At 46.7% G+C, this 230,686-nt stretch carries 169 protein-coding genes (2 of these 169 only partly in view); 76 read left to right on the forward strand and 93 right to left on the reverse strand.

Annotation, left to right across the window (positions count from 1 at the left end; translation table 11 throughout):
• On the reverse strand, positions 1–2,655 hold the 5' portion of the coding sequence (locus GC130_RS01725) for a DNA polymerase III subunit alpha (protein WP_255471483.1). The gene continues 381 nt to the left of window position 1, outside the view; only the first 2,655 of its 3,036 coding nucleotides appear in the window; the start codon lies at positions 2,653–2,655; its stop codon lies off the left edge, out of view.
• A gap of 178 nt (positions 2,656–2,833) precedes the next feature.
• Between GC130_RS01725 and GC130_RS28505 the strand changes: the two genes are divergently transcribed.
• Complete coding sequence (locus tag GC130_RS28505) at positions 2,834–4,714, forward strand: DEAD/DEAH box helicase (protein ID WP_193217730.1); 1,881 nt, start codon at positions 2,834–2,836, stop codon at positions 4,712–4,714.
• Positions 4,715–4,754: 40 nt separating this feature from the next.
• Here the strand turns inward: GC130_RS28505 and GC130_RS01735 are convergent, their stop codons facing one another.
• On the reverse strand, positions 4,755–7,874 hold the full coding sequence (locus GC130_RS01735; protein WP_151996528.1) for a glycosyl hydrolase: 3,120 nt from the start codon (positions 7,872–7,874) through the stop codon (positions 4,755–4,757).
• A 156-nt stretch (positions 7,875–8,030) separates the two neighbouring features.
• Positions 8,031–11,189 carry a T9SS type A sorting domain-containing protein gene (locus GC130_RS01740; protein ID WP_151996529.1) on the reverse strand — a complete coding sequence of 1,053 codons (3,159 nt, stop codon included), beginning with the start codon at positions 11,187–11,189 and terminating at the stop codon, positions 8,031–8,033.
• A 224-nt stretch (positions 11,190–11,413) separates the two neighbouring features.
• Here GC130_RS01740 and GC130_RS01745 point away from each other — a divergent pair, with 224 nt between their 5' ends.
• The 5 genes from GC130_RS01745 to GC130_RS01765 all read left to right on the forward strand — a co-directional run bounded on the left by GC130_RS01745 (position 11,414) and on the right by GC130_RS01765 (position 19,022).
• Positions 11,414–13,546, forward strand: coding sequence for an alpha-amylase family protein (locus GC130_RS01745; RefSeq protein ID WP_151996530.1), 2,133 nt, complete (start codon positions 11,414–11,416; stop codon positions 13,544–13,546).
• Between the two features lie 101 nt (positions 13,547–13,647).
• Positions 13,648–14,139 (forward strand): hypothetical protein, encoded by a 492-nt coding sequence (locus tag GC130_RS01750; RefSeq protein ID WP_151996531.1) that lies wholly within the window; start codon positions 13,648–13,650, stop codon positions 14,137–14,139.
• Positions 14,140–14,252: 113 nt separating this feature from the next.
• On the forward strand, positions 14,253–16,307 hold the full coding sequence (locus tag GC130_RS01755) for a hypothetical protein (protein WP_151996532.1): 2,055 nt from the start codon (positions 14,253–14,255) through the stop codon (positions 16,305–16,307).
• Positions 16,308–16,480: 173 nt separating this feature from the next.
• Positions 16,481–16,867, forward strand: coding sequence for a hypothetical protein (locus GC130_RS01760; protein WP_151996533.1), 387 nt, complete (start codon positions 16,481–16,483; stop codon positions 16,865–16,867).
• 241 nt (positions 16,868–17,108) lie between these two features.
• Positions 17,109–19,022, forward strand: a complete 1,914-nt coding sequence (locus tag GC130_RS01765) for a potassium transporter TrkA (RefSeq protein WP_151996534.1) — start codon at positions 17,109–17,111, stop codon at positions 19,020–19,022.
• Positions 19,023–19,051: 29 nt separating this feature from the next.
• Here the strand turns inward: GC130_RS01765 and GC130_RS01770 are convergent, their stop codons facing one another.
• Positions 19,052–20,332 carry a hypothetical protein gene (locus GC130_RS01770; RefSeq protein WP_151996535.1) on the reverse strand — a complete coding sequence of 427 codons (1,281 nt, stop codon included), beginning with the start codon at positions 20,330–20,332 and terminating at the stop codon, positions 19,052–19,054.
• A gap of 134 nt (positions 20,333–20,466) precedes the next feature.
• On the opposite strand from GC130_RS01770, the gene GC130_RS01775 reads away from it, so the two are divergent.
• The 3 genes from GC130_RS01775 to GC130_RS01785 all read left to right on the forward strand — a co-directional run bounded on the left by GC130_RS01775 (position 20,467) and on the right by GC130_RS01785 (position 23,574).
• Positions 20,467–22,215, forward strand: a complete 1,749-nt coding sequence (locus GC130_RS01775) for a PQQ-binding-like beta-propeller repeat protein (protein ID WP_151996536.1) — start codon at positions 20,467–20,469, stop codon at positions 22,213–22,215.
• Between the two features lie 78 nt (positions 22,216–22,293).
• Positions 22,294–22,851, forward strand: coding sequence for a Crp/Fnr family transcriptional regulator (locus tag GC130_RS01780; protein WP_151996537.1), 558 nt, complete (start codon positions 22,294–22,296; stop codon positions 22,849–22,851).
• A 75-nt stretch (positions 22,852–22,926) separates the two neighbouring features.
• Positions 22,927–23,574: a hypothetical protein gene (locus GC130_RS01785; protein ID WP_151996538.1), complete on the forward strand. Its 648-nt coding sequence runs from the start codon at positions 22,927–22,929 to the stop codon at positions 23,572–23,574.
• On the opposite strand, the gene GC130_RS01790 is transcribed toward GC130_RS01785, so the two are convergent.
• Positions 23,558–24,091, reverse strand: coding sequence for a trans-aconitate 2-methyltransferase (locus tag GC130_RS01790; RefSeq protein ID WP_193217731.1), 534 nt, complete (start codon positions 24,089–24,091; stop codon positions 23,558–23,560). The genes GC130_RS01785 and GC130_RS01790 overlap by 17 nt on opposite strands.
• Positions 24,092–24,153: 62 nt before the next feature.
• Here GC130_RS01790 and GC130_RS01795 point away from each other — a divergent pair, with 62 nt between their 5' ends.
• Both GC130_RS01795 and ttcA read left to right on the forward strand, forming a co-directional pair.
• Positions 24,154–24,501, forward strand: coding sequence for a hypothetical protein (locus tag GC130_RS01795; protein WP_151996540.1), 348 nt, complete (start codon positions 24,154–24,156; stop codon positions 24,499–24,501).
• Between the two features lie 71 nt (positions 24,502–24,572).
• Entirely contained in the window at positions 24,573–25,382 is an 810-nt protein-coding gene (ttcA, locus tag GC130_RS01800) for a tRNA 2-thiocytidine(32) synthetase TtcA (RefSeq protein WP_151996541.1), read from the forward strand.
• A 183-nt stretch (positions 25,383–25,565) separates the two neighbouring features.
• Here the strand turns inward: ttcA and GC130_RS01805 are convergent, their stop codons facing one another.
• From GC130_RS01805 to GC130_RS01840, 8 genes are all read right to left on the reverse strand, one after another.
• Positions 25,566–26,903 carry a TrkH family potassium uptake protein gene (locus tag GC130_RS01805; protein ID WP_151996542.1) on the reverse strand — a complete coding sequence of 446 codons (1,338 nt, stop codon included), beginning with the start codon at positions 26,901–26,903 and terminating at the stop codon, positions 25,566–25,568.
• A 250-nt stretch (positions 26,904–27,153) separates the two neighbouring features.
• Complete coding sequence (locus GC130_RS01810; protein WP_151996543.1) at positions 27,154–27,831, reverse strand: response regulator; 678 nt, start codon at positions 27,829–27,831, stop codon at positions 27,154–27,156.
• Entirely contained in the window at positions 27,824–28,966 is a 1,143-nt protein-coding gene (locus tag GC130_RS01815) for an ATP-binding protein (RefSeq protein ID WP_370455730.1), read from the reverse strand. The genes GC130_RS01810 and GC130_RS01815 overlap by 8 nt, the downstream gene beginning before the upstream one ends.
• A gap of 650 nt (positions 28,967–29,616) precedes the next feature.
• Complete coding sequence (locus GC130_RS01820; protein ID WP_151996545.1) at positions 29,617–32,010, reverse strand: caspase family protein; 2,394 nt, start codon at positions 32,008–32,010, stop codon at positions 29,617–29,619.
• Positions 32,011–32,809: 799 nt separating this feature from the next.
• Complete coding sequence (locus tag GC130_RS01825; RefSeq protein WP_151996546.1) at positions 32,810–34,972, reverse strand: molybdopterin cofactor-binding domain-containing protein; 2,163 nt, start codon at positions 34,970–34,972, stop codon at positions 32,810–32,812.
• Between the two features lie 4 nt (positions 34,973–34,976).
• Entirely contained in the window at positions 34,977–35,453 is a 477-nt protein-coding gene (locus GC130_RS01830; RefSeq protein ID WP_151996547.1) for a (2Fe-2S)-binding protein, read from the reverse strand.
• A gap of 24 nt (positions 35,454–35,477) precedes the next feature.
• Positions 35,478–36,095 (reverse strand): hypothetical protein, encoded by a 618-nt coding sequence (locus tag GC130_RS01835; RefSeq protein ID WP_151996548.1) that lies wholly within the window; start codon positions 36,093–36,095, stop codon positions 35,478–35,480.
• 142 nt (positions 36,096–36,237) lie between these two features.
• A complete protein-coding gene (locus GC130_RS01840) occupies positions 36,238–37,077 on the reverse strand; it encodes a helix-turn-helix domain-containing protein (protein WP_151996549.1) in 840 nt (279 codons plus the stop codon).
• A gap of 418 nt (positions 37,078–37,495) precedes the next feature.
• Between GC130_RS01840 and GC130_RS01845 the strand changes: the two genes are divergently transcribed.
• Positions 37,496–38,644, forward strand: a complete 1,149-nt coding sequence (locus GC130_RS01845) for a hypothetical protein (RefSeq protein WP_151996550.1) — start codon at positions 37,496–37,498, stop codon at positions 38,642–38,644.
• A 64-nt stretch (positions 38,645–38,708) separates the two neighbouring features.
• Here GC130_RS01845 and GC130_RS01850 read toward each other — a convergent pair whose 3' ends face one another.
• Positions 38,709–39,248: a hypothetical protein gene (locus GC130_RS01850; RefSeq protein WP_226940362.1), complete on the reverse strand. Its 540-nt coding sequence runs from the start codon at positions 39,246–39,248 to the stop codon at positions 38,709–38,711.
• A gap of 84 nt (positions 39,249–39,332) precedes the next feature.
• Positions 39,333–39,536, reverse strand: coding sequence for a hypothetical protein (locus GC130_RS01855; protein WP_151996552.1), 204 nt, complete (start codon positions 39,534–39,536; stop codon positions 39,333–39,335).
• A gap of 61 nt (positions 39,537–39,597) precedes the next feature.
• Here GC130_RS01855 and GC130_RS01860 point away from each other — a divergent pair, with 61 nt between their 5' ends.
• From GC130_RS01860 to GC130_RS01895, 8 genes are all read left to right on the forward strand, one after another.
• A complete protein-coding gene (locus tag GC130_RS01860; protein ID WP_151996553.1) occupies positions 39,598–39,714 on the forward strand; it encodes a DUF1731 domain-containing protein in 117 nt (38 codons plus the stop codon).
• A gap of 193 nt (positions 39,715–39,907) precedes the next feature.
• Positions 39,908–40,660: a hypothetical protein gene (locus tag GC130_RS01865; RefSeq protein WP_151996554.1), complete on the forward strand. Its 753-nt coding sequence runs from the start codon at positions 39,908–39,910 to the stop codon at positions 40,658–40,660.
• A complete protein-coding gene (locus GC130_RS01870) occupies positions 40,657–43,314 on the forward strand; it encodes a peptidoglycan-binding protein (RefSeq protein ID WP_151996555.1) in 2,658 nt (885 codons plus the stop codon). Before GC130_RS01865 ends, GC130_RS01870 begins: the two co-directional genes overlap by 4 nt.
• A 964-nt stretch (positions 43,315–44,278) precedes the next feature.
• Positions 44,279–44,704 carry an HU family DNA-binding protein gene (locus GC130_RS01875; protein WP_151996556.1) on the forward strand — a complete coding sequence of 142 codons (426 nt, stop codon included), beginning with the start codon at positions 44,279–44,281 and terminating at the stop codon, positions 44,702–44,704.
• Between the two features lie 692 nt (positions 44,705–45,396).
• Positions 45,397–46,581, forward strand: coding sequence for an ABC-three component system protein (locus tag GC130_RS01880; protein WP_151996557.1), 1,185 nt, complete (start codon positions 45,397–45,399; stop codon positions 46,579–46,581).
• Positions 46,578–47,060: a three component ABC system middle component gene (locus GC130_RS01885; protein ID WP_151996558.1), complete on the forward strand. Its 483-nt coding sequence runs from the start codon at positions 46,578–46,580 to the stop codon at positions 47,058–47,060. The genes GC130_RS01880 and GC130_RS01885 overlap by 4 nt, the downstream gene beginning before the upstream one ends.
• Positions 47,060–49,045, forward strand: coding sequence for a DUF3732 domain-containing protein (locus GC130_RS01890; protein WP_151996559.1), 1,986 nt, complete (start codon positions 47,060–47,062; stop codon positions 49,043–49,045). The genes GC130_RS01885 and GC130_RS01890 overlap by 1 nt, the downstream gene beginning before the upstream one ends.
• 1 nt (position 49,046) lies before the next feature.
• On the forward strand, positions 49,047–50,201 hold the full coding sequence (locus GC130_RS01895; protein WP_151996560.1) for a hypothetical protein: 1,155 nt from the start codon (positions 49,047–49,049) through the stop codon (positions 50,199–50,201).
• A gap of 87 nt (positions 50,202–50,288) precedes the next feature.
• Here GC130_RS01895 and GC130_RS01900 read toward each other — a convergent pair whose 3' ends face one another.
• The 11 genes from GC130_RS01900 to GC130_RS01950 form a co-directional block, all read right to left on the reverse strand.
• Entirely contained in the window at positions 50,289–50,990 is a 702-nt protein-coding gene (locus tag GC130_RS01900; protein WP_151996561.1) for a hypothetical protein, read from the reverse strand.
• Entirely contained in the window at positions 50,962–55,695 is a 4,734-nt protein-coding gene (locus GC130_RS01905) for an efflux RND transporter permease subunit (protein ID WP_151996562.1), read from the reverse strand. The genes GC130_RS01900 and GC130_RS01905 overlap by 29 nt, the downstream gene beginning before the upstream one ends.
• Positions 55,688–58,864: an efflux RND transporter permease subunit gene (locus GC130_RS01910; RefSeq protein WP_151996563.1), complete on the reverse strand. Its 3,177-nt coding sequence runs from the start codon at positions 58,862–58,864 to the stop codon at positions 55,688–55,690. The genes GC130_RS01905 and GC130_RS01910 overlap by 8 nt, the downstream gene beginning before the upstream one ends.
• Before the next feature lie 309 nt (positions 58,865–59,173).
• Positions 59,174–60,481, reverse strand: coding sequence for an efflux RND transporter periplasmic adaptor subunit (locus tag GC130_RS01915; RefSeq protein ID WP_226940363.1), 1,308 nt, complete (start codon positions 60,479–60,481; stop codon positions 59,174–59,176).
• A gap of 15 nt (positions 60,482–60,496) precedes the next feature.
• Positions 60,497–62,020 (reverse strand): TolC family protein, encoded by a 1,524-nt coding sequence (locus GC130_RS01920; protein ID WP_226940364.1) that lies wholly within the window; start codon positions 62,018–62,020, stop codon positions 60,497–60,499.
• A 5-nt stretch (positions 62,021–62,025) separates the two neighbouring features.
• A complete protein-coding gene (locus tag GC130_RS01925; protein WP_151996565.1) occupies positions 62,026–65,364 on the reverse strand; it encodes a hypothetical protein in 3,339 nt (1,112 codons plus the stop codon).
• Positions 65,361–66,251 carry an ABC transporter ATP-binding protein gene (locus tag GC130_RS01930; RefSeq protein ID WP_151996566.1) on the reverse strand — a complete coding sequence of 297 codons (891 nt, stop codon included), beginning with the start codon at positions 66,249–66,251 and terminating at the stop codon, positions 65,361–65,363. The genes GC130_RS01925 and GC130_RS01930 overlap by 4 nt, the downstream gene beginning before the upstream one ends.
• Before the next feature lie 306 nt (positions 66,252–66,557).
• Complete coding sequence (locus tag GC130_RS01935; RefSeq protein ID WP_151996567.1) at positions 66,558–67,244, reverse strand: GIN domain-containing protein; 687 nt, start codon at positions 67,242–67,244, stop codon at positions 66,558–66,560.
• Positions 67,245–67,249: 5 nt separating this feature from the next.
• Complete coding sequence (locus tag GC130_RS01940) at positions 67,250–67,606, reverse strand: GntR family transcriptional regulator (protein ID WP_193217732.1); 357 nt, start codon at positions 67,604–67,606, stop codon at positions 67,250–67,252.
• Between the two features lies 1 nt (position 67,607).
• Entirely contained in the window at positions 67,608–68,405 is a 798-nt protein-coding gene (locus GC130_RS01945; protein ID WP_151996569.1) for a hypothetical protein, read from the reverse strand.
• Complete coding sequence (locus GC130_RS01950; protein ID WP_151996570.1) at positions 68,395–69,225, reverse strand: ATP-binding cassette domain-containing protein; 831 nt, start codon at positions 69,223–69,225, stop codon at positions 68,395–68,397. The genes GC130_RS01945 and GC130_RS01950 overlap by 11 nt, the downstream gene beginning before the upstream one ends.
• A gap of 5 nt (positions 69,226–69,230) precedes the next feature.
• On the opposite strand from GC130_RS01950, the gene GC130_RS01955 reads away from it, so the two are divergent.
• Together GC130_RS01955 and trxA are read left to right on the forward strand one after the other, a co-directional pair.
• Positions 69,231–69,587: a hypothetical protein gene (locus tag GC130_RS01955; RefSeq protein ID WP_151996571.1), complete on the forward strand. Its 357-nt coding sequence runs from the start codon at positions 69,231–69,233 to the stop codon at positions 69,585–69,587.
• Positions 69,588–69,814: 227 nt separating this feature from the next.
• Entirely contained in the window at positions 69,815–70,174 is a 360-nt protein-coding gene (gene trxA, locus GC130_RS01960; RefSeq protein ID WP_151996572.1) for a thioredoxin, read from the forward strand.
• Positions 70,175–70,279: 105 nt separating this feature from the next.
• Here trxA and GC130_RS01965 read toward each other — a convergent pair whose 3' ends face one another.
• The 7 genes from GC130_RS01965 to GC130_RS01995 form a co-directional block, all read right to left on the reverse strand.
• A complete protein-coding gene (locus tag GC130_RS01965) occupies positions 70,280–71,764 on the reverse strand; it encodes a mandelate racemase/muconate lactonizing enzyme family protein (RefSeq protein WP_151996573.1) in 1,485 nt (494 codons plus the stop codon).
• 253 nt (positions 71,765–72,017) lie between these two features.
• Complete coding sequence (locus tag GC130_RS01970) at positions 72,018–73,535, reverse strand: SusD/RagB family nutrient-binding outer membrane lipoprotein (protein WP_151996574.1); 1,518 nt, start codon at positions 73,533–73,535, stop codon at positions 72,018–72,020.
• 11 nt (positions 73,536–73,546) lie between these two features.
• Entirely contained in the window at positions 73,547–77,113 is a 3,567-nt protein-coding gene (locus tag GC130_RS01975) for a SusC/RagA family TonB-linked outer membrane protein (RefSeq protein ID WP_151996575.1), read from the reverse strand.
• Between the two features lie 45 nt (positions 77,114–77,158).
• Positions 77,159–78,163: a FecR family protein gene (locus tag GC130_RS01980; protein WP_151996576.1), complete on the reverse strand. Its 1,005-nt coding sequence runs from the start codon at positions 78,161–78,163 to the stop codon at positions 77,159–77,161.
• Positions 78,164–78,262: 99 nt separating this feature from the next.
• Complete coding sequence (locus GC130_RS01985) at positions 78,263–78,859, reverse strand: RNA polymerase sigma factor (protein ID WP_193217733.1); 597 nt, start codon at positions 78,857–78,859, stop codon at positions 78,263–78,265.
• A gap of 387 nt (positions 78,860–79,246) precedes the next feature.
• On the reverse strand, positions 79,247–80,359 hold the full coding sequence (locus GC130_RS01990) for a type 1 glutamine amidotransferase domain-containing protein (protein WP_151996578.1): 1,113 nt from the start codon (positions 80,357–80,359) through the stop codon (positions 79,247–79,249).
• An 84-nt stretch (positions 80,360–80,443) separates the two neighbouring features.
• Positions 80,444–81,484, reverse strand: coding sequence for an AraC family transcriptional regulator (locus GC130_RS01995; protein WP_151996579.1), 1,041 nt, complete (start codon positions 81,482–81,484; stop codon positions 80,444–80,446).
• Between the two features lie 195 nt (positions 81,485–81,679).
• On the opposite strand from GC130_RS01995, the gene GC130_RS02000 reads away from it, so the two are divergent.
• Positions 81,680–83,701, forward strand: a complete 2,022-nt coding sequence (locus GC130_RS02000; RefSeq protein ID WP_151996580.1) for a M13 family metallopeptidase — start codon at positions 81,680–81,682, stop codon at positions 83,699–83,701.
• Between the two features lie 103 nt (positions 83,702–83,804).
• On the opposite strand, the gene GC130_RS02005 is transcribed toward GC130_RS02000, so the two are convergent.
• The 5 genes from GC130_RS02005 to GC130_RS02025 form a co-directional block, all read right to left on the reverse strand.
• Positions 83,805–84,767: a M14 family metallopeptidase gene (locus GC130_RS02005; protein ID WP_151996581.1), complete on the reverse strand. Its 963-nt coding sequence runs from the start codon at positions 84,765–84,767 to the stop codon at positions 83,805–83,807.
• 116 nt (positions 84,768–84,883) lie between these two features.
• Complete coding sequence (locus GC130_RS02010; RefSeq protein ID WP_151996582.1) at positions 84,884–85,873, reverse strand: SDR family oxidoreductase; 990 nt, start codon at positions 85,871–85,873, stop codon at positions 84,884–84,886.
• Positions 85,874–85,984: 111 nt separating this feature from the next.
• Positions 85,985–86,701: a ThiF family adenylyltransferase gene (locus tag GC130_RS02015; protein ID WP_151996583.1), complete on the reverse strand. Its 717-nt coding sequence runs from the start codon at positions 86,699–86,701 to the stop codon at positions 85,985–85,987.
• Positions 86,698–87,369, reverse strand: coding sequence for a TatD family hydrolase (locus GC130_RS02020; protein WP_151996584.1), 672 nt, complete (start codon positions 87,367–87,369; stop codon positions 86,698–86,700). Before GC130_RS02020 ends, GC130_RS02015 begins: the two co-directional genes overlap by 4 nt.
• A 185-nt stretch (positions 87,370–87,554) precedes the next feature.
• Complete coding sequence (locus GC130_RS02025) at positions 87,555–90,122, reverse strand: M14 metallopeptidase family protein (RefSeq protein WP_193217734.1); 2,568 nt, start codon at positions 90,120–90,122, stop codon at positions 87,555–87,557.
• Positions 90,123–90,612: 490 nt separating this feature from the next.
• On the opposite strand from GC130_RS02025, the gene GC130_RS02030 reads away from it, so the two are divergent.
• From GC130_RS02030 to GC130_RS02060, 7 genes are all read left to right on the forward strand, one after another.
• Complete coding sequence (locus tag GC130_RS02030; protein WP_226940365.1) at positions 90,613–93,684, forward strand: TonB-dependent receptor; 3,072 nt, start codon at positions 90,613–90,615, stop codon at positions 93,682–93,684.
• A gap of 49 nt (positions 93,685–93,733) precedes the next feature.
• The gene (locus GC130_RS02035; RefSeq protein WP_151996586.1) at positions 93,734–95,485 is read left to right on the forward strand and encodes a RagB/SusD family nutrient uptake outer membrane protein; all 1,752 of its coding nucleotides are present in this window, start codon (positions 93,734–93,736) and stop codon (positions 95,483–95,485) included.
• A gap of 81 nt (positions 95,486–95,566) precedes the next feature.
• Positions 95,567–96,664 (forward strand): phosphatidylinositol-specific phospholipase C1-like protein, encoded by a 1,098-nt coding sequence (locus GC130_RS02040; protein WP_151996587.1) that lies wholly within the window; start codon positions 95,567–95,569, stop codon positions 96,662–96,664.
• Between the two features lie 71 nt (positions 96,665–96,735).
• The gene (locus GC130_RS02045) at positions 96,736–98,073 is read left to right on the forward strand and encodes an alkaline phosphatase PhoX (RefSeq protein WP_151996588.1); all 1,338 of its coding nucleotides are present in this window, start codon (positions 96,736–96,738) and stop codon (positions 98,071–98,073) included.
• Between the two features lie 90 nt (positions 98,074–98,163).
• Complete coding sequence (locus GC130_RS02050) at positions 98,164–98,415, forward strand: hypothetical protein (RefSeq protein ID WP_151996756.1); 252 nt, start codon at positions 98,164–98,166, stop codon at positions 98,413–98,415.
• Between the two features lie 146 nt (positions 98,416–98,561).
• Complete coding sequence (locus GC130_RS02055) at positions 98,562–99,059, forward strand: hypothetical protein (RefSeq protein WP_151996589.1); 498 nt, start codon at positions 98,562–98,564, stop codon at positions 99,057–99,059.
• 48 nt (positions 99,060–99,107) lie between these two features.
• A complete protein-coding gene (locus tag GC130_RS02060; RefSeq protein ID WP_151996757.1) occupies positions 99,108–99,305 on the forward strand; it encodes a YwbE family protein in 198 nt (65 codons plus the stop codon).
• A 147-nt stretch (positions 99,306–99,452) separates the two neighbouring features.
• Here the strand turns inward: GC130_RS02060 and GC130_RS02065 are convergent, their stop codons facing one another.
• From GC130_RS02065 to GC130_RS02075, 3 genes are all read right to left on the reverse strand, one after another.
• Positions 99,453–100,328: an RNA polymerase sigma factor gene (locus tag GC130_RS02065; RefSeq protein WP_151996590.1), complete on the reverse strand. Its 876-nt coding sequence runs from the start codon at positions 100,326–100,328 to the stop codon at positions 99,453–99,455.
• A 69-nt stretch (positions 100,329–100,397) separates the two neighbouring features.
• Positions 100,398–100,865, reverse strand: a complete 468-nt coding sequence (locus GC130_RS02070; protein ID WP_151996591.1) for an anthrone oxygenase family protein — start codon at positions 100,863–100,865, stop codon at positions 100,398–100,400.
• Between the two features lie 13 nt (positions 100,866–100,878).
• On the reverse strand, positions 100,879–101,367 hold the full coding sequence (locus tag GC130_RS02075) for a hypothetical protein (protein ID WP_151996592.1): 489 nt from the start codon (positions 101,365–101,367) through the stop codon (positions 100,879–100,881).
• A gap of 186 nt (positions 101,368–101,553) precedes the next feature.
• On the opposite strand from GC130_RS02075, the gene GC130_RS02080 reads away from it, so the two are divergent.
• Together GC130_RS02080 and GC130_RS02085 are read left to right on the forward strand one after the other, a co-directional pair.
• A complete protein-coding gene (locus GC130_RS02080) occupies positions 101,554–102,309 on the forward strand; it encodes a DUF5715 family protein (protein ID WP_151996593.1) in 756 nt (251 codons plus the stop codon).
• Positions 102,310–102,388: 79 nt separating this feature from the next.
• A complete protein-coding gene (locus GC130_RS02085) occupies positions 102,389–103,069 on the forward strand; it encodes a hypothetical protein (RefSeq protein WP_151996594.1) in 681 nt (226 codons plus the stop codon).
• A 105-nt stretch (positions 103,070–103,174) separates the two neighbouring features.
• Here the strand turns inward: GC130_RS02085 and GC130_RS02090 are convergent, their stop codons facing one another.
• From GC130_RS02090 to GC130_RS02105, 4 genes are all read right to left on the reverse strand, one after another.
• A complete protein-coding gene (locus GC130_RS02090) occupies positions 103,175–106,132 on the reverse strand; it encodes a PAS domain S-box protein (RefSeq protein WP_193217735.1) in 2,958 nt (985 codons plus the stop codon).
• 153 nt (positions 106,133–106,285) lie between these two features.
• Positions 106,286–106,672 carry a response regulator transcription factor gene (locus GC130_RS02095; RefSeq protein WP_151996596.1) on the reverse strand — a complete coding sequence of 129 codons (387 nt, stop codon included), beginning with the start codon at positions 106,670–106,672 and terminating at the stop codon, positions 106,286–106,288.
• Positions 106,673–106,902: 230 nt separating this feature from the next.
• On the reverse strand, positions 106,903–107,532 hold the full coding sequence (locus GC130_RS02100) for a response regulator transcription factor (protein ID WP_151996597.1): 630 nt from the start codon (positions 107,530–107,532) through the stop codon (positions 106,903–106,905).
• A 54-nt stretch (positions 107,533–107,586) separates the two neighbouring features.
• Positions 107,587–111,777, reverse strand: coding sequence for a PAS domain S-box protein (locus GC130_RS02105; RefSeq protein ID WP_151996598.1), 4,191 nt, complete (start codon positions 111,775–111,777; stop codon positions 107,587–107,589).
• A 394-nt stretch (positions 111,778–112,171) separates the two neighbouring features.
• Here GC130_RS02105 and GC130_RS02110 point away from each other — a divergent pair, with 394 nt between their 5' ends.
• Together GC130_RS02110 and GC130_RS02115 are read left to right on the forward strand one after the other, a co-directional pair.
• Entirely contained in the window at positions 112,172–112,804 is a 633-nt protein-coding gene (locus GC130_RS02110) for a hypothetical protein (RefSeq protein ID WP_151996599.1), read from the forward strand.
• 901 nt (positions 112,805–113,705) lie between these two features.
• A complete protein-coding gene (locus GC130_RS02115; protein WP_151996600.1) occupies positions 113,706–114,701 on the forward strand; it encodes a sialidase family protein in 996 nt (331 codons plus the stop codon).
• Between the two features lie 62 nt (positions 114,702–114,763).
• Here the strand turns inward: GC130_RS02115 and GC130_RS02120 are convergent, their stop codons facing one another.
• Together GC130_RS02120 and GC130_RS02125 are read right to left on the reverse strand one after the other, a co-directional pair.
• Complete coding sequence (locus GC130_RS02120; RefSeq protein ID WP_151996601.1) at positions 114,764–115,462, reverse strand: LytTR family DNA-binding domain-containing protein; 699 nt, start codon at positions 115,460–115,462, stop codon at positions 114,764–114,766.
• A 4-nt stretch (positions 115,463–115,466) separates the two neighbouring features.
• Positions 115,467–117,146, reverse strand: a complete 1,680-nt coding sequence (locus GC130_RS02125; protein WP_193217736.1) for a histidine kinase — start codon at positions 117,144–117,146, stop codon at positions 115,467–115,469.
• A 153-nt stretch (positions 117,147–117,299) separates the two neighbouring features.
• Between GC130_RS02125 and GC130_RS02130 the strand changes: the two genes are divergently transcribed.
• Positions 117,300–118,238 carry a PD40 domain-containing protein gene (locus tag GC130_RS02130; protein WP_201568472.1) on the forward strand — a complete coding sequence of 313 codons (939 nt, stop codon included), beginning with the start codon at positions 117,300–117,302 and terminating at the stop codon, positions 118,236–118,238.
• Between the two features lie 151 nt (positions 118,239–118,389).
• Positions 118,390–119,289, forward strand: a complete 900-nt coding sequence (locus tag GC130_RS02135) for a hypothetical protein (protein ID WP_151996603.1) — start codon at positions 118,390–118,392, stop codon at positions 119,287–119,289.
• A gap of 132 nt (positions 119,290–119,421) precedes the next feature.
• On the opposite strand, the gene GC130_RS02140 is transcribed toward GC130_RS02135, so the two are convergent.
• The 5 genes from GC130_RS02140 to GC130_RS02160 form a co-directional block, all read right to left on the reverse strand.
• Positions 119,422–120,336 carry an NAD(P)-dependent alcohol dehydrogenase gene (locus GC130_RS02140; RefSeq protein ID WP_151996604.1) on the reverse strand — a complete coding sequence of 305 codons (915 nt, stop codon included), beginning with the start codon at positions 120,334–120,336 and terminating at the stop codon, positions 119,422–119,424.
• 339 nt (positions 120,337–120,675) lie between these two features.
• Complete coding sequence (locus GC130_RS02145; protein ID WP_151996605.1) at positions 120,676–121,374, reverse strand: DUF4386 domain-containing protein; 699 nt, start codon at positions 121,372–121,374, stop codon at positions 120,676–120,678.
• 45 nt (positions 121,375–121,419) lie between these two features.
• Positions 121,420–122,106: a porin family protein gene (locus GC130_RS02150; protein WP_151996606.1), complete on the reverse strand. Its 687-nt coding sequence runs from the start codon at positions 122,104–122,106 to the stop codon at positions 121,420–121,422.
• 121 nt (positions 122,107–122,227) lie between these two features.
• The gene (locus GC130_RS02155) at positions 122,228–122,923 is read right to left on the reverse strand and encodes a LytTR family DNA-binding domain-containing protein (protein WP_151996607.1); all 696 of its coding nucleotides are present in this window, start codon (positions 122,921–122,923) and stop codon (positions 122,228–122,230) included.
• Entirely contained in the window at positions 122,916–123,968 is a 1,053-nt protein-coding gene (locus tag GC130_RS02160) for a sensor histidine kinase (protein ID WP_151996608.1), read from the reverse strand. The genes GC130_RS02155 and GC130_RS02160 overlap by 8 nt, the downstream gene beginning before the upstream one ends.
• A gap of 556 nt (positions 123,969–124,524) precedes the next feature.
• On the opposite strand from GC130_RS02160, the gene GC130_RS02165 reads away from it, so the two are divergent.
• Both GC130_RS02165 and GC130_RS02170 read left to right on the forward strand, forming a co-directional pair.
• Positions 124,525–126,402, forward strand: a complete 1,878-nt coding sequence (locus GC130_RS02165; RefSeq protein ID WP_193217737.1) for a right-handed parallel beta-helix repeat-containing protein — start codon at positions 124,525–124,527, stop codon at positions 126,400–126,402.
• Positions 126,399–127,754, forward strand: coding sequence for a hypothetical protein (locus tag GC130_RS02170; protein ID WP_151996610.1), 1,356 nt, complete (start codon positions 126,399–126,401; stop codon positions 127,752–127,754). The genes GC130_RS02165 and GC130_RS02170 overlap by 4 nt, the downstream gene beginning before the upstream one ends.
• Before the next feature lie 463 nt (positions 127,755–128,217).
• Here GC130_RS02170 and greB read toward each other — a convergent pair whose 3' ends face one another.
• From greB to GC130_RS02185, 3 genes are all read right to left on the reverse strand, one after another.
• Positions 128,218–128,733, reverse strand: a complete 516-nt coding sequence (greB, locus tag GC130_RS02175; protein ID WP_151996611.1) for a transcription elongation factor GreB — start codon at positions 128,731–128,733, stop codon at positions 128,218–128,220.
• A 218-nt stretch (positions 128,734–128,951) separates the two neighbouring features.
• A complete protein-coding gene (locus GC130_RS02180) occupies positions 128,952–129,662 on the reverse strand; it encodes a DUF6624 domain-containing protein (protein ID WP_151996612.1) in 711 nt (236 codons plus the stop codon).
• A gap of 162 nt (positions 129,663–129,824) precedes the next feature.
• On the reverse strand, positions 129,825–130,103 hold the full coding sequence (locus GC130_RS02185; RefSeq protein WP_151996613.1) for a hypothetical protein: 279 nt from the start codon (positions 130,101–130,103) through the stop codon (positions 129,825–129,827).
• Positions 130,104–131,006: 903 nt separating this feature from the next.
• Between GC130_RS02185 and GC130_RS02190 the strand changes: the two genes are divergently transcribed.
• Positions 131,007–132,470: an ATP-binding protein gene (locus tag GC130_RS02190; protein WP_151996614.1), complete on the forward strand. Its 1,464-nt coding sequence runs from the start codon at positions 131,007–131,009 to the stop codon at positions 132,468–132,470.
• A 40-nt stretch (positions 132,471–132,510) separates the two neighbouring features.
• Here GC130_RS02190 and GC130_RS02195 read toward each other — a convergent pair whose 3' ends face one another.
• The 4 genes from GC130_RS02195 to GC130_RS02210 form a co-directional block, all read right to left on the reverse strand.
• Entirely contained in the window at positions 132,511–133,812 is a 1,302-nt protein-coding gene (locus GC130_RS02195) for an aminotransferase class V-fold PLP-dependent enzyme (protein WP_151996615.1), read from the reverse strand.
• Between the two features lie 608 nt (positions 133,813–134,420).
• Positions 134,421–135,164 carry a response regulator gene (locus tag GC130_RS02200; protein WP_151996616.1) on the reverse strand — a complete coding sequence of 248 codons (744 nt, stop codon included), beginning with the start codon at positions 135,162–135,164 and terminating at the stop codon, positions 134,421–134,423.
• A gap of 301 nt (positions 135,165–135,465) precedes the next feature.
• A complete protein-coding gene (locus GC130_RS02205) occupies positions 135,466–137,466 on the reverse strand; it encodes a tetratricopeptide repeat protein (RefSeq protein WP_151996617.1) in 2,001 nt (666 codons plus the stop codon).
• Positions 137,463–139,427, reverse strand: a complete 1,965-nt coding sequence (locus GC130_RS02210; protein ID WP_151996618.1) for a histidine kinase dimerization/phosphoacceptor domain -containing protein — start codon at positions 139,425–139,427, stop codon at positions 137,463–137,465. Before GC130_RS02210 ends, GC130_RS02205 begins: the two co-directional genes overlap by 4 nt.
• 362 nt (positions 139,428–139,789) lie before the next feature.
• Here GC130_RS02210 and GC130_RS02215 point away from each other — a divergent pair, with 362 nt between their 5' ends.
• The 9 genes from GC130_RS02215 to GC130_RS02255 all read left to right on the forward strand — a co-directional run bounded on the left by GC130_RS02215 (position 139,790) and on the right by GC130_RS02255 (position 150,778).
• Positions 139,790–140,176: a hypothetical protein gene (locus tag GC130_RS02215; RefSeq protein ID WP_151996619.1), complete on the forward strand. Its 387-nt coding sequence runs from the start codon at positions 139,790–139,792 to the stop codon at positions 140,174–140,176.
• Between the two features lie 72 nt (positions 140,177–140,248).
• The gene (locus GC130_RS02220; RefSeq protein WP_151996620.1) at positions 140,249–144,052 is read left to right on the forward strand and encodes an efflux RND transporter permease subunit; all 3,804 of its coding nucleotides are present in this window, start codon (positions 140,249–140,251) and stop codon (positions 144,050–144,052) included.
• Positions 144,049–145,284: a TolC family protein gene (locus GC130_RS02225; RefSeq protein WP_151996621.1), complete on the forward strand. Its 1,236-nt coding sequence runs from the start codon at positions 144,049–144,051 to the stop codon at positions 145,282–145,284. The genes GC130_RS02220 and GC130_RS02225 overlap by 4 nt, the downstream gene beginning before the upstream one ends.
• 1 nt (position 145,285) lies before the next feature.
• A complete protein-coding gene (locus GC130_RS02230) occupies positions 145,286–147,073 on the forward strand; it encodes an efflux RND transporter periplasmic adaptor subunit (RefSeq protein ID WP_151996622.1) in 1,788 nt (595 codons plus the stop codon).
• A gap of 25 nt (positions 147,074–147,098) precedes the next feature.
• Complete coding sequence (locus GC130_RS02235; RefSeq protein WP_151996623.1) at positions 147,099–147,359, forward strand: heavy metal-binding domain-containing protein; 261 nt, start codon at positions 147,099–147,101, stop codon at positions 147,357–147,359.
• Positions 147,360–147,362: 3 nt separating this feature from the next.
• Positions 147,363–147,884 carry a TlpA disulfide reductase family protein gene (locus GC130_RS02240; RefSeq protein WP_151996624.1) on the forward strand — a complete coding sequence of 174 codons (522 nt, stop codon included), beginning with the start codon at positions 147,363–147,365 and terminating at the stop codon, positions 147,882–147,884.
• Positions 147,881–149,101, forward strand: a complete 1,221-nt coding sequence (locus GC130_RS02245; RefSeq protein WP_151996625.1) for a hypothetical protein — start codon at positions 147,881–147,883, stop codon at positions 149,099–149,101. Before GC130_RS02240 ends, GC130_RS02245 begins: the two co-directional genes overlap by 4 nt.
• Before the next feature lie 46 nt (positions 149,102–149,147).
• Entirely contained in the window at positions 149,148–149,756 is a 609-nt protein-coding gene (locus GC130_RS02250; RefSeq protein WP_151996626.1) for a DUF2911 domain-containing protein, read from the forward strand.
• Positions 149,757–149,878: 122 nt separating this feature from the next.
• On the forward strand, positions 149,879–150,778 hold the full coding sequence (locus GC130_RS02255; RefSeq protein ID WP_151996627.1) for a sugar phosphate isomerase/epimerase: 900 nt from the start codon (positions 149,879–149,881) through the stop codon (positions 150,776–150,778).
• Positions 150,779–150,795: 17 nt separating this feature from the next.
• On the opposite strand, the gene GC130_RS02260 is transcribed toward GC130_RS02255, so the two are convergent.
• Positions 150,796–154,869 (reverse strand): two-component regulator propeller domain-containing protein, encoded by a 4,074-nt coding sequence (locus GC130_RS02260; RefSeq protein ID WP_151996628.1) that lies wholly within the window; start codon positions 154,867–154,869, stop codon positions 150,796–150,798.
• Positions 154,870–155,478: 609 nt separating this feature from the next.
• Here GC130_RS02260 and GC130_RS02265 point away from each other — a divergent pair.
• From GC130_RS02265 to GC130_RS02280, 4 genes are all read left to right on the forward strand, one after another.
• Positions 155,479–158,730 carry a SusC/RagA family TonB-linked outer membrane protein gene (locus tag GC130_RS02265; RefSeq protein WP_151996629.1) on the forward strand — a complete coding sequence of 1,084 codons (3,252 nt, stop codon included), beginning with the start codon at positions 155,479–155,481 and terminating at the stop codon, positions 158,728–158,730.
• Between the two features lie 18 nt (positions 158,731–158,748).
• Positions 158,749–160,371: a SusD/RagB family nutrient-binding outer membrane lipoprotein gene (locus GC130_RS02270; RefSeq protein ID WP_151996630.1), complete on the forward strand. Its 1,623-nt coding sequence runs from the start codon at positions 158,749–158,751 to the stop codon at positions 160,369–160,371.
• 105 nt (positions 160,372–160,476) lie between these two features.
• Complete coding sequence (locus GC130_RS02275; RefSeq protein WP_151996631.1) at positions 160,477–161,037, forward strand: hypothetical protein; 561 nt, start codon at positions 160,477–160,479, stop codon at positions 161,035–161,037.
• Between the two features lie 123 nt (positions 161,038–161,160).
• Entirely contained in the window at positions 161,161–161,676 is a 516-nt protein-coding gene (locus GC130_RS02280; protein ID WP_151996632.1) for a hypothetical protein, read from the forward strand.
• Here GC130_RS02280 and GC130_RS02285 read toward each other — a convergent pair.
• A complete protein-coding gene (locus GC130_RS02285) occupies positions 161,673–162,356 on the reverse strand; it encodes a hypothetical protein (RefSeq protein ID WP_151996633.1) in 684 nt (227 codons plus the stop codon). The two genes, GC130_RS02280 and GC130_RS02285, sit on opposite strands and share 4 nt — an antisense overlap.
• 224 nt (positions 162,357–162,580) lie before the next feature.
• On the opposite strand from GC130_RS02285, the gene GC130_RS02290 reads away from it, so the two are divergent.
• From GC130_RS02290 to GC130_RS02300, 3 genes are read left to right on the forward strand one after another with little or no spacing between them, the layout of a single operon-like run.
• Positions 162,581–163,648 carry an efflux RND transporter periplasmic adaptor subunit gene (locus tag GC130_RS02290; RefSeq protein ID WP_151996634.1) on the forward strand — a complete coding sequence of 356 codons (1,068 nt, stop codon included), beginning with the start codon at positions 162,581–162,583 and terminating at the stop codon, positions 163,646–163,648.
• The gene (locus GC130_RS02295; protein ID WP_151996635.1) at positions 163,645–164,904 is read left to right on the forward strand and encodes an ABC transporter permease; all 1,260 of its coding nucleotides are present in this window, start codon (positions 163,645–163,647) and stop codon (positions 164,902–164,904) included. The genes GC130_RS02290 and GC130_RS02295 overlap by 4 nt, the downstream gene beginning before the upstream one ends.
• 1 nt (position 164,905) lies before the next feature.
• Positions 164,906–165,583, forward strand: coding sequence for an ABC transporter ATP-binding protein (locus GC130_RS02300; protein ID WP_151996636.1), 678 nt, complete (start codon positions 164,906–164,908; stop codon positions 165,581–165,583).
• Positions 165,584–165,621: 38 nt separating this feature from the next.
• Here the strand turns inward: GC130_RS02300 and GC130_RS02305 are convergent, their stop codons facing one another.
• The 4 genes from GC130_RS02305 to GC130_RS02320 all read right to left on the reverse strand — a co-directional run bounded on the left by GC130_RS02305 (position 165,622) and on the right by GC130_RS02320 (position 172,103).
• A complete protein-coding gene (locus GC130_RS02305) occupies positions 165,622–168,087 on the reverse strand; it encodes an outer membrane beta-barrel family protein (RefSeq protein WP_151996637.1) in 2,466 nt (821 codons plus the stop codon).
• Positions 168,088–168,166: 79 nt separating this feature from the next.
• Positions 168,167–168,985, reverse strand: a complete 819-nt coding sequence (locus GC130_RS02310) for an AraC family transcriptional regulator (RefSeq protein ID WP_226940366.1) — start codon at positions 168,983–168,985, stop codon at positions 168,167–168,169.
• 173 nt (positions 168,986–169,158) lie between these two features.
• On the reverse strand, positions 169,159–171,768 hold the full coding sequence (locus GC130_RS02315; protein ID WP_151996638.1) for an ABC transporter permease: 2,610 nt from the start codon (positions 171,766–171,768) through the stop codon (positions 169,159–169,161).
• On the reverse strand, positions 171,765–172,103 hold the full coding sequence (locus GC130_RS02320) for a PadR family transcriptional regulator (protein WP_151996639.1): 339 nt from the start codon (positions 172,101–172,103) through the stop codon (positions 171,765–171,767). The genes GC130_RS02315 and GC130_RS02320 overlap by 4 nt, the downstream gene beginning before the upstream one ends.
• A gap of 283 nt (positions 172,104–172,386) precedes the next feature.
• Between GC130_RS02320 and GC130_RS02325 the strand changes: the two genes are divergently transcribed.
• A complete protein-coding gene (locus GC130_RS02325; protein ID WP_151996640.1) occupies positions 172,387–173,814 on the forward strand; it encodes an alpha/beta hydrolase-fold protein in 1,428 nt (475 codons plus the stop codon).
• A 172-nt stretch (positions 173,815–173,986) separates the two neighbouring features.
• Positions 173,987–175,243 (forward strand): multidrug effflux MFS transporter, encoded by a 1,257-nt coding sequence (locus GC130_RS02330; RefSeq protein WP_151996641.1) that lies wholly within the window; start codon positions 173,987–173,989, stop codon positions 175,241–175,243.
• A 29-nt stretch (positions 175,244–175,272) separates the two neighbouring features.
• Here the strand turns inward: GC130_RS02330 and GC130_RS02335 are convergent, their stop codons facing one another.
• The 14 genes from GC130_RS02335 to GC130_RS02400 form a co-directional block, all read right to left on the reverse strand.
• Positions 175,273–176,163, reverse strand: coding sequence for a fatty acid desaturase (locus GC130_RS02335; RefSeq protein WP_151996642.1), 891 nt, complete (start codon positions 176,161–176,163; stop codon positions 175,273–175,275).
• 280 nt (positions 176,164–176,443) lie between these two features.
• Positions 176,444–177,064, reverse strand: coding sequence for a hypothetical protein (locus tag GC130_RS02340; protein ID WP_151996643.1), 621 nt, complete (start codon positions 177,062–177,064; stop codon positions 176,444–176,446).
• Between the two features lie 117 nt (positions 177,065–177,181).
• A complete protein-coding gene (locus GC130_RS02345) occupies positions 177,182–178,216 on the reverse strand; it encodes an esterase family protein (protein WP_151996644.1) in 1,035 nt (344 codons plus the stop codon).
• 111 nt (positions 178,217–178,327) lie between these two features.
• On the reverse strand, positions 178,328–178,534 hold the full coding sequence (locus GC130_RS02350; RefSeq protein WP_151996645.1) for a hypothetical protein: 207 nt from the start codon (positions 178,532–178,534) through the stop codon (positions 178,328–178,330).
• A gap of 325 nt (positions 178,535–178,859) precedes the next feature.
• Positions 178,860–179,939, reverse strand: coding sequence for a serine hydrolase (locus GC130_RS02355; protein WP_151996646.1), 1,080 nt, complete (start codon positions 179,937–179,939; stop codon positions 178,860–178,862).
• An 87-nt stretch (positions 179,940–180,026) separates the two neighbouring features.
• Positions 180,027–181,142 carry an alpha/beta hydrolase gene (locus GC130_RS02360; RefSeq protein ID WP_151996647.1) on the reverse strand — a complete coding sequence of 372 codons (1,116 nt, stop codon included), beginning with the start codon at positions 181,140–181,142 and terminating at the stop codon, positions 180,027–180,029.
• Positions 181,143–181,397: 255 nt separating this feature from the next.
• Complete coding sequence (locus GC130_RS02365; protein WP_151996648.1) at positions 181,398–182,546, reverse strand: AraC family transcriptional regulator; 1,149 nt, start codon at positions 182,544–182,546, stop codon at positions 181,398–181,400.
• 211 nt (positions 182,547–182,757) lie between these two features.
• Entirely contained in the window at positions 182,758–183,492 is a 735-nt protein-coding gene (locus GC130_RS02370; protein ID WP_151996649.1) for a LytTR family DNA-binding domain-containing protein, read from the reverse strand.
• Entirely contained in the window at positions 183,489–184,529 is a 1,041-nt protein-coding gene (locus GC130_RS02375; RefSeq protein WP_151996650.1) for a sensor histidine kinase, read from the reverse strand. The genes GC130_RS02370 and GC130_RS02375 overlap by 4 nt, the downstream gene beginning before the upstream one ends.
• Before the next feature lies 1 nt (position 184,530).
• A complete protein-coding gene (locus GC130_RS02380; protein ID WP_151996651.1) occupies positions 184,531–184,869 on the reverse strand; it encodes a DUF4288 domain-containing protein in 339 nt (112 codons plus the stop codon).
• 2 nt (positions 184,870–184,871) lie between these two features.
• Positions 184,872–185,591 (reverse strand): LiaI-LiaF-like domain-containing protein, encoded by a 720-nt coding sequence (locus GC130_RS02385; protein ID WP_151996652.1) that lies wholly within the window; start codon positions 185,589–185,591, stop codon positions 184,872–184,874.
• Positions 185,592–185,700: 109 nt separating this feature from the next.
• A complete protein-coding gene (locus GC130_RS02390) occupies positions 185,701–186,951 on the reverse strand; it encodes a hypothetical protein (RefSeq protein ID WP_151996653.1) in 1,251 nt (416 codons plus the stop codon).
• A 78-nt stretch (positions 186,952–187,029) separates the two neighbouring features.
• Complete coding sequence (locus GC130_RS02395) at positions 187,030–188,232, reverse strand: ChbG/HpnK family deacetylase (protein WP_151996654.1); 1,203 nt, start codon at positions 188,230–188,232, stop codon at positions 187,030–187,032.
• Positions 188,232–189,389, reverse strand: coding sequence for a hypothetical protein (locus GC130_RS02400; RefSeq protein WP_151996655.1), 1,158 nt, complete (start codon positions 189,387–189,389; stop codon positions 188,232–188,234). The genes GC130_RS02395 and GC130_RS02400 overlap by 1 nt, the downstream gene beginning before the upstream one ends.
• 250 nt (positions 189,390–189,639) lie before the next feature.
• Between GC130_RS02400 and GC130_RS02405 the strand changes: the two genes are divergently transcribed.
• Positions 189,640–191,343, forward strand: a complete 1,704-nt coding sequence (locus tag GC130_RS02405) for a PQQ-dependent sugar dehydrogenase (protein ID WP_151996656.1) — start codon at positions 189,640–189,642, stop codon at positions 191,341–191,343.
• Between the two features lie 240 nt (positions 191,344–191,583).
• On the opposite strand, the gene GC130_RS02410 is transcribed toward GC130_RS02405, so the two are convergent.
• The 3 genes from GC130_RS02410 to GC130_RS02420 all read right to left on the reverse strand — a co-directional run bounded on the left by GC130_RS02410 (position 191,584) and on the right by GC130_RS02420 (position 194,159).
• Entirely contained in the window at positions 191,584–193,071 is a 1,488-nt protein-coding gene (locus tag GC130_RS02410) for a beta-propeller fold lactonase family protein (protein WP_151996657.1), read from the reverse strand.
• A 146-nt stretch (positions 193,072–193,217) separates the two neighbouring features.
• Positions 193,218–193,775, reverse strand: a complete 558-nt coding sequence (locus GC130_RS02415) for a hypothetical protein (RefSeq protein ID WP_151996658.1) — start codon at positions 193,773–193,775, stop codon at positions 193,218–193,220.
• Between the two features lie 6 nt (positions 193,776–193,781).
• Positions 193,782–194,159 carry a hypothetical protein gene (locus tag GC130_RS02420; protein ID WP_151996659.1) on the reverse strand — a complete coding sequence of 126 codons (378 nt, stop codon included), beginning with the start codon at positions 194,157–194,159 and terminating at the stop codon, positions 193,782–193,784.
• A 217-nt stretch (positions 194,160–194,376) separates the two neighbouring features.
• Here GC130_RS02420 and GC130_RS02425 point away from each other — a divergent pair, with 217 nt between their 5' ends.
• Entirely contained in the window at positions 194,377–194,754 is a 378-nt protein-coding gene (locus tag GC130_RS02425) for a DoxX family protein (protein WP_151996660.1), read from the forward strand.
• A 44-nt stretch (positions 194,755–194,798) separates the two neighbouring features.
• Here the strand turns inward: GC130_RS02425 and GC130_RS02430 are convergent, their stop codons facing one another.
• From GC130_RS02430 to GC130_RS02455, 6 genes are all read right to left on the reverse strand, one after another.
• Complete coding sequence (locus tag GC130_RS02430) at positions 194,799–195,248, reverse strand: KTSC domain-containing protein (protein WP_151996661.1); 450 nt, start codon at positions 195,246–195,248, stop codon at positions 194,799–194,801.
• 322 nt (positions 195,249–195,570) lie between these two features.
• Positions 195,571–196,704, reverse strand: a complete 1,134-nt coding sequence (locus GC130_RS02435; protein WP_151996662.1) for an MBOAT family O-acyltransferase — start codon at positions 196,702–196,704, stop codon at positions 195,571–195,573.
• A 2-nt stretch (positions 196,705–196,706) separates the two neighbouring features.
• On the reverse strand, positions 196,707–197,606 hold the full coding sequence (locus tag GC130_RS02440) for an SGNH/GDSL hydrolase family protein (protein WP_151996663.1): 900 nt from the start codon (positions 197,604–197,606) through the stop codon (positions 196,707–196,709).
• Positions 197,603–199,429 carry an AMP-binding protein gene (locus GC130_RS02445; RefSeq protein ID WP_151996664.1) on the reverse strand — a complete coding sequence of 609 codons (1,827 nt, stop codon included), beginning with the start codon at positions 199,427–199,429 and terminating at the stop codon, positions 197,603–197,605. Before GC130_RS02445 ends, GC130_RS02440 begins: the two co-directional genes overlap by 4 nt.
• Entirely contained in the window at positions 199,419–201,752 is a 2,334-nt protein-coding gene (locus GC130_RS02450) for a class I adenylate-forming enzyme family protein (protein WP_193217738.1), read from the reverse strand. The genes GC130_RS02445 and GC130_RS02450 overlap by 11 nt, the downstream gene beginning before the upstream one ends.
• A gap of 810 nt (positions 201,753–202,562) precedes the next feature.
• Positions 202,563–204,062, reverse strand: a complete 1,500-nt coding sequence (locus tag GC130_RS02455) for a PQQ-binding-like beta-propeller repeat protein (protein ID WP_151996666.1) — start codon at positions 204,060–204,062, stop codon at positions 202,563–202,565.
• A gap of 289 nt (positions 204,063–204,351) precedes the next feature.
• Here GC130_RS02455 and GC130_RS02460 point away from each other — a divergent pair, with 289 nt between their 5' ends.
• Both GC130_RS02460 and GC130_RS02465 read left to right on the forward strand, forming a co-directional pair.
• Positions 204,352–207,708 carry a VCBS repeat-containing protein gene (locus GC130_RS02460; protein WP_151996667.1) on the forward strand — a complete coding sequence of 1,119 codons (3,357 nt, stop codon included), beginning with the start codon at positions 204,352–204,354 and terminating at the stop codon, positions 207,706–207,708.
• Positions 207,708–209,045 (forward strand): vanadium-dependent haloperoxidase, encoded by a 1,338-nt coding sequence (locus GC130_RS02465; RefSeq protein ID WP_151996668.1) that lies wholly within the window; start codon positions 207,708–207,710, stop codon positions 209,043–209,045. Before GC130_RS02460 ends, GC130_RS02465 begins: the two co-directional genes overlap by 1 nt.
• Before the next feature lie 595 nt (positions 209,046–209,640).
• Here GC130_RS02465 and GC130_RS02470 read toward each other — a convergent pair.
• Both GC130_RS02470 and GC130_RS02475 read right to left on the reverse strand, forming a co-directional pair.
• Positions 209,641–210,240: a DUF1080 domain-containing protein gene (locus GC130_RS02470; RefSeq protein WP_226940368.1), complete on the reverse strand. Its 600-nt coding sequence runs from the start codon at positions 210,238–210,240 to the stop codon at positions 209,641–209,643.
• Positions 210,241–210,338: 98 nt separating this feature from the next.
• Positions 210,339–213,788: a ThuA domain-containing protein gene (locus tag GC130_RS02475; protein ID WP_151996670.1), complete on the reverse strand. Its 3,450-nt coding sequence runs from the start codon at positions 213,786–213,788 to the stop codon at positions 210,339–210,341.
• Between the two features lie 208 nt (positions 213,789–213,996).
• Here GC130_RS02475 and GC130_RS02480 point away from each other — a divergent pair, with 208 nt between their 5' ends.
• The 3 genes from GC130_RS02480 (at position 213,997) to GC130_RS02490 (ending at position 217,848) form a co-directional block, all read left to right on the forward strand.
• Positions 213,997–215,082 carry an aminotransferase class V-fold PLP-dependent enzyme gene (locus GC130_RS02480; protein WP_151996671.1) on the forward strand — a complete coding sequence of 362 codons (1,086 nt, stop codon included), beginning with the start codon at positions 213,997–213,999 and terminating at the stop codon, positions 215,080–215,082.
• 124 nt (positions 215,083–215,206) lie between these two features.
• Positions 215,207–216,130, forward strand: coding sequence for a universal stress protein (locus tag GC130_RS02485; protein ID WP_151996672.1), 924 nt, complete (start codon positions 215,207–215,209; stop codon positions 216,128–216,130).
• A gap of 65 nt (positions 216,131–216,195) precedes the next feature.
• Positions 216,196–217,848, forward strand: a complete 1,653-nt coding sequence (locus tag GC130_RS02490) for a glycerol-3-phosphate dehydrogenase/oxidase (protein WP_151996673.1) — start codon at positions 216,196–216,198, stop codon at positions 217,846–217,848.
• Positions 217,849–217,864: 16 nt separating this feature from the next.
• Here the strand turns inward: GC130_RS02490 and GC130_RS02495 are convergent, their stop codons facing one another.
• Positions 217,865–218,317, reverse strand: a complete 453-nt coding sequence (locus tag GC130_RS02495) for a MarR family winged helix-turn-helix transcriptional regulator (protein WP_151996674.1) — start codon at positions 218,315–218,317, stop codon at positions 217,865–217,867.
• Positions 218,318–218,500: 183 nt separating this feature from the next.
• Between GC130_RS02495 and GC130_RS02500 the strand changes: the two genes are divergently transcribed.
• Genes GC130_RS02500 through dapA form a run of 9 tightly spaced genes read left to right on the forward strand, consistent with a single transcriptional unit; the run spans position 218,501 to position 226,078 of the window.
• Positions 218,501–219,040, forward strand: a complete 540-nt coding sequence (locus tag GC130_RS02500; RefSeq protein WP_151996675.1) for an RNA polymerase sigma factor — start codon at positions 218,501–218,503, stop codon at positions 219,038–219,040.
• Between the two features lie 42 nt (positions 219,041–219,082).
• Positions 219,083–219,535: a hypothetical protein gene (locus GC130_RS02505; RefSeq protein ID WP_151996676.1), complete on the forward strand. Its 453-nt coding sequence runs from the start codon at positions 219,083–219,085 to the stop codon at positions 219,533–219,535.
• A 10-nt stretch (positions 219,536–219,545) separates the two neighbouring features.
• Complete coding sequence (locus GC130_RS02510; RefSeq protein WP_151996677.1) at positions 219,546–220,043, forward strand: hypothetical protein; 498 nt, start codon at positions 219,546–219,548, stop codon at positions 220,041–220,043.
• A 48-nt stretch (positions 220,044–220,091) separates the two neighbouring features.
• Complete coding sequence (locus GC130_RS02515; RefSeq protein ID WP_151996678.1) at positions 220,092–221,057, forward strand: hypothetical protein; 966 nt, start codon at positions 220,092–220,094, stop codon at positions 221,055–221,057.
• A 30-nt stretch (positions 221,058–221,087) separates the two neighbouring features.
• Positions 221,088–222,392 (forward strand): exodeoxyribonuclease VII large subunit, encoded by a 1,305-nt coding sequence (xseA, locus tag GC130_RS02520; protein ID WP_151996679.1) that lies wholly within the window; start codon positions 221,088–221,090, stop codon positions 222,390–222,392.
• Positions 222,385–222,585, forward strand: a complete 201-nt coding sequence (gene xseB, locus GC130_RS02525; protein ID WP_151996680.1) for an exodeoxyribonuclease VII small subunit — start codon at positions 222,385–222,387, stop codon at positions 222,583–222,585. Before xseA ends, xseB begins: the two co-directional genes overlap by 8 nt.
• Before the next feature lie 49 nt (positions 222,586–222,634).
• Positions 222,635–224,689, forward strand: coding sequence for an NAD-dependent DNA ligase LigA (gene ligA / locus GC130_RS02530; RefSeq protein WP_151996681.1), 2,055 nt, complete (start codon positions 222,635–222,637; stop codon positions 224,687–224,689).
• The gene (locus GC130_RS02535; RefSeq protein WP_151996682.1) at positions 224,689–225,210 is read left to right on the forward strand and encodes a hypothetical protein; all 522 of its coding nucleotides are present in this window, start codon (positions 224,689–224,691) and stop codon (positions 225,208–225,210) included. The genes ligA and GC130_RS02535 overlap by 1 nt, the downstream gene beginning before the upstream one ends.
• Positions 225,203–226,078, forward strand: a complete 876-nt coding sequence (dapA, locus tag GC130_RS02540) for a 4-hydroxy-tetrahydrodipicolinate synthase (RefSeq protein ID WP_151996683.1) — start codon at positions 225,203–225,205, stop codon at positions 226,076–226,078. The genes GC130_RS02535 and dapA overlap by 8 nt, the downstream gene beginning before the upstream one ends.
• A gap of 90 nt (positions 226,079–226,168) precedes the next feature.
• Here dapA and GC130_RS02545 read toward each other — a convergent pair whose 3' ends face one another.
• Both GC130_RS02545 and GC130_RS02550 read right to left on the reverse strand, forming a co-directional pair.
• On the reverse strand, positions 226,169–226,342 hold the full coding sequence (locus tag GC130_RS02545) for a histone H1 (protein ID WP_151996684.1): 174 nt from the start codon (positions 226,340–226,342) through the stop codon (positions 226,169–226,171).
• Positions 226,343–226,437: 95 nt separating this feature from the next.
• Positions 226,438–227,688, reverse strand: a complete 1,251-nt coding sequence (locus GC130_RS02550; RefSeq protein ID WP_151996685.1) for an aminotransferase class I/II-fold pyridoxal phosphate-dependent enzyme — start codon at positions 227,686–227,688, stop codon at positions 226,438–226,440.
• Between the two features lie 158 nt (positions 227,689–227,846).
• Between GC130_RS02550 and GC130_RS02555 the strand changes: the two genes are divergently transcribed.
• The 3 genes in view from GC130_RS02555 to GC130_RS02565 are tightly spaced (at most 9 nt apart) and all read left to right on the forward strand, a layout consistent with a single transcriptional unit that may run on beyond the window.
• Positions 227,847–229,352 carry an acetyl/propionyl/methylcrotonyl-CoA carboxylase subunit alpha gene (locus GC130_RS02555; RefSeq protein WP_151996686.1) on the forward strand — a complete coding sequence of 502 codons (1,506 nt, stop codon included), beginning with the start codon at positions 227,847–227,849 and terminating at the stop codon, positions 229,350–229,352.
• 9 nt (positions 229,353–229,361) lie between these two features.
• The gene (locus GC130_RS02560) at positions 229,362–230,663 is read left to right on the forward strand and encodes a DUF1015 domain-containing protein (protein ID WP_151996687.1); all 1,302 of its coding nucleotides are present in this window, start codon (positions 229,362–229,364) and stop codon (positions 230,661–230,663) included.
• Positions 230,647–230,686 carry the start of a Maf family nucleotide pyrophosphatase gene (locus GC130_RS02565; RefSeq protein ID WP_370455729.1) on the forward strand. It continues 515 nt past the right edge of the window, so the window shows 40 of its 555 coding nt (coding positions 1–40); its start codon is at positions 230,647–230,649; its stop codon lies beyond the right edge, outside the window. Before GC130_RS02560 ends, GC130_RS02565 begins: the two co-directional genes overlap by 17 nt.

Genomic DNA, 230,686 nt, shown 5'->3' on the forward strand with positions numbered 1-230,686 from the left:
TGCATTGTCCAGGGGGTCAACAGTTAAGGCAGGAAGCTCGAAGTCTTTGATTGATGGAAGTCCGAACAACTGCTGCTCTTGCATTTTGCTTTTGCCGCCGCCCATTTTACCAAACATATAGTGCGACTCCCAAAGCAGCCGCTGTTTAGTCTTTCCAGTATAGCGAAGGGCGCCAACTCGTAGCAGAAGTGCAAGCTGATCCAGCGAAATGCCTGTTCTGCTGACAAGGTCTTCCAGACATAGAAAGGCTCCTTTTTTGGCCCGACTACCCAGCACCCTCTCGATGGTGTTCACTTCCAGGTCTTTCACTGAGCTAAGCCCGATGGTGACGGTCTTTTCTTTGATCGTCGTTTGGCTTTCGCTTTGATTCACGCAGGGAGCTTCGATAACGGCTCCATGCATTTTGGCTTCGTGGGCATAGAGCTCCGGCCTGTAGAATCCGCCACCGTTGTTGAGAGTGGCTACCATGTATTCCAGGGGGTAATATGCTTTCAGAAACAAGCTTTGGTAGCTTTCTACAGCGTATGAAGCCGAATGCCCTTTTGAAAAAGCGTAGCCGGCGAAGCTCTCAATCTGATGCCACACTTCTTCGGTCAATTTTCTTTCGTAGCCTTTTGCGGAACAATTGTTAAAGAACCGTTCCCTCACCTCCTGAAACTCTTCCCTTGATCGAAACTTGCCGGACATGCCCCGGCGCAATACATCTGCCTCGGCCAGCGACAGTCCTGCGAACATATGTGCCACTTTTATCACATCTTCCTGATAAACCATAATACCGTAGGTTTCAGGCATAATGTCCATCATCACCGGGTGGGCCTCTTTTCTTCGCTCTGGAAACCGGAAGCGGAGAATGTACTCCCTCATCATGCCCGACCGTGCCACGCCTGGTCGTATGATGGAACTGGCGGCCACCAACCCGAGGTAGTCTTCTACTTTTAGTTTTTTGAGCAGCATCCGCATAGCGGGCGATTCTACGTAAAAGCAGCCGATGGCTTTGCCCTCTCTAAGAAGCTCTTTCACCCTTTCATCCCGCTTGAATCTTTTGATATCGTGAATATCGATTTTTGGATCAGTCGGGTGGTTTTCGCTAATAATATTGATCGCTTCTTTTATTTTGCCCAGGCCACGCTGGCTTAGGATATCGAACTTGTATAGACCAACGTCTTCGGCAAGCACCATGTCGAACATGGTGGTGGGAAATCCTTTGGGGGGCAGGTGAGTAGCGGTGAAATACGTCATCGGTTTTTCACCGATAAGAATGCCCCCGGCGTGGATACTCAGGTGGCTGGGAAAATCGTGGATCAGCTGACTATAGCTCATGATTTTCTGGACCAGCGTATCGGGCACTTTCCCACTTTTTCGGCTGGTATTCATCTCCTCAATTTCGATGGAGGGAAGCCCAAACACCTTTCCTAACTCCCTGGCCACCGATTTGTATTGGAATGTGCTGTAGGTAGCCAGTAGAGCGGTGTTTGGAAAACGGTTGAAAATGTACTGAGTGATATCCTCTCTGTCTCTCCACGAAAAGTCGATGTCGAAGTCTGGAGGATTTGTTCTGTAAAGGTTAATGAAGCGCTCGAAGTAGAGATCAAGCTCAATCGGATCCACGTCGGTTATGTGAAGCAGATAGGCCACAATGCTGTTGGCACCGCTGCCCCGCCCGACGTAGAAGTAGTCTTTGCTGCGGGCGTACCGGAGAATGTCCCAGTTGATAAGAAAGTAGGCTACAAATCCCTTTGCACGGATAGTTTCCAGCTCTTTGTTGATGCGCTCCTGAATTTGTCGGGTGGGTTTTCCATAGCGATAGGAGACACCGTCCTGGCAAAGTTTGGAAATGAGCTGAAAGTCGTTTGCGTCGGAGCCGGTGTAGGTTTTTAGGTTTTGGTGGGGTCGGCCGTCACTGAAATCAAAAAATATCCCGGATTCACCGGCTATTCGTTTAGCATTGAGCAGCAGTTGTGGAGTTTCTTTGTAGATGGTTGCCAGCTCAGCAGGTGAGTAAAAACGGTCGACATCTCCGGCCACTTGCCAGGGTTCGAGCTTGCTCAGAAGGGCATTTTCAGCAATGGCTCTTAAAAGCCGATGTGTGTTGTAGTCTCTCTTGTGTCTGAATGTGGAAGTTGGCAATGCGATGAGCTTGTCTTTTGGAAGTGCCTCTTTCTGTAGGTGCAGATAGGTAACTTCATGCGGTTTGATGCCGACCCATTCATGAGGAAGCAAGTTGTGAAGGCTTTTTCTATAAATCTCCCACGGATAGATGACGGTGACATTTTGCCACGTTTGAGGCGCACCTCGGGGAATGGGGGGTGAGCCTTCTCTGAGGTGCTTTGAAAGGTGTTCGTTTATTTCCTGAAAGCCATCATTGTTCCTGGCGATGGCAACGTAGAGCTGCTGAAGGTGATTTCTGAAGTCAACCCCCAGAATGGGCCTGATGCCATATTTGGAGGCCTCCCTCACAAACTCAAGACACCCAGCCGTTGAATTGATGTCGGTCAGGCACAGTGTGAACACACCCTTTGTTCTGGCTTCTTCAAGGAGCTCGTTGGGGCTCATAGTGCCGTATTTGAAGCTATAGTAGGAGTGGACGTTCAGGTACAAGATGACGACGTTTAGATGCTTGGTGAAATTACTATTTATTTTAGCTATTTCATTCACAAGTACTATATATTTTAGTAAGCACTCCCAGGATTTGGATACACACCAGTGTGGCAGAGCGTTCCGCTTTATTCTAAATGGTGCGGATCCCAGAATAATATTTGCTACGAGCTATACTCAATAGCACAACTCCAAATAATTTGCTGTACCTTTGCAGCTTAATCTATATTAAGTTTTAATGAGTATATTTTCTGAGCTTGGGTTATCAGAGCCCTTGCTAAGGGTTCTTCCCGAATTGGGGTTTGAATCTCCTTCTCCCATCCAACAACAGTCCATTCCGTTATTAATAAGTGAGCCTATCGATTTTATTGGCCTTGCTCAAACGGGAACAGGAAAAACTGCGGCTTTTGGTTTGCCGCTGTTGGATCATGTGGATAGTAGTGATCTTACCACACAGGCGTTGATAATAGCGCCCACACGTGAGTTGTGTCAGCAGATTGCGGCACAGCTTGTAGCATTTGCCAAGTATTATCCCAATTTACGTATTCAGACAGTCTATGGTGGAGCGCCAATTGGCCCTCAGATAAAAGCCATAAAAGCCGGAGTGCAGATCATTGTGGCAACTCCCGGCAGACTCATCGACCTTATTGACAGAAAGGTGGTGAAAATTGAGACCATTGACATTGTTGTCCTTGATGAAGCGGACGAAATGCTCAACATGGGCTTTAAGGAAGACATTGACGCCATTTTGTCTCATACGCCTGAAGAGAAAGCCACCTGGCTTTTTTCGGCTACCATGCCTCGTGAAATCAGATCGCTGATCAAGAAGTTCATGAAGGATCCGGTAGAGGTTTCGGTGCAGTCGGGTAACGTGGTGAATACCAATATCGAACATCAGTATGCGGTGATCAGGGCGTCTGACAAAGCTGAAGTACTACGCCGATTTATCGATTTTCAGCCGGATATGCTGGGTATCGTTTTTTGCCGTACTAAAATTGATACTCAGAACCTGGCAGTTGAGCTTACACAAAGTGGCTACCACGCCGAAGCAATTCACGGTGACCTATCACAACAACAGCGTGATCAGGTAATGAAGAAATTCAAAGCCCATGCCGTACGCTTGTTGATAGCTACTGATGTGGCTGCCAGGGGCATTGATGTCAGCGATTTGAGCCATGTGATTCATTATTCGCTTCCCGATGATTCGGAATATTATACTCACCGGAGTGGTAGAACAGCAAGGGCGGGTAAAACTGGTATTTCTCTTGCGTTGATCACGCACCATGACATCCGTAAGATTCGCTTCATTGAAAAGAAGCTGGGCATTGGGATGAAAAAGGTGCAGGTGCCGGCAGTCAGCCAGATATTGAATAGCAGGCTTGAGCACTGGGCTGACAAAGTAATGGAAACTGAGGTAAACGAAAGCCTCGACATCAAAATTCACGAAAAGGTGGTAGCCATGTTTGCTGAGATGAACCAGGAAACCTTGCTTGCCAAGCTATTGTCCAGACAAATGGAGCTCATTGGCTATAAAGAAGTATCGGACAAGAACCTGAACGACGATCGTACCGGTGATCGGGGTAATGAGCGTGGCAATGACCGGGGCATGGAACGCCGGGGTGACCGCCGTGAAAGAGATGGCAGGAGAGATCGTAACGATTTCGGCAGCGAAAGAAGAAGCGACCGCAGAGACGAGCGTCCCGACAGGCGAAGCGACCGCCCTGATCGTGGCTTTGACAAGCCAGCCAGACCTGAAAGGCCTTCGAGACCTGAAAGAAGTGACAGGCCTGTGAGATCTGAGAGCAACGACCGGCCAGTGAGGTCGGAGAGACGGGAACGGACAAATAGTGAAACTGGTTCGGGACCAGCAGGTAAGGGTATGGATCGCTTTTTCATCAACATCGGAAGCATGGATCAGGTGAATAAGGGAGAATTGCTCAAATTCATTTGTGACCAGACGAAACTAAGAAAGGACGATATTGGGCAGATCCAACTCAACAAGAGCCATTCGTTTTTCGAAGTGGACGCCAAGAGCGCCGGCAAAGTGGCGAACAGCTTCAAGGGGCTTGTTATCGACGGCCGGGAACTGAGAGTCAATAAAGACGAACCGAAAGGATAAAACATAAAAAAAGCCTGGTATCGTCCAGGCTTTTTTGTTTCTATTTCTCTGTAATTATTCTGGGCACGTTTTCTTTTTCCAGCAACTTATTGAAAGCAGGGAAGTCAGTCGTCAATACTTCATCATACGGCTTTCTCAGTTCAATAAACTGTTTTTTGAGATCGTCGTAGCGCTCGAGCATGCCTGCCGTTGGTTTATTGTGATCGTCAATCACCACACCGTAAAGCCTGGCGATGTGGTTAGTGAACTTCCTCTCAAAATTAATTTCGTCCTGGCTGGTTTCAATCTGATTTTGGAAGATAGCATCTTCTGCTTCGGTCAGCTTCTTATTCAGCGCTGCTGCCTTATCTTTAATTTCGGACGAATAGCCAGCTTTTTCCGACCTTTCTGCAATAGCCTTTGCCTGCTCCCTGATCGCCCTCATGTTTCTGATCAAATCCTGGCTTTTGGTGATGTAGTCGGTCATTTCGGAAGCGAGATCAAATTGGGCCTGGTAGTCGGCTGTTGTAATGTGAGGCCAGCGAGGGTCTGCCTTTAACTCAAAGGTCTCGGTTTGGGAATAGTCTCCAGCCTTTAGTTTCACGGAGTAGGTGCCAGGCACAGCTTTTGGGCCTGGCGTTCTGTTGGCGCTGAACACCATCGCCATAAAGTTGTCAGCCATTTTCGGGCCGGGGTACATCAGGTTCCACGACAGGCTGTTCATGCCTTCTTTTATTTCGAGCTCTTTTTCTCCCTTAGCCTTGTCGGGCTTGCTTGAGTAAACTACCGGCGTGACACCTTTGGCATCCATTATTTCTAAAGTGACTTTGTCGTCGGTATTACTCACAAAGAAGTTGATATCTGCTGACCGCCCGTTCCAGCCTCCTACATTGGTTCGGTAGGTGTCTCTCGGCTTATAAAGGAAGGCATCCTTTGCCATCAGGGCATCGTTGAGCTGATGTAGTGGCGTCAGGTCGTCCAGTATCCAGAAAGCCCGGCCCTGGGTGCTGATGACAAGGTCTTTCTCATGCACCTCCATATCGGTAATGGGCGTTACGGGTAAATTAAGCTGAAACGGCTGCCAGTTTTTACCCTCATCGAAGGACATGTACATACCGAATTCTGTGCCGGCGTAGAGGAGCCCTTTTCTGTCAGGGTCTTCAGCAACGGCACGCACGAAGTGATTGGCAGGTATGCCGTTTTTGCCATTGGTCAGTGTCGACCAGGTAGCGCCAAAATCGTTTGTCATGAAAATGTAAGGACTGAAATCCTTCCTGCGGTATTTGTACACAGCCACAAACGCCCGCCCGGCCTGATGAGACGACAACTCAATCTTGTTCACAGTGCCCATAGCAGGCATGCCCGGAGGGGTGATGTTTTTCCACGACTTGCCGCCGTCTCTGGTGATGTGCACCAGCCCATCGTCTGAACCAGCCCACAGCTCGCCTTCATTGAAGGGTGACTCCTCCAGTGCAAAAATGCTTGAGTACACCTCCACGCCAGTGCCGTCGTGCTGAATAGGGCCACCAGGGATACCCAACGTTTCAGCGAACTTAGTGGTAAGATCCGGGCTTATCACATCCCACGACTGCCCTTTGTTGGTTGATTTGTGCACATAGTTGGAGCCGTCGTAAATGACGTTTGTGTTAAATTTTGAAATCAGCACAGGAAAATTCCACTGCCAGCGGTATTTGAGCTTTCTTTGCTCTGTACCTTCCGTGTAGTGAGGGTAGGCCGTTACCTGGCGCATTTCGCCGGTCTTTTTGTTGTAGAAAGTGATCTCGCCGCTATAGCTTGTTGCGTAGATGATGTCTGGGTTTGTTGGATCGACTGCCACATCAGCTGATTCGCCGCCGCCAACACCGAACCACTCTTCGGTATCAGTGAGGGAGCCGGATGAGTAGGAGGGAACGGAGATGGTGGTGTTGTCCTGCTGGCCGGCGTACAGGCGGTAGGGAAACTGATTATCGACAGTTACCCTGTAGAACTCTGAAGTAGGTTGGTTTTGCTGGTGCGACCAGCTTTTGCCTCCGTTGATGGAAACTGTAGCACCACCATCGTTGCAATGGATCATGATGTCCGTATTGTCGGGATTGATCCAGAGGCCGTGGTTATCGCCATGCGGCACTCTTATGCGGGTATCGAATGTTTTGCCACCGTCAATCGATTTGTAGAAGCCCACGTTGTTGACGTAAACCGTATTGGGATCTTTAGGGTCGGCGGTGATATGGGTATAGTACCAGCCTCGTTGGCGAAGTTCATGATCCCGATTGATTTTCTTCCAGGAATTACCGGCATCATCGGTTCGGTACACCCCGCCTTTGCTTTCGTCGGCCGTTTGTATCAGTGCCCAAACACGATCAGGTTGAGCAGGTGAAATGGCCAGTCCAATACGGCCAAGAAGGCCAGTTGGCAGTCCGCCTTCCAGCTTTTCCCAGGTCTCGCCCATGTCTTTGGACTTCCAGATGCCGCCTTCCATACCGCCGTCGGTCATGGCCCATGGCTTGCGGTCGGCCCGCCACATCGCCGCATACATGATGCGAGGGTTGGCGGGATTCATTTCAATGTCAATTGCACCTGTGCTGTCGCTGACGAAAAGGGTTTTCTCCCAGTTTTTCCCGCCATCAGTCGTTTTATATACGCCCCGGTCTGGGTTAGGACCAAAGGCGTTGCCAAGCGCCGCTACCATGGCCACGTCCGGGTTAGAGGGATGTATGATAATTTTGCCGATCTGCCCGGCATTGGGCAACCCAATAAAATCCCAGGTTTTCCCTTCGTCCATGGTTTTGTACACACCGATGCCAGGCGAAACATTGCCTCTGAGACAGGCAGAGCCTGTGCCGACGTAGATCACATTTGGGTCGGAAGGAGCCACGGTAATAGCACCAATAGAGCCCACCTGAAACTGGCCATCGGTAATGTTTTCCCAGTTCCAGCCTGCGTCGTCCGTTTTCCAAACGCCGCCCCCTTGCGATCCCATGTAGAAGGTGAAAGGATTTTGAGGTATGCCAGCTACTGCAGTAGCTCTTCCGCCTCTGGAGGGGCCAACTGACCTGTATTTCATTTCCGAGAAATACTTTTGGTCAATGGTTTTTGGAGGTTGGGTTGTCTGGGCTTTTCGTTGTGCGAGGGCGGTCACTGCAAAAGTCAATAGCAGTAAAGGGAACGCTAGTCTTTTCATGGTTAAGTTGTTTTCTATGGTTGCTAAGGCAAATTGAAAGATAGCGAAATCGAAGAGATGGAAAAGCCATTTTTGGAAGACCGGGAGACGGGAAAAGATGAGCGGAGCTTTCCCGTAGAAAGAACCAATCGACAATCAGAGAATTAAGCGGTGGTGCTACTTTTTAATCAGTTTGAAGACTCTGTTATTTTCAGGCGAAGTAATATAAAGGACGAAGATGCCCGGCGGCAGCTTTCTAACATCAGCCACAAGATCGTCGCCCTGGATGGAGAACGGAATAGCCAACAGCTCTCCGGACAGCCGGAAGACTTTCGCTTGTGTCTTATCAATACTTTTTAACCCACGTATATGGACTTCATCTCTTGCAGGGTTCGGGAAAATGGTGACCGACTGGAGCTTATTTTCAAAGGTAGCTTTTCTGACCTCTGAATAGGTAAAAGTGCCATCAAAGTCTGTTTGTTTTAGCCGATAGTAGGAGGTGCCTGGCAGCGGATTTGTGTCGTAATACAGGTAGTTTAGCACCTTTTCGGAGTTGCCAGCACCGTTCACTCGTTTTATTTCTTTATAGGCTAAACCGTCGGCAGACCGCTCCACAGAGAAAAAGTCGTTATTCGTTTCTGTGGCCGTTTCCCACTCCAGCTTCACGTTGCCATTCTCTTCTTTTATTACAAAGCTTAACAACTCTATAGGTAGAGGAGCCTCACTCAAATCTGTGCTACCCACTGTGAAATAGAATTCCGATCCCGCACTGAAGTCATTATCAAAGGACACTGTTTGTGCCGTATTATCGTAGGAAAAAGGATAGACGATTGAAGCATTTGTAAAGTCGCCATCATCGTCAACCAGTAAGGCAGTATATGAAAGGTCATTTGTGCCAGGGCCAGCCGAGCCTTCCACGCTGATCATATCAAATTCAAGATTCACGGTTCCGATGGTTCCGGTTTTTTGAGCAAGCCAAACTCTCTCCAGTCTCGACACTATTCCCGAAGGCAAGTCGGTGGAGCCGGTGCTTTCCAGGGCTGCGTTATCGTTGCCCCATACGAGGTAGTCATAATTAGCGCTGAATCCGCCACCATTGTCCATCGTCAAAACACTTCCCGCACTTTCGCTTTTGGATTTAGTTTGATTCAGCCCTGCCGGATAATCCCTTCCTATTCCTGCCACATTGTTGTGATAGGCATTGTTGCTGGAGTAGTCCCAAATAACGGTGCCATTGTTAGCTATGTAGTCACGTTCGTCTATCAGTGCAGTTGCTCCATCATCCACGCCCGTCCTTGTTATTCCATATTTCACCGCCAGCATCGACTCTATCTGGGCTTTTTCCTCTTCGGTCATAGTGGAGTTGTACACTAACACCTCACTAATCAGCCCATTGTAAAATTGTGTACCACTGCTTCTGGCTCCTATTCGGAAGTTGTTAGCTCCTGAGTTGCTGTAGGTCGCATTTCCAGATAACAGCGCACTACCGCCATTACTATGGATACTCACAGCACTTCCATTGCCCAAATGATCGATTCTACCTATTACGGGATCGTTGTCGGCCAGTTTTTCACCATAATAGGCCGTAGGGTCGGCAAGACCGATCCAGCTGCCACCTGCGCCCAAAAGTGTGCCATATGGGCCGAGATGATCCATGAGCAAGGCATGATTATCGGTGCCGACGTTCCAGGCGAAGATGGCCCCGTCGCCATCGTCGAACCGGCCGACCCAGAACATTTCAAAGCCCTGCGTGAAATCGAGGTTCACTCCGGAAACATTGAAGTAGTCGTTGGAGGTTTCAATCGCTGGGTTGAAATTGATTTGGTCAGCACTGTAAATGGGGTTATTGACAACAGAAACCGAATAGCTGTTCAGGCTTCTATCTCCCCATGAGGTAATGGTGCAGCCGTCGGAGATGCAGTTGGTGTTGTTGGTAACACTCAGCCAAAGTTTCAGGGCTCCTACAGGGCCACCTGGGTTAGGGGTGACAAGATTAGTGGCCAGGGTAAAGTAATCGCCCTCGCTAAAGGTAACGCCAGTGAAGGTGAGCGTATCACCTGATATGACTGCACCTGTAGTATGTGGGGTAACGCCAGTACTAAAATCGGTATCTGAATTCTTAATGAGCAGTGCGTAATCTGTTTCATCTCCCGAATTTCCAATGCCACCTGTTAAAAGGAACCTGACTGAAACAGCGCCCGGTGTGCCTGTCAGGTCAGCTCGCCAGATTCTTTCGATTCTGTAGCTGTAGCTGGGGTGGATATTGGTCAGGGTTGTTGTAGTGGGGGCACCGTCATTTCCCCACACGAGAAAATCAAAGTCGCTGGAAAAGATTCCTCCTTTTTCTACAATCAGTTGATCGCCGTCGTTGATAGACCTCGTCTGGCTCAAGCCCGAAGCGTCATCTCTGCCGATCCCAGCGACGCCACTGCTATAAGCCGAGTAAGCCGACACGGCGTCGAATATTGTTGTTCCGTTCGACGCAATGTAGTTCTGAGGAGTTGTCTGATCCAGCCCAATGCCGTATTTAATGGCCAGGTAGCTGTTGATTTTCAGAAAATCTGTAGCTGACGGATACTGCGAATACACTATTACTTCTGCAATATCGCCATCCAGCCCACCGTTGGTGGTTGTGGCATGTCGCCCAAGCCGCATGTCCGGCGGAGTGAGGGCATTCGTGTTGCTGGCAATGGTGGTTTTAGTGCCGCCATTGAGGCTTAAGCCAAATTCAACATTGTAGTCTCTATGGTATTCGGCAATGTACCTGTTTCCTGCCGACACCGACCTGGTAGGGCCGCCAAGGCCGCTCCCGTTGTTATAACGGGTTTGATAAAGCAGGTTGGGGCCTGCAATGAATTTGAGGCTGGTTAAATCATTTGTACCGGTAGTCCTGTCAATGATGTAGTCGCCACTTCCATCAGTGGTTCCTCCCGTCGTAATGCTATTGGGTTCAAAAACGATGAAGTAGGTATAGTCGCTCGTAGAGCCAATGCCGAATGTTGCTGTCACATCAAGAAATTGGTTTTTGGAGAAGGTGAGTACTGGGTTGAAGTTGGCAACCCGTGTTCGGTATATGGGCCTATTGGCTAGTGTGGATTGACTGAGATTGTTAGATGAAGGCGACTGATCATTCCATTGAGTGGTGGTTTGGCCATTGGTGGCCAGGGTTGTTCCTCCATCGAAATAGACGCTGGCATCGGCTTTAAGCCAAAGATTGAGGCCAGTGGAAACACCGCCCGGGTTTTGTGCCAATGCGGCAAAAGGGAAAACAAGTGCGAAGGCAAGTAGCAGAAGGAAAGTTCGGGCGTGAGAAGCCAATTTCAAAAGATAAGTCACTAGGTCAGGTATTTGCTCAATGGTAAAATAAGCAATCGTTTTTAATAAGCTGACATTTTTTCGATGGGTTTGTGGTATGAATCGATAAACTACTCAAAAAAGCAGGCCCAATTTAGCGATTAGGCAACATTGTTTAATGCTAAAAAGTCCACAGGCAAGTATCAATTGAATCACTTCCCCACAAAGAGCTATATTGCCCTACTTTTAAGAAACCCCTTTTTCAAATGAAGAATGCCATCTATGTAGCATGCTTTTTTTCCCTGGCGCTCACACTTTCCTGTAGCAGGCAGGTAACAAAAGAAGCGCAGGAGACAACCACCTGGCCCGACTCAATTCCCTGGTGGAAGGCGAATAACCTTCGCACTATGCAGACCAATCTCCCTGCCTATGAGGCTGATCTTAATGTTGACTCTCTTATCAATGACCTCAAAGGCTTCTCAGTGAATACGTTGATCATCAATGCCGGTGGCATTATGGCCTTTTACCCCACCAAACTGGAAGACCAGTACACGAACCCTTTTATGAATGAAAATATGCTGGGTGACGTAATCAGTAAATGCCATGATAACGATATCCGAGTGATTGTCAGGTTTGATTTCAGCCGGGCGCACGAGAGCATTTTTTACAGGCATCCTGATTGGTTTTATTTGTCGCCAAAAGGAGAGCGGATCAGGAACGACGATATGTATGTGATTTCCATCAATGCCCCGTATGAGCAGCAAGTCCTGTTCGACATAGTGGGTGAAGTGATAGATATGTATCCTATCGATGGCATTTTTATTAACATGCCGGGTTATCAAACACGAAATGCTTATGAAGGTGTTTATCACGGCATAGACCAAAATCCCTACGATAAAGAGCGGTTTATGGCGTACAGCGGCATGAAGCTGCCGTTGGTCGAGGACGACAAAGATCCGGCGTTTCAAAAATACCAGGAGTTCAAGAAATTCACTGTGGACGACCTGATGAAGCGACTACACAACGTGGTCAAGGCAAAAAATGAGCAGATCGCCATTTGCACGTATATGGGGAATTATGTTGACATCATCAGACATGAGTCGCACCCAAGTGGCCTGCCTTACTGGCCCTATTCGGCCTCTGACAATGTCAACAATGTAGAAAACAGCTACCCTGACCACATCGTAAGCAACGCAAGTATCCAACAGATTTCTTTTCAGTCGAGGTACAACGCCGTGGAACCTGAGGAGTCGGCCATCAGGCTGTATCAAAACATAGCCAACGGCTCAGGGCTCGACATGAGCATTATGGGCGACTTTCAGGGGAATGAAGACGAAAGAAGCTATGCCGTATTCAGGGAGGTATATGCTCACCACAAGGCTTTCGAAAAATACTATGGCCATTATGTTTCCCCGGCCGAAATCGCCCTAGTATCGCCGGGCTATTGGCCTGGTGGAAAGCCTATGCAAGAATACAGAGGCATTCAGCTAATGCTGAAGGAGGCTCACCTTCAATTTGACCTCATAGAAGATGCCCAATTGTCGAAGCTGGGAGATAAGATGAAAGGCTACAAAGTGATCATTCTACCGGAAATTGTAAACCTGGATGAGCAGGCTCTAGCTGTAATTAAGGCAGCAGTTGCAGGCGGCACACACCTGATTGCTACCAATCAGTCGTTGAGCGGCAACCCGGATGCGTTGCTTGAACTGTTTGGTGCAAAGGCTATTCAGCCAAATCATGATGGAGCGGGATATTACCTGGCCCCTGACAACAAGTCAATCTTTAAAAGCTTTGATTTACAGAGTCTTATTATGTTTAAGTTTAATCTGGGCTTTTATAATTTTGACCAGGCCGACGAGACTTATTTGCCCATTTATACACCCGGCAGGCCTGGCCCTCCGGAGAAAATAGGTGGCCATGAGCCCACAGGCTACAAGGCCGTTGCTGTGAAACATCATCCAGCAAGCAAAGCTGTTTTGATGCCCATCAACCTGGGCAGACTGTATTATATACATGGCTATGAGGAGCATAAGCAAATACTGCTTGATATGATCAATTACCTGGAGCCTAACATCAGTGATTTGCTAACGACCAATGCTCACCCGAGAGTAGAAGCCGTGTTGCAAAAATATGTGGAGAATACACCTGAAAACTTTGGTAGCCAGGACGAAGACGGCGTCATTTTGCATCTGGTGAATATTACAGGGTTTAGTGGCAATACGTTTTTTGAGCCTTTGGAGGTAAGGGATTTGGAATTCAGGATACGCTGCGACTTTCAACCGGGACGCATTTTTACCATGGCAGGTCGGCAACCGGTAGAATACAGCATGAACAGTGGCTACATTACTTTTAAATTGGATAAGGTTGGGCAATATGAGGCAGTTGTCGTAGAAAAGTAACGAAAAGTTATTCAGGCGAAAGCACATATATTTTCTTTTCACTGACGCAAGATATTCTGAGGCTTTTGCGTAGCTTTCATCAACCAATGATTTTTAAAACTATGAAAACATTTTTTTCTGTTATTTTATTGTCCCTCACTGCCCACCTGGCCATTGGGCAGGATGATGGTACTAAAACCGAAAAATTCGGCAATGCTACTATCGACAAATACATTGCCTCCGTTACTGAGTTTGCTGGCAAACAAAAGGGGCTGTCTTCGACCCTGGCAAAGCTGGATGGAGATGTTGATAAAGCGTCAAAGGAGGAGGACGAGAGTGCTATCGATGGCCTGCTCACCAGGTTCAAAGACCTCGAAGGCTCCTACAAATCCCTGGATGCGGACTCGAAGCAACTTTCCAGTGAGGGAACGAGCGCTTCGAAGGCCAGCTCGCAGTGCGGCACCAAGGCTCCAAAATGCGCTGAGGGAGTGAAGAAGGCCACCGCATTGCTTGATGGTTCGGCCAAGGCTATTGTTACCGACAAAATCAAAATGACTGAGCTAAAAGCTAAGGCCGAGGCAGTCAAAAAGAAGTTTGGCGGTTCGGGGGAATGACATTCTAATCATTAAGCAATTGTAAAACGCTATGATGCTTCAATCATGGCGTTTTTTTGTTAGTTTCAGGTATGCTGAGAAATTGTACTCTGTTATTCTGCCTTCAGCTGGCGATGTTTTACGCAGCTGCCCAAACCATCAATTACCCGGCGGAAATTCCCGGAATGGAGCGCTTGATTGTGAAGACCAAAGACGTGCTTGCCGCCAATGGAGTCGACGACTATGATATAATCATTGAGTTTGGAGGCCATGCCACCCTAAAAATGGAAGGCTACCGGATAGACTGGAGTGGGAATCAGACGATCATTTCAGCCAATGACTTCTCGGGTGCCCGGTACGGCCTCCTGGCTTTTACCGAGGAAATTGCCAACGGTCGGAAACCAGACCAAATAAATGGAAGGCAGGTCAACCCATCCATGGAAGTCCGGGCTATCAAGTTCAACCTGCCCTGGGATGCCTACAGAGAAAGCCTCAGCATGGACTACCACCTGAGCACGTGCCGGGATTTGAAGTTTTGGGAGGCATTCCTCGATATGATGATGGACAACCGCTTCAATCAGCTGGCTTTGTACAACATGCACCCTTTTCAATACATGGTGAAGTTGCCCAACTATCCGGAAGCCAGTCCTTTTACCGATCAGGAAATGGCCGACTGGCAGGTGTTCTGGAAAGGGCTGTTCCGTATGGCCAAAGAAAGAGGGGTTGAGGTATTTATTGTCAACTGGAATATTGTGGTGCCTGAGTCTTTTGCCAAACACCACGGCGTGAAAACCCTCAACGATACTTCGCAAGTGGTGAGGGACTATACAAGAGAGGCGGTGACCGCTGTCATTGATACCTACGACGACCTGTCAGGCCTCGGTGTAACCCTGGCCGACTGGATGACAAAAATGACAGCAGCAGAGCGGGAGGACTGGATTGCAGAGACGTTTGTAGCAGGCATGAAAGCGGCAAACAGGCCGGTGAAGTTTCTGCACAGGGCCGTGTTGTCGGGCTCAAGCAATGAAATGAGAAGGATACTGGATGCTGCTGATTTTCAGGATCCTGTGCAGGTAGAAGTGAAGTTCAACTGGAGCCACGGGCATTCAACGCCAAAGCTTTTGATCACCCACGCCAGCGAGTCAGGCGCCGTGAATACCGGCTATTGGAATCCGGCCCCTGAGAACTACAAAATAGAGTGGATGGTGCGCAACGAGGACTTCTTTATTCTCCGGTGGGGCGAGCCAGACTTTATCCGTAGCCACATCAAAACCAATACAGCCGACTTCATGAACGGGTATTATATTGGTTCTGAGGGTTATATACCTGCTTTCGAATACTTCACCAAACCCGAAATTGGGCGCACCTGGAACTACGCCTTCGAGCGGCAGTGGTTGTTTTACAGTCTTTGGGGCAGGCTGCTGTACGATATCAACACGCCTGATACGGTATTTGAAGAACAGTTCAATCGAAAATACCGGATGGATCAAGGGCGGCAGATGCTGCATGCGTATAAGCTGGTGAGTAAGATGCCTTTAAGGCTGGCTTCGTTCTTTGGCTCTACCTGGGACTACACACTTTACGCAGAAGGCTTTATGTCGCCGGTGACGCCTCCGGGGTATGGTTTTGATGATAAAGCCTCCTTCTTTATTTCATTGGAAGAGCTAATGGATCGTAAAGTGCTGGATCCAGGCTACCTTTCTATCAAGGATTATGTGGCTATTCAGGCTGAAAAGGAAAAAGTGGCCGAGAACAAAAAGACGCCATTGGACTTAGCAAACGAATTGACTGCGAATGCGACGGAGGCGGACATGCTGATAAGGTCTTTGGCTGCAAATGGGTCAGTTTACACCAGCGAATACAATCAGGAAATAGATGATTTGCGGGCCTGGTCACTGTTGAGCCGCTATTTCGCCAGGAAGCTAGAAGCGGGGGTTTATCTTGGGCTTTTTAGAAAAACCGGAGACACCTCCCAAAAACAGCAGGCCGTCAGCGCTCTGGAAGAGGCTCTTGTTACCTGGAAAGACCTTTCGGAGGTAACCTCCAAAAACTACATCGAAGTGCCCTACATTGTCGGCGGTGTTTTTGGCTTTCAGGATGAAAGGAAAGATTACTTTTCATGGAGAAGCCTTATTCCGGAAGTGGAAAGAGATATTGAGGTGGCTAAATCTGCCAGTTTTCAAAAGTGACCTTTCGAGAAAACTATCCTCAGAATAAGTAATCTCTTTTTGGAGTGAGAGGCCACTTCATGCGTTAAAGTTTCGAAAACGCCCTTCATGCCTTTCGGGAAGACAAAATATAAGATTGGTATTCCATTTCTTTAACCAATGCTAAATCCCCTATATTTACATTTTAGTCAAAAATGAAAGTCAGGGACTACATATTCACACGCAAATTCCTCGCTTACTTCCTCGCCCTCTATTTGCTGAACTATAGCATCGATGGCAGGGACGCTCAGCCTGATCATGTGGCCGAGGATTTGACCCACAACGATATTGAGAGTATACTGGAATTTGCTCTGGAGTCAGTGCTCGGTATCGAAAATGCCATGCAGGAGCACGATGAACAGGATGGCGAAAATGGGAACCTGGTCGTTCACCAGGTAGTCTACTGTCAGCAGTCAACTCCCATACCAACAGCGTTCGACAGCGACTTTGTAATCGTCGTTCATACCTTCAAAAATCCTTCTCTTCACATACCTCAAAACTTTCTGGAGATCAGCTCTCCACCTCCCAGGATCAGCGCCTGACGCCAAAGTTTCCTGAGTTCAGCTTTTAGCTCTTGCATTTTTGCATCATATTGAACTTGAGGAATTTTGGTGACCTGCTCCTGTAGCCAAGATGCCATATTGAGACTAACCGGTAGCCTGATAGGTTATTTGTGTTGCTGGTATAGTCCATCGATATTTTTCCTTTGTGGCGAATTTCGGAGTAGTAGAGTGCAGACAAAAATGTTTTTCTAAGGCAAATTCTGTCAAAAAGTTTCTTCAAATGAAAAATTACCCTTTTCGGGAAAAACTAAATTATAAGTTCGATAATTTGATGTCGGCCGGTCCGGTGGCCCTCATAACGTATCTCACTATTTTCTCTACAGTTATACTTTCTGTTTTTACCTGCATTCTCTTTTTTGCTAACATTCATCCCGATGAAGCCCTGCCCGACGGCTATATCAATATACTATGGTTCGGCTTGATGCATACGCTTGATCCTGGCACATTGGCAGAGCATGAGGGCGACTGGATTTACAAGTTCTGGATGTTTGTGGTCACGGGTTACGGCATCATAGCGCTCAGTACACTGATTGGTTTGATTTCAAATGGAATCATGGACAAAATTGATCGACTGCGCAAAGGAAGGTCCCGTATTGTTGACGAGGGCCATGTGTTGATTCTTGGCTGGTCCTCGAAAATCTACACTATTGTTTCTGAACTGATAATAGCCAATGAAAACCAGAAGCATCCTCTTATTGTGATTTTGGCTGACAAGGACAAGATCGAGATGGAGGACAAGATTCGTGATAAAATACCCGACCATAAAAACACCAAGATTGTTTGTCGAACCGGGGATCCGATTGACCTGCATGACCTGGACATCGGCAATCCCTCAGGATCAAAGTCAATCATTATTCTTGACAAGGAGAATGAGAATTCAGACAGCCAGATTATTAAGACAATTCTGGCAATTACCTCGAGCGATACCAGAAGGGAAACTCCCTACCACATCACCGCTGAGATAAAGCACACCGAGAATTATGAGGTGGCCAAGATGGTAGGGAAGGAGGAAGTAGAGCTGATTCTTTCGGATGAATTTGTATCGAAGGTGATGGTGCAAACTAGTTTGCAATCGGGGCTTTCTGTTGTTTACACAGAGTTGATGGATTTCGGAGGGGACGAGATCTATTTTATGGAGGAGCCAAAACTCATAGGCAAAACCTTCAGAGAGGCCATTTTTAGCTATGAAGACTCGGCTATCATTGGCATGCAGTCGGCCGACGAAGTCGAGATACTGATCAACCCACCGATGAACAAACTCATTCAAAAGGGAGATAAGCTCATTGGTATTACCGAGGATGACGACACCATGGTTGTTTCGGGCAAGCCGTTTGTGATTGATGAGCAGCAGATAGTGAGGAGAGAAAGAAAACCAAGCGTCGTGGAGTCTATTCTCGTTATTGGCTGGAATCACAAAGCTAGCCTTGTGATCAGGGAATTGGATAATTATGTGGATGAAGGATCCACTGTTCATATTATTTCAAAATTTAAGCTTAGCGAAGAACGCCTGGCTAAGCTTCAGGCTGCTTTAGTGAATATCCGGTTGGAATTTCAGCACAGCGACACGACTGACAGAACAGAGCTTGAAAAGCTCAATTGCCAGCAGTACAATTACATTATCATGCTATGCTATCAGGACGACTTTCCTCTGCAGGAGGCAGACGCACAAACACTTATTACGCTTCTGCATCTCAGGAATATACTGGAAAGTGCACCGGCAAAAGTGAATCTGGTTTCGGAGATGATGGATATCCGCAATCGCCAGCTGGCCGATGTAACCAGTGCCGACGACTTCATTGTGAGTGATAAGCTACTCAGTTTGCTCATGACCCAGGTGGCGGAGAACAAGTACCTGATGCGTGTCTTTGAAGAGCTACTGGACGCCGACGGGGCTGAAATATATATCAAGCCAATTACGGACTATATCTCCCTGGAGGCAAACAGCATGGTGACGACCAATTTTTACACGGTGTTGGAGTCAGCTGCCCGCCAAAATGAAATTGCTATCGGCTACCGCCGGATGGCGGATGCAAAAAATGTGGAGATGGGCTATGGAGTGGTGGTCAACCCGAAAAAGTCAGACCTGATAGAGTTTAGCTGGAAGGACAGAGTAATTGTGATTTCGGAGAGCTAGTTCAATGTTTGGGGAAAAGAGCAAGGCAGCTAGAAGTTTTCTTCAAACACCAGCTCCTTATCTTTTCCCCAAAGCTTTACGTAATTGATGCTCCCGGTTCCCTGAAACCGGAATTTCAAACCAACTACCTCGACCGGCCCAAAATGTAGGTTCAGGCTGTCGTATGCCAATTCATCGTTGATAAAGAGCCGTCCGGTCATATCGTTCACCTCATACCTCACCTTTACCCAATCTGAGAAATTTACTCCCAGGGGTGTGGGGTCTTCCACTTTTCCATCCACGTCGTACAGCGCCAGGCCGGAAATACAGCCCTTGATGGCAAGTGGAACAATCAGTGCCCCTCCTGCCAGCAGGAGATGAATCTCAGTATGCTGACAAATGCCTGCGCCTTCTCTGAAATCATTCCGTATTTCTGTTTCGAACACCAAATTGTCGGACTTCACTCTGTCAAATGGCCTGACATAGAAATAGGATGTCCAGGGCGTTTCTGGTTGCAGGTGAATATTGTTACTGGTCAGCTTTTCAATTGGAAGCGACAAAGCCCCATTGCCTTTGATCACATCTTCCACTTTGAAATACACCGGCACCTTTTCCTGCTCCACCAAAGGTAGCCAACCCATTGAGGTGATATAAACGGGGTGCTGTTTCACAATACTGTCGTTGACTACCAGCTTTGCCTGGAAGTAGCCAGGGTAGTAGTAGATAGAGGTGTGCACCTTTTTATCGTGGGGTACCTGCTGGCGAAGCCTTTCGTCCCAGCTTTGTTGGATAAAGACCGTGTCGGTGGCGCTGGCGGGCGATGCATCGTAATCGAAAATCACAGAATTGGGCACACCTTCTGACACTGCCTGCTTACTGCTGAAGCTGAACAGACTGGCATCAGGCAGAGGCTTTACCTCTTCCTGGTCTTTGTTCGAAATATAAAACAGCAGCCATGCCCCCAATGGAAGTATGATGAGAAGTGAAACGATAATGCCAATGGGACGCTTTTTTTTCGCCGGGGCTGAAGCATGCTTTTTTTGGATGTCTTCTTTCGGCAGGCTGCTGGCGTATTGATAGGCCTTCCAGTTCTCATGACCAAGGTACTGAGCAAGTGCATTGAGTGTGGTAGCTGTTGGCTTGCTTTGGTAGTCGATAGTGCCCCACAAGCGCTTCAACGTAGCCACGCTAAGGTTGGTGCCAGTGGCAGCATGGACCTTGTCACTAAGTGCCTTGAAATCGTTGGTAGTCCACGCTTCGCCAGGCCCCCAGTTGAGCTGCCTCTCTATTTCAACAAGACATCCTTTTATATTGATATCGTCTGACTCCATGCCCAAAATTTAGCTGAATAGGGTTAGAAAAAATAGTTGAACCGACTTGAGCAGGTTTGAACAGACAAGTCCGGGCGTTTTTCGACAGTCTGTCATTCTTTTCGATTGATTTGTTGAAACCAAAACTCAAAAGTATGCAAAGAATATTACTTATTCTGCTGGCGCTCGCAGCACTTCCCAACCTAATCATTGCCAATGGCTCACTCAACCATCCGCAAATCAAATGGAGGTTTGAAACAGGTGCTCCCATCAGAGGCACAGTTTCAGTTAGCAATGGCAAGCTTTACTTCGGAAACTCGGCGGGTACCTTATACTGTCTCGAAAAAGTGTCGGCTAAAGAAATCTGGCGCTTCCAGACAGAAGGAGCCATTGTTTCGCAGCCTCTTTTGGTGGGCGGAAAGGCCATTTTCCAGGCGAGAGACAACAAGGTGTATGCTATTGATGCCGGTACCGGAAAGCTTTCATGGTCATTTCAAATGGAAAAGCCTGTTCCACACACCTGGGGCTGGGACTATTACGATGCGTCGCCGGTTGCTCACGGCAGCAATGTGTTGATTGGTTCAGGAGACAACAATCTCTATGCGCTCAATTTGCAGAGTGGAAAACTTGCCTGGAAATTCTCTACAGCTGATAAGATAAGAGCTACACCACTTGTGAGCGGGAATAAAGTATATGTACCTGACTTCAATGGATTTCTTTATGTGGTGAATGCCACAAGTGGTGAAGAGGAAGGGAAATATGAGACGGAGGGCGTAAGTTACTACAACAAAGTGTATGGTTGGGACAGAACATCGCTGATCTCCAGGCCAGCCATGAAGGACAATCAGGTGGTCTTTGGTGCAAGAGATGGTGGCTTGTATAGTATTGATGCCAGGTCGCTGAAAAAAAAATGGAGGTTTACTTACGGATCCTCCTGGGTCGGGAGCTCGCCAACAATTGATGGAAATACGGTATATGTTGGGTGGTCCGATGCGCTCGCTGTTTCCGCAGTGGATATGACAAGTGGGAAGGAACTGTGGAAATTCGATGGAGGATCCTATTTCTACTCCACACCAGTGGTGGACGAAAAGCATGTGTATATCGGCTCGTTTACCGGGTTGGTTTATGCATTTGAAAAAGCAACCGGGAGGGTGGTGTGGAAGTACCAGACTGAAGGTGCTGTGATGTCGTCTCCCATTATTGAAGAAGGAACCCTCTATGTTGGGAGCGACGATGGTTCCCTGTATGCCTTTGAAGAAGGAGACGAAAGAATGCTTGCTGTCTATTACCCTGAACTGAGGGCGCAAAAAGAGATGATAAGCTCAGAAATGATTTCACCATACCTGGAGCCCTTGGGCTATGCCCGGCTGGATACCGCTACGCTTACCACGTTCATGAGAGATCGGATTGCCGATAAAAGGCAGAGCAGCATCATATTTGCCCATCAATATATGCCTAGGGCGGTGGTAGGAAAAGAAGCAGGGGGAAGCCTGTTGAACCAATATATGGAGACAGGCGGCAGGGTAGTCTGGCTTGGTTATTTCCCTAACTATTGGGTGACCAACAAGGATTTCAATATTGTGGCATCCAATGCCCAGTACTCCGTCGATTTATTGGGAATAAATTTTGATGTCAATATGGACTTTGGTGTTTACCACGCAAGGGCAACGCCAGAAGGCCACAATTGGGGGCTCCCTGAGTCGTTTGCCTCTTTGGGCTCTTCGATCTTGGGTGGCGAGGGCATTGTGCCGCTGGCAGTGAATGAGCATGGGCGGGTGGCTGCTTTTTGGAAGCCAATTGGTAGTATGAAAGGTGGCTGTATTTCGTTTTGTTCATGGCACTATATGCCGATTCGCCAAGCCGATTTGGAAACAATAAGAAAGCTGGCCGAACACGGACTTTAAGGCGGCGAGATTTGGAGAGAAGAACGAGATTAGCAAACTTGGCGGCAGCAACAACCAAAGCTCAAATTCTGCCAGCCAATGTTTGCAAGCATAACCAAATCACTGCTTCAGTTACATCCTTTTTCGGCGCATGAGCTCGACCTGATCACAGTTCGTGTTGATACCACTCCGCTGAAGAAGGGGGAATTCTTACTAAAAGCGGGACAGATTTGCGGAGGCGTTCACTTTCTTGACAGGGGAAGCCTGGTTCAATACCGGCAGCAGGATGACACAGATACTATCGACGGTCTCTATTTGCCTGGCGACTGGGTAATTGATAACCTTAGTTTTGTTTCCAGAAAACCAGCGCTGGCCAGCATTGCGGCTTTTGAAGACTCGATGGTGTTTGGCCTTGGTGTCAGGGCAATTCATGAACTTATAGGCATTTCTCCAGTTTTCTTTGTGCTCGGGAAGCTTCTTGAGCACAACTTCATTGGGGTGGAGGGCAAGTTAAGTACCAAATCGATCGACGAAAGATACCTGGAGTTACTCGCCAACAGGCCATTGCTCTTTCAGGTATTTCCCCTGAAACACATTGCATCGTATCTCCAGATCACACCTGAAACGCTAAGCAGAGTCCGCTCCCGCATTAAGTAATGCACTTCTTGATTGCGATCAAGTGGTTCCATTTGCAAATCCTTTATTATTGTTCATCATTCAAAATAACGAAAGATGGACAGAAGACTGGAGAAATCAAGCGGAGTGGCCATTATCATCGGCTCAGTATTCATGGTGCTCACAATGGTGTTGCATCCTACAGGCGGCGATGCAGCCCACATCAGACAAATGTCTGACATCACCATCGCCAGCCACTCTCTGGCAATTCTGTCAATCATTGTGCTGTCCTATGGCATGGTAGGACTCGCAATCAAGCTCAAATCCGACATTGTCTTGTCCTATGGAGGTGCAGTGCTCTTTGCCTTTAGTGCTGTAGCTGTGATGATGGCAGCGACATTGAATGGCCTCGCAGTACCATTTTTCCTGGAGCGAATGGGTGAGATCACCAGCGAAAACAATGACATGATCAGAGCTGTGCTGATCTACAATTATTCACTCAATAAAGCTTTTGACCTCGTCTTTATCCTGGCTTTGTCTGGCGCCGCCATACTTTGGTCGTGGGCCATCGTGAGAACGGGGTTGTTAAAAAAGTGGCTAGGATTTCTCGGATTGGTGGTTGGCATCCTGGCCATTGCCATGACGCTTTTCGGTTTCGTTTTTACCGATTTGCAGGGCCTTCGCATTTTTATCGGGGCTTTTGTGGTTTGGCTTGTTGCCGTTGGTGTGGCGTTGGCCAGGAGACCTGCTACCTTGCAGGCCTGATGAGCACACTGTAAATACCGCCTCTCTGAAACTGTGAAGGAGTGGTGGCCAGCCTGGTAGCAAATCCCGCCGATGTTTTGGCTAACAAATTACTCAGCGAATTGAAACTTAGCGGATAGGGCACCCACGTATTTCCTCTGTCCGTGTCATATTCTACCACGATCAGCCTGCCGCCTGGCAGCAGGCTGTCCAGCACTTTCTTAAGAAAGTCTTCCTGATCCTTCACATAATGGAGAGAGTTTGCCATCAAAAGGCCATTCACGTTCAAATCTTCTGAGCGCAATGTGGTGAAATCTGCAACCCTGGTTTCGATACGGGTGGTGCCCTGGAGGTCGTTTTTGGTTGGGGAGAATGAACTGCTTTTATCAATAGCAGTAACAACACTGCCAGAAGGCAGCATTGATGCCAGCGCTCTTGTGAACAGGCCATTGCCAGCACCCAAATCAAGCCAGGATTGGGCATCCCCGGTGTTGGACACGCCATTCTCTATCAGTTTGATTGCGGTGCTTAGTTCCATTTCTGTGTGGAAACTAAACATCGAAAGCCTGAGAAATAGTTTATCTTGTTCATAAAAACATCATGGTACTGAAAATCATCAATTCAATTCTCATCCTTTTCTCCGTCTACATGGGTTTCAAGCATGGCTGGGGAATGGTAAGTGCCGATCCCAAAATGCTTGAGATGTTTGGCAAATGGGGCATGAGTAAGCATGCCATTATCATTTTTGGTGCTGTGGGTATTTTTGCCACAGTATTGATTCTGTTTCCCAGAACCTTCTTTCTGGGTAATTTTATCACGGCTGCTAGTCTTTTGTTAATTGTGGCCCTCTGCCTGCAGCAGCGTGACTTCAAAACGGCTCTTATTGAGTTACCCTTCATGATTTTGCCCCTTGTTATGATTTATTTAAAGCACCCATTGGCTAAATAAAAGATTGACGGTCGCTGTAATCCAGAATTCAGGGTTTAATTTTGTGCAGGAAAAAGCAATTTGAAGGCAGCATGTTGTCAGAGCTAGAACAAGAAAAACTAATCAGGCGTTTGCACAAGAAGGTGTGGGCCGTGCAGGAAGACTTCGGTATTATCGAGGCGGGCGATAAGGTAATGGTGTGTCTTTCCGGTGGCAAAGACAGCTACACCATGCTCGACATGCTGCTGCACGTTCAAAAGTCGAGGCAGTACGACTTCGATATCATAGCCGTGAACCTCGATCAAAAGCAACCTGGCTTTCCTGAGGAAGTGTTGCCCAACTATCTAAGTGACCTTGGTGTTGAGTTTCGTATTGTAGAAAGAGATACCTATTCGGTGGTGGTTGATAAGGTGCCGGAAGGAAAAACCATGTGCAGCCTTTGTTCCAGGCTCAGGAGAGGTATTCTTTATACCATAGCTGAGGAGCTAGGTGCTACAAAAATTGCACTGGGACATCACAGGGAGGATGTACTGGAAACTTTTTTCCTCAATATGTTTTTCAGCGGCAAGCTCGAAGCCATGCCAGCGAAGTACCGTACCGACGACGGTAAGCATGTGGTGATACGCCCGCTGGCCTATTGCAAAGAGGAAGATATCATCCAGTATGCTGAACTAAAGCAGTTTCCGATCATTCCCTGCAACCTGTGCGGCTCTCAGCCCAATATGCAGCGCAAGGTGATCAAGCAAATGATGAAGCAATGGGAGCAGCAATTCCCCGACCGCACGGAGATCATGCTCACAGCGTTGAAGAACGTTTCACCATCCCATTTATTCGATAAGGATATTTTCGACTTTGATGAGCTGGTTTCGAAGGTCGGAAGGGTAGATGAGTTTGTGCCGTAGGCTCCTCCCACACAAGGAAACGACCGAGTTGATCACATCTGAAAGGCAGATGGACTGCTCAACATCACTGGCACTTTTCCGCCCTGGCACCTTGCTGGGTATGTGAGAAGCTATGGTGATTACCTTGTTAGTTTCGAAATAAGGCTTGGTGAGTAGTGACCAGCATCCACCAGCCAACTCAGTCTAAAGAGCCAGGTCGGCTTCGCCGGTTTTTGTGGTTATTTCGCTTTTTCTAGCCAGAATAGCCAGCCCGAACGTTAGTACGCCCAGACGCCCCACGAACATCGTAAAAATAATTACCACTTTACCCCATGAGGTAAGGCCGCCTGTGATGCCCGTGCTCAAACCCACGGTCCCAATAGCCGATGTGGTTTCAAACAAGATTTGGTGCAGCGGAAAATCTTCAGTCATAGCCAATAGAAATGTTGACATAAACAGCACCATAGCGTATAGCATAAAAACAGAAGTGGCCACATACAACCTTTCCAGTGGAATCACTCTCCCGAAAAAAGTAACCTGTTTGTGGTTTCTGATCCTGTTCCACATAATGGCCACCAGGGCGGTGAGCGTTGTCGACTTCATGCCCCCACCTGTTCCTGAAGGCGAAGCGCCCACATACATCAGAAAAGTGGTTACCAGCAAAACGCCCAAACAAAAATTTCCAATAGGAACAGTATTGAAGCCTACTGTTGTAAGCGCCGTCATGGACTGGAAAAAGGAGGCCATTAGTTGATCCTCTCCCAAATGGCTAATCGATGGTTCAAAATAGTAAATCATAACAGTACCCAGTACGAGAAGCAAAATGGTGACGCCAAATATCGTTTTGGTCGTGAATGTTATTGCTTTTGTTTTTCCTGAAAGCCTGTTCCAAAAATCGGTGACCACAATGAAGCCCAGCGAGCCACAGATAGCCAAAACGGAAATGAGTATATTAAGGAACGTGTTACCGGCAAATTGCTCAAAACTGTCGTTGTACAGGCCGAAGCCAGCGGTGCAAAATGCCGAAACACTGTGATAGATGCTGCTCCATACGGCGAAATTGGGTTCCACACCAGCCCGGATGAACGCTATGTAAAAACACAATGCCCCAATGGTTTCAATAACAACCGTGAAAATGATAATGGACTTTAAAAAATCCCTGATATCAAAGCCTTTTGGCATGGCAAACTCGGCATTCAGCACCCGCTGGTGCCAGTGCGACAGTGGGTTCTTTTTGGAAAGAAGCACAAAAGAGGTGAATGTCATGTAACCGATGCCGCCGATTTGGAACAAGGTCATGACGATGAACTGCCCCAACCAATTGTAGGTGTCAAACACGCTCACTGTTACCAGGCCTGTCGTTGAAATGGCAGAAGTGGCAATAAATAAACTATCCAAAGCCGATACCGCTTGTTTGTGGACGAACGGCACACACAACAGAAGCCAGCCCATAAAAGTATAGCTCAAAAAACCATACAGCAGGTTTTGTTGTGGTGAAAGCGTCAGCTGAAATTTCCGGTATTTTTTAATTAGCCTATGCATGTCTGTTTATGAATGAAAATGTTTTGCGCAGGTATAAAGAGCAATTGCAACGCCCACTGCAATGATAGCAGGCCAAATCAAGTGCCTGATTTCCCTGTACCAATCGTGAATGGAATCGTAAAATTTGTGATTGTCTTCGTCGTAGAAAAAGTTCATTTGACCCTGTAGCTACCTGCTACTACAAAGGTCGGGCGGGAGGGGTATGTGAAAAATCAAGGTTTAGCAGCCTGGCATAAAGATTTCATAAAGGCTATTGAAACCGATAGCCAACGCCGCTTTCGGTAATGATGTGCTGAGGGTTGTTTGGATTCTGCTCAATCTTTTTGCGAAGTGTGCCAACAAACACCCTCAGGTATTGGGTTTCTGTTTGATAGGTATATCCCCAAATTTCTTTCAGGAGATATTGGTGTGTCAACACTTTCCCTTCATTCTTTGCAAACAACGACAGCAAATTGTATTCGGTAGAGGTGAGCTTGACGATGGTTCCATTTCTTTTCACCAGCCGGGCAACCAGGTCAACCTCAATGTCGCCACAAATAATCACGGCATTGTTTTCGGTGTTTTGGCTTCGCCTGATGGCAGAGCGAATCCTGGCCAGCAGCTCACCGGTTCGGAACGGCTTGCTCAGGTAGTCGGTGGCTCCGGTATCAAGGGCGGAAACAATATCGGTTTCGTTGTTCTGAACCGAAAGGATGATAATAGGTTTGTCGTACCATTCTCTAAGCTCCTTCAGCACCTGGTGCCCGCTTTTGTCAGGCAAACCAATATCCAGCAAAATCAGGTCTGGCGGATGGGCGGCCGATAACATCAGCCCTTCCTGCCCGGTAGCTGCTTGCACGATCTTATAGCCGTTGCCTTCCAAATTAATTTGCAGCAATTTCCTGATTGGCGCTTCGTCGTCGATGATCAGTATCTCAGCCTTATTCATTGTCCATGTCGGTATTTTGGGAAAACTCACAGGGAATCTCGATGGTGAATTTCGCTCCGCCCTCAGGCAGATTTTCCAGCAGCACCTGTCCGTTCATGGCTTCTGTAAAACCTTTTACAATGGGCAGGCCCAGTCCCGTGCCGCCTGATGCCGCATTTCGAAGCCGGTAAAATTTATCAAATACAAAATCAATTTCATTTTCAGGAAAGCCATTTCCGTTGTCTGACACATGAATGACGCAGTGCGTTTCGCTGTGAGTCACACCAAGGCTAATAGTGGAATCGTTGGGTGTGTGGTGCAATGCATTGTGAATGAGATTGTGAAGTATTTGCTCAATCAGTCCGCTGTCTACTTTAAACAAGGGCAAGTCATTGTCGGGGGTGAATTCAATTTTATGCTGCCCGGTATCATCGGTGTTGTCTTTGATGGCGGAAAACACCAGCTCATTCATATCGCACCAGTCAGCTTTGGGCTGAATAAACCCAGCTTCAAGTCTGCTCATACTCAGAAGGTTTTCAACCTGCCTGTTCAGCCGGATGCCCGCCGTTTCAATCGCTGCATACAGTGCTTGTTTGTTGGCTTCCGAAAGGTCGATTTGACCGTCTTTTATTGTGTCGACGGCGCCGATAATGGTGGAAATGGGTGTTCTCAATTCGTGGGACAATGAGTTGAGTATCGTGTTATAAAGCTTTATAGCCTTTGCCTTTTCTTCTTCATCTCTTTCCTTCTGCTCAAACTCCCTGAATTTGTAAGTGAGCACAGCATTGATGGAGGCAATGACAAAATACATCAGAAACATCAGGCCATCTTCGGCTGTTCCGATATGGAAGGTGAGCGTGGGTGGGATAAAGAAAAAATTCCAAATCAACGCACTCAGCAGGGCCGAAAGCATCACCGGAAGGATGTCGAACAAAATAGCATTAAGTGAAACAGCCAGCAAAAGTATCAGTGCCACAGCGCTGTAGCCGATAAAATCAGTCAACAAAAAACACGCAGCGGCGGTCAATACAATAAGTAAAACGCTTATCAGGTATTGATTTCTTTTACTATAGTTTCTTGTTATTAGTATGTCCAGCTTTTTTGTTACAAAGGTAGCTACTGGCGCATAAAGATTTTGTAAAGATGTAGGGCCGATGAGCGCTGATAAGGTTGGTGCCGTTTACAAAGCCCACTTCAAACCCTGCTAATATCCATCATTAATCGCAGCGGATCAGCAGATGGAAACCATTGAAACTACGTCATTAACGATACTTCACAAACCATCTTTTTTAATGCTTCACACCCGACAATTGGCCACTTGCAGCCACTCAGCTCACCCTACGGTATTCCTCGTATTTTCACCTTTTTTAACGTAGAGACCTGGATGAAGGGAAACAGGACTGGCTTTGCTGAGTCTGAGCTTGGGTAGACAGCCATGGCTCATAAATTTTTTTCAGCTCCCAAATTTGCCTTGGCAGGCTGAAAACCAGCACCTATATGCCGTACCTACGGCACTCGCTGTAGATGTGGTTGCTATCGGTTGAGCTGACCGTTATGTCGTCCCTACTGGACTAACTAGGTTGTCAGGCGTTGGTACGGCGGGGAAGGCCATTGAGCAGCGGCCGTCAGCCGCCGGAGTGATGGCAGAAAGGCAGCTATTTAAAGAAGAGCAACCTCTCAGAGCCGAATGTAATTAAAGGGGTTACTCTCACCACTCTGCAAGTGTAACCCCTTTAATGATCAGAGCGACAAAGGTCTTTATCCATAGTGACGATATCCATTTAGGGCCAGCAGAAGCCAGGCACTCTACTTGTCATACACCACCAGCGGAAAATCGTTGCCATAGGAATAGCCTGAAGGGAATTGTGGCTTTCCCTTGTGGGTTTGCGATAGCTCTGGTACCCGTGATTCTACCCACGCACTCAGTTCCTTGATGGTTATCTGCTGGTCGGCATTGGTGCCGTCGGCAGCGCCTGCCAGTCCTTCCAGCAACGCATAGGTAAACACCCCATGCCCCAGCGATTCGAACTCAGTGGCAAATTGCTCCGAACCTGCCGCCATCAACCAGAACGTGCCAGTGCTCCTGGCCAGCCGGGCAATAGCCCTTTCCTCCGCCGCACCCCTCGCTGCGACGGCACCCAGGGCGGCAGCCGACTGGCATGCGTCGAGGATATAGACCTGCTTTTGGGCGTTAATGGTCTGAGCAATGTCTTTGAGCTCGTTAGCAGATAAGGCCTGTTCAAACAGCTCTTCGTCTTTGCCATACAGGTGGGTAATGTTGTGCGGCACCAGGAAAAAGTCGGACGGACGTGTGCCGCCTTCCGACATCACACCGTGGCCGGCATAGTAGAACACAAAAAGATCCTGTTCGTGTGCCGATTGACCAATACTTTCCAGCGCTTTCATCACGCCTTCCCGGGTAAAGTCACCATTGCGAATAGTGATGGTTTCCACCTCGCTGAATACACCGGAGGCGCCTTGCTCCATCGTTTGTGCGAAGGCATCAGCATCGGCAGTGGCATAATTGAGGTTGTATTTCGGGTTCAGGTAGCTGTCAACCCCAACGGTGAGCAGGTATAGTTTTGGTGGATCATCACTTTTGCCCTGATAGCGCACCACGAGTTTTTTCTTTTCCGACTCCAGGCCATCAGCCGTTGCTGCCACCGCATAGAAGTAGTTTTCCTCCCCAAATGTAGTAGTCAGGTTCACATCAAAATCTGCTGTCCCTTTGACGGGCTCAGTGCTGCCCACCAGCTTGTTATTGTGAAACAGCTTGAGCTGACTGGCATTTTCAACGTTTTCGGTTACTTCAAGGGTGATGGACGAAGCCCGGGTGGCCGACTTCACCTTCGGCATTTCCTGGGTTTCCGAAATGGCTGTGCCATTGAAAGACTTGATCCTGAGTGAAGGCACGCTTGCCATCTGTGCTTCCAGGTCCACTTCAGGGATGGCGGCTTCACCCGTCATCAGCTCAGCCAGCAAGCCGGGACTGAACTGTTGATTGAAAGTGCTCTCCAGCTTTGTCCGGGTAAGTGATTTCCTGGCCGCCCAGTACAGCTTCTCCGATGCATCGGCAGTGCCGTCGAACCGGCCATCTCTGGCCACTACCGCCAGGCTGCCTCCGGCATCCACAAAGATGTAACCGACGATGGCATTCTGTGAGGCGCTGTATATCTGATTAATATTATCACCGTAGGCATTGACGAGCACCTTGTCGTCGCTAAGGGCGTAATGTGGATGCGCAATGTATGTTTTGAGGTTGAGCTTGCGGTTTCTTTCGTTCAGGCTCACTTTGGTGGTAAACACCTTACCGCTGCCGTGGATGTCGAAAACACTGAAGCCACGGAAGCCGACTGTGCCCAACACCTTGTCTTTAACCCTAAGAAAAGTCAGGTAGAAACCAATGTCGTCCCGCTGTTCGTTGGACTTGCCATCCACTACGCCAAGAATAAATAGCTCGGTACCAGCGTCGGGGTTGCCGGGAGGCGCATGCCTCAGCACCGGAACAGAGATGGCTGTTTCTACCGGCCTGTTCTTCCATCCGATAACCTGGCCTTTTTCAAGGTGGTCGTAGTCTCCCAGGTAGATGCCTTCGTATTTCCGTAGCAGTGTACCGGTTTCATACACGTATTCGAGGGAGTAGCGCTTCTTGAAGGCACTAATGGCAGGCGTAATCAGTATTTTCTTTTCAAAAGGACTGAACGAAGCGATAGGGATTCTTTTGTCGAGGGCAATGGTGGTGGTCAGGCTTTTGGTAGTGGCGTCCCAAATGAAGACCTTTTTGTCAGATACGATAGCAAAGTGATTACTCACAATCCCTATATCCGTAGTTTTGATAAAATCTTTGGTAGTCTGTGTAAGGGTGGTTTCACCGGTTTCGAGGTCTACCAGTCGAAAACTGCTTTCTTCCACAACCAGGATGCTTTGCTGGTCTTGTGTGAAAACGATCTCTTTAACATCTCCAATCTCTATTTTGAAAGTTTTAACGAAGGTGGTATGTAGCAGATCTAGTACGCTGAGCTCTCCGTTGCTCAGCAGAAAGGCCGCCAGCTTTTTATCCGACGACACTGTCATGCCCAGCTGCCGGGCCTGAAGAGCGTCTTCATCATATTCCAGCCGGGTGGCGTCTACTACCTGACCTTGAAGGCTCCATGCAGAAAGCAGTAACAGAAAAAATATGGAACAGGTGAGCTGTTTCATAAAAGGAAGGTAACAAATTTTTGAAGGCTATGCCAGTAAAGAACGGTTAGGAATACAATCGGATTAGTTATCACCGTGGGAGTAACCGATCAGAGGTTGGGTCTTATTCTCTGATTACAGCCACCTCTTCCACACCGGCGTCATATCAAACCGAGGAACGAGAGAGATATCCATAGGTGATGGCACTGAGCCGGACAAAGACACTGAGTTGCCGTCGTCAGCCGCCGGGGTGGTGGCAGAAAGGCAGCAGTCTGGTGTGATGCTATGAAGTGAAAGTAGGGAAGTAGTAGTACCCTTGCAGAGCCGAATGTAATTAAAGGGGTTACTCTCGCCGCCATGAAAGTGTAACCCCTTTAATTTTCGAAGCGACAAAGGTTTTTTTTCACGGTGCCAGCCTTCATTTTGCGACTCGGTGTGTGGGAAGCGTCGACTGGATTTGCTCAATCGGAGCTTGGGTGGACAGCCAAGGCTCCTCCATTTGTCTTTGGCAGGCCAAAAACCAGCGCTTATATGTCGGCACTTACGGGGGGAGTTGAATTCTATTGGCGGAGCTTACCGCTATGTCGTCCCTATAGGACTGGGTTCAGGGGTCGATATCGCAGGAAGGCCATAGGGCGGCGCAGGTAAGGCATATTACTTTCCTTAGAGTCTCCTGTAGGCGAGTGTTAGTATTAAAAGCTCGGCAGTGTTACTTCTTCCGCCAGTAATAACTATTTCAGACTGGGTATTGAGACAGTTGAGAGAGAATAGACATAGAAGGGCTGATTGATTATTGTGCCCGATTAACCCAAGCCAACTATCAAACCACACTCATCGGCAACTCTCTCACACGCTTGCCGGTGATTCTGTATGCTGCATTGGCAATGGCTGCTGCTATGGGTCCAAGAGGTGGTTCGCCTACTGCACCAGGCACCCCCGTGCCGTTGATGATTTCCACGTCGATTTCCCGGGGAGCGTCCCTCATGAGGGCCATGCGGTAAGGGCCATAAATGATAGGCTTTAGCTCACTTTTTTCCACATACATACGCTCAAACAGCGATGCACTTATGCCCATGATGATACTGCCCTCGCATTGCGCTTTGACCTGATCCGGATTAACAGCAAAACCCGGGTCCATCACACAAGTTACTTTATGCACCCGGATAGTGCCATCCGTTAACGACACCTCGGCCACATGGGCGCAGGGGGTGCCGGCGTCGGTAGAACAGGCAAATCCCATGGCCCGATTGTTCACAGCGGTATTTTGATAGCCTGACTTTGTGCTAGCAGTTTTAATGACTTGTTTGAGCCGGTTGCCAGCCACGTCGTCGCTAATGTGATCGAGCCTGAAGACTATCGGGTCTTTGCCCGCCAGCTCTGCCAGCTCATCCATAAAGCTTTCAATGGCAAAGGTGTTGGCCAGCAGGCCCAGACTCCTCCACCAGCTGGTGGAGAAGGGGAGTTGTACACGCCACGACACAGCACGGAAACTTGGTATGTTGCGGTAGTGGAAAGAGCCACCCCGGATGGCTCCACCATCTGCGCCCAGAATGGTACCAACCACCGGAGGCAACAGGGCTGAACCAAACATGACGTCACCACTCGAGAATTGATGCTCTATAGCCACAATCTTGCCGTTTTCGTCAAGTTTTCCTTTCATCACATGGTGAGTAGGCGGACGGAAAGTATCGTTTTGAAACTCTTCCTGGCGGCTAAAAAAGCACTTGACCGGCTTGCCGACTGCCTTGGAAAGCACAGCTGCCTGAATTGCATTAGGTGTATGCAAGCGGCGACCAAAGCCGCCTCCCAAATAAGTAGGGATAATATTCACTTGTGCGTCTTCCAGCCCAAGTCGTTTCGCCACTTCGGAGCGGGTTATCCCAACTACCTGCGTGGAAATCATTACAGTAGCCTTGTCAGCTTCTACATAGGCCACCGCACCATTAGGCTCTATTTGAGCGTGGGCGCCAATGGGGGACTTGTATTCGGAGCGCAACACGCTACTGGTATTTTCATCGGCAAGTTCGCCTTCGGCATCTCCCTCTTTTTGAATCACCATGGCCTTGCCTTTGCCAACGAGCAGCATGTCCTCAATGTCTTTGGTGTTCCATTCTCTGTCCGTTTCCCATTCTGCTAAAATGGCCTTCTTGGCGTTTTCAGCCTCCGTCATTGAGGTGGCCACCACGCCCACAAAGTCGTCTTCCTGCACCACCTTTACCACACCGGGCCTGCCCGCTGCTTTGGACACGTCAGCACCTTTGAATTTGGCACCAATCTTTGATGGCCGCACCACAGAGCCATATAGCATATCGGGCATCTGCGCATCCATGCCAAACATCGGTGTGCCCATCACTTTGTCTACAAGATCAACCCGGCTGACGGGCTTTCCAATGTACTTGTAGTCTTTCAAGTCTTTTAGTGGCGGTGCGTCCGGGACTTCCCATTCGGTCACACCTTCCACCACTTCTCCGTAGCTTAAACTGCCCATGGGGCCAATGATGGTTCCTGCTGAGGCCCGTACCTGATCGACAGCCACGCTCAGCTTTTTTGCCCCTTCGGCCTTTAGCATTTCCCGCAGTGTGGCGGAGAGTTCACGCAAGGGTTGCCACAGTCCTGCAACCGAGGTGCTTCCTCCCGTACTCAAACCGTCGATATTTCCCGTTGCCGAGGTAGCATGCACAATCTGCATCTGGCTGATGTCCAGCTCCAGCTCGTCGCAGGCGATCTGCACCATGCTGGTGAAGGTTCCCTGGCCCATTTCCACTTTTGGACTATGCAGAATGACCTGGTTAGCTTTCGTCACCTCGAACCACATGAAAGGCTGACTGGTGTCTCCGCTGTACGCCAGCATAGATGGATCGTCCAACAAATCGTAGAGCTGGCGACGAAGTGGATTTCTGGCCAGATAGGTGGCACCTACAAGTACGCCAGCCCCTCCAATCAGTGACCTTACAATGAATTTTCTCCTCGATACTTTTGCCATAGTCTTATGATTGGATAGTGGAACCAGCTTGAATTTGCGCCGCTTTTTTGATCGCTTTCCGCATACGGTAATAGGTGCCGCAGCGGCAAACGTTCACAATGTTCTGGTCGATATCGTCATCGCTGGGGTTCGGGTGCTTGTTGAGCAAAGCAGCAGTGGCCATCATAAATCCGGGCTGACAGTAGCCACACTGAGGCACTATTTCTTCGATCCAGGCTTGTTGCACAGGATGAGGGCTTTCGGACGTGCCCAGGCCTTCGATGGTGGTGATTTGTTTACCCTCTGCCATTTTTGCGGGATAGGAACATGACCGCACCGCATCGCCGTCGACCAGGATTGTGCAAGCCCCACAGGCTGCTTTGCCGCAGCCAAATTTTGTTCCTTTCAAATCCAGTACGTCCCGGATGACCCACAACAGGGGCATGTCCCCATCTACATCGACGGTGCCGGGCCTATTATTGATATTGAGTGATAGCTTCATGATTGTTAGTTAGTTGAGTGTGCCCTATTCGCTTTCTGGTATTACAGCACCCAGCGATATCCATTTCTTTACCGCAGCAATGTAGTCGGCTTTGGGCACGGGGGGTTTCTCCCGGGGATTGCCCGCTGCATCCACGCCGGGCTCCCATGCCCACAGCACCAATTCGTGTTCTGTAAGGTGATGCATGATGTCGTCAGGCGTACGGTTGCCATTGTTAGCCCGATTCATCATTGATTGTGCAATCTCAATGCGGGAAAGGCCTTCCCATCGCATTTTATGGGGAGCCAGGCCCCATTCCGGAGCACCGGGTACGCCAGAATAGGCATTGTTTTCCTTTTGATGACAGGTATTGCAATTGGTAGCATTGCCAGCGTTTGCCCGGGTAATACCAAAATTATGGGCATGGCTGTCAAGTCCCTGCTTGGGTACATTGTCCGATGGATGGCAATTCATACACCGCTGATGAGTAACCACATCCATCATCGTATTGAAAGCAATCAGGCTCTCCTCTGTAGATGCTATTTTCTGGCTCTCCTGTTCAGTAGAGGCGACCCAGGGCTCATTGGTGCTGTGGTGACGATTGACCCATCCCACCGAAACGACGAAAGTGATCAGTATGGGGATGATGAAGGCTTTTTTCATGTGTAATGGTTTGGTAGCAATGGCTCGTGGTAGCTGGTTAAAACAATGAGTTACTTTTCATTTGTCAATTTCCGTTTTATCTACCGCCTTTGTTTGCTTAAAAATATCTTTTTACTTGCCTGTTTATGTCAACACCCAGAAACTAGCGTGATGCCCTGGCATTCAGTTCGGAAGGGTTCAATCCAAAATAAGCTTTGAACGATCGGCTGAAGTGGGAAAGATCTTCAAATCCCACCTCCATGAACACATCGCTGGCCGAAAGCTTGTTTTGAATCATCAGCTGGCGGGCCAGCTCCAGCCTTTGCTCCCTGATCCATTGCCTGGGTGTTTGGTTGATCGCCATGCGGAAATCCCGGTTAAAAGTGGACAGACTTCTGCCTGAGAGCTCTGCAAACTGCCTGAGTGTGAGATTTCTGGGATAATTATAGTTCATGAACTCGACAAGGTCGGCCCGCTGGCTGGTTGAAAAATCGTTGAACACGTGAATCAAATCCGGTCTTTGGTGAGACAGTGCATAAAGGGCCTCCATGGTTTTGATCCTGATGAGCTGGCGATTAACAGGCGCCTGGCCGGTGATATACACTTCTATGGATTTCATAAGTCCGGTGAGTACCGGCGATTGCTTTAGCTGAATCAGCGGTAGGGCATAGGGTAAATAGTCTTTAGGCACCTCAAACTCTCGGATGGCCTCCCTGATAAAGCTGTCGTAAAGTAAAAAAATATGTTCCCGAAAGCAGGCTTCACTTTCTTGCCATGATTTCACAAACACGCCCTTGGTATGTTTGCGAATGAGCGCAAACTCTCCGGCACGGATTGTATAGGTGTGATTTTCGATTTTCAAGTCCAGCCTGCCTTGCTCAACAAACACCAGCACATTGGCAGGGTAGTAAATAGGGTGGGAGTCGCCCTGCATGTTGGTTTCGGCGGTGGCAGCAATCATGAAGCCATCACACTCGATCATTTTCAATTTTCGATAGTCCATATCATAGGGCCTTATGGCATAAAGTTACCGTGATTACCTCAGCCTTGCATGCCTCTTCGTATCATTTAACTTGCTTGTGCGTGTCAATGTTCAAAGGAAAGAGCGGTGTTGGTTCGACTTTACCACCGGTGCGGGCAGGGAAGTAATAACACCGTTTCAGAGCCGAATGTAATTAAAGGGGTTACTCTAGCCACTCTGCAAGTGTAACCCCTTTAATGACCGGAGCGATAAAGGTCTTTTTCATGGTGCCAGCTTCCAGAACGGGTGACTTCTTTTTGATCCCGACACCGGCGGACACTAGCGCCAGGGGGGCAGTTGGGTGTGTGTAAGGCTTGTTAAATACTGAAAAGTTAGTATTGTATTGACTATTAGTGAGTTGTACCTTAGTAAACCATCTCTCTTATTAGATACATTCAAAATGAGCGACCTCGAAACACTTAAGTCAAAAGCACTTGATAACCCGGTTAGCTTTTCCCTAGTTGATGCACGCCAGCTGCGTGACCATATCCTTAAGGATAAGAAAAAAATGCTTCATATCAGGGAAATGATCCTGCGGGTGTATGATATCAATGATCGAATTTTGTTAGAGCTGTCGGACGCAACGAAGGGCTTCCTGGGCAAACAAAACAAAAAAAGCACCGATAAAAGGATCAAGGAATACTATCGAAGAATAAAAGGTGGACTCAGGAAAGATCCCAAAGGGAAAGTGATCCTTGCTGAAGGAGACTCCTGGTTTCAATTCCCTCTATTGATTGACGACATAATCGATTCTCTGAACAATTATGACACCAATGCTATATATAGCATAGCCTATGGAGGCGATTGGATTACAAATATTATTTATCAGGAGGATTATGTAAGCGAGTTACCCGTGCATGATCCGGATATTTTTCTTGTAAGTGGTGGAGGAAATGACCTTGTTGGCGGGAATAGACTAGCAACAATGGTAGACAGGCGGCCGCAACCCTTCAAGTACACATCAATAGATCAACTTATGGCGTTGACTGATCTCAGTGACACCGAACGACGCTACATTATAGAAGCCCAACCATTTATTCGAAAAGAGTTCTATGCCTTCATCAACACGCTAATGGTGATGTATCTGTCCATTTTTCAGAGCATCATAAATTCCGGCAAATACAATGAAATGCTGATCCTGACCCATGGTTATGATGCGCCATTTCCGAGATGGAAGTCAACAAATTTGTTCAATTTGGGCCATTTTATTGAGCAGAGACTGGTGAATAGTGGACGGTGGCTGAAAAGGCCACTGTCAATTAAAGGTATACCAGAAGACAAGCATCGGGCTATATTGGTTTCTATGATTTTTGAAGTCAACCAAATGTTCAAAAGCGTTGCCAAAGAGTTTCAAAATGTCTACCACATTGATTGCCGGGGAGTTGCACCAAACCAAAAAGATTGGGTAGATGAATTGCATCTTACCAGCAAAAACTTCAAAAAAATAGGTGCAGTGTACCAGAAGTTTGTTGATGGTTCTATTCGGAACCATCAGAATTGGCCACAGATTTCTCAGACAAAGGTAGCTCGGGTCACCGAAATAATTTGATAAAACAATTCTGTGAGGTCTTGATTCATGACCTCGGCCCGGAGCCAGCTGGGGAATGATAATACTAACCACACCTGTTTTTCACACTCACAGTAATCGTGTAATCCTCCAGCCATTCCGTATTGTACTTGACTAGCTCCTTATAATCCCTGGCATAAATATTCACATCCACGATAGTGAATATAAGTTGGCCATACACTTCAAATTCATTGTGAGCCAATGAATAGTCCATGTCTGGCAAATTGCAAACAGGGTGGGAGGAAGAAATCAAGGGGTGCTTTTCCTCGCATTTATAAAAGCTAAAGTAGGGGATGTCGACGCTGCATGCTGTAGTGACAAGAGACAAATGGACTGTAGACTCCGAATCACAGTAGCCACAGGTGTCTAAAGAACAATTGTCAGAGATCTTGTCGAATTTGAGGTAAACATCGGAGATCTGGGTTAGTTGCACACTGTCACCAAAGCTGATTGTCAGTAGTGTGTCTTGCTTCACGGTAAGCGAGGAAAAAAGATGGTCGCATTCGGAGCCGACAGACTCTTCTTTGTCGCAGGCCAACAAGCCAACTATTAGAATGATAAAAGCTATATATTTTGCTACCGTCATTTTTTCCATTACGACAGGTATTTAACGAAAAAGTAGTGCAAAATAGACATTTTAGCGCTTAAAACTTATCGAACAGTTTCTGTTTCAGTAGACTGGCCTCGCAATCACTTTGTTTTGGTATAGCGCCCTAAAAAGATGACTTAATTCACCCACACTTTCCACGCTCGTGGCACCTACGCCCTGCATGTCCGAACAAATGGCGATTACCTCTTTACCAATGAAGTAAGAGTAGGGAAGTAGCAGCACCCTTCCGGAGCCAAATGCTATAATTAAAGGTCTTACTCTCACCACTCTGCAAGTGTAACCCCTTTAATGACCAGAGCGACAAGGGCTATATGGGCAGCCAAACATGCCGAACGGGTCACTTCTTTTTGATCCCGCCACCAGCGGACGCTGGCGCCAGTTTGGATTCGAGTTTCAATACCCTCTGCTTGAGGAAGCACTTGAAAATATTTTGAAGGAATGAACCCTGTCAGCTTGCTGCGGAATAGTTCATTGAAAGGGTATTAAATGGACGTGTAATTACGTGTATGTGTGGTGATGTTAAATTCTATTAAAAGATACATAGTATACTAAATATATGTCATATACTTATAAATAGGTATTTCATAGTAGAATATATATAGTGATATTTCGGTATAATTTTTATGCATCGCACTATGGCCACAATTTTTTTATCCAGGGGATTCGAGTATAAGAAGTACTCGTTCCGCTCTATTAAATCCCTTATTTTTTTCTTTTGTCTGTTAGGTATCGAAGGCTGCGTTGAGCCATTTGAAAACAAGTATGACCCGGACAAGAAGACTTCTTCCTTTCAAATCTTTCTCACCCCGGTAGGAGCATTCGATTTTTACCTAAACAAAAGAAACGGAATCGAAAAAAAATACCTCATCATCACTAATCACAGCTCTGCTGATATCTCCAATCTAAATTTTGTATTGAGCTACCAAAGTACTGAGGGTAAATTAATGATTAGAAATGTGTATCGAGAATACAAGATCTCCTCACAGCAGCTTTCAGACTCAATTTTTCTTGATAAAATTCCCTTCAATCTGTTTCAAAAAGAACGGATATCTGTAGAAGTTCTCGCCGTGAGCGACTCTAGTGCTGGCAATCTTTATACTGGAGAATACTTGTTAAAGACTGATTCTGGAAGCTATTACGGAATCATGAACGGGCTTATCAATTACCAGAACAAAGCTTTTTTTTCTCTCGAAGGCTTTGAAAATGACTTTGACTCATTGAATGGGTTTATAGTTTCCAGTGGCATAGCCAATGTAATTCTTCATAGAAAAAGTGGCAATGATTATCGTCTATCGGGTGAGACGTCGCTACCAGGTGTCGAAAAGGACACAATTTTACTACTGCACAATATGGACTCACTATTTATTAAGCTAAACATAGAGCAATGAAAAAGATATTATTTGCCATTTCACTCTTGGTTGCTGCCTCTCATAGTGGGTTAACACAAACGCCCGTTGAACTTCCTACCTTCAATTTTTTTGATAGTGCGAGTTATAAGATCACTGGGTTTAAGTTTGATCAGGAGTTGAAATATAAATTTAGCGTAACCGTAAGAGATGCCGAAGAAGTTTTTGTTTTGGAAACAATTACTCCAGAGACTTTCGCTAGCAGTTTTATTGCTACTTATAACAAGCTAGAAAATGGTAACGCCCTTTCAAAGCTAGATAAGGAAGCAGAAGCCAGGAAGTTGTTTTTCATGTTTATAGCAGCATCAAAAGCAATTAACATTGGTGATAACCCAAAAGCCGGTGATTTGGTGCTAAATAGTGAGGTATATATCACAAGACAATTCACTAGTCAGGATCAGAAGAATTACAGACGTGATGCTCGACTTCTATTAAAAAAAAGCACAAATATAGGCGTCAAGCATTTGTTTATTTTTTGGCCAAGATATCAGATTAACACAGAAGACCCTGATAATCTGCCAAGCTGGAAGGGAAGTGTGAGCCGGAGCAAGGCAGTAGAATTAATTGTGAATTTCAAAAAGGAATTGCTGACACGTTCTGTAGAGTCTTCGATTCAAAAGGAAGCATTATTAGTTGATAGCTTAAACTCTAAAAAGCAAACACTTGATGATGCCATCAAAAATATAAAATCTACTATTACCTTATTAAGTGTTGAGAAAAGTGAGCTTTTAGCTCAAGAGAGTAAACTCAGAAATAAGGTGCTTCAGGATAGGAGGCGTATGGAAATAATGCTGAAGAGTGACATATACTCGAATAGCAATGTAGGTCAATTAATTGATGAACAAAGACAGGTAAAGAGTAGCCTTATTGAGCTTGAGGGGATGTTGTTAGTGACATTACCAGAGGCGAAAGAACCGTTAATTAACCTTGATACAACGGCACTATATTTATCCAGGGTCAAACAACTTCAAAATGTTCTACGAGTTCTCAAATTGTACGACGAAACGGCGCCAATTGATGGAATTTATGACAATGAAATAAAAACCCTAGTAGCACAAGTGCAAAGTCTAAGTAGCAAACTAGTAGCAGATGGCATTTATGGGCCAGATACGAAAAATCTTCTTCAAACGATGCTTGACGATCGGTTTAAAGAAATCAGCAATGAGATTCTGATTCTTAAAAATAAAGAGAAAGCCTTAGACGATGTTTTTAATTCCATGCGTGGAGTTGATGCCCTTTACGATTCAATTGAGGTGGCAGACTCTATTTTAAAAGTGTTGTCAGATGATTTAAAACATAACAATTCACAACTTAGTGAGCAGCGGCAACAATTAGCTCCATTCGAAAAGGAAAAAAAAGAGATTGAACAAAAACTTGAGCGACACATAGCCAACCTCAAACAACAGGAACAATTAAAGTTTACGCATAAATTTTTGATTGATTCCATCCAGCTAGAGTTTAAAGATGGATTCATAGAAAATATTCGTGTCACCGGCCAAGTTGAGTCAATACATAATTTAATTGGTAGACGACTTAAATTTGATAATTCCTATCCTTTTGGGTTTTCCAGGAAATCGGATTTTCAAAACATCATGCATAATGAAAACTGGAACCTGCAGGCATATTCGAACCTGTTTCAGAACGCCAAAGGAGAAAGTGATCGTTTTCAACTAAGAACGAATCAGTTTATAAACAATTATATCCAAGAGCATCAAGTGGGTCGAAGAGACTATAGCCCTCGAAATTCAGTACACATAGTTACGTTCGATAAACAAAAGATATCTACTTTAACGCTCCATAAAACAGAGAGGTCAAGACTATTTGAAGCTCGTGTGTATTCGGACTTTGTTGGGTTTCAGAAAGGAAGCGAAAATGGCATTCTTCAAACTGAAATATCTAAGCAGCTCAATATTATGACTGGTAGGTTCCCACGGAGAATATTTAATTGGACCATAGTAAATTTCGGTTTATTCTCTCAGGTAACGCCTAACCTTACAATCTCTAAAATAGAAGCCGATAATAAGACTTTGCAGCTTCGATACAGAGATGACTTCATAAATGGTGGCTACGAGCCTGTTAAATATGTTTCTACTTTAGACTTAAGAAGTCATGAAAACCTTTCTGTCGGGTTTGATTTCAATTCGTTTCTATGGGATATACCTGACGTTAAATCCACTTTTTCGTTCGATCACGGTTTCCGTTATGGTCGAGTCGATATTCTGGACTCCACAAGGGTGGCGGATCAAGGCACTCCAAAGATGTCTGGTAAAGTTGACGAATTTGGAGTTGATACATTCAGAGCGATGTGGATTCGTGCAAATTGGCACTTACAAACAGTTGAAGATTTTCAATTTGATTTTAACTGGTCCTTAAATAGTATGTACTTGCGAGATGACCGATTTCAGCAGGTTGGGAAATATGAGGATTTCGAAAATAGTGATCGTAGAACAGCGCCATTAAGCGAAAGCACCTATTACAGAATTGAGTTAAATGCTCAGTGGAATCCTGCAGGTGAAATCAACGGGAAAATATTTTTCAGGTATCGATATTTTTGGGAAAATGGCTTCTGGAGAACAGGGTTTAACCAAGCCCAGGTAGGCTATTCCTTTTTTCTTACCAAGATGATAGAATCGTGACCAAAAAGAGTTCAATCTCGTAGATAACTTTCCAAATTTCTCCACGATTGCGCCCAGCAACTGTGCCCACAACAACGTCATCCCGCTTCGCTACGATGACGGTGCTTTTGGGATGCTTTGCTGTTTAGCGCCATAAGCTTCCCCCGCCCGCAGCACCCTCCCGAAGCCAAATGGTTTGATTAAAGGGGTTACTCTCGCCACTCTGCAAGTGTAACCCCTTTAATGACCGGAGCGATAAAGGTCTTTTTCATGGTGCCAGCTGGCCAGCGCTGCCCAGACTACAAAAGTTTGGGAGCCCAGCCAGCGCAGGTTTTTCGTGGCACAGCTGACAGGCAATTAGTAATCAGGTGCTATTCCCACATCCAGCAACTGCCCCCACAACAACGTCATCCCGATTGCGAGGAACGAGCGAGCCGGCGTGGAACCCGACGCCGGAACGGGATCCCCCGGGTAATGGCAGAAGGCCGGATAACCGCACTGCCAGGTCTTGGGGATTCCGTTCCACGTCGGCACCGCTTCGCTACGAAATGACGGCGGTTTTAGGGTGCTTTGCTGTTTAGCGCCATAAGCTTCCCCCGCCCGCAGCACCCTCACGGAGCCAAATGCTATAATTAAAGGGGTTACTCTCACCACCCTGCAAGTGTAACCCCTTTAATCTTCGAAGCGACAAGGCTCTTTGTTCACAGTGCCAGCCAACATGCCTGGCAACCTCCCAAAAAACCACCACAACCACCCCTTAAGTCCCAAAACCCCACATTTTTTCTGAAAACACCGGAAATAGAACTTTTCAAAGACAAATTGATACTTCTTCAATGAGAACTTTCAAATGGCTTTTGTATTTATCCAATATTAAGCACTTAAATAGTATGTTGTTACGTAAAAATAATTAAACAAATAGTTTGTTTTTTTAATGTAAAATTCTGAATTACAGTAAGTAATAATTTTTTAACTAAACAAAATACTTATGAGCATTGCAATTAACATTGTGGGAAGGAAGAATCCCATTGACCAGAGTGCACCGGCAAAGTTCTATGCCGTAGTGAACGCCACAGGAGAAGTTAACCAGCGGGGTATTTCGCAGGAAATCGCTGAAAGATCTACTGTAACACCTACCGACAGCATGGCTGTGGTAGAAGCTTTGCTTACCATGATTCCCAAAATGCTTGCCGATGGCAAGATTGTCAGGCTGGGGGACTTGGGTACCTTTTACACCAGTGTAAAATCACAAGGAGCCGCCACCCCCGAAGAGTTCAAAAAGAGTAATATCCTGGCAACCACCGTAAGGTTCAAGCCGGGTAAAATCTTTATGAGAACGCTTCAAGCAGCTGACTTTAAGCGGATCAACAACGGCACCATGCCAGCCGAACCCAACAACGGTAGCACTCCCTGATTTGGGGCCTGAAAAAGTTGGTGAAGAGTTGAAAAATGATGGCCAACTTTCCGGAAAAGTTGGCCGGAAAACCAAAACTCAACGCCAACTTTTAAAGACCCGACGTAAAAAGCCCCGGAAGTGAGCAGTTTCACTGCCGGTTAAGATGATGAAAAAGGCCTTCGGGCCTTTTTTTTGTGACTTAATTTGGAGGACAATAGTAAGATTTGACACTGCTCTCCGAAGCTCCAGGGTTTGACTCAAACCCCAACAAACTTCAAGGTAACCTGGCAAGCAGACCAGAGATCGAGCGTTATTACCCGGCTCCACATGAGCAGACTAATATGTCTGGCAGCGCATTTCTTTTTGATATAGACACCAGGGGGGAGGCTGTGCAGCGACATTGGATCAATAGAATATAAGTTCAACCAACACTAGTTCGATTTGGCAGTCATTTGGTGATAGCAGGTGCCCAACATGGCGCAGCAAAGTAGATTTAACTTCCTCATTATTGCCCACGAGGACAATTTTTGCAAGCTTTGACCGCCAGACGAATGTGTTCACAGCGAATTTACTAATGTGTTTCTTTCTAAAAGTATGAAGGCTTTAATAGTATATGTTGCAAGTTTTTGTTGCACCTCATAAAACTCAACAATGTCATATTGTTGTCCCTTAATGAATTAAAGAATAAATTGTAATAAAATATTACTGCTATGAGTGAGCATTCTGCCGCAGGCTCGTTTGCTGGTTATCTCTATCAAATAGAGAGGGTCTTATATTGGGTAAGTAAATCGGATGTTAGATTGGTAGCATTGGAAACTGAAGATGATGTAGTTGCTCAATTTTCCGGTTCATCTAATCCAAAAAAGATTCTAGAACAGGCTAAACATTCTCTTTCGGATAAGATTCCCTACTCAAATAGAAGCGTAGATCTCTGGAAATCATTGAGCATCTGGGTCTCGCAAGTAATGGATTCTGAGTATGATCATTCAAAGGACTATTATTCTTTAGTTTCGAGCAAATCGATGTCATCTAGTCGATTGATAAAGAGAATCGTAGACAGCAAATCTGATCCCATAATTTTTGAAACATGTGTTGACGAGTTATTAGATATCGCAAACAGTCCATCGACTAGTATTAAGGAGTTTACCGACACTGTTCTCCTTTGTCCACGAAAAGATTTAGAATCCTTGCTTAAAAAAGTTGAGATTCACGACCAAACCGAAACTGCTAATACAAAACAACTTAAAGAGTTTCTTCGCTTAAACCTTTCGATCGGTAAGAATGTACCAATTGAAGCAGTGTTTAGAGCATTGATTGGATTTGTAACTGAACAGATTATGACTAAGTGGCGATTGGGGGAGGATTTTGTTATTGAAAGAGATAGTATAGTCAATGAGACTAACAGACTGATCGTTTTATATCACAACAAGAGTTTTATCGAAAAAACGGTCGAATCAATACCTATTTCGGACGCCGCAATTGAAAGCGAAAGGCAAAGCTTGTTTGTTGAGCAATTGAGACTAATTGAGGGAGAGGATCAGGAGATATTGAATGCGATCAATAATTTCTTGAGAGCTGAGGCTGAAAAAAGTCGCTTTGCGGTTGAGGGAGAAATTTTGCCCTCCGCATTCCAGAATTACTATGATGATTTGAAGCAAAAATGGTTTTCGGTCTTCAAACCAAAAAAGAGATTAGGTTCCGGTAAGGATCGACTCGAAGATGTCGGTTATGACATTTACTATAGTACTATATCGTATAAAGGAAAACTGAATGGGCAAGAGCCGCAACAGACCTATACTCACGAAGGCGCATATCACTTTCTAGCCAACCGACTAGAAATCGGATGGCATCCAAACTGGAGCGAACTACTGGCCCAAATTGAAGCCTTAAAATGAACAGTTTCGAAACGGTACAAAATGAGGCTTTAGGTGCCCATGCTATTTGGGAGTATTCCCGATTTTATAACGAATACAGTGAAACGCATGAATATTCGCCAGTGATTCTTGCGCTACCTGTTCTGCCCATAGTATTTAACGCTAGGGCACGGGGCGAAATTTGTAATAGAAACTTTAGAGAGGGCAGCCTTTTGAGGACAATTTCTGATACTAGAGATCTATACTCCGGCCTGCAAGACAGGATGGAGGGATTGGTTGGGCTGACTTTAAAATCTTTATATTTGGCAAGTGCGGTTGATTTAGTTCAATATGACGAACGTGACTCATTGATCATCCCAAAGCGAAAGACGCCTCTGAATATAGAATTGAGCTATGGAAAAGAATATGATCAAATTATTCAAGCCTCAAGACGGATCGGAGCATGGTTCGGGCAGCTTGATATCAGCGAAATAATGATTCACTTCAACGTTGTTTTCTAATGCACTTCAAAATCAAAAATGTCATTCTATGGCCAAAGAACAAGGATAACAACCTCGTTAATATTGAGTTTGATCTATTTAGGGTAAATGTGATTACTGGCGGGAGCTCAAGAGGAAAGTCCGCTATTATTTCTATTATTGACTATTGCCTTGGTTCTGGTGTCTGTAGAATACCAACAAACGTCATCCGGGACAAAACAGCTTGGTTCGGTGTCATAGTTGAACTATCAGAAGGTAAAAAGCTACTTCTTGCTCGAAAAGAGCCTGGCAATCAAACTGTATCAAATGAAATGTACATGCGAGAATCATCGCAAGTTGACATACCTTATACTTTTGATAGCAATGTAAACACGCAACAGGTCAAAGCTAGACTTGATAGCATTGCTGGATTGACTAATCTAGGATTTGACGAAGAAAGTGAATCAACTGGATTTAACTCACGGGCAAGTTTTAGAGATCTAGTATCATTTAATTTTCAGCCTCAACACATCGTCGCAAACCAATCAACTCTATTCTATAAGACCGATAGCTTTGTTCATAGAGAGAAGCTACGAACCATATTCCCATATGTCCTTGGCGCTGTTACAGACAGCTACCTAAAGGAAAAGGAGGAACTAAAAGATCTAAATAGACAGCTTCGAAGTCTAAAAAGTGAATTAGAAAAAAGGAGGAAAATCGTTACTCAATGGCTAGCTGAATTGAAGTCAAACTACGTCAAGGCTATCGAGTTCGGGCTATTAAATGCACCTTTTCCAGAAGATGATTGGATGTCGGAAGTATACATCAATTATCTCAAACAAGTTGAAATTGGTTTTGATGAAAAAATACCCGTTATCAAGGAAGGAATATCTAACCGAGTTTCCAATCGAGTTACACAACTAGAAAAACAAGAAATCGAGCTTTCTCATGAATTATACCAACTAAAACATCGATATGAATTGGTTAGGAAGCTGGAAGAGTCGAATTTGGCTTATAAGAACAGTGTAATAAGCCAACTCGGGAGGATGAAATCAGTGGGTTGGTTTAATGAACATTTGTCACAGACCGATAACTGTCCATTTTGTGGGTCGGAAAATCTTATTGTCAAAGACCGTATCGCTAGACTTGTGGACGCCAATCAAAACGTCATTGCCAGAGGCGCTACTATAAACGATAACTACATAACTCTTTCCAATGAAGCTGAAAGGCTGAGAAGAGAGATCAGTGCAGCCGAAAACTCGATAAATTTACTTAGACGAGAAGTAGAGGGCTTAAGAAGCAAAGACGAAACAACTAACAATAGTTTACAAAATTTGTACAGCATCTATCGGTTCGCCGGAAATCTACAAGCCGAAATTAAGAACTATGAGGCATTTAACGACAATTCTGAAATAACTATCAGAATTGAAAGGTTGGAGGAGCGAATACTTGAAATAGAAGAATCCTCAAACGAGAGTCAAGTCAAAAAACGGCTAGATAGGGCAAGAAGGCTTATATCCGACAATATTAAATTCTATGCTTCCATTTTTCAGGCAGAGTACTATCAAGATGCTATAAAGTTTGACGAAGATAACCTTACCCTTAGCTTCATTTCCAAAGATGGTAGAGAAAATGCTCTTTATGAAATCGGGAGTGGCGCCAATTATATGGCTTATCACATCTCTACACTCGTTGGTATCCATCAGTACCTCCTAAAACAAAGACAGGGCCGATCTCCAGTACCCTCGTTTTTAATATTTGACCAACCAAGTCAGGTATATTTTCCGGATAGGTCATTTGCGAAGACAGACCGAGAACAGGTCGAAAGAGAGGAAGATGTCGTTCGTGTAAAACGTATATTCCAAGCAATCTCCGAGGCCATAAAGAGAAATAATTCTGATCTACAGATCATCGTAATTGAACACGTGGGAGAGTACGCTTGGTCCGATTTTGACAATATAAAAATGCTCAAGAGATGGCGTGGGAATGACCACGATGCATATTTAATACCGACAAGTTGGATTTAGCATGGATACAAACACAAAGCTTCCAAACTTTGAATTGGACAAAAGCCAGAGACTGTGGCTGAACGAGCTTTATAAGCTCTATAAAGGATCATTAACACCTGATTATAAGGTTCTTAGAGTAAATTTATTGAAAAAAGTCCCGTTGGATTTTAACCCACAAAATATCAATAGGCACTTAGTTGATTATAAAGGAGAAAGACTTACTTTACTCGGAATAAATGTGGTTGATCCAGAGGCGAAGATTCTTGATAAAGCAAATAACGTTATCCGATATATTAGAGAGGCTGTAATTTCCGATCCCACACATACCGAATTCCAAATTTCCGAAATTATAAGTAGTACAAAGCTAGAACCTTTTGAAATCCAAGTGATCTTGGATTCGATAAACCGATTTGGGAGCTTCTGGACAGGGTCCTCTGGCTCGATAAATACTGGCGGTTATCGGTCAGTTAGTTTCAATCATGATGACGATAATAGGATTTTCGATCAATATATATCCTTCGACGGCATCGAAAAGCTGATACATAACTACTTCCAAAACGAAAAGAGGGAAGAGACTGCGGGCAATGGCCATTTCCCGAAACCAACACAAAACCTAAAAACGTTCGATAGAATTTTTCGTGGTGATTCCAGTTTTGGCAATCAGCCAAATAATGAATCTCAAAAAACCTCCATTAATTTTAGTCCAATTTTTCAATCGAAAATAGAGCACATCGATCTTTCATTGTGTTTCGTATTGATGCCATTCACGCAAGGCTGGTCAAATAGAGTGTATAGAAAATTGATTAAGCCAATGGTTGAATCTTTCGGCCTTCAATGCCTTAGAGCTGACAACCTAACAGGGCCAATAGTGATAGAAGACATTTGGGCGAAAATCAATCAAAGTGCTTTTATAATAGCAGACGTGACAGGTCGCAATCCAAATGTTATGTACGAATTAGGGTTGGTTCATACAATTGGGAAACCAGCAATTTTGATTACTCAAGAGATCGATAAAATACCGTTTGATTTTACACATCTACGTCACCATCCCTACGCTGATGATATTGAGGGATTTGAAGCCTTCGGAGAAAAACTGGAAGAATTAATCTATGCATTGTATAGGGAAAATTTCCCCGAGTTCAAATTAACCAAAAGCCCACCACTAGCTCAGTAGTATTTTCGTGTAGGTCTTGGACATATATTCCGCCTCAATACATAACGGCGACTTTGTAGTAATCGATGAAGATGATGCCAACATCAGTCAAATAAACCTCTCCCTGTACTGCAAATTATACATCCCATACAGCAGGCACAGGCTGGTGGCTACCAGCAGGTAGAGGCGGTTGCGGAAGATGATGGTGAGCCAGATGAACTCGCTCATGTCACGGGGTTCGCTGAAGGGGTTGAGGAACACGTTGTAGGGGCTGCTTTGCAGCGGGTTGGCAAACACAAAGAACATAAAAGCAATGATCACAATCACGATGGCGGTGCCGTTACCATTGCGGATGAGGGTAGACACCACAAAGGCCACCGACGAAAGGAACACAATGGGGAACATGACCTGGCCCAGCATTGGTAGTATGTCGAAGCGGAGCAGGGTGAAGTTGGCCAGCGCTGCCAGCACCACCAGAATAGCTGCTGCCACGCCGGCAGTGATCACAAAGCGCACCAGCCATACCTTGTAGCGGTAGTTGGGGATGCCAAAGATGGTCTCCAGCATTTTGGAGTCGTCGTCGTTTTGAATGCCGTAGGCCATGGGGTAGAAGATGAGCAGCAGGCCGGGGAACACCAGGAAGCCGTAAATCACGGCCTCGTTGAAGTTGGGGTCGTCGAAGATGGCAATGAGCACGATAAACCCAAAAAACAGGAAGGCCGCCACCACAAAGTAGACAAACTTGTTGGCGAAGATCACCTTGATATTGTAGGTGATCAGTCTATACAGCAGAAACAGGTAGCTCTTCATTCTTCTTGTTGTTTTTACTTTTCATTAACCACAGGTAGGCATCTTCGAGGTTGGCCCGCACCGGCGTGGCATCGGCCCGGGGCTGCTCACCCGCCAGGCATTTCACCCTGATCTTGTCGCCCTCCCGCATATGGTGCACAATCACGTAGTGGCCTTTTTCTTCTTCAAACTGCTCAGGCGAGAGGTGGAACTCCCATACCTTGCCTTTGGCCAGCTCAGCCATGGAGGTAGGGCTACCGTTGTACTCGATATTGCCGGAGATAAGCACGGCCAGGTGGTTACAGCTGCTGGCAATGTCCTCAATGATGTGGGTGGAAAACACCACAATGCGCTCCCGGCTGAGCTCCACCAGCAGGTTGCGGAAGCGGATGCGCTCCAGAGGATCCAAACCGGCTGTCGGCTCATCTACCACCAGTATTTTGGGCAGGTGGAGCAAAATCTGGGCAATGCCAATGCGCTGCTTCATACCGCCGGAAAAGGAGCCAATCTTTTTGTGCTGGTGCTCGTCCATGTGCACGGCTTTGAGCACGTATTGCACCCTGTCTTCTCTTTCCTTTTTGTTGCTGATCTTCCGCAGGATGGCCTGGTAGTCGAGGAACTGGTAGGGCGTCATGTTCTCATACGTGCCAAAGGCCTGGGGCAGGTAGCCGATAAGGCCCTGGAGTTCTTCCCGCTTCAGGGTGGTGTCGTGGCCGTTGATCCAGATTTTGCCATAGCTCTGGTCCATGATGCCGCACAATATCCGCATGAGGGTGGTTTTGCCGGCACCATTGGGGCCCAGCAAGCCAAACATGCCCTGCTCAATGGTGAGGCTCACGCCCTTCAGCGCTTTGAACTGTGACTTTTTGGGCTTCACAAACGGAATAGCCAGGATCAGCTGCCAGTATAAGCGCCGGAGGCTCTTGAAGCGACCGGTAATCTGCTGCGGGTCTACTATTTTCTTAGCCAGCTTATTGGCCATGCGCATCAGGAACAGGCCAATGAACCAAAGCAGAATCAGCACAATGCCTAAGCCCTTTACCTGGATATCGGCATAGAGGTACACGGCACTGACGATAGGAAAGACCCAGTAGAGGAGTCCGCTCAGGAAGCTGAACAGCCGTGGTCGCTTGTCGTCGGCCCATTGCTCCACGTCGTGGAAGATGGAAAGGAGCAGGGCATGCAGGCCGATCATAAATACCAGCTGCCAGAAGGCTTTGTCGAGGAAGAAGTAGATAAAATAGACGAGGAAGCCCATCAGCGCCATTTGCCAGATCAGGTTTTGCAGAATGCTCTTGCCTGTGATGATTTCTTCGCCCCGCTCGTCAAACAGGCGCTTGTTGCCTTTCCATTCCCGCAGCCAGCGGCCGGGCCTGCCATACACCTTGGTGAGGTTTTGGATCTCAATATGCATTTTCTCGTCCTTGCTTACCATTTTGGCATTGGCCTGGCGCAAAGAGGTCATGATAAAATGGGTACCGCCCGGCACAAGGATCAGGGCAGATAGGAACCAGATGGACTGCCAGAGGAAGCCTTCTATTTGGGTAAATATGAGGACGGCAATCAAGGTCATCAGCCCGATCTGTGTGAATTTTATCACCGGCTTGAGTCCACGGAACCAGTCGAGCACACTTTCAAAGCCGGCACTCATGGTAGGGATGTAAATCAGCGTGAGGATGGTGGCAAAGGCCAGGCCGCCCATCACGGTGATGGCAAAGGGCTGCCCAATGCTGACCACATATTCCGCTTCACCCAGGGCCAATGGCAGCATGGCCACAATGGTGGTGATGGACGTGATAAGGATGGGCCTGATGCGGGAAATGCCACTCATGATCAGAGCCCTGTACTTGTTGTAGCCCTGGCGGCGGAGCAAATGCGAATAGTCGATGAGGATAATGCCGTTGTTCACCACCACGCCCAGCAGGATGAGGAAGCCGATGAGGGTATTGGCGTTGAGCAGGGAGTTACCAGTAAAGGTGAGCCCGATAAAGGCCCCAATGGCAGCCAGCGGAATGGAGAACATGATCACCACGGGCAGATAGAGCGATTCAAACACAGCGGCCAGGATCATGAAGATGATGACGATGGCAGCAGCAATGAGGAAGTAAAACTCGTCGAACAGCCCTTCGTCGTGCACCACGTCCACCACAATGCCGGAGGGGATATTGATGCCGGCCACAATCTGGTCGATTTCCAGGCGGGAGGCTTCCAGCAGCGACTCGGAGGCCACCACTTCGTCGATAAAGCTGTAGGTGATCTCAATGCGTTTCTCCTGGTTCAGGCGCCTAATCCGGCTTTCACCCGCCGAGTAAATCACCGAGCCAATGTCTGACAGGGTATGCGTAGCGCCTGCCGCATTGGTGACGTCCATTTCCCGCAGGTCGTTCATGTCTTTGGCCGCCAGTTCCACCTGGTCCTGCGTGCGGATGGTGATTTCAAACTCTTCGTCGCCGCTCACAAAGTTGGAGCCGGAGGCAAAGGAGGGCTGGAAGTCGTTGAGACCGGTCGACACATCCTGCTGGGTGATGCTGTTGGCACTCATGCGGCGCTGGTCGAACAAAATATGGGCTTCAGGCCGCTCGGGGCTCACATTCACCGTGCTGCGCTCCACCGACTGCAGCCCTGCAACGAAGGTGTTGATGTCGTTGGCAATGGATTGCATAGCCTCAAAGTCGCTTCCCTTGATGATGACCTGCTCGGAAGCGCTGCCAATGCCCAGCATGCGCTCAAAGTCGTCGGAAGGGGAGAAGCCACCACCGTCCTGGCCTGCGGAAGCAGGTGGCGCATCGAGGGAGATGTCGAGGTCTTCGAAGTCTTTGGCTATGGCACTGAGCCTGTTTCTCAGGTCGGCAGCAGAGATGGTGTCCAGCTTATTGAAGCCTTCCACTACCTGCACGGTCAGCACGGAACTGCCTTCCGACACCTGGCTGATGAGCTTGTCCACCACCGGAATGGCCATCACCTTTTCTTCGACCTTTTGGGTGAGCAAATCGGTAGAAGCCAGCGTGGCACCCTGAGGCATGGTCACGAACATGTTCATGTTCTCGGTTTCCACTTCATTGAGGCTGGCCACGCTGATCAGCAGGCTGAGGCCAATGGTGATGAAGAACAGCACAATGCCGCCAATGATGGTGAAGGCGGGCCTTCTGAAGCACGACTTCAGGATGACCATGTACATTTGTATGGTGCGCTGACGGATGGAGGCGTTCTTAATTAATGGAGCCTTTGATTCGTCGGTCTTGTCGATGGCGGCATGGGCCAGCATGGGAATGAGCACCAGCGCCACCACCAGCGATACCAGCAGGGTGGAAATGATGGACACGCCTATTTGCGTGCCAATGGTGGTCGCCAGGAAGTTGGTAGAGAAAATAAAGGGCAGGAACACCGTGACGGTGGTGAGCGTAGCCGCTATGACCGACCGCATCACTTCTTTGGTGCCTGTCACTACCGCTTCTTCCGCTGGCTTTTTGTTCACCACGTGGCGGTAGATGTTTTCAATCACTACCACGCTGTTGTCGAGCAGCATGCCGATGGCCAGGGCCATGCCAATCAGCGTGAGACTGTTGATGGAAATATCGTAGGCGTAGAAGAAGTTGAAGGCCGTGTACACCGAAATGGGAATGGCCAGGGCAATGCTGAGGATGAACTTGAGCCTGCGCAGGAACACCCACAGCACGAAGATGGCCAGCAGTCCGCCCGTGATAGCCAGTTGCTGGATCTGGTCGATGTTTTTGCTCATCGCCTCGGCCTGGTTGTTCTGCACCACTATCTGCACATCCATGGGCTCCAGCTCTTCGTTGAGCTCATCGATAGCGGCCAGTGTCTTGTCGGACAGGGCAATCAGGTTGGCCTGCCGGTCTTTGGAGAGGCGGATGGACACAGCGTCCTTGCCATTGACCCGGCTGAGGGTGGTTTGCTCTTTTACACCAAAGAAGACCTGGGCTACATCGCTGAGCAGCAAAGGCCCTTTGTCGGATACCACCAGGCTTTCGATGTTTTTGATGTCTTTGAGCTCGGCCGTTACGTTTACAAACACCTGCTGGCCGTTGAGTTCTACCTGCCCCACAAAGGCGCTCTTGTTGGAGTTTTGCGACAGTACGCCGCTGATGGTATTGGGCGTGATGCCATGGGCTTCGCACACAGCGTTGTCCATGATGATCTCCACGGTCTTTTGTCTGCCCCCAAACACTTCCACGCCACCCACGCCGTCGATCTCATTGAGGCGATCGGTGATGTACTGGTCGGTGACGTTCCGCACCCTGTCCACACCACCGCTGCCCAGCACCTGCACGTCCATAAAGGCGTTCGAGAACTGGTCGGTATCCACCTTGATGATGTTGACCACAAACTCCGGCGTGAGACTGGCTTTAATGCTGGCTACCTTTTGCTCCAGCTTGAGGTAGGCGTATTTGGTATTGGTGCCCTGCACAAAGGAGATAAAGATCATTCCCTGGCGACTATCGGCTGTGGCGCTGATTTCGTCAATGCCTTCCAGCGTGCCAATCACGCCTTCCAGCGGAATGATGGCCTGGCTTTCCATGTATTTGGGGTCTACCTCCGAGGCTGAACTCACCTGCACGATAAGTATGGGCAGCTCCACATTAGGGAACAGCTCCACCGGCAGCTTGTTGTACGAGATATAGCCCATCACCGAAAACCCGATGAAGAGCATCGATACCAGTACTTTTCGCTTGATGATGGTATGTAAAAGTCCGTTGTTAGGCATGAGAGGCTTTGGTAAGGCGGCGTTTTACATTGGCCAATCGTTCGACCATATTTTCAATGCTTTCATAAAAGCACGGGATTACAATCAGCGTGAGCACAGTGGACGTTACCAATCCACCGATGACGGCCACTGCCATAGGTGCCCTGAGGGCGGCGCTCTCTCCAAACCCGAAGGTTAAAGGCAGGAGGGCCAGGATAGTGGTGAGGCTGGTCATGATAATGGGCCGGAACCGTCGCTGGCCTGCATCGAGAATAGCGTCCCGAATGGGCATGCCATCCCGCTTGTTTTTATTGATACTGTCGACCAGGATGATCGCATCGTTCACGGCAATACCCGCCAGCATAATGATGCCGATAAAAGCCATCATGTTCAGGGGCATCCCCAGGATAAAGAAGGAGAGGAGTGCCCCAACACCGGCCAGCGGAATGGTGAGCAAAATGGTGAAGGGGTGAAGCAGCGATTCAAACTGGGAGGCCAGCACCATGTACACCAGCACAATGGACAGGATGAGAGAGAAAGTGAGGTTCTGCATCGATTCTTTGCGCTTCAGCTCCTGACCAGCTACTTTGATTTTGTACTGCGGTGGCACTGCCAATCCTGAAAGGCCATCCTCCAACGACTTCACCACTTTGTCGTAAGGCTTTTCCTGGTTCACCCTGGCGCTGATGAGCACCACCCGGTTTTGGTTTTTGCGGTAAATGGAGTTGGTGGCAAACTCTGTGGTGATGCGGGAAATCTCACCTAATGGAATTTCCTGCTCCCCGTTTTTGATCCGCATATTGTCGAGGTCGGCCAGTGATACCTCAGGGACTTTGATCTCAATGTCCTGCATTTCACCGCTCCGCTCAATGGTGCCGGCATGCTTGCCTTCCAGCTGGTCTTTGATTTGGGTGACCACGTCTTCAATGGACAGCTTAAAGAGGCCAGCCCTGTACTTGTCGACATCCACCTGGATCTGCGGCACGCCCTGCTCGAGGTTCGACATGGGTTCGTAGATGTCGGGGTTCCGGGTCATCACTGCTATCACGGAGTCTGACAACGAACCGAGGGTTTTGAAGTCGGTGCCACTGATTTCTACAGCCAAAGGCATTTGCTCATCGCCAAGCACGGCGTTCAAAGCGCTTTCATCGTTGGAAAAGGTGGCTTCCAGTCCAGGTATACTTTCGAAATAGGTGGACAACCTGTCGGTGATGGCCGCAATGGCCAGCTCCGTACTTTCATTGAAGATCAGCTTCAGGTTGGCGGTGTTTTCTTCGTACACATTCTCGTTTTCGATGCCCGACTGACTTTGCTCCGGCCCAATGTGCGCATACACTTTGTCAAGCTGGCCCTCAAAAAGCTGGAACAGCTGGGCCTCGATCTGTCCGACCGTTGATGACGTGCGGGCCAGTGCGGTGCCGTTGGCCAGCTTGAGGTCTACCGAGATGGCCCGTGTGCCCGACTGCGGCATGTATTCGCTGCCAATGACTGATACTAGCTGAAACGACCCCACCATCAGCACAAGGGAGGCGATGATGAAGGCGACACGGTATTTAAGGACGCCATCGAGGAAGCTGCGGTAGCGGGTAAACTTCAGGGGTTGCACTTCCAGCACGGTCTTGTCATTTTTGAAAACCCTGGCAAACAGGGTGGGAATCACCAGGATGGCCACAGCCAGCGAAGAAAGCAGAGAAAAAGCCACCGTCCATGCCTGGTCACGGAACAGCTCACCGGACGGGCCTTGCAAGTAAACGATGGGCAAGAACACGATGATGGTGGTGAGGGTAGAGGCGGTAATGGCTCCGCTTACCTCGGCGGTACCAGCAATGGCGGCGTCTATGACACTGAACCCTTCTTCCCGTTTGCGGAAGATGGCTTCCACCACCACAATGGCATTGTCGACCAGCATGCCCGCACCGAGGGCCAAGCCACCCAGCGTCATCACATTCAGGGTAAGCCCATTGAAATACATCAGGTTAAAAGTGGCAATGATGGAGATAGGAATGGCAATGCTGATGACCAGCGTGGAGCCGATCCGGCGGAGGAATACGAAAAGCACCAGCATGGCAAACAGGGCACCGTACAAGCCCGATTCTTTTACTTCGTCGATGGCTCCCTGTATGAATCTTCCCTGGTTCTGGATGATCACAAACTCATAGCCAGGGACGGACGTCTTGAGGTCTTCCAGCACCCCGGTCAGCTCGTTCACAGCGTTCACCGTGTTGTACCTTGTTTCCTTATAAATGGACATGCCCAGGCTTCTGCGCTGGTTCACCCGCACGATGCTGCCGGCTTCTTTGTCCATGATTTTGAGGGTGGCGACTTCCCGAAGCAGTACTGGAATTTGATTACTGTTTACTGACTGATTACTAGGTGTTTGTGGTGCTTCAGTTGAAGTAGTTGTTACGGGTGTTGTGCTGGCTGCCGGTGTGGAAGTTCCTGCGGTCGTGTAGCCCACCACAAGATTTTCCAGGTCTTCGGGTTGCTCTATAATGCCCAGGCCTTTGATGATGTATTTTCTGCCCAGCTCTTCAATAAAGCCACCGGAAACGTTGCGGTTATAGCTTTGGATTTTGGCTACAAGGTCATTCACTGTAAGCCCAAAAGAAGCCAGCTGATGAGGGTCTGTTTCGAGCACAATTTCTTTTTCCTGCTCTCCGGAAAGGCGCACTTCGGCAATGCCCGGCAGGCGGATCAATTCATTACGGAAATTGGTTTCGGCTACTCTGCGGAGCGCATCAAAGTCGTTGGAGGCAGGGTTGTAGATGCCCAGGATCATGACCGGTGTGGCGTTGGGGTCGAACTGGGAAATGGCAAATTCGTCGATGTCGTCGTTCAGCGAATAGCTCGACAGCGACTTCTGCAGGTCGAGGAAAGCCTCGTCCATGTCTTTGCCCCAGTCGTAGTGCACAGTTACTCTGCCGTAGCCTGTCTGGCTGATGGAGCTCACTTCCACCGCACCACTCTGGCGGATGGCGATGGATTCGATGTTTTCCACGAATTGTTTTTCGATCTCTGACGGCGGGCGGATGCCCGCTTTGAGCTCCACAAAGAGGGTGGGGTTCTTCAGGTCAGGGAACAGCTCTATCCCCAGCTTATCGAAGGAAATGGATCCAAGAAGGATGACCGCCATCACCATCATGAGGATGGTGATCGGGTAGGACACGGCCATAGAGACTATCTTTTTCACGCTTTTGGGGTTATTCGTTAAATGTTAATAGTTATTGGTTACTTCCTTCTTTCCCGGGCTTTTGCTACCCGACCCGGCGGCTGACGGTTTCCTTCGCACTTTCCATCGCTGCCGTACCGACGCCTAATATTCCGACTTCCGACTTCCGTCTTCGGTCTTCCGTCTTCCGTCTTCGGTCTTCCAACTTCCAACCTTTCGGGCGGCTGACGGTTTCCTTCGCACTTTCCATCGCTACCGTACCGACGCCTCATTCCGTCTTCCAACTTCGGTCTTCTCACTTCGGTCTTCCGTCTTCGGTCTCCTCACTTCCTACTGAATCACACTTACCTTGCTCTTATTCCTCAGCGTTTCAAAGCCGGTGACCACCAGGCGGTCGTTGACTTTCAATCCGCTGATCACTTCAATCACATCCTGGTTTTCAAGTCCTGTGGTGATCTTCTTTTCTGTCGCAATACCATTCTCTACCGTGAACACCACTTTGCCATCCTGGCGGGAGATGATGGTTTCCTTGGGGATGACGATGGTGCTGTCACGCTGCTCAGAAAGAATGGCTGCTTTGATGAACATGCCAGGGCGGAGCAGCTTCTTGTCGTTATTGATCTGCAATACGCTTTGGAAGGTCCTGGTTTCTGTGTCGATGACTGGCGAGATTTGGCTGATCTTTCCAATGATGGTGTCGGTGGCCAGGTTGTAGTTGGTGATCTGCACCCGCTGATTGAGCGTTACCTCTGGCAGGTGTTTTTCGGGCAGCTTCACATCCATGAGCAGGTGTTCGTACTCCATTACCTTGAAGAGCTCCTGGCCCTGATCGATGCGGACGCCATCGGTATGGTAGGGAATCGATACAATCACCCCGGTAAATGGCGCTTTTACGAACATTTTGGCTTTCTGGATCTCCGCATTTTCGTAGGCGTATTTCGAATTTACATAGTCAATTGACGCCTGGTTGAGTTCTGTTTGGGTCACGCCGCCCTTTTCAAATAGCGACTTCTGCTTATTGAGATTGTTTTCTGACACCTCCAGGCTGAGCTTCTTTCCGTCGAGCTGCAGGTTGTTTTCAAACTCCTTGTCCTCCAGCCTGATGATGACCTGACCCGCCCTTACCATGTCGCCCAGCGCAAATGGCCTTCTGGTGGCCGGATTGGTTTGCAACCGGTAAATGCCAGTGAGCTCCGACTTGATGGCGCCTTCCTTGGAAGAGTAGACAGTGCCTGTGGTTTCGATAAACCTGGATATTGACTCAGGCTTGATGATGGTCACAGAAACGGGAATTTTTATCTCGGTCTGGATATTCGATTCCTCGTTGTTGCAGGATGCGAAGGTGACGAGCATGGCAAGTGCGAGGATGGCATTTTTTAAGTACTTCCGCTTGATGATGGCAGTGGGGGCCTTCCATACCCCACCGTCATTCAGGGCCTTTAGCATAGGGTAGCGGGCAGCAAAGGCCCGTCCCGGGGGGTAGGAATCTCCTGCCGGGGGATCCTCACGCCATTTCCCCAACCGCAGTATCCGGGGCTGAAATGGCTCAGGATGACGGCGGACGGTGGGTGTATGGAAGGCCCCGTCGACCATTCCGTTCCTATCTTGAAATCCGTTTTTATATTCTATCTGTTGCATGGTCACTTGTGGTTCTTAATTAGAATTAGGAATTACTGGTTGCTGATTCTCAAAATCGTAGAGCGACAGGATCTTCATGTTCAGCAACTCAATTTTATAGTTGATCAGCGCACTGGCCAGCGCACTTTTCTTGTCCGACAGCTGGCTCTGGAAGCGGTTGAGGTCGATGCTGGTCAGGTCACCATTTCGGTACCGCTCCAGATTGATCTCGTAGGTCAACTGCGCATTCTTTACGTTTTGCTGTGCTATTTCGATTTGGTTCTCCAGGTTCTGCAGGCTCCGGTATGTCTTCCTGATATTGATAATGATATCATTCTTCTGGTTTTGCAGGTCTACTTTGGTGATCTCCAGGTTGGCGTTGCTGGCCTCCATGCGTGCCTTGTTTTCGCCCCAGTCCCAAATTGGAATAGAGAATGAGATTGCCACCCTTGGGTTGACAGTAGGCGAATCGTATACCTGCGGGGCATTGATGTTGTCACCAAAGATCCCCATAGAGAGTGCCACTGCTCCTTTGAACTCGTTAAGCGATTTGGTTCTGGTCAGCTCAAATTGTGAGCGTTCAATATCTATCGCACGCTGCCTCAGCTCGACCCGATTGCGCAGGCCCATCTCAATGGCCTGGTTGAGGTCAACTTCCCGGGTCACGAACTTGATGTCGACCTGCACGGCAATCTCTTCGTCAAGGCCGATGCCCAGCAGGAGCTTTAGGTCGTCCGCAGCATTGTCAAGCGTTACCTGGTTGTTTTCCAGGGTGGACCGGGAGGTGGCCAGGTTGAGCTCGGCCTGGTACAGCTCTTCCATGGCGAGCAGGTCGGCGTCTACTTTGTTTTTGGTGATTTCGTAGCTGATCTCCTGGTTTTCAAGTTCTGCTTTGGAAATCTCCAGGCTGTTCTGACTTTGGTAGAAGGAATAGAAGGTCTGGGTGACGTTTCGCTCCAGCGTAAGCAACTGAAGAGCATTGCTGATCTGTGCGTTCTCCAGGTTGAGTTCCAATTCCCGTGTTTGCAGCTTGTTTCGGTTGTAGGTGAAAATGGGCTGGTCTACCTGCAGGTATAAATTATTGCTATAGGTCTTCGTTCTAACATCTTGAAATTCAGAGTAGTTATCCCTGTATCCAAACCTATTGATCAAGGAGACCGTGCCATCAGTAGCAGAGATGGGCTGAGAAACCGAGAAGTTGGCGAAGGAGTTATAGTCCTCGTTGGTGTTCCAGCGGGAGACCAGGTCGTTGAACAGCCTGGTTCTGTTATAGTCGAACGGCGTCACGTCCAGGCCAAACCTCGACTTCATCGCCAGTCGCTGAGCATCCAGGCTTTTTCGGTTGCTGAACAGGTTGAGCCTGGATTTCTTGATATCCGGGCTGCTGGTCTGGGCTATCTCAATCGCTTCGTCGAGGGTAAGCACCCGCTGGGCAAAGGCCCTCTGTGCCGACAGCAGACTCAGCACGATTACCGCCACTATGGCTCCAAGTATCAGGAGGGGCCGCTGGAAAGCATTTGGTCTCATAGGATTCGCTTTTGTTTGTCTGTTAAAGCTCATATCGTTTATTGTTTCACCCATTTCACGGCGTCGGCATACACAGTTCCAAAGTCGCTCTCGTTGGTGAGTACTACCTTCCCACCAGTACGACCGAAGTAGTAGGAGCCCAGGTAGTTCCAGCCAAACTCTGCTTTGGAAATATTGAATTTGATATCGTCGGTGCCGTCGCTATGGTGGATTGTATAATCGTAGTTGAATTGCTGGTTATTGTCGTCCCGTCCGTTGAACTCATTTTGGTTTTTGCCCATCATGTACACGTAGACGTCGTAGAAGCCTTCGTCCTGCAGTGTGACCTCCCAGGTGGCCAGTTTGTCGCCGCCGCCCGCTCTTGTAAAGTGAGCCGACAAGATGGACTTACCGTAGAAATTGGAGCCTGTGGTGGCTCTCCACTTTGAGCGGGAGCGGTGCCAGCTACCGAAGTACTTTTGATCAGAAGGGCTTTTACTATCGAGATAGGCCCTCAGGTAGGTCGGCTCTACAGGGCTGAACGTGCTGAACCCTGGATCTTCATTGTCGACAATCACTTCGCTTTGGCTGGTGGCTTCGGTGGGCGGTAGCACCTTTTCCCCTTCGAAGAGCGTGGTCAGCTTACGGGGACTAAAAGTGCCCGTTGACATGGTGATCACCGAAGGAATATTCCTCGAAATAAGTGTATTGATGGTTATCTTTTCTGGCTTCTCATCCAGCACAAATCCCAGCTGTTTTGTTTCGCCCAGTTTGATCACTGAAAGGTAGCCAGGCACTTCCTCTTTTACTTGCTGGGCCTCTCTTCGCCGGGAAAATTGATTGTCGTTTCCACCGTCATCAGCATTGAATTTCACCTCAATCACTCCATCATTGTCGCCGGTGTTTTTAATATCAAGCAGCACCTGATAGCGCTTTCTGTCGCCATCGAGCACTTCAAACTTTTGTACATTGTCTATTTCAAACGCTGGTTGTGCGGTGCTGAAATACACCTGTCTGATTACCGGGTCAATGTCGAGGCCAAAGTGTTGCTGCAGCGCCGCCCGAAAATCACCGTAGCTGGTGAGCTGGCGCTGGTGGCCGTTGATCCAGTTTTGAACAAAACCCTTGAATTCATCTTGCCCCAGCAATTGCCCCAGGTAGGCAAACAGGTACTGGCCTTTCAGCGAGACGGACTTATTGATTTTGTTGAAATTTGTTTCGCTGGTCAGGATTTCGTTGATCATTGTCGTTCGCAGCAGCTCGTTACATTCTTCTTCAAAGGAGATCCCATTCATGTTTCTGGAATAGTCATTCTCCGTCTGAAGGTCTTTTCTCAGAAAGCTTGAAATACTGCGATTGAGCAGGGGCCAGTCACGACTCACTACACCGGAATTGTAGCTATATAGCTGGGGAAAGAGCGAGTAGTCAGGCTGATCTTCATCACGATTACCATAAAACCATACGGTTCCCGACTGTTTGGTGAAAACCTTCTTGATCAGGTCTTTGAAAACGTTGGCCTGCTTTTCCTTGTCGCTCAGCACCTGGTTGTCCCGTTTGGCTTGCTCGTCCATGTCCTTCAGCTGCCTTCTGAAATCAAACTCCCGGATATCTCCGCCTTCTTCCGGCCAGTATACCGTTTCTGGTTGCAGATAGGCTTGCTGGTTTTCGTATATTTTATTGTAGGCAGCGAACAATAAGGGCGTTTCCACAAACTGCAATCTGCGAAAAGGGTAGGTGAGCTTCTGGCCATCCTCGTACTCATTCACAATATCCCTGATGAGCAGGCCAAGGGTGTCGGTCAATTGCCCGAGGTACTCCGAGGTGTAGTTGTCGTCGGGGTATTGATAGACTGCGTAAGTCACGCTGTCGACCGTGATTTCTTTTTTCTCGTAGGCGCCAATGGCCAGCGATATCTTCGGAAGTGGATATTCGGGCTGAAAACGGAAGACGTTCCCGTCTGTGATAATCTCGCCCTGGGAGACGGCGGTTTGGCTTTCTTTTACCTTTACCTCCAGCTGAAAGTCGATAAACGACGTTCTTTCCTTTCTGGGTGACTCCCGGCTGTAGCCAATCTGTGTGTCGGGGTACCAAAGCACGTCAGAGGTCAGCAGCACATAGTCTGGCTGCAAATAGGCGTATTTTTTTGGCAGGGCAAACATCAGGTAGTCCCTTGGGAACTCGTACCGCTCCTGATCCACTTCAAGGTGGGCCACCGACTCCCAGATAGCACCCTCGTAGCTGATTTCTACATCTGCTTTTTCGCCTGGTTGAAGTGTTATGGCATTATTGATTGAAACCACCTGCAAATGCCGTTCAAAGTCCACTTTGGTATCATTCACGGTCAAGCTGCTGATGTCGAGGCCCGGGTTCAGTGTGAAATAGAAGCCTGCCAGGGGCTCACTACGGTTATTCTTTACCGTTAAGGCGGAAGTGGATATGAGTTTGTTTTCAACCTGCTCAAGGTGAATGAGGTGGGCGAGAATGTCCACGTTCGGCACCTCAGCCCACTGTCCATTAACAGCAATCATCTCTTGCCGCAGCGCTATGGGCGTTTCCCGCAGGGCAACCAGCCTAATCATGATGACGGCAGCGGCAGCAACCAATACCATTCCAACCAGCCCAGTGAGCAGCTTCACCCTTTTGTGGCTGGCGAGGCGGTCAAGGAAGAAGGCCGTAAGGAACAGAAAAGCCAACCCGGCCACCAGGTAGAATGCCCGCTGCCATAAGGCGAAATTAAGGTGGGCAAAGCCGGTCATCTCTGACGCTAACATAGGCAGCCGGAAGGCCATGAAGTCGAGGATGTAGGAGAACTTGTCGAAGTAATAGATAAGCTCTACAGCCGAAAGGCCCAGCAGCAGCACAATGGTGATGGGCTGGTTGCGCAGTAAGGTCACAAACAAAAAGGCGATGCCCGTTGTGAAAATGACGGATGGCAAACTTATCAGCAAGGGATAAATGACGAAGGCCAGCGGATTGAAGGCAGTGTTAGGGTTGGTCAGGTTGACAATCAGCGGAATACACAGAAGCAGCAGGTTCAGCCAAAAGAACAGGTTGAACAGGGCCAGTGCTTTGCCCAGCACGTAATCGAGGTTAGAGATCGGGCGGGCGAAGAATACCTCGTTGGTGTCGAGTTTCTTGTCCTTCTTGATCAAACCAGTAGCCAGGAAGACCACAGCGGCTGCCTGCGCAATGCTGATCATGACCATGGTGGTGTAGGGCATCATCCAGCTATTGGAAAGCTCAAACCGCCGGGGCTGGTCAATTTCTGAGAAAATCGCCAGGTTAAAAATGACCACGAAGCCAATACCAGCCAGCGACACAATCCGGAAAAACCAGTTGCGCCAAACCACTTTCGATTCGTAGCGGGCGATGGTCAGTATGTTCGATACAGCACTCATACCAGCGAAACGCCCAATTGATTTTCCATAAAATAGACGTAGGCGTGTTCCAGGTTAGGATTTACATTTTTTGCCTCCGGATGGGGCTGATTTGTGGCAATAAGTTGCGCTTCCCACAGGCCTTCCACGGGAATTGTGGAGACTACCGAATACTTGTTTTTCAATGCTGTAAACTCTTCATCCCCAAGCGTTACCTGCCAAACGTGCCCACGCACCTGATCGATCATGCCCTCCGGCGAGCCTTTGAAAGCTACTTCTCCCTTGTTGAGCATAGCCATGTTGTGACAGGTACTGCTGATGTCACCCACAATGTGGGTGGAAAGGATGATGGTAACGTCTTTCTGACTGAGATCGGACAGGATATTCCTGAAGCGGATCCGCTCTTCCGGATCAAGGCCTGTGGTGGGTTCGTCAATCACCAGCAGTTTGGGGTCGCCAATCAAAGCCTGGGCAATGCCCAACCGTCGTTTCATACCGCCAGAGAGCTTGTTGGCCATGCGCTCCCTCACGTCGAGCAAACCCACCTGATCGAGTAGGTAATCCACTTTGATGAGCCTGTCTTTCTTCTTCAGGTTTGTCGCCAGTCGGGCAGCGTAGTCAAGAAATTCCCAAGTCTTCAGTTTGGAAAAAAAGGTAAAATCCTGTGGAAGGTAGCCAATCATTGCCCTGATCTTTTGGCGGTGCTCGTTGATGTCCATTCCTTCAATGAGAATAGAGCCAGAGGTGGCGCTTTGCAAGGTCACCAGGGTGCGCATGAAGCTTGACTTGCCGGCGCCATTGGGCCCCAGCAGGCCAAACATGCCGCTGCCGATGTCGAGGTCGACGTTGCGAATGGCTGCGTGACCGTTGGGATATATTTTTGAAAGCCCTCTTATTTCAATGTTCATCAGCTACAGTTTGCTTACAATAACGTGAGCTCGACATAAGAATGTCGTCATTCCGGAAAATATTGGCCTAAAATCAAAATGGGCCAATATTTATCCGGAATCTCATATGTCTTGCGGCGGAGATTGCGGATAATTTTCTTCAGATGAGAAAAATATCTGAAGAAAATTTCCGCAATGACGCACCTCGGTAATGTTATGTTACATTCTTATGTCAAACTCACGTAACAATAGGTGCTTGTTTTCTTTCTGAGATTACAAGCTTGGTTGTCTGGAATACGAATTCAAATCGTGATACACAGTCCGCCCTTAGTCTTGGATTTGTATTTTGCTGCTTTTGTCTTTAGTGAATTGTATGTCGTCGACCCCGTCAAGCCTTAAAAAAGAATCATTAAGTATGCTGCCACGAAGCTGCACAACCGGTGACCAGATCATCACTTTCGAGTGATCCATCTGCACTGATAGTAGGTTTACACTTAAACCACTGGCATCAAGGTTTGCATTGTCTGACGCTGCTATGCTCAGGCTCGTTACATTGACATCTCCATCCATTCTGATGCTGCCGCCGGACTGAGTAATTGACAGCGTCGGCTGACTGAACTTCGTTATACTGGCAGATGCCCTGGTGGCTTGCAACCCTCTGAATGTATTTTCGGCCACATAGACAGTCACCTGAACCGGCTTGCCACTGATAATTTCGTTGATTTTGAGGTGCAAAGTGTCTCCTGTCATCTCGTAATTGAGACTCGATAGAAAACTACCATCAATGCTTTTTACTTCTATGTGCGGCTCGTTCGACGAGCTTATGGTTACCCTGAGTTCCGAGTCTGACAGCACAATGTACCCGACGTTGCCAAGGGGTGCTTTTTCAACTTGCACTTCCGTACCACTCAAATCTCTTTTGTATCCCCGGAGCCTCACCTCGGTGAATGCTGCCATCATATAAATGAGGATGAATCCGAAGAACCCGATAAGTATCTTATTGCTGAGCTTCATGGTGGTCATTTTAAAGTTTCAATGTGTTTTTTCAATTCGCTTGACGTAATGCCAAGCATGGCCGCATGGCGCAGGAAGTCGGGCAGTACCTTGCTGAAGAACTCCTGCTTCTTACTTTCGAGAATAGTCTTTTGAGCGTCTTTGTTCACAAAGTACCCGATACCTCTTTGATTTTCGATGATGTCCATGGCTTGTAATTCACTATAAGTTCTCATGATCGTATTGGGATTGACCCCCATTTCTGCCGCCAGCTCCCGCACGGAGGGAATCTTCTCCCCAGCAGGAAACTCACCACTCACCACCTTGTCGGTGATGGTGTCTGCGATCTGCAGAAAAATGCTTTTACCGTTTTGAAATTCCATACTACACCTCCCTTTCTTTAAGTTTCCTGTAGGCCACAAATAGCATGACCGCATTGGCAATGATCACCGCCAAAGCGAAGAAGCGAAAAGCAGCACGCTCACTTGTTGGCACGAGCCACATCCCTTCTTCAGGATCAGGGTGATATTGATTGAGACCCAACGGTTCTGCCACCAGATAAATGACCGTAGAGTAGAAAATGACGATGACAGCCACCGAAAAAAGTGTTTTGACCAGGGGCTGCTTCGAAAATATGGCAGCACCGGTGAATGGAACCACAAAAAGCAACAGCGCCAGGCCAGTGATCATTGTACTGAACCAACCGACAGAGTCAATCCCATTTGGCATTTCCACTGCAACCAGTTGTTGAATGCCGATAGGGTCGAAGGAAAATTCAGTGAACAGCGTGAAGAAGTATCCCTGTAGGTTAAAAGTGATCCAAAACAACAACGGAAGTGCCAGCAACATGAGTCCGATTCTGGTGACCAATTCGAACACGAATTTTTCCGCCAGCGATGCAGGCACCAACAGGTAGTTCATAGTGCTTTCTTTCGAACGAAAAGCGGGAAATGAATAGCCCACATAGAGTAGCCCAAACACAATCACGAACCCAATAAGGAATCCCCTGAAATTGTCCAGATCATGAGGTCGAAGCCCCTCGCTGGCCTGAACGAACGACAGCAGGATAAACACCACACCAACATAAGCCCCTGCGGAAAAGCCCAGCAGTTTGTTGTTATGAACAAAGTGCTGCCTGCACAGCAGCAGGAAACGACGGCTGTTAAATATATTACTGGACATAGCTTTTCAATTTTTCATTGCCATTCAAAATGGCGTTAAACAATAATTCAATGTCTACAGACGAGCCGCCATTCACCTGAGGTGTGATCACCTTATAGCCTCCGGGCACCATTTCACTATACAGGATGTCGTCTCCTTCAGCTGTTGAGCCGGTGGAAAAGTGAAGTTTGGCGGAAATATCGAAAAGGTCTTTCTGCATGATAAACTTTCCACTGTCGAGCATGATGATGCGGTCAATCAGGTTTTCCACGTCTTTTACCTGGTGGGTGGAAATAATGACGAGCTGGTCTTCATCCAAAGCTCCCGCCAGTATCCTGCGAAAGATGGCTTTAGAGGGTATGTCGAGCCCGTTGGTAGGTTCGTCCAGCACCAGCAGCCTGCATTTTGTAGAAAGTGCGAAGCAGATCAGAAACTTCTTTTTTTGGCCGTAGGAGAGCTTCTGTAAGCTTTCGGTTTCAGGAAGCTCAAAGTCTTTCAGCAGCCTTTGGAGCAGTGCGCCATCAAACCTGGGGTAGAAATCCGCATTGGCTTTGATGAAATTGGCAATGGAGATTCCTGGTAGGTAGAACTCCTCCGATACGAAAAACATGTCCTCAAGAAAGGAGGGTTGTCGCTTCCCAGGCTCGTAATTGTTCACGTTCACTGTGCCGCCGTCGGGGAACAGCAATCCGATCATCAGCTTCAATAGCGTGGTTTTGCCGGCGCCGTTCTTGCCCAGCAAGCCAACGATGCTGCCTGCGTTGATCTGGCAATCGAGCTCCCGAAACAGCGGTCGGCGCTTGTTGCCATAGTTAAAGTTAAGTTTCTTGATGTCAATCATTGTATGTGATTTACTGTATTACGTCACTAGTACGGTACAATGGTAGAAAAGGTTTTTTGGAAATGCAAAAGGAGGGGGAGTTTTTTAAAAAAGGTGGGAAGTGGGAGAAAGAAGACATTCGGATATTCAGACGCTCGGATGTCCAGATAGGAGTCGGGAGACGGGAGAGCGAACACCGGAGTCGGGAGAAAGAAGACATTCGGATGTTCAGACGCTTGGATGTTCAGAAAGGAGTCGGGAGAAAGAAGACATTCGGATATTCAGACGCTCGGATGTTCAGAAAGGAGTCGGGAGACGGGAGATCGGAGAGCGAAGACAGGAAGACCGGATCGCATGCAAAGCCGGCAAGCCTGACAAGTTAGTGAAGATCTTGTTGGTCGTTTTAATTGAATATTATATCACGCATAGGAGGCGCAAGTTTGCTGGAGCAAACCGCAAAGTCGTTATATGCTATGCTTCGAGCCTTAGCCCCTTGATGAACGGAAACAGGTTTTATGATGTTGATTCTGCTTCTTCGGCTTACGTGACATGTGTCACAAAATTCAATTAGAAGAACTAGTACTTTTGTAGAAACTTAAAACAAGCAACCATGGCAACTGTAAAACTGACTGCGCAGCAATTCAAAGACGATGTTTTTGACTATACCACCGAAAAAGAGTGGAAATTCAAGGGTGAAAAGCCTGCAATTATTGACTTCTACGCCGACTGGTGTGGGCCCTGCAAAATGGTAGCACCGGTGCTTGAAGAACTTTCCAACGAGCACCCTGAAGTGATTATCTATAAAGTTGACACTGAGGTGGAGCAGGAGCTGGCAGCGGTTTTCCAAATACGAAGCATTCCCAGCATGCTCTTTATACCCATGACAAAACAGCCTATGATGCAGGCTGGTGCTTTACCCAAGCATACGTTGAAAGAGGTCATTGAAAAAGAGTTGGTGGCTTCTGCGTAGGCCACGAGCCCAAAGGTCTCGTAAAAGAAAACTGCACAGGATCGCTGTGCAGTTTTTCTTTTACTATAAAAATAACGACTTTATCCCTTTTGCCTGATCTGATGCTTAACTCCAAGTCCTGTCATGAGAACGCTTGGCATCCCATTCCTTGGTCGGAGCAAAGTAGGAGGTATCACGGGCATCAAGGTGTTGTTTCACCACATCATCTACTAACTCAATCCCCAGCCCTGGTGCACTGAGGGGAACCGGGGCAAAGCCTTTGTCAATCAGCTTTCTTCCGTCTGTGGTTTTTACCATGCCTTCCCACCACGGCAGATCAACGGAATGGTGCTCCAGTGCCAAAAAGTTCTGAGTGGCAGCAGCGCAATGCACGTTGGCCATAAAAGACACAGGTGTACCGGCCTGGTGCATGGCCATCGAGATGCCTTTTTCCTCGGCATAATCGCCGATGCGCTTAGTTTCGAGAAGTCCACCGGAAGAGGCGAGGTCGGGATGTATGATGTCTACGGCATGGACGTCGATCAGTGGCTTGCAGTTTTCCAGTAGATAAATGTCTTCACCAGTGGTAGTTGGCGTTTCCAATGCGTCGGTAATTGTTTTGTGTTGCTCGGTGTATTGCCAGGGCACCATATCTTCAAGCCAGGCAAGACGGTATTTTTCGAGAGACTTACCCAAACGAATCATATTGTTGAGGTCAAAATGCCCGTAATGATCGGTAGACATTGGAATTTCGTCTCCCACCACGGCACGGACGTCCGCCACTCGTTGGGCCAATATTTCAAATCCCTTTTCCGTTACCTGGATGCCGGTAAATGGGTGCTTTGCATTTGCGTACGACATAAAGTCACCTGAAAATTGAGAACCATTCGATCTCCAAAACGCCTGGTTAACCAATGTTCCTGGAATATCTCTCAACACATTAATGGAAACATCCATTTTCAGCCAGGTATAGCCCTGGTCGACGGTACGGTACTTTACTTTTTCCTTGAAAACTTCCAGGTCGGGTGACTCCGGCGTGTCGGCATAGATTCGAACGGTATCCCGATACCTGCCGCCAAGTAGCTGCCAGGCGGGCACATTGTAGGCCTTGCCACACAAATCCCAAAGCGCCATTTCTACTGCACACACGCCGCCTGCCTGACGTCCTTGTCCTCCAAACTGCTTAATGATCTTAAACACCCTTTCTACATTGCACGGGTTTTCTCCCAGTATCCTGCTCTTGAGCATCAAAGCATAGCGGGGGTCTGCCGCATCTCGCACTTCGCCAAGGCCGTAAATGCCCTGATTGGTGTCGATGCGGATGATAGCCGTGCCTCCCATAACGCCTGTAAGGCAATAGCGCATGTCGGTAATTTTTAGATCGGAGGGAGCAGACGCCTTCTGAACTTTGGAGGTCGTTTGCGCCATGCTGTCTTCAAACGACAGGCTCATCAAACCAGCGAGCGACAAACCTCCCAGAGCAGTTTTTTTTAGAAAGCTGCGTCTGTTATCGGGCGTTTCCGCATTGTCAATTTCAGTCTGGCGCAACAGCGCAGCATCGCTCTCCCGCTGCTTATTCTTTTGGATGATTTCTTGTAATATGTTTTTCATGGGGTTGTTTTGTTATTTGGATGATCTTTTGAAGCAATTCATTGGGCATTGAATGCATGGCAGTACCCGGTAATGTTCTTTAGGAACTTACTAAACTGCATCTGTTCTTGCTGACTCCAGCAACTATTTTACAAGATTGTGAGGGGTGCCATATATTTTGTTTTGCCACTCTTAGTTTTGGCGCTTACAAACGAGTCAAAATAGTTGGGTTGTAAGAGGTGTTTACAATCAACCTCTTACAGCCCGGCTATTTTTATTTATCCCACCATACCCTGGTTTCAAGGTCATCGGCCCCCTGTGCGGCAATGGCTGCATTGACCTGCTCAGTGTTCACTGAAATTTCAGAGTTGGGGTATGTGAGGCGGTTGATGAATGTTACTTCCCTTCCCGGAAAAGGATTCGGTGACAACGCTGGGAAACTGCTCCGCCTGAAGTTGGCAAATGCCTCTGGCCCGTTCAGGAACGAAGCAATCCAATATTGCGTGTTGATTTGTTCCAGTTCTGTACCAGCACCTAATGGATTTGCAGCCAAGTAGGTGTCTCTATCGGTTGCAGCTACAGCTGAAGCGGCATCAAAAGTAGCCAGCTGATCCATGTGTGCACTAATGCCCGCTGCAAAGTACTGGGCTGCGGTGCCAGAGGTAATCCAGCCCCTGAACCTCGCTTCTGCGAGCAACAGGTTAGTCTGTGCTGCTGTTACCAAAAACGCTGGAGAGGCCAATTTGGCCATCCTGCGACGGTCAACCTGGCTGTAGTCATAAAAACTGGCTAGCCCGTCGTCTTCTGCGGCACCTGTCACTGTTCCGTTGTCATGACCCAATGGCATGCCGATTTGGTCGGCCGCTGCTTTTGAGCCCACTTCAACCACTTGTGTGGGCCCAGAGGTGGCACCTACGTAACGTATGGCTATGGCCGACAGGCGAGGATCATTTGTAGACTGCAATGCATCAACAAATGGTTTTGCCAGGTAGAAATTGGCTGCTTCGGTAGAGTTCAGCGTATTCCCCATAGGGTTGGCATAGTTGGCGTCATGCCTGATAAATGCATTGTTGTCATTGGTGAGTATTACCCCGCCGTTGAAAGCTGCTGCTACAGTGGATTGCGCTGTTGCGGGTGAAACTTCACTAAGTCTCATTCCAGCTCGAAGCATCAAAGAATAGCCAAATTTTCTCCATTTTTCCACGTCTCCGCCAAAAAGCACATCCGCTCTTTCCACTCTGCCGCTAGCGGTCAGCGCAGCAGATGCCTCCTGGAGTTCTTGAATTATTTTCGGATAGATCGACTCCTGGGTATCATACGCCGGGAAGAAAATCTGCGTGTTGTAGCCATCTCCTCCTTCAGAGTAGGGGATGTTACCGTATGTGTCGGTGAGTACCATGAAGGCGTTGGCTTGCAGAATTCTTGCCATGCTTACGAGGTTGATTCTTGCAGGATCTCCACTGGCTTGCGCAATTACGTCCTTGGTGTTTCGAATGACATTTCGGTAATAGTTTTGCCAGTTTCCCTGGGTGGATGCCCGGTTGTCCTGATTGTAATTGGCCCCGGTAAGCACACCAGAGTTGGGCGTCACTATTTGCTGTACAATTCCAATTTCATACACAAGCTGTGCGGTTTGAAAGGAAGAGTTAAGAACGGCCCTGTTCAGTATAAAAGCAGGGTCGATGGCCGTTGCAGCCGTTTTGCTCTCGTTCATTTCGTCAAAATCCTTGTCACACGAGGTGATGAAGACAAACGAAAGAACAATTAGAAAGAGTCTATTTATGTTTTTCATGATAGGGCTGATTAAAATTTAACATTTAGGTTGAAACCCATGCTTCGGGTAGTGAGAAGACCTGGCGATTCCATACCAACCAAATTGTCGGAACTGTAACCAAAGCTTTCGGGGTCAATGTTGTCCACCCATTTTTTCAGCAGAAACACGTTGTTGGCAACAAGGTTGAGTCGCAAACCTTTAATAAATGAGCTGGGCTCAAAGAACCTGGTAAAGTCATAACCTGCAGTTATTTGGCGCACCTTCCAGTAGCCTCCGTTGTACACCACAGGCTCAATAAGTGCCTGAGACCTCACTATTTCCCAATAGGACTGAACAGGCGCCACCACAGCGTTCACGTTACCGTCGATGTCAACGCCATCGCCCACAACTCCGTTCTCTCTGCCTTCAAGCGTAGCTTTGTGAAGTCCATGACGGTAGGCATTGAAGTTGGTGCCAGATAGCATCTTGTTTCCCAACTTGAAATCGATGAGGAAGGATACGCTTACGCCTTTGTAATTAAAGGCATTGTTAAAGCCGCCAACCCACTTTGGAAGTGCGCTGCCAAAATTAACCAACTCCAGGGTTCTCAAAGGCAGACCATTCGTTCCAAATATTTGACGACCGCTGTCATCCCTTCTGTAGCCGAAGCCGGCAATCTGCCCCATTTCCTCGCCCACTATTTGCCTCAATTCTCCATTAAACACGTGGGTACCCACGGTGATTCGTTCTCCCGGCGTATCCGTTAGGAGACTGAGTACCTTGGTAATATTGTAGGCACCATTAAAGGTAAAGTCCCAGGAGAAGTCACTTGTTCGGACAGGACTGAAATTGAGCAACATTTCAATACCCTTGTTTTGGCTTTGGCCGCTATTGATACGTGAATCGACAAAACCAGAAGCATCAGATATTTGAGCAGAAACGATCTGGTCAGTAGTTATTTTTTTGTAAACCGCTAAATCTAACCCAACCCGATTGTTGAACATTTTCAGCTCAATACCCAGCTCGGTTTCGGCAATTTCCATTGGCCTTAGGTTCGGGTTAGGCACTGTGCTGCCGTTTGAACCACCAACGGGCTGACCTGACCCCGACGGGTTGAGTGCTAAATTGGAATTAACGCCATAAAACAGGACATTGGAGTAGGGGGGCACGTCGGTGTCGCTACCCACCCTTGCGTAAGCAGCTCTAAACTTGCCAAAGTTTAGCCAGCTAGGTGCGTCAAAGGACTCAGAAAACACATAGCTAGCTGATACTGATGGGTAAATAATGCTTCGGTTCTCTTCAGACAGCGTGGAAAACCAGTCGTTACGAAGCGTTGCGTTCAGGTAAACAAAGCGCTTGTAGTTCACCTCGGCAGACCCGTACAGCGAATTCACGCCTCTCTCAGACAAGTCGTAAAGTGGATCCTTGGCTCTTCCGTTTTGAACCGTGTAGAGATCTCTCACAACGAAATCGGTCACCTGCACGCTATTAAGATCTGACCTTCTGTACATCTGGTTGCCACCAGCAGTGATGTTAACCCCGATGTCACCAAATTCTTTGGTTCCAGAAATCAGGAAGTCGGAATTGATCTCTCTAAACCTCCGAGAATCCTGCGTATACAGACCATTGACGAAGCCAGCCGGCGCCGTAGCACGTGATGCCTGCCCTGTGGGGAAGTTGTTGTATTCCTGGTCACGAGACCAGTAGTCCTGACCTACACGCCCCTGCACAAAGAGCCAGTTCGTAATGTCATATTTGACGGAAATATTGCCAAATATTCTGTCACGACGGATATTCTGAAACTGATCCGACAAAACGAAATATGGATTTGTTCTGTTTCTAAAGCGTGAGTAAACGAACTCATTCCCATCCGCATCGTGGCTATTTGCCTTCAACACATCCAGAGGCATTGAATTGGACATCGCCATCAGAGAGGTGGGAATGGTGTTGTCTTGCTGGCCGACGTTTGGTGGGTTTTTGTTGTACTCGTTGGAGTAGTTGATATTTCCCTTGAAGCTTAGTTTATCGGACAGGTCGTAGCCAAAGCCAAGATTAATCGTTTTTCTTTCGTAGGTGTTGTTGGGTACTATTCCCTGGCTGTTCATGTTCGCAAACGACAGGTTGAGGCCGCCTTTATCAGAGTTCGCAGCCAGAGATACCGTGTTGGTCAGGTTTTGACCATTTCGGTAAAAGTCTTTAAGCATTCCTCTTTGAGGCTCATAAGGCACTGTCAGCCCGTCAAACAACACATGTGTCATGCCTGGCTGAAATTTCTCACCGAACGACCACTGGCCCGACGTGGGGTTGGCTGTTGTAGGACGTACACCGTTTTCACCCTGACCATATTCGTATTGGTAGTCGGTGAAGTCGAGAGGTGTGTCGTTGGTGTAGTTCATGTTGTAGGTAACGCCTAGACCTTTGGCAGTTCCCCTTGATTTGGTCGTGATCATGATAACCCCATCCTTTGCACGAGAACCATAAAGGGCTGACGCTGCCGCTCCTTTCAACACGGTCATGCTTTCTATGTCATCAGGGTTGATGCTGGAGAGCCCGTCTCCACCATCGGAAGTGTTTCCGCCGCCTCTCACGCCAATTGAGCTGTCAGACCCGGAATTACCAGGGTTGCTGCCAAAGTTTGTATTGTCGATGGGTACGCCATTAACAACGATGAGAGGGTTGTTTTGACCGGAAATAGAAGACTGGCCACGGATGCGGATCTTTGACGTGCCCGCAGGGCCGGTTCCAAGGCCAGAGATGCTTACACCAGCGATTTTGCCCGTCAGCGCATTCATCATGTTGGGCGTTCTGTTGATTGAAAGCTCATCAGAGTTTATTGTTGATGTAGCATACCCGAGGCTTTTGGCCGATCTTTCCAAGCCAAGGGCAGTCACTACCACTGTCTCCAGCGACTTAACGTCCAGTTGCAGGGAAATGTCGATCACACTTCTTGCACCCACGGTCACTTCTTGTGTAGCATAACCGATGGCAGAAAAAACCAATACAGTATTTTCGTCGGGCACTGAAAGTGAATACTTTCCGCTTGCATCAGTAGATGTTCCACTTGAAGACCCTTTCAGGATGACGTTCACACCCGGAAACCCATTTCCATTTTCATCCTTTACGGTGCCACTTACTGTGAAATCAGGCTGGCTTTCCCGTTTCTGTTTGCGGTTTGATTTTCCGAAGACCTTAAAATCGAGGTTGGTTGCTGGAGAGGTTACACCGGCTGAAAGATCAGGTGCCTTCGACGTTGAGGCTGACTCTGATAGCCCGGCATTCCTGAGGCTCTTTAAGGAGATAACGTAAAAACCTGAGCCTGCTTTTTCATAGTAAAGCTCTGTTTCACTCAACAATTCACCAAGCGCTTCCTCTACGCTTCGTATGTCGGAGGACGGTGCCTGCACTTTCTTGTCTTTTACCCATTCATCCCGGTAGGCAATTGACACATTGAACTTCCTTTCCAGCTGCTCCAAGCCCTTTTCTAGTAAAATGGACTCAGACTCGGTGTCCGCAATCGATTGCGGCCTAAAAGCTGACGCAAGTACGTTTTCGTACTGTGAGACTGCCTGATGTGCCACCAAACAGGTAATAAAAACAATCAGATAAAGCTTTCTCATAATAGTTTAAAGTAGGTGTTATCATTATTTTTTACGTAAGTATTATCAATCCTTTAAAAGGTAGTAATCCTTCTTTTTTTCTGCTTTTAGCTGAAAAACCTTAGCTACCTGAAGGACAAAACTTTCTGAATCTCCCACAGGCATCGACCCCGATACCGTTTGATCCAGCATTGCATCGGCGTCAACACGTATGGTCACTCCAAAGTTGTTGTTGGCCATTTCTATCATTTCTCTCAAAGACGTTTTATCAAGGATCACTTTTTTGTCGGTCCAGGCAGCATATACTTCGGTGTTTACCTGTCGCTTGCTGAATTGCTTGTTTTTGTATTCGACCAATTCACCTGGCTGCATTAATATCTTTTCCTCTTTGTTTTTGCCTGGAAAACTAAGAGCGATCTGGCCTGTGTTCAGGACTACCTTGGTGTCGGCTTTGCGATGATATACGTTGAAGCTGGTTCCAAGCACTTCTACTGCGACCCCATCTGCCACTTTCACCCTGAATGGCTGGTGGTTAAGGGTATGCACCACTTCGAAAAAAGCTTCCCCGTCCAGCCAAACTTCTCTTAGCCCTTTTTTGCTCCAGTCGTTTCGGAACTCAATGCTCGAATTAGCATTCAGAACCACTGAAGAGTTATCTGGGAGTAGTATTTCCTTGGTTTCACCGTAAGCAGTCTCGTAGCGAAAGGTGGCGTTCCGATTGACAATAAAAAATACCGACAACCCGATGGCTACCAGGGCCACCACAGCCGCAGCAGACCACAACCATCGTCGACGGCGTGGTTCGGCCTGGATGGCTCCTGCAGCATGATGAGGATCGCTTTTTATATTGTTCCAAAGTCCTGATACTTCCGAATCAGAAAGCGCATACGCCGGAAAGTCGAGCTTTTTCAGCAGTGCAATAGCTTCTTCAACATCGGCGGCTTTGTCCGGATGTTTTGCGATCCATTCCCTCCAAAAGGCATTGCTTTCGTCGCTGGGTTTCCAAACCCAGGTTCGAAAGGAATCGTCCATTGCAAAGTCGTTCGCCGAAAAGTGGTAATAGTCTTTCACTAGAAACTTATTTAATACTTAGAAGAGAAGAGCATCGCCTGTTTCTCATCACTTTTTTTGAAATATTTTTTTGTCACGCAAGAAAAGCCCGAAAGGAGGTCACAAGGAGGGATTATCCTTCAGTTTTTTCTTCAACACCGTTAGTGCTTTTGATGTCAGGTTGTAGACGGAATCCACATGCACCTCCATAATCGAGGAGACTTCATGATAGCTCAACTCGTTGAAAAACTTGAGAAAAATGGCTTCCCGTTGCCGTTTCGTCAGGGCATCAAAGCTTAGCTTTAGCAGTTCGAGTTGCTGCTTTTTGGTTTCCCCGGCAATCATCGATTCCTCGGTGGATGGAATGAATTCAAACATGCTGTCGGGGTCGCCTTGAAACGGGAGAGTAAATTTCCGGTTGGCCATGATCCGACTGATGAGAAGTCGGCGGAAGGATTTGAACAGGTAGTAATTCACTGAACCAGCTACTCCCAGGGTCTCTCTTTTGCTCCACAGCCTGGCGAAAAGCTCCTGGAGGCAGTCTTTGACCAACTCTCTGTCACGACAGTTGTGCATCCCATAGTTGAAGAGCCTGTTCACATGCCGCTTGTACAGCACAGAAAATGCCAGTTCGTTACCCGCCTTGAATTGTCCCCAAAGCACTTCATCATCAAGCGACCCTGCCTCAGCTGTCGATATGAGGGACCGGCTATTCAATGAGGTGTGCTGGATTAATGAGTTTGATCGGAATGGTGCGTCTGGTGGAAGGCCGTACCCCTGACGCCGCCTGAGAGAATTTCACTGGCACCGTATCTTTCACCCTAAAGAGAGCGCTCACCATCCCTGTTAGCATTTTCTTTCCGCTAGTTGGTTAAAGATCCACAAGTCAGGGCTTCAAAGCACAGAAAACCCATGATGTCCCGGACGGCAACTTAAGAAGGACACTATAATTGCAGACGTTATGACACTGAATATACTACTATAAGCGCAAATGAGCTAATGAATAAGCAAGAGAAAAATGTTTAAACCACTCTTCAGTAGCAATTTTTCCGCTTGATTTTGAATAGTATAGGGAATTGACGGTTTTGGCAAGCGCCTGTTAGTTTATATTGATTTGTTGATTACAGCATCATTACTAAATGACAGAAGTTGTACTAGCTCGATTGCCTTAAGAAGCTCGAACTGCATTGCCGCCACTAAACTATGCACAGCGAGGAGCTCTCTATCAATGGCATTGGGATTGGAATTACAGTGGTTGCTCAGTATTTCCTTCGCCTTGTTGTAGCCCCCGGTTTCATAAGCTTGTAAAATGGCGACGGTATTCTCTTCCGTAGTTATTTCCCTGCGCTTAGGTGTGTAGCCAAGTTGTTCCACAACGCTTTCCGCTGTGCTCCAGGTAGACCAGGGGTTTTGTCCGGTTACCAAATTCCCGTCGATGCTAACCTGATTCAGGTACATGTTGCCCTCATTAAAATAGGCCCCTTTCTCCATCAGCTTATCTTGAAGAAGGAATGGGAAAACATCCATGGCATTCGGTATCAACAAAAGCTCTTCCTCATTGGTAAAACTGCTTATTGTTTTGTTGGCAACTAATAGCGCACCGCTGGCCAGCTTAACGTTAACCAGGGCTGCAGGTCCATGGCAAACGGCGCCAATCACTTTTCCTGATTCATAATACCCCCGGACAAGAGATTGGACATGTGTATTCTGTGGGAAATCGAACATGGCACCTTTGCCACCCACAAAGAATACGGCCTGATAGTCGTCTGGCTTTACGTCTTGCATCGCCAAACTGTTGGCTATCTTTTGTTGCGCTACATTGTCATTTAGAAATGCGTAGTCATACTCCCTCATGTCGTCGGCATCTATTACCACGGGTGGCGTGCCACCCAACGGACTAGCAACGTCGACTTCGAACCCATTGGCATGAAAAACATAGTACGCCCTTGCTAGCTCTGTTAATTCATAACCTGTTGTTTTTTCGCTGTCGCCCATCTCCGCAGTGCTGGTGACAACGGCCAGAATTTTTCCTCTACCCGAAATGGTGTTTTCAGCCAAATAGGGGAGGTCGTCGGTTACCGTCTGCCGCAGGGTGGCTTTCGCTACCACTGGAGGCGGGATGAGGCTCAAAAACCAATAGCCGAACGAAACAACAGAGATAATCAAACCTACGAATGCGACAGCTGTCCATTTGATAATTGCTTTCTTCTTTGACATAGCATTTTCATATTTGTTTGAGGCAAATGTGAGCCTATGCTTCATTAATAGCTTTCGAAATGGTCATTTCGATAGATTAAACTATCATTTCGGTAACTGCTTGCGGTACGTTTGAGGGGTTTGTCCTGTTTGGGTCTTGAAGGCCGTGTTAAAGCTTGAAATACTATTGAAACCTACTTCAAAAGCAATGGCGGCAACGGTCAGGTTGTCGTATCGGGAGTTCTGCAACAGTCGGCTGGCTTCCTGAATCCTATACGTGTTCACAAAACTATTGAAGTTCTTCCCACTCTTTTGGTTAATGGCCATAGACAGCATTTGAGGACTCGCATGAACGGCCTTGCTCAGTGAGTTCAAAGAAAGATCAGGGTTTTTATACTGCGAGTCTTCCGCAACGATTTTCAGCACCCGTTCGAATAGTTGGTCTATTTGCTCTTCCGACGCTGGTGTGGTCCTGTATTTTGTCTGGTGAATCTTCGTTATATACCCTTTGCGGATCACCTCAAAGCTAACTACGTAGGCCACAAAAGAGTACAGTACGGGTCCAACAATATAGGGGACGGTCTCATCAAAAAGGTTCAACACGTACACAGTCCAAATGGCTAACAAGGCATAAAGCAGCAAGAGAAGAAGTTTCCACACATCCTGATTGAGTTCAAATCGATGCCTTCGGATGTAGCTGTAGCCAACAACAAGGTAGATGATAAAATGCAGATAGTAGGTTAAAAAAAGTATTGCGAATACCCACTTGGGGATAGTTTCTAAATCGGGTTCGTCCAACCATAAACCAAACCAAGCACCAACCAAAGCTGGCACGAAATGTACCCACTTCAATTTATCGAGTGACTTTGTTTTTCGAACGCAAGATTGTGCAAACAGATAGAAAAGCGGGCCTATGGCCATAATTGTTCCTAATCCAACAAAGATTAGCTTGACATCGAGATGTTCGGCAAACTCCAGAAAAACGGACTTGCCGATTCTGAACGAAAGGACGATCAGTAACACGCTCAGTAGCTTGTTAGACAAGCTGTTTCCTTTGCTGTAAATCCACAAGAATATGGAAAGAAACAGGCCGTGTATGACGCCCAGGCCGCTCACAATGACCAACACAATATCATTTGCAGACATGGGCTGAAATTACTGAAATAATTATGAGTATCTGAAGGTTTGTATTGCCTGTGTTGCAAGCCCGGCGGGAAAAACAATGACCGGTGTATATTGAGTTTGGTCATCATGCGAAGTTCCTGCTATGCTTTCCGCTAACGGAATAGTGCGATGCACCATTTTGAATTCTTTCTAACTTCCGAAAAACTAACCAAACCTATGAACAGAATACTTTACTTCGTTGCATTGGCCCTTTTGGTGTTTGCTTGTAAAGAGCAAGAGCAAAGTGCGCCACAAAGACAATATGTGGATGTGGCAGGACTTGATCCTTCCATCAAGCCAGGCGACAACTTCTTCAACTATGTGAACGGCATTTGGTACGACACGGCAAGAATTGCTGACGATCAATCAGGTGTGGGCTCCTATAGCTTCCTGAATATTCCTCAGAAAAAACTACTGCAAAGTATTCTGGAAGAAGTGTCGGAAAGTGAAAACCCTGCTGGTAGCATTGAACAACAAGTTGGAGACTTTTTCGCCTCCGGCATGGACACTGCTGCTATCAACCGGCGGGGATATGAACCGATTAAGCCAGTGCTTGCCAGCATCGATGCCATTACGGATCTGGCCTCACTCATGACATTCGTGGCTGAGGAAGCAAAAGTAGACGATAATTCCATCATCAGCTTTGGTATTTCTCCTGACGACGCCAACAGCAGCATCAATATTGCCCACTTTGGCCAGTCAGGCATCGGCTTACCAGATAGAGACTATTATTTCAAGACCGATTCCTCGTCGCTCGGTATTCAGAGTGCCTACAGAGGCTATATAGCCACCTTGTTTGAGCTGACGGGCGACGCTCCAGACGCAGCGGCCAAAAAGGCTGACCTTGTTTACGATATTGAAAAGCAGCTGGCTACATCGCACAAAACGAGGGTAGAACGCAGAAATGTGAAAGAAAATTACCACAAAATGGCGGTGGCGGCGTTGCAAAAGCAGCAACCTAATATCGGGTGGGTGGCCTTGCTTGGGCGCCTTGGTTTGGATACCGACTCAGTAGATATCAGGCAACCCGTCTATTTTGAAAAGCTGAATGCTATGCTGGGCACTGTGTCGATCAACGACTGGAAGGTGTACCTGAAGGCTAGCTCTATCACCTCCTACGATCAGATATTGAGTAAGGCTTTTGAAGATGCGTCTTTTGATTACAACAAAGCATTGTCGGGCCAGGCCACTGAAAAGCCCCGGGCACAGGTAATCGCCAACGTGGTCGACAGGCAAATGGGTTTTGCGCTGGGCCAATTGTATGTGAAGAGGTATTTTGGAGAGGATGCGAAGAAAAGAGTTTCGGAGTTGGTGGACAACCTCCAGAAAGCATTCGAAAACCGGATCACTCAGCTCGACTGGATGAGCGACAGCACGAAAGTGAAGGCCAAAGAAAAGCTGAATGCGATCACCAAAAAGCTGGGCTACCCGGATATTTGGAGAGAGTATGATGTTCAAATGGACAAGGGCAAATACTTTGAGAACGTCCTTGCTTTGAGAAAGGATGACTATCAATATCAATTGGGGAAACTAAACAAGGCCCCGTACAGGCACGAATGGGGGCCGTCACCTTCCACAGTTACTGCCTATTATAGGCCTTCATTCAACGAAATAGTGTTCCCCGCAGGCATTCTGCAATATCCTTATTTCGACGTGAATGCCGACGATGCTATCAACTACGGCGGCATTGGTATGGTGATAGGTCACGAGCTGACCCACGCTTTTGACGATCAGGGTGCGCAATACGACAAAGATGGCAACGTTAAAAACTGGTGGACGGATGAGGACTTTGAGAAATTCAGAGCAAAGACCCAGCAGGTAATTGATCGCTACAGCTCATTTACCGTGCTGGATAGCGTGCATATCAAGGGTGCGATGACTGTGGGGGAAAACACAGCTGACAACGGCGGTATAGCCATTGCATACGACGCCTTTAAACTGACAGTGCAGGGCCAGGACACGACGAAAATTGACGGTTTCACCCCGGATCAGCGCTTCTTTTTGTCTATCGCCAGGATCTGGAGAGTGAAAACACGTGACGAATTTTTACGCACCTACGTCAATACCAATCCCCATTCTCCGGCGATGTGGCGAGTGAACGGGCCGCTTATGAACTTCACGCCTTTTTATGAAGCTTTCAACGTGCAGCCCGGCGATAAGAACTATAAGCCGGTAGAGGAGAGAATCAGAATTTGGTAGTGTAATACGATAGTAGTGTGGTGGCAAGCCGGCATCGTTTTATGGCTTTGCCGTACCAAAATAGCTGGCTGGAGGTTCTGATACGGAGTTTCCAGCCACAGTGCTATTTTGCGGCCTGAACACCAATAGCATACAGGGGATCATTGGCTGTGATAGCAAGAGAAGTGACCAGGTACAGGACGATACCGTCACCTTCTGCATGATACTCGCTGAGTTTGGTGCCGAAAAAGTCCCGTATTTCGCCCAATTTCTGCCCCTTTGTCACCTTGGCTTCGAGTTTCACTTCAGGGTACCAACACCCCTCATGGAGAGCAGTGGCTACCAGCATTTTTTCCAGATACTCCACCTGATGCGTTTGAACCTGCCCGGGTATCGTAGCCCATGAACGAAGCACGTTTTTGACAGCCGCTTTGTATTGTTCTACTTCGTCCTGATTCCATCGCCCGCATTGCCCAAGCTCCGCCAGAAAGCCCGGTGTGCCAACTGTGGCAGCACCACCAATGGAACCATTTTCAGATACTGAGCCCACCACGTAGGGGAAGCCCAGTAGGGCAGCTGCTTGCCGGGATTGTTCGGCCACTTCTTTGCTACCGACGTTGGAATAGATAACGAAAGGAACCAGCGACTCATGGATATCGCCACCATGGAGGTCAATGAAAAAGTCTGCTTCTTTTTGAAGCTGATGTACAACGTAGGCTATTCGCTCACTGACGGTGCCGGTGGCTTTGCCTGGAAACACCCTATTCAGGTTTTTACCGTCGTATGGCCCGTAATACTGCATTCGGGCCAGGAAAGCAGCGGTATTGACCGGGTGAATGATAAGCACCGTGCCAGCGACTTCCTCTGGATCAAGCTCTTTGGCCAGTTGTATGGCCGTTTCTATACAGGGGTACTCACCGCCATGCACACCTCCGGTTATCAGGATGCCTTTCCCCTCACTAACCCCGCAAATCAATGTAAAAGGCATCTCTATCGGCGTTCCTGCTACCGGAATATAGCCTGTTGTTTTTGTTCCGGCTGTCAGCGCCTTAAGGCCGGGTACCAGCTGTCTTATCAATTCTTTCATTTTGGTCGTTTTGCGGCATTAATGTACAAAAGAAACTGTAGCGAAAAGCCGTGTTTTTGACGGGCCAAACTTATGTTGTGACCGGCAGTGGCGTTACTTATTATCGTCGGCTCCAATCAGCGCTGCCTTTCATACTTTTCGATAAGCTTATCCAGTTCCTTTTCAGTGTCCGGGTTGATTACCTTCCTTGAGGCATCTCCTTCCAACCATGCCAGTGTGCGGCGAATACCCTGATGGAAGGGAATGGTGGCCTTAAACGCCGGCACAAAGGTTTTGATCTTTGTGTTGTCGAACACAGCACTGTGAGCTTTGTCGCCCAGCAGATTGCCGGTTTGATCGGGCCAGTGCTGGCAGATAAAGTCGGACGGAATGTGGACAAAGTTCGGCGCAACGCCAACGGCATCTGCCAGTCCTTCGTAAACCTGGTTCCAGCTCAGCACATCGTCGGACGTAATATGAAACGCATGACCAACGGCTTTTGGGTGGCCCAGCAGACCAACGAAGCCGAGAGCAAAGTCGTCGGAATGAGTAAGCGTCCACAGGGAGGTGCCGTCGCCATGTACAACGATCTTTTTTCCTTTGCGAAGCCTGTCCACGATATTGTACTCCGTCCAGCCGCCCAGCGCCACTGGTATCACGGTGTCGTAGGTATGCGATGGGCGTACAATGGTGATAGGGAATCCCTGCTCCCGATAAGCCAGCGTGAGGGCATCTTCGCAGGCTATTTTGTCCCTGGAATACTGCCAGAATGGATTAAAGAGCGGGGTGGATTCTGTGATCAGATAGTGCGTGGCTGGCTTCTGATAGGCCGAAGCCGAGCTGATGAAGATATACTGCCTGGTTTTGCCTGCGAACAGCTTGATGTCTCGTTCTATTTCTTCTTTTGTGAAAGCGATCCAGTTCACGACTACATCCCATTGATGGCCTGCCAGCACCGACACCAGTTGTTCTGGCGCATTAATGTCGCCGATAATAGATTTGCTACCCTCGACTGTGAGCGGACTTTTGCCCCGGTTGAGTACATAAAGATCGATGCCTTTTTCAACAGCCAGACGGCTGGTGGCAGTGCTGATGTTTCCGGTGCCTCCGATGAATAGTACTTTCATTTTTTATCGTTGCTCTTAGGTGAGCTAAGGTACGAAGATCGGGGGACTTCTGGAGTAAAGAGGTCGCTCTGTGCAAGCGGACAGAGCGACCTCTTTATTCATCGTCGCCCCCTAAACCGTCAGCCTCCTGATCACTTCAGCGGCCATGGTCATGCCGAACATAGCGGGCATATAGGAAATGGTGCCGTAAAACGACTTCTTGTATTTAGAGCCATCGGTAAGCTTAAGAGAATGCGCAGGCTGCACCTCTTCAGAATAAACACATAAAACACCTTTGGTTACGCCTTTGCCTTTCAGGTTCTTCCGCACCTGCTGGGCAAACTTGCACTCCCGGGTCTTGCTGATATCGGCCAACCGTATTTTGGATGGATCCAGCTTGCCGCCGGCACCCATCGACGAAATGAATTTGACTTTCATCCGTTTCAAAGTCAATATCATCGACATCTTGGGCACGATGCTGTCGATACAGTCCATGGCAAAGTGAAAATGGTTCTGTAGCAGAAAGGCATGCATAACATCAGGCTCCATGAAGTTATCCACTACCTCAATTTTCAACTGAGGGTTAATGTCCAGGAAACGGTCACGCAATACGTAGGCTTTCTGTTTGCCGACTGTTGAGTCCAGGGCCTGGAGCTGCCGGTTTTTGTTGGTAGGGTCAACCTCGTCTCCATCAATGATCGTGATCTTTCCCAGGCCAGCCCGCACAAGTGTTTCGGCCGCATAACTGCCCACACCGCCCAGTCCAACCACCAGCACGTGTGCATTTCTAAGCTTATCCAGGGCATCCTTGCCTATCAATAGCTCGGTTCTTTCCAACCAATCACTCATCTTCCGAAAAACTTACTTGCGTTACTGTTCATTTGATGCTGTAGTTGTGGCACGTTCATTCCTGCCAGGCCAGCGATCATTTCATATACTTTCAGGATACTCATATCTAACATGCTGTCCGTCTCCAAAAATAGGCGATCGTGGGGTAAAGACTTAAACAACTCAACGTATTTAGCCCGAGGGAGACCAGGCATCAGCGACAGGTAAAAACCCTGATCGATCAGCTGCTTGGCCAGTGTGGCATGACGGCCATAGCCATGCACGCACCATTTCTCAATACCTGGAAACTCTTTTTTGATCTCGCTGAGCTGACCAAATGCCCGCACACAGTGAATAATGACTGGCTTCTTCATTTCATCTGCGATCTTCAGCTGGCTTCTGAGGATATCCATTTGAACCCCTATCGCCGGGCCTTTGAGATTATCCAGGCCCATTTCGCCCATGGCCAGGCACATTGGGTCAGAAAGTTGCAATTCCAGCTCCTTTCTTTGCGCTAGCGTTACTGGCTGCTCTATCCACCAGGGATGTAGACCTACGGTGAAGTATTTATGTGCCTTCTCCTTTCCCAGGTGCAACGACACAATTTCCATCACATTGGCACGGTCTGTCTGCCGCATACTGTGGGTATGGAAATCGAGGTAATGGGAGTGGTGGAAGGTGGTGTTCATTGTGCGATGGACGATCCAGTCGGGGTCAAAGATAGTGCTTAGCCCTGAAATATCGTGTCGTTCCGGTTTTCGAAAGAACTTTACAAGGCCAGCTAAAATGTAGTGACCGACAGACCTAAATAGGCACAAAAAAGACGTAAAGCCATTGCCTTACGTCTCAAATTTTCACTTTAATTTAAGTGCTATTACTTACTTAAAACCAATGAGTTAAACACTAGTTTAAATGTCCCATGAGTCTGTACTCTAAGCTGAGGACGGAAGCCGATCATCACTACTTTTCCCTGGCCCAAGCCGACGGACACCATCGCTGCCTTTTCAGCAATAACATCCTCGCCAAGCAACCAGCCACTTTGCAAAATGTCCCTTTTTGGGTAAGTGATGATGCGGTCTATCGTATGCCCTACGTCGGAGCGCACTACCTCATACACATCGTTGTTGCCAACAAACAATCCATGACCTGAGTCAGGCATGCCGTAGGCCAGTGGATTCGAATTGTCGAAGTTCATTCGAAGGGTAGAGCCCGGCGACCAAAACTCCTGACTGGCTACGTCTTTTACCACATTGCGAATCGGTAGCTTGAATTTTTCGATAGGCAAGTCACCGGCACTACCAAACGTTACCAGTGTTCCTCCGGTTTCAACAAAGGCCTTGAGTGCATCCACGCCTTTTTGCCCAAAACCACTTCTGTATTCGGGCGGAAAGTCTTCAGCACGGTTGCGGCCACCGCCACCTTCACCTGTCATGGCACCCAGGCCATCGTCGGGCAACACAATCACATCATATTTCTTGTTAAGCTCGCCGGCCAGGATTTCCTTGTCCATCAAAGTGGTATAAGGAAATTTGAAATTCTCCAGCAGTAGCCTCGTCCAGCCTTCATCCATGTTACCACCCATATAGCGCTGAAATAGTGCAATACGCTGGCGTGTCATCGGCTGGGTAATGGCAGCCACATCTGCTTCCAGCGGCTTAAAGTCCACGCCGGTTTCCGTAGCGATTTTTTCGGCCACATCGGCAGACACTGAAGCCACCACGAAGTCGCCAGGTTGAACCCCGCTGCCTGCTTTGGCCACCCTGCTTACTTTTACTTTATTGTCCCACAGCAAGTTAAGCGCTGTAAAACTATCGTTGTTAGCGCCCGACAACACGTAGCCCTTGCTTCCTTTATACACCGTGCCTTTAGGCACCACCTTTTCCGTTACCCTGGGGTAGTTACCAGTTAAAGGAGTGCCCACCGGATCAACCCGCACACCCATATATTCGGCTACGTTGTCTGTCGACATATCGTAGGGTCTGATGGGGTCGTTGTTGCGGTCACGGGTGTACTCGTTGTCAGGGTAGAGCGTACGGCCCAGCAACCAGCGAACCACGCCTTGCTTGGGCTGTGCCATGCTGACCACGTAAGAACCGGCGCCATACACTTTACCCTCGTGAATCAACTGCGAGTCAATTCTCTTTACTTCCACACCCTGACCCAGTAGCACATTTACCAGCTTGTTGGCCGTGAGTGCATCGTGCTGCTCCGCCGGAATGATGTAGGCTTTTACTTCACCTTCGGCACCACGTTGCGTTTGTCTGGAAGCTTTCAGGTAGGCATTTTTCAATACGGTTTCTCTGTTGCGACCTGCAATGTCCGCAATGGCCAGTGCGGCAATCTTTTGCTGCTCCACAATGTCACGCACCCGCCACCATCCGCCTGGCCATGGGTTAGGGAAGGAGGTCTGGGCCTCGTACTTCGGCATGCCATGAATGCTGCCTTCGAGCTGATCAGGATGTACATAAAGCGGTGTGGCCAACCTGGCGCTGGCCGATTCTGTCAGCATGCCTGCGATATTGTGGAAAGGTGTGATCCAGTGAAACCCAAAATGGCCCCAGCCGGAGTAAATCGCCGCATTCACCACACCCGACTTGTTGTTCTCTTCTTCTTTGTAAGCAATGTGTGCCCCATACCACGACATTTCCCTCCATACCAGTGGATCACCATCCGGGCGAATAGGTTCAGCATAGGGTGGCACATAAATCCTGGCACCGTAAGCACCCATCTGATGATGATCTACATAAGCTTGCGGCATCCATTGTCTGAAAATAATGTCTGCACCGTACACAGATTCAATGGTGTTTTGCATGTAGGCATCCCGGTTGTTGTCGTGGCCGATGTAGTGGTGGTAGAGGTAGGGCATACTGTTACCCTCGTATTCTGTGCCCACATACTTTCTATACCATTCGGTGATCATGATTTCACCGTCAGGATTGAAGCAGGGAATGACGATAGAGATCACATTATCAAGGATTGTCATCATTTCTGTGTCGGTGCGGGTGAGCATGTCATAGGTAAACTCTGCCGCCGTTTGCGAAGCTGCCACCTCGCTGGAGTGAAGCCCGAACGACTGCACCACTACAGCCTTTCCGTTGACAATGATCTGGTCGATTTCGCTTTGCGGCACGCCTCTTGGGTCACTGAGTTTGGCATTCATCGCCTTGTACTCATCCAGTTTCGCCAGGTTTTCTGGCGATGAGATGTACAAGGCCAGGAATGGATTGCCCAGGGTCGTTTTTCCCATGTTCACCACCTTCATGCGTGGACTGGCTTCGCCTAGCTGGTTATAATATTTCACCAGATCGCTCCAGTGTGCCAGCTTTCGATCAGCACCCATTTGAAAGCCGAAAAACTGTTCCGGCGTGGGAATGTCCTGTGATTGAGCATAGGAGGGGATTAAAAATGCTGCCAGAAGGACTGCTCCCAGAAAGCGTTTCATTAATAGTAAAGCATTTTGAGTCATGTCAGATGGTTTTGGATTGATTGATATTTTCAATCTATTTCATCGCTACTGAAATTGAAAGGACTCAGGTTATGGCTTGCTCTATAGGATGAAGGGCGGTTGGTGGTGATGCACATCGTTGATCCTATTGTTCATAGGTTAAGCAACCGTTAAGTGCTATTCAAATCGGGTCGGCTTTTTTAGTTAAAGCATTAAGGCTTATGACTTACAATAACATTTTGTTTTTCAGGCCTTAATGTGTCTTCAGCCAAGGCGGCCAAAAAGTGGGTGGTCAGCAAATTGAAGTGCGATTTGGGCCATAGGTGAAATCTACATTAAGTAACGTCCAAAACCTTAGTAACTCACTAACCTAAGCTTAACAGAGAGTTTCATTTCGTCTTTCCGATCTCCCTTTATTTTGAATTTTATTTCGGCTGAACAAGGCCGGAGGAAAATTTAGTAATCCATAATATTTAAAAGTGTTTCTATGAAAAATTTGTACCAGATGCTCCACACGGGGCGCCGCCTGCTAACATTGGGCTTTAAGTCCTCAATGATAGCAGGTTTGTTGTTTTTGGGCAGCCTGCCATCACAAGAGTTGTTGGCAAAAAACAGCATGTACCAGGCTGGAATAATAGTATCCGGAACGGTTACCGACGAAGAAGGTGCTGCAATGCCCGGAGTGAACATTCTGGAAAAAGGCACCATCAACGGAACTGTGAGTGACGTAAATGGCAACTACCGACTAAATGTATCGTCGGCCAACGCCGTCCTGGTATTTAGCTTCGTTGGCGCTGAAACAAAGGAAGTTACGGTTGGTGGTCAGTCGGAGATTTCGGTATCACTTGCCGGGAGCTCTGAAACATTGGCCGAGCTGGTCGTGGTAGGTTACGGTACGCAGAAAAGATCCGACATAACCGGAGCCATTGGTTCCTTGAAGAGTGAAAATTTTAACCGTGGAGTTGTAACTAACCCAGGGGAATTGCTTCAGGGGAAAGTTGCTGGTGTAAACATAACAACTGCCAGTGGTGAACCTGGTGCTGCACAGAATGTGATCATCCGGGGAATTGGCAGCTTGCGGTCTGGAACGCAACCGCTTTACGTGGTGGATGGTTTCCTGCTTGATAACAGCTCTCAAGGTTTTGATACCAACCCCCTCAACTTCCTTAATCCCAACGACATTGAAAGCATCGATGTCTTGAAAGATGCCAGTGCCACCGCTGTATATGGTTCCAGAGCGTCAAATGGCGTGGTAGTTATCACTACCAAAAAAGGAAAGGCTGGAAAAACAGAAATGAACTTTTCAGCTTCTACTGCCTGGTCTAAGATGTCTAAGAAAATTGATGTGTTTAGTGCCGACGAGTTTGGGCAGAATGTGACGGGTGAAGGTGGAACGCTGGAAGACTTCGGTGGAAATACTGATTGGCAGGATGAATTGACCCAAACCGCCCTGTCGAAGCAATTCGACCTTTCCGTTGGCGGGGCCGCTTCTGAGAAGTTCTCGTACTACGCTTCAGTTGGTGTTCAGGATCAGGAAGGTATTTTGAAGAATAGCAACCTGGAACGTTATTCCGGGAAACTGAATATGAACCAAAAGGCACTCAATGGAAGGCTGAAGGTAGACTATAATCTTACTGCGTCGCACACAGAAAACCTGCGCCCGAGCATTACATCTACCATTGCAGACATGATTAGCCTGAACCCAACCATTCCGGCCTATACCGATGGTGAGCCTACATTGTTGACAACAAATGCTTTGAACCCACTCACCAGATATGACATCTACAGTGACCTGGCTGTTAACAACCGCATCCTGGCGAGTATTTCCCCGTCAATTGAACTGTTTGATGGCTTTGTTTATAAGTTGAATCTTGGGGTTGACTACTCTGCCACCACCAGGGATGCTCAGTATGAGCCTTTTCCTGATGTGATCAATGAGTCGAATATTTCAGACGGATCACTGTCCACACTTATAGGTAACAATACCAATAGTCTGGTCGAAAACACGATCACCTACAACTGGATCAAGGATGTACACAATCTTACCGTACTTGGTGGTCACTCTTACCAGGAATTCCTGTTAGAGAACAGGACATTCGACTACCGTGGGTTTGCCAATAATAATATCGAACCAAAATACCAGGATCAAACCAGCACAGCTGAATATCCCACTTCTGTAGGGTCGTCTGCCATTAGAAACGAGTTGCAGTCATTCTTCGGAAGGGTTAATTATACTTTTGACGAAAAATATTTGTTTACTGCCACGCTTCGTGCTGACGGGTCTTCAAAGTTTGGAGTGAACAACAAGTATGGGTATTTCCCGTCTGTTGCCCTGGGCTGGAACATCAGCAATGAGGACTTCATGGACAATTCATTTTTCTATAACCTGAAGTTGCGTACAAGCTGGGGACAAACCGGTAACCAGGAAATCCCTTCTAAGATCACCAAGGCAAGCTATTCGGAAGACAGGTTGATAACAGGCGCTGAAAGCCTTAGCACGTACCCGCTGGACCCTGATGGCAATTCAATTGACAGCTATCCTTACGGAATTGTTTTCACTCGCCTGGCAAACCCAGATCTGCAGTGGGAAGTATCTACCCAGCTGAACGTCGGCGTTGACTTTGGCATCTTTGACAATCAGATCACCGGTAGCCTGGATTATTTCAATAAAGAGTCGTCCAATATTTTGCTGGAAGTTACGCCTGCTGACCCCGTGCAGCCAACGTCCACCTACTGGACTAATATCCAGGACATGAAGATCCAGAACAATGGTATCGAGCTGGCATTGGAATACAATGGCAAAGGACAAGGCGGCTTCTCCTACAACATCGGAGGTAACCTGACATCCATCCAGAACACGGTAAAAGACTCTCCTTACGCTGTATTGACCACTGGTGCCGCTCAGGGTTCTGGACAAACTGGTGCAACCATTAATGGTTATATCAACGATGAGCCGATAGGATCTTTCTACATGTTCCAATTTGACGGCATTGGGGCCGATGGACTCAACATGTTTAGAGACGTTAACGGAGATGGCGCTATATTGGACAATGACCGCACCGTTGTGGGCAGTGCTATTCCAAAACTGCTGTATGCCTATCACCTGAATTTCAGGTATAACAGTTTCGATCTGGGCTTCAACTTTAACGGAATTGCCGGCAGCAAAATATACAACCACACTGCCATGACGCTGTTTACCAAGGCGCAACTGACCAAGTCGAACAATGCCACTGACTTTGTAATTCAATACCCTAACGAGGCAATTTCAAATGCCAACACTGTATCTACACGGTATTTGGAGAATGGTTCCTTCATGAGACTGAACAATGCTACACTTGGCTACAACCTGACTTCAGACAAGATCGGCTTGGGAGGTGCGTTCCAGAACATCCGTGTATCGGTAACCGGTCAAAACCTGTTCGTGATCACAGATTACTCTGGATTTGACCCTGAAATCAACACAGGATCAACTACAGGTGGTATTCAAACCTTTGGAATAGATCGTTTCACTTATCCAAAGGCAAGAACGTTTTTGATAAGCGTCAATGCCACGTTCTAAAAGGAAAACACTCAGTTCTCTTAGTATTACTTTAGAAAATAGAAATCATATGAACTTTTTAAATATAAGATTTAGTAAAGTACTGCCGATCATTGTAGTGCTACTCACATTCGTTGGTTGTACCGATCTCGAAGAAGACATTTTGGACGAGTCGCTGACTGGAACAGGCGAGGCAGAAGTCATTAGCGGATCCATTGCACCAGTATATGGCCTTCTTCGTCAGGTTTGGCTACATACCGTCAACTTCGGGCTTCAGGAAGTTGCTTCCGACGAAGCCATCTTGCCATACCGTGGTGGTACCGACTGGTTTGATGGCGGCAAATTCATCGCCGTTCACCAGCATTTGATGACTCCCGGCAACTCACTGGTGGCAGATTCCTGGACATATATTACCCTGACGCTTTCGAGAGCCGTTGTGGCCGAGGAAAGGCTGAGGGAAGAAGTAGAAAAAGGAAATGCAGATGCGCAAGGGCCGCTTTATGAAATGATTGCCATGCATGCATACCTCAATATGCTGGCACTAGACAACTGGGGGTTGGTTTTCAAGAAGGAGAGTTCTTCCGGGGTATCAGTACTCCTGAGAGGACAGGAAGCCATCGACTATATTGAAGGCAAGCTTTTGTCGGTAGTGGACGTCATGAACAATGACGCTGGAGCCGGGCGGCTGAACAAAGACGCCGCCAGCGCCTTGTTGGCTCGCTTGTATCTGAACGCTGCGGTTTATCGCGATCCTTACGGTACTCCCGACTTCCGAAGTGAAGACATGGACAAGGTGATTCAATACACCAACAGCATCATTGCTGGTTCTCATTCCTTGTCAGCTGAATACTTCGATTTATTCAGCGACGATAACCACACCAAGTCTGAGCTTATTTTTGCCCTGGACCAAAGAGGCGTACTGGCTACTGAGCATGGCCGCTGGGCCTATTGGCCAATATCTGGTGATCAGGTGCCAAGACCTGAATTTCCAAGCACCAGAGGAACGGATGCCGTGGCTGCCACCCCTGACTTTTACCAGCACTGGGTGGATGCATACGGCAGCGTAGACCCTGCTGACGCCGATGCCCGTTTTTATATGAAAAACACCATGATTCCAGATGAACTGGCAGACCTTTCCGGTGTGACGCCCGAAAATGATGCAGACCATTACTACTGTGTGCCAGCTCAGGATTTTGAAATTGACAGGGGAATACTTCGTGGTATTATCTGGGGTCCCCGAAAAGATGCCACGGGTCAAATCATGACTTGTGATGATGGTTCGGTAAGGATTTATCCCGTCATCAATAGAAGGACAAGTGGTGCCAATATCCGATATGTGGATCATAATCTCAATGTTGATTTCACTGAGCAGGGTAGTTTGCACAACACCGGATACAGGTTTTCAAAATACCAGTTTAGCCACACTGCTCCCAACTGCTGCTCTTACAGTAGCGTAGACATCGTTTTGATTCGTTTGGGCGAAATATACTTGATGCGTGCGGAAGCAAAATTGAGAAAAGGCGACAATGCAGGAGCTTTGGCTGATGTCAATACCCTCAGAACTTCCAGGACTGCCCGTCCTGAGCAAACGCCGGCAGCATTGACTTCTATTGATACAGAAATATTATTCCGTGAAACTGGATTTGAGCTCTACTGGGAAGGTCTGAGAAGAAATTATCAGATACGCTTCGGTAAGTACGAGGACAGCTGGACAGGCAAAGATGATGCAGATGTGCGCAAAAGATTATTCCCTATTCCACAGAGAGCCATCGACGGTGCGTCCAGTGAAAAGGGATTCCTGGTGCAAAATGAAGGATACTAATTGACTACTAACTAATTAAAGAGCATACTACAAAAGGTCGAAGGCCAAAGCTTTCGACCTTTTGTAACTCATTCCCACTATATGAAAACCAGAGACAAGCATCTTTTTGTAGCGATATTGACCAGCGTCTGCTTCACTGCTGTGAACGGTCAGGGACTCAAAATGAATCAGACCCAGGTGATTGGCAGTCACAACAGCTACAAAATCGGGATTGAACAGCCTCTGATGGACATGATCCTGACCGATCGCCCCGAGGCCATTGGGTTGGCCTACACCCATATCCCGATGACCGATCAATTGGATTTGGGCCTGAGAAGTCTGGAAATAGATGTGTTATTTGATCCGGAGGGTGGCCGGTTTTCAAATCCAAAAGGATTGGAAATGCTCACAACTGCTGGAGTAAACGCACAGCCTTATGATGCGGAGCCAATGAGGGAGCCTGGTTTCAAGGTACTGCATGTGCCGGACATTGATTTCAGGAGCCACTGTGCCACTTTCAAAGGTTGCCTTTCTGATGTTCTCACCTGGTCGAAGGCACATAACAATCATTTGCCGATCATCATTACCATTAACCCCAAAAGCGATGGGCTCGACCGGCCTGGCTTTGCCAAAGTGATTCCTTTCGACAAGCGGGTGCTAGACGCATTGGACCGGGAGATATGGGAGGTTTTTGAACGAAGAGAGCTGATCACCCCGAAGCTGGTGAGAGGAAAGCAAGCCACACTGCGGGATGCGGTGGTAGACAAGGGCTGGCCGGACCTGTCGGCTGCCAGAGGCAAAATCCTCTTTGTGTTCGATGCGGGGAAGGAGCTAACGGATGTGTACCAGCAAAACGACGAGGCCTATGCCAGGCCAATGTTTGCGAATACTGAAAGCGACAATTCGCATGCGGCATTTTTTATCATGAACGACCCCGTAAAGCAGGAAAAAGAAATCGCCGGGCTGGTAAAACAGGGGTTTATGGTTCGCACCCGTTCCGATGCCGACGCCAGAGAGGCACGGCTGGGAGACAAAACCAGGTTTGAAGCCGCCATGCGGTCGGGAGCCCAGGTAATTACCACCGACTACTACCTCAAGTCTCTCAGTCCCAATAAAGATTTTGAGATTGTTTTTGGTAATGGCAGCTATCAGCGATGCAATCCTGTATTGACAAAGTCATCAGCATGCGATCTGCCATAATACGAATGTTTAAATACCCTTCGTGAACAAATCCTATTAACTTTATAACCAATAACTAAACTCTTAAGCCAGTGAAACGCCGCACTTTCCTTTACCAAACCTCTGTAGTATCTCTTGGTTTCCTGTCATTGTCCAGATGCGTGCAAAAGGGTCGGGACACCGCCGAATCAAACGTTCTGCCGTTAAAATCCGACCCGGAAAAATACCTGGATTTGCCGGAAGGCTTCTCCTACAAAATCATTTCTAAAGCGGGCAACACAATGAGCGACGGCCTGCGGGTTCCCGGCAGAGCAGATGGCATGGGCGCATTTGCACGAGCTGATGGCAAAGTTGTCATTATCCGTAATCACGAGAATAGCCCAGCACCACTGGAAAACAGCCCTTTTGGGTTGGAAGGGGAGTTGCTTGGGTTGGTCGATATATCCAAACTGTATGATGCGGGGAAAGGCGAGCTCCCGGGGCTGGGCGGCACCACCACGTTAGTGTACGATGAAGAAAAAGGGGAGGTAGTAGAAGAGTTCATGAGTCTGGCGGGAACCTATCGCAACTGTGCAGGGGGAGTCACACCATGGAACAGCTGGCTTACCTGTGAGGAAGACACAACCAAAGCGGATGGCGAAAATATCGAAAAAGACCATGGCTATGTGTTTGATGTACCTGCTGATGCTCCCGGGCTGATTGAACCACGACCTATTAAAGCCATGGGGCGCTTCAATCACGAGGCCGTAGCTGTAGACCCGCAAACAGGCATCATTTACCAGACTGAAGATGCATCTGACAGCCTCATCTACCGTTTTGTTCCTGAAAACCCCGAAGACCTGCATCAGGGCGGAAAGCTTCAGGCGTTGGCCATAGACAACCGCCCCAAACTGGACACCAGAAACTGGAAGGAGCGTGGCGTAGAGCAGGGGGTAGGCTATCCTGTGGTATGGCAGGATGTGGACGAGGTCGATTCTCCACTTGACGACCTGAGAATCAGGGGATTTGAAGCAGGAGCAGCCTGCTTTGCACGGGGAGAGGGCATGTGGCATGCCGACGGCCAAATCTACTTCGCCTGCACCAATGGTGGCCCCAAAAATTTCGGGCAAATATTTCGATATGACATTGAAAAAGAGCAGCTAGTATTGTTCGCTGAATCAGAAGACAAAACGGTGCTACACATGTGCGACAATGTGACCATTGCTCCCTGGGGAGAAGTTTTGGTTTGTGAAGACAACGGTGAGCTCAACCGCATGCACTTCATCAACAAAGAAGGGGAGCTGCGCTTGTTTGCTGTCAACCGAAGCTCTAAATCGGAGCTGGCCGGGGCTGTTTTCTCACCGTCAGGGAAGACACTTTTTGTGAATGTGCAGGAAAACGGGGACACGGTGGCGATCACCGGGCCGTGGGAAAAGCTTCAGGCAGTGTAATTTACGGGCTTAAAAAAAGGGGCTATTTTGGTGAACCAGGGTGGCTCCTTAACTTGCGTGAAAATTCACACAAATCATTCTCCTTTCTCTATGTTCCACGGCTCAGGTTTCCCCACAACACTTGACGAACAGGTTTTTAATGACTGGCTGGAAGCAGGCCGAAACAGCAAACTCAGCTACACCTATATGCTGATCATTTGGGACGAGCTGGATTCAAAATACCTGCCTGTGTATACGGCTGAGAGAGAGAAAATTCTCGATTATAAAAGATACCCTGGGGCCAGCAGCAATGAATCATTGATAGCGGCCTATGATTTGTATTCGGAGTCGAAAGTGGGGTGAGATTTGTATCAAGGACCTTTGACGGTTGTCGAAGCAGTGTTATTTAATTCCGCAGCCTTTTGCGGTTGTTTATCGATGAAGTTTAGACGAATATTTAACTAACGGAAGTCATTGCGGACATTGGGATTACCTCTTAACTTTCCTTTATGTCAAGTTTTAGGATAAGACCCCGATTCAAACACCGTGTTGAAGCCGTCCAAAAAGACGAGCTGGAAAGTGCTATTTGTGCCGCCTTGGAACAGAACAAGCAGTTCACTTTCACAAATTTTCCGGATCATCTGTACATCAAGATTAACCCCGACGAACGGCATATTTGGTCGCCACAATTGCATCTGTCATTTGACCAGGAGGGCAACGATGTGACTGTAAGAGGCTTATACGGGCCCAATCCGACTATATGGGCTTTTTTCTTTTTCGGCTATGTGGCCATTGGCATCTTGATGCTTTTTCTGGGCATGTGGGGAGGCAGTCTTTGGAGTTTGGGTAAAGATGCCTCGGTTTTGTGGGGCATTCCTGTGCTAGCAGCGCTTGCAGTAGGTTTATACCTCTTCAGCCAGGCCGGTCAAAAGCTTGGTGCTCAGCAGATGTTTGATATTCATCATTTTTATGAAGGTATCACTCACAACAAGGTGGTAGTGAGTTAGGGATCGTGCTACGATTTGACAGAAGTTTCGTTTAGATTTAAAACCATGATTGAAGGAACTCAACGCAGTCAGATCCAGATAGGTACGGAAGTCGACATCGTACAAAAGCATCATCAGCGCTCAGGTGAACTCACACGGGGCCATGTGGCCCAAATATTGACCAGCTCATCGCATCATCCTCATGGTATCAAAGTACGATTGGAAACGGGAGAAGTCGGTAGAGTGAAGGCCATTATAGAAGAGTGAAGTCACTAATTGAAATGTTTTTTTAGCACCTTTAAGGGAAAAGAACGGTGAGACGACAGCTTACGGGTTTCGTAGCTTTTATCAACTCAAATTCGTCAGGTGAAGTTCATTACACTAACTTCATCGCCTCGGGATCTCATTTAACTTTCAATTCAAATTCAACCGACTTTTCCAGTTTGCATCATCCAGTATATCCATCAGGAAGTTCTTCTTCTCAAAGATCGTCTTGAAGCTATGGTCACGATGGAGCTCAGCGTATTTCATTTCTGCTTCATCTACAAGGTAGCTGGCATCGGATCCTAATTGCTCCCGGAAAGTGGAGTATTCTTTCTGGTTGTAGAGCAAATTTCTAGCATCTATCAGACCACTTTCCAAAGAAACGGTTACTTTTTTATGGCACCGGCAGGGATTGGTCTTATTGACTAACCCACACTTATGCTGCATGAACTGGTGCAGGTCTTTCCGGGCCTTACTGAGCTTCATCCGATAGTTGGGCTTGGACATCTCCATTAGCTCGGAGCCAACATTATGGTCAGCGTCAAATACTTCCCCAATGAGATAAATCATCCGCTGTTCTTTGGTGAGACAGAGCAGCATGCCCGACAGGCAGGTGAGGCGCACTTCTCGGATGGCTTCTTTCTTCTCCTCCTTTTCTTCCTGGCTTAGCTCCACGTCGGGGGCCATTTCCAGGCCGATCGCCATTTCCTCAAAGGAACCGGGCAGCTTCGAGTTCAGCTTCTTCTTGTCGTTCAGGAAGTGATTTACGACGATACGGTAGGCCCAGGTGCGGAAGGAGCTTTGGTGCCCAAACTTTCCCAAATTTGAAACGATCTTGATCAACACCTCCTGACTAAGGTCGGCCGCATCGGCAGGGTTGCCCACCATTTTCCATGCAATATTGTAAATGTAGGGCTGGTGCCGCTCGATGAGCTGATTCAACGCTTTCTTGCTCCCTGTCAGCGTTTGCTCAATTAGCGCTTTGTCGGACGCATCGGAAGAATAGGTGTTGGATAATGGGTTCATATTATTGGAGTTATGAGATTCCTCTTAACTGATTAATTAATCATATGTTTCAATCTCTTAAACATTCTCTCAGTCGGCTGCGCTTAGTAGAGACTGTTTAAAAGCTTTTATGCTAAATATGGCGGCCACTATGGCGACACCCACCCGTACCCAATGAAAAAACACCCATCCCTGGAGCTTACTTGTGGCTACCGCTGCACTATATTTTAAGTCCATAAAGTCAAGGTTCATTGGTAGGTGATAAGCGGCGGTTTGGATATTGATTAACAACAAAGCGACAAATGCATAGCGCCAATACCGTCTGGCCTGTTGGTTTTCTTTATCGAAAAACGCCAAAAAGACAGTGGCAATAAATGCAGGCAACAATGTAGCTGCTGTAGGACCTAATAAAAGGGGGAAATCGACTTTGAAGGATTCCATAAATGCGACAGGTTCTAGCGACTGCCAGCGAACGGCGTAGCTCAAACCGATATTGATCATGTTGCCGAGAAAGGCGGCCACGCCAATAATGGCGATATAGGGGAGTATCTTTTTCATATGGATAGGGCCTTTATTTGTTTCTAAGTGCTTTGATAAGGCGGACGAAAATGTAGACGTGGCTTAAGAAAGTGGTTAACCCGTAGGTGACAAACATCAACCAGATGAAACCTAAGTCGTGGTCGTAAAGTTTTAAGCCAAAGAACTGAGGGAAGGCAGTTATCAAGTCGGTAAAACCGATGACATTAAAGATCCATACCAGCGGAATGGCAAAACTCCACTTGTTTTTTAAGGCGATCGCCGCAATGATGGCCACAACAGCAGTGGATAAGTCCCAAAGCCCAACAGTGGTCAGAAAGTCGCTTGGGAATCCTCCGTAAAATTGCTCCCTGGCCATAAAGGACAAGCCCAGGTAACGGAATACATTGAGAAACACGAAAGGCAAAAGTGCCTCCTGGAGGGGAAGCTTCGACACCCGTGGTTGGATCCACCATTTGAAGCCAAGTATGATACCTATTGTACCGATCACTGCCTGTAAATTGATAATAAGAAAATTGTCCATGAGGTTTATTGTTAGTTTGCTCCTTTGACAATCAGAATAGGAATGTGTAAAGACTTCGAATCGAAAAGTTTCGAATGATCGTTTCACACCAACCTCAATAGTATCCCGGTGAGATTTAAATATTCTCCCTTTCGCTGAAAAGTCGGCATAAAGTGTTCACTTCGCAGTAGAAATCATGCTTTGCACATGAATAGACATGGGAATTTTCCACGGCTTCCCCCGGGGAACCTTGACACCAATCAAAAGGGAAGCAGATATAGCACTCGTAAAGTCCTCATAGCCACGGGAGTGGTAACGGGGGCTTTGTTTATGCTGTTCGAAGCGCTAAGTCCAACAGCAAAAGGCAAAACCGAAGACATGGTGCCCGTTGCGGTGCTTTCAAAAGAAGAAAATAGGGCAGTACACCGTTACGTTAACGATTACCATCTTGAGGTAGCCAAAGCTAAAGGACTGGCAAAGCCTTTGGTATCAAAAGCTGAGCACAAAGCAGACGCCAAAGCGTTTAGTAGCCGCTACAAACTTGTCGAAATAACCGATAACAAGTACTATGAAATTCCCCACCTAACCAATTCACTGGCTTACCTGCAGCCGCCTGCTGAAGAATTCCTAACTCTTATTGGGGAAAGGTTTTGCGACCGACTCGGGGAACTAGAAATGACAGATTATCGGTTTTCGGTCACATCAGTATTACGAACGATTGAAGATCAAAAGTCGCTGCGGAAAAACAACCTCAACGCTACGGCTAATAATTCATCGCACTACTATGGACGAACATTTGACATTGCCCAAACACGCTTTTTTGAGAGGGGAAATAGCACGCCGGTGTATTCCTACCGCCTGAGAAATCTATTGTTGCGTGAATTGATCAAGCTGCAGGAGGAAGGCAAGTGTTATGTGCTGCTTGAGAGTCAGACGAAATGCATTCATGTGACTGTCAGGTGATTGTAAACAATGTCAAGGGTCGAACAAGCGTAATATATCTCATTGATATTAAGATGATTATCATTTACTTTCTCAAGCGATGAGTCAGCTAAGTGCCAACCTTTACCACTTACCCATCAGGCAGCTTTGCAAGCTGGTCAAGCAGCATTTTCCGGCACACGAGTATCATTTCAAAAAACACACTATCGTATTGAAAGATGCTGACCTGAACCCATTAGGAAGCATCCGACTGCCACTTCATTTTTCGCTGAACGAGTACCTGACTATCATTACCGACCAGGCACAGGTGTTGTACGTAAGTGTGGAGTCGGGCTATGCCACCATCAGCATGATGCAGGGTGTGGAGAACGTGTATCATACCTCGTTTGGGGCCTACATGACCCGCAAAAAGCAAGGATTCAGCCAGATCAAGTACCTGAAAAAGAAAGGGAAATCCCGGGCTGGTTCGAGGGTGAGATTGGCTGAAACAATTGAGTTTTTTGAAAAGATCAATTTGACTCTGACGAAGCTTTTGGAGACCTATACCGTCGACCGACTGGCGCTCAACTGCAACACCACCCTGATCCCTTATTTGTATCAATCGAAGGTGAAATGCCCTTTCGAGAAAAACGATCGCAGGCTTTACAGAATACCGGTACACATCCCACAGTCGAACTTCACCCACCTGGAGGCAGCGATTAAAAAACTAAAGGCACCTATCTTGTTTTATGAGGAGCCAAACAAACCCCTGATGGAGCCTTTGACCGCCGGTGGTGGGTAGACGGGATCGGCATGCCAATACGATAGTATTGCAACAGATATTATATCAAGCCCATTTATCATCAATCACCATGTGATAATGAGTTTGGCTTCCCGGTTTAGCATCTCAAGGCCTTCCATTTGGAAGTTCTATTTCAAATTTTGTAAACAAAGCGGGCTCGGATTCTACCGTGACAGTACCTCCCAGTTTCTCTACACATTCCCTTACAATATAAAGGCCGAGGCCAGACCCCGATGCAGTGTCGGTGGCCCGGTAAAACATGTCAAATATTTTTGGAAGATGTTGTTGATAAATACCTATTCCGTTATCGGAAAAACTAATTCGCATATTCGTTTCCGTTGTTAGGATCTTTATCAAAAGCCTGTTAAACGGCTTGTGTAAATCCTGGTATTTGATCGAATTCGAAAGCATATTCTCCATTATGATTCTACAACGAATCTTGTCTGAAAAAAAGGCAATTTTCCCGTCGACTACCATTTCCACGTACAAACTACCGCTGCCTGTCATAAATTTGAGGTTGGCCTGGGCGTCCGTCAGTAGTTCTGGAAAATTGATTTCCTCAAATTTAACTTCCAGCCGACTGTTACGAGAATAGCTGAGAATGTCCATGATAAACCCGTCCAATCTTCCAATGCTGCTTCGCATCAAGTGTAGATAGCTTCGGTTTGTAGATGAAAGCTTTTCCAGTTCGCACAGATTGAGTATCCCCAGAATTGAAGCAAGCGGTGCCCTCAAATCATGGGATGCCCTATACACGAACCGATCAAGCTCTTTATTCACTTTCTGCAACTCTTCGAACTGAATTTTGAATTTCTTCTCTGCAATTTTCCGGTCGGTAACATCTTCCAGCGTTCCTTCGAAATACTTCGCCTTTCCATTTGCATCATCAACCCTGTGGACGTTTCCCTTCACCCAAATCAACTCCTTATTTTTCTTTAGAGCTCTCATCTCAAACCCTGCCACCTGCCTGTCTTTGATCAACTTTCTGGTCAGCAGTTTTCTTTCACTTGGATCGAAATAGATTTGACTTGCAATGTTCTCAATAGAGCCAATCATTTCTTCTTGCGAACTGTAACCAAAAATTCTCGCCATGGAAGGATTGACAATAAGGAAGCGACCTTCAGCATCGCTTCGATAAATTCCCTCGTGCGATTTTTCAAATATTGTTTGGTACCGCCTTTCTGCTTCATTCCAATCCGAAATGTCAATCGAGGTAGTTAATAGGCAGGGCTCACCGTCCAGCTCTAGCTGTTCCATTGTAAACATAACCGGCCTTAGTGTTCCATCCTTTGCCCTAAGGGTAAGTTTCTCGTTTTTTAATCTCCCCGTAGACTTCAGCTTGGTCACTATCTCTTCACGTTCGTTAGCTACTACCATATCCAGCCCAACGGAGGTTTTGCCAATAAGCTCCAGGCGGCTGTAACCCACCAGCGATTCAAAGCTTTTGTTCACTTCTATGAATTGTCCATCTCTCATTCTTGAGATGACCATCGAAGCCGGGTTGTTGAAGAAAATGGTATTAAATCTCTCCTGCCATCTTTTTATAGCCCTGTTCGCCAGGGACTTTTCGGTGGTGTCACGAAAAATCAACACTGCGCCGGTAATATTGGACGTTGTATCACGGATTGGCGCCCCGTTATTGCTGATAATGAGTTCCCGGTGGTCACGGGTGGTAAGAATTGTGTGGTTTTCTAATTCCAGCGCTTCGCCCAGTTCTATTATTTTTCTAAGGGGGCTGTCGAGCGGCGTTCCGCTGCTTTCATCCTTGATCACGTATACTTCTTCAAGTTGTTTTCCTATTGCTTCCTTGTCTGTCCAACCCGTAAGCCGCTGTGCCAACGGGTTCATAAAAACGATTTTTCCAATTGCATCTGTGCTGATTACCCCTTCACCAATGCTGGCCAGAGTGATGCGCAAATGTTCCTCACTGTGCCTCAAAGCCTCCTCCAACATCATGCGTCTGGATACATCTCTAAAGCTGGCAATCACAATAACCCCCTTATCAGTTGTTGTCATCCGACTTGACCCAACTTCGACGGCTATTAACCTTCCTGATTTGGTTTTCGCATGTAGAGGACCGATCAATTCGCCTGTGGGGGGCAACAAGGAACCCTTCGAAAAAATATTTTGAAACTCGTCGGACGTATTGCTCGCTTCGGGAATTATTTCTCCAATCGGTGATTCCAACAATTGCCCTGGTGAATATCCAAAGAGATGCTCGGCCATTTTGTTCACAAAAACAATCTTTCCACTCTCGTTTACTCCCAGCATTCCATCAGGTGCAGACTCGAGGAAACCGTGAAAAAGCTTTAGGCTTTCCTGTGAGTCTTCGGTTAATTTCTTCTGAAGCAATTCTGCCTTGACCAAGGCCTGGGCACCCGAAAGGAGAATAATAAGGGTGCAACAAATAAAAACGAAAGCAAAAAGGAATACCCCAAATTCACCATGTAGGGTCGCAATCTCCTCACTTTCCAGCCGAAGCAACGCAACCAATAGTGCCAGAACCGTGATGGCAACAATTTGCCTGAAGAATATTTTGCTAACATTGGAGTTTCGTGTGAATACCGATATAATGCCATAGTTAGTCTTGGCGAGTAGCATAGCCGATGACAGTGTAGCAAAAATTATCGCAGTTTTGATGGGTACCTGCGTGAATTGCGTCAGGGTGTTGAGGTTTTGAATATCGAACAAGTACGCCAGGAGGGGTATGAGTGATACCAGAAGAACAACTAATAACAGGTAATCCGAAAGGAGGTGCTTTTTACTAATGCCTTGCTGGTAGAAAAATATGCTCGTAGAAAGTAACATCAAGCCACAGGCTACCATGAACGACATTCGGTCGGATGCAGCCTCTGGAGATGGGTCGTTCTTTATTAAATAAAGACTGTCGATACCAAGGTTACTATTGAATATATGCTCCCACAGAGTGAGTAATGCAATCAGGAATATGACCCCACTTCCAGCCATCACAATGATATTTCTTCTGGCTGAGTCTTTGCCGACCAACAGATAGAGAAACAACATACCAGTCACAAAAAAAGAGAGCGCAGTATTGGACTTCATAAAAGTCAATTCTGCAGGAATACTTCTTAGCTCTGCTACATCTATCCACCAACCGAGCAGTGCTAAGCCAGAGAGCAAAATTGTAAAGAGCGTTGCTACTTTAGCGAACAATCTAAATCTTGTATTTCTTGAGGACGTCATCTTTCAATTCCATTAGAAAATTGTTCTTTTCATTAATTCAGCTAACGCTGGTATTATTCCTTCAAATTCGAAAGACTTGTCGAAGAAATAGTCGGCACCGTGCTTTTTGCATACTTCCCTGTAGTGATCTCCCGAAAAGTTAGTTAGCATGATTACGGAGATCTTTGGAAACTTCTTTTTAATCATTTTTAAGAAGTCGATACCGCTTTCATCGGGCAGATTTATGTCCAACAGGATCACGTCAGGATTCGCATCTTTTACTAACTGAAGTGCCTTCTTCGCCGATTCTGGATAGCCCAAAATCGAAATGCCTTCAACACCGCTCAACAAATTTTTGATTCGCTCAACAACTAAAACTGAGTCATCAACAATTAGCAAACGCAGTGTTTCCTTTTTCATTGAATCGAATTTGAATGGTTGATTATTTTGGTTAGTCAAAGGAACAAAAGACCTTAGTTCCAGTAAATAGACGCTATTATCTATTTGGTGTAAACCAAAAAATTAAAATGTGTAGTAGTTTCCTCTACAAGAGGATAAGTGAATTGGGGCCCGCAGTTAGGCTGAATGAATTGAGGTCATCATTTCCCATGCGGTTTATTCAGCCTGTGTTTACCCCGGAATAGCCAGTGTCAAATCAATTGATTGTGGATAGCGTATTGCGTGAGGTCGGCATTACTTTTTAGTCCCATCTTTTTCAAAATCCGGGCCCGGAAGGTACTAATGGTGGTGACACTAAGGGAGAGGGTGTTGGCGACTTCAGACACTGAACTTCCTGAAGCGAGTAGTTTCATCACAGCAAATTCACGGTCGGAGAGGGTTTCATGCAAGGCTTTTTCTGCATCTTTATCGAGCGTTTCAGCTAGTTTTTCGGCCACAGTAGCGCTGATATACCTTTTGCCTGCCAGTACCTTTCGCACCGCAGCAACCAACTCATTAGAGGCGCTTTCCTTGGTAAGGTAGCCCGCAGCGCCCGCTCGTAACGCCCTGATCGCATATTGATCTTCGGGATGCATGCTCAGGATCAGTATAGGTTTGTTAGGGAACTGCTCTTTTAATTGTTTCAGTATATCCAGGCCGTTTTGCCCTGGCATCGAAATATCGCTTATTAATATATCCCATTCTCTGCTTTGCGCAAGCTTCAATAGCTCTGTACCTGTGCTGGCTTCGGTAATCGAGGCGTCGCCAAATTCGTCCAGGAGAATCTCTCTCAAGCCCCTGCGTATCATTGAATGATCGTCGGCAATCAGAATCCTAATCATCGATTCAAATATTGGAACACGCCAAAAGGAAATTATTCAAAACTAAAAAATGTGTCATATCGCAGTTTTAAGTGGTACTGTCACCTGAACCCTCACTCCCTGGCCTGGCAGGTTGTCGATCTCGATCTTCCCGCCGATCATTAGCACACGCTCCCTCATGCCAACGAGCCCGAGTGTTCGGTTTTTACTTATTTCCAGCTTGCTGAACCCTTTGCCATTATCGCTGATTGTCAGCATCAATTCGCCATCATTGACGGTCAACTCAGATTCTACTTTGCTCGCACCTGAATGCCTCGCCACGTTGGTCAGTGATTCCTGATAAACTCTAAACAAAGCGGTAACGGTGACATTGTCAAGTTGCAAATCCACTTCACTTGATCGGAACACCGAAACTATGCCGGATCTTTTTTCAAATTCATGACTTTGCCACTCGAGCGCTGCTACGAGGCCAAAGTCGTCGAGAATGCCAGGACGTAAATCAGTAGAGATCCTGCGCACTGATTTCACGGTTTCATCTATCAGTTCCAACATGCCGTTGATTTTTTCACCCACACCCTTTTCTTTGTTTTCAATCTTCTTGGCAAGCCAAGAAGTATCCATTCTTAGGCCTGTGAGCTGTTGGCCCAGCTCGTCGTGAATTTCCCTGGCAATGTTTGTTCGCTCCTCTTCACGGATGCTTTGAAGGTGCCTGGCCAGCTCCCGAAGCTTCGTGTTCACTTCTTTTAATTCAATTTCTGTATTCTTTATTTCGGTAACGTCTCTTATGATAGATAGCAGGCAATCCTCATCCTTCCAGCGCAACTTCACTATGGAAGACAAGCAAACCCGTTTTTCACGGGCCCTGATATAAAAAATACCCTCCACGTTCCGAATAGCCTGTTGTTTCGCAAAGAATTGGGCAACCTCTTCCCGGTTTACCAGATCTCTGACACCCAATTCTGACGAATTTTTCCCGATTGACTCTTCTCGGGTAAAACCAAATAGATCGATAAATCCGTCATTGACTTCCACAAGCTTTCCCGTTTTTATGGAAGCAATTGTGATAGAGTCTGGGCTGGCGTTAAACGCCGCCTTAAATCTTTCTTCCGACTGGCGTACGGCTTCTTCAGATTTCTTGCGCTCGGTAATATCTCGGATGATTGCCAGGAAGCCATGTTGCCCTGTTTTTGCGAGGACGACGTCAACGGGAATTTCAGTGCCATCTTTTCTGACCATTCTCCTTTCATACAAAATCGAGCCTTTGTTTTTCACCTCTGCCATTCTCTGCCGGACAAGGTGTTTTTCCTCGTGGGCATAGGTGTCTTCTATAGATAATTTCAGAAGCTCGGATTCTGTGTATTGAAGCATGCGACAAAGGAAACCGTTGGCAAGGATGATTTTCCCTTGTTCATTTATCTGGATAATTCCATCAGCGGCCCGCTCCACCAGGTTACGATATTTCTCTTCGCTTTCTCTAACCAGTATTTCCGATCTTTTTTGCTCAGTTATGTCTCTGGTAACACCCAACAGGGACGTTATATTTCCCTGTATATCCTTAAGAGGAACAGCATGTGTTGCTAACCATCGGTGCCCGCCACGCAATCCTGTGCTTTCAAATTCAAAAACACCGGAGCGGCCTCTAAAAACGTTCTTACTCAATTGATTAAAGCCGGATCGGTATTTCTCGTCGACCAAGTCCACCATACGGCGACCTAAAACCTGCAACTCACTATCAGCTTCTATCATCGAGAGGCCAGCAGGGTTCATAGATAGCAATTCCCCTCTACGGTTCAGCACTTTTACGCATTCTGGCTCATTATCTAGTATTGTTCGCAGATAGCTTTCACTTTCTTGCAATTTCGTTTCCGCCTTTTTGCGATCTGTTATGTCATGCACAACGCCTACAAGCTTGGTGCATTTACCCTTGTCGTCAAAAATAGGGTTGACTGAAACAATGCCTGTTTTGGTTCCAGCTGGGTATTTGCTGGTTTCCTCCCACTGAATCTGTTTTTTACCGGCAATGGCTTTCTGGTAATTTCTTATCACAACTGAGAGGGAAGGCTCAGGAATCACTTCATCAATATATTTGCCCAAAATTTGCTCTTCGTTAAGCCCGGTAGTAGCTAAAAACCCGTTGTTGACCGACGTGAACTTGAACAAGCGTCCGTCCTCCACTTCGATAAGGAAAATGGCATCTGTGCTGGTATTGTAAATCAACTCGAGCTGCTGTTCATTCGCTACACTAGTTTCTTGCGCTTTGATTCGCTCAGAAATATCTCGTGCCTGAACAATGAAATGCCGTTCTCCATCCAGATCGAAACAGCCGAAAGATGCTTCTACAGGAAAAACCGTCCCATCCTTACGTTTCTGGTGTCCCATTAGTGTGAAGTGTTCATCGGGCTTGAATCGGCTCCCGGCTGCCTGGGCGCTGGCAAGGTCAAAATCAAGTTCGATGTCAAATAGATTCAAGCTCAAAAGTTCTTCTTTGGTATACCCCAGACTCAAACACGCCTGAGGATTGACTTCGACGAAACGGCCGGAATAATCGTGCACAAATAACGGATCGGCGGCTTGCTCCACGTAAGCCTTGTAGCGCTCTTCACTTAATCGCAGTGCATTTTCGGCACTTTTTTGCTCTGTCACATCGTTCGAAATACCAAAGATTTGCTTGGGGGTGCCATCAGGCTGCCTTAAAAAAATAGATTCCTTGGATCGGAGCCAGTGCCAATTACCGGTTTTGTCTTTCATCCGGTATTCATGAACATGTAGTTCTCCATCGCTAAGCTTAGCATACTGAGGGTAGGTGTATTGCAGATAATTCTCAAAATCCTTGGGGTGCATCAGGGTGGGGATTACCCCGCTGCCCATTTCTTTTATTTCAGCATCGCTGTATCCAAGATTGGTTTGGATACCATCATTGATATACACATTCTTTAATTCTTCAATATCATAGACATAAATAATGTCAGGGGACGCATTGATAATACTTTCGATGAAATTCGCTTTTTCCTTAATTACCAATTCTCCTTTTTTAACGTCTGTAATATCTTTGATGTACATTGACATTCCATTGGAGGAAGGATAAAAATCAATAATCATCCATATGTCAAAAGCAGGATAATACTGTTCAAAACTAATTTGCTTTTGCTCTTCGACAGACTGATTGTACGTATTGTGAAAAGCAGTGCCTATCACACCTGGGAATAACTCCCAAATATTTTTTCCGATCATTTCTCCAAGCGTTGAATTCGAAAGAACAGCGGCTTTTTTATTTACGAATGTGTAGCAGAAGTTTTTGTCGAGAGCGACAAAGCCATCGGTAATACGCTCGAGGGTGGCGCTGTATTTCTCTTCAGTTTCTTTCAATGTCATCTCACGATAGTGATTGATCAGCACAATTTTTACGTGGTTTGCCATCTGGGCAATCATTGCTAGGTCATCGGGTAAAGGAAGCCTTGGCTCAGTATAGTAGATAGCAAAAGTGGCCAATACTTTAGCCGTCTGGTCAAGGATGGGCGTCGACCAGCAGGCCTTTAGCCCATTGGCCAGGGCAATGTCACGATAGTTGACCCAAAGAGGATCCTGAGCAATGTCGGAAACAATAACTTGTTGTTTTCGATGAGCGGCCGTGCCGCAAGAACCGGCCACCGGCCCTATCGGCTCTCCATCGATGGCCTTGATAAACCTGGCAGGCAAACTCGGCGCAGCGCCGTGCCTCAGATGCCTGCCTTCTTTGTCGAGAAGTAGAATGGTGCAAAAGGCCTCGGGAATGCTGGCCTCATAGTTTAGCGTTACGTTTTTCAGAATTTCTTCCAAACGATCCCCGTTGGCTATCATTTCAAGGGTTTTCTTTTGGGCTTCGAGAAATAGCTCTACCTTTTTATGCTGCGTAATATCGATTGCCGTCCCGACAAACCCACTAACGTTCTTTTTTTTGTCGTGCAAAGCGCCAGCCTCAGCGATAAGCCAGGTTACCTTTTCATTTTTATCCCTAAATCTTAGTTCCGTCCTGAACTGCGTTCCTGTAGACAGCGCTTTTTGCCATTCGGCCAGCACCCTGTCCTTGTCTTCGGGGTGAAGTGACTGTATCCAGCCCTGACCCAGCGCTTCATCAAAACCCAGTCCTGAATACTTCATCCATTGATCGTTAACGTTGGTGTATTCTCCCAGCCGATTGGTTTGAAAAATGGCCACAGGAATACTTGAAGTTATCTTCCGAAACTGTGATTCTTCTTGATGAACAGCACTATCAAATCCCTTGTTCATGGTTGTCGGCGTTAAGATTCTTTGGCAATGAAAGACTCGCTGGAAGCAACTTCAACCGACTTGAAACCGAATAATTAAGACCGGCTAACCAATCAAGTTAGTAATTTTTTAAGTGTTTGGAAAACGGACATAGTGCTACAACCATTTGTCATACAGGATAAGCCAAATAGGCTTTGCTATTTCAGGTAAGGGGAGGACGAACGCTAACAAGCCTTTCTCTTGAAAGATCAAATGAAACTGAGCAACACCATGATGGAGCAGTTAATAGCCAATTCTTGAGACGAGATTGGGGGAGAGAAAAGTATATGGATGCAGAAACTCCCGTATGACAGTTAATGGATTTAATGCCAATTTCTTTATCATTGTATAACCTTCAACTAAAGTTAATTGACCAATGGCTGAAAATTCTAACGGAAGCAGCAAGACCGCAAGCGTCATTATTATCCTGGTGCTGGTACTGGTGGTATTGGCGGGCGGATATTACCTGTTTATGTATAAGCCTCAGCAAGAGGCAAAAGAAAAGGCTCGTTTGGAACAAATAGCCAAAGAAGAGGCGGAGAAAAAAAGACAGGAGCAGGAGGCTCAGAAGAAAGTTAAATACGAAGAGTTGATAAAAAATGCCGATGTGGCATTTGCAGAAGAGAATTGGGAAACGGCGAATTCTCTTTACGCTGAAGCTGCCGCTCTTTTGCCGGATCAGCAATATGCTAAGGATCAATTGGCGCTGGTAAGAGCAAAACTTGATGAATTAGCCGCCAAACAAACACCCGGAACGATTGAAACTGTTGCTTCACCTACGGGACGTTTCTACGTTGTCGTGTCCAGCAGCGTGGATGGCGACCTGGCCATGGACTATGCCAATAAATTGGCCAAGGAAGGAAACAGCTTGAAAATAATTAACCCTTCCGGCACCAACAAGCTATTTCACCGTGTCTCTGTGGACGATTATCCTACCTGGGACGAAGCCGTAGCTGCCACCTCATCATTCAGTGCATTTGGAGAAGGCGTTTGGGTGTTGAAGTATTGAGGTGGTTTGATGGCTTGATTGTTCGGTAACTATGATTTATGGCTGTGAATTTTACCCCACTAAAAAGTATTAACTCTAATGTAGAATTCTGGCGAGGAACAAAAATAAGGATGATGCACCATGGAGACATGCATCCAAATGATCAGCATTTTGATTACATGTTAGTAAAGGTTCCTGAGGATAAAGAACACATGATCTTAGTGAACGTAACTGAGGGAAGTCACAAAGCTGGTGCTGTGTTCGTCAAAAAGGTTTCCATTCAGATTACTTCGAATAAGATTGTGGTAAAGTTAGAGGCTCTTAAAGAAGCTCTAGGGGAGAGTTTCGACTACTGCTATTTGATAACTTGACAATTATGCAAACGAGTATAATCCGTATACAAAGATTCTGAAGCGAGAGAAGTTTGGAAAAGAGAGCTTTTACATCAATGTTTCTTTGTTTGACCTGCTTCTGAGCGTAGCCAAAATGTAAAGAAAAATAATGTTTTCTTTACATGTCAGCAAAACATGTAAAGAAAAGTGCCATTTTCTTTACATATAAAATGAACATGTAAAGAAATTAAGGTGGTTGGATGAGGTATTCTAAAATGGGAACCTTCATGGCCTGCACCGCACAACTAACGCAAACCTTGCCATGGCTCCAATTCATCGCCCGCTTCACATCTGAGTATTACGGGGAGCTTTTACAATCATTTTACAAACGTTTTACAATTGAAAAGCTGCCAGGTCATGGACACCCAATACCTTCACGACATTGTTTCACCAAAGCAATTTATCGTCATGAAATAGCCATAAGGAAAGCCATACCCAGCGGAATGAATAAATCGGTCACGAGACTAAATATCCATTCCTCAATGGTAGAGGCTATTCCATCTGGCCGCTAAAAATTAAATTTTATACAGATGAAAACCCGCAGCCTTTCTCTTTTGCTCCTTTTCCCACTCACCTTTGCCTGCAACGAGGTATTGGACTTTGCATTATCAACCCCGGTCACAAAGAGCCCTAAAAAACTAAATAGCAACAAGTCGGTAGTTGCCAACATCGTTTTTAAATCTACCGATGGCGGACAAACATGGCAGGACATCAGCGAAGGGTTGCCCGAAAATGTGCAGGGAGGTGGCTTTTTTGGAAATGATGGTGGGCTCTATTTGAGTGCAGAGAACGAGCTCTACCACAGTGCCCCAAATTCGACAGCTCCATTTTGGAAAAAAGAGATTTTCCCCGACAAACACAGCAGCATTGCCCCTGGTAAGACTGGGATATATGCATACAATTATTGGGATGGCCAATTTCTAAAAAGAAAAAACGCAACGAGTATATGGTGGCCTATGTATACCAACTTTCCTGAGAAACAGGTACGCACCATATTTGAAAGCGATGGGGGAGCAGTTTTCATTGGCAGCGACAAAGGCCTTTTTAAGTCCACCGATAGCGGTAAAACCTGGAGCCAGGTCCATACCGGAGCAATGAATTTGGTTGAGTCAAACGGTGTGCTGATGGCGACCACCCAGGAGGGGATCATCCGGTCGAGCGATGGTGGAGAAAACTGGGAGTTGGTAATCAGTGAGGGTGGTGTCGGCATCGCTGTTGAGGCTATCAATGGGGGCTTTGCTGCCATTACTTACAACACAGCGTCGGAGACCAGAAGAGTGCGAACGTCGTACGACGGTGGTGAAACCTGGCAGGCCATTGATGCAGGCCTTCCGGCAAGCCTGTCCATTACCTCCATTGTTCAGATGGGCGACTATCTCTTTTGCGGTCATCCTGGTGGCATTTTTCGCTCAGCCGACAAAGGGCAAACATGGGAACTGGTGCGTGCTTCTATCGGAGAAAAGGTCTTCAATTTATCTGTATCAGGCAACGTGCTTTATGCCGTCCCCAGAGCGGAGGGATGCTAAAAAATTGCGGTCGTTGTCACGGGAATTGGTTCGAGGTTTTTCTTTCCGTATCAACCAGGTGTTTAAAGCCACTTCGCCTTTATGTCTTTGTATTTAGTTCTTCCAACAGGGATAAGTACGCCATTTTTAAGCTCGGCCATATATTTGCTGCCAGGCTTCACAATAATTTCCCTTACCTCAGACATCTTCAGTAAGTATGATTTGTGGACACGTTCAAAAGTAGGCGATAATAGCTGTTCCAGCTTTTCGAGTGATTTATCATGCAGTTCTTTTGTTCCGTCTGTCAGAAAGAGTTCGGTATAGACTCCTGCACCTTTAATGAAAAGTAAATCTTCAACGGGTATCAACTGTATCCTGTGTCTCTTTTTTACAGCTAGAAATTTAACCTTATTCGCTTTCGTTTTTTCTTTAGTGATAGTCCGATTGAAGGCTTGCTCCAACCGATCTCTGTTAAAGGGTTTAGGTACAAAATCTAAAACCCCATATTCAAAAGCCGTAATTGCCTGGTCTTTGTAGGCGGAAACTACTATGGTGTGAAAAGAGCCAGAAACCGCTGTTGTCAGTAGGTCGAAACCACTTTCACCATTAAGATTCAAATCCAGCAGAACGAGATCCAATGAGCTATTTTCAATAAATCTTAATGCCTCATGGAGTGTGTTAATATGGGTGAGAGAGTGTAAGTTGTTGCCAAGAATGTCACGGGTCATCCTTTCAATTCTTTTGGCAATTCTTGACTCATCCTCAACGATTAAAACATTCATCTCCTTAAGCGTATATTTTTAAGACGTTTTTCCAACCATGGGTTGTCGGTTCGGAGGTGAAATCCCAATTCGAATGATAACTTTCTGTCAAGCGAGCCTTTATGTATTTCAGTCCTGTGCCCTCATCTCTGTCTCTCGATGGTTGCCGCACACCAGCAGCAAACGTCAAAAAGGTAAAACACCTGTACTGACTAGTCGATTCAAATACCAACTTAAATTTGATGCTATTGTCTTCCAAAGGCAAGCTGTGCGTAATGCCATTTTCCAATAGCGTGTGAAGAATGGCAGGTGGGATTTTTTGTGCAAGGTCTATGCCTTCTTCTTCCCAGAAATAGTTGACTTCTTTGCGGTACGCCATAATCTCAAGATGGGTACGACACAGCGCTATTTCTTGAGCAATAGGGATCAGTGTTTGATCTTCTATCTGATTAAATAGATCAAATTCTTTGGCTAGGGCTTCTATGAACAACACTCCTTTTTTGGGAGATTCTTCTACCCAATCTATTAATGAGGTCAGAGTATTCATTAGAAAATGAGGTTGAATGTTCTTTTTTAGCAGTTCTAAACGCAGGCGTGTGGATTGAACAAGCGAAGTTTCATAAGCCAGCCGCTGTTCTTTGATTCTGAGAGAAAGCAAATAGAACATGCTGAGGAGAATAAGACTGAAACCTGCGAACAGGCTTTTGTTAAAGGAAGCGACAAAACTTATAAGCACGGATAATAGTAGCGCCAGCAGCACGAGACGAGCGCCTTTCATTTTTCTGTAAGCCCCAAACACCGCTATCCCAAAAGAAAAAAGCCACATGCTTAAAGTCATATTATTGGCCGTCAATTCGAAATAATCATATTTTGAAAGGAAAATGAACAATAGAACTCCGGCGTAAATGATCAGCAGCAATTTTCGCTTGGGGAAAGGAAACTGCATGGAAAAATAGAGCGGAATCAAAAAAGAAATACCGAGCATCAGAATGCCTATGATCTGTAAACGTATGACATGCAGACTGTAATGAATGGGTACATAGGCCTTAATGAACTCCGCCAGTATCAGGAGAAAAAAGAGAAAGCAGCTTATGCTAAAAATTAGCATTGCATACTCCTTTTTGTCACTTAGGAACAGAAAAAGAAAATAGAAAGAGGCGATGAGAAAGGCTCCTGCAAAAAGATGCATATAGGAAGATTCGATGAGCCTGTCGGTTAATAAATCATCATAATAAGCGATGCCCAGCTCTTCTATTCTTGTGTGATTCGAAAAATAATGGAGACTCGATCGCAAGGCCAATAAATGTTCTCCCGCTTCCGTCAGGTGAGTAGGAATGCTAAAAGTAGCCCACATTTTACCTTCAGGCCCAAGCAAAGCCTCCTGCCCGGGGTTCCCATTTTTCCCAATCATTACCCCATCCCAAAAAACCTCATACTCACCATATGCATGTAACTGAAGGCCATAGGGATGCAATGACTCCGGAGCCTTCAAAATGTCAATTTTAGTTCGGGACCAGAAAACCCGACCGCCATCCACTACAAACCTTCCACTTTTCCAGCCCTCATCATTCCAGTTTTTTGCAGCCCACTCTTGTTGATCTCCTATTTTGAATACCGTCTCGTACCTCTTGAAAACGGGACTTTGGGAGCAAGATGTCACAAGTATCAATGCAAAAAGAAAACAGCGTAACAATCTCAAATTCATTTGATAAGGTTTTACTGACGTAAAGAAACCATTATAAAATGGCTTCTTTGAGTAGTTCATTAACCCACAGAGCAGTTGGCAAATTAAACGATGCACATCAACAACTCTCACAAGAATTTTGATGTATACCCTTCAAAAACTCAATCTCAACTTATGACCATTTTACTCAACTATATCAAACATATCAACAATAGGAGAGGAATGCGGATCACGAAAATGTTCCTATTGGCGAATGTGATCTCTCTCAGTACGGGGCTTGCTCAAGAAAAAATGGAAGGCAACTCTGATTTCCCACTCATGGAGGGGCCCTATATGGGTCAAAAGCCTCCGGGCATGGTGGCAGAACCATTTGCTCCGGGTATCATCTCCAAAGAAGGCTGGGAGCTAGAGGGCGTCTTTGCCCCGGGTATGAAAGAGTTTTACTTCACGAGAGACCTCGGTGAATACACAAGCTACAACCCTGACAATTTCCACCCAACCGTTATTGGCTTCCGGCAGGAAAACAATGTCTGGAAGAAATACACTGAATTCAAGCGGAAAGGTGAAATCGTTTTCTCGCCCGATGGCAATCGCATGTACATGGCCAAAGGGTACAAAGATCGTGTGGACGACGGTTGGTCGGAGCGCAAAAGCCTTGGGCCCATGTTTGACCGGGAAGACTGGGGGATTATGCGCCTGTCGGCATCCGCAAAGGGCACCTATGTTTTTGATGACTACAAAAGCAATGATGCGATTCGCATTTCGACCATCAAAGATGGCGAGCACCAGGAGCCTGCGAGAATGGGGCCTGTGGTCAACTCAGGCAAAAAGACCGCTCACCCATTTATTGCGCCGGACGAAAGCTACCTCATTTGGGATAGCGAGCGGGAAGGGGGCTATGGAGACTCTGACCTTTACATCAGCTTCCGACAAAAAGATGATTCGTGGGGGCCTGCTATCAATATGGGTGACAAGGTCAACTCTGCTCAATGGGATGCCTATGCTACCGTTACCCCTGACGGCAAATACCTTTTGTTTAATAGAAAGGTAGACGGCAGAAATACGGACATCTACTGGGTTGACGCACAAATCATTGAGACTCTCAGGCCCTAATAACAACTCAGCAAAAAAAAGGAAGCAAACATGAAATAGCCATAAGGAAAGTCCATACCCAGCGGATGAATAAAGTCGGAGAATAGTCGACTATCGCTTCCAAAAGGTTTTGGCTATTCCATCTGGCCGCTAAAAAGTAAATTTTATACAGATGAAAGCAATCAAATTACTAATGTTGGCATTTTTCATTTCAATCAATGCAGCTCTTGCTCAAGAAAAAATTGAAAACGATACCAGCCAACCGCCCTTAGAAGATCGCTATTTTGGAGAAAAGCCACCGGGCCTAATTCCTGTACTTTTTGCTCCTGACATTGTTTCTCCAGAAGGACTTTTTGAAGGTGGTAAGCATTCTCCAGATATGAAGGAATACTATTTCACCAGGAAAAATGGAAAATATGAACAACGTACATTTTTTGTTATTCGATATGAAAATGGGAAATGGGGGAACGAAACAGAGACTGATATAAAATGGCCAGGATTCTCTGAGGATGGCAATACAATGTACCTTGGAAAGGAGTATAGCGAACGAACTGCAACAGGGTGGTCTGAACTCAAAAGTCTGGGTGAATTCTTAAAAGATCAGGCACATGGTATGTCGATTTCATCCCAAGGAACCTATTATTTTGCTGTTTATAAAAAGAATGATAGTGGGGTAAATGGCTCTATCTATTATTCTGGTTTCATAAACGGCAAACAAGAAACACCGGTCAAAATGGGTACAGAAATTAATACAGGAATAGATATTGCGCATCCTTACATTGCTCCGGATGAATCCTATTTAATGTGGGACGTTGAAAGAGAAGACGGGTATGGTGGCTCGGATATCTATATCAGTTTTCGAGCGAAAGATGGTTCCTGGCGACCTGCAATAAACATGGGTAGTAAGATAAACACAGAACTCCAGGAAAGCTCCCCATCGGTAACATACGATGGGAAATATCTATTTTTTTCGAGGGGAGAGTGGGAGGTTAGAGAAGATGGAAGTACCAATTGGGTAGGAAAACCTTATTGGGTGGATGCTCAGGTCATTGAGAATCTCAGACCCCGATAACAACGTAGAGTACATAGGTAAACAGTAACCGACAACCGGGCGCACATTTAATTCTCACCAGAGTAGTTTGCAGGCAACAGCTCCACTATGGACCTGTTGCCTGACATTTTTCAGTCAAAAAAGCTCTTTCTTCTAGCTCGCACGCCCTTCGTTAGCAATCACATTGATCACCACATTTCCCTTTTTTCGAAATGACTCCACATAGGAATGCGCTTCCCTGATTTGTTCCAGGCTGTATCGTTTATCAATGACTGTGATCAGCTTTCCGGCCTCAATGAGGTTTTTCAGCACTGTCAGATCATCATCCTTTGCCTTCGCATTGCCGGCTACGGAAACGTACTTTCCGGCTGGTTTCAGCAAATGCCGGAGCTGCGATTTAGTCGCCTTTCCCACGGCATCAAAAACAATGTCGAAGCGTTCAGGCGTCGTTGTGTGTTCATCTTTTGTATAATCCAGAATGGACTCAGCCCCCAGCTGGGCAACCAGCGGGATGTTTGCCGTGCTGCACACCCCCATCACCGCTGCCCCAAAAGCCCTGGCAAGTTGCACACCAAAGGTGCCTACGCTGCCTGATGCACCATAAATCAATACTTTGTCGCCAGGTTTGATGCCTCCCTGCCTTAAAAACCTCAGGGCCGTCAACCCGCCGACAGGAACCGTAGCAGCTTCTTCAAAGGTCATGTTCGAGGGTTTTATGGCCATCAAATGGTTGGCGGGTAGGCAGGTGTACTCGGCATAACCGCCAAACCTCAGGCCACAAGAGGCGAAAACAGCGTCTCCCTTTTTAAAGGCCCGCACTTTGTTTCCGGCTTCTTCAACGACCCCGGCCAACTCAAAGCCCAGTATTTTCACCCGCCTGGGTTTAAATAGCCCATTGAAAAGCCGGGCCAGGAAGGGGTCTGCTTTTCGCAAGCGCCAATCGCCTGCCGTGACCGTGGTAGCGTAAATCTTTATCAGAACCTCATTTTCCTTTGGGGTTGGTTTATCCACTTCTTTTAGTTCAAGCACATCGGGTGAACCATATTTGTCATAAACGACAGCTTTCATTCGTCAAAATTTAATTATGTGTTAGTCTTTTTTAAAAGGAACCCTGGGCAAAAGGATGGCCCTGTTTCAAAAGCCCTGAACTCATGCCAGGTTGAGCCTTCAAAAAAATGTGTCAGGTTGAGAGGTAACAATTGGGCCACCGCAAAAATTGAGATGACATGATTCGAAATGTTAAAAGAATGTATCAGATTGAGCCCCTTCCAGGTCGGTGTCGAAATCCACACATTCTTTGGAAAGCTTAGTAACACGTCATCGGTAGCCTGTCGAAACCCACGTTTTTTTTGAAAGCTCAATGCGACATTATTTTTGCATTGCCCGGGTTATTGAACCTTCTGCTGATTACCTCAGGGGTTTTAAAGGCTGTGGCGCAAGGTTCGCTATAGCTGACGGTTTGAACCCTTTACTTATCAGGTAAATCCCCAGCGAAAGCTCAAAGCCAGCCACCAGCACAGCGCTTAGCCCGGCCAGGGGATCCCGTTGCCCGATCAGGCCGAACATTACCGAAAAGGTGCCCGCCAGCAGCACCGGCCCGCCAATGATCCCAATGATGGACAGCCCTCTGGGCACAAGGCGGGACTTGAAGAGCAAGATGCCAAGCACAACATCGTTGATGGCAGGCATGAAGCTCTGGCCTATCAGAAACATGCGGTCATACATCGTCACAAGGGTACGGCTGATATCCAATGCCCCGGCCCCGGCACCCGACTGATGCAGTGCCACCACCGTAAGCAGGAACATCACCCCGACAAAGATGGTAGCCGCCTCCAGCACCCTGAAGCCGACAAGGCTCAGTGCCATGCCCTCGTTTTGCTTTTTCAATACCGGATAAAGTGCCACTGCCGTGCCAATGCCGGTGAGTGCCACCACGATCTCCAGGATACCCCCGATGAGAACGGAAGTATCCGGAAATGAGCTGACAACGTAGTTTACATCGTGCACCGACCCGTAAAGCGCCAGGGTAGGGGCGGATACGAAGGTGAGCAGGTACAGTATGCCCGCCGCCAGCGAAGCTTTTCTGTTTGAATCTAATGCTTTCATCAGTTTTGAATTTTGTTACAGTCAGATCAATGCACTGGGTGCCGGTTATCTGGCAAGCGGATTTGACTTCCAGGGCTGGATGAAATACACACTGATGTTAAGGTTGCGGTTGTACAGTTGATCGTTGTGAGCAATGTTGGTCAGCCCATGAGCATACCGCACATCCAGAGCGTACTGCTTTTGTTTGATGCGAAAGGTGAGTCCACCACCTACCTGAACGCCTGCCTCAAGCCGCTTAAGTCCCTCGTCACCATCAAATGACACTTTGGTTGACGTTCCATCCGACTTAATCTTGCCGCCGAAGTTGTAGGCGAGCGAGGGGCCTGCATTGACATGGAATTTACCAAAATGAAACCTGGCCAGCACGGGTGCCTCTACTGCATGCAGCCGCAGCGTTCCATTCTCAGTGGTCAGGGGGTTGTACGATCCAAGCTCACCGCCTTTCACTATATAGTACACCTCCGACACCATTGAAAAATGGGAAGAGATGCCACCCTGAAAAGCCAGGCCCGCCTGGAGAGACATGACTGGCTTTTCATTGCCACCAATAGCTTTATTGCCTTTTTCGTGGTTCAAGCTTGTGGCTGCCAGATTAAGCAATGGATGCATGTACGTGACGGGCGCTTTTTTGTAAGTGATATGAGCCGACGAACTGTCAATAGTTTGAGCCATTGAGCTTCCGGACAAGGCAACCATACCTAGTACGATGGCCTTCTTGATTGTTTTTTTCATTGTTCCTTGGTTAATTTTTAACAAAGGAAAATGAGCGGCACGGGCCCTGAAATTTTATTATGCAACAGCCGCAAAGATGTCTGCATAGTGCCGCTTTTAGTCTGCGAAATAAATAGGGAAACTACGCCCTGCTTTGGATCAGGTGGTAAAACACGTCCTTGTAAGTATCGGAAATCGGTATCAGCTGGTCGGCTATCCTGATGCGGCCACGCTCTACCGATACAATTTTGCTCAACGACACCATGTACGACTTGTGCACCCGGCATATTACGCCCGGCGGAATCAGTTTTTCGAACTCGCTGAAATTCTGCAGGGTCATGATCTTCTTCGTTGGCGTATGGATCCTGCGGTAGTCACGCATCCCTTCGATGTAAACTATTTCATTGAGCATGATTTTTTCAAGCCGGTTTTCCGTTTTCACGAACATAAACTCCGGGGCCGGTTCCGAATGGCGGTAGGAGAGGTTCTCCTGCGCTTTGTTCACGGCCTGTATAAACCGGTTGAACGTAAACGGCTTTAGCAAGTAGTCCGTTATTTTCAGCTCATAACCTTTCAGGGCATACTCCTGGTAGGCAGTGGTAATGATCACCTGGCTGCTGATTTTTGTGCTCTCCAGGAGCTCTATTCCGGATAGCTCGTCCATATTGATATCCAGAAAAAGCACATCCACTTTGTGGCTGTTGAGATAGGCGAGGCCGGTGAGGGCGTTATCAAATGTGGCGCTCAAATGCAGGAAGGGCACTTTTTCTACAAAGCCCTTTGTTTTCTCCAAAGCAAGGGGCTCGTCTTCAATGATCACGCAGGTATATTTATCCATGTTGAATGGCCAGGTTTACACAATATAGCTCATTGTCGTTATCCACTACCAACTCATGCTTGCCAGGGTAAATAAGGCTTAGCCTTTTCTTTATCAGCTCATTGCCAAGGCCCCCGTGTGCCTGAGGAGCCATTTTTGAATCGTATTTATTGCTGCAGGTCAGCCGTACGTTGGCGTCGTCAATGCTGATCTGTATGGTAATGGCATTCTCCACTTTTTTGTTGGTGGTATGCTTAAAAGCGTTTTCGACAAAGGGAATAAACACCATGGGAGCAATCACCTTATCGCCAACCGTGCCTGCTATCGAAAAGTGGACATAGGTTTCATTGGCCGTCCTTATTTTTTGCAGGGCAATGTACTTTTCCATGTATTCGATTTCCTTCGATAGTGGGATTTTATCAGCCCTGGTTTCATAAAGTACAAATCGGATAATGTCGGACAGCTTGTTCAGGTAGTCGGAGGCCAGCACGGCGTCTTTCAGTATCAGCGAATCGATATTGTTGATGGTGTTAAAGAAAAGATGGGGATCAAACTGGTTTTTAATCAGCTGTAGCTCCATCTCGTGGTTTTTCTCCCGCAGAGCCTCCTTCAGTTTTATCTCATTGAACCAGGTAACAAATCCCTTCATCACCAGGGCCACGCCTCCGCTCACCAGGCCAATGACCGTCATGACCACGATGGTTTGAAGCGCCGTGGATCTGCCATGCCGTCCTCCCTCATCCATATCATAAATGCGGCCTGTCTCAATAAAAAAGCGGATTAAAATATAGGCCACTATGCCAGCCAGGATGGCGATCAGCAATCCGATAAAGATGGCTTGAAGAATTTTCTTCTTCTGGAGGTACCTGGGAAACAGAAAATAGTAGTAGGAGTAAAAGCACAGGGCGGACGGCACAGCAGCAAAAAGCAGCACACTGTACAGCGCATTCATCAGGCGACCCACATCATGATGGCTCCGATAATACAAGCCCAGTGCAATAAACACCAGCAGGAAGTAGCAGGCCCAAAAGCCCACATGAAGCAAAATGACGAAGGGTCGTTTCATAGCGAAATGTAGCGAATAAAACGAGATTCAAAATCAGGTGAGGGTGGTGAAAAATAGTCGGGGGGCACGCTAATTCGGATGGCAAAAGAGTGTTGGCAGAAAAACTATTAATTGCCTGGGTGCAAATCATTATATTAGTTATATAAATATAGCTTTGGTTTCGGGCGGGATTGATAGTTTTTTCTTTAAGGTGGGCCTTTCTCCTTATTAGGTGCACACATCTCAATTTTGACATAAATGATAGCACTTTTTTGCCATTCCTGACTGCCTAAGCTTAGGCACACGTAGTTTGGGCAGGGGGGAATGGAAAATGCGTGCGGGTTATATAAGGTATTTACTATTGCGTCAACTCCTTTTACTGCTGCTTTCTTTGGTTAAATCTAACAAGCCACCTTTCGCATTAACAAGTGCGGAAGAGTACGTTTCTAATGAAAATTATATTGCCGGTTGTGGATAATTCTCTTTTTGATATTTTTGCCTACCTTTTCTGAATATTATGCTGCGATGTGCCACTCGGTTTCTTTTTATCCTCAAAATTTTAATTAGTTCGACATATTTGGCCAGTGGCCAAATCCATATCATTTCGGATGAAGTTTGGGAAGCGGATACAGTCCACGTAAATCAGAATTTAATCATTGATCAAGGGGTAACTGTCACCATTAATTCTGGGACGGTAGTGGTGTTTGACGATCAAAACTTTATAGATGTTTACGGTAACTTATTCATCAATGGTTCGATTGAAGACTCAGTCAAATTAACCGCTCCAGACACCTCGTGGGTGACACAAGGCCCGAGAAAAGCTTTATACGGGTGGGGTGGGTTATTCGCATATGAAACCGGGGCGATCACTGCAAAGTATACTATTTTTGAGAAGCTCGGCCATTCACATCATTCACATCATGGATACACCCTAGTGGGTCGACTTCGTAATGAAAGTACCAATGCTATGACGTTCGAAAATTGTCGATTCAACCTTAAACGAGACCTCAATCAGGTATCAGAGGGTTGCTCAATTGAGTCGAGCAATGCTGGAGGAGTTGTAATAAAAAAATCAATATTTGACGATAACAAGGGAGCTGGCTCTCTCATCGATGTTTCTGCCTCGGACACACTCATTATTCTTGAAACAGAGTTTATCAATAATGACATTTTTGGTAACCTAATTTACTCGGCTTCAACCTCCTTTCAAATAAAGGGCTCCCATTTTGAAAATAATAGGGTTCGGTCACTTCTAGTAGGACTAATTTATAGCTCTAGCTCGTCATTCGAGGAGAACATCATTACAAAGAACTCTGGCGCTATTTCCCTGACAGGAGTTTCCTCTTCAATATTCTTTAGAAACAACTTATATACGCACAACGGTGGACAGATCTATTTCGAACTTGGAAATAATATTATAACAGGTAATGTTTTTTTTAGTAATCACTATGATGATCCGTATGATTTCTTCCCTAATGACTATGAAGGGATTGTTAGGATTGAGCTTACCGAATCATCTGTGCAGATAATTGCCAATAACAGTTTTATTGATAATAATTCGACTGCGTTTAAAATGTGGGCAGTTAAAAAATACACGATAGTCAACAATATATTTTACAACAACTACCCTTCAGACGGCACACTGCCCAAATCCGAGGATCTGCAGAGTAGTGATGAAAGGGTTTTCAAGTATAATATCTATTCTTCAGACATTGGTTTAGGGGGCGAAGGCAATTTGAATTCAAACCCTAGGATAAATGAAGTTCTGGACGGCTTTTCTCTAGCAACTAATAGCCCTGCGATCGACAAGGGAGACTCCCAGTATGCCAAGTACTTGTTGCCATTGGATGCACTAGGCAACCCTCGGATTGATGGCGTAATTGATATCGGAGCAATTGAATGCGACTGTGACTATCTGCCTTTAACCGATATTAATATATCCAATTACTCATTGGGCCAATGGGAAATTGGTCGGGAAGCTGCTTATTTCACAACCACAGACCCTTATGACCCTAGCGTAGTCACTTTCTCTCTTAAAGAAGTCAACGGAGTAAATAATAATTATTTTACTATTGATGGGGATAGGCTCTTTTTGAAAAAAGCACTAACGACAGAGAGCCTACTAAGGATAAAAATTCGTGCTGAGCACATCAGTGGTGGCTGGCTCGAAAAATATTTTGACTTAACAGTGGAATCGACATTAACAAGTCTAGGTGTCCCTCAGAACCTTGGGCTGAAAATTTTTCCTAATCCCACACATCAAATTCTCTATGTTAATAACCTGGCGCCAGGTACCAAATATTCAATCTTATCTACGAGCGGTGTAAAAGTGGATTCCGGTTATTTGACTCTGGGTTCAATCGATGTTAGTGAACTGTGCGATGGGCTTTATATCCTTCTCGTTACTTACGGAAATAGGGCAGAGGCAACCAAGTTTTACAAACTCAGGCAATGAAACGGTTATTCACCTACATCATATTGATAGCAGTATTTTTTTCTTGCGGAGACGACGATCCGGGTATCGAACCATATGATTTTTTAATAAAACCTCATAATAGTAACAATGAACTTTACGTCGGAGTACCGGTGGAGTTTCTAATAAAAGGAAAGGGTGGGGGGCAAAAATCTTTTAGCAAGATGGATCTTTTTATCGACCAGGAAGAGGTGAGTTTAAACCGTCAACGGTACTCGTTTGACAGCCCCGGAACATATCAAATAAACGCTAATGTAGCAATTGACAGCATTTTGTATAAAATCGATACGCTCTTAAACATTACCATAGCTCCACCGATCTATATCACTCAGAGTAGAGCAGAAAAGGTCCTTTTTAGTTGGAAAACTGATACAATCTATAATATACTCTTGAGTACTTATTATGGGAATAGTGCTCGTGATTACGAGGTCCTTTCCATCAATGAATCATTGCAGCAACAGGGTACTAATGGTAAGATCAGCCTTGATACCTATCCAGAATTCTACGGCTTCGGTGCCTCAACATCTGGAAGACTAGTTTTGGGGTACAACCAACAACTCGCCATATACAGTCCCACCCTTTCCTTAGAACGGAGAATCGGTTTCAATTATGGTAAGTCTCCTCGCAAAATTCTTGTACAGGACGATGATACGTTCTTGTTGTTCGATTCGCTGTCACATATTGTAGTAAGAAGCCTGAATATGAATACCGGACAACTGGTTGGGGGTGAGACAAAATTTGTCGGCGTTGATGACATGACTGTTTTTAACTACTTCTTTCTTGGAGAACAACGTGTAGCCACCTACTATGTGAATGAGGACAATTCAAGGTCACTCATAATGGCTAGTCAGATTGGTGGTGACTTTGAATTCGTTCATTATTTTCAACCGTTCGTGTCTGTTAATGGGCTCAATTCCATCAGTAACGGAGAGTTTATTATTAATAGTTATAAATCGCAGGAAAATAAAATTGCCATCATTGGAGTAGATGCATCAGGAGTTGTGAATTGGACTCGACAAATTAACATGGATGTTATATACAATCGAGAAAGATTTGATTTCCGTATTCGGGTCTTAGAATTGAACGGCTTCATATACGTTTTCTTTGACAACATGAGATGCGTGAAATTTTCTCTCCAAGGTGCACTAGTTTGGGACAAATATTTTTACGCCACTAGCGCTCAATTTAGAGAGGTGCTCGCCACCCCGAGCGGAGAAATTGTAATGCTCGGCACACGTCAGATGGATGATCCAACTATCGACTACTTGCTACAAACAGACGTCATTGCTATAAAAATTAATGCCGATGGGTTCAGAGTTGGGGTTGGTGAATAGAGATTGTGTCGTGGTTTATTCAATTGTCTCACGGAAGCAAACTCGGTCGGTTTCCGGATTTGTTGCCGTGCAAGACCGATATCTTTGAAAAAAGTAAGAGCCCAGTCGTTTACGCCAGCGCCTTAACGCACGGCTTGAGCCGGACTGAGCGTTAGTAAACCATTCAGTGAGTGGTTTTAGCGAAGAGACAGAAAGCGCAGCGTGCAAGCAAGTGGTTTGGCTGTAGATCTTCGTATCGTACACGCAAATCTCACGAAGCTCATTTGCAGGCAACTGTTCCACGACGGATCTGTTGCTTAGTGTCGGCCAGTTGCTAAGCCAGCGTGGCCCGGGCATTTCGGCGGGAAAAAGAGCGTTGGCAGAAAAACTACTAATACCATTGGCAAAGGGCACGGCCAGCGTGGCCCGGCCAGCGTAAGCCCGGGCGTTGGCAAAGCAGCTCCAGAGATCTATTTTGGTTATACTACTTCTGATACTCTATTTTAAGAATTTTCCATACAAAATCACCCATTTTGGTTTTAACTATAGCTTCATCTCCCACAGTTTTACCAAGGAGTGCTTTAGCCATTGGGGAGTCCATAGAGATATACTCTTTGTTACCTATTAACTCTTCGTAACCCACAATGCGAAGGCGGTTTTGAAGACCTTTCTCTTCGTTTTTTATTTCTACCCAGGCGCCAAAATTCACTTTTCCTTCCTGGTTGGGGTGGTAGTCAATAATTTTAAAGTCGTCAATACACTTACGCAAATAGCGAAGTCGATTATCAATTTCCCGAAGACGTTTTTTGTTGTAATGGTAATCGGCATTTTCTGAACGATCTCCTAAACTTGCGGCCCATGCAACCTTAGCGGTCACTTCCGGACGTTCAACTCGCCACAAGTGATCATGTTCTTCCCTTAATTTTTGAAGGCCTTCGGAAGTAATCATTTGCGAGCGATTGAGTTTTGGTAGCGTTGATTCCGGGATTTTTCGCCTCATAATAAATGACCTTGGTTTGACAACTTTCGCAAGATAATAGTTCAGGGGTAGGGTTAATAGTTTTTTCGTCGGCGCAGGCCTTCCTTCTTTTTAGATGCGCTCATAAGAATTTTGATACGTATGGTAGCAATCTTTTGCCTTCCGACGGCTATCGGGATGGGCAGGAGGGAAGGGTTGAGGGAATGGGAAATGTGTGCGGTTAAGCAACTCTTACAATATCACTTAATTTTAACTAGCCCAATTAATTCACGGTGATAATTAATTGAATCAATGCTTTGACTTATCTCTGGAAAAATAATTCCATTTCCACTCTTACGGAAACTATTATAGGTTCCATAAATCTGCTTTTCGCCACATCTTACATATATTTGATCTACTAACAATGCATAGTCTTGATATGAAATAATTGAATCATTATGGGCAAATTTTAGATAATACAAGCTTTTTGTTAAAAACTCTCTATCAGAATTATGAAACAAAGTATACCAAATCGCATCATGTGCTTTGGAGTCCATTTTCCGGGTATCTGGATATCCTTTATTTATTAGGATGTATTTAACAATTTCTTTATTTATTTCGTCATTTAGCATTATCTTCTTCCAAAAAGACGTTGATTTCCATTCATCTCCTTTTCTATCAATTGCCATAAGGCTATCTCTAAATTCTTGATCTCTGAGATATACTTTTTTTAACAATGATTCGAGGCAGCTATGACATAATAAATTTTCTTTATTAAGACTAGTCATCAAACTATCGTAATTAAATTTTGATTCTTTTTGTGGGAAAAATAATTGATTGTAGGATTTCTTTAAATTAGTTGGAGGTATCTCCATTTGGTCTTTTCGGTTATTTTCTTTACGACAAGAAATGAGTGATATGATTATTACTATTGTAGACATACCAACCAACACTATCATGAATCTTTTCATCAATTCCCATTTATCAATCCTAAAGCAATTATTTGTAAATATTTCTTATTGTTTTAATACAGCAGGCATTGTAAAGGTTTAAGGTATTTAATCTAACTTATCGACCTATCTAATATAACCGGTTTAACATTTATATCGAGATAAATAATAGTCGGTAAAACGTTAATTTTCAATTCTTATCCAACAGTAATTTCCTCCAGAATCGGTTGTCATTTGGCCTCCATCAAGCCAATCTGCTTCAAGCTTAACAAGTCTAGGGCCCATAATTTTACCGGCTCTAGGGTGACCTGGGGGATTCTTAAAACCACCAAAATATGGAGGATTACCTTTGTTGATTGGTTTACCTTCAATCACAAACTTAATCCAGGTAACTTTTGCCTTTCTATCAGATTTCCATGAATCACGTCTAACATAAAAACCAAGTTGGTAATTGTTATTCATATACATCTGATAAATGTTAATTCGCCCGGAGCTCATATATAAATATAGTCTGATAATGCTTTCTAATAAAGTGTCGGTAAGCAAGTGGTTTGGCTGCACTTATAGGCGCTGAGAAATGCATAGCATTCGCCAGGCACATTTGAAATCAAACCCAGCCCGCCTGGCAAATGGGTAGCATTCGCCAGGCACATTTGAAATCAAACTCAGCCGCCTGACAAATGGGTAGCATTCGTCAGGCACAATTGAAATCAAACCTGACCGCCTGACAAATGGGTAGCATTCGTCAGGCACAATTGAAATCAAACCTGACCGCCTGACAATCCAATATTTGAAAAACTCATTGGGTTTATATCGTACACGCAAATCTCACGAAGGTTCTTTGCAGGAAACTGTGTTCCTGTACGGAGCTGTTGCTTAGCGTCGACAGTTGCCACAGCCTGCGTGACCCAACCATTTTCGGCGGGCAAAAAGGGCGTTGGCAGAAAAACTATTAATAGCCTGAGCAAAGGGCACGGCCAGCGCCAGCCAGTAGCGTAGGTTGAAGTTCCTCTACTAAAAATGATTCGTTGTGAGATTCGTGATTTGCTTTATCGTGCACGGCCAGTGCTAAAACCGATCGTTATCGTACTGCGTAGCGATAACTGATTTTATGATAACCAGCAGAGCTGGGCGCAAATCACCATGTTTGTTATATAATTTATATTATGTTAAATAGAATTGTCAAATACTACACTATTCTTTCCTCACTTCAAATCAGCTGTTCATCGAATCAGGCATCTCGTTCATCTATAACACGCTGTCCTGCCGGTTACTATATGGCGCTGAGACGTATTTTTTATCAAACACTTGATCGTTATCTTTGTATGAGACAGCTATTGAAATTTATACCTACCTACTTTACTTATGACTGCAGATAAGAAACCATACCTCATCTGGTTGCCTGTTGCGCTTGTTACGGCCCTGCTTTCGTTAAGTATCTTCTACACGTACTACAACCAGCAAGTCATCAATAGCAATCAGAAGATTCACCAGCACGCTGAAGAAATCCGCAGCAACGTGTCGGAGCTTCTCTGGGGCACTATTCACGGCATCGACATCGGTCTTCGTGGCTACGCCCTCATTCCAGAAAAACGTTTCCTTCAGCCTCTGGAACTGGCTCTTGCCGATAAAGATTCTTTGTTTCAGTTGGTTGAGAAAGATTTGCTCACTCAAAACTTTCCCATGGCGAGCTTCTACCAGTTTCGTGATTCGCTAGATGCCTATATAGCGCTGTCAATGCGCATGAAGGACAATGTGACTAACGGCCAGATGAACACATTCATCAAAGAGCTTAGCGCTGACCAGGGTTACGGACTTTGGATAATGTATGAAAAATTTAGTATTGCCGTTGATGATTTTGAGAATGCTATTAAACTTCAAGCTGCTCAGCGGTCTGAGGCGGCCATCAATAATCTCTATTTGGTTCAAGTGGCGCTTTTTCTGGTGCTGGCCCCTACCATGATGCTTTATGTGTATTACTTTCGCAAGTCGCTGAAGGTATCACACGAGCTGGCCGAAACTGAAGCGGCTCGGTCTGAGCTGGTCAGGAAACAAAACGAAGACCTGGAAAAACAGGTTGCGGAACGCACCAACGCCCTTCGCATGCAAATGGGCATCATCCAGTCGCAGCACGAAGAACTCACCACAATCAACCAGGCCAAAGATAAGATTTTCTCTGTATTGTCTCACGACCTGCGTGGCCCCCTTAACAACCTGCAAAACGCCATCATTGGTTTCCGGCACAACATCTTCTCTCCTGAAGAATCGGACGATTTGCTGAAGAAGCTCGAGTCAAACTTTGAGCAAACCAACGAACTGCTCAACAACCTGCTGCTTTGGTCGAAGAGTCAAATGAAAGGCATTTCTCTTGATAAACAGGAATTTGATCTCTCTGAAAGTGTGCTTGACCTCACAAAGACTTTCAGTGACTCGAGCCAGGCGAAGAAGATCACCATCACCACCAGTTCCGATGAGCACCTGCCGGTGAAAGCAGGAAAGGCAATGATTGAAATGGTGATACGCAACCTGATCAACAACGCCATCAAGTTTACACCCGAAGGAGGCGTCATCAATATCCATGCTGAAAGTAAAGAAAACAGCGCTGTGGTAGAAGTCTCCGATTCTGGCGTAGGCATGAACAACGAAACGGTCGACATTATTCTCAATAAAGGCTATGTGGCCAGTACCCCCGGCACCAACGAAGAAAAAGGCTCAGGCATGGGGCTCATGCTGGTCAAAGAGTTCATCAAGCTGCATCACGGCACGTTCGAAATTATCTCCAAACAAAGCCGAGGCACCACGATAAGGTTCTCAATTCCTAAAAACTAATTTGTTAGTTGTTGTGTGCTTCATGAATGCACACAATACACTATCCCCGACTAAGTCCTTCGATGCCTTTCAGCAGCCTGTTCAGGTCGGCTACGCTGTTATAAAGATTGGGGGTTACTCTCACTACCTCCCGGTCTTTTAGTTGACGCTTCACTGTAAATACGCCATATTCATCCAAAAGTCTTTTGACTGTATCGTCGGCGCTTATGCCCGCAACACTGAAGGCAGCAATGGCACCACTCTGGCCAGGGGCCAGCGGCGTGTGCACCTCTACCCTTTTCATAGCAGCAGCTTTCGAGGTCCAGTAAGCTTTCAGGTAGTGTAGCCTTGCTTGCTTAACTTTGATCGTCACGAGGTTATTGAATTTCCCTGCCACGGGAATAGTTAGCAGCGCCGGGCTGGCCAGCGTACCAAAGTGTCCCAGTTTATTGATGCTGTCAGCCGCTTGCGTGAAATCGCCAAACATGGGCGACAGCTTGTTAATTTTTTCCTTCTTCACATACAGCAAGCCAGCCCCAAGCGGGTTGGCATACCACTTGTGAAGGTTGACGCCAACCATATCGGCGCCCAGGTCGGCCAGCTTGTAGTTGAGGTGAGCAAAGCTGTGTGCTGCATCTACCATCACCTCTACGCCTTTGTTGCGGGCCATTTCGCAGATCTTTTTCACTGGCAGCACCTGTCCGGTCAGGTGGGTCAAATGTGTAACCAACACGAGGGTTGTTACGGGTGAAATCGCCGATTCGTACAATTTTACTATTTCATCATCGCTTTTTGGCAACAGTGGCACATCGATAAATTTGAGCTTTATACCCTTCCGCTTTTCCAGCATTTGAAAGGCCTCAATCATGCTGTGGTAGTCGTGGTGTTGAAGTATTACTTCATCCCCTGCCTTGAACGGAAACCCGTTGATCAGAATGTTCAAAGCTTCCGTGGCGTTGCGGGTGACCAGCAACTCTTCTTTGGAAGCACCAGTGAAACCGGCGAGGCTGTCCATCACCATTTGCCAGTCGTTCCAGTAGTCCATTCGCATGTAGCGGGACGACTCACGGTTGACTTTGTCGACAAACTGATGATAGGCAGCATTGACAGGAATTGGCTGAACGCCAAAGTACCCATTTTCCAGGTTGATGAAGTCGGGCGATATGTCGTAAAAATCTACTGCGAAGCTTTGCCAGAAAGCTTCGTCGTTCACGACAGCTTCGCTGAACTTCCCTTCCCATTGTTCAAATAAGTCATTCGGGTGCTTGAGAGGCGACTGTTCGTTGTAGTTTCTGCCATAAGCCATTAATGGCAACGAGCCTACTCCTGCTCCCAAAATTTTGAATAGCTTCCTTCTGTTCATGGACAATGTTTTATGCGTGGACTGCCAGGCGATGAGACACACCACTGATTAAGAGGCTTTTATGCCTCGGCCCCTGGCTGCGGCTTCCTCTCTGACTTTTAAATTAGCAATAAAACGGTCAAAAAGTCTTTAAGGATTTGTTATTAATACAAAGCAGATAAACCCGTCAGAAAGCAAAGCAAAATTGGAATTGGCTAAATGTTTCCGCCTATCAATGACTTATTCATAAAAATAAGTGTCTGGTTTGGTATTTATTTGTAAGGAGTGTGTTGGGTTTACTGACGTAAGTGAGGGATGAGTCAGTTGCTGGCGTTTGGTTAAAAAAAGGGAAGGAAATCCATGTCGATAGCTTCTATGACTGTATTTTCCCTCCCTACCAGCCTAACCTTTGAGCATTATGGTTTGTGTAGAACCATAACTAAAGTATCAACATATATTTATTTTGGCAACTATTTGGGATAAAAGACAGAAAATAATCGATGAACACCCGATAACGGGGGACGAAAATTTTGGATTTTTCTTTTTTGGACGATTTTGAGAAAAAGATATGGCTTTACCGGGGTGGCTAATTTGCCGGGCAAGGTGTTTCAAAGACCAAATTGACCACCTTACTGCATCAGATTGAGTCTGCGTATCAACTCGTCACGATATACTTTTCCCAGTGGGATCAGGTGTTCGGCGATTTTTACCTGATGCAGGTCGATGGCCTGCACATGCTCCAGGTTAATCACATAAGAGCGGTGCGCCCTGAAAAATGCATCTTTAGGCAGGTGATCCAGAATATCCTTCAGGCTTGACCGAACAACATACTTTGATGCCCCTGTAACAATATTGGTGTAGTTGCCATCTGGCTCCAGCCAAAGCATCTGGTCAAATTTCACCTTTACAAACATTTGCCCATTTTTAACAAACATGCCGTCCTTTACCAGCATTTCTGTTTGCCGGGAGGCTTCCGGTGCAGCATTTGAATTTACTGGTATGGCAAAATTGACAAGGGCAATCTCTATTGATGAATAGAGCTCGTCGGCATTAAAAGGTTTCACAAGGTAGCCATTGGGCTTGGTGGACTTGGCCTCTTCCACAGTGGCCTTGTCGGCGTGTGACGTGCAGTAGATAAAGGGAAGGTCGCAGTTGCTTCGTATATGGCGAGCAAGCTCAATACCGGAAGGTCTCCCTCCCATCATAATATCCAGCATGACCAGGTCTGGCTGATATTTGTCCAAAGCCTCCAGCCCCTCTTTGAGGTTCATTGCTACAAAAGGCACCTCATAACCCATTCCCTCGAGCAGCTCACGCATGTCTTCGGCTATGATCAACTCATCTTCTACAATCAGAATTTTTACTTTACTCATCGGCTTGGCGAATCCCTCTACACGGCTAGAATCTAATATAGACCAAAAAGACTAAACGGTAAATGCTTTTTTAAAAATGAAAATCGTTTGGGAATGCCTCAGGTCAAAAAACTATGTTTCTCCCCGCTTAATGTTGTTTTTTCAATGCTGCAAAATTGCTTTATACGCATTACTAAATAGCAGCTCTCGCTTTGGGCTGTAATGGTAACGATTGGTGGTTTAATAGCAAAACGTTTTAGTATAAACGTAGCGCTGTAGCCAGTCGGAGCTAAAAGCAGCACCTATTCCTTTGTGAAATTTGTTAAGTGGTAAGCCCATCCTCATGAAGTACAATGGAGAAATGAGCCCCTTTCACCGAGTGAAAAGACAACTGTCCGTTCAACTGACGAGTAAGAATATTTACCAGTTTCAATCCCAGTGATTTCACCTTGTCTATGCTGAAGTCATGAGGCAAGCCGTTTCCGTTGTCGCCCACCGCAAGTTGCAGCTGACCATCCGCCGTTCTTGTCAGCTCTATGCTTATTTCTCCGCCGAGCATTCCTTCAAAAGCGTACTTGTAGGCATTTGAAATTAACTCGTTGAGTATAAGGCCCAATGGTATAGCCAGATCAATATCTAGTTTAATGTTTGAGCCAGTAACCTTATTTACAATTCCTGCTTGCCCACTTTGGCTAAAAACAGTCGAGAGATATTGCACCAACTCCTCAGCGTATTCCCGGAAATCTATCTCGGAAAGTTTCTCCGTTTGGTAAAGCTTTTGATGAATAAGGGCCATGGCTTTTACCCGACTCTGTCCTTCCTGAATGGCGGAAATCATCTCAGGGCTGGCCGTTGTCCTGCTCTGCATGTTGAGGATACTACTGATTACCTGAAGGTTATTTTTCACTCTGTGGTGTATCTCTTTAAGTAACGCCTCCTTCTCTCCCAGCGACCGGGCCAGCTCCAGGCTTTTTTCCTCAATCTCCTGGTTTTTCTGTTGAAGCAAAGTGTTGGATTTCGACTTGACTCTTTCGGAGCGATAAGCGTAAACCAGGAAGACTGTCAGTAACACAAGGCCGCCAAGCAATAAGTACCTAAGCCGGGCCTCCGATCTGAGGCTCGACTGCTGCTGAGCGAGCGTCGCCTGATTCAGGGCCAGCTCCTTGTCTTTCTTTTCACTTTCATATTTGGCTTCAAGCTCCATCACTGTTTCTCCTCTTTCAATGCGCTGAAGAGAATCCGAAAGCTCCTTCCAAACCAGCGTGTAAAAATAGGCTGAGTCTATTTGATTAGTGGCAGCAAATGACTCACGAAGCCCATCCGTGGATTTCATGCGTAATTCCAGAAATTTGTACTGCTTGGCCAATGCTATCGAAGCCCTCTCATGCGGAATGGCCTTTTCCGGAAACCCACCCCGCCGGTAGTTGACAGCCAGGTTGTGGTTGGTGCTCGACACTCCATATTTATCGCCCGACCGACTCTTTACACGCAGAGATTGTGTGTAATAATAGAGTGCTGAGTCGAACTGAAGATTCTCGTCGTAGGTAACTCCCATGTTATTGTAGAAGGCACCGAAGCCCCGGAGGTTGTCATCTTCTTTGAGTCCAGCCACTGACCGGCGGTAATAGCTCCGTGCCGAATCATACTCCTTTAAATTCATATAAGCCAGACCAATATTGTTGTAAGCACCTCTGATTCTGTTACTGGAACCTCCGCCCTCAATGAGAAGATCGAGTGCCTTTTGGAACTGCTCCAGAGACTTTTGATGCTGATCCTGAGCTTTGTAAACAAACCCAATAGCACTGACAGTGGAGGAAAGTGCAACTGGATTCCCTAACTTCTCCTTTATCTCCAGTGCCTTTAGATAGTACTCCATGGCAAGGTTCATATTGCCCAGCCGGTCGTATACCAGACCTATATTATGGTAGGAGCCTGCCATTCCGCTTTGGTTATGGCTGGCTTTTTCTATCGTTAGCGCTTTCTCAATATAGCGTATTGCCGAGTCTAGCTCTCCTTGTTCTTCGAAAGCCCGTCCGTAGTTTTTATAAGCGTAGGCAAGCATCACGCTATCATGGGCGGCTTGTGCCAGCCCCTTTTGCAAACCGGCATAGTAGACAGAAGAATCAAAATTTTGCTGCACGAAACTGTACGACAGCTCATCAAGAAAAACTAACCTGAGTGAATCCGTGGGTGCTGTTTTGAACTGTTGTCTCAGGTCGTCAAACCTGTCGTTTTGGGCGATAGCACTCACAGAGGTAAGGAGCAAAGAGGCAATAAAGAACCTCCAACTACGTCGCATCGCATTGACTGACGAACCCATCATACGCTCACTTTCATATTTTGAATGACAATGGAGAAACGGGCGCCACCAACTGAGTGCACGGTGAGTTGACCGTTGAGTTGCCGTGTAAGTATGTTCACCAATTTCAGTCCCAGAGATTTCGCCTTCTCCAGGTTGAAATCAGCCGGAAGACCTTTGCCATTATCAGCCACTTCAAGTTGTAATTGATCCTCTCCTACCCGTTTCAGCTCTACGCTGATGGCACCTCCGGTTTTTCCTTCAAAGGCATATTTATAAGCGTTGGAAATCAGCTCGTTAAGAATCAAACCCAGAGGAATGGCCAGGTCAATGTCCAGCTTGATATCAGGGGAGGTGACGGTTTTTACAATGCCACTGTTTACCGATGACTGGAAGATCGACGACAAATGGTCAGTGAGTTCTTCTGCGTATTCTTTAAAGTCTATTTCGGAGAGCTTTTCTGTCTGATACAGCTTTTGGTGAATCAGGGCCATGGCTTTTACCCTGCTTTGGCCTTCCTGAATGGCCGTGAGCATTTCTGGGCTTGCCGTAGACCTGCTTTGCATGTTCAGGATGCTGCTGATCACCTGGAGGTTGTTCTTTACCCTGTGATGGATTTCTTTAAGCAGCGACTCCTTTTCAAGCAGCGCTGCTTCAATTACCTGGTTTTTGGTCTCGATTTCCTGGTTCTGAATGCTCAACTGATTGTATGCTTTGCTTTTGGCACGTTCACCCCGATAGATCAAGCCAGCTAATAAAAGTACAATGACAATGCCGCCTATGAGAACAGAGCGAAGCCTGGCTTCCTGTGTGAGCAATACCTGCTGTCTGTCGATATCGGCCTGTTTGAGAACCAGCTCCTTTTCCTTTTTCTCGGTTTCGTACTTGGCCTGCATATCATGAATGACCTGGCTGTTTTCAATATTGTAAACGGAGTCTTCCAGTTGTTGATATTGCTTATGGTAACGCAGTGCCTGCTGATAGTTACCAAGCTTTTCATAGCTTTCCGACAGGCTGTGGCTCAGGTTAATCCTTAGTTGGTGATTGTTTATTTTTTCGGCTATTTCAAGGGACTTGTTGCCGTAATAGACTCCCTTTTCCGGCATGTCGATGCTGTTGTATAAAGTGTTGAGATGAAAATAGCTAAAGGCCATCGATCGAAGATCCCCCCTGGTTTTAGATAGCGCCAGGGATTTGTTAAAATAGTACAAAGCGCTGTCCGGCATTTTCAGGTCAGTGTAGTCGTTTCCTATGTTGTTATAAGCGCTTGGCAGGTTCGGTTCGTTGTCAAGCCCCTCATAGATGGCAATGGTTCTCAGGTAGTTTTTAATGGACTTTCTTGCATCTCCTTCTTCCCCATAAATGATAGCCATGTTTGATAGCACCACGGCCACTCCTCGTTGATACCCGATGGTTTCGAAAATATCCATGGCACGGGTGTAATGAAGGATAGCATCGTCGTGATAGCCGAGATAATTTTGTGAGTTGGCAATTCTGTTGAGCAATTTACCAGCCTCCAGGGAGTCGTTGATACTTTCGTAGTAGGCAAGGTTTTCAAAAAGCACCTTAATGGCCTCTGCACTTCGATCTTGTTCTTCGTACAGTTCAGAGAGTTGCAAATTAGCCCTGGCAACCCCTTCCTTGTCTTGCGATTCACGATAGGCTGCGAGGGAAAAATCAACATACTTTTTTGCCGAATCGTAGCTGAAATGCTCATAGTGAAACTTTCCGAGCGCCAAATTGGCGTCTCCACTTTCTTTTGTCAGGTTGTGCGCTTTCGCAAGTTCAAGCGCTCTGTTCAGGTAATTTAAGGCAGCCGAAGAATCGGTCTCAGCACTTTGCTGCCCCATGGTAATCAGCAGGGAAACTTTCACACCTGGCTCTTTGGCTGCTTGAAAAAGCTGTTGCAGGCTATCTGTCTGGGCTTGTAAATAGCCGGAGGCTACCAATACAGCAAAAAGCAACAGGCATGTTTTCTTGATCATCTTTCAGCTTGCTTTTGATAGGTGTAGTCCTTCGTTGAGAGGCTAATATAGTGCTTTTAAGAGCAATTTTGCAGATTAATCAATGTTTGTACATCAAAGGAAGCCATGTGCTATCGACAAACCTGTTATATGTGTGGTCCGGAAAAAATATCAAGTGAAGGTTTACACAAAGGCTGCAGATCGAAGCATAGCATTATTTTACTGTAACTAATTGATTACAAATCAAATAAACAATCAATGATAAAGTATAAGGTTAAGAGAATTTTTTAGTGCCTTTTCGAAAAAGTAGCACTCCGTTACACAACTGATAAAACCCAGGCGGGTTTGCTTTCGTTATTTGTTTTGTCGATTTTTGACCCAGTTTGAAAAGAATCCTACAAATAGCGCTTGTTTTCACTTGGCTCCTCTCCATTGCAGGGGTAGTCGTGTCAAGGCATTATTGTGGCCCTTTTCTGAAGAACGTTGAGCTGGGGCACTCCACCAAGCACTGCTGCATGGATGCTGCCGACGAACCCAACGACTGCTGTGAAAACACAACAGAGTACCAGAGCCTGGATGGCAACTTCGTAAAGGTTGAGAAACTGGCGCTTGACTCCCCCACTCTTTTTGTGCTTTATGCTATTGAGCTTCCGGACTTTCTGTCCTACGACGAAGCATATTCAACTCATTCATTATCATTTGCTGCAGATACGGGGCCACCTTTGCCTTCGTATCCCGCCTATATTTCCTTCGGTGCCCTTTTGATTTAGCCATTGGTCTTTTGCACGAAGCATGTTCCCATGCTTCAATTTCCATTTGCATCAGACCAATGAATTTACTTTATGCTAAATCAAATCATTCGTTTTTTTCTACATAACAGGCTGGTTACTATCCTTATATTGATAGTGCTGGTGGGTTGGGGCATTGTTACGTCACCATTCAATTGGAAAGTAGACGCTCTCCCCAGAGATCCTGTGCCGGTAGATGCCATCCCCGACATCGGCGAAAACCAACAAATTGTTTTCACCGACTGGGCGGGCAGGTCGCCGCAGGACATCGATGACCAGATCTCATATCCCTTAACCACCTACCTGCTGGGCATACCCGGCGTTAAGTCGATCCGAAGCTCCTCAGTTTTCGGATTTTCGATGGTCAACATCATTTTTAGTGAAGACATCGAGTTTTACTGGTCCAGGTCCAGGATTCTTGAAAAGCTAAGCTCACTGCCATCCGGATTGTTGCCCGACGGTGTGCAACCCATGCTGGGGCCGGATGCCACAGCCCTTGGCCAGGTATTTTGGTATACGCTCGAAGGCAGAGACAAAGAAGGCAACCCCACAGGAGGCTGGGACCTTCATGAGATTCGCACCGTGCAGGATTTCTATGTGAAGTATGGCCTCAATGCTGCCGAAGGCGTATCAGAAGTGGCTTCCATAGGCGGCTTTGTGCAAGAGTATCAAATCGACGTCAATCCCGATGCGCTGAAGGCCTACAACATTCCCTTGATGGCAGTCATGCAGGCTGTGCGGCAGTCGAACAGGGATGTGGGTGCCAAAACCATTGAAATGAACCAGGCGGAGTACCTGGTAAGAGGGCTCGGCTATATTAAGTCAGTAGAAGATATTGAGAAGGCTGTTGTAGCAGTACAGGACAACGTGCCCATTCGCATCAGCGACATTGGCCGGGTGAGCCTTGGCCCGGCTGCCCGGCGGGGGGTGCTGGACAAAGGAGGCGCAGAAGTGGTCGGCGGCGTAGTAGTGGCTCGTTATGGCTCGAATCCGCTGGAAGTGATCAACAATTTGAAAGCCAAAATAGCAGAGATAGCGTCGGGCCTTCCCAAAAAGACGCTGGCCAATGGCGTCGAAAGTCAGCTGACCATCGTGCCATTTTACGACCGTACTCAGCTCATTCATGAAACCATCGGAACGCTTGAAACCGCCCTATCGCACGAGGTACTCATCAGTGTGATCGTGGTGCTCATTCTCCTGCTCAATCTCCGGGCCTCGATTATCATTGCCAGTTTGCTCCCCGTGGGTGTGCTTGCCACATTCATCGTGATGCGGTACTCAGGCGTTGATGCCAATGTGGTGGCCTTGTCAGGCATTGCCATTGCTATTGGCGTGATGGTCGACGTTGGGATTGTTTTCGTGGAAAACATCATTCGCCACCTGGAAATGCCGGAAAACCATGGCGCCAGCGGCACAGCACTGCTGAAGGTGATTTATGAAGCCACAGTAGAAGTGGCGTCGGCCATCACCACTGCCCTTGCCACCACAGTGGTGAGTTTCGTTCCCGTGTTTGCCATGGAATCAGCTGAAGGAAAACTGTTCAAGCCACTTGCCTTCACAAAGACCTATGCGCTGCTGGCCTCGTTTGTACTTGGCCTTGTGGTGCTCCCTACCCTCGCCTATTTCATTTTCGGCATCAACTACGACAAGAAGAAAGTAAGACGGGTATGGAATTGGAGCTTCGTGGCAGCAGGCATTATGATGGCCGTCTATTTTCAGATGTGGTTGCCTTTGGCACTGACCGTCGTCGGCATTAATAACATATTGGAAAGCAAATGGCCTCAACAGATCAGGCGATATACCAGCTACCTTAACCTGGCACTGGCAGTGCTCATCGCTACCTATTTTCTCGCTGAAGAATGGATGCCGCTGGGTGTGGGGAACTCCCTGGTGCTGAATTACCTCTTTGTCATTGTGTTGATAGGGTCAATTTTGCTGGCACTTCTTTCGGTGGTGCATTTTTATGAACCGATCTTGAAATGGTGCCTGGTGAATAAGGGCAAGTTCATGCTGCTTCCGGCGTTTACCATTTTGCTTGGCGTTGTGATTTGGCTCGGGTTCGACACCGTTTTCAGTGTAGCCGGCGAAAAGGTGAGAGCCTCCCGGCCATGGAAGGTGCTGGCTGAAAAATTCCCGGGTATAGGTTCAGAATTTATGCCTTCGCTCAACGAAGGAAGTTATTTGCTCATGCCCACCTCCATGCCTCATGCCGGTGTGGAGCAAAACCGAAGAGTGCTTGGCCAGCTCGACATGATGGTGAGCCAGATTCCCGAGGTAGATATGGTGGTAGGAAAGATGGGAAGAACGGAGTCAGCACTCGATCCAGCTCCAATTTCGATGTACGAAAACATCATCAATTACAAGCCAGAGTATGTAGTGGATGAAGACGGCCATAGGTCAAGGTTCAAAACTGACACCGACGGCAATTTTATGTTGTCGTCTGGAGAGGCGGTATCCAACGAGGAAGCCCTTCGGCTGGGAACAAGAAGCAGCCAGCTCATTCGCGACAAGGACGGTCAATACTTCAGGAACTGGCGCCCCCATATCCAGTCTCCCGACGATATATGGGACGAAATTGTGCAGGTGACGAAAATACCTGGCGTTACATCCGCTCCGAAGCTCCAGCCGATTGAAACACGCCTGATCATGCTGCAAACTGGCATGAGAGCACCCATGGGCATCAAAGTTTATGGCCCCGACCTGCCAACCATCGAGGCGTTCGGCATGCAACTGGAAGGTATTTTAAAAGAAGTTCCCTCAGTAAAAGCGGAGGCTGTTTTTGCTGACAGGATTGTAGGCAAGCCCTACCTCCATCTGAATATCAACAGGGAGGTGATTGGCCGGTATGGCCTGACAGTGGAAGACGTGCAGCAAAGCATCGAAACGGCTATCGGCGGCATGAAAATCACAACGACGCTGGAAGGAAGGGAAAGGTTCCCGGTGCGGGTTCGCTATCCAAGAGAGCTTCGGGACGACCCCGAAACATTGGGACGGATCCTAATCCCCACTCCTTCCGGTGCTCAGATTCCATTGGGCCAACTTGTGGAGATGGAGTATGTGAGGGGCCCGCAAATGATCAAGAGCGAGGAAACCTTTCTGGTCGGCTATGTGCTGTTTGACAAAAGGGACGGCTTTGCCGAGGTGGAAGTTGTAAATAGTGCACAAGCCGCCATTCAGGAAAAGATCGATGCCGGGCTTCTCAAAATACCTGCCGGTGTCAGCTATAAATTTTCAGGAAGCTATGAAAACCAGGTAAGAGCTGTGAAGCGACTGTCTATCGTGATCCCCATTAGCTTGCTGGTGATCTTCCTGCTGCTTTACTTCCAGTTCAAAACTGTCATTGCTTCCTCGATCCATTTTTCGGGGGTGTTTGTAGCTTTCGCCGGTGGCTTCATCATGCTTTGGCTCTACGGCCAGGAGTGGTTCCTGAACTTCTCCGTGGCTGATGTCAACCTGAGAGACCTGTTCCAAATGCATACGATCAACCTGAGTGTGGCCGTTTGGGTGGGCTTCATTGCCCTGTTTGGCATTGCCACCGACGACGGCGTGATTATGGGAACCTATATCCATCAGGTATTTGAGGAAAAGCAACCAACGACCATTCAGGGAGTTCGTGAAGCGGTGCTGGAAGCGGGCAAAAAGCGAGTCCGGCCAGCCATGATGACGGCGGCTGTTGCCATTATTGCGCTGCTGCCTGTCCTGTCATCCACTGGTAAGGGCTCAGACATCATGGTGCCCATGGCCATCCCGACATTCGGCGGCATGACGATTCAAATCATGACCATGTTTGTAGTGCCGGTGCTGCAGGCATTTTGGAGGGAAACAGTGATCAAAAAACAAATCAGGGAGGCAAAATGAAAAGCATCATCTATATCATCTTGATTTTGGCTGCCGGGGCAATTCAAGCACAAACGCTTGAAGAGTACCAGCAAATGGCCGCAGAGAACAATCCGGGTCTGAAGGCAACTCACAAGGCATTTGAAGCAGCCCTCGAGCAGGTGTCGCAGGCAAGTGGCTTGCAGGATCCGAATCTTACAGTCAGTGCTTTTGGCCAAATGATTGAAACACGTGTGGGGCCCCAAAGAGCCAGGTTCAGTCTTTCTCAAATGTTCCCCTGGTTTGGCACGCTGAAGGCGCAGGGCCATGTCGCTGCCTTGATGGCTGAGTCGAAGTACCAGGCATTTTTGGACGAGCGAAACAGGCTGTATTATCAGGTGGCCGCTGCTTATTATCCGCTTTACGAGCTCAACGCCTTCAAAACCATCGAAGCAGACAATATCCGGCTTCTGGAATCATACAAGGCCATAGCGACAGCAAAATTCAGTAGCGGCAGCGGTACGATGGTGGATGTGCTCCGGGTGGACATCATGCTCCAAAGTGCCAACACCAGGTTGACTATTCTTGACAAGGAAGAGGCTTCGCTGAAGACTGCCTTCAACAACCTTTTGAATCGGGATATAGGTGAAGACATAGTTGTTATCGATTCGCTGGCAGTGGACGATGCTCTAAATGCCGGCGATTCATTGCCCACCACCCACCCACGGATAGCCGAACTGGAGTTGAAGATTGAAGGGAGCCAGACGGCGGAATATGCAGCCCGTAAGCAGGGGCTTCCAAAACTGGGCGTCGGTGTCGATTACATCATCGTTGGGGAAAGAACAGATTTGGCGGCAGGCGCTGCACCACCAACCGACAATGGCAAGGATGCCATCATGCCAATGGTGTCTGTCAGCCTGCCGGTTTTCAGAAAGAAATACCGGGCGGCTGTGAAAGAGGCACAACTGATGCAGGAAAGTTATGCCTTTCAGAAGCAGGCCACTGTCAATGCCCTTGCTACCGACTACGAAGTCACAAGGTTTGAGCTTGCTCAACAAAGGGAGTTGATAGGTCTTTACGAAGGTCAATCCACTCAAACTGACCGTATGCTGGAGCTTCTTTTCACAGCCTACAGCAATTCGGAAGCTGATTTCGAAGAGGTGCTGGCCACGGAGCAACAATTGCTACAGTATCGGAAAATGAAAGTCGAGGCAGCCACAGCTTATCAGGTGGCACTCGCAAAATTGTATTATGTGACAGCTAAAGTTTATTGAAATGACAATAGATAAAAAAACAGTAATAACCGGCCTGGTTACCCTGGTAATGGGGCTATTGATTGGATGGCTGATTTTTGGCGGTTCTCAACAAATATCAGCAAATGAAGACCATCAGCATGGTTTAGCAGAAGAGACAATATGGACATGCTCAATGCATCCCCAGATCCGTCAAAATGAGCCTGGGCAATGCCCCATTTGCGGAATGGACCTCATCCCACTTGAAAGTGGCATGGACGAAGGCATTGATCCAATGGCCATCAGCATGTCGCCAGTGGCTATGCAGCTTGCCAATGTGAGCACAGCCGTGGTTGGCTCAGTGGCGCCAATCAAATCGGTGAAGCTCATTGGCAAAGTACAAGCCGACGAGCGCCTGATTTTTTCGCAATCATCTCATATTCCTGGCCGTATCGAAAAGCTACTCATTAATTTTACGGGAGAATATGTACGGAAAGGGCAAACCATCGCCTTTTTGTACTCCCCTGACCTTGTGAATGCGCAAAAAGAGCTTTTGGAGGCATCGAAAATGAAGGCCACCCAGCCGCAGTTGCTGGAGGCAGCTAAAGAAAAGCTTAGAAATTGGAAGCTGACCAATAGCCAGATCGATCAAATACTTGAAAGCGGCGTCGTCAAAGAATCGTTTCCTTTGCTTGCTGATAACTCTGGCTATGTGACTAACAAACTAGTGAACCGGCATGACCACGTCGCACAGGGCCAGGTGATCTACGAAATAGTCGATTTATCAAGCGTTTGGGTGCTTTTTGATGTCTATGAATCGGATATGACCTGGGTCCAAAAAGGCGACAAGGTACCTTTTACTGTTGCGTCTTTGCCAGGCGAAACCTTCAGCGGCGCCATCTCTTTCATCGACCCCATCATTGACGCTCAAACGAGGGTGGCAAAAGCAAGAGTGGAAGTGAAGAACAGCGCATCGAAGCTGAAGCCGGAAATGTTTGTGTCGGGTACGCTGGAGGCTAACCTTCCCGGCAAGGCTGAAAATATCGTCGTTCCCAAAACTGCAGTGATGTGGACCGGCCAGCGGTCGGTGGTGTATGTAAAAGTGGCCAGCAACCAGTCAGTTAGCTTTGTCATCAGAGAGGTGGTGCTTGGGCCTGCCCTTGGCGATAGTTATATAGTGAAGGAAGGCCTCGAAAACGGCGAGGAGATTGCAGTCAATGGCACATTCAGCATCGACGCAGCCGCACAGCTGGCAGGTAAGCCCAGCATGATGAATCGTCAGTCTGATGGTAAGGCGGCGGCTTTTAATCATGACCACATGGTGATGCTAACGGGTCAGAAAACAGCCGAGAGTCAATCCGGTTCGGGTGTGCCTGCGGCATTCAGAAACCAGCTGACGGATTTCGCCATGGCTTACATCAGTCTAAAGAATGAGTTGGTCAACGACGACCCCGAAAAGGCTCAAAAACTGGCTCGAGCAGCAAAGGAAAAGTTATCGAAAATTGACATGAAGCTCTTGAGCGACCACCAGGTTCATATGGCCTGGATGAGCACACTGGAGTTGTTGGAAGAAAACATAAAGTTGATCGCCAACACAGGCGAGTTGGCCACTCAGAGAGCAGCCTTCGTGCCCCTGTCCTCTGCTCTCATGCTGGCAGTCGAGCAATTTGGCGTAGCGAACACGACCTTCTATCAGCAGCATTGCCCTATGGCTGACAGCAACAAGGGTGCCGACTGGCTCAGCCTGGAGAAAGAAATAAGAAACCCCTACTATGGAGATGCTATGCTCTCCTGCGGGTCTGTAGAAAGAACAATTACCCCTGTAAAATAATTATTAACTAATTTTAATCCCTATTATGAGAAACATTGTATTGACTTCCCTTTTTGCTGCAGCATTGGCATTGAATGCATGTAACAGCAACCCAAAAACTACTGAAGAAGCAGCGACACATGATGACGCCCATCAGCACGAAGCAGCTGCCTCCGACACTACTGTGGCAGCCGCTTCCTATATTTGTCCCATGAAATGCGAAGGCAGCGCAAGCGACAAACCTGGCAAGTGTCCTGTTTGCAAAATGGACCTCGTTGCGGTTGAAGAAACTCCTGCAGAAAAGTAAGTGATGAGAGTTATTCATATAGTATTGGTCTGTGCGGTTTTTATGTTGGCTGCCTGTAGCGACGGAAACAAGTCTGGCACGGCGACGTCCTCCGGACAAAAGCTGGCTGCGAAAGACATTTCTCTTGCTACACTGAAGCTTCGAAACCTCGATGGTAGCGAGTTGGATGTCACCACCTTGGCGGGCAAACGGGTTTTTGTCAATTTCTGGGCTACCTGGTGCAAGCCTTGTTTGGCCGAAATGCCTTCCATTGAAAGAGCAACCGAATTGCTTGCAGCGAAAAACGTCGTGATGCTGGCAGCTTCGGATGAAAAGCTTGAGAGGATATCGAAATTTATAGAGAAGAATAGCTATTCTTTTAATATCGTTGCCACGGAAGCCGACTTGGGTATTTTGGAAATATTTGCCTTGCCTACTACTTTCATTTTCGATGAGCAGGGAAAACTAGTATTCAAAGAAACCGGTGCCCGGGAATGGGACAGCCCTGAAAGCATTAAGCTAATTAACGAGACAAATAAGCTATGAAGAAAGAGTTATTTGGAGCCATCATTGTTGGTGGTTTGATTTTAAAAGGCTGCGCACCAGCGCCCAGCGAAGAGCGGATGCCTGTGCAAAAACTTGAGGCCACTCACCTGAGTGGAGCTTCGCTGCCTTTTCTGTCAACGGATGCATCTGGCAAGGTTATCCTCTCTTATGTGGTGGATAACGATTCTTCTGCGGCCTTGCATTTCACCACACTTGCTGACCAACAGTGGAGTGCACCGGTGAAAGTGGCTGAAGACACCAACTGGTTTGTCAACTGGGCCGACTTCCCGTCGGTCATTTCCTGGGGCGATGGCAAAATGGCCGCACACTGGCTGGAGAAAAACTGGACGGGAGGCACAAACTACCACGTAAAAGTCAGTCGGTCTCAGGACTTCGGTGCTTCATGGAACACACCGGTGACTTTGCACAGCGACACCCTTCCAAGGGAACATGGCTTCGTTTCGCTTGTCCCCTTCCCCAGTGGCCGTATGTTTGCTTCCTGGCTCGACGGACGCAAGTATCCACCCGCCAGCGAGCATAGTGGACACGACCTCAGCAATGAAATGACCCTTATGGGCGGCTATGTGGCCGTTGACGGGCATGTTGAGGGAGAAGAGCTGCTCGACGAACGGGTATGCGACTGCTGCCAGACAAGTTCTGTTTTAAGTGACCACGGCCTGATTACCTTCTACCGGGATCGCTCCGATGATGAGGTGAGAGACATAGCCGAGGTGCGATGGACAGAAGAAGGATGGACAGCGCCCAGTCTGCTTGGGGAGGATGGCTGGGACATTATGGCCTGTCCGGTAAATGGCCCTCAGTCGGATGCTATTGATGAGCAGGTGGCTGTTGTTTGGTTTACAGCAGCCGATGAGACCCCCAAGGTGCAGCTGTCGTTGTCGGGTGATGCGGGAGAGCATCCCTCCGTACCTATCAAAGTCAGCCATAAGTCGACTGTTGGAAGAGCAGACGTCAAACTTATCGACAAAGACTACGTGGCCGTAAGCTGGATAGAGGTAGTTGAAGAAACCGGCGTTTTGAAAGTGGCCGTGTTCACAATAGACGGGCAGCGGCTTGAAGAATGGGACATCACAGAGATTTCAACCGAGAGGAAGACAGGGTTTCCACAGCTGACTTCTGACGGAAAAAGCCTTATTATTGCATGGACTTCCGACAATGCTGTCAACACAGCAATGATAGCACTCAAAGAACTCTAGTATATTTGATCAATTAACCTGTTATTAACTAAAACCCTTATAAGCAATGAAAAACGTTAAATTATTTTTTGGTGTATTGGCTGTTATCCTATTCGCTACGGCGAGCCAGAGTGTAATGGCTCAGCTTCAAGCTCCTGCGCCCAGCCCAGCAGGTTATGTTTCGCAGAATGTTGGCTTTACAAAAATTAGCGTTGACTATTCATCGCCAGCAGTAAAAGGCAGAAAAGTTTTTGGTGACCTGGAAAAGTATGGTGTAACCTGGAGAGCTGGCGCTAACGGACCAACGATAATTGAATTCAGCACTAGTGTGAGTATCGGTGGAAAAAATGTAGGAGCAGGTAAATACCCTGTTTTCATCACTCCGCAGGCATCTGGTGAGTGGACGATCCACTTGAACAGCAAAGGCAATTCAGTATTTGCCTACATGAAGGATGGAAAAATTGATGAAGAGGCAGTAGCTAAAGATGATGTTGTTTCCGTGAAAGCAACTCCTGTTATGGCAGCTGACTCAATGGAAAGGCTTGCCTACTCTGTTTCCGCTGAAGACAACAAAGTGGCTAAAGTAACGATGGCCTGGGATAAAGTGAGACTTTCATTTATGGTCGACACCCAGGTGAGCCAAAAACTGGAAGGCTTTACCAGCACGCTGAAGTAGTAACAACAACTTCCAAAACACCTTATAGCCCCGTTCAAATGATTTTGGACGGGGCTTTTGTTTTAACTCAGGGTTTTGTCAAGGTAGCGCCTATCTTTGGTGATATGCCAAACTGCTTAAACATGAAATCTTTCAAGACCATTGCTGCCACCGTTAGTCTTGCTCTGATGCTTCTCAGCAACGCAACAGCCCAAAGTATCTACAGTAAGAGCAACCTCTTTGCGTGGTGCATTGTGCCCTACGATATCAAACACCGCAGCCCGGCCGACAGAATAGCGATGCTTAAAGAATTGGGTTTCAAGTCATATGCCTACGATTGGAGGGCGGAACATTTGGCCACTTCGGTTGAAGAGTGGAAGCTGGCAAAAAAGAACAACATCAAAGTCAATGCTGTTTGGATCTGGATAGATGCCAATACAGATAGCCCTCAGCAGCTTAGCAGCGCCAACCTCCAGCTACTTAGCTATCTAAAGGAAACCAAATTGAAAACGCAGCTGTGGGTGGGCTTTCATGCCAATTTTCTGGAAGGGCTTGATGAAGAGGCGAAAGTGCTCAAATCAAAAGAGATGCTGGACTATCTTCACGCAAAAGCTACAGAGGTCGGGTGTACCATAGCACTTTATAACCATGGCGACTGGCTTGGAGAGCCCGCCAATCAGGTGAAGGTAATTGAGGCCAGCGGCTTTAAAGATGTAGGCATCATCTACAACTTCCATCATGCCCATGAGCAACTCGACAGGTATACTGACATTATCGATGCAGCACTCCCCTATCTGTGGGCGGTCAATATGAATGGCATGAGGGAAGAAGGCCCCAAGATATTACCCATCGGTTCGGGCGACCGGGAAAGTGAGATGATGGCTTACCTGACGAAGGTCGGTTTCAAAGGCCAGATTGGTATCCTGGGGCATATCGAAGAGGAGGATGTGGCGATTGTTTTGCAGCAAAACCTTTCTGGTCTGCAGCGCATATTATCATCAATTGGAGACAACGAAGGACTGAGTACCTACGGGAAAAACTAAGCGAAATCGGCAGAAGCTCAGGTCGATACATCGTTTGAATGGCCAGCCTTCATCTGGTCGGCATATTCAGACGGGCTCTGACCAAAAAGTTTCTTAAAGCAATTTCTGAAATACTTGGGATCATTGAAGCCAACCATATAAGCTACCTCCGAGATCGAGAAGTCGCCCTCGGCCAATACTTGTGCTGCCCTCTTGAGTCTGATTGTTCGAATTACTTCATTGGCCGACTGACCAGTCAAGGCCTTCAGTTTTCTAAACAATGTGGCTTTGCTCATCCCCACGTCTTTGCAAAGGTCATCAACAGAGTAGTTGGTATTAGATATGTTCGACTCAACACTCTTAAGTGCTTGATTTATAAATATTTCATCTCTAGAAGTTACAGTGATGCTTTTGGGTTCCAGCGTCAATGTCCTGCTGTCAGCGAACATTTCTATTAGCTTCTTTCTTCCGTCCAGCAAATTCCGCACCTTGAGTGCCAGCACTTTGCTATTGAATGGTTTTGTGATATAATCATCCGCACCTGTTTCCAGTCCCTCAATCTTATATACCTCTGAAGTTCTTGCTGTTAACAAGATAATTGGGATATGAGAGGTAGCTTCTGTTTGCCGAAGCGCATTGCAAAGAGCAATACCATCCATCACCGGCATCATCAAATCAGAAATGACGAGGTTGGGGTTCGTCTTCAACGCTTTCTCAAGCCCCTCTTTGCCATTGAATGCTATCTGTATTTTGAAGTCTTTTTCCAGAATAGATTGAATATAGGCTGATACCTCCCTGTTGTCTTCCACAATCAAAACTGTCGGCGTGTCGTCAGAGTGCTGCACAGGTTCGGGTAGGGTAACCACAGGCGGGCCGAGCACATTTGAGTCACGGGGTGAGGCTACAGGCACCTCTATCTTTCCTTCCACAACCTCGGTAGGTTTGAAATGAATATTGCCTAGTGGAAGCGTCAGCGTAAATCTTGCAAACTGTCCCTCAATACTTTCTACGCCTATTGATCCGTGGTGCAATTCGATCAGGCTCTTGCTGAGGGAGAGGCCGATACCTGTTCCGGTAGAATGCTTTCCTTCATCATAACTAAAAAAGGGCTCGAAAATGGTCGTCAGATGCTCCCGTTTTATCCCTGTCCCATTGTCAAAAACGGAAACATAAACATTGTCAGTAGTTTGCTCCAGTTTGATACTAACCACACCCTTTTTGGGTATCTTTTTAAATGCGTTTGAAAGGAGATTGAAAATCACTTTTTCCATTTGATCCGGGTCAAACCAAACCATGATTTCCTCATGACTGCTTTGCAATGTAAAGTCGGCGTTCATTTCCTCGGCCAGTGTATCGAAAGAATACTTGATCTCCTTGATAAAGCTGACCAGGTTGCTTTCCATGGCCGTCACTTTCATATTCCCCGACTCTACTTTGCGGAAGTCGAGCAATTGATTAACCAGCTTATGGAGCCGCAGCACGTTGTGATTAACCGATTGAAGCTTTCCCTTGACCCCTTTCTCAATTCCCTCGGAGTCGATAAGGTTCTGTATCGGGCCTATAATCAGTGTCAGAGGTGTTCTGAATTCATGGGAAATGTTTGTAAAAAACTGAAGCTTGGTTTTGTTCAGTCGCTCCACACTTTCGAGCTTTAGTCTCTCCAGTCGCAAGTCATTGATAAAGTGAGCCCTGATCAGCGTTATCCTGCGAAACAGGTAAAGAAGGGATATCACAATCGTTATATACCCCAGATAAGCCCAGGATGTTTCCCACCAGGCAGGAAGCACAGTAATGGTCAGGCGGGTCGGGTCGTTGTTCCAAACGCCGTCGTTGTTGCTTGCTTTTACTTCAAATACATACCTTCCCGGATCGAGGTTGGTATAGGTTGTGGACCTGGTTTCGCCCACAAAATTCCACTTATCGTCAAAGCCAATCAGCCGATAGGCATACTGGTTTTTATCGCTGGCCGACATGTTGAGAGCGGCGTATTCAATACTGAAAATATTGAAATCACTTTCCAGGCTCAGCTCCTTCGTTTCACTGATGTGCCTGGTTAGAATGGAGTCTTCGCTGTTAACCCTGACCGACTTATTGAACACTTTAAAGTCTTCCAGCACCACCAAAGGAGGATGTGGATTGTCAAGAATTTCTGACGGATTGAAAGTGATGATTCCGTTGCTGCCTCCAAAATACAAAAGTCCGTCGGCGTCTTTAAATGATGAATTTCCCTTAAAGCCATTGACCAATAGCCCGTCGGAGTCATCGTAGTTTTTAAAGGTTTCATTTTCGGGATCAAAAACACTCATGCCATTGCTTGTGCTTATCCAGAAGTGCCCCTGGCTGTCTTCCAATATGCCTTTGATGTTGTGGTTGGTGAGCCCGTTGTCGATGGTGTACCGCTCAAAGGCATCTTTGTTTCTCAGGTGGTAGAGTCCAGATTCTGTGCCGGCCCAAAGACGCCCCTTACTGTCCTCGAACAGACAAAAAATAACGGAGAGTATGTTTTCACTATAATTTTCACTCTCCGAAAACACCGGCTCCATTTTCATTTTCTCCGAGTTGTACAGCTTTAAGCCGCTGTTCGTCCCAACCCAGATATTGAAATGTTTGTCCTCGAAAATTATTCTCAAGTTGTTGATGGAAGCGTCTTCCGCCCAGGTTGAATCCACAATATGCGTGAACGATTTTTGATCTTTTGAGGAAAGTAGGTTAAGTCCATAATATGTTCCCATCAGAATATTGGCACTCTGCCCGTCCTGACGCACAGCATATACATTTTGATTACTTAAATCTTGTTTTGAATTTCCCGCCGTAGCATACCGATCAAAGTTTTGTGTGGTCTCATTAAAAACAAAAACACCTTCGGCCCACGTTCCCACCCAAATGTTGTGGTCACGATCCTCATAAATCGCCAGCACCGGGATTCCGTTCTGCCCCGATTCAATGGGATCATTCAGGTAGTAAGAAGTATTACCTTTGTGCAACTTCATAATACCGCCTTCGGTGCCTATCCAGAAGCGTCCTTTCGAATCCTTATACAATGCGTTGACTACGGTGTTCTGATAGGCCGCCTTAAACGACGTAAATTTGTTTTGATAGGGGTCTATGACGCTCAACCCAAATGAAAACGTTCCTATCCACAATCTTCCTTCGTTATCTTTATACAGTGCCTTGATGGAGTTGTCGCTGATCGATTTAGGATAATCTTTGTCGGCTACATGGTGCTCAAACTTGTTTGTACGAATGTCGAGCCGGCTTAGACCGCCATTTTCGGTACCCGCCCAAATGTAATTGCCATCGGGGCAAACAGTTCTCACCACATTTACCAAAGGACCATTTTCTCTGTTTTCGGAAGTTCTATAATGAGTGAATCTGCTGGATTTGACATCAAACTTGTCTAGCCCGCCTCCCCTGGTAGCAATCCATAAATTCCCGATATCATCTTTGGCAATAGAGTATAAATAATTGTAGCCTAGCGAGTTGGAATCTTTGGGGTCATGAGCATATACCTTCAGGTTGCCTGTCTTGCGGTTCCATTTGTAAAGCGCAGTGTCCGCCGCTAACCAAAAGTCACTCTTGTGAATTTGCTCGATGCCGATAATAGACAGGCGCCCCTTAAAATTGCCGGTATGGTCAGTCCAGCTGTTGTCTGACAAATTAAGCGACTTTATCGTGGTGCCCACGAACCATACCCGTCTTTCGCTGTCTTCTCTGATGTCATTGATCACCAGGTTATTAAATTCAGGAACCCGGATAAAAGTATCTAATTCTCTATTGTACCGGTGCAATGTGCCCTTGGCTGTGCTTACCCAAAGCGTGCCGCTGCTATCTTCAAAAATTGAAAGGATTCTATTTGTTAAAAGCGTGTGCTCGTCGGACGGATCGTTCCTGTAAATTTTAAATTCATAGCCATTGTAACGGTTGAGGCCGTCCTCAGTGCCTACCCACAAATAGCCTTTGCTGTCTTTATGGATGGCAGAAATAGTGACCGACGAAAGTCCCTGCTCTACAGAAAGGCTCGAAAAAGACTCATTCTTGCCTTGCCCATGCGCCGCCAGCGGTAAAAACAATGAAATCCACAAGAAAAGTGAAAGCAGGTAAAATGGTCTCATAAAATATGTAAAAGTCTAATGGGCGCACCGGGCTCAGAACAACATTCGGGCTACTATTCAGCTTTGGTAATTTAGTTGAATATCTTAAAAAAGTCTAATCTCCGATCAAACTACAGGCAGGCAGTAAAAGGCAACAGCAGCCATCTTCCGAGTAGGCTGCGCAAAATACTGACTGTTATCGATATCACAATTGTACAATTATCCACAAATATAATAAGGAAGGTTGAGGTATTCGTAGTGAGTCACCAAGAAGCCCATGAATAGGTTTTGGAAACATTTGTCATCTATATTTGAAGGATTTGTACCTCCTCAATTGCTTTATTCTTCTCAACTTGTGTCAATTGTCATAATGCAAAAAAGTGCTATGTTATGTGTGTATTACCGCTTGAAGTATCAAACCTAATATTGAACAAAATGGCACTTCGAAAAATCTAATATTTATACTATCTTGTACTATAACCTCGTAAAGCTTAAATGATTATGCCTATGAAATTAACCCCTAAAGCAAAATCCTTAAACCCCAAATGTGGAGGATTCAGTTCCTGACTCCCTGCACACCCGGTGTATACTAACACTGGTTAAATCATTTTAAACCAATTCATTCATGTTATGAAAAACAATTACCTACTTATTAGCTTATCGCTGCTTTTCTTTCTGGCATGCTCAACAGCATTTGCCCAGCAGAGAACTGTAAGTGGTAAAGTAGTTGACCCTAATGGCACAGGTTTTCCCGGTGTCAACGTAATTATTAAAGGGACTGCTACCGGTACCACTACCAATGCGGATGGCGAGTACAAAATCGCTGTTCCCGACAACAACACTGTTCTCGTGTATTCCTTCATAGGATACGCTGCACAGGAAGTAACAGTTGGAAGTCGCTCTGTGCTGGATATTACCCTGGCAGAAGACGTGACCCAGCTTAGCGAAGTTGTTGTAACTGCCCTTGGGGTAGAAAGAAGTGTGAAAGCGCTTCAGTCATCGGTGACCACCGTGTCAGGTGACAACTTCACTCAGGCTCGTGAAAACAACCTTGGTAACGCCCTTTCAGGAAGAATTGCTGGTGTAAACGTTAGCAAAATTTCTGGTGGCCCTGCCGGTTCTTCACGTATCGTTATTCGTGGTAACAAAACACTGGGCGGACAAAACCAGCCTTTGTATGTAATCGACGGTGTGCCTATGGATAACTCTGGCTTCGGTCAGGCTGGTCTTTGGGGTGGTCGTGACGAAGGAGATGGTCTTACCAGCATCAACCCCGATGACATCGAGTCCATCACTGTACTTAAAGGTGCGAGCGCAGCTGCCCTTTATGGCTCACGTGCTGGTAACGGTGTTATCAACGTAGTAACCAAAAAAGGTACTAAAAGAAAAGGCCTTGGTATTGAGTTCAACTCAAACTATGTGGCGGAAACTGCTATCAACCTGAGCGATCTTCAGACAAAATATGGTACTGGAAACTATGTTGATCAGACCAATGATGGTATTCGTAACGGAATTGCTTCTAAACCTAAGGATGCCAGTGAGGCCTTTAACTGGGGTAACATTGCCTGGGGCCCGAAATTTGATGGTAGCCAGGTTCTGCAGTTCGACGGTGTGGCTCGCCCCTACTCCTATCAGGGCGACAACTGGAAGCGCTTTTATCAAACAGGTAATGCTCTTACCAACAGTGTGTCCATCAGCGGCGGAAGCGATAAGCAGACGTTCAGATTGTCAGCCGCTGACCTGAGAAGCAATAGCATCATTCCTAATTCGGGATACGACAGAACAAACCTAACATTGTCCACAAGCTCCAGGTTTGCAGATAAATTAACTGTCACATCAAAAATGATGTACACCCACGAAACGGCTCATAACCGTCCGGTGCTTTCCGATTCACCAGGAAATGCGGTTCAATCCATTTGGAGAACACCAGGTAACGTCAATGTAGAAAACTACAAAGGCGACCCTAACAAGCTAGGGGCCATTCCCGAAGGCACTTCACAGGAACAGTTGATTATTTATGGACAAGGAAGTGCTGCAAATGCCAGGCGGCCAGGCCAGGAGCTCCTGCCTGCAGCTAACAACTGGGGACAGAACCCTTACTGGGCTACTGAACAGTTCATCAACGACGATACCAGAGACCGCTTGATCGGTTCCGGCGAGGTGCGTTATGACATTACCGATTGGTTGTATGCTTCAGGAAGTATTCAGATGGACTGGTATACCAGAAGAGACAAATCTTTGACTCCGCAGGGAACAGGTTACCAACTGGGAGGATCCCTGTCTGAGGGAGAGGATCGTGTGCGTGAAACCAACACTCAGTGGATATTGGGCGGAAGTAAAACTTTCAGCCAGTTTAGTGTCAATGCTTTCGTTGGTGGTAACGTGATGCGCAGATCAAGTGAGAGAATCGCTGCCAATGGTAATGGCTTTAACGTGGATTTCTTCCCTGCTATTAACAACGCAGCTACAAGGAACTATGGATATGGCTTCTCTGAATCTGGTATCAATTCTATGTTCGGTTCAGCTGAGATCGGTTACAACGGTTATTTGTTCTTGACTGCTACTGCCAGAAACGACTGGTTCTCAGTATTGAACCCTGACTACAACAGCATTTTGTATCCTTCTGTAGGTGCTAGCTTTGTATTCACTGATGCATTTACAGGCCTGCCAAGCTGGTTGAGCTTTGGTAAAGCAAGAGCATCGTGGGCGCAAGTTGGTATCGTTAACATCAACCCTTATGCAGCCAACCTGACCTATTCTCTGAATGGTAGTTCTCACTTAGGGCGTACCATGGGAACGTTCTCTTCAGCAGGTGGAAACAATGGGAATATTCCTAACCCAGCTTTGCAGCCAGCACTTTCAACTGAAATCGAAGTTGGTTTTGATACCAAATTTTTCGACAACAGATTCGGTGTTGACTTTGCTTACTATCACCAGACCACAACCGATGATATTTTGGGTGTCACAATTTCCCGTGCTTCGGGTTTTGGTTCTACCAATGTGAACGTTGGTGAGTTGCAGAACAAGGGTGTCGAGCTTCTTTTGACTGGAACACCCGTAAGAGGTGAAGTAACCTGGGACATTTCTGTGAACCTGGCTAAAAACGTCAACAAAGTAATAAACCTTGTAGATGGAGTGACTGAGTTCACACTGGAAGAACCACGTACCAGAAACGTATTTATTAAGCACATTGTGGGTCAGCCCTTTGGCACCATTACTGGCCGGGTACAGCAGATGAGCCCTAGTGGAGAGCCGATTTTCCTTGCAGATGGAAGACCATTGGCGTCAACCACTTACGTTCCTATTGGCAATGGTTTAGCTAACTGGACTGGTGGTATCAACAACTCTGTTTCCTGGAAAGGTGTTAACCTAAGCATGTTGATCGACATCAAGCTTGGCGGAGATATCTTCTCTGGAACAAACAACCGTTTGACTCAGTGGGGATTACACCAGCAGTCGCTTATTGGTCGTGATGGTGAAAAGCCTCTACACATTAAGGGAGTTGTTAATACTGGAACATCTGATGCCCCAGTTTACACCCCTGTTGACAGAGACCTCACTCCACACGAAGCAAACAGCTATTGGGGTTCAGTAGGTGGCGAAAGTACTGCCATCTCCAGCATGTTCCTGTACGACGCCTCTTTCATGAAGTTGAGACAATTGACTTTGGGCTACAGCTTGCCAAGAACTATGCTAGAGAATACTCCCTTCCAGAATGTGTCACTTTCTTTTGTGGGAAGAAACCTCGCTATTCTTTTCAAGAATATCGACAACGTAGATCCTGAATCTGCCTATTCAGCTAATGCTGGTGCACAGGGCCTTGAGTATTTTGCGATGCCTACTACTCGTAGCTACGGTGTCAACTTAAGAGTAGGATTCTAACCATTAAATAGCTAAGAAATGAAATACGTTAGAAATAAAATAAACAAGATCATCATCGCCTCTGTCGCAATATTTGTATTCACGGCAAGTTGCGATACCGATGAATTGCATGAGTTGAATATCAACCCCCAGGCCCTGAATCAGGTAAACATGAATTATTTGTTTACGGCAGCTCAGCTTGGTTCTGCAGCGGGTGGTTCAGCTGGAGACAACCGCTATATTGACTGGAGAACAAACATTGGCCTGTGTGCCCATGCTATTCAGCAGCTGGCCAACGTTAGTGGCGGTATAGCTCCCGGTGACAAATACACTGACAACGTTGAATCCTACAACGCACCATGGGAGTTTATCTATGGAGATCAGTTGAAGAACCTTGCTGAGGTTCTCAGACAAACTGGCCCTGACGGGTTTGAGGCAGGTCAGAGAAAGAATATGCGTGAGGCAGCCAGAATCCTTCGTGCATTTAATTTCCACAGACTTACCGATTATTATGGTAATATTCCTTATACCGACGCATTGAGAGGAATACAGGGTACATTCCTTCCAACTTACGACGATCAGCAAAGCATCTATATGGACTTGTTGAAGGAATTGGATGAAGCAACGGCTGCCTTGAGTGCTTCCAATCCTGACGAAGGTTTTGCGGCGGCCGATTTGTACTATAACGGCGACGTTACCAAGTGGAAGAAGTGGGGCTATTCTCTGATGCTTCGGTTGGCCATGCGTATCTCTAATGTGGACGCCACGACTGCTGCAACCTATGTAGGTAAGGCTGTTTCCGGTGGTGTTTTCACCAGCAACGACGACAACACATGGGTACCTATGGATTTAGGCCCAAGTGAGTGGACTAACCAGAACGGTATTTCGAGAGCATTTGCTTCCGGTGACGGTGGTCAACCATCGATCTTGAGTAAGACTTTTATTGACATGCTCAAGGGAGCAAATGCTGCAAGCACAGCAGATGATGATCCAAGACTTCTCATCTTTACTGATGGTGTTGGCGGGGATCAAGATCCACTGGTTCAGGAAGGTATGCCAAACGGACAAGATGGAGGTACCATAAGTGCTTATATCGGTGAGAAATTTGGTGACCCTACATTGAGTCCTAGTTCTGTTTTCTCTTCCATTAATGTTGCTTTACTAGACGACGACGATCCGTACATGCTGATGAACTATGCTGAGGTTGAGTTTTTACTTGCCGAAGCAGCTGAGCGTGGAATTGGTGGAGTAACTGGTGCTGCTGGTCACTACAATGCTGGTGTGCGTGCTGCCATGCAAATGTATACTCCTTTTGCACAGGGCGATCCCGACGTTGAAGAGGCCCTTACTGTTACTGATGCCCAGGTGGACGCATATCTTGCGGCCCGTCCTTACACAGCTGGTGCTGCTGGTCTTGAAATGATTGGCAACCAAATGTGGGTTAGCAAGTTTTTCAACTGGTGGGAGGCCTGGTCGGATTGGAGAAGAACTGGATTTCCAGTGTTAGTTCCTGTCGACTATCAAGGCAATGTGACTGGTGGCACTATTCCAGTAAAACTGAGGCTTCCAACGCATGAAGTAGCTGTGAATGTGGATAATATTAATGCAGGTGCTACTTTGCCTGATCAGCCAACCACTAGGGTATGGTGGGATGTGAATTGATTTTCGATAACCATAAATCAAAAACATAGTGGAAAAGTCCCTGATTATTGTCGGGGACTTTTTTCATTTGTGGGTCAGTAGAAATTCATTTAACTTGATTGAATAATGAGAAAGCAATTCGGTCAGCTCTTTATCATTCTTTTGGTTGTTTCCACAGTCGCTTGCCTGGATCCTTTAGATCCTGCCACTTCAGATTGTGAAAGGTCGGGACTGGCTATTTCCATTATTAACGTCACCTCCACAGATTGCGGCATACCAAACGGGAGGATTGAGGTATTTTCTTCAGGTGGCCTTGGCGATAAAAGCTATTTCTTAAACGATGGCCCGGCTCAAAAAACAGGTGTGTTTCATAGCTTGAGACCAGGCATCTATTCTGTCTCCGTGATGGACTCATTGTACTGTAGCAGAGCAGTGAGCGTGCATATCTCATCCGGAATTTCTTTCAAAGAATCGATACAGCCCATCATCGAGAATAGCTGCATCATCAGCACTTGCCATGACGGGTCGGGTAGCATTAGCTTTAAGGTGTTTGCAAACATTAAAAAATCAGCAGCAGACATCAAGGGGCTTACAGGGGCACGAGTCATGCCTAAAACCGGCAGCTTAACGAATGACGAAATTGAGCAGATAGCCTGCTGGGTAGATGACGGGGCGCTTTTCAATTAGTACTACAAACCCGATATTTTTCCACCTTATCACCTGTCGACCGAAACAATTTTACGGTATTCCTGTTTTACGGGAATGGATGTCAATCGCCTCAACAACTTATTACTATTACTTTTTCTACTCATGGTAACCTCCTGTGATCAGGAAGCTGATGGAGTTGATAAAGATTGTAGCGGATCCGGACTGACATTGACATTACTTGGTTCGACCGACACTTCCTGCGGGGCCTCGGCCGGTGGGTTTGAAGTAGAGGCGTCTGGCGGTTTTGGTGGCTATCGTTACCAAATCGACGATGGAGCCTTTCAAAATAGCGGAGTCTTCAGTAGCGTAGCACCAGGAAAATACATCGTCGGCGTAGAGGATTCAGAGGGATGCTCCAGCTCGCTGGACGTTCAAATCTTTTCCGGCATAAGCTTTTCAGCCTCGATCAAACCAATCATTGAGACTAACTGCGCCATTAGTGGCTGCCATGATGGCTCGGGGAATATCGACTATAATAATTTTGACAATATTAAGCTTAACCCATCGGACATCAAGTCACGCACGCAGTCGGGGGACATGCCGAGAAACGGAACCCTTACTGTGGCCGAAATAGACATGATAGCCTGCTGGGTAGACGATGGGGCGTTGAACAACTAGTTCAAACTCAGCTCCCCCCTTCTCAAGCTATACTCTACTCCCGTCCTTTCATTAGTAAGCCTTAGCTCTCTGCCGTACAACCACGCTTTCCACTCCGTCTGGTCATTTTCAAAAATGATTTTCCGGTGCCTTGTGTTGATGACTGCCAATCCACTTTCCTGGATGTCACCCGCAGCAACAATTGAATAGTTCCCGCTCTCGTCGATGCTGAAGACTGTCTGGTGTAGTCGTTCTACCTTGTTCCGGTTCCTTATTTTGTAAAGCTCCCACTCCCCTACAATGGTGCGCTCGAATTCTTCGAAGCCGGGCACCTCGTCGATTCGGGTAAAAGACAAAGTCACATTTCGGTCTCTGTCATCTTTCCCTTTCAGCTTAAGGAGGTCTTTGTACCGAAATACCGACCAGGTGGAGTTGAACCACTCGACATCCGTGCTGTACATAGCCAGCTTGTCTGACTGTAGTTTGTACACGCCAGTCAGGTCTCCTTTTACCCGGGAAACGGCAAAGCTTCTGTTGGCGTTGATTTCAAGAAAGATAGGCTTGAATGACTTTGCCAAAGCATCCTGCTCGTAGGTTTCCAATTGCCAGAGGCCTTCAATGTCTTGTATTTCATAGCTCTGCTGGCAGCCTGTCAACAAGCTAGCACAGAGGAGAATAAATTTTGTCAAGTTCCTTTCCATCTTATTGAAGTTAAGGTAAATCGTGCCTAAAGACAATATTCGGATTCTGTTATCGCATGAGCGTGTGTTATCTCCTATACCTCGGTACATATCAGAAACCAGCCTTATGACCCCAATTGCTGTATGTCACTTCATAGGGTGACAATCCTCATGAGGTCTGCCCACTAGATTAACCATCTTGCATCGTTCAAATGATAAAAAGAATTATGCGAAGACATGGTCTTATGATAATCGCAGTCCTGGTGTTAACAGCTGGCTGTAAGGACGACACCGAAAAAGTACAGCCTACTGTGGAAGCCATTTCTGAATCTGTCTACGCTTCGGGAACAGTGAAAACCAGTGACCAATATCAGGCCTTTTCTTCGGTGAACGGAATTGTAGAAGACATATTTGTAGCAGAGGGTGACAAAGTGCCCAAGGGAGCGCCACTGCTGAAAATATCCAATAAAGCCTCTCTCCTCAATGTGAGAAACGCACAGCTTACTGCTGAGAATGCCAAATTGAGCGAAAACCAGCAAAAACTAGATGAAGCAAAAATGTCCCTGGACTTTGCAAAGGCAAAGCTAGCCAATGACTCCTCCCTATTAGCACGAAAGCAGCACTTGTGGAAACAGGATATCGGCACCAGGGTGGAGCTGGAGCAAGCCACTTTAGCTTACGAAAACGCTGTTGTGGCGTACCAGTCAGCCAAGACACGCTACGATGATCTCCAGCGTCAACTGGCACTCAATGCCCGACAGTCTAGCAATAACCTGCAAATAAGCAGCACACTGGCCGACGAGTACATTATAAAAAGTGAAATTGATGGAAGGGTTTTCACTATTTCGAAAGAGATTGGAGAACTGGTCAACGTGCAAAGCCCGGTGGCGCTGTTGGGCGATGACAGCCGGTTTTACCTCGAACTTCAGGTGGATGAGTACGACATCGTGCGCATCAAAACTGGCCAGCTGGTTTTTGTGAGCATGGACAGCTACAAAGGCGAAGTATTTGAGGCAGTGGTAACCAGGGTGATCCCGGCCATGAACGAACGGAGCAAGTCCTTCACGGTCGTAGCCGACTTCGTTTCCAGGCCACAGGTGCTTTACCCGTTTCTAACTGCTGAAGCAAACATTGTCATCCAAACAAAAAAAGATGCGCTCACCATACCCCGACAGTACCTGGTGGATGAGTCGTTTGTCCTGTTGGAAAACGACGAAAAAAGGGCTGTGGTCACCGGATTAAAGGACTATGAGAAAGTGGAGATCATCAGTGGTTTGGCGGCCGGTGAGTATATTATAAAGCCAGAAAATTGAACTACAAGCTCATATCTTCGATTGCCCTCTCCCTCCTGCTGGCACGCTGGAAGCAAACATTGGTGGCTGCCGTTGGCGTCATGTTCAGCATCACCATGTTCATTGCCTTGCTGGGGTTTATGAATGGCCTCAACGACTTGCTTGACGGACTCATTCTCAACAGAACGGCCCATGTGCGCTTGTATTCTGAGGTAAAAATCAACCCAAATCAGCCAATTGATAGGGTAAATCGGTTTACGTCGGGCCATAATTTTATCCGGTCGATTAAGCCGACCAATTCTCGTCAGGAGATATACAACAGTCAGGCTATTTTGCAAGCCATCAGAAAAGATGAGCGGGTGCTTGGGGTGGCACCCAAGATAAGTGCTCCCCTCTTTTTTAACACTGGCACCGTCGACATCACCGGAGTGGTCAACGGCATAGATGCCGAAGCTGAAAGCCGGCTTTTTCATTTCGCTGACTATGTAACGGAAGGTAGACCTGAGGATATTGCCGACATTCCCAACAGCATCATTTTAGGCAAGGCTCTGGCAGACAAGCTCATGGCCGGTATCGGCGATCTTATCTATGTCACTACTCCCGGAGGCGAAAGGTTTCCGTTGAAGGTGGTCGGCTACTTCCAATCCGGCATTCAGGAGTTTGACAAAACCCAAAGCTATGCATCACTAGGTACCACCCAAAAGCTCTTTGGCCGGGGTAAGTCATACATAACCGACATACAGGTGAAACTGAATGACCTGGAATCGGCACCGGCAGTGGCTAAGGAGTATCAGCGATTATTTCAGGTAGATGCGGAGGACATCCAAACGGCCAATTCACAGTTTGAAACAGGCAGCTTTGTGCGATCTCTTATTTCCTATGCCGTCGGCATTACGCTACTGATTGTTTCAGGTTTTGGGATTTACAATATCCTGAACATGATGATTTATGAGAAGATGGATTCCATTGCCATTTTAAAAGCTACTGGGTTTTCCGGCAAGGATGTGAACCGGATTTTCATTCTCATCGCCCTGAGCATAGGTGTCTCTGGAGGGCTTGCCGGCTTGCTCTTCGGGCTGCTGGCGTCAGTCGGGATCGATCATATTCCATTTAATACGGCTGCGCTGCCCACCATCACCACCTATCCGGTAAACTACGATCTGGTGTACTATGCCATTGGCCTGGGCTTTTCCCTGGTCACCACTTACCTGGCGGGGCTCTTCCCTGCCAGCAAAGCCAGTCATATCGATCCGGTCATCATTATAAGAGGGAAATAGCATGGGACAGGTAGTTTTAGAAGCCAGGCATATCAACAAGAGTTTTCGTGACCCCGTCACTGTGAAGGTGTTGAAAGACATCAATTTCAAGGTGAACAAGGGTGAGTTCGTCTCAATGATGGGCAAATCCGGTTGTGGTAAGTCAACCTTGCTATACATTCTCTCGACCATGGACACCGATTTCGAGGGAGACCTGCTGATTGATCAGGAGTCAACAAAGGGTAAGAATGAACCTCACCTTGCCCGCATCCGCAACGAAAAAATCGGGTTTGTCTTTCAGTTTCACTACTTGTGGAACGAGTTTACTGTTCTGCGAAACGTGATGCTGCCCGGCTTGAAACTCAACAAGTATTCCGAAAAGGAAATCGAACACAATGCCATGGAACGGCTGAAGCTGCTTGGAATGCAAGACCTGGCATTGAAACAAGCCAACAGGATATCGGGTGGTGAAAAACAACGGGTGGCACTTGCCAGGGCCATGATCAACGATCCTCTCATCATTATGGGTGACGAGCCAACCGGCAACCTCGACAAAAAGAACAGCCAAATTGTGTTCGATATTTTCAAGGAAATGTCTGAAGAGTTGAATCAAACGCTACTCATTGTCACCCACGATCCTGAGTTTGCAGCAAAGACCCACAGGATCATAGAAATGGAAGACGGGCGGATTGTTTCCTGATGGTGCCTCAGCTGGCTAACTATGTGCAGGTTTGATGTCTAAAACTCTTTTTCTCCAAACTCGCTCTTAATAAATCGGGCTTTGTTTTTAGAGCGATTCAGAGTGTAGCTCAGGTTCAGAATCACCATATCCACTTCATACACATAGTTGGTGGTGGTATAGAACTCGCCAGGCCTGCCGGTAGTAATCCGCTGCTCATTGGTAGGCAAAAGGCCCATGTCCATATTGAGCCACTGCAGACTAGCAGAAAGCTGATCATTCATGAAAGTCTTTCTCAGAGTCAGGTTCGGCGAAAGAAACCTGGAGTCTTCGCCCTGCGCCGTCACCCTCTTTGACTGATAATTGATCGTCCATTGGAGGCTGAAGGTTTCGCAAAGGTTCAGGGTGGTGTTGACGTTGATCGAATACACCCAGCTGGCGTTGTTCATCGGGCGGCTGTCAAAAGACCCCACAATTGCGTAGTGGTATACGTTAGCCCCAACAAATGCCTTCCACATTTTGCTGACCTTTAGTTCTGTTCCCAGCTCCAGACCTGCCGACTTTGCCGTGCCTACATTGGAGTAAATTCTGTTGAGTATGGTGTCGTTGTACACCGTATTGACCCTGTTGATCACATTGTCGACGTTCCTGAAATAGGCTGTTACAAAAACGGATTGTTCTCCCATATTTTTCACAGCCCCCAATTCTACCAAATCAATGAATTCAGGGAGCAGTGTCGGGTCGCCCTGCTCCAGGGTCTCAGAGTGTTCCCTTTCCGGAAAGGGATTCATCTTAAATGTGGCTGTTCGTTCTATTCTCTTGCTGTAGACAGCCTTCACCGTCAAGTCATCGCTCACGGTGTACTGCACATTGGCTGATGGAAAGGGCTTTACAAAATCATAGCGGTAAGTGGTATCAACCAAGCCGATCTTGTCCTTTAACTCAAGACTTCGGTTCATGTATTCTGTTCTAATACCAGCACCGTAGGTCCATTTTTCCCTTTTGCCCGATAGCATGGCGTAGCCGGAATGGATAAGTCGTGTGAGATTTACTTCGCTGGAAAACTCAGGAATGAGCTCGAAAATGCCTGTTTCATTATTCTTTCTCTCATAGATAAAATCGCCGGCATGGTCAAGATTTCTGAATTGGTAGCCCATTTCAACCGTTCCTAGAGAAAATGGTTTGGCCTTGTAGTCAATCTGTGCCCGAGTGCCAAAAAGTGGGTTGTTGTTGGTGTTGTATTCATCCTGAAACACAACACTTCTGTCGGGCCACCCGAGGTTTCTGTTGGTGGTTGGCCCACCAAGCAAGGTGTACTCATAAAGCAATGATGCAGAAAGCAGGGAGTTGTTCTCAAACTCATGGCTGTAATCGAAGCTACCAAGGGCAAAATCGCCTGTGCGGGTTCTCAGGTTTTCATTGAAGTATTGCATGGTGCTCAGGCGGGTGCCCTGATACTCATGGTGGTTGTCGTAATACAAGATATCTGCTGTTCGATCCGTGTTCCGTTTACCGGCATAAACACCGAGGCTAAAATGGTCGGCTTTCGAAGCTGTGTAGCCAAGGGTTACTCTTCCCGAATAGTTAATTTCATCGGTGCTTCTTTCTCCATCCGAAGGAAATCTTGTAAGGGTGTCACCCCGCATAGTCCACACGTCACCTTCCCTTCGACCGGCAATGTCATTTCGCTGAAAACTCCCGCCCACTGAAACATCCCATTTGCCGGCCCTGTGGTTAAAGGTGAAATCAAGACCGTAACGCTGAGCATACCGGGCATTATCATAGTTCTGAACGCTGGGCGCACCAACCCGGAGATTGGCCTGCACATAGGTGCCATCAGTGGCGTCATTGCTGGTAGTAATAATATTGATGATTCCCCCCTTTCCCTCGGGATCGTATTTAGCTGAAGGAGCTGTGATCAACTCAATGTTCTGTACTGCATTGGCAGGCAATTGATTCAAAATGGCTGTGGCATCAGTCTGAACTGGCTTTCCATTGATCAATACCACAAAACCCGAGGTGCCCCGGGCTGTGATTTCCCCCTGAGCATTTACTGTCACGGAGGGCAGGTTCCTCAGCAGGTCGGTGGCGGTTCCACCCTTTGCTGACTGAAATTGCTCTGCTCCATATACTTGCCTGTCAATCTGGTGAATGGTGGCGGCTTTTTCGCCTTTCACTTCTATCTCGTCCAGCATAGTTTGGTTGGGCCGGATGGCTATTCTCCCAAGGTCTACGATACCGCTTTTCGCTATGATGATGTTATTGATGAATGTGGTTTCATAGCCCATAAAGGTAGCTGACAGGTAATAATTACCATACTTCAAGCCAACCACTGCAAAACTCCCCTCAAGAGAAGACACGGCGCCCGAAACCAACATGCTATCATTCTGATTGTAAACAGCTACACTTCCATATTCAATCGGACTGTCGTTGCTTGCATCATACAGCGCACCTTTTATGCCGGTTTGAGCGAGGGTTGACAATGTGGAAGACAGCAAGGCGGACAGCAGGAAGACACTCCTCATAGAACTTGATCATTTGCTGCAAGAAGGCGCTGCCAAACATCAAAAGTGTGGTAAAATTATTAAAAGGCTGGTACATTTTTCACTGTAGGGCAGCTCGGTATTCCGTTGGTGTCATGCTGGTAAGTGACTTGAAGAATTTCACAAAATTGGAAGAATCGCTAAAGTTCAACTGATAGGCAATTTCCGAAATGTTAAGCGTTGTATGGGTAATCAGGTTCTTGGCTTCCATGAGCACACGGCCATGGATCACGCTCAAAGCACTTGCTTGAATCACATGCTTGCAAATGGCGTTGAGACGATGCATACTGGTATTCATCAACTGTGCATATTCCCCCACTGTTCTGACATCCATGAACCGCTCGTTGACCAGCGTTTTAAAATTATAAAAATCGGCTACTTCAGGATGATCTCTTCTGTCTTCTTTTTGCAGAGCCAATGTTCGCAAGAGAATCAGGTTCAAATGTGCACTCAATATCTCTGCTGTCGTTCCTTGTTTGAATGCGTCATAAAAACCCCTCACAAGCACGATAAGGCTGGCATCTTCGCCAAAACTGAAGGTAGTAGAAAAGCTGATCAGCTTCCTTATCGTTTGGAAGTAAGGCTGCATTGCTTCTTCTTTGAACAAGATGACGAATCCGTCAGGGATGCTCGTAAAATCCCAGCAATGCACATTGCCGGGGCGAAGGTAGTAACCGGCACCCGGCAAAGCTTCATACACCGTGTCATCGATACTATGAGTACCATAGCCTTTCGACAAAAAGATCAATTCATGGTAGCCGGCATGTTTGTGAGCTTTCGTGGGCTTGATCACTGGCTTCATCACAGAAACCTTGATCAAAACATTGTCTTCTATCTTTTTCTTTACAGCAATGGCCATGTCAATATGGGACGATAGCACGCAAGATATCGTTAACACGGTAAACCCAGCACAAAAATAATGATAGCGGGTATATTCGATGACAGGTTGCGAATATCAATTAGCGGATAGACATTCATCTACTGCCGCTACACCACGAAGGAAGCTGCTTAGTAGCTAAAATCGATTGTGCCACAATTCCGTTACGTGATTCCTCACTCATCCTTCAGCGTCCTCGTCGGATTCACACTCGCTGCCTGATACGACTTCACACTTACGGTAAGTGCCCCCACCACAAATGCGGTGAACCCAGCCAGCATAAATGCGCTCAAAGTCAGGTCAGTTCTAAAGGCAAAACCGTTGAGCCACTCCTGCATGTAATACCAGGCCACCGGTGCAGCCAGCAAAAAGGCGACGATCATCAGTCTGCTGTAGTCTTTGGAAAGCAGTATTACCAAACCTGTGACGCTGGCACCATGCACTTTTCTGATCCCAATTTCCCTGGAACGCTGGTCGGCAGAAAAGGAGGACAAGCCAAACAATCCGAGACAGGAAATGAAGATTGATACTACTGCAAAGATATTCACGAGCGTGCTGAGTGTCATTTCGGTGCGATAGGAGGCGGCGTAGCTGGCATCAAGAAATTCGTATTGAAAGGGAAAACCAGGACTAAGCGCAGTGGTGACCTCTTCTATGCCAGCAATCCCTTTAGGGATGTCATTTTGAAGCCTGATAAGCGCCACCGACGTGTATGGCGGACTGTAGCGGACAATCAGCGGTGCCACCGGCTCGTACAAGCTCTGCATATGGAAGTTCTTCACAATACCGATCACCTTGCCTTTCATCCCCCATACCGACAGGTTTTCGCCCACTGGCTCATCAAAGCCCATGATGTCGGCCATTACTTCGTTAATGATATAATTGGCAGTATCTGAAGCGAAGTCCTTTGAGAAATCACGACCGTCGGCTATCTCCATTCCCATGGAAGAGAAAAAACCCAAATCCACCATCAATACGTTGACTTCTATCTCTGCATTGGGATCTTTGCCATCCCACTGCGAGCTGCCGGTTGATCTGCCGTACGACAGTGGATTGCCACTGGCAAAAGATACCTCCTTAACCTCGGGTATATTGAGTAACTCGGTTTTGTATACGTCCCTTCGATTGGTCAGATCCTGCGGCATGTACAGGTATGCCATGTTTTCCTTGTCGAGGCCCAGGTTTTTGTTGAGCACAAAGTTCATCTGCCGGGCGACCACCAGGCTCCCGATGATCAAAATAATAGACAAGGCAAACTGAAAAACGACAAGGCCGTTTCTGAAGTAGATGCTTGAGGCAGACTGCCGGACTGCTCCTTTCAGCGAGTTAGTCACTTTAAAGGAGGGCAATAATAAAGCTGGATAACTCCCGGAAAGCAAGCCGGTAACAGCTATCAAAGCGCTTATGCCCATCCAAAACCTCGAGTCAGTAAAATCAAGGTAAAGCTGTTTGTCGGTAAGCCCATTGAAGTAAGGAACAATGAGCAGCACCAGACCAATGGACAACAACACGGCGACGATCGTGATCATGAACGACTCTACCAGAAACTGCTGCCCCAGCGTACGCCTTTGGGCACCCAGCACCTTTCTTACTCCAATTTCTTTCGTTCTTCGGCTGGCCCTGGCCGTAGAAAGATTCATGAAGTTGATACAGGAAATAACCAATAGAAAAATGGCAATAATGGTCAGTATTCTCACATACTGGATTCTACCACCTGATGGCACAGCGTTTTTGAAATTGGAATGCAGGTAGGTGTCGGTGGCTTTGAGCACCATGAGCCGCTCATCAGCAGCGTTGTCTGTATTGTTGTTGATTTCCTGCTCTATCCTTTGCTGCACGGCAACCAGATCGGCGCCGGGCTTCACTGTAAAGTAGATACTAAAACCGCCATTGAACCAGCTCCTGATCCACTCGTTACGGGCGATATACTCGTGGGCAGGGAGTAAAAAATCAAAAGTCATTGACGATTGACTACCGACGTCTTCAAAAACACCAGACACTGTAAACTCCTGACTTTCATCTATTTTAATCACCTTACTTAATGCGTCTGTTTTCCAGCTTTCTCCAAAATACTTTTTAGCGAGTTTTTCGGAGATCACAACCGAATGCGGGTCATTCAAAGCGCTCGCCGGATCGCCGGCGGCAAAAGGAAAACTAAAAATGCTAAAGAATTCGGGCGACACATACCTCCCCTTTTCATAAGACACACTTTCGTCGAGGCGAAACAACAGCTCCAGCTCCCAGCTGTAGTAGGTTACTTCATCCACTTCAGGATAATTGTTGGTCAGCGCCCCGCCCAAAGGGCCGGGAATGCTTCCGGTGGTGATTACCTCTCCGTTGGCCTGGTACATATTGCGCCACACCTGATAGATGCGGCCGGCGTTTACATGAAACTGGTCCTTTTCTACCTCATCGTTGACCCATAGTAGAATAAGGATACTCGACGTAAGCCCCACAATGAGCCCGAAAAGATTGAGCACAGTGTACCCCTTGTACCTCAGCGCATGGCGAATCGCCATTTTGACGTGATTGAATAGCATAGCGTTGTTATTTTGAGTTTTGAAAAATTCATTGGTCTTAATGATGCCAGGCCTGAAGAGTTTTACCACATCAAACGCAAAAAGCCAGCGGGCCTTGCGTGGGGTGTTTGTTACTCTTTGCTCAAATAGCTCAACCAGGTCGCCTTCCACGTCTTCCAGTAGATCCGGATCGCAGAACCAATGAAGAAACGCCAGCAGCCATTTGGGCGGCGAAGGAATGGGCTTTTCTGTGGGTTTGTTGCTCATATAAACTTAAAGTCGAAGGCGACTGACGGAATGGCCTCCCAAAGTTGCTGGCGGGCAGCCATGGCTTCTTCCAGCGCCTTCTTGCCAAAGGGCGTTACCTTGAAGTATCGCTTCCTCTTCCCTCCCCTTACTGCAGTGGCTTCGCCAAATTCGGAGGTCAGAAAGCCTTTCTTCTCTAAGCGCTTTAGTGCTATTCGCATGGCACCTACGCTTACGGACCTTTTCAGTCTCGTCTCAATGTCTTCCTTAATAGCAATGCCGTAAGCACTTTCGTACAGCACCGCCACCGTCAACAACACAATTTCTTCGAACTCCCCTATTGAATATTTGCCCATGATTTTTATTTTAATACTAAATGTAATTAAAATATTTAAATCCTAAAAGTAATCTTAATGGTGATGCACATGAATTCAGTGATTTCATGATGGTATAACTGCGATTAATGGAGAAGGTAACAATGAGACGTAAAATTTTGCCACCACCTAACCCTGATGTGGAGATGTTTGAATGCCCATTGGAGGCAGAATGCTCCTGTTGAGTGAACATAATTTGAACGAAACATTACCGTTTTCTTTCGTATATTTAATTGAAATCGTTGGCCATTAAACACTTAACACTATGAACGCTTTTCCCATCAACCGAGATTTCTATTTTTTTGGAAGCTTCCTTATTGGCCTATACATTGTCGCTAACACACTCCAAGCAGGTGTCCAAATGTGGGTAGGTTACCAAATGTTCTGGCTGCCGTCGTTTGGTAGCTGGCTGCTTGTTACTTGTGCTATTTACCTGCTTCCCTCCCTGTTCCTCTTGAAATACTATCACCAAAATCAGTACCGGTTGGCTTTCCTCGGCACTATTGCATCCAGCATCATGGTGTTACTACAAGTGATTGTCTTAACAGCCATATTACGAGCCAGGCAACTGCAGGATTTCTACAACCCAGTACTTTATCTGTTGCTTTTTGCCGGCCTTGTCCACGCAGCAGGTCTTTTGACCTCTGATGCCCGAAAGAAGCCCTTGCTCAAGACCATCGGCCTCGGGTTGGGTATAGTGAACGTGATCTTACTCATTTCCCTCACCTGGATGTTGCTTTCGGGCAACAACTCTTCCACTGGTATCTTTGTCCAAAAGCTGGCGGAATGGACAACCATTGCCGGAGGGCTGGTTTGGGCATTGTTCATCAGGCAATTTATGGGCGAGCGCAGCCTGCTGAAAGAAGAACAGGTAAGCACAGAGAGCAGGAAATCGATCGCAGACATATATGCTTTCTTCAGTTTTATGGGGGTGTTTTTTATCCTGCTTTTTGGGTTCATGATAGTCAAGCAAGGCTACTATAACACTCACGCCACCCCGGCTGCCAGAAAAATGGCAAATCCTTACGAATTTCGCTCCTACTCCAGCAGCAAAGGTGAAACATTGCAGTACAGGTTTCTGAAACCTCTCGATTACGAGCCGGGGAAGAAATTTCCGATGGTCGTTTGCTTGCATGGTGGCGCCGGATGGGGAACGGACAACACCAGGCAGTTCGATGGATCATTGGCAGCGCAAATGCTTTCTGACTATACCAGCAGGGAAAAGTACCAGGCATTTCTTTTCGTTCCCCAATGCCCTCCCATGCATAGCTGGGGAGGCATACCTGCCTATAAGTCTATCGACTCGCTGGTATTTGAAGCCATGGCAGCACTGGAAAGGGAATTTGCCATAGATGAAAAGAGGCGCTACGTTATGGGGAGTTCGCTTGGCGGCTACGGCACCTGGCACTTTATCAGTACACGGCCCGAAATGTTTGCTGCTGCCATTCCAATATCTGGTGAGGGTGATCCTGACTTTGCGAAAGAAATTGTTGACGTCCCTGTTTGGGCATTCCATGGCCGAACTGATATCAATGTGCCTGTATCCGGCTCTCAGCACATCATTCAGGCGGTGAAGAATGCTGGTGGTTCCCCTCGCTACACCGAATACCCTGACCGAGGCCACGACATCTGGAAGCAGGTAAGGGAAACTCCTGATTTGATGGACTGGATGTTTGCGCAGGCAAAAGAATAACCAGGGGGTATCCAAGAGATCCATTAATAAATTTGACATGTAATCCGTGTTCACGGTAAATTATTCAGACATATAAACCATTGTTGGATAATCGTTACCCCGAAAAGATTTCCATGCTTACCTTTGGTATCATAGAGCTTTGTTAAGCCACAAGGTTCGCCTCAACTGTTCGATGACCAACCTCCGTCCCAAAAGTAAATTCTCTCTGATCTTTATTCTGGGGCTGCTTACCGCCATTGGCCCCTTTTCGGTGGATATGTACCTGCCTGCTTTTTCGGGTATTGCCAAGGGCCTGAACACCAGCGTCGACCAGGTAATGCTGTCGCTGTCCAGCTTCTTCGTGGGTATTTCGGCGGGACAATTGCTCTATGGTCCTCTGCTGGAGAGGTTTGGACGCAAAAACCCTCTATACTTTGGACTGAGCCTGTACTTGGTGGCTTCGGTAGGCTGTGCAATGGCTAACTCGGTAGAGATGCTAATTGCTGGCAGGTTTTTGCAGGCACTAGGTGGCTGTGTCGGCATGGTGGCGGCCCGTGCTATGGTGCGTGACTTGTTCGAAGTAAAAGAAAACGCCAAGATATTTTCGTCGCTGATGCTGGTGGTGGCGGTCTCGCCCATTATTGCGCCCACAGCCGGCGGGTTGATTACTTCGGTGTTTGGCTGGCGTTATGTCTTTGTTGCACTGGTTGTGGTGGCCATTGGTGTTCTGGTGGGAGTCTATTGGTTGTTACCGGAAAGTAAAAAGCCGGATTCCTCCTTTTCGCTCATGCCCAGGCCTATCCTGCGAAACTTTGCCAGCGTGTTCAGATATGCCCAGTTCACTACATTTGCCTTTACGGGTGCAGTAGCCGCAGCTGGCTTGTATGCCTACGTTAGCGGCTCGCCTCATGTGTACATGGAGGTATTCCAACTGACGGAAGGTCAGTTTAGCTGGGTCTTTGCTGTTATCGCCATGGGGTTGATTGGCTCTACCCAGCTAAACAACCTCATGCTAAAGAAATACTCCAGCGAACAGATCATCGGAGTGGGCCTCGCAATTCAGGCGACCGCTGGAGTGGGATTGGTAGCTTTAGGTTTCTTTGGTCTGGCTGACTTCTACAGCGTTACCGCCCTTGTGTTTATCTTTTTATGCTGCCAGGGCTTTATATTCCCCAATTCCTCAGCCCTCTCCATGGCGCCTTTCCACACCAATGCAGGCAATGCATCGGCGCTGATGGGTGCAGTTCAAATGGCCATTGGCGCAGGAGCCTCAGTGCTGGTAAGCGTTTTCCACGACCCCACTCCCCTGCCCATGGCGGGCGTGATGGCCTGCTGCGCTTTGTCGTCACTGAGCATTTTTCATCTGGGGAGAAGCATCATTAAGCACAAGGCTGCCGCTACGCTCAAAGAGGTGGAGCAGGAAGAGGTCGATATGATTGGCACGTTGTAAGCTTTCGAACGATTTAGGATGGATACCGGTCATTCAACTTCAGAAGGCTGCTCCCGTTCCTGCCTCGCCAGGCGCATAGACTGAGAGCTGTACTTCTTCCACACTGCACCTACAATGTAGGTTCGAAAGATATAGCCCCAAAAGCTCTTTTCATTGAGTGACGGATCAATCTTATCAGCGATCTGCGCATGACCTTCGGCTGCTTCACTCCAGTGCATGCTGGCACGTTCGTGGTGGGCTGTGTGATAGCCGTTATTGAACAAAAACAGGTTCACCCCCATGAAGTTACGGGAGTGATTGTATTTCGTCTCCTCATCGGCATGTACATGTTGCACATAGTTAAAAATCTGCACCATATACCCCGACACCTGCTGTGGAATAACGACAAAGACCAGGGCCTTCTTCCAGTCGATTACTATCCAAAGAAGCCACCAAGCAATCAGTACAAAACATTGAGTCAAGTATTCCCAGTAGCGCTTTTTATCCTTTTGCTTCATCTCCTTCATAAAGGGGATAATGCCCTCTGTGATCTGATAGTAGCTACTCATGCCTGGGTAGCTCACCAGAGTGAAAAGGTCGTTCGACTCTGTCTTGCGATAGGTAGCCGTGCTATCGCCTTGTTTGTTGACATACCGGTGATGGTTGCGATTGTGCGTGGGAATCCAGGTGAAAATAGGAATGCCGTAAAACACTGTTAGCCACCAATCTGTTAGGACATTCAGCGCCTTATAATTCCATATTTGAAGATGATTGTGGTTATGGGTAATGACCGAAACAGCCACTGCAAAATGTAAATAGACGATGTACAAAGCCCAATTGCCCAGCCCGAAGCCTGTAAACCCAGCCTGCCATTGATAGGCAAACATGAGGCTGGTGATGATCATGTAAGCAACGGTACGGATATCTGCTTTATATTTCACTCAATCAGGTTTAGGTGATGGGCGAATATACAAAAGCATGAATAGAACCCGTGAAAACATCTTGATTTGACCCGCTGCTTTGCGTGAGTACTTAGCTGGCTTTCAAACGAAAGCACTTCTTTTTAGCCACAAAGGCAATAAGGCTCGAAGTACAGTACATCAAAGCTTTGCGGTTTGCTCTGGCAAACCTGCTCTTTTGCTTGTGAGCCTGGATAGTTGGCCTGCTTCCTTTCAGTCATGAATTTACTGGAGATAGACGTTTTTAAAGAAACGTTAACATTTATTTCGTCAAAACGAGCGGGTTTGTAGTGTGTTGAAATGCTTCGCCGTTGTTGAGGACAAAGGATAGTTGAAGAGAGAAGGAATCGCTTTCAGCCGGGGCTTCGGACAACTTGAGTTCAAAAACCTCAAAAAGAACACCCTTACGATTGTCGGCTATGTAATTCGAAAGTGGTAGAAACTTTTCGAAATCATCGTAAAAGTAAGTCCAGTCATTTGTAAGAACTATTTCGTTGATAGTATCGCCAGCAACGTAGTTATCGTTGTAATCATAAATCGTTTGAACGATAATATTGTCTACTCCGACTTTGTCACCGGCATAACCCTGTTCAATGCAAGAAAGGGCCATTGCAGATTGTCCGTAATTCGATGACGTAGCAGCGATATATTCTACTTCAAAATTGAACCTAATAAAAAAACCAGCCCACGGAGCCTTTTCGTTTTCGGCGATTCTTCGCCAGGGATTTGGCTGTGAATTTATGAGCATCATGTTAGTAGATCCAATATCGTTGATCCTAAAATGAGGCGGCACCGGATCACAACTACCATTTCGATTCAAACAAGATACAATGCTGGCACCCATCATAAAAAAGATGATAAGTACCGTTTTGGTCACTCTCATGTTCTCGTTTTTTTTGCAAAGTTAAGCATCACCTCCAAAAGAGTTTTCTTTTTAGTGTCGCCTCATGCCAGGCTTGCTATACCGACCCCTTACTACCTACTACTCACTATTTACCATTTACTTACTACCCCCTTCATACCCCTTCCACATCCACACCAGTGTGTTCGCCAGGGTCAGCTCATATACCCTGGTGTCGCAGTGCTTGGTGGCTTTGCTGAACACATAGCGGTAGTCGTAGCCTTTGGCTTTGAGGGCGTCAGCAGTGCGGTTGTTGGCCATTACCCAGTTGTGGTAGGTCTCCTCGGCGTCGTCATAGCGTAGGTCAAACTCCGACACATGGGTGAAGATGCCGAGCGGTTTCTTGTCCGTAGTTTCGATGAGCTTCATACCAGAATGATACTCCCAGGCCCCTAGTGGATAGGCGGCTTCTTCGGCTGCATCATCGTCCTGCTGATCGACAAAGGTGCCAGAATAGGTGATCAGTCGCCTGAAAAGGTCTGGCCTGAACCAGCCCATGGTCAATGCAGCAGCACCGCCCGAGCTGCAGCCCATTACGGCTTTTCCCCAGGGGTCAGCAGTAAAGGCAATGTTGGGATAGGCCGCTTTGATGGCCTGGTTGCTGAGCACAGCAGGCAGCACCTCATCGTTGATAAAGCGGGCAAAGCGATCCGACATAGTATCGTACTCAAGGCCCCTCTCGCTGCCTTTGGCATCATCTCCGCCATTCTGCACGGCGATGGTGATGAAGGCGGGCAATTTGCGAGTCGCATCTGTTGAAATGGTGAGATTGTCCAGGGCGTTGCGCACAAGGTCTAATCGACTTGGGCCATCCAGGGTAACAAGTATCGGTGCTTTCGTGCCATCTTTATAGGCAGCGGGAACGTACACAAAAATCTGCCGAGTTTCCCTCACTGGCTTTTTCGGGTCAAGCGTTGCGTCTGTACCGGGGAAAATCTTGCTATCGGCCAAACGCATGGAAAACTCGAAGTACTTTCCTTTGGGGTTGCCGAGGTCGGTAAGTGCCGGGTCAATTGTATAGTCGGGGCCAACGACAAAATTTCCATTGTCATTTTCGCTATTTGACTGTGCTGCTACAGTATAGGTAAACAACCAGCAGCCAATGGCCAGCGGGAGAAATGATTTAAAAAGCATGGTAGGTAGTGTTTAATGATCAGGGTGCACAGGCGCAGCCCCGAATGAAGTTAGGCTTTGGCACAAAGAATTGCAACACTGGCATTTCTATTCAGCAGTGGCTTTCTTTCGTTATTTCTTTGTATTGTCTTGAAGGAGTTTGTCAAACTGTGTCCAGTTCAGGGAGATGATTTTCGCATACCTGGGCGTCCAGTCAAGTCCTCCTTTTGATATTTTTAAGGTGCCTAGCTTGCCGCCGTCCTGGGTCACATCAATGATCACGTCGGAACTTCCAATCTCAGTGGAAGGCAAATTGAGTTTTACGCTGTGTTTGGGCATGGTAAATGTTTTTGGTTTGTGTACTGGTTGAGTCTCTATCAGGCTTTGATCGTTTTGACTAACAGCAATTCAAGCAAATTGACCTACCGAATATACACAATCACACTTATTTCTTTTACAGTCTCTATGGGTGCGCCTCTGTTAACCAGGATCCCTTCGCCAAAAAAATCAGGATCAAATCCTGAGCGAAAGGTCTTCCCAGCTATTGATATCGTGCAATTTGGAGCGCTTCGATTACTGCTACCCACTGCGACAAATGTATCCACTATTGAGAAGACTTACGTACCGACTTTTTAGTATTTCGGCGAACGCATGGGGCGGATATTTATTCTAATGCAGTAAGAATTTTGCTCATGATGTTATACGATCTTCTGTGGGCGTACCTCTGACCATATGCACTGGAGGTAAGTGCGATAACAATTTCCTTTTCTGGAATCACTATCAGGTGGTTACCCCCGTTTCCGGATGCAAACAAATAGTCGATATTTTTACCTCCAAAACTTCTGTGAGACTTGTACCACATCAATCCGTAAGCGTCAGCAAAAGGATTGTAGTCAGAGATGTTAAACACCTCACTGCCTATTAACTCCTTCAAATACTTCAAATCCATTATTTGATTGCCGTTCCACTTCCCCTGGTTACTGATGAGTACGCCAAGCTTGGCAAAGTCTAGGGTTCGCAAGTATAAATTACCCGCAGCTCCCGTCTGGTTGGCAGCATTGGTGTACCAGTAAAAATCTCTGATCCCCAATGGATCGAACAATTTCACTTTGGCAAAATCTTTAAGGCTCATGCCCGATGTTTCTTCAATGACCGCCCCAATGAGAAGGGCATTGATGTCTGCATACACCCACTTTTTCCCCGGAGTAGAAACCAGTGGTACATTGAGCAGATAGCCCTTCCAATCGTCTTTGGCGATCCAATTGACCGCATGACCGAAAGTGTCGGAGTTGTCGGAATCAGCATCCAGTCCCGACGACATGTTGAGAAGATGCCGGAGAGTGATTTTCTTATAGTCTTCGTTGACAGATGGGTACTTATTCTTTGGAAAAAATGAATACACATCCTGGTCTAAGCTTTGCACCAAACCGTCCTTCATCGCTACACCCAACAACATGGCCGTGATACTTTTTCCGGCCGACCGGATGTCATGAACGGTGTTTCTCCAATAAGTGCTAAAGTATTCTTCAACGACAATTTTGTTGCTTTTAATGACCACCACCCCTCTGAAGTCGTTGGGTGGTGTGTCCTCGATAAATCTCAGGAGATTTTGAATTGAATCAACGTTAAAGCCAGCCTCTTTGAGGCTGGTGGCTGGAAGATCAGAAACTGGGTTCTTCAGTTTATCCTGCCCAAATAAATGCAGGTGGGTAAGCAGACATAGGAAGGTAAGAAATTGTTTCATGATGGGTAATAGCTGGATTAGTTTGCAGTGAAACTACCAAGAACTAAATACTTTGGATGCTATGTTGGCGCTTTTTTGCGCTATGGGTTAAAACCGCAACTTTTCTTTCAAGATTTGAAATTGCATGTCGACAACGGATTGATTTTGACCATGCCCTGCTCCCGGTATTAAATAGTATGCCTTGTCAGGAGCAGATATCTTGTCAAAATATGCACTACTTATTTCTGATGCAGTTGATATATCTTTTTCTCCTTGAACTAAATATACTGGGATTTCAAATTCAATAGCATCTCTATTAAAATTCACATCCCTGGCCATTGATTTAATCCCCATTTTTTCATGCCCGGCAAAGTATAAAAATGAATAATCTTCGCCATTATATCTATTTTTTTGGTCGACTTCATTATTGTACTCTGGCGCAATTTCCCACCAATCAACTGGGGCAGGGATAGCATCTTTTTGTTCATATTGTTTTACTATTCTGATCATTTGCCCAAAACTTCTGGCATCTTTATAGGGTGGTTTTCCCAGTAGATTTAGCTTCTGAATTGAGGTAGAATCATCCGATTCTCTGGCTAGTTCAAGCACCTTGTCGTAAGCATAACTATGGTTTTCATTGAAATCCACAAACTGCGAGTTGCCGATATAAGCAAAAAATAGATCCGGTCGAGCTATCGCCATTTTGGTTCCGAGTATTGAACCCCATGAAGTACCTATTAGTATTACTTTCTGCTTGTTAAGCTGTTTTGTGAGATATTCGGCCAATTCCACTCCATCCTTTACCATTTGATCTATAGATAGTTCGTTTTCTATCCAGTAGTCCTCATCTACTTCATTTGGGGCATTTCGCCCAAAGGTTCTGCCAGCACCTCTTTGGTCCCAGGTGACAAGAATATACTCCTTCTTCCATTCTTCATAAATGTTGTCACTATATGGGCTCGTAACACTGCCTGGGCCACCATGAAGAAACAATATGACAGGTTTTGTACGATTTCCCTTTATGGTAACCCAATGCTCAATGCCATTTATCGGGATGTATTTTTCTTCGAAAATTTGATCTTTGATAGCGGCACTAATATTAATACCTTCAGAAGGTGACTTTGCAAGCGCCAATTCCGCTTTACTGTCTTTTTCGTTTTCTTTTAGTTGAGCCGAACATAAAAATGGTAGCAGAGATAGAACAAGTGTGGGTGTGATTTTCATGTGTATATTATTTGATTTTTGATTGTCACATGGAATTCGCCATAAACTTATTCATCCTTGGTTAGTATAATAAGGACGCTAAGTTTATGCTCATTCCATGATTCTAAATTTTGATTGCTATTAATAATTTGAACCAAAACTGCATCTGAAAAGCACACGAGTCGACCGAATAAAAAAAGTCGAACGCATTTGTGGACACTAAATGCGTTCGACTTTCTATTGGAAACGTTCGACTTTTTTACAAGTCGCTTATAATCAATTGGTTCTAAATGCCGTAGGGGTTTGATTGGTAAATTTTTTGAAAGCAGTATTAAACGATGATTTCGAATTGAACCCTACTTGATAGAGAATCTCTAAAATAGTAAGTTTCTTATTAGACGGGTCTTTCATAAGTTCCTTGGCTTTTTCGATTCGGAATTCATTTATGAAATCAAAAAAATGCTGATTTGAATGGCGATTAATTAAGAGGGATAAATCACGAACAGGAATAGTCACCTGTTTGGATAATTCTTGTATTGTTAGTGATGGCTCCAGATAGGGTTCGTTCTCTAAGACATACTTTTTCACAAAATCCATTTGTGAATTCATTTCAACTGACTTTTGTGCATCAAGCGCCCCCTCATCGGAAGCAATAGGTTTTGTTTTTAGTTCTTTATTTAATGCTATCATATCAGCATCAACACCTTTAAAAAGCGTCGGGTTTTTTAACGCCTTTAATACAAACCAGCAGCTTATGATGAGTGCACAAATTCCGATAATTATATTAGACCAGTTGAGTAACAAATGATAGTCAGTATATGAAAGCAAGTAGCTACAGACAACAAAGCTATGTGAGACTAAAAGAAGCACTGTCATCTGGAACAGCCATTTGTAGGAAGAGTTACTTGAATTAGTATGATTCTCAGAGTAAACGGATTTGTAATTTTTCAAAATCTTAAAAACTGCCAACATATAAAATACATACTGCAGCTCTCTCAGCACATAGAAAAAACGTATTTCAAGCATCTGTTTGAAATGCTCATAAATGTAAGGGCTGTCGACTGCTCTCGCTAAATAGAACCTGGGAACAAGCGCCACATTTGCGATAAGGAATGGAATGCTAAGCAGAAAATATTTAGGTTTTAATCGAAAATCAGAATAACAAGTGGCTTTGACATACAAATAGAATAGGGGTAGAATTAGCAAACTAGTTGCCATTCTGAAAACCTCAAAATTCAAGCCGGCATCAATATACTTGTCAGTAAAAAAGCTACTTATGTCGAATACTGAGAGGATGAGAAAACCGGAAAAAAGCTTATTCGAGAGTTTGTTTTGTGCGTCCACCGTTTGCAGAAAAAAAGCAAAAAGCAGCATTAAAAAAGCGGTAATTAAAATAACAGCATCTAAAAAGATGAATTTGTCCATTTAACTATTTTTTATCAAATAATCCGTTCTAAGCATGAAAACAGGCGATTTCTTATTGATGTCATACCCTTCTTATAATTATAACAATATAGCCTCACAATTCCTGTTTTTGGAAACCCTGCCAAGGTGAGAGTTGTGAATCCTCATCAATGGGCAGCCAACGCTCCGTTAAGCTAGTTTTAACTCGCCCGAAAGGCACTTTTGAATAAAGCTAAATCCCCAGGACCTCCTTCAACTTGGCATAGCCACTCTGACTCAGCGGAATACGGGTGCCACTTCTCAAAAGGGCAAGATGGCTGTCTTTTTCCGCCGCCTCAATGCGGGTAAGCTCCTGCAGGTTCATCAGGTACGAACGATGGATCCGCACAAATTGCTTGGGGTCGAGTACTTTTTCAAAATGACCCATGGTTTTCTTTTTCAGGTAAAAGCCCTCCTTTGTGTGAATTTTCACATAGTCGTCGTAGGCTTCCAGGTAGTGCACGGTGTGAATCGGCAGGATGACGATGTTATTGCCCTTTTTCACAACAATACGTAGGCGCTCTTCGGGCAGTGAAGTGTTTTCAAGTAGTTCCGTTGTGTCCTGCGGCGCACCGCCTTGCAGGCTTCGCCACTTCTGAATGGCCTTGTCGAACCGCTCTTTGCTGAAGGGCTTGAGCAGGTAATCCAGCGCATGTTGTTCAAAAGCCTGAATGGCATACTCGTCGAAGGCAGTGGTAAAAATGACCGTTGGAGGGTTCTCTACCAGTTCGAGCATCTCAAAGCCATTGATTTTTGGCATCTGAATGTCGAGAAAAATAAGGTCAGGCTTATGTTGCGCAATCGCTTTTACGCCTTCAAACCCGTCGTTGCATTCGTCAACAATGGCAATGTCGGCATAAGCGCTGAGGTATTCTTTTACCATGCTGCGGGCCAGCGGCTCGTCATCTATTAGTATCACTTTGGTCATATCGATGGAGGAATTTTGATAGTGGTGGTAAATTCTCCTCCCTGCTGTGAGGTGAGAAGCAAATCGTTTCTATGATAAAGCAGGTACAGTCTGCGTTTTACCGACGACAATCCAAAGCCAGTTCCTCTGGCAGTGACTGACGTTTCAGGATCGAAAGGGTTCTTTATTTCAATGTGCAGCATGGTGCCCTCCATGGCGGCCTTCACGGAAACGGTGATTTCTCCTACCGTGTCATACAGCCCGAATTTGATGGCGTTCTCCACTATGGGCTGCAACAGCAGCGAAGGGAGTTTGTGGGCCACGCATTCATCGTTTTGTAAAATTTCTACTCTTAGCCTATGACCAAATCTCACCTTTTCGATATCGAGGTAAAGCTGTAAATGCTTCAGCTCTTCTTCCAGCGTCACGAGCTTGCCGTCTTCTTTCTTGACCGTGCCCCGCAAAAAATCAGATAGCTGATGGATCATGCTGCGGGCTTCCTCGGGGCGTGTACCTACCAGTGCGCTGATAGAATTGAGGCTGTTGAACAGAAAGTGGGGCTGCAATTGCTGGCGAAGCTGGCTGAGTTCTACCTCACGGGAAAGCTTCATCGCATCCTCCTTCCGTTGTTCTGTTTCCGTCCGTTCGGTGACATACACCCAAAACCAGGTGAGTATGGCCACCAGCAGCATCATAAGCAACCCAACGGTGCCACGAATCGACAGGGTGCTGGCAAGAAACTCCTCATAGCCAGGCGTTTTGGCATTGACCTGTTCGAGGATAAATTGCTGTGCCACAAGGCAAATAATGCTTAAGACAATTGCCCGCATAAGCACAAATATTGCCGTGCGTCGGCCAGGCTGATAGGCATGCATGGAGGTGTTCATGGTGTAGCCCGCCACAGCATAGATCAATTGAGTGATGGAAGCATCCGTCAGTGCCGTTTCCCAGTCAAAGCCAGCATGCAGCATGGCGTAGGTTTGGACGGCCATCCAAAACATCCACCAGGCCAGGTAGCTCAGGGCAATGGTGGTGTGGGAAACGAGTGGTTTGGTCATGTTACAACACAGGGTTATGCATCAGTTGGAGCAATGCCGCCTTTTGATGTACATAATGAACATAGGCGGTGCTTTCTTCCGGTTCGTGAATTTGCGAAAATAATTCAACTCCATCTTTCAATTCGTCAACCGGAATCACATCGCAAACGTCGATGAACTTCCACTTCACTGTTTGATTATGCACGTTGGCAAAAGTATCTTCTTCACTACGGCCAAGCATTCGTGCTTTCTGAAAAGCCTCTTCATCACTATTAGCTTGTATCAGCCGCAGCGTTTCATCAAACTGCGGCCGATCTCCTGCGCAAATCTCAAAGACGATTTTTGACAAGTACCATTCCATCACTAGTAGCTCTTGATATCCAGTCCGCCGAACATCACTGTGCCCTTCAGTATCAGCACTTTGCTGTTGTCATCGGCCTGCACTATTGGTCGCTTGTCGTCGATGCCTCCCAAAATGGCCGTGGCCTCGTTCCTGATATTCCAATGAGGCGGTACTATCAGCTTAACGCCACCGAAAGCCACACTGAAATCCATCACGATGGTGCCCTGGAAGTCGGCTTGCATCAGGTCCAGATCGGTGCCACCAAAAATGTTGTCAACTCTTCCTCCCTGGAAGTTCTTAGTGATTATCTTTTTTTTCACACCCCCGAAAAGCACAGAAGAGTCGATAAAGTCATCGGAAGAGTTTTCCGTGGTAAGTCCTTTCTCCCACCGGTTCTGTTTTGGTCTCAGGATCATATAGAGACCGGCGCCTATGATAATGACAGGCCAGAAAACATGGCGATACTCATAGCCCAGTAGTTCATCCTGAACTAGAAAGATGGTTCCAATGACAATAGGCACTATCCATCCACCAGGCTGAAACGACCTGCGTGCACCAATGAACAATCCTACGCCGATCAGGATCATTTCCCAGGAGAAGATCCAGCGAGGCACATCGAGGTGCATTTGCCTGGCCAATAGCACCGAGCCAATGACTATCAGAATTACTCCCGCAAGCGGGCGATTAGATTTTGGAGAAGCCCTTTGGGCGTTTTCCGGAGAAGTGTTTCGTTTATCCATTTGATTAAGTTTTTCTGAAAGTAACGGCAGAAAAATGACCCAGGCTACAGCAAAACGGCCACGACCGGAGAGAAGTCGGTGAACAAGGGATTAGCGTCGGTAAACGAAGTCACCCCCACTTCAATCCCACGCCCCAGGCACCAACGGCACTGATAAGAAGCACGGAGCCTTCGTTGTACACGTCGTCGAGGGAGATGCTTAGGATATTGATGCCCAGCACATACCAAAGCCCAACGGCCAGCAAACCTACCAGCACACCGCCACTGAACGACTTCCAGGAAAATTTGCTGTCGCTCTTGAGGTATTTAACGCTGGCTCCAATGAGCCCACCTATGAGTGTGAAAAGGAGAAAGGTGTAAGGAAAGTCGTACTGAAAGCCCTCCAGGTTAGAGCTAAAGCCAGTGGAGAAGGCGGCCAGCTTCACCGGCCCGTCGCCCTGGGAGCGGATGTAGACGGTTTTTGTTTCGTTGTTGCTCAACACAAAGCTCTCTTCGGACAATGTGCCGGCCCCTTCTTCAAACAAGAACCTGATTTCAGCGCTGCCGCTTCCTATCCCTTTCAAAATGACTTCAACGGGTACTTCTTGTATGCCATACCCTTGTGCAAACTTCTTGCGGGCTTTGATCGTAAGGGGTGACTTCACCCCCACTTTGGTTATATACCCCTCGGGGTTCAGTCGGGTACGGAGCCTCAGCTCTGCCGAATCCTTCAAGTTGTCGGTAGCTGTGAGCTTGATGCTTGACGAGGGCAGGTTGAGATGATCAATCTCTATCCAGCCCGGGCTGATGCCTCCTATTTCCAGAGAGGCGGGCTCAATGAAGACAGGGTCGATTGTAGGTAAATGGCCGCCGCCCGACTCGGGCAACAGAATGAAATTGATACTGCCCAAAAAGGCGTTTTGAGAAAAGTCGTACTGCAGCGGCAGCGCCGAGGTGAAAAAGATGTAGTATCTGATGTCCTGACTTTCGGTTTGGCCTGGCAGCACAAACACTTCGGGGATCAGCTGTTCTGGTGATACGGTTGTGTCGCCCGTTGTGAAAACTGGCCGTGTTTCCTGCTGCTGGAGCACCTCCCTGGCTTCGGCACCGGCTACTTCCACTTTGTCGCCAAAGCGAACCGCCTTTAGTTGGTTTTGCCGCAGGGTGATTTCACCGTCTTCAACAATGTTGATCTCAGGCACAGCTTCTTGCTGCTGAAACGTGGCCTCTCTCAGCTGTGTGGAATTGGCTTTGAAGATCTTACCAAGCTTGTCCCGGTCGATTTTTCGATCCTGAGCTGTTGCACCCTGCTGGAAGCAAATGACTAGCAGAAGAATGAAACCAAGAACGAACCACAGTGTATGTTTTTCCTTGAAGTCCATAAATTTTGATCAGCTGGTTTACTTACGTAATATACTAAATACAAAAAAGTCCTCTCTGAAAATAGCTGCCAGATGTCCTCACGCCTTCCTCACCACCACAGGGCTTAATGCCAAACTTGGATCCGACTTCCAGGGGCTGCCTTTCTCCAGCGACAGGTATTCCGCTACTCTCCCATCGAAATGCTTGATATTGATGCCTGGGTACGAAGTATCCAGGTCTTTGTAATGGCGCACCAGGTCCCTTTGCCGCCGCAAAGTGGTTTTGAGCAAATGGATGACGATCTCTCTCGTGTGGTCTTTACTTACCAAAAAATCGTACAGCCATTCCTCTAGCTTACCCTGCTTTTTCTTCACCTGGCTCAGGTAGCTGATCACAGCGAAAGGTGGCAGTGGCCCATAGTGGTCAACAATAGTATGTTGAGCCCCTTCTACTTTCGACCCAAACTCTTCATCCCATGCATTCATTTTATCAATCGACGGCAGATCAATGTCGGTGATGACAAGCGTGTCGTACCAAAATCTCTTCGAAGAGGGCAGGAATTTGTGCGTTCTGAGAGGAACGTCGTTTTTCTGTGACCACTCCTGCATATGCCGGAAAAGAGGCTTGTTGAACGTCAGTATATCGTGATGGGACGTCAAATGATCAGGTTTGCGTTTGAACACCGCCTTGAATTTCTCATACTGTGCATCGAGTTCAGCCTTGATCTGATCAACAAAACCCTCCCGCTCGTAGTCCGTATCGAAGTCGGTGTATTTGCGGAAATATTTGCCATTGAGCAGGTTGCTTACATCCCCGGTTGATACGGGTTCGCCCGATGTGATGGTGAAATGTAGCCCCACATGGGTGGTTTCGTACAGCTTACGGCTGTCACCCACCCGTTCATAGCTGCACAGGAAGTCGTGCCAAGCTTTGAGGTAATCGCCTTTGGTATCTCCAGGTCGGTTAACGAATACGGCGATGGAGTTGATCCTACCATACCTTAGCGCTACTTTAGCACCCATATCAATATCGTCCACCACACCAATATCATCGGCAGTGACAATTAGTTTTTTCTCTATAAATGGCACTTCGGAATTGGCGTTGATAGCGCCGCTCCACACAAAGGTTTGGTTGGCTAGCACGTACCAAATGTCGATTTCCTTGTACATCTCGCCTCTGATGGCATGCGAAACCTCTACCATGGTTCCGACGGGCAAGGCAGGCGCTCTTTTTGCCCTGACGGTCGGCTTATCCAGCCTTACATTCACCAGCTGAGTAACGGTTCCTTTGATCTTTTCCATTACCCAACTGCTTTTGTTTCCACCGCATCTGCCTTTCTGGGGTCTTCCTTCGCTGCCACCGGCATTTGCAGGGAGCTTCTGATTTTCACCAGTTTATTTAGCAGGTCGAACCAAAAGGGGCCACCCAACGAAATAGCAAAGGCTGTAATGAGGTAGCCAAATCCGGGCCAGGTGTCGGCTTCTTCTTTTTGGCTGCTCAACACAGCATTGTATTTCGCAATTTCGCTTTTTACGGAGTCCATGTACTGCTTCTGCTTAGTAAAAGTTTCCGCATCGACACCGTCGGGATGCTGCGCCAGGAACTCAGTTGCCCCTGCCACAAACATCGCCCGCATGTCTTCGTTCTTCGACAGGTCCGACGCAATTAGAATCGTGTCCACTTTAAATGCAATCGCCAGGCCGAGTCCTATCAGGAAGGTCAGGAAAGTCACCTTACGCTTATACCAGCCGACAATGCGATCCATTTGCTCGTTGTACCATTTCTCTATCAACGCCTTGAATTTCTCTATGTCATTGGCGGCATCGTACCAAAGCGATTTCAGCTGGTAGTTGGTTTCTTTATCGATGGTAAAGGGTTGGAGAATTTCAGCACTACTGCGATTGGCTTTCTTTTGAAGATCACCTTTGAGGTAGGCCAACTCCTCAGAAAAGGCCTCGAATTCAAACAGATCCTTTTTGGCGTCAAGCTGGCTGATATCGCTTTCAAGTTGATCGATCCGGCCTTGCAATTCCTTCAGGTCAAACCGGGGAATGATGCCGAGCGAGGCGCTGATGTTTTCTCCTTCGTCGTCGTAATCGCCACTTCTCAACAGGTCAATTATGGCAGCACTGAACCTATCGGGTGCGATGTAAGAAGGCCTGCTGGTTGCCAGGCTAACCAATCCCTTCTGTGCCAGAAATTTAATAGACGGGTGCTTGTAGAAAGCTTCTGTGAAGCCGTTGCCACGAAAGGCAATAAAGAGATTGAGAAAAGTGTAGTTGAATCTATTGGTGTTACCGTCATCCGAAAGCATCCTGTCAATACCTGCGAGAAGGTTTTTGCCCCTGGAGCCAAACGAAGAGGTGACGGACTCCACAATGGTGGTAGCAAAAAGACTGTACAACAAAAAAATGAATATCAGGCTGATGAAGACATCGAGCACAACAAGTCCGGTCATTGCAGTAGGTGGTTGATAAGACAATGAATTTCAGCAAATTTTCACACCCTTGCAATCCCTATTTATCGGTATTTTGATGATAACAATCTAATAATCATGTCATTATCAATTATTCTACGCACAATTCAATGAAATGAACTCAAAAAGACGCTTTCGATGACAGCCGGCTTGCCAGGGCCTTATGTAACATTTTACAAGGCAAGTTGAGCGCCTGGCGAAATATTTGGCTGTCGATTGCTATCTTCACTCCATGTCTAGCCGCCTACTCCTCACCTTCGCACTTCCTGCTGTTCTCGCCCTTGCCATTATTAGCTGTAGCCAACAACCAGATGACGCTACCCTGGCTAAGGGCAAGGACTTGTTTACCAAACACTGCATGTCATGCCACGGGCTACAGGATGACGGCATAGGCCCACCGCTTGGAGGTGTGACTTCAGTACTGGCAGAGAAGCAGCTCATTGCGTTCATTCAAGACCCATCAAAATATATTGACTCAGAGGATGTCAGGTTTTCATTACTTAAGCAAAAGTACAAGCTGGTGATGCCACCTTTTGAATGGTTGCTGGAAGAAGATATCAGCGCTATTGTGGCCTACCTCAAGCAGCAAACTGAGCTGTTCGATATTCCCCCTTTGGATGTGGCGCAACAAAGCAAAGAAGCAGGACTGTCAGGGCAACTGGTAAGTGAGCCTCAACCATCAGGTATCAGTATAGAACTGGAAGAGGTCGTTCAGCTACCAGCTTTGGGTGAATCTTCCGACCTCGGCGTGGTCACACTGCGCTCCTCTCCCGTTGGCGATGGTGCCATATTTGCCAGCGACCAGCATGGCGTGATCTATCGCATCAAAGATAGAAAGGCGGCGGTGTTTATGAATCTCAGAAACGAGCTTCCCGACTTCCAAAGTGGCCCGGGTATCGCCACCGGCCTTGGTAGTTTCGATTTTCATCCGGATTTTCAAAACAACGGCCTGGTCTATATAAGCCATGCCGAAGGCTATAAGGGCCAGCCAGCTGATTATGTCGTCTCCGACACACTCCGGTCGGTGGCGCAGTGGATCGTTGGCGAATGGAAGGCCGACAATCCGAAGGACACGGTTTTCTCAGGAAGCTACAGGGAACTGCTGCGGGTGCATGCTCCTACCTTTGCCCATGGTATGCAAGACGTCGGGTTCATTCCTGGTTTGGATAAAACCCATCCCGACTATGGCTTGCTGTATTTTGGTTATGGTGACGGTGGCTCCAACAACATCCACCACCCGGAGCTGGGCCATCACCCTCAATCGTTTCTGGGGAGCATCATGAGGATTGATCCCGCTGGAAGCAACAGCAAAAACGGTAAATACGGGATACCGGCAGACAACCCTTTCGCACAGGATACTGGTGATGGCGTGGTCAGGGAAATATATGCTTACGGCTTCCGCAACCCTCACCGTATGGCCTGGGATGAAGCCAATGACCACAGAATGTTCGTCACCGACATCGGGGAGGCCAATATTGAAGAGTTGAATATTGTAGTAGCCGGTGGCGACTATGGCTGGCCGGTGCGGGAAGGCAACTACGGTATCAATACAATAAAGAATCTCAAAGCCGTTTATGAGCTCAGCGCTACAGACAAGGCGCTTTACAAAGGCCCATTTGCCCAATACGACCATGAAACGGGCAATGCCATCAGCGGTGGCTATGTGTACAGGGGAAATCTGGAAGCCCTCAAAGACAAGTATGTGTTCGGCGACGTTGTAAACGGCAAGCTGTTCTTTGTTAATAACAACCCACAGCTCAACGATTCAACGATTTACCAACTCTCGGTTGCCAAAAACGGAAAGGAAACCACCATGCGGGAGCTAACAGGCATCAAGCGTCAGCATTTGCGCATTGGCTACGACCGTGTCGAAAAAGAGATGTATGTCATAACCAAGGTCGACGGAAGGATCTGGAAGATCGTCAGGGCCTACTGACGGGAGGCCAGCTAACAGCGAAGGTTCAAGCAGATTGGTACTGGGAGTGAATACTTAGGCGATTAATAAAAAAACAAAAGGTCCAAGCGAGACGCATTGAACCAGTTTTGTTTTTTTATTAACGGCTCGCATGAACTATTTACCGTTTTTTTACCAGACAATTCTCAGAAATGGAGATCGATTCAACGATAACTCTTGGAGGGTTTCAATATTAAGACTCCCTTCAATGTTGTCGAACTGCTATTCAGGTATTTTAGCGGCCTGCCTCGCCAGCATTTTCCACTGACCGCCCTCCTTTCTCCATACCATCAAAATGATAATGTCGACCTTTGAAGGATAGCCAGGGTTGTTGGCATCGGCCACCAGCCTGTGCCTCACAATAGCGTTGTCGCCGGATATTTTGATCGTTTGATTCAGGATATCCACTTTGCTAAAGTTGGTCCAGCGCTTCATGAATTCATCAATAAAGCCCTGCTTGTCTCTGACTGTGCCGCTGGAGTGTACATACTCCAGGTCGTCGCTGGCAAGGGAAGCCAGCACGTCGCTATCGGGCTCCGTCATAGCCTGACGAAAACGCTCAACAGCCTCAGCCACCAGTTTTTCTTCAAGCCCTTGTTGCACCGGAGCGAACTTGAGACAAACCGGTTTATCGACAGCAATACTTTGGCCTGTAGAAGTCAAGAGACCTGTGGTTTCATCTCGCCGGAAAACAATCACTTCATTCGTACCCTGGTTAGCTACCAGCAGGAACCTACCCGTCGGGTCAATAGCGAAATTCCTGGGCGTTTTACCCATTGCTGGTTGCCTACCTATTCTTGTTAGTTTTCCCTTTTGACCAATGGAATAAATGGCTATTTCGTTGGCGTCTCCCCGGTTCGAAGCATACAAGAACTTCCCATCGGGCGACATATGAATATCAGCTCCTGACAAACGCCCATTAAACCCTTTGTCCACCATGCTGATGATCTGCTTTTCCTTCAGCCTGCCTTCCTGATAGTCGAGCGCCATCACGGCACCCTGTAGTTCCAATACCAGGTAAGCATATCGGCCATTGGGATGGAACACAAGGTGCCTTGGCCCGGCACCTTTGGGCACCGAAAACCATGGCTTCGAAGCTGGTTTCAGTATTTCGCCTGATGTGGTACTCAGTTCGTACTGGTACACCCTGTCCGTTCCCAGGTCGGGTACCATCAGGTAGCGCCCATCGGGGGACAGTACTGTCGCATGCACATGGGGTGCTTCCTGCCTTTCTTTGTTCACACTGCTCCCCTGGTGCTGAAGAAGCTGCACACTTGCCTGGTCGAACGATCCATCGGCATTGGTGCGAACAGCTTCCGTATTGCCGCCGCCGTAGTTGCCTACAAAAACAGTGCTGCCATCGGGAGCTGCTGACACGTAGCAAGATCCCGCTGAAGGAACACTATTGAGGAACGATAGCTGACCCGTGCCGGGGTTCAAAGTGTAGGCATTGACTTTGGAGCCACTTACCGCATACAGATTGGTTTGGTCGTCGCTCACGGCTAGAAAGGAAGCGTTATCCAGCTCGGCAACCGGCTGCACCTTTCTCAAAGCGCCAGTTCCACCGTCGAACTGATAAGTATGGATGCCGTTGGGGCCGGCCTCAGTGGCATATGTACCTATGAAAAGGAAAGATTGATTTGTGTTTTGGGCTTTGCCGGAGGTGGCACCCATTAAACAGCACAGGAAGACAAAAGCTATCTTTTTCATTCAGAAGGGTGTTTGTGAAAACAATGTTACTTGTTGGTGCTAAAGTACCAGATTTCAATCAATTGTGCCTGTTTGCTTATACTATCGGCACAAGGCTTCTCTAAACTCGGGCCATTTAAAGCCTCGAAGCAGCGGCACAGGTTTTCCTACCCGGCCACAGCCCACAACACACCCCCGACGACGGCCACAATAGCACCACCCAGCAGCATGTGTTTTAGTTTATCCTGCCACATCTTGTTGATCTGCCGCTTCAGCTCCTTGTTTTGTTCTTTTAACTCCTGAATCATCGCATCCAGGTCGGTTGTATTTGCTTCAAGGTTTTTGTTGGTATCGTTAAGGCTGACTGACAAGCTCGTAAGCCTGGCCACGACTTCATTTAACGCTCCAATTTGAACGTTGCCCTCGGTGTTATTGTCCAGCAGCTTCTCCAGAGATTCTTTGGTCGTGGTGAGTTGTGTAAGCAAGCGTTTGTTTACACCAATATTCGTATTGTACCGTTGAAGCAATGCTTCATACTTATAGGTAAGTTCATTGATTTGGTATATCACACTGGAGCTCAGTAAAGAAGCAGTGTCGGCCTCTATGGCCACTGTGTCGCCCCGAAACAAGGTCATTTTTGTGTCCTGTGACGTAAACGCCTTTACCTGAGCCTGGATTTCCACGCTGTAACTAACTATAAAAAACAAGATGGCTAAATACCTCATATCCAATTATTTTTCATTGAGGAGCGTTCTAAGGCTTCTTATCGTTTCCACATCGTCCAACTCAAGGGTATCCACCTCCTGAATGATCTCCACGATATTGGCATGTGCAGAGGCAATCAGTAGCGTGCTTTGCCTGTTTACACTGTCCAGGCGCTGGCTAATGGAGTCAAGGCTCATTGTGGTCTGGTCAAGTGACATTTTAATTTCCTGGTATTTCAAAAGGGTGCTTTTGTAGTTCTTGCTTAGCTCAGCAAAGTTCTCTGTCAAAGCCTCGTAGTTTTTTTGAATCTCCCTGAGGTTCTTAATTCTTTTGCTTTGAAAAAGGCTAAGTGCAGCCAGCCCAAGGGCCGCAGCTATAAGTAAATAGACAAGAATGCTTTTCATAGTTTGGTTGAAGTAGGTTGGCATGAATTCCGTTCAACAAAATAGGAAAATTTCGAGCAAAAGAGAATGCTGACGCAGACGCAAGAGTAAATAGCGAATACCAAGAGCTCAGTTCCTGGTATCCCATGCCGCAAACACCCCTCTAAAATGGCGACATCAGCCAGCAGCCATTGAGCAGGCAAGCTGTACATTTGTTCTATCACTTAAACCAACTATTATGAAAAGGATCAACATCCTCTATTGGGTATTCACCAGTCTGTTTGGCGGCTTCATGATGTTTTCCGCTATCCCCGACATTATTTCTGTGCCGGAAGCAGTTGAAATGGTGTCCGGCCAGCTGGGCTACCCTGAATATATTATTCCCTTCCTTGGTGTGGCCAAAGCACTTGGTGTAATTGCCCTTTTTATACCCAGATTCCCAAGGGTCAAAGAATGGGCATATGCCGGACTGACTTTCGACCTCATAGGCGCTGCGTATTCAGGCATTGCTGTTGATGGATTTGAACCTGCCATGCTGATGATGGTAGTGATATTTGGAATTGAGGCACTGTCTTACGTCTACTATCACAAAAAATTGAAAGCAACTGAGTTATAAACAGTGGCATGCGGCACTAGCCGGTGCTGCATATCTCCAGATATTTAAGCGGTCTCCAAGTTCCTCTTTGACTTTCTGTAAAGAAACGAGTTGAAGATGTTTCGCTTGCCAAACCTGTAGGGCTTGTCGGAGTTGATCAGGCCTTGATAGACGTGCTTTGTCACACCAAAATACTCATAGGTGGTGCCATCTAAAAAGGTTACTTCAAGCACCAATCCTTTGAGCTTGAAATCGACGATGCCAGATTCAGTTGTGGTAGTGGTGTACTCAGCCAAATTGGCTTCTTTGGTTTCAGGAGCAATGCTTACCAGAAAATGGTAAGCATCGATGATTTGTAAACTTTTCTGCTTTGCCTCGGCAGCTTTTTCATCATCCTGCTGAAACTTATCAGGATGCCACTCTTTCACCAGGTTCCTGTAAGTGGTTTTTAGTTGTTTAAGGTCTGTATCTGCCTCAGCATTAAACAGTTTCCTGTATTCATTGATGCGCTTCATTGCTGCCCTCGGTTAATTCGGCTGCAAAGCTAGAGATTTAAATGATCGAAAGCGAGGTAGCGCTAAAATTGAGCAGGCAAATTTTCCTCTGCTTCGATTTCTATATTTTGCATGCGGCATCCGGTTTTTTTTGATTGTCTCACCTTACTATCACCTGCTGTTTTCCTTCCGACAGCCTTATCAAAAATCCAGATATCTCATTTCTCCTTCACGCACATTTAAGAAGTTATAGACGAGTAAGATCAGGAAGACATACCACAAGATGATCAACCAATTGGCTGCTTTCCTTCCAACATACATCACCAAAAAAGTGTACATTCTATTAATTTAAAAATAACAACGTCCTGAATACCCCCAATGCTTCGATAAAGGAGCCCTCTTTTATCCAGGCAAAACTAACAACCACAAAATTGAAAGTCAGGATCACGGATACGATTCTCCACAGTATTTGAGCTAACCGGTTCCTAAAATCAAATTGAAAATGTTTATCGAATAATTGCCAGGCAGCTATTCCAATGCCATGAAAAATTCCCCAAATGACATACCTCATAGAAACTTCGTGCCAGAGACCTAGAACCAGCATCGATGAAACGATTGCAATAATTGGCATTCTGGTGTATGAAGCGATCGGCAGGAAGATGTAGTCCTTACACCATTGTGACAAAGATATATGCCACCTTTTCCAAAAGTCATTTATGTTTATTGCAAGGAAGGGGAAGTTAAAATTCTCTACCACTCTTATTCCCATTAACAGTGAAATACCAATAGCAATATCAGAATAGCCAGCGAACTGAAAATATGAGTTGGCTGCATATCGAATGCAATCAAGATAACTGGCCAGCCATTTGTGTTCCTCTCCCAGGTTAAAAATAAACTTATACAACCCATTGGAAATAAAATAGTTACCAAGTATAACTATTTTTACATATCCGTATAAAATTCGCTCCAGACCTAACGAAAAGACATCCGCATCCCATCTCCTTCGGCGGATTTCACGTTCCCATTCCGGATATCGGTTAATTGGCCCCACCAAAAACACTGGAAAGAAGAATAAATAAGACATAAAGCTGGCAAACTTTACATCGTTAATATTGCCCTTATACACTTCCAAACAAAAATGTAATTGCCTAAAAATGTAGTAGGACATTCCTAAAGGAAGGGCTCTGTTTCGAATAAAATCATCTGGAGAAGCGAAATCAACTTTGAAAAATAAAAATATGACTGCTAGTATTGTACCAATGACAAGGATGGCCAATTTTTCTTTTGTAAGTCTGTCAAGCGTATAATATGTAAAAATGCTTGTAGTAACTAGAACTGCTAATGACAAAGCATCAAGATATGCAAGCAAAAAAAAGCTAACCATGCCAACGGCCTTTATCTGATAGTCCTCGGGCAAAAGCCAGCAACCAAGTAGTGCGGGTAGAGTTGCAAGAAGGATGATTGATAGTTCTTCCACTGCTACTCCTCGTTTTTTGCTCTAACGAAAGGCATCACTCGCCCTCCGACCTGGTCAATGAACCAGCTAGTATACATTTGCTCTCCTTTAGGATTCATGTGAGCAAGGTCAAAGTAACAATTGAACGGCATGTCTCTGTCGATGTCCAGAAAGTCAAAGCCAAAATCACCCTCGTACCATTCAACTAAGTCTTTGTAAGCGCTTGAGTCTCGAAGAGAATCCATCACATTTTCTAACTTATTGGGGTAGGGAATGTTGATCGCCACTAGTTTGATGTCATTCTCTGTCATCTGACGCAGGAATCTCCCCAATCCAACCTTCTCTGCACCATCAATTACCCTTGTTAGTTCTATTTCCTTTAGTTTTTCATCTAGCTTCAAGCTGTCTCCGATATTCAATTGCAGTTCATTGTCGTTTGGAGGAAAAACTATATTTGACCTTTTGCCTTCATTTTGAAACAGTTCTCTTAAAGCTCGGGTGCTTATTCTCTTGCCGAGTGTGAATTTTTCTTCTTCGTAAAAGGTAATCAGGGATTCCTGGATAAATAAGTAGTGAGGGCTAAATGCTGTGATTTCATCAATTAAGATTTCGCTCTGATAGAAGTCACTCACACTCCCACCTCTGCGATAAACTTTCACAACTGAAAAATCCGCACTGTATCTTTCCTTCAACTTCTTTTCAATTTCTTCAGCGTCATTTAGTCCCTGATGAATCAGAGAACTACCAATAAGAACGATTCTTATTTGATCGGCTGAGACACTTTTCTTTTTCTCAAAAGTGTTATGCAACTGCAAACCAAAATATTCATTCTCCAAATGAGTAAAATACTCCTTCGAAAAAATCAGGCAGAGCAGGGCGATAGCAAAAGTCAATATCCAAACCTTAATAGGTGGCGATGTCATTGCCCAGCGACTTTTTTTTGAACGATTGATTCAAGAGCTTCAAGTGTCGATATTCCCAAAATATCTTTGGTAGTCAGTTGTATTTTGAAATAGTCCTCCACATTTGTGGCCAACGACAAATGTGCAAGCGAATCCCACCCCACTATGTTGCTTGAGTGCTTGCTGAAATCGCTGTCTTCAATTTGAGTATTAAAGGCCTTAACCGCCAACTTTTTAATGTCCGTACGAATAGATTCTGATTTGCCATTATCGTCCACTGAGCTCATGGCTATTGTCTTTCTTAACTCATCAATCTGAACTTTTCCCGAGAGGCCCTTTGGAAGACTATTTACAAAATAGATAGCCGACGGCAGTTTTTCCGATTCTATATGCATCTGACAATAACCAATGATGTCAATGGGGCTCAACTTTCTGTTTGCCTCAAGCACCACCGCTGCATAAATCTTTTCTCCCCAAATAGGATCATTCTGACCGAACACGTGTGCCTCAAGGATATCTGGGTGTTGATTGAGAATCTCAATGATTTCTTCGGGGTACACATTAATACCTCCTTTAATAATGACATTCTTCAACCGACCCTTGATATAATAAATACCAGAAGGGTCACGAAATGCCAAATCACCGGTCATAAAGAACCTCTGGTGAAAATTATTATCATCTGAATTTAAGTAGGACTTGAAGACATTGTCGCCTTTTAAACCCAGTTCTCCGGTCACATTTTCTCCCAGTTCTCTACCATCTCTATCAAAGATAGCCGCTTCGCAATCTACAGGTTTCCCGACAGAACCGATAATCACGCTATCCGGAGAGGGCCCGGCGAACAAACCTCCTGCCACTGTCTCTGTCAGCCCATAAACATTTACAAGCTTTACTTGAAAGCGCTGCACTGTTTCATTCCAAAGCCCACTCTCCAGAAAAGATGCAGAAGATATCAAATACTTGAAATCGTTAGTTTCAAAGCATTTTTCATATCCCTCCGAATACTTGTTGATAAGCACAAGCATTGTTGGGACGGTCACAAAATGGGAAACTTTGAATTTGTAAACAGCGTCTAGTAAATGAGGAATTTTTGCAATTTCAAACTTGAACGGTCGTATTAATGAAACGTGATTGTAAGTGGCTAACAGGGCTCCTTGAACTAATCCGTCGGCATGATAGAGAGACAGAAAATTCATTATCACGGAGCTTTGGCTTAGCTCATACTGATTTGAAAGGGTTTTGAGATGGGCAAGAATATTCCCATGAGAAATTGGTACTCCTTTTGGGTTACCTGTTGAGCCAGACGTAAAAATGATATAGGCGATTTCATTATTACTTACGGCTCTAAAATCATCAGATTCCTCGATATCTTTCAAATAGAACTCAAAAGTATTTTTTTGTAGACTAGTTTCTTTTTTCAAGAGCTTGTTAAGTAATTTACTTGAGGATCCGGTCTGGGCTTCCACCGAAAAGGCCAGGCTTGTTTCCGGAAGCTCCCAGGCATCTGCATTTTCTTTGCTACAAATCCATCCGTGAATTGAAACTGTACTTAGAATCTTTTTAACCCTTTCCTTTTTTGCATCAGGATCAATAAGAACCACCGTTATGCCGTTAGCTAGCAACGCAAGAAAGCAGCTGATCATTTCGAAGTCGTCCGATACAGAGATCACCACATTATCTCCCGGCGATATACCACAATTCTTAACCGCACCAGATACTCGCCTTATCCTTGTCAGCAGATTCCCGTATGTATATTCAGAAGTATTCGATTTTAAAAAAACTTTTTTGGAGACTCTATCTTCGGCAAGCGCTTCAATAAAGCCTTTGAAACTTTCAACTTGCATGGTGTCCAGAATTAAGAGTCGCTAACATTTTCTTTTTGTCAATTTTTCCCCGCTGGTTTAAAATAAATTTTTCAACTTCAATGATTGTCCTTGGAACTTTACCTTTCCCCAGCAGATTTGAAAGGTGCAGTTTTAATTCCTGATCTGTTGGTTTTTGCGTCCTCTGGTCGGTGACCACGTAAAAAGCCACTAGATATTCTAGACCCTTTTCTGACATGCTGCCAACAAGCGCATCCTTTATTCCTTCATATTTTGACAGGCAGTCTTCCACTTCTTTGAAATACACGATTTCTCCACTTTCATTCTTTATCATGTCTCGTTTTCTTCCTTTGAGATAATAGTAACTATCATAGTCTCTGATTGCAAGGTCGCCGGTGTAGAGCCACCCATCTTCAAGAACTAAGTTTGATTCGCAGTCAGTCAGATAACCTTTCATGTGCCTGTCTGAATAGATTCGGAGATTTCCTATCTCTCCAGGTGCCACAAGGTCATCGTGATCATCCACTATTTGTGCGATAGAATCTATTTCAACCCCTATCGATCCTTCCTTTCCTTCTTTCCTATCAACAGGCTCCCCGAGACAAAATCCCGTGGTTTCCGTTAGTCCATAGTAGTTGTAAATTGGAATCCCAAATACGTTGTGGAATTCACTGATTAGCGAGGGGGGTAAATTGGCTCCAGTGCATATAATTCTGGATACACTAGAAATTTGGGCTTTAGCACGCATTCCTATTTTCAGGATTTGGCTAATCAACGCCGGAGTTGCTGTTAATATAGTGACTTCATGCATTTGGATTTCATCCATTAAGCTTAGAACAGTATTGTTGCTGCTAGTCTTAGGAGTCACAATGGTTACTCCTGCAAACAATGGCGCAACGCAGACGTTTCGAAGGCCACTCATAGAATCCAATTCAGCCGACATTAAAATACGATCTGAAGATTTCCAATGATATGATTCCGCTAAAAGTTTGCCACTCTCGTACAAGGCGCTATTAACAAGTTCTATCCCTTTGGGTTTCGCCGTGCTGCCAGAAGTATAAAGAACGGTAGCCACATCATCTGGCTTCAACTCCTCATTAGCTGAGTGAGCTACTTCGAAATCATCTTGCAGCCAGTTTGAGAATAAAGAAGGGATATCTATTTCCTCGTTATCAAAAACCACCACCTGGGTTTCTAAACGCAGCCTTAACTCTGTGTCAGCAAAAACAAGACTTGGAGGGGCCTCCTTTAGTATATCTTCCTTAATATGTAGTGGCAGGCTGGAGTTAATTATACTCACCTTTAGCCCCATTCCTGTGGCGGCCCAATACACCAAGATTGCCTCAAAGTGGGGTTTTGAAGAAATACATATCAAGCTGCCTTTTTTAAGGCCAGCCGCCCTCAGCCTAGCCTGAATAGCTTCAGTAAGCGCATTCGCTTCTTCAAAGCTTATTTCACTATCATCCTGGCTATTTATTATCACTGGTTGATCACTGTACATTAGGCTGGCTCGAGCCAACAAATGAGCTATCGTATGATCAGAATGGAGCGTGTTGACCGTCTGCTTCGAATGATATTGCTGCAACAACACTGCCTGCTCAGAAATTGGAAGTACTTGTAATATGTCCTTTTCTATAAGCTCGTCGATAGCCACGAATATCCCTGATCTGTCAAATCCAAATTTTTCAATCAGTTGATTCACCGAGTAACCATGCTGCGACAGGTATATAATTTTAGTTTGCTCTTCAGTTAGTTTGAAACCATGCGTCGATTGCACCTTTTTAATATAAACGGGGTGCCGATCCATCATGTGTCCAACCATTCCATTTAGATGCTCTCGATCAAGAGTAACGGCCTGGTTCGAAAGATCATACACAAAGAAAGGATTGATCAGAATTCGAAGCTCGTCAGTACTGTATTTTTTGTAGTCAAATGGCCTCAGTTTCTCACCCGCAAGTTTGTCGGGCAATATTGCGACCATTGCATTGTAGTCTTTGGTGCCAGGGTCACTGACAATGCTTGTGGGTTGAGCCAGGGAAAACATTTCAGGCTCGGACAGAACGAAAGCCTTATGACCTCTGCCTGCAAGAACTTTACTAAAATACGACTCGTAAGCCATTCCATGAAGCTGCCTTTCACCCCTTTCGAAGAAAGGCTCTGGCTCCGAGTTGGTCAGATGAATATGAGGAAAAATGAGTATACCGTCATCTTTAAGAACCCTGAGTAGTTCAGGTACTAAAACCTTCTGGTCGTACCTGTGAAGTGTGTCTAGTCCGTAAATGAAACTGGCTGTATCGCTCTGAAACGGGAGGGGCTTGTTTAAGTCGTGAAAAACTATTTCCAAATTAGTAGGTCTCACCGTTTTGCCGAGCCAAAAATCAAACCCCTGATAGCCAAGAGTGTCCTTGTTTCCTTCCCATATGGATATCACTTTTTGATTGGGAAACAGCCCAGCTAAAAAGAGCGAACTCCAACCTGTACGGCACCAAGTATCAATGATTACATCGCCAGCCTTTAAGTTGGCACTTATTAGATGTAAGAAAGGATATATTGATCTTGAAGACTCATTAAATGGTTGAAAGGCAGAGTAAGGGTCGAGTGTCTTTCTCCACTGTTTGACTCGCATGAAGTTTCTGTAGTCAGGCCTTTTTTCAATAATAAGGTCTTTAACACGATCAAAACAAGAATCATCATTGAGGTAGACATCACTGTCTGATTCCGTAAAATAGACGATGCCGTTAACGACCGGGATTTGGACGTGGCAGGTACTGCATTTTATCAAGTCGCCTTCTAGAGAGTCGTTATCACTCGACAAACTCTGACGAGAAAGTGCGGAAGAACAAAATGGACATCTATAGCTCCGTAGTTGCTCACTCATGTATCAGAAAAAATAATAACAAAAATAATATTCAAGGAATCCCATCACCGGGAACCAATTCTTGGTCGACGTGACCAAGTCTTACAATAAAAAATTCCGTGGCTGATCTGGCCAACAAACTACAAGTTCTTATATCAGAAAGGCAGCAATTTTAATACTCAAACCTAGAAAAATCATTTTATTATTTCAACTCCTCTGATCAGAATAGTGAAGAAATTCAGATAAAATTTGGGTGGATTTAGAATTCATTAGAATTCAAATTACAGCCTGCCAAACTCAAAACACCCCATCTCCATTCGAACCCATATAGCCCCCCCATCGCACAGGTTCTTCTATTTCGATACCCGTTGATATGCGCTTGATCTTCATGCCAAGAAAAACCATCAAGTCAGAGGTGGGATTGAAGTACTGACAATGAACAATATCGAGGTAGCCATCATCATCCATGTCTCCAATGTAAGGTGTTGAGAAGATATTCTTGAATCCATTGAGCTGGTCAATGGGAATGACTGATTTATCTGTAAAATTAATCGCAACAAGCTTTGTAAGTATCTCACTTGATTTCTTGTTCACAAACCCCTCGGCACAGTCAAATTCGTTAATACTGATAATCGCCTCATCGGTTCCATCGCCATTGAGGTCATAAACCACTGGCGAAGAAAACCCAGTGCAGCCCATTTCGGCCATGTAGGCGACCTCACCAGTTTTCCCGTCAACCATCACCTGCACTGATCCGGTATTCTCCGGCCAGGCACCCCTGCTCACAAACGTAAAGAAGTCGGGTACGTCATCGTCAGTGAAATAGCCTACTGCAAAGCTGTTGCTCGACTCTGAATTGTCAATCCTTTTCGTCCAAATGAGGTTTTCGGTTTTGCCATCAATAGCAATTATGCTGCTGGCATGTGAAATAGCTACAAGGTCATAAAAGCCGTCTCCATTGATATCTGCTATAGAAGGCGGTGCAATGAAGCCGTGGCCAACTTCCGTCACCAGGATTTTGGCTTTAGAGAGCTGACGAGCTTTTAAAGCTGCCAGGGTAGTTACATACAGGCTCCCTGAGATCGTCTCCCCTCCTGTTCCAAACAGGATAGTAACGTCGTTGCTGCCCGGCTGCTGAAACGCAATAGGCGACATGTACGACTCTTTACCATCGGGCATCGTGTCTGCTGCCAGAATCTCACCGGTTTTGGTGTCCATCAGCATCAATACGCCAGGAAATCTATTGCTGGTGGAAAATGGCTCAACCTTGGAATTGCCACCGTTGACGATCAGCAAGTCCTTTAGGCCATCACCATTCTGGTCAGGTACCAGCACACTGTTGTAAAAATTAAAGCGGGCATACTGAAGGATGGAGTCTTCCTGGTACAACTCATGGTCATAGGCCCAAATCAACTTGCCGGTTTTTCCATCCAGCGCTCTCAGGTGAGGCGACCTGCCGCCAATAAACACCTCTGGCACCTGGTCACCGTTCACGTCGTAGAGTGTCGCCGAACCAAACACCTGGTCAGTGGTTTCTTGCCTCCAAATCAACTCGCCAGTCTTTCCGTCCAGCGCCATCACACCAAATTCTGACTTTTGGTATTCGTTCTTCCCGGCACCCATCACAATATCCAACACACCATCCCGATTAAGGTCAGCGGCACGTGGCGACGACTGAGAACCAATGATAGAGAAATCCTGCACCCAGGCTACTTCTGTTTTCTTTTTTTTGCAGGAGGTAACTGCCACGCAGAAACACGCAACAAGCAAGAGCAACAGTTGATGGAAAAATTTCATAGTGATGGCCGTTTCGGCCGCTAAAGTATTGAAAAACGAACATAAAGCTAAACAAATGGAGGCTAGCAACACCTTTCAACGCCGGTAAAATAGGCCCCGGCGCAGCAGGTGCAACAACACTGTTTAAAAAAACTTTTAAGCACTACCATATGCTTTTTATAAACATTAACTTGTGTTTGGTTTGGATCGAAGAAATATCCAAATCTCTGACCCGCATTTGATAAAATGCAGCCATATTTGAGAATTGAACCCTTACGAATTGCGATGTTGGATTTTTACTTCTTCCCCGATGGACACCCGTAGATATATATTGAATCAATTCAGCGCTATCTCGATCAATAATTATTTGATTGTCAATTTAATCATAGCACTGTCTTTCACAAGCACATTATCCTTTTCCCAACAAAAAGGGCCGCTTTTTGAGCTGATGCCCACAGCTAAAACAGGCATTACATTCAAGAACATGTTGACGGAGAGTCCTACTGCCAACGTGCTCACCTACGAATACTTCTACAACGGCGGCGGTGTGGCCATTGGCGACATCAACAATGATGGGTTGGACGATGTGTACCTCATTGGCAATATGGTAGAAAACCAGCTCTACCTTAATCAGGGAAACTTCTCTTTCAAAGACATCACAAAATCATCGGGCACTGCTGTAAGCCAGGGATGGAAAACTGGTGCAAACATGGTAGATATTAACGGTGATGGCTGGCTCGACATTTATGTGTGCCTTTCAGGAAAAACTGCTCCCGATACCAGAAGGAATAAACTCTTCATCAATAACAAAGACCTGACCTTCACAGAAAAGGCAGCGGAATATGGATTGGATGACCCATCGCACAGCACGCACTCAGCCTTTTTCGACATCGACAATGATGGTGACCTGGACATGTACCTGCTCAATCACAACATTACCGTGATCCGTGAGTTTGAGTTTGCCAAGGCAAAAGAAACACGTGATCCCTACGCTGGCGACAAGCTTTACCGGAACGACAACGGGCACTTTGTCGACATCAGCGCCGCAGCTGGCATCAAAGGCAACCCACTTGGTTTCGGTTTGGGCGTCAACATTGCCGATGTGAACCAGGATGGTTTTCAGGACATTTACGTATCCAACGACTACGTAGAGCCCGACTACCTCTACATCAACAACGGCGACGGCACCTTTGCCGACGAAATGACCAACTACATGCAGCACATCTCCTATTTCTCTATGGGCTGCGATATCAGCGACATCAACAACGACGGCTGGCCCGACATTTACACGCTCGACATGCTGCCGGAGGACAACAAACGCCAAAAGCTGTTGTATGGACCGGAGAACTACGAGCATTTTGCCCTGCTGGTCATCAACGGCTTCTATTTCCAAAACATGCGCAACATGCTCCATCTGAACAACACCGATGGCACCTACAGCGAAATAGGCCAGTTCTCGGGTATTTCCAATACCGACTGGAGTTGGTCTCCTCTCTTCGCCGACTACGACAACGACGGCTGGAAAGACCTCTTTATTAGCAATGGCTATTTCCGTGACTACACCAACCGTGACTTCCTGAAATACAAGGGCGACTACTTCTTTGATATGGCCAGAGAAAAGCAGCCTGCCGACACCTTTCATCTGGTTTCCACCATGACATCCACCCCCGTACATAACTACATCTACAAAAATAATGGAAACCTGACGTTCAAGGATATGAGCGACGACTGGGGCTTCGCCAATCCGGGCTTTTCCAGTGGCGCAGCTTATGCCGACCTTGACAACGATGGCGATATTGACCTGATCGTCAACAATCAAAACAACGCTGTTTCTATCTATAGAAATCAAACCCAACAACGGCATCCCGACCGCAACTACCTCGGCATTACGCTCAAGGGACTTTCTAAAAACTCCAGAGGCTACGGTGCCAAAGTGCATGTGTATGCAGGCGGACAGGTGCAGTATTTTGAGCAAATGCCTACCAGAGGCTTTCAATCGTCGGTTACCGGTAGGCTTCATGTCGGGCTTGGGCAGCAGAACAAAATAGACTCAATCCGAGTGAAATGGCTGACTGGTGCCGAGCAGAAGCTTTCAGGTATTACTGCGAATCAAACGATCACAATAGAGGAAAAAAATCTCGAAAAGCCTTACCTATTTGTGTCTGCCAAAGCAGCTTTTGAGCCAACTAACTTTTCAAGAGTGGAATGCCCTGTCTATTATGAACATCTCGAGTATGGTTTCAACGACTTCAAGCGGCAGCCACTCCTGATGACCATGCTTACTAACTGCGGCCCCATTATGACTACAGGCGACGTGAATGGCGATGGCAGAGAAGATATCTTCGTGGGTGGTGCACAAGAAAACCCGGGCATGCTATTCATTCAATCTGCATCTGGTTCGTTTGATCCTGCCAACTTCCCGGTAACGCAAGCCGACCTGCAATACACTGATGCAGGTGCCAGCTTCTTTGACGCCGACAAGGACGGAGACCTCGACCTTTACCTCGTTAGCGGTGGCTACAATGATTACAGTGAGAAAGATAAAGCCACACAAGACAGGCTTTACCTGAACGACGGAAAGGGAAATTTCACCAAAGCGACAGATGCCTTGCCTGACATGCTCGTGAGCAAATCATGTATTGCCTACGCCGACTTTGACAAAGATGGTGACATGGATCTTGTGCTCGGCGGAAGGGTGATTCCTGGCAGGTATCCGGAAGTGCCTCAAAGCTTCTTCCTTGAGAACGAAGGAAACGGCAAGTTTGTGGATGTGACTGCCGCAAAGGCCAAAGAGCTGGGTGCGATAGGAATGGTCACTGATGCTTCGTGGGTGGATTTGAATGGCGACAAATGGGACGACCTGGTTGTCGTTGGAGAGTTTATGGCCATTGAAGTGTTCATTAATAAGCAGGGAAAATCGCTGGAGCGATCGACCAACCAATATTTCGACAAGCCAATCTCAGGTCTCTGGAATAAAATGATAGTGCATGATTTTGATAAAGACGGCGACCCTGATATTGTTGTGGGGAACTTCGGGCTAAACACCCAGCTCCATGCAAGCGAAAAAGAGCCCATTACCCTTGTTTACAAAGACTTCGACAACAATGGGTCGGTAGACCCCATCCTCAACTACTACATTGAAGGGGAGTCGGTTCCATTTGCCAGCAGAGATGAATTACTTGATCAAATCTATGCCATGCGAAGCAAGTATACCGACTACTCTTCCTATGCCGATGCCAGGTTGAGCACCATCTTCTCAAAAGCTGACTTAAAGGATGCAAAAGAACTGAAGGCTACCGAGCTGCGGAGTATGTACCTGGAAAACAGAGATGGCAAACTCATTCCTCACGCCTTACCGGATGAAGCACAGTTCGCTCCTGTTTATGCAATGACGATGGTTGACTACAACGAAGACGGCAACATGGATTTGGTTGTTGCGGGTAATCAAAGCTCGATTCGCATTCGCATGGGGGTGATCGACGCTAACTTCGGCCAACTGTACGAAGGTGACGGCAAGGGACATTTCAAATATGTATCGCAGTCAAAATCAGGCTTCAGGTTCACCGGAGATACCAAGTCGCTTGACGTGATAGATGTGGCAGGTGAGCAGTTCCTGCTCGTGGGTGTGAATAATGTGGGTATCGAAGCGTATAAATTGAATAAGTGATGAGAAAGACGGTTATACTGGGTGTTTTGCTGAGCGCTATGCAATTTACGGGCTCGGCGCAGACCAGCCTGAGCAATACGGAAGCGGCCAAAGTGTTCGCCGAGAACGCCTTCCACCTGTCGGAGGTGATGCTTCATGATGTGGCTAACCCACCTGCTGCCAGCCGGTTTTATGCTTATGCAATGCTGGGCGCTTACTATATAGCTAGCACCAGTGGTAGCGACATTCCTCAAATTGGCCCAAACTTCAAAGTAAACCCGGGCGTTCATGCCACCTACTCCGCAAAAGGCTTTGACCTGACTTTTGCCGCCACCTATGCCATGCTGGAGGTGGGGAAAAAGATCATGCCGTCGGGCTACCTGCTCAAAACCAATCAGGAGCAGCTGGAAACACAGTTCAAAGAGCAATACAAGCTTTCATCTCGTTCTGTTGAAGCCAACAAGAAGTACGCCATTGAAATAGCAGACCAAATCATTCGGTATGCCAAAAGCGACGGGTACAATAAGTTGAGCACCTATACCAGGTACACGCCAAGCAAAGAGGAAGGTCGGTGGTACCCCACACCCCCTGAATATATGTCGGCCATTGAGCCGCAATGGAAAACCATCAGACCGTTCTTTCTCGAGTCGTACGACCAGTTTGTACCAACAGCCCCTGCTCCTTTCAGCCTCGATACCGCCAGCTCGTTTTTTAAGCAAACCATGGAGGTGTATGACGTTGTGAAGAACCTGACGCCTGGGCAGAAGCTTATCGCCAGCTTTTGGGACTGCAACCCCTTTGCCGTGACCTATTCAGGCCACATGGCCATCGGATTAAAGAAGATCTCTCCTGGCGGCCACTGGATGGGTATTACCGGTATCGCTTGTGAAAAGGCAGATATTCCCTTCGACTCCACCATTTTTGTGCATGCCATGGTGGGCACTACCCTCCACGATGCTTTTATAAGCTGTTGGGATGAAAAATACCGGAGTGACAGGATCAGGCCTGAAACCATGATCAACAAGTACATTGATTCCGAATGGCGACCAATTCTCCAAACACCTCCGTTTCCTGAATACACCAGTGGGCACAGCGTAGTGTCTGCTGCTTCTTCTGTTGTGCTCACAACGCTTCTCGGCGATAATTTCGCTTTTAGAGACGACTCTGAGGTGTATTTTGGATTACCGGAAAGGGACTTCAATTCCTTTTACGAAGCTGCCGCAGAGGCAGCCATTTCAAGGCTTTACGGAGGCATTCACTACCGAGACGCCTGCGATGAGGGTGTGAAGCAAGGCCGGGCTGTGGGCACAAACTCCATCAACAAAGTTCTGAAGCCAGCCAGCAAGGGCACAAACTGAAAAAGTAGCGGGTATTTCTGCCTGATCGAATATGTACCAATCTGTATTCTTGGGGATTGAATGGATCGGTGTGCTGCTAAATAAAAAAGCAAAAGGTCCAAGCCTATCCGACTGGAGAAGCCCGGCCGGGCGAGACACATTGAACCAGTTTTGCTTTTTTATTGCAGCCTATTTGCTGAATCGAATAACGTTCCTTTTGAGGCTTGCTCCCCAGATTTTCCGTCTGATCCGTAATCGCTGCCTTCTACCCGGTGAGACTGAAAACAAAAAAGCTTTCGAGCGAACCCGAAAGCTTTTTACCTGCTCAGGAATGAGGTAACTAAACCTCTTTTAGACAAGATTTAGGCTCCTCCTTATCGCAACCTTCCACTGTTAACCTGCCCGAAGACGAGGTCCGCCAGATGGCGGATGAGGCCTGGTTTTGGCAAGAAGGTTAACCCGGCATTGTATTCATGTTAGGTTTAGGACCATCTGCCTGCTCAGGATTTAATACGAAGTTAGAGCATTCAACACTTTTTGGCAAAGAGAAGGAACCAATATTTCTATTAATTTTTCGAACCGAAATAAATGGCAAAAAGTATCGTTTATATGCGCCTTAAAGCTCTTTGATCTTGATGTTTCTCCACTTCACACGAATACCACCTCCGTCGTGAATTTGAAGGGCAATTGACCCCGTTGCCTGCCCAATCTTCTCGTCTTTGAATGAAATCATTTCCGTGCCGTTCACCCACGTCGTCACTTCATCGCCCACCACCTTGATGCGCATGGTGTTCCACTCCCCCATCTTCAGTGCCTTGTCTTTTTCAGGGTCTGGCTTGATCAACCAGCCTCTGCCGTAGGATTCGTAAATTCCGCCGGTATCATGTCCCGGAGGTGCCACTTCTGCCTGCCAGCCCGTGATCTTTGTGCCCTCAATGCTCGACCTGAAAAACACACCGCTGTTCCCATTGGCTTCCTGCTGAAACTCGAGCGTAAGGTCAAAGTCCTTGTAAGTTTTCTCTGTTGCAAAATAGCCGTATCCTTTGTCAGGCCCACTTTCGCAAACCAGTAAGCCGTCTTCTACAAACCACTTTTCAGTGCCGTAAATCTTCCACCCTTTCAGGTTCTTGCCATTGAAAATGGACTTTTGAGCAAACGCCCCGTTAGTCATCAAAAGCGCCAGGCCAATCGCCAACGATAACCTCGTTAATTTCATTCTTTTCATTGTTGCTTATTGTTTAAGTATATCTGTATTAGCTATTAAATTGTATTACCTGCTGTCGGCTCCAGAGGCGAAACTTAGCAGAGCAAAGGCTATTTTTCAAATTGAATCGTTTTCAATACGGCCAGGTTGTCATTCGGCTTTTCTGGTTTCATAATGAAGAAATACATATCATGCCGCCCCTCCAGCGCCTTTTCCAGTGTTCCGCTAACTGTACCATTCTCACCCCAGGAACCAGTGGCATCAAAATCTGTTTTGCTGACAATGGGCCCGGCATATGAGTCTAGCCTCACTTCTATATAGCCATTTTTCTTGTCTGCTGCATACTCGTAGCTGAATCCTTTGATGCCAGTCATGTCAATGTTCTTCAGGAGAATATAGGATTTATGGCCTCCCTGACTCAAGCTGTTTCCCCACCGTGGGAAGCCTTCGTGTGCATCTGCAAATACCGTGCTCACCCTGGCGTTTCGAAGTGTAACTAGCTCTGAGCCGGTCAAAGGCCCCACACCGTTGGCTCCTTTATCGGTATAAGTAGCCAACAGATTGTACACGCCACGCCTGTCGTCTTTTTTGTGCTTGTTCAAAGCCACCTTACCCTCCGCCGGCAAGGTAGCAGCTGTTGACGGGTTTGCCAGTGATAGAATATAATTAACAATCTCTTTCGCATCATCCATAGGAATCTGCGGGTGGGCTGCCATCACGTGCACGTCACCCCAATTGCCGCCACCGCCCTGAATAATTTTTCTGGCCAATGTATTGACTGCCGAAGGATCTCCCTTGTATCTTTCTGCCACTTTCAGGTAGGCGGGCCCAACGGAAATGTCTTTTACAGTATGGCAGGCCTTGCAATCGCTGGCCTCAATAAGTGATTTACCCAGAGAGTTATCCCCCAGCACTGCCTGATGACCAACTGTTTCCGCTGCTGCCATACTTGGCATGGGATTGTAGTCAAACAATACAGTCACTGCTGAAACGGGTATGCCCCCTTCTTCCTTATCGTTTACCACCACTTTGTAAGAGAAAGACGGATTATTGTCCCAGAAAAATGACTTGTTGCCAGCCGTTTCAACTGCCACCTTTGGCCGCTCGTTGCCCACTCTCACCAGCACAGTGTCCGAACCAACGGCACCAGCTTTATCAATTACCCGCAATACCGCATTGTACAGTCCGGGTGTTTCGTAGGTATAGCTTGCGTTGCGTTCAGTAGCTCCCACCGTTTTCCCGTCAAACAACCATTGGAAGCTTATTTCATCGTCATCATCATAGTCGGTTGTTCCAGCGCTGCTGAACTTCACCGCCAGTGGTGCCACTCCAGCGATCTCCGACGGGCCTCTGTAGCGTGATTCAGACGTCACAAAAGCTTTGGCCCTCTTTTCCGCCATAGCTACGGAATCGACAATGCTGGCGCTGGCTATTGGTGCCCGGTTGCCCGTATTGTACTCTACTCTGATCAGCCTGGCGTCATCATTATCTGCGCCATATACCGACCCGTACTCCAGCATATACATCACGCCTTCCTTGCTGAACACCATGTCGATAGGTCTGCGGAAGTCGCCATTGTTGGTCATAAAAGGCTCGTTGCGCACGTAGTTCTCGTTTTCATCAAACCGCAGCACCATGATCCAGTTTCTCATCCAGTCGAACACAAACAAACCACCATCAAAATACTCAGGAAAGCCGCTTGGTGACTTCTGTGCAGCGTTGTATGTGTAAAAAGAGCCTGCCATAGCACTCCGTCCTCCTTTGCCTAGCTCGGGGAAGTCTTCAGAGGCAGCATAAGGGTACCAGATCATGGCCGGACTTGGGCTTGGCAAGTTCGTCAATCCAGTATTATTGGGAGAATTGTTAACTGGCTCGGAGGCGTCGTAACTGGGACCTGCGGTATTCGTGGCAAAATCCCACTCCGCATAAGCATAGTTATTCCCGACAAAGTAAGGCCACCCGAAATTACCAGCCTTTTTGGCCTGGTTAAATTCATCATATCCTCTTGGGCCTTGTATACTGTCTTCACCTGCATCCGGCCCTATTTCGCCCCAATAGATGGTTCCTGTTTTAGGGTTGATGGCTATCCGGTACGGATTGCGGCAACCCATCGCATAAATTTCAGGCAAAGTCTTTTCTGTACCAGGCGCAAACAAATTACCTTCTGGAATAGTGTACGTCCCATCTTCCTGCGGACGAATCCGCAAAATCTTACCTTTGAAATCGTTGGTATTGGCAGCCGAGCGTTGGGCATCCATGGGGAAATACTCCGGCTCGGGTCTTTCATCAATGGGTGCATAGCCATTCGAAGGAAACGGTGTGGTACCATCGCCAGTTGACAGTACAAGGTTACCATCCTTGTCGAAGGCCAGTGAGCCACCGTGGTGTGCCCCGCTGTTGATCTGCACCGGCACTTTCAAGAGCACTTTTTCCGAATTCAGGTCTAGTGTGTTGTCGGCAGTTACCACAAATCGGGACAAATGGAAGAAAAATGGTTCCCCCTCCATCGGTGGTGAGTGATACAGATAAATGTGTCCGTTGCTGGCAAAGTCCGGGTCAAGCGTCACTCCTATCAGTCCGGTGCCTCCTTTGTTCATCACATCGAGCTGATGCACCAGTTTGTTCTCCCCACTCTTTGTGTCGAACATCCAAAGCTTGCCGTTGAACATTTCAGTGTAAAAAAGGCGTCCGTCGTCAGCAATGGCCATTTCCATCGGCACGTCAAGGTCATTCACCAGAATTGTCTTCACGAAGCGGTTTTCTTCAGGCGCTTCCACTGCATATGACTTAGAATAGTCAAGGGTCACATTGTCGCCCATGGCATATTGAATGCCACCGTAAAGGTGCTGGAGAAATAAAGGGTCGCTGAAGCTCTCTTCCACATGACCGCCACCGGTGTAGAACGCACGGCCACCATCAAACTCATGGTACCAGGCAATGGGATGATTGGCACCATTGGTACCGCCATTGTAGGTGTTTTCGTCCAGGTAGGCGAGCACATTCAACTCAGAGTAAAAGCCTTTGTAGCTGTACCATTCGTCAGTTCTCTCCCATTTCGCAGGAAGACCTTTTGTTGAAATATGGGTGGTGTCGGTGACCAAAACAGTCCCCTTCTGGATATTGGAATTGCTGGGATGGCTGGAAAAATGGGCTCCCATCAGCTTGTCATACCAAGGCCAGTCGTATTCGGTGTCGGCGGCTGAGTGAATACCAACGTAGCCACCTCCTGCCTGAATATAGCGTTCGAAGGCAGCCTGTTGTTTGGCATTCAGCACATTGCCAGTAGTGCAGTTGAATAGTACGGCCTTATATTTCTTTAAGTTATCGTCAGTAAATACGTCAGAGTTGCGGGTAGTGTCCACGACAAACTCGTGCTCGCTCCCCATTTTTTGAATAGCAGCTATACCATAAGGAATGGAGCCGTGCTTGTAGCCCTTGGTTTCAGAGAAAACCAACACTCTTGGGCCGTCTGAGCCACTGTCGCACGATTCAAGCGTTAGCAGTGAGAGTAAAAAAACACAGCCAAAAAGCAGCCGCTTGGAGAAAAGAAGTAGTTTCATAGGATATCGCTTAAGCAGTTAAATGTAAGGCTATTCCTGTTGCTTTCTGACTCCAGAGTTTATGAATGGAGAAATTGAAGGATGAAAGCTTTTCAGGCCCGAGGCCGACGCCCGGATAAAATCACTTTTCCCAGTCCATTTCTTTGTTAGAGCCACATTACTTCCTCATTTTTGCGCAACGGTTCTATCGATTTTTTATCCACCCTTTATGGCAAAGAAAATTTACTTTACTCCAGGTCCCTCCGACATCTATTTCACTGTGGAGGAGCATTTAAAAAACGCCCTCAAAGAGCAAATACCTGCTATTTCTCATAGAAGCAAGCGGTTTCAGGAAATTTATGCAGAGGCTGAGAGCAATCTCCGCACCTTGTTTGGCCTGCCCAACGATTTTCACCTGGCTTTTACCGCTTCCGCCACCGAGGTGTGGGAGCGCCTGATTCAAAACTGCGTAGAGAAAGAATCCTTCCACTTTGTCAATGGGTCGTTTTCTCAAAGGTTTTATGAAATAGCCGGAGAGCTTGGCCGTATTGCTAAAATGGCAAAGGCCGATTACGGCAGCTACACCCCCATCAGCGATGTCGCCATTCCAGGTTCTGCAGAGCTTATTTCGGTGACGCAAAATGAAACCAGTACCGGCGTTGCCTTTCCACAAAATGAGATAGAACAGCTTAAAGCTGCCTATCCTAATGCGCTGATTGCTGTAGACTTTGTAAGCTCAGCACCAGTTTCCAATATCGATTTTAGCAAAATCGACACTGCCTACCTTTCAGTGCAGAAATGCTTCGGCTTGCCGGCGGGGTTGGGTGTTTGGTTTTACAATGATCGCTGCCTCGAAAGAGCAAAGACCTTACAGGCAAAAGGTCAGGTCATCGGCTCCTACCACAGCCTGCTCAAGCTGCACGAAGGTGGCCTCAAGAAGCAGACACCGGAAACGCCAAACGTCTTGTTCATCTACCTACTTGGCAAAGTCGCTGGCGACATGCTGTCCAAAGGCCTGGACAGAATCCGAATTGAAGCGGAATACAAAGCGACAGTCCTGTACACCTACTTCGAAAGTCATCCACTGTTTGCTCCTTTTGTAAAAAACGCAGACGCCAGATCTAGAACAGTGATCGTGGCAGAAACAGGGCAGCATACTGCACCGTTGATCGACTTTTTGAAATCCAAAGGCATGGTGGTGGGCAGCGGCTACGGGCCATTTAAAGATTCGCATATCCGGATCGCCAACTTTCCAACACACTCAAAAGAAAGCATTGAGCTGTTAGTTGACTCGATTGACACGTTCAACTTGTAGTTTTTCCTTTTTAGCTGTTAATAGCTTAAAACTTACCGTACAAATACTTCTTGAGTGGAGTTATTTCAGGAATAAATTAGTTTTAGTAACGTAACTTTGCGGCGACAAAATCATAATGAAGTAGATGCATAATTTTCATAAAATTCTGGTAGGACTCGACTTGACTGATATTGATGAGCAGTTGATCAAAGCAGCGTCATTCATCACCACTGCGTTTAAGTCCAAAGAGATTTACTTCTATAATGTGATCAGGGACTTCAGTGTGCCTGAAGAGCTTATCAAGGAATTCCCAACTGTTGTGGAACAACTTATTGTCGACAGAAAGCATGAGATGGAAAACAAAGTCAATCAGTACTACAGTTTTCCGGACGGAATAAAAGTCAATTTCCTTGTCAAGCAGGGACAGCCTACCAAAAAGATCATGAAGTTTGCTGATGAGAAAAAGATAGACTTGATCATGGTTGGGCGAAAACCCAAGCCTAAAAGCGGCGGCATTATCATCAACCGCCTTGCCAGGCGTGCCGGATGTTCCCTACTCATCGTACCAAAAGAGTATGACCATGCACTTGAGAAGCTGTTTGTACCTATCGACTTTTCTGACTACTCTCTTGACGCTATGCAACAGGCAGTGGCAATTGCCCGATCCAATACTAAACCGGTAAAAATCATAGCGCAAAACGTCTACAACGTGCCTCAGGGCTATCATTACACGGGCAAATCCTACAAGGAATTCGCAGCCATAATGAAAGCCAACGCAGAAAAAAATTATGAGAAGTTTATTAAACAAATAGATACTGAAGGCATTGACATTGAACCGATTTATTCACTCGACAAGCACGACGACGTAATGGGGACTATTTTTGCCGTTGCTAAAAAGAGTCTCGCTGATATCATCATCATTGGTGCCAAAGGGCGTTCGGCAACAGCCGCCTTGTTCATAGGTACAAATGCAGAGAAACTGGTTCAAATTGACTCAAAAATCCCCATCCTGGTAATAAGACCTACGGGAAGAACGGAGGGTTTGCTTGAGTACCTGAAAGAACTGTAACTATTTTAAAACATTCTTGCCACAATGTGATTTTATAATAAGCCCTCATATCATAACTTGCTGGCATGGAATTCCAATTTTCGGCGTCGTCTCATTTCAACAAATTCAAATCGCTCTCTACTAAGCGTTTTGATGTCATCGTTGTTGGCGGTGGCATCACGGGAGCCGGCATTGCTGTCGATGCTGCGAAGAGAGGACTCAAAGTAGTTTTATTTGAAAAGGGAGACTTTGCTTCGGGTACCAGCAGTCGGTCGACCAAGCTCATTCACGGTGGTTTGCGTTATCTCAAGCAACTGGAGATTGGTCTCGTGCGAGAAGTAGGCATGGAACGCTCCATTGTCCACAAAATGGCCCCGCACATGGTCATTCCTGAAAAAATGCTCCTTCCCCTTGTGGAAGATGGCACTTTTGGAAAGTGGGCGACGTCACTGGGCTTATGGGTGTACGATGTGCTAGCCGGAGTAGATGGAGACGACCGCCGGGAAATGCTCAACCATGAGGAAACATTGGCAAAGGAACCACTGCTCAACCCGGAGAAGCTTATCGGTAGTGGCTACTACGCAGAATATAGAACCGATGACGCCAGACTCACCATCGAGAACATGAAAAAAGCAGCCCAGCTGGGTGCTATGCCGTTCAACTACTGCCATGTAAAGGAATTCATCTACAAAAAATCAAAGGTTGTTGGCGTAAAGGTGTTTAATGAAATTACTGGTGAGGAGATTGAAGTAAAATCTAACTACATCATCAATGCTGCCGGCCCGTGGGTAGATACGCTAAGAGATCAGGATCATTCTCTGGAGGGCAAGCGGCTTCATCTCACCAAGGGAGTGCATATAGTGGTGCCACACAGCAAGTTTCCACTTAAGCAAGCGGTGTATTTCGACGTGCCTGACGGCCGAATGATCTTTGCCATTCCAAGAGGAAAAATCACTTATATAGGTACAACCGATACCGATTATAAGGATAACAAAGACCTCGTGCTTACCAAAAAAGAAGATGCAGACTACCTGCTCTCGGCGGTGATGAATACCTTCCCTTCCGTACATCTCACTATCAAAGATGTGTGCTCTTCCTGGGCGGGCCTTCGTCCTCTGATTCATGAAGATGGCAAGTCGGCGTCTGAGCTTTCAAGGAAGGACGAGATATTCGAATCTGAAAGCGGGCTGCTTTCCATTGCTGGTGGCAAGCTCACTGGCTATAGAAAAATGGCTGAGCGCATTGTGGATGTGGTGATGGAGCGGATGTACGAGAAGAATGAACACAAGTTCGTAAAATGCAGTACAGACAGCCTTACATTGCCCGGCGGTGATTTTAAGAACTATAAGGCCGTTGAAAAATACACCTCCGAAATTGGAAAAGCCCTAAAAAAGCTTGGAGCGTCGCCCTATGAGTCATGGTACCTGGTGTCAACTTATGGGAAACAGACAGACACTATTCTTAGCATGCTGCCCGATTACCAGCAGGTGGACGACATCAGAGAGAAGCTGCTAATGGCCGAACTGGACTTCTCGTTTGAAAATGAAATGATTTGCAGGCCCGTCGACTATCTGGTGCAACGTTCCGGGAGGCTTTACTTTGACATTGAGAGTATCCATGCATTCTCCGATATAACTCTCAAGTTCTTCACAGAAAAGTTTGGATGGGATCAGGCCAGAATAGCTTTAGAAACACAAGCCATTGATGAAGCGATGAAAAGGGTAACATCCTTTGTCTGAGGCAATCCGATCTTAGCTAAACAGACCGGAATTTATCAAGCAAATCATTTAACTGAACAGCTTCTTCTTCCGTCAGGTTGCAGATTTTCTTTTCGTAAACCTCCATTTCGTTGTCAATTTCACTTAGAAGCTTCAGCCCTTTGTCGGAAATCAATACGTCAACAGCACGACGGTCGTTAGGACACTGCTTTCTTATCACCAGTTCCTTGCTTTCCAGCTTATCTACGATCCGGGAGGCATTCGACATCCGGTCAAGCATTCTATCAATAATCAGGTTTACGGTGGATGGCTGCGGGTGCTGCCCCCTTAAAATGCGGAGCACATTGAATTGTGCTGCAGTAATGCCATAGCCCTTAAAAAAAGTATGGTGCTTTTCCCCAAGCCAACTAGCGGTATAAAAAAGGTTGATTGTGGCTTTCTGAAACTCGTTTTTGAATTTCGGTTGTTTGATGTCTTCAGCTATTCCCATTTTACTAAATTATATTCCAGGTGCTCAAAATTACTATATAACTCCTTTGTCGACACCTATTTGTAAGAAAACAACGAAATATATTACGGGATAGTTGTAGGTACATGTACTTTTCATAAAAATAAACCGCCCTCCTCTTTAAACCTTCTATTCGTATCTTTATCTAATAGTTAAAATCTGGTTTTGCAGGAGAAAGACATTCTTGAGAAAATAAGGGATCCATCGTCGAAGCAATTTGGCTTTTCTCTGCTTGTACGCCATTATCAGAAGCCAATGTATGCGGTCATTAGACGAATGGTAATAGACCATGACGATGCTGACGATGTGCTTCAGGAGGTCTTTTTAAAGGTTTGGAAAGGAATTGATAACTTTAGGGAAGATGCAAAGCTTTTCACCTGGGTTTATCGAATAGCCAGTAATGAGTGTTTGCAGTTTCTGGCAAAAAAGAAGAGACGGTTCTTCCTCCCGATTCATGACATAAGCAGCGAATTGTTTGCAAAAGCAGAGCAGTCGCCAGGGTTGTCTGGTAGCGAGATTGAACTGAAGCTGCAAAAGGCGATCTTAAAACTACCAGATAAACAGCGTCTCGTTTTTAACATGAGATATTATGATGAATTGAAATTTGAAGAGATAGCCAGTATAACCGGTACAAGCGTTGGTGGGCTGAAGGCGAGTTATCACCTGGCAGCAAAAAAAATAGAGGAATATGTTACTGCTGATTAAACCTTTAGCTCAAAAAACAATCAAAGTATTAATTGACTTCTGATGAACAAGTTCAAGCTCGACGACATAGAAAAGAAAGAGCCGTTTGAGGCCCCTGAAAAGTACTTCGATGAGTTCTCGTTGAGGATGCAGAAAAGGATAGAAGTAAAAGCTGCTGGCTCTCCGGTGTGGCAGCTCTTGCTTTCTCCCAAATGGTCTTTGTCGGCGCTTGCAATCGTGCTTATGCTGGGTGTTGGACTATTTGTTTGGAACAACAATAAGGCAACAGACGAAGATTTAAACCCTCTCGATGCCGTGGCCACAGCCGACCTTATCTACTATCTGGAAATCGAATCTGTCAGTGCCGATGAGCTCGTGCAATTGATGGATCATGCTGAAGCAGAAGATTCAATTTGGAATGACGGTGAGCTAAACTTATTGCCGGAAGAAGAAATGACCGATGAAGAGTTGCTGCAGCTCTATGATCAGTTAAGTACACAGGATGAAATCCTTTAATTGAATGATTATGAAACGTTTTAAATATATAGCCCTAATGATTTTGTTGTCGGCCGCTTATTTGCAGGCGCAAGACCCAGAGGCAATGAAAAAAGTAGAGGCCGCCAAAATCGGGGTGATTACCGAGCGACTGGGCTTAACACCTGAGCAGGCAGAGCAATTCTGGCCTATTTACCGGGAGTTTAGTGATAAAAGAAGAAGCATTTTGGGAGAGATGAGAGATGCACGGAGAGATTTCAATCCTCAAACAGCCACTGAGGAAGAAAACAGGGCTATGATGGACCTGAACTTTCAGGTGAAAGAAAGAGAGCTTAATCTGGAAAAAGAATATTCCGAAAAACTGCTCCGGGTGATTAGTACCCGACAGCTGGTTTCACTGCGGCAGGCTGAAGACGATTTCCGACGAATGGTGCTGGAACAGCTCGAAAGAAGAGCCAGGCAACAAAACATGCGGGAGAATCTTAGGGAAAGAAACCAGGACAGGATCAATGGTAGAAGAGGTAACTGAATTTAGATAACACTGCGTATCATAAGGGATAGAATACACTTTGTCCGTTTGGCATGGGCAAAGCTTGCGTTGATTGCAGGCTTTGCCTTTTTGAGTTTCAACTCAGCGGCCCAGGAGGACACCACTGCAGTTTATAACCTATCTTATGAAGACTCATTGTCCATTTTTGACGACATGGACTCGCTGTCAATCTTTAGGTTGATCGACAGTGTGCTTTCTGCTACTCAAAAGTCGTCAACGCTGAATGTCAGGCTTTCCTACACTAGCAGGGTCACGTCAGCTGGCAGAGATTTTAGTGTGAAACAGTACGGGTTCACGCCGGGCGTTTCCTTTTATCATCACAGCGGTGGATTTGCTGATGTTTCAGGCTACTGGAATAGTCAGTTTGAGCCCAACTATAGCCTGACAGTACTAAGTGTCGGCTATCTCGGGCTTCCCACTAAATGGCTCTCGTACAATATTGCCTTCGAAAGGTCCTTTTATGCCCAGGCTGCCTCCGATTCAATCATTACGGCACCACCTAATGGGTTCAATGGTACTTTATTTTTTGACGCCGACTGGCTGTATGCCACTATTGACTATACGTACCTTTTTGGTAATGGCGATGCACACCGTCTTTCCGGTGCTTTGTCAGGGAACATTGTGTTTCGGAAAGTCTGGTTTCTCGATAAAATTACGCTGTTTCCTTCCGCCAACTTCCTATTTGGCAACGAGGAGCTTGTCTCCTACCGCTTCAATGTAGACCTCACGGATCCAAGAATCCAGCGTTTGATCAGGCGCTTTCCCAGGCTGCGAAGGAGAGTGCTGACACCCGACACCAGGGATGTGTTTGGCTTAATGAACGTAAGCTTTTCTACCCCCATCTCCCTCAGGTACAAACAGTTTAGCTTGCTCCTCTCCTACACCTACAACATACCCGTTGAGTTGCCCGGGGAGTCGCTGGCTGACACCAGGCCCAATAGCTATTTCAGCACAAGCCTGGGTTATATGATTCCACTCCGCCAAAAGAAGTAAGATTCTTTATATTTGGGTTTTCTTGTTCACATGCAGACTGTAACCCTTTCAGAGTTGGCCTTTACGATCAAGGATGCTATTTCCGGCAACCTCGCTCCCTCCTATTGGGTAACAGCCGAAATTGGTGACATGAAGGTGAATGCCAAGGGGCATTGCTACCTTGAGCTGCTTGAAAAAGACCATCAGCAAGTGAAAGCCAAACTTCGGGCAGCAATTTGGGCCTACGACTTCAGGAACATCAATCAGTGGTTTGAAAAAATAACCGGCAACTCCTTAAGGCAGGGAATTAAAATCCTGGCCAATGCGCAGGTGAGCTTTCACGAGGTCTACGGCCTCAACCTGACCATCAAAGACATCGACCCCAACTTTACCATTGGAGAAAGGGAAAGAAAAAAGCAGGAAGTCATATCACGGTTAACTGAAGAGCTCCTTATCGATCGCAACAAAGGCTTGGTGCTTCCGGTTGTTCCACAACGAATTGCCGTCATAAGCTCCTCCACCGCTGCCGGCTATGGCGACTTTTTGCACCAACTGGAGAACAATAAAAAGCACTATGCGGTGTCGACGAAGCTCTTTCCTGTGACTTTGCAGGGAGATGAAGCCGAGCGAGCCATCCTGAGTGCAATCGAAAATATCTCCAAAGAAAAAGATGACTTCGATGCTATTGTTGTCATCCGTGGTGGTGGTGCACAGCTCGATTTGGACGTTTTCAACGAATACAATGTTTGTGCGGCCATAGCCAATGCTCCCCTGCCTGTGCTCACCGGCATTGGCCACGAAAGAGATGAAACCATTGCCGATATGGTGGCTCACACCCGGCTCAAGACCCCCACCGCTGTGGCCGATTTTATCCTTGAGGGTTTCGAGTCGTTCACCGAATCTATTCAGTGGATGGCAAGCAGGCTCTTGCGGCAGGTCGATGAAGAAATGACGGGGCAAAAGCACTTACTAGGTCAACTTTCAAAAGACCTCAACTACCTCGCCAGGCAACAAATGGCGCAAGGCCTCTCCTATATCAACAGCATTAAAAGAGATATAGCGCAGTCAGCAAAATGGAAGATAGAACGGGAACGACACCGTCTTAGAGAAGTTTCCGCTACTACTATCTACACAGTGAATGAGCAGTTGAAAACCGCAAAAAACCAGCTGGCTATGGCGGAAAAATCGATTGAAGCAAGCGACCCAAAGAAAGTGTTGGCAAGGGGATACAGCATTACCACCCTGGAAGGGAAACTTTTGAAGAACAGTAAATTAAAGAATGGGGATTCCATCGTGACTCACTACAGCCATGGGGTCTTAACGTCTCAAATAAAAAGCCTTAATGACCATGAGTAATATAAAATTGTCTTATTCCGAAGCGTTAGAGGAGCTAAAGGGTATTGTGGAGAAGATAGAAAGTGCCGAATTGGACGTGGATGAAATAACAAAAATGGTTCAGCGGGCGACCGATTTGATCCTCTACTGCAAGGAGAGGCTTACTCACACAGAAGCTCAGCTGACCGAGGCCATGAAAAAATTGGAAGAATGATGCATTTGACGGCTTATTTGTAGAAATTTAGGTGCCTTAATTTGCCATCATGACCAAGGAAGAAGCCAGAGAAGAAATAGCAAGGCTTAGCCAGGAGCTAAACTACCACAACCGCCTTTACTACCAGGAGCACAGGACAGAAATATCCGATTTTGATTTTGACACACTATTAAAAAAGCTCCAGGAGTTGGAAGCTACATTTCCTGAGTTTGTGGATGAAAACTCTCCCACACTTAGGGTTGGTGGCACAGTCACCAAAGACTTCGAATCCGTTGAGCATAAGTATCCCATGCTTTCGCTGGGAAACACCTACTCTGAGCAGGAACTCCGTGATTTTGATCAGCGTGTAGCCAAAGCATTGGAAGGTGCACCGTACGAATATTTCTGCGAAATGAAGTTTGATGGTGTTGCACTCAGCCTTACCTACGAAAACGGTCGTCTTTCCCGGGCCGTGACCAGAGGCGACGGAACAAAGGGCGATGATGTGACCAACAATGCCAGGACTATTCACAGTATCCCACTGCGACTTGGCAAAGACGGAGACTATCCATCAGCGTTTGAAGTGCGGGGTGAAGTGTTCCTGCCCAGGAAAATGTTCGACAAGATCAATGCTGAAAAGGAAGACATAGGCGAGCCTCTTTTGGCTAACCCAAGAAATACTGCATCAGGCACACTGAAACAGCAGGATTCAGCAGCAGTGGCCAAGCGCCGCCTCGACTGTTACGTTTACTCACTGCTGGGCGTAGAAAGCCTTATACAAACACACGAGGAAGCAGTGCACTTGCTGGAAAAGTGGGGCTTCAACGTGTCCCCTACCTACGGGAAATGCGCCACTATATACGATGTATTGAAGTACATTGCTGAGTGGGAAACAAAAAGACTTGACTTACCGCTCGATACCGACGGGGTCGTTATTAAAGTGAATGCAATCACTCAGCAGCGACTGCTGGGCTTTACGGCCAAAAGCCCCCGCTGGGCCATTGCCTACAAATACAAAACACAAAGTGCTATCACCGAGTTGCTCGACATCACCTATCAGGTCGGGAGGACCGGCGCAGTAACTCCGGTGGCAGAATTAAAACCCGTGCTACTGGCTGGCACCACTGTGAAGCGGGCCTCGTTACACAATGCCAATGAAATTGCCCGACTCGACCTGCGTGTTGGCGACATGGTGTTTGTCGAAAAGGGGGGCGAGATTATCCCCAAAGTAACGGGTGTCGACACGGCCCAAAGGAGACCAGGAAGCCAGGCGGTAGTTTATCTTGATAAGTGCCCGGAATGTGGAACGCCGCTGGTGAGAACCGAGGGTGAGGCCGTGCACTATTGCCCCAACACCGACGGCTGCCCACCGCAGATACAAGGCCGCATCGAGCATTTTATCCAGCGCAATGCGATGAACATTGAGAGCATGGGCCCCGAAACTATTGCAGGTTTGCTCAGCCACGGCTTGATCAAAGACCCGGCTGACATCTACTTCCTCACCTTTGAGCAACTCAATGGGCTGGAGTTTTCGAGCTATTCAGAAAAGAAAGGCGACACAGTTACCAGAAGCCTCAGAGAAAAGTCCGCCCGCAATATCATAGATGCTATTGAAAAGTCGAAAGAGCAGCCTTTCGAAAATGTTCTCTTCGGCATGGGCATCAGGTATGTGGGAAGAACAGTGGCTGAAAAGCTGGCAACGCATTTTGGAGGCATCGAGGAAATCAGCAAGGCCAGCTATGAACAGCTGCTGGAGGCACCGGAAATTGGCGAAAGAATCGCTCAGTCGGTGATTGACTTTTTTGGCTCAGGGAAAAATGCCGACTTCATTAACAAACTTTCGGCAGCAGGGTTGAAACTCAAAACGGAAGGTGGGGCGTTCGTTGCTGCCAGCGACAAACTGGCCGGACAAACTTTTGTCATTAGCGGTGTGTTCAAAGGTTTTGAACGTGACGATTTGAAGAACGTCATAAAACAAAATGGTGGCAAGGTCGTATCCTCAGTCTCAGCCAAGCTCAACTTTCTGGTGGCTGGTGACAATATGGGGCCTGCAAAGCTTGAGAAGGCCAATGAGCTTGGTGTGAAAATTATTTCAGAAGAAGACTTCCTAAAAATGATCAACTAATGCTGGGCAAACTTTTACTACCGGTTCATACGAAGAAAGCAATTAGAAAAAGCACACTGCAAGTGTCGCCTGGTTATTCTGATGCAGATCAAATAGGGATCATTTTCAAGTATTTGAACGACGAACACTATGAAAAGGTACTGAGCTTCATTCGCCAAATTCAAATAGATAAAAAAGAAGTGACCACATTGGCTTTCTTCCCAAAAAAGGAAGCCACCTCCCAGTACAGAATTCCACGCTACTCTACTGACAACTTATCTGTGTGGGGTAAGCTAACTTCTGAGGAAATAGACTTATTTTTGACCCGCAACTTTGACTTCCTCATCAATTTAGACATTGAGTCACATGAGTTTGTTGACAATATCTTATCCAGAGCGAATGCAAAGTGTAAGATTGGACACTTTATGGTAGAAAGGAAAGACTTCTACCAACTGATGATACACATTGACCCTTCTACTGACTTCGAGGTATTCCTCGACAAGATTTACTTCTATATCAAAAAACTAAGGGCAAATGCATGATTGGTTAAGTGGGACTGGGGTAGCCCTGATTACTCCTTTTAATGAACAGCTGGAGATAGATTTCGACGCTTTAAAAAAAGTGCTTGATCACGTAAGCGAAGGCGGGGTTGACTACCTGGTGGTGCTGGGCACAACAGGTGAGTCTGTTACTCTTTCGATAGAGGAAAAACACAAAATACTTTCATTCGTTTTCAAGAACAACAGCAAGAACCTGCCTGTTGTGTTTGGCCTTGGTGGCTACGATACCAAAGAGCTTGTAGACTTCATGCCACAGTTGGAGCAATATCCTTTAAAGGCCCTGCTCTCCGTAACACCTTATTATAACAAACCCAACCAGGCAGGTTTGCTACAGCATTTCACCTACCTGGCTGACCATAGCAAGCTGCCCATCATACTGTACAACGTACCCGGAAGAACTGGCTGCAACATTAAAGCGTCAACTACACTGGAGCTGGCAAAGCACCCCAATATCATCGCCATCAAAGAAGCTTCGGGCGATTTGGTGCAATGCATAGAAGTTGCCCGGTCAATGCCTGAAGGCTTTCAGCTGATATCGGGAGATGACGTGTTAACTGTGCCCATACTTTCGATTGGAGGAAGTGGTGTGATATCGGTCATAGCCAATGCATTCCCAGCTGAGTTCAGCGGGATGGTTCGTCATTCGCTGGCCGGAGAGGCAGCAAAGGCGAGCGCTGCTTTACACAAATTGTACGAAGTAATTCAGCTCACTACAGAAGAAGGAAACCCTACGGGCATCAAGGCCATCGTAAGCGCTCTTGGCATCGGCAACGACCGGGTGAGAATGCCCTTGGTTTCAGCAAGTAGCACACTGAAAGCCAGGATCAAGTCTGCTATCGGCAGTATCTGAAAATCCCCTTTATTATTGGCACAAAAAAAGCCTTCGGAATTTTTCCGAAGGCCATAGATTCCTTTATTAAGTAAGCAGGTTATATACTAATTAACCGTTTTTCTTGTTCTGAACCTCAATTCTAATTTCTTGAGCTAAGTTCTTCAGCTCTTGCATACCCTTACGTACTCTCGTACCGGCAGCTTGGTTTTCTTTGTCATAAAATTTCACGAAGTCTCCTTCAAGTGACATAACTAAATCTCTGATTTGGTCAAATCTTTTCATATGTAAGAATTTTAGGTTATTGATGAATTAAAAAGGTTGAGCAATATAAATAAATTGTTTAAAAATGCATATCCCGAGTGGTAATTTGTGGAAAACTATCCAACTGTAGCACCTTTTGACCCTGCTTTTGCATAGATTCCTTCATCTAATTTGCCTTTAACTTTTTCAAAGGCGGCAATGGTCACCTTAACATCTTCCAGGGTATGCACAGCAGTTGGGATAATGCGGAGCATAATCACTCCTTTTGGTACCACCGGATAAACAATCATGGAGCAGAAAACACCGTGGTTAGTTCGGAGATCTCTTACAAGGTTTGCTGCCTCATAAAGATCGCCTTTTAACAATACCGGCGTCACCGGTGAGGTGGTAGTTCCAATGTTAAAGCCTTTGGCTCTGAAGCCGTCTTGCACAGCACGAACAATCTTCCAGAGGTTGTCCTTGTGCTGAGGTTGAGTTCTTAATATTTCCAATCTCTTAAGCCCGCCAATGATCAAAGGCATTGGGATAGACTTAGCATAAATTTGAGACCTGGTATTGTAACGGAGGAAGTCGATAATTTCTGCTTCACCGGCCACGAAAGCCCCAATGCTCGCCATAGATTTGGCGAAGGTAGAAAAGTAAAGGTCGATTTGATCCTGAACTCCCTGCTCCTCTCCTGTGCCAGCACCCGTTTTGCCCATAGTTCCAAAACCATGTGCATCATCCACAAGAAGCTTGAAGTTGTATTTGCTCTTAAGAGCAGCGATGCCTTTCAGGTTGCCCTGATTGCCGCTCATTCCGAAAACACCTTCGGTAATGACAAGGATACCGCCACCAGATTCTTCGGTAAGTTTCGTAGCCCTCTGAAGTTGCTTCTCAAGGCTGGTCATATCATTGTGCGGGTACACAAAACGCTTGCCTATGTGCAAACGAAGACCATCTATGATACATGCATGAGATTCCGCATCGTATACGATAACATCTTTTCTATCAACAAGAGCATCTATTACCGACATGATTCCCTGGTAACCGTAGTTCAGCAGCATCACATCATCCTTTTCTTCAAACTTTGCCAACTCTTTTTCAAGTTGCTCATGGTAGTTTGAATTACCAGTCATCATTCTCGCACCCATTGGATAACCAAGTCCCCAAGCAGCAGCAGCCTCGGCATCAACCTTTCTTACCTCCGGGTGGTTAGCCAAACCAAGGTAGTTGTTGAGACTCCAGGTAAGTACTTCCTGGCCTTTGAACATCATTCTTGGAGCGATTTCCCCTTCAAGCTTGGGAAACATGTAGTAATTATCATCGATGAACTTATGACGACCTAGTGGTCCCTTGTCCTGAAGAAGCTTTTCAAAAAGATCCATTTATCAATTTAGCGTTATCTGTGCGTGTTTTTCAAAAAACACACAAATCTAATAGGAATAATTCGGCATATCAAACCAACTTTAAATAATACACAGGGAGTTTAGAATTTAGAATTGAAATAAGTAGCATTGTGCATACCGACCTCAAAACAACATCGATGCCCAACATTAAGAAGATATTAATTGCGAACCGTGGTGAGATCGCTCTGAGAGTGATGAGGACTGCCCGGGAAATGGGGATAAAAACGGTGGCAATATACAGCGAAGCGGATAGAAAAGCATTACACGTTAGATATGCGGACGAAGCATTCTGCGTTGGCCCCCCACCCTCAAAGGAGTCATACCTTAAGATGGACGCCATCATTGACGTAGCGAAAAAAGCCGGAGCCGATGCCATTCATCCCGGCTACGGCTTTCTCTCTGAAAATGCCATTTTCGCAGACAAAGTAGCGAAAGCCGGGCTCATCTTCATCGGCCCTTCCCCGGCTGCTATTGAGGTGATGGGCAGCAAACTTGCGGCCAAAGAGGCCGTGTCTCATTACGACATACCCATGGTGCCCGGCATACAAACAGCCATCACTGATATTCCAAAAGCAAAAAAACAAGCAGCTGAAGTAGGCTATCCCATACTGATTAAAGCAAGTGCAGGTGGTGGTGGCAAAGGCATGAGGATTGTGAACGAGGAGAGTGAATTTGAAGAACAAATGCAAAGGGCCATCAGTGAAGCAGAATCAGCTTTTGGAGATGGTGCCGTTTTTATTGAAAAGTACATTACATCGCCACGACATATAGAGGTGCAGGTGCTGGGCGACCAGCATGGCAACATCATCCATCTGTTTGAAAGGGAATGCAGTATTCAGCGGCGGCACCAAAAGGTCATTGAGGAAGCACCTTCTTCCGTTTATGGTAAAGAGAAGAGAATGGCCATCGGCGAGGCAGCAGTTAGAGTAGCCAAAGCATGCGACTATTACGGAGCTGGAACTGTGGAGTTTATAGTAGATGAGAATCTCGATTTTTTCTTCCTTGAAATGAACACCCGTTTACAGGTAGAGCATCCAGTGACGGAACAGATTACGGGAATTGACCTTGTCAGACAGCAGATACTGATTGCAGAAGGCAAACCACTGGATATCAAACAAGAAGACTTGAAAATACACGGTCACTCATTGGAAGTGAGGGTGTACGCAGAAGACCCTGCCAATAACTTCCTGCCAGACATTGGAAAGTTGGTTACCTATGTGCGCCCGCAGGGGCTTGGTGTGCGGGTAGACGATGGCTTTGAAGAAGGCATGGATATACCGATCTATTACGACCCAATGATTGCCAAGCTGACCGTGCACGCCGAAACGAGAGAACTTGCCATCGGAAGAATGCTCAGGGCCATAAACGAGTATAAAATATCAGGCATAAAAACGACGCTTCCATTCTGTAGCTTTGTTTTGCAACACGAGGCCTTTGTTTCAGGGAATTTCGATACCCGGTTTGTTGAAAAGTACTTCACCCCAGCGTCGCTGGATGTTGACCTAACGGAACAGGAAGCGCAGATAGCAGCCCTCCTGGGAGTAAAGCAAATGGCCGTCACTCAAAATAGTTCCGGACAAAGTACATCCAGTTCCCCGTCGGATGTAAAGCTGAGCCAGTGGAAACAAAGAGCAAAACTGTAGCAAAAAGGAATGGCAGAGATAAGACCCTTTAAAGCCTGGAGATATAACTACAAGCTGCGAAAACAAATTGACGAACTAACTTCTCCCCTTTTTGACGTTGTTTCTGAGAAGCAGAGGGCCAGGTTGTACCAAAACCCGCACAATAGCATCCATTTGTCGGTGCCCCAGGGAGAAAACGCTGCCTGGAAAGCAGGGCAAACGCTCCAGCAGTGGAAGGACGAAAAAGTAATTGTTCAGGACATGGTGCCGGGCATTTATAGCTACTTCCAATATTTTACCTTGCCAGGCGACACCAAAGAATACTGCCGCAAAGGTTTTATCGCATTTATCCGAGCCTACGACTGGTCAGACAAAGTGCTGATGCGACACGAAAGCACGATGCCGCATTCCGTTGACGACAGGGTGGCCATTCTCGAAGAAACGAAACTCAACGTGAGCCCCACACACGGGTTGTATACCGACCCCGGCTTCCAAATAGAGGCTATGCTTGATGCCAGCATCCAACAGCCAATTTATGAAGCGGAAGACTATCAGGGAGTGCGGGATGTCCTCGGGGTGGTGAATGATGCAGCATCGATTCGAAAAATCGTTTCCATCATGAAAGACAAGCAGATAATATTGGCGGATGGTCACCACCGGTATGAGGGATCGTTGAGGTACAAAAAAATGCAATTGGCCAAAGAGCCGACGGCTACCGGCAAAGAAGCCTTCAATTACCATATGATGTACTTCACCAACACGGAGGCGCACGATTTAAGAATTTTGCCTACCCATCGCCTGGTAAAAAACATCCCCGACTTTGTGCCAGCTCAACTTCTCGAAAAGTTGGCTGCTTATTTTATTATTAAACCTGTGGAAAATGCCTCCGATGTCAATGAGATCATTCTCGGCAAGCAATGGGCTTTTGGTTTACTCATGGGTGACGAGGCCTACAAAATACGACTCAAGCCAGAGTGCATCGACCTGATTGACTGGAACTTCCCTGATAAAATCAAAGAGCTTGATTTGACAGTGATGCACTACTTTATTTTTGAAAAGATACTGGGCATTGCCGGCAAAGACCAAACGAGGTCCGAAAAGATATCGTTCGAACGAAATTTCACGGAATGTCATTCAAGTGTATTGAGTGGAGAGGCGCAGTTTGCGGTCATCACCAAGGATATATCTATCGAAACAATCAAAGAAGTGTGTTTGAGTGGGTATACCCTCCCTCAAAAGTCTACTTATTTTTACCCCAAAGTCATTTGCGGTTTTCTGTTTGGATCTATTCAAGAAGATGAATTTACGTCACCCTTTGATTCTAGCCTCTAACTCCCCCAGGAGGCAACAGCTGC

Source organism: Imperialibacter sp. EC-SDR9 (assembly GCF_902498805.1).
In the GTDB taxonomy this organism is placed as follows: domain Bacteria; phylum Bacteroidota; class Bacteroidia; order Cytophagales; family Cyclobacteriaceae; genus Imperialibacter.

Coding starts and splice junctions, on each gene's coding strand:
- GC130_RS28505 (WP_193217730.1), top strand. CDS start 2,834: ATGAGTATATTTTCTGAGCTTGGGTTATCAGAGCCCTTGCTAAGGGTT.
- GC130_RS01735 (WP_151996528.1), bottom strand. CDS start 7,874: ATGAAAAGACTAGCGTTCCCTTTACTGCTATTGACTTTTGCAGTGACC.
- GC130_RS01745 (WP_151996530.1), top strand. CDS start 11,414: ATGAAGAATGCCATCTATGTAGCATGCTTTTTTTCCCTGGCGCTCACA.
- GC130_RS01750 (WP_151996531.1), top strand. CDS start 13,648: ATGAAAACATTTTTTTCTGTTATTTTATTGTCCCTCACTGCCCACCTG.
- GC130_RS01755 (WP_151996532.1), top strand. CDS start 14,253: ATGTTTTACGCAGCTGCCCAAACCATCAATTACCCGGCGGAAATTCCC.
- GC130_RS01760 (WP_151996533.1), top strand. CDS start 16,481: ATGAAAGTCAGGGACTACATATTCACACGCAAATTCCTCGCTTACTTC.
- GC130_RS01765 (WP_151996534.1), top strand. CDS start 17,109: ATGAAAAATTACCCTTTTCGGGAAAAACTAAATTATAAGTTCGATAAT.
- GC130_RS01770 (WP_151996535.1), bottom strand. CDS start 20,332: ATGGAGTCAGACGATATCAATATAAAAGGATGTCTTGTTGAAATAGAG.
- GC130_RS01775 (WP_151996536.1), top strand. CDS start 20,467: ATGCAAAGAATATTACTTATTCTGCTGGCGCTCGCAGCACTTCCCAAC.
- GC130_RS01780 (WP_151996537.1), top strand. CDS start 22,294: ATGTTTGCAAGCATAACCAAATCACTGCTTCAGTTACATCCTTTTTCG.
- GC130_RS01785 (WP_151996538.1), top strand. CDS start 22,927: ATGGACAGAAGACTGGAGAAATCAAGCGGAGTGGCCATTATCATCGGC.
- GC130_RS01790 (WP_193217731.1), bottom strand. CDS start 24,091: ATGGAACTAAGCACCGCAATCAAACTGATAGAGAATGGCGTGTCCAAC.
- GC130_RS01795 (WP_151996540.1), top strand. CDS start 24,154: ATGGTACTGAAAATCATCAATTCAATTCTCATCCTTTTCTCCGTCTAC.
- ttcA (WP_151996541.1), top strand. CDS start 24,573: ATGTTGTCAGAGCTAGAACAAGAAAAACTAATCAGGCGTTTGCACAAG.
- GC130_RS01805 (WP_151996542.1), bottom strand. CDS start 26,903: ATGCATAGGCTAATTAAAAAATACCGGAAATTTCAGCTGACGCTTTCA.
- GC130_RS01810 (WP_151996543.1), bottom strand. CDS start 27,831: ATGAATAAGGCTGAGATACTGATCATCGACGACGAAGCGCCAATCAGG.
- GC130_RS01820 (WP_151996545.1), bottom strand. CDS start 32,010: ATGAAACAGCTCACCTGTTCCATATTTTTTCTGTTACTGCTTTCTGCA.
- GC130_RS01825 (WP_151996546.1), bottom strand. CDS start 34,972: ATGGCAAAAGTATCGAGGAGAAAATTCATTGTAAGGTCACTGATTGGA.
- GC130_RS01830 (WP_151996547.1), bottom strand. CDS start 35,453: ATGAAGCTATCACTCAATATCAATAATAGGCCCGGCACCGTCGATGTA.
- GC130_RS01835 (WP_151996548.1), bottom strand. CDS start 36,095: ATGAAAAAAGCCTTCATCATCCCCATACTGATCACTTTCGTCGTTTCG.
- GC130_RS01840 (WP_151996549.1), bottom strand. CDS start 37,077: ATGGACTATCGAAAATTGAAAATGATCGAGTGTGATGGCTTCATGATT.
- GC130_RS01845 (WP_151996550.1), top strand. CDS start 37,496: ATGAGCGACCTCGAAACACTTAAGTCAAAAGCACTTGATAACCCGGTT.
- GC130_RS01850 (WP_226940362.1), bottom strand. CDS start 39,248: ATGACGGTAGCAAAATATATAGCTTTTATCATTCTAATAGTTGGCTTG.
- GC130_RS01860 (WP_151996553.1), top strand. CDS start 39,598: ATGCCGAACGGGTCACTTCTTTTTGATCCCGCCACCAGCGGACGCTGG.
- GC130_RS01865 (WP_151996554.1), top strand. CDS start 39,908: ATGGCCACAATTTTTTTATCCAGGGGATTCGAGTATAAGAAGTACTCG.
- GC130_RS01870 (WP_151996555.1), top strand. CDS start 40,657: ATGAAAAAGATATTATTTGCCATTTCACTCTTGGTTGCTGCCTCTCAT.
- GC130_RS01875 (WP_151996556.1), top strand. CDS start 44,279: ATGAGCATTGCAATTAACATTGTGGGAAGGAAGAATCCCATTGACCAG.
- GC130_RS01880 (WP_151996557.1), top strand. CDS start 45,397: ATGAGTGAGCATTCTGCCGCAGGCTCGTTTGCTGGTTATCTCTATCAA.
- GC130_RS01885 (WP_151996558.1), top strand. CDS start 46,578: ATGAACAGTTTCGAAACGGTACAAAATGAGGCTTTAGGTGCCCATGCT.
- GC130_RS01890 (WP_151996559.1), top strand. CDS start 47,060: ATGCACTTCAAAATCAAAAATGTCATTCTATGGCCAAAGAACAAGGAT.
- GC130_RS01895 (WP_151996560.1), top strand. CDS start 49,047: ATGGATACAAACACAAAGCTTCCAAACTTTGAATTGGACAAAAGCCAG.
- GC130_RS01900 (WP_151996561.1), bottom strand. CDS start 50,990: ATGAAGAGCTACCTGTTTCTGCTGTATAGACTGATCACCTACAATATC.
- GC130_RS01905 (WP_151996562.1), bottom strand. CDS start 55,695: ATGCCTAACAACGGACTTTTACATACCATCATCAAGCGAAAAGTACTG.
- GC130_RS01915 (WP_226940363.1), bottom strand. CDS start 60,481: ATGCAACAGATAGAATATAAAAACGGATTTCAAGATAGGAACGGAATG.
- GC130_RS01920 (WP_226940364.1), bottom strand. CDS start 62,020: ATGAGCTTTAACAGACAAACAAAAGCGAATCCTATGAGACCAAATGCT.
- GC130_RS01925 (WP_151996565.1), bottom strand. CDS start 65,364: ATGAGTGCTGTATCGAACATACTGACCATCGCCCGCTACGAATCGAAA.
- GC130_RS01930 (WP_151996566.1), bottom strand. CDS start 66,251: ATGAACATTGAAATAAGAGGGCTTTCAAAAATATATCCCAACGGTCAC.
- GC130_RS01935 (WP_151996567.1), bottom strand. CDS start 67,244: ATGAAGCTCAGCAATAAGATACTTATCGGGTTCTTCGGATTCATCCTC.
- GC130_RS01940 (WP_193217732.1), bottom strand. CDS start 67,606: ATGGAATTTCAAAACGGTAAAAGCATTTTTCTGCAGATCGCAGACACC.
- GC130_RS01945 (WP_151996569.1), bottom strand. CDS start 68,405: ATGTCCAGTAATATATTTAACAGCCGTCGTTTCCTGCTGCTGTGCAGG.
- GC130_RS01950 (WP_151996570.1), bottom strand. CDS start 69,225: ATGATTGACATCAAGAAACTTAACTTTAACTATGGCAACAAGCGCCGA.
- trxA (WP_151996572.1), top strand. CDS start 69,815: ATGGCAACTGTAAAACTGACTGCGCAGCAATTCAAAGACGATGTTTTT.
- GC130_RS01965 (WP_151996573.1), bottom strand. CDS start 71,764: ATGAAAAACATATTACAAGAAATCATCCAAAAGAATAAGCAGCGGGAG.
- GC130_RS01970 (WP_151996574.1), bottom strand. CDS start 73,535: ATGAAAAACATAAATAGACTCTTTCTAATTGTTCTTTCGTTTGTCTTC.
- GC130_RS01975 (WP_151996575.1), bottom strand. CDS start 77,113: ATGAGAAAGCTTTATCTGATTGTTTTTATTACCTGTTTGGTGGCACAT.
- GC130_RS01990 (WP_151996578.1), bottom strand. CDS start 80,359: ATGTCAAAGAAGAAAGCAATTATCAAATGGACAGCTGTCGCATTCGTA.
- GC130_RS01995 (WP_151996579.1), bottom strand. CDS start 81,484: ATGTCTGCAAATGATATTGTGTTGGTCATTGTGAGCGGCCTGGGCGTC.
- GC130_RS02000 (WP_151996580.1), top strand. CDS start 81,680: ATGAACAGAATACTTTACTTCGTTGCATTGGCCCTTTTGGTGTTTGCT.
- GC130_RS02005 (WP_151996581.1), bottom strand. CDS start 84,767: ATGAAAGAATTGATAAGACAGCTGGTACCCGGCCTTAAGGCGCTGACA.
- GC130_RS02010 (WP_151996582.1), bottom strand. CDS start 85,873: ATGAAAGTACTATTCATCGGAGGCACCGGAAACATCAGCACTGCCACC.
- GC130_RS02015 (WP_151996583.1), bottom strand. CDS start 86,701: ATGAGTGATTGGTTGGAAAGAACCGAGCTATTGATAGGCAAGGATGCC.
- GC130_RS02020 (WP_151996584.1), bottom strand. CDS start 87,369: ATGAACACCACCTTCCACCACTCCCATTACCTCGATTTCCATACCCAC.
- GC130_RS02025 (WP_193217734.1), bottom strand. CDS start 90,122: ATGAAACGCTTTCTGGGAGCAGTCCTTCTGGCAGCATTTTTAATCCCC.
- GC130_RS02030 (WP_226940365.1), top strand. CDS start 90,613: ATGAAAAATTTGTACCAGATGCTCCACACGGGGCGCCGCCTGCTAACA.
- GC130_RS02035 (WP_151996586.1), top strand. CDS start 93,734: ATGAACTTTTTAAATATAAGATTTAGTAAAGTACTGCCGATCATTGTA.
- GC130_RS02040 (WP_151996587.1), top strand. CDS start 95,567: ATGAAAACCAGAGACAAGCATCTTTTTGTAGCGATATTGACCAGCGTC.
- GC130_RS02050 (WP_151996756.1), top strand. CDS start 98,164: ATGTTCCACGGCTCAGGTTTCCCCACAACACTTGACGAACAGGTTTTT.
- GC130_RS02055 (WP_151996589.1), top strand. CDS start 98,562: ATGTCAAGTTTTAGGATAAGACCCCGATTCAAACACCGTGTTGAAGCC.
- GC130_RS02065 (WP_151996590.1), bottom strand. CDS start 100,328: ATGAACCCATTATCCAACACCTATTCTTCCGATGCGTCCGACAAAGCG.
- GC130_RS02070 (WP_151996591.1), bottom strand. CDS start 100,865: ATGAAAAAGATACTCCCCTATATCGCCATTATTGGCGTGGCCGCCTTT.
- GC130_RS02075 (WP_151996592.1), bottom strand. CDS start 101,367: ATGGACAATTTTCTTATTATCAATTTACAGGCAGTGATCGGTACAATA.
- GC130_RS02080 (WP_151996593.1), top strand. CDS start 101,554: ATGAATAGACATGGGAATTTTCCACGGCTTCCCCCGGGGAACCTTGAC.
- GC130_RS02085 (WP_151996594.1), top strand. CDS start 102,389: ATGAGTCAGCTAAGTGCCAACCTTTACCACTTACCCATCAGGCAGCTT.
- GC130_RS02090 (WP_193217735.1), bottom strand. CDS start 106,132: ATGAAGTCCAATACTGCGCTCTCTTTTTTTGTGACTGGTATGTTGTTT.
- GC130_RS02095 (WP_151996596.1), bottom strand. CDS start 106,672: ATGAAAAAGGAAACACTGCGTTTGCTAATTGTTGATGACTCAGTTTTA.
- GC130_RS02100 (WP_151996597.1), bottom strand. CDS start 107,532: ATGATTAGGATTCTGATTGCCGACGATCATTCAATGATACGCAGGGGC.
- GC130_RS02105 (WP_151996598.1), bottom strand. CDS start 111,777: ATGAACAAGGGATTTGATAGTGCTGTTCATCAAGAAGAATCACAGTTT.
- GC130_RS02110 (WP_151996599.1), top strand. CDS start 112,172: ATGGCTGAAAATTCTAACGGAAGCAGCAAGACCGCAAGCGTCATTATT.
- GC130_RS02115 (WP_151996600.1), top strand. CDS start 113,706: ATGAAAACCCGCAGCCTTTCTCTTTTGCTCCTTTTCCCACTCACCTTT.
- GC130_RS02120 (WP_151996601.1), bottom strand. CDS start 115,462: ATGAATGTTTTAATCGTTGAGGATGAGTCAAGAATTGCCAAAAGAATT.
- GC130_RS02125 (WP_193217736.1), bottom strand. CDS start 117,146: ATGAATTTGAGATTGTTACGCTGTTTTCTTTTTGCATTGATACTTGTG.
- GC130_RS02130 (WP_201568472.1), top strand. CDS start 117,300: ATGACCATTTTACTCAACTATATCAAACATATCAACAATAGGAGAGGA.
- GC130_RS02135 (WP_151996603.1), top strand. CDS start 118,390: ATGAAAGCAATCAAATTACTAATGTTGGCATTTTTCATTTCAATCAAT.
- GC130_RS02140 (WP_151996604.1), bottom strand. CDS start 120,336: ATGAAAGCTGTCGTTTATGACAAATATGGTTCACCCGATGTGCTTGAA.
- GC130_RS02145 (WP_151996605.1), bottom strand. CDS start 121,374: ATGAAAGCATTAGATTCAAACAGAAAAGCTTCGCTGGCGGCGGGCATA.
- GC130_RS02150 (WP_151996606.1), bottom strand. CDS start 122,106: ATGAAAAAAACAATCAAGAAGGCCATCGTACTAGGTATGGTTGCCTTG.
- GC130_RS02155 (WP_151996607.1), bottom strand. CDS start 122,923: ATGGATAAATATACCTGCGTGATCATTGAAGACGAGCCCCTTGCTTTG.
- GC130_RS02160 (WP_151996608.1), bottom strand. CDS start 123,968: ATGAAACGACCCTTCGTCATTTTGCTTCATGTGGGCTTTTGGGCCTGC.
- GC130_RS02170 (WP_151996610.1), top strand. CDS start 126,399: ATGAAACGGTTATTCACCTACATCATATTGATAGCAGTATTTTTTTCT.
- greB (WP_151996611.1), bottom strand. CDS start 128,733: ATGAGGCGAAAAATCCCGGAATCAACGCTACCAAAACTCAATCGCTCG.
- GC130_RS02180 (WP_151996612.1), bottom strand. CDS start 129,662: ATGAAAAGATTCATGATAGTGTTGGTTGGTATGTCTACAATAGTAATA.
- GC130_RS02185 (WP_151996613.1), bottom strand. CDS start 130,103: ATGAATAACAATTACCAACTTGGTTTTTATGTTAGACGTGATTCATGG.
- GC130_RS02190 (WP_151996614.1), top strand. CDS start 131,007: ATGACTGCAGATAAGAAACCATACCTCATCTGGTTGCCTGTTGCGCTT.
- GC130_RS02195 (WP_151996615.1), bottom strand. CDS start 133,812: ATGAACAGAAGGAAGCTATTCAAAATTTTGGGAGCAGGAGTAGGCTCG.
- GC130_RS02200 (WP_151996616.1), bottom strand. CDS start 135,164: ATGAGTAAAGTAAAAATTCTGATTGTAGAAGATGAGTTGATCATAGCC.
- GC130_RS02205 (WP_151996617.1), bottom strand. CDS start 137,466: ATGATGGGTTCGTCAGTCAATGCGATGCGACGTAGTTGGAGGTTCTTT.
- GC130_RS02210 (WP_151996618.1), bottom strand. CDS start 139,427: ATGATCAAGAAAACATGCCTGTTGCTTTTTGCTGTATTGGTAGCCTCC.
- GC130_RS02220 (WP_151996620.1), top strand. CDS start 140,249: ATGCTAAATCAAATCATTCGTTTTTTTCTACATAACAGGCTGGTTACT.
- GC130_RS02225 (WP_151996621.1), top strand. CDS start 144,049: ATGAAAAGCATCATCTATATCATCTTGATTTTGGCTGCCGGGGCAATT.
- GC130_RS02230 (WP_151996622.1), top strand. CDS start 145,286: ATGACAATAGATAAAAAAACAGTAATAACCGGCCTGGTTACCCTGGTA.
- GC130_RS02235 (WP_151996623.1), top strand. CDS start 147,099: ATGAGAAACATTGTATTGACTTCCCTTTTTGCTGCAGCATTGGCATTG.
- GC130_RS02240 (WP_151996624.1), top strand. CDS start 147,363: ATGAGAGTTATTCATATAGTATTGGTCTGTGCGGTTTTTATGTTGGCT.
- GC130_RS02245 (WP_151996625.1), top strand. CDS start 147,881: ATGAAGAAAGAGTTATTTGGAGCCATCATTGTTGGTGGTTTGATTTTA.
- GC130_RS02250 (WP_151996626.1), top strand. CDS start 149,148: ATGAAAAACGTTAAATTATTTTTTGGTGTATTGGCTGTTATCCTATTC.
- GC130_RS02255 (WP_151996627.1), top strand. CDS start 149,879: ATGAAATCTTTCAAGACCATTGCTGCCACCGTTAGTCTTGCTCTGATG.
- GC130_RS02260 (WP_151996628.1), bottom strand. CDS start 154,869: ATGAGACCATTTTACCTGCTTTCACTTTTCTTGTGGATTTCATTGTTT.
- GC130_RS02265 (WP_151996629.1), top strand. CDS start 155,479: ATGAAAAACAATTACCTACTTATTAGCTTATCGCTGCTTTTCTTTCTG.
- GC130_RS02270 (WP_151996630.1), top strand. CDS start 158,749: ATGAAATACGTTAGAAATAAAATAAACAAGATCATCATCGCCTCTGTC.
- GC130_RS02275 (WP_151996631.1), top strand. CDS start 160,477: ATGAGAAAGCAATTCGGTCAGCTCTTTATCATTCTTTTGGTTGTTTCC.
- GC130_RS02280 (WP_151996632.1), top strand. CDS start 161,161: ATGGTAACCTCCTGTGATCAGGAAGCTGATGGAGTTGATAAAGATTGT.
- GC130_RS02285 (WP_151996633.1), bottom strand. CDS start 162,356: ATGGAAAGGAACTTGACAAAATTTATTCTCCTCTGTGCTAGCTTGTTG.
- GC130_RS02290 (WP_151996634.1), top strand. CDS start 162,581: ATGATAATCGCAGTCCTGGTGTTAACAGCTGGCTGTAAGGACGACACC.
- GC130_RS02300 (WP_151996636.1), top strand. CDS start 164,906: ATGGGACAGGTAGTTTTAGAAGCCAGGCATATCAACAAGAGTTTTCGT.
- GC130_RS02305 (WP_151996637.1), bottom strand. CDS start 168,087: ATGAGGAGTGTCTTCCTGCTGTCCGCCTTGCTGTCTTCCACATTGTCA.
- GC130_RS02315 (WP_151996638.1), bottom strand. CDS start 171,768: ATGAGCAACAAACCCACAGAAAAGCCCATTCCTTCGCCGCCCAAATGG.
- GC130_RS02320 (WP_151996639.1), bottom strand. CDS start 172,103: ATGGGCAAATATTCAATAGGGGAGTTCGAAGAAATTGTGTTGTTGACG.
- GC130_RS02325 (WP_151996640.1), top strand. CDS start 172,387: ATGAACGCTTTTCCCATCAACCGAGATTTCTATTTTTTTGGAAGCTTC.
- GC130_RS02330 (WP_151996641.1), top strand. CDS start 173,987: ATGACCAACCTCCGTCCCAAAAGTAAATTCTCTCTGATCTTTATTCTG.
- GC130_RS02340 (WP_151996643.1), bottom strand. CDS start 177,064: ATGAGAGTGACCAAAACGGTACTTATCATCTTTTTTATGATGGGTGCC.
- GC130_RS02345 (WP_151996644.1), bottom strand. CDS start 178,216: ATGCTTTTTAAATCATTTCTCCCGCTGGCCATTGGCTGCTGGTTGTTT.
- GC130_RS02350 (WP_151996645.1), bottom strand. CDS start 178,534: ATGCCCAAACACAGCGTAAAACTCAATTTGCCTTCCACTGAGATTGGA.
- GC130_RS02355 (WP_151996646.1), bottom strand. CDS start 179,939: ATGAAACAATTTCTTACCTTCCTATGTCTGCTTACCCACCTGCATTTA.
- GC130_RS02360 (WP_151996647.1), bottom strand. CDS start 181,142: ATGAAAATCACACCCACACTTGTTCTATCTCTGCTACCATTTTTATGT.
- GC130_RS02365 (WP_151996648.1), bottom strand. CDS start 182,546: ATGGACAAATTCATCTTTTTAGATGCTGTTATTTTAATTACCGCTTTT.
- GC130_RS02370 (WP_151996649.1), bottom strand. CDS start 183,492: ATGACCAAAGTGATACTAATAGATGACGAGCCGCTGGCCCGCAGCATG.
- GC130_RS02375 (WP_151996650.1), bottom strand. CDS start 184,529: ATGACCAAACCACTCGTTTCCCACACCACCATTGCCCTGAGCTACCTG.
- GC130_RS02380 (WP_151996651.1), bottom strand. CDS start 184,869: ATGGAATGGTACTTGTCAAAAATCGTCTTTGAGATTTGCGCAGGAGAT.
- GC130_RS02385 (WP_151996652.1), bottom strand. CDS start 185,591: ATGGATAAACGAAACACTTCTCCGGAAAACGCCCAAAGGGCTTCTCCA.
- GC130_RS02390 (WP_151996653.1), bottom strand. CDS start 186,951: ATGGACTTCAAGGAAAAACATACACTGTGGTTCGTTCTTGGTTTCATT.
- GC130_RS02395 (WP_151996654.1), bottom strand. CDS start 188,232: ATGGAAAAGATCAAAGGAACCGTTACTCAGCTGGTGAATGTAAGGCTG.
- GC130_RS02400 (WP_151996655.1), bottom strand. CDS start 189,389: ATGACCGGACTTGTTGTGCTCGATGTCTTCATCAGCCTGATATTCATT.
- GC130_RS02405 (WP_151996656.1), top strand. CDS start 189,640: ATGTCTAGCCGCCTACTCCTCACCTTCGCACTTCCTGCTGTTCTCGCC.
- GC130_RS02410 (WP_151996657.1), bottom strand. CDS start 193,071: ATGAAAAAGATAGCTTTTGTCTTCCTGTGCTGTTTAATGGGTGCCACC.
- GC130_RS02415 (WP_151996658.1), bottom strand. CDS start 193,775: ATGAGGTATTTAGCCATCTTGTTTTTTATAGTTAGTTACAGCGTGGAA.
- GC130_RS02420 (WP_151996659.1), bottom strand. CDS start 194,159: ATGAAAAGCATTCTTGTCTATTTACTTATAGCTGCGGCCCTTGGGCTG.
- GC130_RS02425 (WP_151996660.1), top strand. CDS start 194,377: ATGAAAAGGATCAACATCCTCTATTGGGTATTCACCAGTCTGTTTGGC.
- GC130_RS02430 (WP_151996661.1), bottom strand. CDS start 195,248: ATGAAGCGCATCAATGAATACAGGAAACTGTTTAATGCTGAGGCAGAT.
- GC130_RS02440 (WP_151996663.1), bottom strand. CDS start 197,606: ATGACATCGCCACCTATTAAGGTTTGGATATTGACTTTTGCTATCGCC.
- GC130_RS02445 (WP_151996664.1), bottom strand. CDS start 199,429: ATGCAAGTTGAAAGTTTCAAAGGCTTTATTGAAGCGCTTGCCGAAGAT.
- GC130_RS02455 (WP_151996666.1), bottom strand. CDS start 204,062: ATGAAATTTTTCCATCAACTGTTGCTCTTGCTTGTTGCGTGTTTCTGC.
- GC130_RS02460 (WP_151996667.1), top strand. CDS start 204,352: ATGGACACCCGTAGATATATATTGAATCAATTCAGCGCTATCTCGATC.
- GC130_RS02465 (WP_151996668.1), top strand. CDS start 207,708: ATGAGAAAGACGGTTATACTGGGTGTTTTGCTGAGCGCTATGCAATTT.
- GC130_RS02470 (WP_226940368.1), bottom strand. CDS start 210,240: ATGAAATTAACGAGGTTATCGTTGGCGATTGGCCTGGCGCTTTTGATG.
- GC130_RS02475 (WP_151996670.1), bottom strand. CDS start 213,788: ATGAAACTACTTCTTTTCTCCAAGCGGCTGCTTTTTGGCTGTGTTTTT.
- GC130_RS02480 (WP_151996671.1), top strand. CDS start 213,997: ATGGCAAAGAAAATTTACTTTACTCCAGGTCCCTCCGACATCTATTTC.
- GC130_RS02485 (WP_151996672.1), top strand. CDS start 215,207: ATGCATAATTTTCATAAAATTCTGGTAGGACTCGACTTGACTGATATT.
- GC130_RS02490 (WP_151996673.1), top strand. CDS start 216,196: ATGGAATTCCAATTTTCGGCGTCGTCTCATTTCAACAAATTCAAATCG.
- GC130_RS02495 (WP_151996674.1), bottom strand. CDS start 218,317: ATGGGAATAGCTGAAGACATCAAACAACCGAAATTCAAAAACGAGTTT.
- GC130_RS02505 (WP_151996676.1), top strand. CDS start 219,083: ATGAACAAGTTCAAGCTCGACGACATAGAAAAGAAAGAGCCGTTTGAG.
- GC130_RS02510 (WP_151996677.1), top strand. CDS start 219,546: ATGAAACGTTTTAAATATATAGCCCTAATGATTTTGTTGTCGGCCGCT.
- xseA (WP_151996679.1), top strand. CDS start 221,088: ATGCAGACTGTAACCCTTTCAGAGTTGGCCTTTACGATCAAGGATGCT.
- xseB (WP_151996680.1), top strand. CDS start 222,385: ATGAGTAATATAAAATTGTCTTATTCCGAAGCGTTAGAGGAGCTAAAG.
- ligA (WP_151996681.1), top strand. CDS start 222,635: ATGACCAAGGAAGAAGCCAGAGAAGAAATAGCAAGGCTTAGCCAGGAG.
- GC130_RS02535 (WP_151996682.1), top strand. CDS start 224,689: ATGCTGGGCAAACTTTTACTACCGGTTCATACGAAGAAAGCAATTAGA.
- dapA (WP_151996683.1), top strand. CDS start 225,203: ATGCATGATTGGTTAAGTGGGACTGGGGTAGCCCTGATTACTCCTTTT.
- GC130_RS02545 (WP_151996684.1), bottom strand. CDS start 226,342: ATGAAAAGATTTGACCAAATCAGAGATTTAGTTATGTCACTTGAAGGA.
- GC130_RS02550 (WP_151996685.1), bottom strand. CDS start 227,688: ATGGATCTTTTTGAAAAGCTTCTTCAGGACAAGGGACCACTAGGTCGT.
- GC130_RS02555 (WP_151996686.1), top strand. CDS start 227,847: ATGCCCAACATTAAGAAGATATTAATTGCGAACCGTGGTGAGATCGCT.
- GC130_RS02560 (WP_151996687.1), top strand. CDS start 229,362: ATGGCAGAGATAAGACCCTTTAAAGCCTGGAGATATAACTACAAGCTG.